This window comes from Rhizobacter sp. Root1238 (genome assembly GCF_001425825.1).
In the GTDB taxonomy this organism is placed as follows: Bacteria; Pseudomonadota; Gammaproteobacteria; order Burkholderiales; family Burkholderiaceae_C; genus Rhizobacter.
Genome location: NZ_LMDM01000009.1, coordinates 170,369 through 338,164 on the forward strand (window position 1 = coordinate 170,369; position 167,796 = coordinate 338,164).

General features: G+C 69.3%; 160 protein-coding genes, 2 pseudogenes and 1 riboswitch (1 of these 163 running past the window's edge). Of the genes and pseudogenes, 75 read left to right on the top strand and 87 right to left on the bottom strand.

All coding sequences use genetic code 11. The features are described 5' to 3' along the window. The 5 genes from ASC98_RS09140 to lspA all read left to right on the top strand — a co-directional run. Positions 1-599 carry the 3' portion of a bifunctional riboflavin kinase/FAD synthetase gene (locus tag ASC98_RS09140; RefSeq protein WP_056816348.1) on the top strand. The gene continues 397 nt to the left of window position 1, outside the view, so 599 of the gene's 996 nt are visible here — the last part of the coding sequence; its start codon lies off the left edge, out of view; the stop codon is at positions 597-599. A gap of 98 nt (positions 600-697) precedes the next feature. Beyond that, positions 698-3,556, top strand: coding sequence for an isoleucine--tRNA ligase (gene ileS, locus ASC98_RS09145; RefSeq protein WP_056816351.1), 2,859 nt, complete (start codon positions 698-700; stop codon positions 3,554-3,556). Positions 3,557-3,576: 20 nt separating this feature from the next. Next, positions 3,577-3,807 carry an addiction module protein gene (locus tag ASC98_RS09150; RefSeq protein ID WP_056816355.1) on the top strand — a complete coding sequence of 77 codons (231 nt, stop codon included), beginning with the start codon at positions 3,577-3,579 and terminating at the stop codon, positions 3,805-3,807. Next, a complete protein-coding gene (locus ASC98_RS09155; protein ID WP_056816357.1) occupies positions 3,807-4,109 on the top strand; it encodes a type II toxin-antitoxin system RelE/ParE family toxin in 303 nt (100 codons plus the stop codon). The genes ASC98_RS09150 and ASC98_RS09155 overlap by 1 nt, the downstream gene beginning before the upstream one ends. A gap of 2 nt (positions 4,110-4,111) precedes the next feature. Continuing rightward, positions 4,112-4,603, top strand: coding sequence for a signal peptidase II (gene lspA / locus ASC98_RS09160; RefSeq protein ID WP_056816360.1), 492 nt, complete (start codon positions 4,112-4,114; stop codon positions 4,601-4,603). Positions 4,604-4,650: 47 nt separating this feature from the next. Here the strand turns inward: lspA and ASC98_RS09165 are convergent, their stop codons facing one another. The 5 genes from ASC98_RS09165 to ASC98_RS09185 all read right to left on the bottom strand — a co-directional run bounded on the left by ASC98_RS09165 (position 4,651) and on the right by ASC98_RS09185 (position 8,656). Further along, entirely contained in the window at positions 4,651-5,466 is an 816-nt protein-coding gene (locus ASC98_RS09165; RefSeq protein WP_056816753.1) for a TOBE domain-containing protein, read from the bottom strand. After that, the gene (locus tag ASC98_RS09170) at positions 5,459-6,124 is read right to left on the bottom strand and encodes an ATP-binding cassette domain-containing protein (RefSeq protein ID WP_056816363.1); all 666 of its coding nucleotides are present in this window, start codon (positions 6,122-6,124) and stop codon (positions 5,459-5,461) included. Before ASC98_RS09170 ends, ASC98_RS09165 begins: the two co-directional genes overlap by 8 nt. Beyond that, positions 6,121-6,798, bottom strand: a complete 678-nt coding sequence (gene modB, locus ASC98_RS09175; RefSeq protein ID WP_056816365.1) for a molybdate ABC transporter permease subunit — start codon at positions 6,796-6,798, stop codon at positions 6,121-6,123. Before modB ends, ASC98_RS09170 begins: the two co-directional genes overlap by 4 nt. Continuing rightward, complete coding sequence (modA, locus tag ASC98_RS09180; protein WP_056816368.1) at positions 6,795-7,544, bottom strand: molybdate ABC transporter substrate-binding protein; 750 nt, start codon at positions 7,542-7,544, stop codon at positions 6,795-6,797. Before modA ends, modB begins: the two co-directional genes overlap by 4 nt. Positions 7,545-7,645: 101 nt before the next feature. Next, positions 7,646-8,656, bottom strand: a complete 1,011-nt coding sequence (locus ASC98_RS09185) for a quinone oxidoreductase (RefSeq protein WP_056816371.1) — start codon at positions 8,654-8,656, stop codon at positions 7,646-7,648. 61 nt (positions 8,657-8,717) lie between these two features. On the opposite strand from ASC98_RS09185, the gene ASC98_RS09190 reads away from it, so the two are divergent. From ASC98_RS09190 to ASC98_RS09200, 3 genes are read left to right on the top strand one after another with little or no spacing between them, the layout of a single operon-like run. After that, positions 8,718-9,026 (top strand): DUF2007 domain-containing protein, encoded by a 309-nt coding sequence (locus tag ASC98_RS09190; protein ID WP_056816374.1) that lies wholly within the window; start codon positions 8,718-8,720, stop codon positions 9,024-9,026. Further along, positions 8,990-9,949 (top strand): DMT family transporter, encoded by a 960-nt coding sequence (locus ASC98_RS09195; protein ID WP_369820409.1) that lies wholly within the window; start codon positions 8,990-8,992, stop codon positions 9,947-9,949. Before ASC98_RS09190 ends, ASC98_RS09195 begins: the two co-directional genes overlap by 37 nt. After that, positions 9,946-12,303 (top strand): response regulator, encoded by a 2,358-nt coding sequence (locus ASC98_RS09200; protein WP_056816377.1) that lies wholly within the window; start codon positions 9,946-9,948, stop codon positions 12,301-12,303. Before ASC98_RS09195 ends, ASC98_RS09200 begins: the two co-directional genes overlap by 4 nt. A gap of 21 nt (positions 12,304-12,324) precedes the next feature. Here ASC98_RS09200 and ASC98_RS09205 read toward each other — a convergent pair whose 3' ends face one another. Continuing rightward, positions 12,325-12,621, bottom strand: coding sequence for a hypothetical protein (locus ASC98_RS09205; RefSeq protein ID WP_047504410.1), 297 nt, complete (start codon positions 12,619-12,621; stop codon positions 12,325-12,327). A gap of 143 nt (positions 12,622-12,764) precedes the next feature. Here ASC98_RS09205 and ASC98_RS32035 point away from each other — a divergent pair. Further along, positions 12,765-12,971: pseudogene (locus ASC98_RS32035) on the top strand (AraC family transcriptional regulator); the annotation flags it as partial. A gap of 64 nt (positions 12,972-13,035) precedes the next feature. Then, complete coding sequence (locus ASC98_RS32040; RefSeq protein WP_255358611.1) at positions 13,036-13,677, top strand: AraC family transcriptional regulator; 642 nt, start codon at positions 13,036-13,038, stop codon at positions 13,675-13,677. On the opposite strand, the gene ASC98_RS31600 is transcribed toward ASC98_RS32040, so the two are convergent. The 4 genes from ASC98_RS31600 to ASC98_RS30230 all read right to left on the bottom strand — a co-directional run bounded on the left by ASC98_RS31600 (position 13,665) and on the right by ASC98_RS30230 (position 18,158). Then, positions 13,665-15,473 carry a glycosyl hydrolase gene (locus ASC98_RS31600; RefSeq protein ID WP_162249205.1) on the bottom strand — a complete coding sequence of 603 codons (1,809 nt, stop codon included), beginning with the start codon at positions 15,471-15,473 and terminating at the stop codon, positions 13,665-13,667. The genes ASC98_RS32040 and ASC98_RS31600 overlap by 13 nt on opposite strands. 117 nt (positions 15,474-15,590) lie before the next feature. Continuing rightward, positions 15,591-16,133, bottom strand: a complete 543-nt coding sequence (locus ASC98_RS09220) for a pyridoxamine 5'-phosphate oxidase family protein (RefSeq protein ID WP_056816379.1) — start codon at positions 16,131-16,133, stop codon at positions 15,591-15,593. Positions 16,134-16,245: 112 nt separating this feature from the next. After that, a complete protein-coding gene (locus ASC98_RS09225; protein WP_162249204.1) occupies positions 16,246-17,733 on the bottom strand; it encodes an ImmA/IrrE family metallo-endopeptidase in 1,488 nt (495 codons plus the stop codon). Next, positions 17,730-18,158, bottom strand: a complete 429-nt coding sequence (locus ASC98_RS30230) for a hypothetical protein (RefSeq protein ID WP_157597646.1) — start codon at positions 18,156-18,158, stop codon at positions 17,730-17,732. Before ASC98_RS30230 ends, ASC98_RS09225 begins: the two co-directional genes overlap by 4 nt. Positions 18,159-18,304: 146 nt before the next feature. Here ASC98_RS30230 and ASC98_RS09235 point away from each other — a divergent pair, with 146 nt between their 5' ends. Further along, on the top strand, positions 18,305-18,508 hold the full coding sequence (locus ASC98_RS09235) for a hypothetical protein (RefSeq protein WP_047504418.1): 204 nt from the start codon (positions 18,305-18,307) through the stop codon (positions 18,506-18,508). Positions 18,509-18,529: 21 nt separating this feature from the next. Here ASC98_RS09235 and ASC98_RS31605 read toward each other — a convergent pair whose 3' ends face one another. From ASC98_RS31605 to ASC98_RS09275, 7 genes are all read right to left on the bottom strand, one after another. After that, a complete protein-coding gene (locus ASC98_RS31605; RefSeq protein ID WP_157597645.1) occupies positions 18,530-19,399 on the bottom strand; it encodes a hypothetical protein in 870 nt (289 codons plus the stop codon). 129 nt (positions 19,400-19,528) lie between these two features. Next, entirely contained in the window at positions 19,529-20,311 is a 783-nt protein-coding gene (locus tag ASC98_RS09250; protein ID WP_056816395.1) for an SDR family oxidoreductase, read from the bottom strand. Positions 20,312-20,363: 52 nt separating this feature from the next. Then, entirely contained in the window at positions 20,364-21,344 is a 981-nt protein-coding gene (locus ASC98_RS09255; RefSeq protein WP_056816760.1) for a sialic acid TRAP transporter substrate-binding protein SiaP, read from the bottom strand. A gap of 10 nt (positions 21,345-21,354) precedes the next feature. Further along, on the bottom strand, positions 21,355-22,341 hold the full coding sequence (locus tag ASC98_RS09260) for a tripartite tricarboxylate transporter substrate binding protein (RefSeq protein ID WP_056816399.1): 987 nt from the start codon (positions 22,339-22,341) through the stop codon (positions 21,355-21,357). A gap of 46 nt (positions 22,342-22,387) precedes the next feature. After that, positions 22,388-23,788 (bottom strand): TRAP transporter large permease, encoded by a 1,401-nt coding sequence (locus ASC98_RS09265; protein ID WP_056816402.1) that lies wholly within the window; start codon positions 23,786-23,788, stop codon positions 22,388-22,390. Continuing rightward, on the bottom strand, positions 23,785-24,390 hold the full coding sequence (locus ASC98_RS09270; protein ID WP_082541560.1) for a TRAP transporter small permease: 606 nt from the start codon (positions 24,388-24,390) through the stop codon (positions 23,785-23,787). The genes ASC98_RS09265 and ASC98_RS09270 overlap by 4 nt, the downstream gene beginning before the upstream one ends. Then, positions 24,390-25,097 carry a FadR/GntR family transcriptional regulator gene (locus ASC98_RS09275; RefSeq protein WP_056816406.1) on the bottom strand — a complete coding sequence of 236 codons (708 nt, stop codon included), beginning with the start codon at positions 25,095-25,097 and terminating at the stop codon, positions 24,390-24,392. Before ASC98_RS09275 ends, ASC98_RS09270 begins: the two co-directional genes overlap by 1 nt. A gap of 177 nt (positions 25,098-25,274) precedes the next feature. Between ASC98_RS09275 and ASC98_RS09280 the strand changes: the two genes are divergently transcribed. Continuing rightward, positions 25,275-26,861, top strand: coding sequence for a discoidin domain-containing protein (locus tag ASC98_RS09280; protein WP_082541559.1), 1,587 nt, complete (start codon positions 25,275-25,277; stop codon positions 26,859-26,861). 4 nt (positions 26,862-26,865) lie between these two features. On the opposite strand, the gene ASC98_RS09285 is transcribed toward ASC98_RS09280, so the two are convergent. Next, positions 26,866-27,558 (bottom strand): DUF6781 family protein, encoded by a 693-nt coding sequence (locus ASC98_RS09285; protein WP_056816412.1) that lies wholly within the window; start codon positions 27,556-27,558, stop codon positions 26,866-26,868. Between the two features lie 191 nt (positions 27,559-27,749). Between ASC98_RS09285 and ASC98_RS09290 the strand changes: the two genes are divergently transcribed. Then, the gene (locus tag ASC98_RS09290; protein ID WP_056816415.1) at positions 27,750-27,977 is read left to right on the top strand and encodes a hypothetical protein; all 228 of its coding nucleotides are present in this window, start codon (positions 27,750-27,752) and stop codon (positions 27,975-27,977) included. 18 nt (positions 27,978-27,995) lie between these two features. On the opposite strand, the gene ASC98_RS09295 is transcribed toward ASC98_RS09290, so the two are convergent. From ASC98_RS09295 to ASC98_RS09305, 3 genes are all read right to left on the bottom strand, one after another. Then, complete coding sequence (locus ASC98_RS09295; RefSeq protein WP_056816416.1) at positions 27,996-28,916, bottom strand: DMT family transporter; 921 nt, start codon at positions 28,914-28,916, stop codon at positions 27,996-27,998. A 61-nt stretch (positions 28,917-28,977) separates the two neighbouring features. After that, positions 28,978-30,525: a methyl-accepting chemotaxis protein gene (locus ASC98_RS09300; RefSeq protein ID WP_056819896.1), complete on the bottom strand. Its 1,548-nt coding sequence runs from the start codon at positions 30,523-30,525 to the stop codon at positions 28,978-28,980. Between the two features lie 119 nt (positions 30,526-30,644). Beyond that, complete coding sequence (locus ASC98_RS09305) at positions 30,645-31,241, bottom strand: GNAT family N-acetyltransferase (protein WP_056816421.1); 597 nt, start codon at positions 31,239-31,241, stop codon at positions 30,645-30,647. 221 nt (positions 31,242-31,462) lie between these two features. Between ASC98_RS09305 and ASC98_RS09310 the strand changes: the two genes are divergently transcribed. Then, positions 31,463-32,248: a transglutaminase family protein gene (locus ASC98_RS09310; RefSeq protein ID WP_056816424.1), complete on the top strand. Its 786-nt coding sequence runs from the start codon at positions 31,463-31,465 to the stop codon at positions 32,246-32,248. Positions 32,249-32,269: 21 nt separating this feature from the next. On the opposite strand, the gene ASC98_RS09315 is transcribed toward ASC98_RS09310, so the two are convergent. After that, on the bottom strand, positions 32,270-34,051 hold the full coding sequence (locus tag ASC98_RS09315; protein WP_056816426.1) for a DUF885 family protein: 1,782 nt from the start codon (positions 34,049-34,051) through the stop codon (positions 32,270-32,272). Positions 34,052-34,210: 159 nt separating this feature from the next. Here ASC98_RS09315 and ASC98_RS09320 point away from each other — a divergent pair, with 159 nt between their 5' ends. Next, on the top strand, positions 34,211-34,891 hold the full coding sequence (locus tag ASC98_RS09320) for a GNAT family N-acetyltransferase (protein ID WP_056816429.1): 681 nt from the start codon (positions 34,211-34,213) through the stop codon (positions 34,889-34,891). On the opposite strand, the gene ASC98_RS09325 is transcribed toward ASC98_RS09320, so the two are convergent. Then, positions 34,849-35,376, bottom strand: coding sequence for a transglutaminase-like cysteine peptidase (locus ASC98_RS09325; protein ID WP_056816431.1), 528 nt, complete (start codon positions 35,374-35,376; stop codon positions 34,849-34,851). The genes ASC98_RS09320 and ASC98_RS09325 overlap by 43 nt on opposite strands. A gap of 467 nt (positions 35,377-35,843) precedes the next feature. Here ASC98_RS09325 and ASC98_RS30240 point away from each other — a divergent pair, with 467 nt between their 5' ends. Both ASC98_RS30240 and ASC98_RS09330 read left to right on the top strand, forming a co-directional pair. Further along, positions 35,844-36,284, top strand: coding sequence for a type III secretion system chaperone (locus tag ASC98_RS30240; protein WP_157597643.1), 441 nt, complete (start codon positions 35,844-35,846; stop codon positions 36,282-36,284). Positions 36,285-36,336: 52 nt separating this feature from the next. Further along, a complete protein-coding gene (locus ASC98_RS09330) occupies positions 36,337-38,124 on the top strand; it encodes a hypothetical protein (protein WP_056816434.1) in 1,788 nt (595 codons plus the stop codon). Between the two features lie 4 nt (positions 38,125-38,128). Here ASC98_RS09330 and ASC98_RS09335 read toward each other — a convergent pair whose 3' ends face one another. From ASC98_RS09335 to ASC98_RS09365, 7 genes are all read right to left on the bottom strand, one after another. Beyond that, positions 38,129-39,754: a gamma-glutamyltransferase family protein gene (locus ASC98_RS09335; protein ID WP_056816437.1), complete on the bottom strand. Its 1,626-nt coding sequence runs from the start codon at positions 39,752-39,754 to the stop codon at positions 38,129-38,131. Positions 39,755-39,848: 94 nt separating this feature from the next. Continuing rightward, complete coding sequence (locus ASC98_RS09340; protein WP_056816439.1) at positions 39,849-41,354, bottom strand: tripartite tricarboxylate transporter permease; 1,506 nt, start codon at positions 41,352-41,354, stop codon at positions 39,849-39,851. Between the two features lie 13 nt (positions 41,355-41,367). After that, on the bottom strand, positions 41,368-41,829 hold the full coding sequence (locus ASC98_RS09345) for a tripartite tricarboxylate transporter TctB family protein (protein ID WP_056816442.1): 462 nt from the start codon (positions 41,827-41,829) through the stop codon (positions 41,368-41,370). Positions 41,830-41,967: 138 nt separating this feature from the next. Further along, positions 41,968-43,776, bottom strand: coding sequence for a GspE/PulE family protein (locus tag ASC98_RS09350; RefSeq protein WP_056816445.1), 1,809 nt, complete (start codon positions 43,774-43,776; stop codon positions 41,968-41,970). Further along, positions 43,773-44,543, bottom strand: a complete 771-nt coding sequence (locus ASC98_RS09355) for a spermidine synthase (protein WP_056816447.1) — start codon at positions 44,541-44,543, stop codon at positions 43,773-43,775. The genes ASC98_RS09350 and ASC98_RS09355 overlap by 4 nt, the downstream gene beginning before the upstream one ends. A gap of 13 nt (positions 44,544-44,556) precedes the next feature. Next, positions 44,557-45,099: a DNA-deoxyinosine glycosylase gene (locus ASC98_RS09360; RefSeq protein WP_056816450.1), complete on the bottom strand. Its 543-nt coding sequence runs from the start codon at positions 45,097-45,099 to the stop codon at positions 44,557-44,559. Continuing rightward, positions 45,096-45,923: a TatD family hydrolase gene (locus tag ASC98_RS09365; protein WP_056816453.1), complete on the bottom strand. Its 828-nt coding sequence runs from the start codon at positions 45,921-45,923 to the stop codon at positions 45,096-45,098. Before ASC98_RS09365 ends, ASC98_RS09360 begins: the two co-directional genes overlap by 4 nt. A 142-nt stretch (positions 45,924-46,065) precedes the next feature. On the opposite strand from ASC98_RS09365, the gene ASC98_RS09370 reads away from it, so the two are divergent. The 4 genes from ASC98_RS09370 to ASC98_RS09385 are packed head-to-tail and all read left to right on the top strand — an operon-like array spanning position 46,066 to position 50,178. Continuing rightward, the gene (locus ASC98_RS09370; protein ID WP_056816456.1) at positions 46,066-47,136 is read left to right on the top strand and encodes a S1C family serine protease; all 1,071 of its coding nucleotides are present in this window, start codon (positions 46,066-46,068) and stop codon (positions 47,134-47,136) included. Between the two features lie 32 nt (positions 47,137-47,168). Beyond that, entirely contained in the window at positions 47,169-48,176 is a 1,008-nt protein-coding gene (locus ASC98_RS09375; RefSeq protein WP_056816459.1) for a MoxR family ATPase, read from the top strand. Then, positions 48,176-49,153 (top strand): DUF58 domain-containing protein, encoded by a 978-nt coding sequence (locus tag ASC98_RS09380; RefSeq protein WP_056816462.1) that lies wholly within the window; start codon positions 48,176-48,178, stop codon positions 49,151-49,153. The genes ASC98_RS09375 and ASC98_RS09380 overlap by 1 nt, the downstream gene beginning before the upstream one ends. Further along, a complete protein-coding gene (locus ASC98_RS09385; protein ID WP_056816465.1) occupies positions 49,150-50,178 on the top strand; it encodes a VWA domain-containing protein in 1,029 nt (342 codons plus the stop codon). The genes ASC98_RS09380 and ASC98_RS09385 overlap by 4 nt, the downstream gene beginning before the upstream one ends. Here the strand turns inward: ASC98_RS09385 and ASC98_RS09390 are convergent. Both ASC98_RS09390 and ASC98_RS09395 read right to left on the bottom strand, forming a co-directional pair. Continuing rightward, on the bottom strand, positions 50,171-51,484 hold the full coding sequence (locus tag ASC98_RS09390; RefSeq protein ID WP_056816468.1) for an ATP-binding protein: 1,314 nt from the start codon (positions 51,482-51,484) through the stop codon (positions 50,171-50,173). The genes ASC98_RS09385 and ASC98_RS09390 overlap by 8 nt on opposite strands. After that, complete coding sequence (locus ASC98_RS09395) at positions 51,481-52,203, bottom strand: response regulator transcription factor (RefSeq protein WP_056816471.1); 723 nt, start codon at positions 52,201-52,203, stop codon at positions 51,481-51,483. Before ASC98_RS09395 ends, ASC98_RS09390 begins: the two co-directional genes overlap by 4 nt. A gap of 95 nt (positions 52,204-52,298) precedes the next feature. On the opposite strand from ASC98_RS09395, the gene ASC98_RS09400 reads away from it, so the two are divergent. Then, the gene (locus tag ASC98_RS09400) at positions 52,299-53,657 is read left to right on the top strand and encodes a TAXI family TRAP transporter solute-binding subunit (protein ID WP_056819911.1); all 1,359 of its coding nucleotides are present in this window, start codon (positions 52,299-52,301) and stop codon (positions 53,655-53,657) included. Between the two features lie 696 nt (positions 53,658-54,353). On the opposite strand, the gene ASC98_RS09405 is transcribed toward ASC98_RS09400, so the two are convergent. The 4 genes from ASC98_RS09405 to ASC98_RS09420 are packed head-to-tail and all read right to left on the bottom strand — an operon-like array spanning position 54,354 to position 58,579. Continuing rightward, positions 54,354-55,196: a carbohydrate ABC transporter permease gene (locus ASC98_RS09405; RefSeq protein WP_200952947.1), complete on the bottom strand. Its 843-nt coding sequence runs from the start codon at positions 55,194-55,196 to the stop codon at positions 54,354-54,356. 29 nt (positions 55,197-55,225) lie between these two features. Next, positions 55,226-56,125, bottom strand: coding sequence for a carbohydrate ABC transporter permease (locus tag ASC98_RS09410; RefSeq protein WP_056816769.1), 900 nt, complete (start codon positions 56,123-56,125; stop codon positions 55,226-55,228). Between the two features lie 10 nt (positions 56,126-56,135). Continuing rightward, positions 56,136-57,452 (bottom strand): ABC transporter substrate-binding protein, encoded by a 1,317-nt coding sequence (locus ASC98_RS09415; RefSeq protein ID WP_056816475.1) that lies wholly within the window; start codon positions 57,450-57,452, stop codon positions 56,136-56,138. 53 nt (positions 57,453-57,505) lie between these two features. Then, positions 57,506-58,579 (bottom strand): ABC transporter ATP-binding protein, encoded by a 1,074-nt coding sequence (locus ASC98_RS09420; RefSeq protein WP_056816479.1) that lies wholly within the window; start codon positions 58,577-58,579, stop codon positions 57,506-57,508. A 192-nt stretch (positions 58,580-58,771) separates the two neighbouring features. Here ASC98_RS09420 and denD point away from each other — a divergent pair, with 192 nt between their 5' ends. Continuing rightward, positions 58,772-59,791, top strand: coding sequence for a D-erythronate dehydrogenase (gene denD / locus ASC98_RS09425; RefSeq protein WP_056816484.1), 1,020 nt, complete (start codon positions 58,772-58,774; stop codon positions 59,789-59,791). Further along, the gene (locus tag ASC98_RS09430) at positions 59,788-60,540 is read left to right on the top strand and encodes an SDR family NAD(P)-dependent oxidoreductase (RefSeq protein ID WP_056816486.1); all 753 of its coding nucleotides are present in this window, start codon (positions 59,788-59,790) and stop codon (positions 60,538-60,540) included. The genes denD and ASC98_RS09430 overlap by 4 nt, the downstream gene beginning before the upstream one ends. Here ASC98_RS09430 and ASC98_RS09435 read toward each other — a convergent pair. From ASC98_RS09435 to ASC98_RS09455, 5 genes are all read right to left on the bottom strand, one after another. Further along, the gene (locus ASC98_RS09435; protein WP_056816488.1) at positions 60,515-61,336 is read right to left on the bottom strand and encodes a methyltransferase domain-containing protein; all 822 of its coding nucleotides are present in this window, start codon (positions 61,334-61,336) and stop codon (positions 60,515-60,517) included. The genes ASC98_RS09430 and ASC98_RS09435 overlap by 26 nt on opposite strands. 66 nt (positions 61,337-61,402) lie before the next feature. Then, positions 61,403-62,218, bottom strand: coding sequence for an AraC family transcriptional regulator (locus ASC98_RS09440; protein ID WP_056816490.1), 816 nt, complete (start codon positions 62,216-62,218; stop codon positions 61,403-61,405). Between the two features lie 234 nt (positions 62,219-62,452). Next, positions 62,453-63,376, bottom strand: a complete 924-nt coding sequence (locus ASC98_RS09445) for an NAD(P)-dependent oxidoreductase (protein ID WP_056816493.1) — start codon at positions 63,374-63,376, stop codon at positions 62,453-62,455. Further along, a complete protein-coding gene (locus ASC98_RS09450; protein WP_056816495.1) occupies positions 63,373-64,071 on the bottom strand; it encodes an RraA family protein in 699 nt (232 codons plus the stop codon). The genes ASC98_RS09445 and ASC98_RS09450 overlap by 4 nt, the downstream gene beginning before the upstream one ends. A 20-nt stretch (positions 64,072-64,091) precedes the next feature. After that, on the bottom strand, positions 64,092-65,072 hold the full coding sequence (locus ASC98_RS09455; protein WP_056816498.1) for a tripartite tricarboxylate transporter substrate binding protein: 981 nt from the start codon (positions 65,070-65,072) through the stop codon (positions 64,092-64,094). 126 nt (positions 65,073-65,198) lie between these two features. On the opposite strand from ASC98_RS09455, the gene ASC98_RS09460 reads away from it, so the two are divergent. Further along, positions 65,199-66,101, top strand: coding sequence for a LysR family transcriptional regulator (locus ASC98_RS09460; RefSeq protein WP_056816503.1), 903 nt, complete (start codon positions 65,199-65,201; stop codon positions 66,099-66,101). Between the two features lie 110 nt (positions 66,102-66,211). Beyond that, positions 66,212-66,784, top strand: coding sequence for a YceI family protein (locus ASC98_RS09465; RefSeq protein ID WP_056816506.1), 573 nt, complete (start codon positions 66,212-66,214; stop codon positions 66,782-66,784). Between the two features lie 16 nt (positions 66,785-66,800). On the opposite strand, the gene ASC98_RS09470 is transcribed toward ASC98_RS09465, so the two are convergent. Beyond that, complete coding sequence (locus tag ASC98_RS09470) at positions 66,801-67,310, bottom strand: DUF4142 domain-containing protein (protein ID WP_056816509.1); 510 nt, start codon at positions 67,308-67,310, stop codon at positions 66,801-66,803. Positions 67,311-67,461: 151 nt separating this feature from the next. Between ASC98_RS09470 and ASC98_RS09475 the strand changes: the two genes are divergently transcribed. The 6 genes from ASC98_RS09475 to ASC98_RS09500 are packed head-to-tail and all read left to right on the top strand — an operon-like array spanning position 67,462 to position 73,721. After that, positions 67,462-68,190 (top strand): 2Fe-2S iron-sulfur cluster-binding protein, encoded by a 729-nt coding sequence (locus ASC98_RS09475; protein ID WP_056816511.1) that lies wholly within the window; start codon positions 67,462-67,464, stop codon positions 68,188-68,190. A gap of 11 nt (positions 68,191-68,201) precedes the next feature. Continuing rightward, on the top strand, positions 68,202-69,191 hold the full coding sequence (locus ASC98_RS09480) for a xanthine dehydrogenase family protein subunit M (RefSeq protein ID WP_056816514.1): 990 nt from the start codon (positions 68,202-68,204) through the stop codon (positions 69,189-69,191). A 29-nt stretch (positions 69,192-69,220) separates the two neighbouring features. Beyond that, positions 69,221-71,437, top strand: coding sequence for a xanthine dehydrogenase family protein molybdopterin-binding subunit (locus ASC98_RS09485; protein WP_056816517.1), 2,217 nt, complete (start codon positions 69,221-69,223; stop codon positions 71,435-71,437). 16 nt (positions 71,438-71,453) lie between these two features. Beyond that, positions 71,454-72,407, top strand: a complete 954-nt coding sequence (locus ASC98_RS09490; protein ID WP_056816520.1) for an MBL fold metallo-hydrolase — start codon at positions 71,454-71,456, stop codon at positions 72,405-72,407. A 34-nt stretch (positions 72,408-72,441) separates the two neighbouring features. Then, the gene (locus tag ASC98_RS09495; protein WP_056816522.1) at positions 72,442-73,227 is read left to right on the top strand and encodes an SDR family NAD(P)-dependent oxidoreductase; all 786 of its coding nucleotides are present in this window, start codon (positions 72,442-72,444) and stop codon (positions 73,225-73,227) included. Continuing rightward, complete coding sequence (locus ASC98_RS09500; protein ID WP_056816524.1) at positions 73,224-73,721, top strand: GFA family protein; 498 nt, start codon at positions 73,224-73,226, stop codon at positions 73,719-73,721. Before ASC98_RS09495 ends, ASC98_RS09500 begins: the two co-directional genes overlap by 4 nt. Positions 73,722-73,727: 6 nt before the next feature. Here the strand turns inward: ASC98_RS09500 and ASC98_RS09505 are convergent, their stop codons facing one another. Further along, positions 73,728-74,183 carry a MarR family winged helix-turn-helix transcriptional regulator gene (locus ASC98_RS09505; RefSeq protein WP_056816527.1) on the bottom strand — a complete coding sequence of 152 codons (456 nt, stop codon included), beginning with the start codon at positions 74,181-74,183 and terminating at the stop codon, positions 73,728-73,730. Positions 74,184-74,252: 69 nt separating this feature from the next. On the opposite strand from ASC98_RS09505, the gene ASC98_RS09510 reads away from it, so the two are divergent. The 4 genes from ASC98_RS09510 (at position 74,253) to ASC98_RS30245 (ending at position 77,631) form a co-directional block, all read left to right on the top strand. After that, entirely contained in the window at positions 74,253-74,792 is a 540-nt protein-coding gene (locus ASC98_RS09510) for a PaaI family thioesterase (RefSeq protein ID WP_056816530.1), read from the top strand. A gap of 20 nt (positions 74,793-74,812) precedes the next feature. Beyond that, complete coding sequence (gloA, locus tag ASC98_RS09515; RefSeq protein ID WP_056816532.1) at positions 74,813-75,202, top strand: lactoylglutathione lyase; 390 nt, start codon at positions 74,813-74,815, stop codon at positions 75,200-75,202. A 23-nt stretch (positions 75,203-75,225) separates the two neighbouring features. Then, a complete protein-coding gene (locus ASC98_RS09520) occupies positions 75,226-76,521 on the top strand; it encodes an MFS transporter (RefSeq protein ID WP_056816535.1) in 1,296 nt (431 codons plus the stop codon). Positions 76,522-76,596: 75 nt separating this feature from the next. Next, positions 76,597-77,631 (top strand): hypothetical protein, encoded by a 1,035-nt coding sequence (locus ASC98_RS30245; RefSeq protein WP_157597642.1) that lies wholly within the window; start codon positions 76,597-76,599, stop codon positions 77,629-77,631. 42 nt (positions 77,632-77,673) lie between these two features. Here the strand turns inward: ASC98_RS30245 and eda are convergent, their stop codons facing one another. The 5 genes from eda to ASC98_RS09555 all read right to left on the bottom strand — a co-directional run bounded on the left by eda (position 77,674) and on the right by ASC98_RS09555 (position 83,420). Beyond that, positions 77,674-78,300, bottom strand: coding sequence for a bifunctional 4-hydroxy-2-oxoglutarate aldolase/2-dehydro-3-deoxy-phosphogluconate aldolase (eda, locus tag ASC98_RS09535; protein WP_056816545.1), 627 nt, complete (start codon positions 78,298-78,300; stop codon positions 77,674-77,676). Positions 78,301-78,331: 31 nt separating this feature from the next. After that, on the bottom strand, positions 78,332-80,149 hold the full coding sequence (edd, locus tag ASC98_RS09540; protein ID WP_056816547.1) for a phosphogluconate dehydratase: 1,818 nt from the start codon (positions 80,147-80,149) through the stop codon (positions 78,332-78,334). A gap of 87 nt (positions 80,150-80,236) precedes the next feature. Next, positions 80,237-82,258: an AsmA family protein gene (locus tag ASC98_RS09545; protein WP_056816550.1), complete on the bottom strand. Its 2,022-nt coding sequence runs from the start codon at positions 82,256-82,258 to the stop codon at positions 80,237-80,239. Between the two features lie 4 nt (positions 82,259-82,262). Beyond that, positions 82,263-82,799 (bottom strand): pyridoxamine 5'-phosphate oxidase family protein, encoded by a 537-nt coding sequence (locus ASC98_RS09550; RefSeq protein WP_056816553.1) that lies wholly within the window; start codon positions 82,797-82,799, stop codon positions 82,263-82,265. A 129-nt stretch (positions 82,800-82,928) separates the two neighbouring features. Further along, positions 82,929-83,420, bottom strand: coding sequence for an OmpA family protein (locus tag ASC98_RS09555; RefSeq protein WP_056816556.1), 492 nt, complete (start codon positions 83,418-83,420; stop codon positions 82,929-82,931). 43 nt (positions 83,421-83,463) lie between these two features. On the opposite strand from ASC98_RS09555, the gene ASC98_RS09560 reads away from it, so the two are divergent. Continuing rightward, positions 83,464-84,084: a gamma-glutamylcyclotransferase gene (locus ASC98_RS09560; RefSeq protein WP_056816558.1), complete on the top strand. Its 621-nt coding sequence runs from the start codon at positions 83,464-83,466 to the stop codon at positions 84,082-84,084. Here ASC98_RS09560 and ASC98_RS09565 read toward each other — a convergent pair. Next, on the bottom strand, positions 84,081-84,713 hold the full coding sequence (locus ASC98_RS09565) for an NTP transferase domain-containing protein (protein ID WP_056816562.1): 633 nt from the start codon (positions 84,711-84,713) through the stop codon (positions 84,081-84,083). The genes ASC98_RS09560 and ASC98_RS09565 overlap by 4 nt on opposite strands. A gap of 175 nt (positions 84,714-84,888) precedes the next feature. Between ASC98_RS09565 and pdxH the strand changes: the two genes are divergently transcribed. Beyond that, on the top strand, positions 84,889-85,524 hold the full coding sequence (gene pdxH / locus ASC98_RS09570) for a pyridoxamine 5'-phosphate oxidase (protein ID WP_056819901.1): 636 nt from the start codon (positions 84,889-84,891) through the stop codon (positions 85,522-85,524). Here the strand turns inward: pdxH and ASC98_RS09575 are convergent, their stop codons facing one another. Continuing rightward, entirely contained in the window at positions 85,525-88,557 is a 3,033-nt protein-coding gene (locus ASC98_RS09575) for a PAS domain-containing protein (RefSeq protein ID WP_057479990.1), read from the bottom strand. It lies immediately after the preceding gene. Positions 88,558-88,602: 45 nt separating this feature from the next. Further along, a complete protein-coding gene (msrA, locus tag ASC98_RS09580) occupies positions 88,603-89,151 on the bottom strand; it encodes a peptide-methionine (S)-S-oxide reductase MsrA (protein WP_056816571.1) in 549 nt (182 codons plus the stop codon). Between the two features lie 215 nt (positions 89,152-89,366). On the opposite strand from msrA, the gene ASC98_RS09585 reads away from it, so the two are divergent. After that, positions 89,367-90,176: a YdcF family protein gene (locus tag ASC98_RS09585; RefSeq protein ID WP_056816574.1), complete on the top strand. Its 810-nt coding sequence runs from the start codon at positions 89,367-89,369 to the stop codon at positions 90,174-90,176. Positions 90,177-90,502: 326 nt separating this feature from the next. Here the strand turns inward: ASC98_RS09585 and ASC98_RS09590 are convergent, their stop codons facing one another. Beyond that, on the bottom strand, positions 90,503-92,059 hold the full coding sequence (locus tag ASC98_RS09590) for a UbiD family decarboxylase (RefSeq protein ID WP_056816576.1): 1,557 nt from the start codon (positions 92,057-92,059) through the stop codon (positions 90,503-90,505). Between the two features lie 266 nt (positions 92,060-92,325). Here ASC98_RS09590 and ASC98_RS09595 point away from each other — a divergent pair, with 266 nt between their 5' ends. The 20 genes and pseudogenes from ASC98_RS09595 (at position 92,326) to tolA (ending at position 108,789) form a co-directional block, all read left to right on the top strand. Continuing rightward, the gene (locus tag ASC98_RS09595; protein ID WP_082541556.1) at positions 92,326-93,240 is read left to right on the top strand and encodes a lytic transglycosylase domain-containing protein; all 915 of its coding nucleotides are present in this window, start codon (positions 92,326-92,328) and stop codon (positions 93,238-93,240) included. 24 nt (positions 93,241-93,264) lie between these two features. Further along, positions 93,265-93,392: riboswitch (ZMP/ZTP riboswitch) on the top strand. 64 nt (positions 93,393-93,456) lie between these two features. Beyond that, complete coding sequence (gene glyA / locus ASC98_RS09600; RefSeq protein ID WP_056816579.1) at positions 93,457-94,707, top strand: serine hydroxymethyltransferase; 1,251 nt, start codon at positions 93,457-93,459, stop codon at positions 94,705-94,707. Positions 94,708-94,724: 17 nt separating this feature from the next. Further along, positions 94,725-95,168, top strand: a complete 444-nt coding sequence (gene nrdR / locus ASC98_RS09605) for a transcriptional regulator NrdR (protein ID WP_047590070.1) — start codon at positions 94,725-94,727, stop codon at positions 95,166-95,168. A gap of 158 nt (positions 95,169-95,326) precedes the next feature. Beyond that, positions 95,327-95,884, top strand: coding sequence for a GspH/FimT family pseudopilin (locus tag ASC98_RS09610; protein ID WP_056816582.1), 558 nt, complete (start codon positions 95,327-95,329; stop codon positions 95,882-95,884). Between the two features lie 9 nt (positions 95,885-95,893). After that, a pseudogene (locus ASC98_RS32320) lies at positions 95,894-95,989 on the top strand (prepilin-type N-terminal cleavage/methylation domain-containing protein); the annotation flags it as partial. A gap of 16 nt (positions 95,990-96,005) precedes the next feature. Then, a complete protein-coding gene (locus tag ASC98_RS09615; protein ID WP_056816584.1) occupies positions 96,006-96,581 on the top strand; it encodes a hypothetical protein in 576 nt (191 codons plus the stop codon). Beyond that, the gene (locus ASC98_RS09620) at positions 96,578-97,798 is read left to right on the top strand and encodes a hypothetical protein (RefSeq protein ID WP_157597641.1); all 1,221 of its coding nucleotides are present in this window, start codon (positions 96,578-96,580) and stop codon (positions 97,796-97,798) included. The genes ASC98_RS09615 and ASC98_RS09620 overlap by 4 nt, the downstream gene beginning before the upstream one ends. Then, positions 97,798-98,880: a hypothetical protein gene (locus ASC98_RS09625; protein ID WP_056819904.1), complete on the top strand. Its 1,083-nt coding sequence runs from the start codon at positions 97,798-97,800 to the stop codon at positions 98,878-98,880. The genes ASC98_RS09620 and ASC98_RS09625 overlap by 1 nt, the downstream gene beginning before the upstream one ends. Positions 98,881-98,963: 83 nt before the next feature. Beyond that, positions 98,964-100,049 carry a bifunctional diaminohydroxyphosphoribosylaminopyrimidine deaminase/5-amino-6-(5-phosphoribosylamino)uracil reductase RibD gene (ribD, locus tag ASC98_RS09630; protein ID WP_056816592.1) on the top strand — a complete coding sequence of 362 codons (1,086 nt, stop codon included), beginning with the start codon at positions 98,964-98,966 and terminating at the stop codon, positions 100,047-100,049. Positions 100,050-100,066: 17 nt separating this feature from the next. Beyond that, positions 100,067-100,696: a riboflavin synthase gene (locus ASC98_RS09635; protein WP_056816595.1), complete on the top strand. Its 630-nt coding sequence runs from the start codon at positions 100,067-100,069 to the stop codon at positions 100,694-100,696. Between the two features lie 49 nt (positions 100,697-100,745). Continuing rightward, a complete protein-coding gene (gene ribBA, locus ASC98_RS09640; RefSeq protein ID WP_056816598.1) occupies positions 100,746-101,843 on the top strand; it encodes a bifunctional 3,4-dihydroxy-2-butanone-4-phosphate synthase/GTP cyclohydrolase II in 1,098 nt (365 codons plus the stop codon). Positions 101,844-101,863: 20 nt separating this feature from the next. Further along, positions 101,864-102,328, top strand: coding sequence for a 6,7-dimethyl-8-ribityllumazine synthase (gene ribH, locus ASC98_RS09645; protein WP_056816600.1), 465 nt, complete (start codon positions 101,864-101,866; stop codon positions 102,326-102,328). Continuing rightward, a complete protein-coding gene (gene nusB, locus ASC98_RS09650; protein ID WP_056816604.1) occupies positions 102,325-102,855 on the top strand; it encodes a transcription antitermination factor NusB in 531 nt (176 codons plus the stop codon). Before ribH ends, nusB begins: the two co-directional genes overlap by 4 nt. A gap of 26 nt (positions 102,856-102,881) precedes the next feature. Beyond that, positions 102,882-104,108, top strand: a complete 1,227-nt coding sequence (locus tag ASC98_RS09655) for a pyridoxal phosphate-dependent aminotransferase (RefSeq protein ID WP_056816607.1) — start codon at positions 102,882-102,884, stop codon at positions 104,106-104,108. Positions 104,109-104,249: 141 nt separating this feature from the next. After that, positions 104,250-105,920, top strand: coding sequence for a serine/threonine-protein kinase (locus tag ASC98_RS09660; RefSeq protein WP_082541555.1), 1,671 nt, complete (start codon positions 104,250-104,252; stop codon positions 105,918-105,920). Further along, entirely contained in the window at positions 105,917-106,315 is a 399-nt protein-coding gene (locus tag ASC98_RS09665) for a TssQ family T6SS-associated lipoprotein (RefSeq protein WP_082541554.1), read from the top strand. The genes ASC98_RS09660 and ASC98_RS09665 overlap by 4 nt, the downstream gene beginning before the upstream one ends. A gap of 61 nt (positions 106,316-106,376) precedes the next feature. Then, positions 106,377-106,787 carry a tol-pal system-associated acyl-CoA thioesterase gene (ybgC, locus tag ASC98_RS09670; RefSeq protein ID WP_056816612.1) on the top strand — a complete coding sequence of 137 codons (411 nt, stop codon included), beginning with the start codon at positions 106,377-106,379 and terminating at the stop codon, positions 106,785-106,787. Next, complete coding sequence (gene tolQ, locus ASC98_RS09675) at positions 106,784-107,503, top strand: protein TolQ (RefSeq protein WP_056816614.1); 720 nt, start codon at positions 106,784-106,786, stop codon at positions 107,501-107,503. Before ybgC ends, tolQ begins: the two co-directional genes overlap by 4 nt. A 1-nt stretch (position 107,504) precedes the next feature. Then, positions 107,505-107,930 carry an ExbD/TolR family protein gene (locus ASC98_RS09680; RefSeq protein ID WP_056816617.1) on the top strand — a complete coding sequence of 142 codons (426 nt, stop codon included), beginning with the start codon at positions 107,505-107,507 and terminating at the stop codon, positions 107,928-107,930. 7 nt (positions 107,931-107,937) lie between these two features. Then, positions 107,938-108,789 carry a cell envelope integrity protein TolA gene (gene tolA, locus ASC98_RS09685; protein WP_056816621.1) on the top strand — a complete coding sequence of 284 codons (852 nt, stop codon included), beginning with the start codon at positions 107,938-107,940 and terminating at the stop codon, positions 108,787-108,789. On the opposite strand, the gene ASC98_RS09690 is transcribed toward tolA, so the two are convergent. The 8 genes from ASC98_RS09690 to ASC98_RS09725 all read right to left on the bottom strand — a co-directional run bounded on the left by ASC98_RS09690 (position 108,751) and on the right by ASC98_RS09725 (position 118,465). Then, positions 108,751-109,854, bottom strand: coding sequence for an NAD(P)/FAD-dependent oxidoreductase (locus ASC98_RS09690; protein WP_056819906.1), 1,104 nt, complete (start codon positions 109,852-109,854; stop codon positions 108,751-108,753). The two genes, tolA and ASC98_RS09690, sit on opposite strands and share 39 nt — an antisense overlap. Before the next feature lie 114 nt (positions 109,855-109,968). Beyond that, positions 109,969-110,424, bottom strand: a complete 456-nt coding sequence (locus tag ASC98_RS09695) for a DoxX family protein (protein ID WP_056816626.1) — start codon at positions 110,422-110,424, stop codon at positions 109,969-109,971. Between the two features lie 99 nt (positions 110,425-110,523). Continuing rightward, complete coding sequence (locus ASC98_RS09700) at positions 110,524-111,303, bottom strand: DNA-binding domain-containing protein (protein ID WP_056816628.1); 780 nt, start codon at positions 111,301-111,303, stop codon at positions 110,524-110,526. Then, positions 111,300-112,211: a DUF692 domain-containing protein gene (locus ASC98_RS09705; protein WP_056816631.1), complete on the bottom strand. Its 912-nt coding sequence runs from the start codon at positions 112,209-112,211 to the stop codon at positions 111,300-111,302. Before ASC98_RS09705 ends, ASC98_RS09700 begins: the two co-directional genes overlap by 4 nt. A 7-nt stretch (positions 112,212-112,218) precedes the next feature. Then, entirely contained in the window at positions 112,219-112,488 is a 270-nt protein-coding gene (locus tag ASC98_RS09710) for a DUF2282 domain-containing protein (protein WP_056816774.1), read from the bottom strand. A 150-nt stretch (positions 112,489-112,638) separates the two neighbouring features. Beyond that, positions 112,639-114,075 (bottom strand): efflux transporter outer membrane subunit, encoded by a 1,437-nt coding sequence (locus ASC98_RS09715; RefSeq protein ID WP_056816633.1) that lies wholly within the window; start codon positions 114,073-114,075, stop codon positions 112,639-112,641. Between the two features lie 14 nt (positions 114,076-114,089). Next, positions 114,090-117,278 carry an efflux RND transporter permease subunit gene (locus tag ASC98_RS09720; protein ID WP_056816635.1) on the bottom strand — a complete coding sequence of 1,063 codons (3,189 nt, stop codon included), beginning with the start codon at positions 117,276-117,278 and terminating at the stop codon, positions 114,090-114,092. Positions 117,279-117,310: 32 nt separating this feature from the next. Then, positions 117,311-118,465 carry an efflux RND transporter periplasmic adaptor subunit gene (locus tag ASC98_RS09725; RefSeq protein WP_235581215.1) on the bottom strand — a complete coding sequence of 385 codons (1,155 nt, stop codon included), beginning with the start codon at positions 118,463-118,465 and terminating at the stop codon, positions 117,311-117,313. A gap of 168 nt (positions 118,466-118,633) precedes the next feature. Between ASC98_RS09725 and ASC98_RS09730 the strand changes: the two genes are divergently transcribed. The 5 genes from ASC98_RS09730 (at position 118,634) to ASC98_RS30260 (ending at position 123,694) form a co-directional block, all read left to right on the top strand. Continuing rightward, entirely contained in the window at positions 118,634-119,626 is a 993-nt protein-coding gene (locus tag ASC98_RS09730) for a LysR family transcriptional regulator (protein ID WP_082541552.1), read from the top strand. A gap of 98 nt (positions 119,627-119,724) precedes the next feature. Continuing rightward, positions 119,725-120,591 (top strand): alpha/beta hydrolase, encoded by an 867-nt coding sequence (locus ASC98_RS30250; RefSeq protein WP_056816643.1) that lies wholly within the window; start codon positions 119,725-119,727, stop codon positions 120,589-120,591. 52 nt (positions 120,592-120,643) lie between these two features. Then, entirely contained in the window at positions 120,644-121,990 is a 1,347-nt protein-coding gene (locus ASC98_RS30255) for a pseudouridine synthase (protein ID WP_157597640.1), read from the top strand. Continuing rightward, positions 121,957-122,664, top strand: coding sequence for a 4'-phosphopantetheinyl transferase superfamily protein (locus tag ASC98_RS09745; RefSeq protein ID WP_056816647.1), 708 nt, complete (start codon positions 121,957-121,959; stop codon positions 122,662-122,664). The genes ASC98_RS30255 and ASC98_RS09745 overlap by 34 nt, the downstream gene beginning before the upstream one ends. 172 nt (positions 122,665-122,836) lie before the next feature. Next, complete coding sequence (locus ASC98_RS30260; RefSeq protein ID WP_157597639.1) at positions 122,837-123,694, top strand: hypothetical protein; 858 nt, start codon at positions 122,837-122,839, stop codon at positions 123,692-123,694. Positions 123,695-123,738: 44 nt separating this feature from the next. Here ASC98_RS30260 and alkB read toward each other — a convergent pair whose 3' ends face one another. From alkB to ASC98_RS09765, 3 genes are all read right to left on the bottom strand, one after another. Next, positions 123,739-124,395 (bottom strand): DNA oxidative demethylase AlkB, encoded by a 657-nt coding sequence (gene alkB, locus ASC98_RS09755; RefSeq protein ID WP_056816652.1) that lies wholly within the window; start codon positions 124,393-124,395, stop codon positions 123,739-123,741. A gap of 10 nt (positions 124,396-124,405) precedes the next feature. Then, positions 124,406-125,566, bottom strand: coding sequence for a hypothetical protein (locus ASC98_RS09760; protein ID WP_157597638.1), 1,161 nt, complete (start codon positions 125,564-125,566; stop codon positions 124,406-124,408). A 120-nt stretch (positions 125,567-125,686) separates the two neighbouring features. After that, positions 125,687-126,118 carry a hypothetical protein gene (locus tag ASC98_RS09765; RefSeq protein ID WP_057479989.1) on the bottom strand — a complete coding sequence of 144 codons (432 nt, stop codon included), beginning with the start codon at positions 126,116-126,118 and terminating at the stop codon, positions 125,687-125,689. A 203-nt stretch (positions 126,119-126,321) separates the two neighbouring features. Between ASC98_RS09765 and ASC98_RS30265 the strand changes: the two genes are divergently transcribed. Further along, positions 126,322-126,543 (top strand): hypothetical protein, encoded by a 222-nt coding sequence (locus ASC98_RS30265; protein WP_157597637.1) that lies wholly within the window; start codon positions 126,322-126,324, stop codon positions 126,541-126,543. Here the strand turns inward: ASC98_RS30265 and ASC98_RS09770 are convergent. The 4 genes from ASC98_RS09770 to ASC98_RS09785 form a co-directional block, all read right to left on the bottom strand. Next, positions 126,537-128,150, bottom strand: a complete 1,614-nt coding sequence (locus tag ASC98_RS09770) for a DHA2 family efflux MFS transporter permease subunit (RefSeq protein ID WP_056816659.1) — start codon at positions 128,148-128,150, stop codon at positions 126,537-126,539. The two genes, ASC98_RS30265 and ASC98_RS09770, sit on opposite strands and share 7 nt — an antisense overlap. Before the next feature lie 42 nt (positions 128,151-128,192). Next, positions 128,193-129,536, bottom strand: coding sequence for an HlyD family efflux transporter periplasmic adaptor subunit (locus ASC98_RS09775; RefSeq protein WP_056816662.1), 1,344 nt, complete (start codon positions 129,534-129,536; stop codon positions 128,193-128,195). A 49-nt stretch (positions 129,537-129,585) separates the two neighbouring features. Then, positions 129,586-131,103 (bottom strand): efflux transporter outer membrane subunit, encoded by a 1,518-nt coding sequence (locus ASC98_RS09780; protein ID WP_082541551.1) that lies wholly within the window; start codon positions 131,101-131,103, stop codon positions 129,586-129,588. A 119-nt stretch (positions 131,104-131,222) separates the two neighbouring features. Then, on the bottom strand, positions 131,223-131,711 hold the full coding sequence (locus tag ASC98_RS09785; RefSeq protein ID WP_056816665.1) for a MarR family winged helix-turn-helix transcriptional regulator: 489 nt from the start codon (positions 131,709-131,711) through the stop codon (positions 131,223-131,225). A gap of 145 nt (positions 131,712-131,856) precedes the next feature. On the opposite strand from ASC98_RS09785, the gene ASC98_RS09790 reads away from it, so the two are divergent. The 3 genes from ASC98_RS09790 (at position 131,857) to ASC98_RS09800 (ending at position 135,473) form a co-directional block, all read left to right on the top strand. Further along, positions 131,857-133,638 carry an ABC transporter transmembrane domain-containing protein gene (locus tag ASC98_RS09790; RefSeq protein ID WP_056816668.1) on the top strand — a complete coding sequence of 594 codons (1,782 nt, stop codon included), beginning with the start codon at positions 131,857-131,859 and terminating at the stop codon, positions 133,636-133,638. A 118-nt stretch (positions 133,639-133,756) separates the two neighbouring features. Then, entirely contained in the window at positions 133,757-134,416 is a 660-nt protein-coding gene (locus ASC98_RS09795; RefSeq protein WP_056816670.1) for an OmpA family protein, read from the top strand. Positions 134,417-134,501: 85 nt separating this feature from the next. Continuing rightward, complete coding sequence (locus ASC98_RS09800) at positions 134,502-135,473, top strand: thymidylate synthase (protein WP_056816673.1); 972 nt, start codon at positions 134,502-134,504, stop codon at positions 135,471-135,473. Between the two features lie 36 nt (positions 135,474-135,509). Here the strand turns inward: ASC98_RS09800 and ASC98_RS09805 are convergent, their stop codons facing one another. The 8 genes from ASC98_RS09805 to scpA all read right to left on the bottom strand — a co-directional run bounded on the left by ASC98_RS09805 (position 135,510) and on the right by scpA (position 146,791). After that, positions 135,510-135,800: a hypothetical protein gene (locus ASC98_RS09805; protein ID WP_056816675.1), complete on the bottom strand. Its 291-nt coding sequence runs from the start codon at positions 135,798-135,800 to the stop codon at positions 135,510-135,512. 144 nt (positions 135,801-135,944) lie between these two features. Next, positions 135,945-138,605 (bottom strand): ATP-binding protein, encoded by a 2,661-nt coding sequence (locus ASC98_RS09810; RefSeq protein ID WP_162249203.1) that lies wholly within the window; start codon positions 138,603-138,605, stop codon positions 135,945-135,947. A gap of 41 nt (positions 138,606-138,646) precedes the next feature. Next, positions 138,647-139,423, bottom strand: a complete 777-nt coding sequence (locus ASC98_RS09815) for an ABC transporter substrate-binding protein (RefSeq protein ID WP_082541550.1) — start codon at positions 139,421-139,423, stop codon at positions 138,647-138,649. A 93-nt stretch (positions 139,424-139,516) separates the two neighbouring features. Continuing rightward, entirely contained in the window at positions 139,517-139,981 is a 465-nt protein-coding gene (locus ASC98_RS09820) for a VOC family protein (protein ID WP_056816684.1), read from the bottom strand. A 67-nt stretch (positions 139,982-140,048) separates the two neighbouring features. Next, positions 140,049-142,049, bottom strand: coding sequence for an acetyl-CoA carboxylase biotin carboxylase subunit (gene accC, locus ASC98_RS09825; RefSeq protein ID WP_056816782.1), 2,001 nt, complete (start codon positions 142,047-142,049; stop codon positions 140,049-140,051). 11 nt (positions 142,050-142,060) lie between these two features. Continuing rightward, positions 142,061-143,593 carry an acyl-CoA carboxylase subunit beta gene (locus ASC98_RS09830; RefSeq protein ID WP_056816687.1) on the bottom strand — a complete coding sequence of 511 codons (1,533 nt, stop codon included), beginning with the start codon at positions 143,591-143,593 and terminating at the stop codon, positions 142,061-142,063. 1 nt (position 143,594) lies between these two features. Next, positions 143,595-144,611, bottom strand: coding sequence for a methylmalonyl Co-A mutase-associated GTPase MeaB (gene meaB / locus ASC98_RS09835; protein ID WP_056816785.1), 1,017 nt, complete (start codon positions 144,609-144,611; stop codon positions 143,595-143,597). Positions 144,612-144,625: 14 nt separating this feature from the next. Beyond that, positions 144,626-146,791: a methylmalonyl-CoA mutase gene (gene scpA / locus ASC98_RS09840; protein WP_056816787.1), complete on the bottom strand. Its 2,166-nt coding sequence runs from the start codon at positions 146,789-146,791 to the stop codon at positions 144,626-144,628. A gap of 72 nt (positions 146,792-146,863) precedes the next feature. On the opposite strand from scpA, the gene ASC98_RS09845 reads away from it, so the two are divergent. The 4 genes from ASC98_RS09845 (at position 146,864) to ASC98_RS09860 (ending at position 149,268) form a co-directional block, all read left to right on the top strand. Next, entirely contained in the window at positions 146,864-147,538 is a 675-nt protein-coding gene (locus tag ASC98_RS09845) for a GntR family transcriptional regulator (RefSeq protein ID WP_056816692.1), read from the top strand. 120 nt (positions 147,539-147,658) lie between these two features. After that, positions 147,659-148,177 (top strand): dihydrofolate reductase, encoded by a 519-nt coding sequence (locus ASC98_RS09850; RefSeq protein WP_056816695.1) that lies wholly within the window; start codon positions 147,659-147,661, stop codon positions 148,175-148,177. 1 nt (position 148,178) lies between these two features. Continuing rightward, the gene (locus tag ASC98_RS09855) at positions 148,179-148,754 is read left to right on the top strand and encodes a DUF4337 domain-containing protein (RefSeq protein ID WP_056816698.1); all 576 of its coding nucleotides are present in this window, start codon (positions 148,179-148,181) and stop codon (positions 148,752-148,754) included. Between the two features lie 82 nt (positions 148,755-148,836). Continuing rightward, a complete protein-coding gene (locus ASC98_RS09860; RefSeq protein WP_056816702.1) occupies positions 148,837-149,268 on the top strand; it encodes an OsmC family protein in 432 nt (143 codons plus the stop codon). Between the two features lies 1 nt (position 149,269). Here the strand turns inward: ASC98_RS09860 and ASC98_RS09865 are convergent, their stop codons facing one another. The 4 genes from ASC98_RS09865 to ASC98_RS09880 are packed head-to-tail and all read right to left on the bottom strand — an operon-like array spanning position 149,270 to position 155,316. After that, a complete protein-coding gene (locus ASC98_RS09865) occupies positions 149,270-150,367 on the bottom strand; it encodes a hybrid sensor histidine kinase/response regulator (protein WP_056816704.1) in 1,098 nt (365 codons plus the stop codon). Positions 150,368-150,383: 16 nt separating this feature from the next. Beyond that, complete coding sequence (locus tag ASC98_RS09870) at positions 150,384-150,956, bottom strand: chemotaxis protein CheB (RefSeq protein WP_056816707.1); 573 nt, start codon at positions 150,954-150,956, stop codon at positions 150,384-150,386. After that, entirely contained in the window at positions 150,953-151,837 is an 885-nt protein-coding gene (locus ASC98_RS09875; protein ID WP_082541549.1) for a protein-glutamate O-methyltransferase CheR, read from the bottom strand. The genes ASC98_RS09870 and ASC98_RS09875 overlap by 4 nt, the downstream gene beginning before the upstream one ends. Next, complete coding sequence (locus ASC98_RS09880) at positions 151,834-155,316, bottom strand: response regulator (RefSeq protein ID WP_056819909.1); 3,483 nt, start codon at positions 155,314-155,316, stop codon at positions 151,834-151,836. Before ASC98_RS09880 ends, ASC98_RS09875 begins: the two co-directional genes overlap by 4 nt. 257 nt (positions 155,317-155,573) lie before the next feature. On the opposite strand from ASC98_RS09880, the gene ASC98_RS09885 reads away from it, so the two are divergent. Further along, positions 155,574-155,840 carry a hypothetical protein gene (locus tag ASC98_RS09885; RefSeq protein ID WP_157597636.1) on the top strand — a complete coding sequence of 89 codons (267 nt, stop codon included), beginning with the start codon at positions 155,574-155,576 and terminating at the stop codon, positions 155,838-155,840. On the opposite strand, the gene ASC98_RS09890 is transcribed toward ASC98_RS09885, so the two are convergent. Next, a complete protein-coding gene (locus ASC98_RS09890) occupies positions 155,788-156,357 on the bottom strand; it encodes a GNAT family N-acetyltransferase (RefSeq protein WP_056816715.1) in 570 nt (189 codons plus the stop codon). The genes ASC98_RS09885 and ASC98_RS09890 overlap by 53 nt on opposite strands. 72 nt (positions 156,358-156,429) lie before the next feature. Then, positions 156,430-158,805: a phosphoketolase gene (locus ASC98_RS09895; RefSeq protein ID WP_056816718.1), complete on the bottom strand. Its 2,376-nt coding sequence runs from the start codon at positions 158,803-158,805 to the stop codon at positions 156,430-156,432. 91 nt (positions 158,806-158,896) lie between these two features. On the opposite strand from ASC98_RS09895, the gene ASC98_RS09900 reads away from it, so the two are divergent. Both ASC98_RS09900 and xth read left to right on the top strand, forming a co-directional pair. Continuing rightward, positions 158,897-160,066, top strand: a complete 1,170-nt coding sequence (locus tag ASC98_RS09900; RefSeq protein ID WP_056816793.1) for an acetate/propionate family kinase — start codon at positions 158,897-158,899, stop codon at positions 160,064-160,066. Positions 160,067-160,121: 55 nt separating this feature from the next. Beyond that, positions 160,122-160,886, top strand: coding sequence for an exodeoxyribonuclease III (xth, locus tag ASC98_RS09905; protein WP_056816721.1), 765 nt, complete (start codon positions 160,122-160,124; stop codon positions 160,884-160,886). A gap of 59 nt (positions 160,887-160,945) precedes the next feature. Here xth and ntrC read toward each other — a convergent pair whose 3' ends face one another. The 6 genes from ntrC to ASC98_RS09935 form a co-directional block, all read right to left on the bottom strand. After that, positions 160,946-162,451: a nitrogen regulation protein NR(I) gene (gene ntrC, locus ASC98_RS09910; RefSeq protein ID WP_056816723.1), complete on the bottom strand. Its 1,506-nt coding sequence runs from the start codon at positions 162,449-162,451 to the stop codon at positions 160,946-160,948. A gap of 42 nt (positions 162,452-162,493) precedes the next feature. Further along, positions 162,494-163,516: a nitrogen regulation protein NR(II) gene (gene glnL, locus ASC98_RS09915; RefSeq protein ID WP_082541589.1), complete on the bottom strand. Its 1,023-nt coding sequence runs from the start codon at positions 163,514-163,516 to the stop codon at positions 162,494-162,496. Between the two features lie 68 nt (positions 163,517-163,584). Further along, positions 163,585-164,100 carry a hypothetical protein gene (locus ASC98_RS09920; protein ID WP_056816729.1) on the bottom strand — a complete coding sequence of 172 codons (516 nt, stop codon included), beginning with the start codon at positions 164,098-164,100 and terminating at the stop codon, positions 163,585-163,587. 165 nt (positions 164,101-164,265) lie between these two features. Then, positions 164,266-165,681, bottom strand: a complete 1,416-nt coding sequence (gene glnA / locus ASC98_RS09925; protein ID WP_047513059.1) for a type I glutamate--ammonia ligase — start codon at positions 165,679-165,681, stop codon at positions 164,266-164,268. Positions 165,682-165,927: 246 nt separating this feature from the next. Further along, the gene (locus ASC98_RS09930) at positions 165,928-166,722 is read right to left on the bottom strand and encodes a molybdopterin-binding protein (protein ID WP_056816732.1); all 795 of its coding nucleotides are present in this window, start codon (positions 166,720-166,722) and stop codon (positions 165,928-165,930) included. Continuing rightward, entirely contained in the window at positions 166,719-167,600 is an 882-nt protein-coding gene (locus ASC98_RS09935; RefSeq protein WP_056816735.1) for an EI24 domain-containing protein, read from the bottom strand. The genes ASC98_RS09930 and ASC98_RS09935 overlap by 4 nt, the downstream gene beginning before the upstream one ends. Positions 167,601-167,796 lie beyond the last annotated feature (196 nt).

Here is a 167,796-nt window from a genome sequence, read left to right on the forward strand (position 1 = left end):
GCGCCCGGCGCGGCGGCGACTACGCGATGCTCGACGCCGCCGGCCCGGCCCAGGGCTTCGACGTCGCCCGCATGAAGAGCTACGAGGTGCACGGGCTGCGGGTGTCGAGCTCGGCGGTGCGCCAGGCGCTGGCCGCCGGCGACATGGCGCAGGTCGAAGCGCTGCTGGGCCGCAGCTACAGCATCAGCGGCCACGTGGTGCACGGCCGCAAGCTCGGCCGCGAGCTCGGTTTTCGCACGCTGAACCTGCGCTTCGCCCACGCCAAGTCGGCCGCGATGGGCATCTACGCGGTGCGCACCCACGGCCTGGGCGAGCAGCCGCTGGACGGCGTCGCGAGCCTGGGCGTGCGCCCGACGGTCGAAGACGCCGGGCGGGTGCTGCTCGAAGTGCATTGCCTCGATTGGCCCGCACGCCTCGGGGCCGAGGGGGCCTACGGTAAACTCGTCCGCGTGGAACTGCTGCACAAACTTCGCGACGAAGCGCGTTTCGACGGGCTGGATGCCCTGACGGCCGCCATCGCGCAGGACGTGCAGGACGCCCGCGTCTGCCTCGCGTCGTACGCCGCGCAACGCCGCCAGACCACCCGCGACCGAATTTAACGCTCGCCGCTCCCACCCGCCCTCCGCACTTCTTTCGCGAGCCCCGGCGCCCGGCGCCGGCACCTGTCTTCGAGACGCGCCGCGCGGCGCGCAAAGCCATGACCGACAAGACCACGGACTACCGAAGCACCCTGAACCTGCCCGACACGCCGTTCCCGATGCGTGGCGACCTGCCCAAGCGCGAGCCGGGCTGGATCAAGGACTGGGCCGACCAGGGCATCTACAAGCAGCTGCGCGACGCCCGCGTGAACCGCCCGCGCTTCGTGCTGCACGATGGCCCGCCCTATGCCAACGGCACGCTGCACGTCGGCCACGCGGCCAACAAGATCCTGAAGGACATGATCGTCAAGGCGCGCCAGCTGGCCGGCTTCGACGCGCGCTACACGCCGGGCTGGGACTGTCACGGCCTGCCGATCGAGAACCAGATCGAGAAAACCTTCGGCCGCAACCTCGAACGCGCCGACGTGCAGGCGAAGAGCCGCGCCTATGCCGGCGAACAGATCGCGCAGCAGATGGCCGACTTCAAGCGCGTCGGCGTGCTCGGCGACTGGGACCACCCGTACCGCACGATGGACTTCGGCAACGAGGCCAACGAGATCCGCGTGCTGAAGCGACTGATCGAGCGCGGCTTCGTCTACCGCGGGCTGAAGCCGGTCTACTGGTGCTTCGACTGCCATTCGTCGCTGGCCGAATTCGAGATCGAATACGCCGACAAGCAGTCGCAGACCGTCGACGTCGCCTTCCTGGCGGCCGAGCCGGCCAAGCTGGCCGCCGCGTTCGGCCTGCCGTCGCTGGCCAAGGACGCCTTCGCGGTGATCTGGACCACCACCGCGTGGACCCTCCCCGCCAACCAGGCGCTGAACCTGAACCCGGCGCTGGAGTACGCGCTGGTCGACACCGAGCGCGGCATCCTGCTGCTGGCGCTGGCGCTGGTCGACAAGTGCCTGGAGCGCTACGGCCTCACCGGCACGGTGCTGGCCACCACGCTCGGCAAGAACCTCGACGGCCTCACCTTCCGCCACCCGCTGGCGCATGTCGACCCGGGCTACGACCGCGTCAGCCCGGTGTACCTGGCCGACTACGCGACCGCCGACGACGGCACCGGCATCGTGCATTCGTCGCCGGCCTACGGCGTGGACGACTTCAACTCCTGCCGCGAGCATGGCCTCGCGATCGACGACATCCTGAACCCGGTGCAGGGCAACGGCGTCTACGAGGCGACGCTGCCGCTGTTCGGCGGCCAGCACATCTGGAAGGCCACGCCGCTGGTGGTCGATGCGCTGCGCGACGCCGGCCGGCTGCTCGCCACCTCGAAGCTGACCCACAGCTACCCGCACTGCTGGCGCCACAAGACGCCGGTGATCTACCGCGCCGCGGCGCAGTGGTTCGTGCGCATGGACGAAGGCGACGGCGTGTTCACGACCGACAAGGCGCCACAGACGCTGCGCCAGACCGCGCTGGAAGCCATCGCCCAGACCAGCTTCTACCCGGAGAACGGCCGGGCCCGGCTGCACGACATGATCGCGAACCGGCCCGACTGGTGCATCAGCCGCCAGCGCAACTGGGGCGTGCCGCTGCCGTTCTTCCTGCACAAGGCGACCGGCGAACTGCACCCCGACACGATGGCGCTGATCGACCGCGCCGCCGAGGTGGTGCAGCAAGGCGGTGTCGAGGCCTGGTCGAAGCTGACGGTCGACGAGGTGCTGGGCGCCGAGGCGGGTGACTACATCAAGAGCAACGACATCCTCGACGTGTGGTTCGACTCGGGCTCGACCTTCCATCACGTGCTGAACGAGAAGGTGGGCAGCCAGCCGGGCACGACCGGCGGGCCGGGCAGCGAAGGCGGCCCCGAGGCCGACCTGTACCTCGAAGGCCACGACCAGCACCGCGGCTGGTTCCATTCGTCGCTGCTGATCGCCAGCGCGATGGAAGGCCATGCGCCGTACCGCGGCCTGCTGACGCACGGCTTCACGGTCGACGGCCAGGGCCGCAAGATGAGCAAGAGCCTGGGCAACTTCATCTCGCTGCAGGATTCGGTGCAGGAGATGGGCGCCGAGATCCTGCGCCTGTGGTGCGCCGCGACCGACTACTCGGGCGACCTCGCGATCGACAAGAAGATCCTCGCGCGCGTCGTCGATGCGTACCGCCGCATCCGCAACACGCTGCGCTTCATGCTGGCCAACACCAGCGATTTCGATCCGGCGACCGACCTGGTGCCGCCGGCCGGGATGCTCGAGATCGACCGCTACGCGCTGGCGCGCGCGGCGCAGTTCCAGGCCGAGGTGCTGAAGCACTACGAGGTCTACGAGTTCCACCCGGTGGTGGCCAAGCTGCAGGTGTTCTGCAGCGAGGACCTGGGCGCGTTCTACCTCGACGTGCTGAAGGACCGGCTCTACACCACCGCGCCGAAGTCGCTGGCCCGGCGCAGCGCGCAAACCGCGCTGTGGCACGTGACGCACGCGATGCTGCGCTGGATGGCGCCGTTCCTGAGCTTCACCGCCGAGGAGGCGTGGAAGGTGTTCGCGCCGAGGCAGTCGGCATCGATCTTCATCGAGACCTTCAGCGACACGTCGGCGTGGGCCGACGACGCGCTGCTGGCGAAGTGGAGCCGGCTGCGCGAGATCCGCGACGTGGCCAACAAGGAGATCGAAGCGCTGCGCAGCGCGGGCCAGGTCGGCTCGTCGCTGCAGGCCGAGCTGCTGATCACCGCGGCCGCCGACGACCTTGCGCTGCTCGCGTCGCTCGGCGACGACCTGCGCTTCGTGACGATCACGTCGCAGGCGCGGGTTGCGGCGGGCGCGGAGCTTGCTGTTGCCGTGACGCCGTCGGCCGCGACCAAGTGCGAGCGCTGCTGGCACTACCGCGACGACGTCGGCAGCGATGCGCAGCATCCGACGATCTGCGGCAGGTGCACAAGCAACCTGTACGGGGCCGGCGAGACGCGTACAGTCGCCTGAAATTTGCCAAGGAGCCGTCGATGAACCACAGCAATCCCCGAGTGGAATATCCCGACCTCTTCAAGCTCTCCGTCGACGAACGACTGGAGCTGGTCGAGGAGTTGTGGGACAGCATTGCGGCAGATGCAGCACCCGAACCGGAATCGGCAGCCGTTGTCGCGATCCTCGAGGAGCGCATGGCGCAGTACAGAGCCGATCCGGCTTCCGGAATCTCGTGGGAAGAAGCCAGACGGCTGATGCGCGAAGACTGATGCGCCGGCTGATCCTGACATCGAAGGCCCTCGCCGACATTCGAGAAGCACGTCGGTGGTACGAACGCCAGCGCAAGGGTTTGGGCGAAGCGTTCGAGCAGTCTGTGGACGACGTTCTGCAATCCATTCGGCAGCGCCCGCAGTCGTACGCCGAGACAGCCCCGTCCTTCAGACGAGCCTTGGTACCGCGGTATCCCTACCGAATCCTCTTTTCCGTCGACCAGGACACCATCGTGGTCGTGCTGCTCGTTCACACGGCTCGCGATCCCGAAGTTGCCCTGAGCCGCCTTCGCTCCCACTGACCATGACCTTCAAGAACCCCTCCGCCTCCCTCCTCCCCTGGCTCGGCATCGCCCTCGTCGTCATCGTGCTGGACCAGCTGACCAAGTCGCTGATCCTCGCCAACTTCGCGTACGGCGACAGCGTGCACGTCACGCCGTTCTTCAACGTGGTCCGGGTGCACAACACCGGCGCGGCGTTCTCGTTCCTGGCCGGTGCGTCGGGCTGGCAGCGCTGGTTCTTCGTCGCGCTCGGTGCGGTGGCCGCCGGGTTCATCGTCTGGATGCTGCGCAGCCACGGCGGCCAGAAGATGTTCGCATGGGCGCTCGCGCTGATCCTCGGCGGCGCGCTCGGCAACGTGATCGACCGGCTGCTGCACGGCTACGTCGTCGACTTCATCCAGGTGCACTGGGCCGACAAGTACTTCCCGTCGTTCAACCTCGCCGACAGCGCGATCACGCTCGGCGCGATCCTGTTGATCGTCGACGAGCTGCGGCGGGTGCGCAAGGGCAAGTAGCCGCTGCGTCCCGATCGGATGCCATCCGATCCGTCCCGGTCGACCGGCTAGGCCGACACGCCGACGATCACGCTGGACGCCTTGAAGACCGCGGTGGCCGAACTGCCGACCTCCAGCGCCAGCGCCGCCGCGCTGTCGTTCGTGATGATGGCCGCCACCGCCCCGCCGCCGGCCAGCGCCATCACCACCTCGCAGTTCACCGCCCCCGGCGTGACCCGCGACACCACGCCCTTCAGCTGGTTGCGCGCCGACAGGCGCACGCCGCGCATCCCGGCCATCAGGATGATCGACGACGCCTTGACCAGCGCGAAGGCCTTGGCGCCGACCGCGAGCCCGAGTTCGAGCGTGCTCTCGTGCGTGATGCTCGCGACGATGCGCAGCCCGCCGATGCCCTCCAGCTCGATCTCGTCGTTGACGGCGCCACTGCGCAATGCGACCACGGTGCCGGCGAACTGGTTGCGTGCGCTCGTTCTCATCGCCAGCCCTTCCATCAGTGAGTAGTCGCCGGCCAGGCCGCCGGCCTGCCGGTTCAAGCGTTCGACGAAGCGCGCATGCTCCTGCTGGATCAGCACGACATTGCGCAGCAGCTGCTCGCCGCGCGGCGTGAGCCGCGTGCGGCCGCCGCCGGGGCCGCCGGCGCTGCGCTCCAGCAGCGGCTCGCCGGCCAGGTTGCTCATCTGGTCGACGGCGTCCCACGCGCCCTTGTAGCTGAAGCCCGCCGTCTTCGCGGCTTGCGTGATCGAGCCCAGCCGCGCAATCTCGACCAGCAGCGCGATGCGCCGCGTGCCGGCCAGGCTCTGCCCGCCGAGGTTCAACGTCAGCTCGGCACCGAGCGTGAGGGTGTCGTTCGGTGCGTCAGCCATCGACGGCACCATCGCGCAGTTGCAGCACCTGTTCGCCGAAGCGCCGCAGGTCGTCCGGGTCGTGGGTGATCATCACCAGCGGGATGTCGATCTGCGCCAGCAGCCGGTCCAGTTCGTCGCGCGTGCGCTCGCGCAAGCCCGGGTCGAGCGCGGAGAACGGCTCGTCGAGCAGCAGCGCACGCGGCGAGGCCACCAGCGCACGCGCGAGCGCGGTGCGCTGGCGCTGGCCGCCCGAGAGCTGGTGCGGCCGCTGCGACGCGACCGGCCCCAGCTCCAACGCGCCCAGCCAGCGCTCGACCGCCTCGCCACCGGCATCGCGTGGCGGATTGCGCCAGCCGCGCTGCAGGCCGAACGCGATGTTCTGCCGCACGTTCAGCTGCGGGAACAGCGCGTAGTCCTGGAACAGGTAGCCGAAGCGGCGCTGCCGCGCCGGCACCGCGACGCGCGCGCCGCCGTCGAACAGCGTCTCGCCGTTGAACGCGATGCGGCCGGCATCGGGCCGCAGCAGCCCGGCGAGCGCCCGCAGCGTCAGCGTCTTGCCGGCACCCGACGGGCCGTAGATCACCGTGCGGCGCGCCTGCGCGGTGAAGCGAACCTGCAGTTCGAAGCGCCGCTGCGGGCTCTCCACCGTCTTCCGGATGTCGACGTCGAAGCTCATCGCACGCCGCTCCCGCGCAACAGCCGCCCGGCCAGCAGCAGCACGGCGATGCAGGTCAGCGAGGTGATCAGCACCAGCACGTTGGCCACGCCGTCCTGCCCGGCCTGCACCGCCTCGTAGACCGCGACCGACAGCGTCTGCGTGCGCCCGGGGATGCTGCCGGCCACCATCAGCGTCGCGCCGAACTCGCCGAGCGAGCGCGCGAACGACAGCAACAGCCCCGCCAGGATGCCGCGCCACGCGAGCGGCAGCGTCACGCGGAAAAACACCGCCGCGTCCGACAGGCCGAGCACGCGCCCGGCGTTCTCCAGCTGCGGATCGACGCCCTCGAAGGCCGCGCGCGCCGCCTTCAGCACCAGCGGCAGCGCGACGACGCTGGCGGCGATCACCGCGCCTTGCCAGGTGAAGATCAGCTGGATGCCGAGTTGCTCGTACAACCACGCGCCGAGCCAGCCGCGCTTGCCGATCAGCACCAGCAGGTAGTAGCCGAGCACGGTCGGCGGCAGCACCATCGGCAGCGTCAGGATCGCATCGAGCAGCTCGCGCCCCGGGAAGCGCCCGCGCGCCAGCAGCAGGCCCAGGCCGACGCCGAGCACCAGGTCGATCAGCGTGGCCCAGCCCGCCACCTTCAGCGACAGCGCGAGCGGGATCCACGCCGACTCCGCGGCGTTCACGGTGTATGGAAACCGTGGCGCGCCAGCACCGCCTGGCCGGCCGGCGACAGCAGGTGGTCGACGAAGGCACGGGCCTCCGCCGGGCTCGGGCTGCCGGCGATCAGGGCGACCGGGTAGCGGATGGGGGTATCGGTGGGCACGGCGAACGCCACCTTGACCTTGTCCTTCAGCAGCGCGGCGTCGGTGCCGTAGACGAACCCGGCCTCGGCCTCGCCGCGTGCCACGTAGTCGAGCGCCTGGCGCACGTTCTGCGCGTAGACGGCCTTCGGTTCGACATCGCCCCACAGGCGGGCGGCTTCCAGCGCGCCCTTCGCGTAGCGGCCGGCCGGCACGCCGCTCGGCTGGCCGAGCGCGATGCGCCTGACGCCGGGCTGCTTCAGGTCGGACAGCGTGGCGAGCACCAGCCTGCTGTCGGCCGGCGCGATCAGCACCAGCGCGTTGTTCGCGAAGTTGCGGCGCGAGCCGGCGGCAATCAGCTGCTGCGCCTGCGCGCGGTCCATCGTCTCCTGGTCGGCCGATGCGAACACGTCGACCGGCGCGCCCCTGGCGATCTGCGCCAGCAGCGCGTCGGAGGCGGCGAAGTTCAGCAGCAGCTTCGTCCCCGGGTTCCGCGCCTCGAAGGCGGGCGCCAGTTCCTTGAAGGCGTTGGTCAGGCTGGCGGCTGCGGAGACCGTCAGGTCGGCGGCATGGGCGGTGGTGGCGAGGACCGAGACGGCCGCGAGCAGCAGGCGGACAGCGAGGCGCATGAGGGTTGCTGGAGCGTGGCGGACCCCGAAATGTACCGCACTACATATCGAGTGGTTGGCCTCGCGGTCGGGTGCGGCGCGAAGGGCGCTCGCAAGAGAGCCTACGGAATCAGCACCGACCCACCCACCGTGCGACGCGACTCCAGGTCGGCATGCGCCTGCGCCGCGTCCTTCAGCGCGTAGCGGTGCTCCACCGGGATCTTCACCTGCCCGCTGGTCACCATCGCGAACAGCTCGTCGGCCATGACCTGCGTCGACTCGCGCGTCGCGATGTGCGTGAAGACGGTCGGTCGCGTCAGGAACAGCGAGCCCTTCGCGCCGAGCACGCCCAGGTCGAACGGCGGCACCTTGCCCGACGCGCTGCCGTAGCTGGCCATCAGGCCGAACGGCTGCAGGCAGTCGAGCGACTTGTCCCAGGTGTCGCGGCCGACGCCGTCGTACACCACCTTCACGCCCTTGCCGCCGGTGATCTCGCGCACCCGGGCCGCGAAATCGTCGCGGGCGTAGTTGATCGTGAAGGCCGCGCCGTGCGCCTTCGCGGCGGCGCATTTCTCGTCGGTGCTCGCGGTGCCGATCAGCTGCAGCCCGAGCGCGCGCGCCCACTGGCAGGCGATCAGCCCGACGCCGCCGGCCGCGGCATGGAACAGCACGAAATCGCCCGCCGCGAGGCCGCCCTGCGGCAGCGTGCGGCGCAGCAGGTACTGCGTCGTGAAGCCCTTCAGCATCATCGCCGCGCCTTCGTCGAAGCCGATCGCGTCGGGCAGCTTCACGACGCACTTCGCCGGCATCAACCGCAGCGTCGCGTAGGCGCCGGGCGGCTGGCTGACGTAGGCCGCACGGTCGCCGGCACGCAGGTGCGTGACGCCCTCGCCCACCGCCTCGACCACGCCGGCCGCTTCGACGCCGATGCCGAACGGCGCGGGCAGCGCATAGGCACCGCTGCGGTGGTAGACGTCGATGTAGTTGATGCCGACCGCATGGTGGCGGATGCGGATCTCGCCCGGGCCGGGCTCGCCGACCGCGACCTCCGACAGCGTCAGGGTCTCGGGTCCGCCGGCCCGGTCGAGGCGGACGGCTTGCGCGGGGTGTGCGGCGTGTGCAGTAAGAGGCATCGGTGGCTCCAGTGGATGCGTTATCGTGCCAGCACTCCCGCGACCCTGCCCGCCTCCGGTCTTGAAACGCCTCACCACCGCACCCAACCTCGCCCTCGCCCAGCTGTGGGCCGACATGCTCACGCAGACGGGCATTCCCACGACCGTGCAGCGCGCGTTCGCCAGCAGCCTGTCGGGCGGCGTGCCGCCCAGCGAGACGCTGCCCGAGCTGTGGGTCGACGACGAGGCCGACCATGCGCTCGCCATCGTGCGGCTGAACGAGCTGCAGCATCCGCGCCGCCGGCTGTGGGCCTGCCCGCAATGCCATGAAGTGATCGACGGCCCGTTCGAGCAGTGCTGGAACTGCGGCGCCGCGATGCCTTCGGCATGACGGCGCTGCATCCCCGCATCATCCTGATGCTGACGCTGCCGCCGGTGCTGTGGGCCGGCAACGCGGTGGTCGGCCGGCTGATGGTCGGCAGCGTGCCGCCGCTCGCATTGAACGCGCTGCGCTGGGCGCTGGCCTTCGTGCTGCTGCTGCCGCTCGGCTGGCGCCTGTGGAAGCAACCGCGCGACCTGCTCGAGCGCTGGCGCTATCTGGCCCCGCTGAGCCTGGTGGGCGTCGGCAGCTACAACGCGCTGCAGTACATGGCGGTCAGCACCTCGACGCCGATCAACGTCACGCTGATCGCCGCCAGCTCGCCGCTCTTCATGCTGGCCATCGGCGCGCTAGCGTATGGCGAGCAGCCGACGCGGCGCCAGGCGGCGGGCGCCGTGCTGTCGCTGCTGGGCGTCGCGCTGGTGCTGTCGCATGGCCACCCGTCGACGCTGCTGCAGTTGCACCTGGTGCCCGGCGACCTGCTGATGCTGCTGGCCACCGCGCTGTGGGCGATCTACAGCTGGATGCTGGCGCGCCCGCCGGCCTCGATGCGCTACCCCGAGCGGCCGGCCTGGAGCGGCGCCGAGTTCCTGCTCGCGCAGGTCGGCTTCGGCGCGCTGTGGGCCGGCGCCGGCGCGGGCGTCGAACACGCGCTCACCGGCCAGCCGGTGCTGTGGTCCGGCTCGGTCTACGCGGCGCTCGCCTACGTGGCGATCGGCCCGTCGATCGTCGCCTACTTCTGCTGGGGCGCGGGCGTCACCGCGGTCGGGCCGGCGATCGCCGCCTTCTTCGCCAATCTGACACCGGTGTTCGCCGCGCTGATGTCGGCCGCCATGCTCGGTGAAGACCCGCAGTGGTACCACATCGCCGCTTTCGGGTTGATCGCCGCGGGGATCGTCGTAACATCCCGCGCAGCGCCCCGCAGGACACCATGACAGCTTCCGGTTCCGACGCAGCCTCCCCCGCCCGCAAGCCTTCGTGGCAGCTGCTGTACGGTGCCGCTGCGCTGCTGATCTTGCTGGTGATCGGGCTCGATCAGTTCCTGGGCGTCAAGGTCAACGACCGCTTCGGCGATTCGCTGGCCGCCGACCGCAGCTGGGCCACCCGCTTCGAGGCGCTGGGCGAACTGCGCCGCCTGGCCGGCGAGGTCGACACCCCGGCCAACGACATCTTCGCGTCCGGCCAGGTCGACACCGAGCGCCAGCGCCTGCATGCGGCGCATGAGCGCTTCAAGCAGTCGCTCGCGACCACGCTGCAGCGCTTCGAAGACCACCCGATCGAAGGCGAGCGCGAGCTGATGGTGCAAGGGCTGCAATCGGCCGGCGCCACGGTGCAGCGCATGGTCGAGCAATCCGAAACCACGCTGCAGCGTTTCGCCGAGCAGCGGCTCGACGCCGCGTCGCGCGCGATGGTCGAGGTCGACCGCAGCTATGCGCGGCTGCAGGAAGACCTGCGCGGCGTCGGCCGCATCTCGCGCACGCTCCAGAAGGCGCAGTTCGATGCGCTGGGGCAGTCGGTCGGCCGCTACCGCTGGCTCGAATTCGCGAGCGCCGTCGTCGTCACCGCGATCACGCTCGGCATGCTGGTCTACGGCTTCCTGATCCGCCGGCGCATGGAAATGGCGTCCGCCGACAAGGCCCGGCACCTGACCGAGCTGCAGGCCGCGAAGGACGCCGCCGAGGCCGCGAGCCAGGCGAAGTCGCAGTTCCTCGCGAACATGAGCCACGAGATCCGCACGCCGATGAACGGCGTGCTGGGCATGACCGAGCTGCTGATGGGCACGACGCTGAACGACCAGCAGCGCCGCTTCGCCGACAGCGCGCACCGCTCGGGCCAGGCGCTGCTGGGCGTGATCAACGACATCCTCGATTTCTCGAAGATCGAGGCCGGCAAGTTCGAGGTCGAGTCGCTACCGTTCAACCCCTGCGAGGTGGCCTACGACGTCGCCGAGCTGCTCGCGGTGCAGGCGCATGCGAAGGGGCTGGAGGTGATCTGCCAGATGGGCCCCGACCTGCCGGTGCGCGCCTACGGCGACGCGGCGCGGCTGCGCCAGGTGCTGATGAACCTGATGGGCAACGCCGTCAAGTTCACCGAGCGCGGGCACGTGATGATCTCGGTGGTGAAGCTGCCGGCGAGCAGCGCGGCGCACAACCATGCGGCGCTGCTGGAGTTCGCGGTGTCGGATTCGGGCCCGGGCATCTCGACGGCCGACCAGGCGCGGGTGTTCGACGCCTTCACGCAGGCCGACAGCTCGCGCACCCGGCGCCATGGCGGCACCGGCCTCGGGCTGACGATCTCGAGCCAGCTGGTCGCGATGATGGGCGGCAAGCTGCAGCTGCAGAGCACGCGCGGCGAAGGCTCGCGCTTCTGGTTCTCGCTGCCGATGCGGCTGGTGCCCGACAACGCGACGATGCTGACCGACCGCGAGGCCTCGACGCTGCACGGGCTGCAGGTGCTGGTGGTCGACGACAACAGCACCAACCTCGACATCCTGCGCCACCAGCTGACGGCCTGGGGGCTGCGGGTCGACACCGCCAGCAGCGGCGAGCATGCGCTCGAGCTGATGAGCAAGCGGCCGGTGGTGCACGACCTGGCGATCCTCGACGTGCACATGCCCGACATGGACGGCCTGACGCTGACGCAGCGCATCCGCGCGAACCGCCGGCTCGACGGGCTGAAGCTGGTGATGCTGAGCTCGCAGGGGCTGGACATGCCGACCATCAGCCTGACGCGGCTGGGCATCGAGCGCTGGCTGTCGAAGCCGGTGCGCAAGCAGGAGCTGCGGCGCGCGCTGATCGACCTGCTGGCGCACGAGGCGCAGCCGGCGCCCGACGCCGCCCTGCCCTCCCCGCCCGCACCGTCCGGCCCGGCAGGCCCGGTGAGGAGCGCCCGCGTGCTGCTCGCCGAAGACCACCTGGTGAACCAGGAGGTGGCGGCCCAGATGCTGCGGCTCGCCGGCTACGACGTGCAGGTGGTGTCCGACGGCCAGGCCGCGATCGATGCGGCCCGCAGCCATGCCTTCGACGTGGTGCTGATGGACTGCCTGATGCCGGTGGTCGACGGCTTCGAGGCGACCGCGCGGCTGCGCGAGATCGAGCGCGCCGAAGGCGTGACCGGCAGCGCCCGGCTGCCGATCGTCGCGCTGACCGCGAACGCGATGAAGGGCGACGTGGAAGCCTGCCTCGCGGCCGGCATGGACGACTACGTCGCGAAGCCGTTCACGCAGGAGCAGCTGGTGGCGGCGATCGAGCGGCGGTTGAAGGCGCGGGCGGTGCAGCGGACGGAGTGAGGGGCTCGGGAACGAACCCGCTCAGATCTGGTGCCGCACCGGCGCCACGCTCCACGACACCGTCGGCTGGTCGATCATCGCGTGCACCCGTGAGTGGCCCATCTCGTTCATCAGCCGTGCCATCGCAACGCGGCCGTGCGCGGCCGAATCCCAGATCAGCATGTCGACGACGGTGCCGTCGTTCCATTGCGCGAGCCGGCGCGAGCGGAAACCCGCCTGCCGCTTGAGCCAGTCGTCGATCTCGACGTTGGCGTCGATGAAGTCGTCGCAGGTGCAGTTCGCGAGCTTGAAGGTGGTGATTTCGATCGCTTCGGTCATGGGCTTCCTCCGGTGAGACGGTTCGCATCATCCTGCAGCCTCGGGCTGGCCCGTTAGCCGAATCCTCCAGAACTCATGCACGATCCTGCAAATCGCGCGGTCGCGGCGCAGCACTGCGCCGCGCCTCGGGCAAGATCGCCGGCATGGCCTCGAACCTTGACCGCTACGCCGAGATCGCTGCGCTGATCGCCCGCCACGCGCCCGACGACGGGCAAGCCAGCACCGCCGTCGGCAACCTGTTCTTCGGCCGCTGCTCCACGCCGTCGCAGCCGCACTACGCAGCGCAATGGCCGTGCTTTGCGTTGCTGGCGCAGGGCGAGAAGATCCTGACGCTCGGCAGCGACGAGTACCGCTACGGCGTCGGCGACTACCTCGTCACGTCGGTCGACCTGCCGATCGTCTCGCGCGTCCACGGTGGCGAGCGAGGCATCCCCCAGCCTCGGCCTCGGCATGGCGATCGACGGCGTGCGGCTCACCGAACTGCTGCGCCGCGTGCGCGCGCCGCAGGCCGCCGCGGCCGGCGACGGACTGCGCGGCGTCACGGTGAACCGCGCGCCGCCGGAACTGCTCGATGCGGTGATCCGGCTGCTGCGCCTGCTCGACAGCCCGCACGACATCGCGGCGCTTGCGCCGCTGGTCGAAGAAGAAATCCTGTACCGCCTGCTGACCGGCCCCGACGGCGGGCGGCTGCTGGCGATCGCATCGGCCGACAGCCGCAGCCACCGCGTCGGCAAGGCGGTCGACTGGCTGCGCCGGCACTTCGCCGAGCCGCTGCGCATCGAGGACCTGGCGTCGCATGTCGGCATGAGCGAGTCGTCGCTGCACCACAACTTCAAGGCGGTGACGGCGCTGACGCCGATGCAGTACCAGAAGCAGTTGCGCCTGCACGAGGCACGCCGGCTGATGGTGGTCGAGCGGCTGGGCGTCGCGACGGCCGGCCACCGCGTCGGCTACCAGAGCCCGTCGCAGTTCAGCCGCGAGTACGCGCGGCTGTACGGGCAGCCACCGGTGCGCGACGTCTCCACCGGCCTTGCGCCGGACGCTCAGGGCTTGTAAGGCAGCGACAGGTAGTACCGGCCCAGCTCGGTGAGCTGGCCGTCGGCGCCGAGCAGGCTCGAGAAGTGCACGTCGTTGCTCCAGCGGCCGGTGAACCAGGCGTAGCGCACGACATCGGCCCGGTTCTCCAGCACGCCGACCATCTCGCTCATCTGCGCCTTCTGCTTCGCGACGCTGTCGATCTGCGCCGAGCCGTCACCGTTGTGCCAGTTCGCGAACTCGGTGACCCAGAACGGCTTGCCGTATTTCGTCAGGCGATCGAGCTGGGCCGCGAGGCCGTAGTCGTACCAGTGGAACGCCAGCATGTCGATGCGCGGCGCGCGCTGGCCGTTGGCGGCGCGGTAGGCGGCGTAGAAGGCATCCATCCAGACGACGGGGTCCTCGAAGCCGGCCAGGTTGCCCCAGGTGATCTGCGGACCGACGATCTTCACGCCGGTCTTCGCGGCCAGCGCCTCGACGCGCGGCCACGCCGCCGCTGCATCGGCCGGCGACATCGTCGCCTGGCCCCACAGGTTCGGCTCGTTCAGCACCAGCAGGTAGGTGTACCGCGGGTTGGCCTTCAGCAGCGCCTCGATCTCTGCGTCGTTGAAGCTGAAGTTCCACAGCATCGGCACGAAGTCGGTGCCGGCCGGCGGCGCGAGCTTCGGCCGCGGCGACCAGTTGTACCACCACGACACGCCGGGCGACAGCGCGTTCAGGTCGCCGGTGGTCGCCACGTCGTACGCGATGCCGCGCTTGGCGCTCTTGCCGACCGGGTTCGACGGCGTCGTCGTGCCGCCATCGAGCACCAGGCGCCATTGCTGGTTGTCGCTGCGGGTGCAGTCCCACTGATGCACGACGCCGCCGACCGCATTGCTGAAGTCGCGCACGTCGAGGCACTTGCCGCTGTGGCGCGCCTTCAGCTCGAAGGCGTCGCCGACGGCGGTCGCGGTGTAGCGCTGGTTCGCGGCGGCGGTGTCGGCGAGCTGCTGCACGGCCGCGCCGTTGGCGGTGGACGACGCGGCGACGCTGATCGACTTGCCGCTGCGCACGTTGGTCACGCGCCAGGCACCGCCGCCGGCCGAGGCGATGTCGAAGCGCTGGGCGTCATCGCTCGCGCAGGCGGCCTGCAATGGGCGGGCGCCGTCGGCGGTGCTCGCGCCTTCGATGCCGATGCACAGCTGCGAATGCACCGAGCGGACCGAATAGCGGCCCACTGCGGGCCCGGCCTTGCCGCCGCTGGCGACAGGGTGCACGGTGAACGACTGGGCCGGCTCGTCCTTGCAGGCGAGCTGCTGCAGCCCGCTGCTGCTCGACGGCGCGACGCACTTGCCGCTGCCCGAGTTCACCAGCGCAAAACGGTTGCCGCCGAGCCGCTTGAAGGCGAAGCGCTGTGCGTTGGTGCCGTTGTCGGTCCACTGCTGCACGGTGGCGCCGTCGGCGCCCGAGGCGCCAGCGACATCCATCGCACGGCCGCTGGCGGCCAACAATTTGTAGCGGCCTGCAGCATCCAGGCTCACAGTGAAGGCCTGGGCCGTGCCGCTGTTGCAATCGGCGAAGCGAAAGCGCGCACCGTCGACGTTCTCGGGCGCGGCTTCGAGGCATTGGTTGGTGCCGGTGTTGGCGAGCACGTAGCGCTCCGCTTGCAGCGGCAGCGTGGTGTCGGCCGACGGCGCGAAGGCGGCCGCCGCCTCGCTCGGCGCGGTGGCCGTCGGCGACTCCGCGGTGCCGCCCGCACGGTCGCCTTCAGAGCCGCCGCAAGCGGCCAGCGTGCCGATCAGGCTGATCGCCGCGGCCACGCCGGCGGCCTTCCACATCGAGTGAATCCTGCGCATCGTCCGTCCCCTGTTGTTGGCAGGTCATCGCCTGCGGGGGCAGTGTTATGGAACTGGTTCCAGTTGGCAACGACGGGGATGTGAGCAGGTGTGTAGCTGTCAGCTCGGCAGGCGGATGCGGCCTTCGATCGAGTCGTCCAGCGTCTTGCCGATGGCGGCGCCGATGAGGATCTTCAGGCCGGCGACGGCGTCGCCATGCTGGTTGTCCCAGTAGTAGCCGTCGGTCGGGGCAAATTCGATGACGGTGATGCGCGGGTCATCGACGCCGCCGGTGAACCAGGTCTTGATCGGCGCGGACCACAGTTCCTTGATCTTCGCTTGGTCGGTCGAGATCGTTGCGCGACCTCGCAACTGCAGGAAATCTGAATGCTTCGAGGCCTGGAAATACAGCGTGACCTGCGGGTCGGCCGCGATCTCGGCGTTCTTGTGGCTGTCGCTCACGCTGAGAAACCACAGGTGGCCGCGTTCGTCGGCCTGTTGCACGCTCATCGGCCGCGCGGCAATCGCATCGCCGACGCGGCTCGCCGTGCAGAAGAAGCACGACGCGTTCTTGTCGACGACCTCGCGGATGCGGGCGATGGCGTCGGCGGCTTGCAGATCCTCGCGGTTCTGCTCGGGTTGTTGCTGGTTGATGGAGTCCATGGGGCTTCATCGTCCTGTGCAAGCTGCGCACTGTCAGCCAGGGTGCATGCCGTGTCGACGTAAGCCGCGTCCGACCTTGTGCCCGAGATCGGCGTTCGAGCCACCAGAGGCGTCAGTCCACCGCCATCCTGAGGCGCTCACGGTCCGCATCGCTGATCAAATCGACGTTGTAGAGGTGCTCGATCAAGGCCGAGAACCCCATCTGGAATGTCTTGGCAAGCCGCCTCACATGCTCGGCGTCGGTTGTCACCAGCAGCTTCCGTATGGCAGTGGTCGACGCCATGAACATGGCGGCAAACGCATTGGCACGCTTCTCGACTCTCGGAGCCGTCCACGGACCACTGACGTGCGACAGTCTCCTGGCTCTGGTTCGGTCGAAAAGGACGTGGCACAACTCGTGCGCAAGCGTGAACCTTCGTCCGTCCTCAGTCTTGTTGTAGACGCTGGACGTGTTGATCAGGATCGCCGATCCGAAACCTTGACCGGCCACCGCCACGCCTCGGACGGAGTCTGTTTCAAGCGCCACCTCTTCAATGTGCACACCCAGCGCATGAAGAAGCCCGCGAATATTCACGCACGTGTGTGAGGCATCGATGCCCAGCCTGGCGCGCACCTCATAGGCAAGCTCATAGCCCTCGTAGTAAGCCTCCATCGCGGAAACTCGCACATCGTTGCTGACCAGTTTTCTGAGCGATTCGCTCTCCGCGCCGCGCTGATGCTTTGCCAGAAAGTTCGTCAAGGACTGCGCATCCTTCACCCCGATGTCCGGATTGAGCCCTCCGAACATCAACACGGCAGGATCGAAAGCGGCAATGGCCGGCACGTCCTTCACACGCAACTCGACTCGGTCCAACTGGTGGGAGTCACGAAGTTTCTCGAACAACCCGTGCAGTCGAGCGTCGATGTGAACGAGTTCGAGCTCGCGCAGCGGGGTCTTCTTCAGTTGCCGCAGACGCACCTGCAACGCGCCGATCATTTCCAGATCCCGAGGATTCGCGCCCTCGCCCGTCGATGTACCCCACTCCAGGAATTGCCACAACGGGGTGGCGACGGCCTCCACCGGCAAGATCGCAAAGCCCGGGGAGATCATCAAGGCAAATCCATCGGGAGCAAAGCTGGGCTGACGCCCTCCCCAAGAAATCTCGATGTCGTCGTCGAGCCGGCGCATGCAGACGTCCGGGTAGACGGCACTCGGATCTGCAGCCCGCAGCGCATGCCTGCGCCACCAGCCCTGGACCTCTCGATAGGTTGCGGAAAGCACTTCGTCTTCCGACGCGATGTAACGTCCCAGCGCGGAAAATGCGGCAACCGCTGCGGGTGAACCGCTCTTCTCCGGCCAAGCGTAGGCCTCCTCATGAAACAGCCATGTCCATTGCGACAACAGCCAGTCGAAGATCGGCGACAGGTACCACGACAGGTGATCCTCAACAGTCCCGGCCATGCTTCGCGTGGTCAGCACTCGGTCGCACACCGTGATTCGCAGATCGCCCGATGACCACCCGCTTTCCTGCGGCAGTCGATCACGAGGTTCGTCGTCAGTAGACCAACGCGCTGCGATCTCGAAAAGACCCGGCGATCCAAAGGAAATGAAATCGCTCATGGCACATCGGCTTCCATGGCCCATCGGAGGTCGTCGGGCCCCTTGATGAAATGCTGCTTGATCTGTCGACGAGACACCGTGCCTTCACCCAGCCAGCGCTGCATCAGATCCTGCGGAACGCTCTCCCAGGAAATTGGATAGCCATGCCACGTCCCGTCCTGAGTCGCCTTCGCTTCGAATGCAAGTCCATTCAGCGTCGCAAAGCGACGGCGTCCGTCCGGTGACGACTCGGCATTCTCGAAAAGCTTCCAGGCCATGGTCTTCGCCCAATCGTGGGTGAATGGATCGTACTGATAGCCACCGCTTTCGGTGCTGTGAGTCCACTCCGGACAGAGCGTCCCCTTTCTCTCACCGGTTGGTCGACTCTTGTGCTTGGGCGAACCCCGGTAGCGCACCAACTCGTTTGGCTTGAGTGGCTGATCCATTCGATTCGTTCCTGATCCGCGGCAAGAGGCGGTCATTCTGCAACAAGAGTCCCATGATGCCCCGATCCCCCGGCCCCTGCGGGATGAACCTTCGGATGCGATGATCCGTCATCCCCTGCCACCTTCGACACCTTGAAAGGCCCTCGATGGAAACCTTGGACGACATGCGGCGCCGGCACCTGCTGACGATCGAGCAACATGCCGAGATCGGCGCCTGGGTGGCCAGCGCCAAGTCGCCGGAAGCGATCATGGCGATGCCGCCCCACCTCTGGCGCGCGCTGTCGCTGGCCAGCGTGCTGATGAACGTCGACGCGGAGCTGACGCAGGCGCCGATGCTGGGCGAAGGCTGACGGGCCTGCGCGAGAAGCAACTCAGGCCGGTGGATATTCGAGGTCCAGGCCGGCGCGCAACTCAACCATCCAGTCGCGGCAATCCCGGTCGTTGTTGTCCAGCGCCATGTGCGTCATCCCCATCAGGTAGATGAGCCGATTGCTCCAGACCCCCGGTTTGCTCCGCTCCGCGCACAGACTGGCCAGGTCTTGCATGTCCTTCTCCATCAGGATTCCCGGACTGGTCATGCGAGCGAGCAGATCACGGAACTTCGGCAACTGAGCGGGAGAACCCGCTCGATCCCCTGGCGCAGCCGCCGGGGCTGCGACCGGCCGTGGGCACGGCACCGGTGACGGAACTGCCTGCACAGGCTGACGAACCGGTGCCTGCGCTCCGCGATGCGCCACCGTCGGCGGAGTCTTCAGCAACCTGCTAAGCGTGGTCCACGCGGTATAGCGTGGCTGTCCTGGTGTGTTTCGCAGCGCATGCAGCTTCTTGACCGCTCGCTGCATGTCACCGGACAGCGCGTTGAAGTCCTGGATGTTTTGCGGCGACAACATCGAATCGACGAGCTTGCCGATCAACGCGAAGTCGTGCTCACTGACCCAGTGAGCGGCACCGCGCGAGTCCTGCCAACGTGCTTCCCAATGGTGTTGTTGACACTCGCGAAGTACGTGGACCAGGGCGCCAACGCCAGGGGTCGTGCCTTCGTCGATGAACTTCTCGATGGGCCGATAGGTGGCTGTGAACGGCCTCAGGCAGAGGTGCCGGGCGCCGTTCCGCGCGTGGTGAACGCGGCCGCAATGATGCTGCGATGCGACCTGCGTGCCTGACTTCTGGAAGGACGACGATGATTGCCGGCTTGGGCCGGGTCGCGACTGGGGGCAGGAAGAAGTCTGGGGGGAACCCATGATGGCCTTTGCATTTGAAGTGACACCCCAGGCGCCACCTCAGCCTCACAAGCGCCGAGCCCTCACCTGGGTAACGCCCGGTATGTCACGCCGGCCGCCACATCGTTCCACGCGCGGTACATTCTTTTCCTAGAACGTCCCCGGATACGAGCCACCGTCCAGCAGGATGTTCTGCCCCGTCAGGTAGCCCGCCTGCACGCTGCACAGGAAGGCGCAGAACGCGCCGAACTCGTCGGCCGTGCCGAATCGCTGGGCCGGGATCGCCTTGCGGCGCACATCCCATGCGGCATCGGCGTCCTGGCCGGCCTTCTGCGCGCCGGCCCGCACCGTGGTGCGCAGCCGGTCGGTGTCGAACGCGCCCGGCAGCAGGCCGTTGATCGTCACGTTCTTCGCCGCGAGGTTGCTGCGCGCCAAGCCGGCGACGAAGCCGGTCAGCCCGCTGCGCGCGCCGTTCGACAGCCCGAGCACGCCGATCGGTGCCTTCACCGCGCCCGAGGTGATGTTGACCACGCGCCCGTAGCCGCGCGCCGCCATCGCATCGACCGTCGCCTTGATCAGCTCGATCGGCGTCAGCATGTTGGCGTCGAGCGCCTTGATCCACGCGTCACGGTCCCACTCGCGGAAATCGCCCGGCGGCGGTCCGCCGGCGTTGTTGACCAGGATGTCGACCTGCGGGCAGGCGGCCAGCGCGGCCTCGCGCCCGACCTGCGTCGTGATGTCGCCGGCCACCGTGCGCACCTCGCCGCGCTTCAGCGCCCGCAGTTCGGTGGCCGTCGCCTCCAGCGCTTCGGCGCCGCGCGCGGTGATCACCACGTTGGCGCCCTCGCGCACCAGCGCCTGCGCGCAGCCCTTGCCCAGGCCCTTGCTGGCGGCACACACCAGCGCCCACTTGCCTTCGATTCCGAGATCCACGAGATTCCTTTCGACGCCGGCCGGCGATGCGCCAGGATTCTCGGCGAACTCGCTACTTCAGCGCCTCGACCCGGTCATACAGCTCCTTCGACCACGGCGCGTCGGGCGCCGTGACGGCCTTCTGCACCGCCTGCATGAACGGCTTGCGGTCCACCTTGACGATGGTGCGGCCGGCCTTCTCGAAATCAGCCACCATGCGATTCTCCGATTCGAGGATGTCGTTGCTCGAGCGCGTGGAGGCCTCCCACAGCACCTGCTCGAACAGCTTGCGGTCGTCGGCCGGCAGCTTGCCCCAGGCCGCCCCGGACACGATGGTCAGCAGCGACTCGGTGATGTGACCGGTCAGCATCGTGTACTTCTGCACCTCGTAGAACTTCTTGGCCTCGATGGTCGGCAGCGGGTTCTCCTGCGCATCGACCGTGCCGTTCTGCAGCGCAAGGTACACCTCGGCAAAGGCGATCGGCGTCGGGTTCGCGCCGACCGCGCGCGGGAACATCATGTACAGCGGTGCATCGGGCACGCGCAGCTTCATGCCCTTCATGTCCTCCGGCTTCAGCACCTGCTTGTTGGCCGTCAGGTGGCGCTGGCCGTAGTAGGTGTAGCCGACGATGTGGTTGCCACCGCTCTTGCTCTCATACCCCGAGGCCAGCTCCTTGAAGATCGGGCTGTCGCGAAAGCTCTGCCAGTGCGCATGGTCGCGAAAGATGAACGGCCCCGACGCGATCGACAGCGGCGGGTAGGCCCGTCCGGCGAACGCCATCCCGGTGTAGATGATGTCCACCGTGCCCAACGTCAGCCCCTGGTTGATGTCGGTCTCCTTGCCGAGCGTCGAGGCCGGGAACACGTCGATCAGGTACTTGCCGTTGCTGCGCTTCCTGATCTCTTCGGCGGCCCACAGCGCCTGCTTGTGGTACGGCTCGCTGGTCTCGTAGACGTGGGCCCACTTGAGCTTGGTCTGCGCGAGGCCGGCGGTGCTGCACAGCGCCAGCACGGCGATGGACGCGAACTGCGTCAGGACGGTGGTCAACTTCATCAACGTCTCCTCATGGCTTGTTCAGGTTCAGCTTCGGGATCAGCACCTTGAAGGTCTCGTGGTCGCGCGCGATCACGGTCTTGAAGGCCGCCGCATCGGCATACGCGTAGCCGAGGTTCAGCTTGTCCATCGCCTCGCGCAGGCTCGGCTCGGCGGCGGTCTTCTGGGTCGCGGCACGCAGCACGTCGACGACGTCCTGCGGCGTGCCCTTGGCCACGCCCAACCCGCGCCAGGTGCCGATGCTCAGGTCGACGCCGCGCTCCTTCAGCGTCGGCACCTTCTCGAAACCCTTCACGCGCTGGTCGGCCATCACCGCCAGCGTCTTCAGCTTGCCGGCCTGCACATAGGTCGAGACTTCCGCCGGGCTGACCGACACCGCGTCGATCTGCGAGCCCATCAGCGCCAGCACCGCCGGCCCGGCACCCTGGTACGGCACATGCAGGAACTTCGCGCCGGTGCGGTCTTCGAGCGCCGCGGCGGCCAGGTGCCAGATCGAGCCGACGCCCGAGTTGCCGACGCGCAGGTCGCCCTTCTTCGCGGCGGCGATGAACTCCTCGTACGTGTTCCACGGCGCATCGGCGCGCACCGTGATCGCGGCCGGGTCGGCGTTGAGCTGCGCGATCGGGATGAAATCCTCGTGCGTGAACTTCGCGAGGCCCAGGTGCGGCAGCGTCGCGATCTCGACCGTCATCACCGCGAGCGTGTAGCCGTCGGGCTTGCTGTTGATCACGTAGCCCCAGCCGATGGCGCCGCTGGCACCCGGCTTGTTGCTGACGTACATCGAGGCCGGCAGGTGCTTGCGCGAGGCCTCGGCGAAGGCACGCGCGAGGGCGTCGGTGCCGCCACCGGGCTGGTAGGGCACCAGCAGCTCGATCGGGCGCGTGGGGTAGTCGGCCGCCCGGGCGTTGGAAACGGTGAAGGCCGAGAAGCCGGCCAGGGGCAGCAGGCAGGCGGCGGCCAACAGCAGGGCATGCCGCGCAGCGTCGAAGCGAATCATCGTCGTTGTCTCCGTTCAGTCGTCGTTGTCGTCGGGAAAGAAAAACTCAGGACAGCAGCCGCGGCAGCCACAGCGAGATCGCCGGCACGAAGGTCACCAGCGCGAGCGAGCCCAGCAGCGGCACCAGCCACGGCAGGATGGCCATCGTCGTGCGCTCGACCGACAGCTTGGCCACGCGCGCCAGCACGAACAGCACCAGGCCCATCGGCGGATGCAGCAGCCCGATCATCAGGTTCAGCACCATCACCAGCCCGAAGTGCACCGGATCGATGCCCAGGTGCTGCACGATCGGCAGCAGGATCGGCACGAGGATCGTGATCGCCGCGGTCGGCTCCAGGAAGCAGCCGACGAACAGCATCAGCGCATTCGCCAGCAGCAGGAACTGCCAGGGCTCGGTCGCGAAGGTCAGCACCCATTGCGCGATCAACTCGGTGGTGCGCGTCGCGGTGAGCATCCAGCCGAAGATCGACGCCGCCGCGACGATGAACAGCACCGTCGACGAGGTCTCCACCGTCTCCATGCACGCCTTGACCAGCGTCTTCAGGCTCAGCGTGCGGTACCAGACCAGGCCGAGGAACAGCGCCCACACGCAGGCGGCGATCGCGCCTTCGGTGGCGGTGAACAGGCCGCTGGTCATGCCGCCGATCAGCAGCACCGGCGTCATGATCGGCAGCACCGCGTCGAAGCGGAAGAAGCGGTCGGCCACCAGCAGCGCCGCCAACGCGAGTGCGGTCGCGAGCTGCATGTTGACGCCGGTTCTTGAAAGCGCCCACAGCACGAACGGGAACGCCACCACCACCGCCAGCTCGGCCAGCGCCTTCGCGATGCGGCGCCATTCGGGCTGCGTGTCGCGGCCCCAGCCGTTGCGGCGCGCGAACCAGGCCACCGTCAGCATCATCAGCAGCGCCATCACCGCGCCGGGCACGATGCCGGCCAGGAACAGCTGGCCGACCGAGACGTTGGCGAACATCGCGTAGATCACGAACGGCAGCGACGGCGGGATGATCGGCCCGAGCGTCGCCGACGCGGCCGTCACGCCGACCGCGAACTCGGTGCTGTAGCCGTGGTCCTTCATCGCCTTGATCTCGATGGTGCCGAGGCCGGCCGCATCGGCGATCGCGGTGCCGCTCATGCCGGCGAAGATCACCGAGCCGACGATGTTGACGTGCGCCAGCCCGCCGCGCAGCCAGCCCACCAGTGCGAGCGAGAAGTTGTAGATGCGCGTCGTGATGCCGGCCACGTTCATCAGGTTGCCAGCCAGGATGAAGAACGGCACCGCCAGCAGCGGGAAGCTGTCGATGCCGCCGACCATCCGGTGGATCACGACGAAGGGCGGCGCGTTGCCGCTCAGCAGCACGAACAGCAGCACTGCCGCGGCCATCGCGATCGCGACCGGCACGCCGGCGCCCATGAACACCAGGAAGACGAGCTTGAAGACCGCGGTCATGGGTGCACCTCGTCCGCGAGTTCGGGTTTCTCGAGCACCGACGCAGCACGTCGCCAGTTCGCGCGTGCGACGTCGATCGCGCGCCAGGTCATCGCCGCGAAGCCCAGCAGCACCGCGCCATACACCAGCCCCATCGGCAGGTCGACCACCGCCATGCGGCTCGCGCCGATGCGCCCGATCAGCTGCCAGGTCAGCACCGCGCAGGTGCCGAGGAAGCCGATGCGGACCACGTCGACCACGGTGGCCACCACGCGCATCGGCTTCGCCGGCAGCACGCGGTACAGGTAGTCGACCTGGATGTGGTTGTTCTTGCGCACGCCGATCGCCGCGCCGATGAAGACGATCGCGACCAGGAAGTAGCGCGCGATCTCCTCGGTCCACGACGCCGAATCGTTCAGCGCGTAGCGGGTGAAGAACTGGTAGAAGACCGTCGCGCCGAGCAGCGCGAACAGCACGAACGCGAGCCAGTCTTCGGCGCGGTAGGCGCGCAGGTCGACCTCGGCATCGTGGATGTCGAAGTGCGCCGCCTCCTCGGCGACGGTGGGTGGCGGCGCCTGGGTCGGTGTCTCCAGCGACGGGTTGAGCGGCGTGTCGAGCGGCATCAGTGCTCTCCGGGCTTCCATCCCGAGGCGAAGCGCACCTCGGCATTCTTCATGTGCTTGCGCATCGCTTCGCGCGCCGCGCGCGGATCGCGCCCGGCCACCGCCTGCAGCAGCTCGCCGTGCTCCTCGACGGCCTGCTTCCACACCGCCTCGCCGGAGAAGTGCGATTCCATCTGCGTGTACAGCGGGCCGGTGCGCGCCTCCCACAGCTGCTGCACCACCATCAGCAGCGCGCTGTTGCCGCTGGCCTCGGCCAGGCACAGGTGGAAGCGTTCGTCGGCCGCCACCGCCTCGGGCGCGTGTGTCGCGTAGCGCTGCATATCGTTCAGCGCGCTCTTCAGGCGTTGAAGGTGTTCCGGGGTGGCGTGTGTCGCGGCCAGTGCGGCGGCTTCGGACTCGATGATCCAGCGCGCGCGGATCAGATCGAACGGGCCGGGTTGCGCCTGTTCGGCTCGGTGCGGCGTGCTGGCCGGCTTGCGCGCGCAGACGAACACGCCCGCCCCGCCGCGCACTTCGACCAGCCCCTCGACCTCCAGCGCGATCAGCGCCTCGCGCACCGACGGCCGACTCACGCCGAGCTGCTCCGACAGGTCGCGCTCGGACGGCAGCCGCGCACCGACCCGGAACTCGCCCTTGTCGATGAGGCGGCTCAGCTGGTCGGCGATCTGCCGGTACAGCCGGCGGCTCTCGATGGTCTGGATGGGCATGGATGCCGGAAGCCGGGAATTGGTCAGGCCAGTTGATCTTCCGGGAGCCGACCCCTCGATCCAAGAGGGGTTGGCCCTGACAGGGAACTCCCTGACGCCTGCGTGTTGCCAATTGGCCTGACCACTTGTCCAATCCCTTTCGTCGGTTTTGCCGATCAGAACAACGAAGGAGACGACATGACACCGAGATCGATGCTCGTGGCCGCAGCATGCGCGCTGACCTGGCACGGGGTCGCGCAGGCCGAGGACGCGCTGGACCTGAAGATCCGCAACGGCTGGGCCGTCGCGGTGCAGCAGGACGGCGCGGTGGCCCAGCGCAGCAACAAGACCTCGTACCCGAAGGTCACCACCAGCGACGCCGCGCAGGCCTGGACCTACGCCGGCGCCGGCGAATGGACCAGCGGCTTCTTCGCCGCCAACCTGTGGCTGCTGCACGGCCAATTCGCGGCCGACGGCTGGAGCACGCAGGCACAGGCCTGGCAGAACGGCATGGAGGGCCAGGACACCAACACCGGCACGCACGATGTCGGCTTCATGGTGTTCACGCCGTTCGGCAATGCCTACCGGCTGACCGGCGTCGACAGCTACCGGCAGGTGGCGCTGACCGCCGCGAACTCGCTGAGCCAGCGCTACAACGGCACGGTGGGCGCGGTGCGCTCGTGGGGCTCGACCGGCGACAACGCGAACTTCCAGGTGATCATGGACAACATGATGAACCTGGAGCTGCTGTTCTGGGCCAGCCAGCACGGCGGCTCGGCGACGCTCTACAACCAGGCGCGCAGCCACGCGCTGAAGACGCGCGACAACCACGTGCGCGCCGACGGCAGCAGCTACCACCTGGTCACCTACGACCCGGTGACCGGCGCGGTGAAATCGCGCACCACGGTGCAGGGCTACAGCGACAGCTCGACGTGGGCGCGCGGCCAGGCCTGGGGCATCCACGGCTTCACGATGGCGTACCGCTTCACCGGCGAGACCACCTTCCGCGATACCGCGCGCAAGATGGCCGACTGGTACCTGGCGCACCTGCCCGCCGACGCGGTGCCGTACTGGGATTTCAACGACCCGGCCATCCCGAATGCGCCGCGCGACACCTCGGCCGCGGCGATCGCGGCATCGGGGCTGATCGAGCTGTCATTGCTGGAGACCGACAGCGCCCGAGCAACGACCTACCGCAACGCGGCACGCACGGCGTTGAGTGCGTTGCTGTCGGCGCCGTGGTTCGCAACGCTTGGCTCGCCGTCGAACAGCCAGGCGCTGCTGCTGCAGAGCGCGTACAACCACTACGCCGGCAACACGCTGTACAACCAGGGCACGGCCTGGGGCGACTACTACCTGCTGGAGGCGATGCAGCGCTGGCGGCGTGTCGACCCAGGGCTGGCGGCGCTGTCGGTGGCGGCGGTCAGCGCGACCAGTGCGCAGGCGGGCAACCCGGCCGCCAACGCGATCGACAACAGCCTCGCGACGCGCTGGAGCGCCGAGGGCGACGGCCAGGCCATCACGCTGGACCTCGGCTCGAGCCGTGCGATCCAGAAGGTCGGGGTGGCGTTCTACCTGGGCGACCAGCGCACCGCGCGCTTCGACATCGCGACCTCGCCCGACGGCAACGGCTGGACGACGCGCTGGCGCGGCATCTCCAGCGGCCAGACGACCGCGAAGGAGTTCTACGACATCACCGACGTGACGGCGCGCTACGTGCGCATCACCGGGCATGGCAGCACGGCGAGCCAGTGGAACAGCGTCACCGAACTCTCCGTGCATTGATCCGCTACCGGCGCCGCGTCTTCGCGGCCGGCGCCTCGGCGGCCTCGCCGCCCTGCTGCAGCCCCTCGGCCATGCCGATCAGCACGCCGCTGACCAGTGCCGAGTAGCTGTCCAGCAGCGCCTGGGCCGTCTTCAGCCCGAGCGCGCGGCTGTCGCGGATCGCCGTCTGCGCCTGCGACACCAGCTGCTCGACCGCACTGGAGGCCTGCGCGCCGGTGTCGGTGCCCTTCAGCTTCATCGTCTCGAGCACCTGGCTCCAGGCGCCCTGCAGCGGCTCGGTAGCCGAACCGGCCGCCTTGCTGACGGTCGAGAAGAAAGTGTCCTCCATCTTCTCCAGGTCGGCCAGCGCGCCCTTCAGCTGCTTTTCCTGCAGGCCGACGCCCTGGTCCACGAACTGCTGCAGCGCCTTGCGGTGCGCTTCGACGGCCTGCAGCAGCGCGCCGTCCATGCCGGCGAAGGCCTTGCCGAGCAGTGCTTCGGGGTCGATCGCCGGCGACGGGTTGTCGGCCAGCCCGGTGGACGCGGCCTTGGTCACCGTCTTCACCACGCCGCGGATGTTCTGCAGCGTCAGTTCGCGGCCCTGCAGCGCCTTCAGCGTCGCCTCGCCGACCGCCTTGCGCAGCGCCTCGCCCTGGCGGGCACTGGCTTGCGAGAACATGGCGATCAGTGCGTCCTGGTCGATCCCTGACTTGCTCATTCGCTTCTCCTGGTGATGGGTGCGCGACCGGTGGAATCCGGCGCCCCGCAAGGGTATCCAACTGTTTTCGGGAAGGAAACCTCGCCAGCCCTGATAATGTCGGACCCGCGCGGCCGCGGGCCCTCTATGGGGCCTGCGATCCGAGCCCTTTCCCTCCGGGTGCGCGACCCGCGCCCGCAACCCCCTGATCCATGGCCAAAGACCAAGTCAAGAACTCGATCGATGCCGAAGGCCTGCGTTATCGCACCAAGGCTCCCGGCTCTCCGTTTGCGTCTGCCGGCGTGTTCAGCGCCGCGACGATGTCGTGCTTCCTGTGCGGCAAGCACCGCGCGCGCACTTCGCTGAAGTCGCGCAAGCTGCTGGGCAAGACCCAGTTCGTCTGCGCGCCGTCCTGCAAGGAAGCCGACGCAGAGACTTGAGCCCGAGAGCCCGCTGGTTCAGCGGGCTTTGGCCAACAGCCAGATCCCTGCCAGCACCAGCACGGTGCCGGCCGCCACCCAGCCGGTGAACGGCTCGCCGAGGATCAGCACGCCCATCAGGATCGTCGACAGCGGCCCGACCATCCCGGTCTGGGCTGCCATCGTCGCGCCGATGCGCTCGATGGCCATCATCACCATCAGCACCGGCGCGAAGGTGCACAGTGTCGCGTTCAGCACCGACAGCCAGATCACCTCGGGCGCCACCACCGCCGCCGACATCGGCCGCAGCACCACGAACTGCCCGATGCAGAGCACGCAGGCCACCGTGGTCGCGAGACCCGTGAGCCGCAGCGCGCCCAGCCGCTTGACCTCTTCGCCGCTGAACGCCAGGTACAGCGCATAGCTCACCGCGCTGCCGAACACCAGCGCGGCGCCGAGCGCCACGTGCGAGCCGACCAGCTGGATCTCGTGCCCGAACACCAGCAGCACGCCGGCATAGCTGACGCCGAGCGCCATCAGCTGGCGGCGGTTCACCGTCTTGCGGAACAGCACGACGCCGAGGAACAGCACCAGCGTCGGGTTCAGGTAGAGGATCAGCCGCTCGAGGCTCGCGCTGATGTACTGCAGCCCGGCGAAGTCGAGGAAGCTCGCGAGGTAATAGCCGCTGAAGCCGAGGCCCAGCACGACGATCCAGTCGCGCCGCGTCAGCGCCGGCTTGCCGCGCCCCGCCCACCACGACAGCAGCAGGAACAGCGGCAGCGCGAACAGCATGCGGTACATGATCAGCGTCACCGCGTCGACGTCGTGCCGGTAGGCCAGCTTGACGATGATGGCCTTGCCGGAAAACGCGATGGCACCGAGCGTGGCCAGCAGCAGGCCGGGCCAGTGGCGTTGAGGGGTGGTCGTGTCTGTCGCCGGTACCGCCGAGGGGCTGCTCATCGCGGCGATTCTACGGACCGTCGCGCGGGCGCCGACCCGGTATCCCGGATTCGCAGCCGGGCTACAGCTTGAAGCTGCCCACCGCGCGCGACAGCATCGTCGCCTGGTCCTTCAGGCTCTGCGTCGCCGCGGTCGACTCCTCGACCAGTGCCGCGTTCTGTTGCGTCATGTGATCGAGCTGGGCGATCGCCTGGTTGACCTGGCCGATGCCGTCGCTCTGCTCGCCGGCCGCGCTGCTGATCTCGCCGATGATGTCGGTCACGCGGCGCACCGAGCTGACGATCTCGCGCATCGTCGTGCCGGCTTCTTCGACCAGCCGCGTGCCCGACTCGACCTTGCCGACGCTGTCGCCGATCAGGCTCTTGATCTCGCGCGCGGCCTGCGCCGAGCGCTGCGCCAGGCTGCGCACCTCGCCGGCCACCACCGCGAAGCCGCGGCCCTGCTCGCCGGCACGCGCCGCTTCGACCGCCGCGTTCAGCGCCAGGATGTTGGTCTGGAATGCGATGCCGTCGATCACGCCGATGATGTCGCCGATCTTCTTCGACGAACCGGCGATGGCCTGCATCGTCTGCACCACGTCGGCCACCACCTCGCCGCCGTGCGTGGCCACGCCCGAGGCCGACAGCGCCAGCTGGTTGGCCTGCTTCGCCGCATCGGCGCTTTGCCGCACGGTGGCGGTCAGCTGCTCGACGCTCGACGCGGTCTGCTGCAGGTTCGACGCGGTCTGCTCGGTGCGCGCCGACAGGTCGAGGTTGCCGGCCGCGATCTCGGTGCTGGCCGTCGTGATGGATTCGCTGACGTTCTGCACGCTCGCGACCAGCTCGGCCAGCTTGCCCTGCATCGCGCCCAGGTCGGACACCAGCGCCTGCACCTCGTCGTGGGAGCCGGTCGCCACCGGTGCCGTGCTCAGGTCGCCGGCGGCCACCCGCTCGGCCATCTTCGAAGCGCCTGCCAGCGGCACGACGATGGAACGCGACAGCGCCCAGGCGCAGCCCAGGCTCACCAGCACGCCGGCCGCGATGCCGATCGACAGCATCGTGATGCCTTCGCGCTCGCTGCGCGCGGCCGCGGCCCGCGCCTCCTCGACGCGCTGCGCCTGGTAGGCCGCCAGGTCGTCGACCGCCTTCGCATAGGCATCGGCCGCCGGGCGCAGCTTGCCGGCGATGTCGTCGCCGGCCACCTTCTCGCCGGCTGCCTTGCGCTTGACCAGGCCATCGCGCACGCCGCGGAATTTGCCGCCGGCCTCGTCGATGACGCCGAACAACTCCTTCGTGCGGTCGGTGTCGGACAGGTCTTCGAGCGTCTTGCGGACCACCTCGGAGCGCGCCGAGGTCAGCTTGCGGTCGGCGTTGATGCGGGCCGCGAACTCGGCGTCGTCGATCTGCAGCAGTGTCTCGGCACGGGCCGAGCTCAGCACGACGATCGAATGCAGTTCACGCGCCAGCAGCGCGCGCTGCGACGACGCGCCGCCCAGGTCGTTGGCGATGTCCTGCAGCCGGTCCAGGCGCCAGATGCCGATGCCGGCCGCCAGCGAGGTCACCAGCATCACCAGGCCGAAGGCCAGCGCCAGCCGCGGGGCCAGGCGCATGCGCGAGAAGAAGGAAGTCATGGGAAAAGTCCTCGGAACTGCAGGGACGGGGATGCCGCTGTCGGCACTTCACCGACAACGGCAACGCAATACCCGGCTATCGGACAGGCGACGGCAAACTTAAGGGTTTTCCCGAAGATTCATCCCGGCGGGATGGAGACGGCGTGTCGACCGGTGTTCACGCGCTTGCACATCGCCACGGCCGACAGGCTGAGACCGTCGATCCGAAACAGGTCCACGGTCTCGCCGAGCCGTGTGAAGCCGAAGCGCTCGTACAGCCGGACGGCCGCCATGTTGGCGGACAGCACCTGGAGATCGATCCAGTCGAGGCCACCGGCCTGCTGCGCCCAGCCCTCGGCATGGGCGACCAGCCGGGCGCCCAGCCCGACGCGGCGGTGGTCTCGCGCAACGCCCATGCCGAGCAGGCACCGATGCGCGGCGAACTCGTGCCCTTGCCAGCGCAAGTCGACATGACCGACCAAGGCGCCGGTCTGCGTGCTGGTCGCGACCCAGGTGCGGCGCCAGCCGGCGCTGCCGAGCGGCAGCTCCAACCCGGCACGCCATGCGGCCGCAGGCTGCGGCGCGAGCACCGATGTCGCGCGTGCCATCGGCTGGAAGTGCGGCGCGCCGTCCCGACCGTTGTCGCGCAGGTGGTCGTCGAGGTAGCGTTTGAACTCGTCGAACCCGTCCGGGCCGAGCGGGACGATTGCAACGGTTTCACTGACGGCTTGGTTCATGGCGCAAGCGTAAGTCAATGGCGTCGACTCACCGGCACATTCATTCACCGGTGGAGCACAAAACTATCGCCACTCTCGGTCATCTCCCCGCATTCCCTGCAAGGTCCCTGGCTAGCGTCCACCTCGCTGGCCACACAACGCGCACGCACGGGCGGCGCACCAGCATTCGAAGCGGGGTGCCCACGATGTCGAGGATTCATCTTCTGTTCGCAGGCTGGCTGTTGTCGGCCTCACTGCTGTCCCCAACGCTGTCCCACGCCGAGTTGCGCTCGCAGCCCGACGCCGACCTGCAGGCGATCGACGCGATGCTGCGGCGGCCCGATGCCGACATCGACCTGGCCGACGTCAAGCTCGACATCGACAAGCGGGTCGAGCCGCGCATCGACGTGGCCGCCGTGCAGCGCCGGCTCGACACCATCGTCACCGACGTGCTCGAGATGCTGCCGCCGGCACCGACCCGCCATGAGCGCTTCGAGGCCTTGCACGCCTACCTCTACCGCGCCGGCGAGTGGAACGGCAACCGCCCGTGGCTGCGCGCCGCCGACGACCCGGCTTGCCAGGCCATCGCCACCAAGCTGCTCGCAACCCACCTCGTCACGCGGCGGGGCAACTGCGTGTCGATGGCGATGCTGTTCGCGATCGTCGGCCAGCGGCTCGGGCTGGACGTCAACCTCGCGACGGCGCCGCAACAGCTGGGCGTGCTCTACCGCGACGACGCCGGCGTGGTGCGCGCGCTCGACCCGACGACCGGCGAGCTGACGATCGAGCCGGTACCGCCGCGCGGTGCGATGCCGGTCTCGGCGCTGCGCCCACTCACGCGCCACGAGTCCGTCGTGCTGGCGGCGCAGCTGTTGCTGGAGCACTTGTCCCGCCTGCCTGGCCAGGAGCCGCGCCGCGCCGCGCTGGCCGAGTTGCTGCGCCTGAACGACCCACGGCGCATCGCGTCGCAGCCCGCCGCGCCAGGCTCCGCAGCGGCCCGGATCGCGCGGCGCGAACCCGCGCGCTGAGGCGCCTCGTTCTCGATCGGCTCAGCGCCGGCTTGCGATCCAGCGGTCGATCTGCGCGTCCAGTACCGACAGCGGCAGCCCGCCCTCGGTCAGCACCGCGTCGTGGAAGGCCGGCATGCTGAAGCGCTCGCCCAGCGCCTGCTGCGCCCGCTCGCGCAGCGCCTGGATCTTCAGCGAGCCGATCTTGTAGCCCAGCGCCTGGGCCGGCCACGCCATGTAGCGCTCGATCTGGTTGCGAGCCTGCTCGGGCGACGCGCCGACGTTGGCCTGCCAGTACGCCATCGCCTGCTCGCGGCTCCAGCCCTTGGCATGCAGGCCGGTGTCGACGACCAGGCGCGCGGCGCGCGCGATCTCGAGCCGCAGCTCGCCGACCCACGCGGCCGGATCGTCGTACAGCCCCATCTCGCGGCCCAGCGTCTCGGCATACAGCCCCCAGCCTTCGCCGAACGCGTTGATCCAGATGCGCTTGCGGAACTCGGGCAGCGACAGCTCCTGCAGCAGGCCCATCTGGAAATGGTGGCCCGGCTGGCCTTCATGCAGGAACAACGCGGTCATCGTCGTCCGGTCGTAGGCGGCGGGGTTGTCGATCACGGCCCAGAAGATGCCGGGGCGCGAGCCGTCTTCGGCCGGCAGCGCGTAGTGGTCGGAGGCCGACGCCTTCGTCAGCTCGGGCTCGGGCCGGATCTCCAGCGGTGCCTTCGGCACGCGGCCGAACAGCTGCGGCAGGCTGGCCTTCACGCGTTCGTTGATGGCGCGGTAGGCCTGCAGGATCTCGGCCTCGCTGCGGTACGGCAGGAAGCTCGGGTTGGTGCGCACCCAGCCGAGCAGGCCCTTCGGATCGCCGTCGTAGCCGAGCTGCGGCGCCACCTTGGCCAGTTCGCCCTGGATGCGGGCCACCTCGGCCAGCCCCATCGCGTGGATCTCGTCCGGGCCGAGGTCGGTGGTGGTCTGGTCGCGCACCCACTGGCGGTACCAGGCGGCGCCGTTCGGCAGTGCGCCCCAGCCGTCGCTGCTGCGGGCTGCGGCCAGGTAGTCGCCTTCGACGAAGGCGGTCAGCTTGCGCATCGCCGGCGCCACCCGGCGCGTCACCGCATCGCGGTAGGCGGCGGTCAGCCGGCGACGATCCGCGTCGCCGAACGACGCCGGCAGGTTGCGGATCGGCGCGTAGTAGGCGTTCGTCGCGAGCGATTCATCGCCCAGCGGGCGCAGCGGCTTCAGCGTCGCCACCACCACCGCCTTCGGCTGCACGATGCCGCGGCGCATGCCTTCGCGCATGTTGGCGATCGCCTGGTCGACCCACGCCGGCAGGCGCGCGATGCGCTTCAGGTAGGCATCGTATTGCGCGACGGTCTTCAGCGGCTGCTCGCCCTGGCCGCTGCCGAAGGTCGCCAGCAGCACCGGGATCGAATCGAGCTGCTGCAGCGGCAGCAGGTGGTCGTCGAAGGCCTCGAAGCCGATGCGGGTGCGCAACTCGCGCGCCAGCAGGTCGTGCGTCAGCTGGTCGGCGGGCGAGAGCCGCGACCGGTCGATCGCCGCGAGCTGCCGCTCGAGGCGGTGGTACATCGCGAAGCGCTGCTGCCGCTCGCGTGGCGCGATGGTCAGTGGCAGCTGGTCGTCGAAGCGGTTGTCGCCGGCCAGCGTCGCGGTGTAGACCGGATCGCGCCGGGCCTGCTCGTCGTAATACTGGCTGGCGAGCGTCGCGAGCGCGGCTGCCGGATCGGCGGGCGCGGCCTCGACGGGGGGTTGGAACAGGGCCAGCACGCCGCTGAGGGCGGCGACCCACAAGGTTCGGTTCAGGAGCATGGCGAGGTGTCCTTGCAGCGGTGAGAGGGCGCACGGAGGTGCAGTGCAAGCGCAGCAGGATACGTGCGACCGCTGCACGAAACTGTCAGTAGTCTTCAGTCGCGTGTCAGCAGCACCCTGTCCCACACGCCGGCCGCGCGACTGTCGTATCGTCAGCCGATGGAATCACACCTCGACAACGTCTTCTGGAAGGCCCTCAGCGGCCCGCAGCTGCGCTTCTCGACGGGCTCGGCGCGCGCACGCCGCTATGCGCCCGGCCTGTCGCCGATCTTCGCCTTCGCGGACGTCGACCACCCCGACTTCGACGGCCTCGCGCCGCATTGCCCGATCGGCGAGCACTTCTACATCGCCGACTGGCGCGGCCCGGTGCCACGCGACTGGCAGCTGGTTGCGGAGGCGACGATGCACCGCATGGTCTGGCGCAGCGACGCGATGCCGGACGACCTGCTCCCCGAGGCGACCCGGCTCGGCCCGGAGCATGCGCAGCAGGCGGTCGAGCTGGCCGCGCTGACCCGCCCCGGGCCGTTCGGGCCGCGCACCCTCGAACTCGGCGACTACTTCGGTATCGTCGACGACGGCCGGCTGATCGCGATGGCCGGCGAGCGCTCGACGGCCGGCACGTTTCGCGAGGTCAGCGGCGTCTGCACGCACCCGGAATTCCAGGGGCGCGGCCTCGCCCGCAAGCTGATGAACAAGCTCGCGCGGCGGCAGCTGATGCGCCGCGAGACGCCCTTCCTGCACGTGATGTGCAGCAACGAGGCGGCGCATGCGCTGTACGTGCGCATGGGCTTCCGCGATCACCTCGATCCGGTGGTGGTGCGGGTGCTCTCCAGGCTGTAGGCGGCCGCAGGTCCGGCGGCCGCCATGCGGTCGAGCACGCGCGCCCAGGCGGTGATGCGGCGCGCGTCGCGTGCCGGGCGACCGCGCTCGAAGCCGGACCAGATGCCTTCGGCGTTGAAGCTGATCAGCACGCGCAGGTCGGGCCGTCGCGACAGCGGATGCACCGCATCGACCAGGTTGTCGAGGATCAGCGGATCGCCGTCTGCCTCGCCCGGTGGCAACCAGGCCACCACCATGTGGCGCTGCCGGTGCCCGTCCGGCTCCCCGGCCTGCGCCTCGACGTACGCGATGCGCAGTTGCGCGGCGGGCAGGCCGGCGGCCACCAGGCTGAAGTACTTCGCCATCGCGTAGTCGACGCAATCGCCGCTGCCAGGCTCGCGCGCCTCGTCGGGCGCGGCCCAGGGGGCCGCCGGATCGCGGCGCCGAGGCTCGCCGTCGTACGCGATGCGGTGGTTGATGGACGCATTGCGCGTCGCCAGAAGCAACGGTGTTTCCGCCGGGGCCGAGGACTGCGCCGCGGAAGGCGAGGCGCCAACCATGAGCAACCCGTACAGCACGGCGACAACAAGGCGGATTGGGTTCATCGAGGCGGGACGATGCCCGCACAACAAGGAGAACCCATGCAGATCCGTCAGACAAATCGCCGATGACGAGTCTGTGCGACACAACGTGCTGACGATGCGGGCCTTGTAAGGCACGCACGACGCGATCCTCCCCATACGGGCTCCACGTCATGCCCGAACGAACGGGCGCGGTGAACTGCAGATTCCGATCTTGCGCCCGTGCCGCGCCGGCCGTGTCCTCAATGTTGACGACGCAACGTGGATTTCCGCGTTCAGTTCAGAACACCACCGCCTGTGCGTCGCATCGAGCGTCGATTCGGAACCATTCACAGGATCTGGTCACTCAGCATCCGATCCGTGCATCCGCATCAAACCTTCACCGCTCGCCGATGAGCCCACTCCAACTGATACTCGACGCTTTCGAGAGCCGCACAGGCTTGCGTGCCTGGAAAGTTCTCGACGAAGACATGGCCACTCTTGTCTGTGATGGCCGGCTTCTACTGATTTTGAAGCTCCAGCGGCGCACGGGCTGGATTCGGCTTGCCACCTCGCTCGGTCGTCCAGGAGGCGGCGACACGGAAGAAGCGACGACGCGGCTTCTGGACGCTCCATTCGATGGAGCTGGCAACCAGGGCGAGTTTCAACTCACGTTCCGACAGCATCCGTGGTCGGGCCGAGTATTCGCACTGAGCCGGATGCATGCGTCCCAACTCGATGCCACCCGATTCCCGCTTTGGATCGAAGCATTCATGGATCAAGTCTCGCCGTGGGGGTGCGATGCACCTGAACCCGCACCCCGTCCTGTTCACCGTCGCCTCCTCAAGGCTTGATCATTTCCGGCGCCACCGGCGGGCGCCTTCCACAGCTCCGAGCACCCACCCCATGGAAGAAAAACTCAAGACCCGCAGCAGAAGTCCCAGCCCGACCTTGCGCGACCGGTTCCAGCAACGCCCCGAACAGCCTGCGAGCCTCGGCAGGCACATGGTCTGCGCCGAGTCGGCCTTCGTGCCTGACGCCGATGACGAGGCTCTGACGATGCTCCAGGCAATCGAATCGATCGAACTCGAATCGGTGGTCGTCAGTCACAACCACCATGCTGATCACTCCGATCCCAGGGCAGGTCTCGATGACATGCTGGATTCCCATCGAACCAGCTACCTCAGCACCATTGACCAAGGCCGACAAACCGTCATCGTCCAAGCGTTGGTGGACCGTTTTTCCTCCCTTTGCGAGCTTGGCGACGAGGCGGCTGCCAACAAGGTCCTGAGCTGCCTGCGTTCACTCGGGAAATACAGCCGATCCGGGAGCCCCGTGGATGACGCACAGGCACTCTGCACCGAACGCCACGAGCTTGCCTTCTCCACGCGAAGCAAGCGCACGACGGAAGCACGCGCGAAGCTTGCCCGTGCCGGATTCAGCTTCGAAGTCAAGGTGTCCGGCGATTCCTCGATGCACTGCGAGCCAGTGGGCGAATCCAGGTTTGTACCCGGCGCGCATGCCACCCTGTTCGTGGACTACGTGGCGGCGCGCCACAACGACCCGATGCAGATCTCTCCTTCCGAATTGTTTGCATTGGCCGAATTCGTTCTCGCCGGAGTGGAATCGACACCCAGTCACCCTGCCCGCATCTACATGTGCCATGAACTCATGGAGGCTGCCCAACAAATTCCGGGCCTCCGCGACCACGATTCGTACGCTTCGTTGCTCGGAAGGCTGCTGCAGCCGCTTCACAAGGAAAAAGCTTTGAATCACCTGCGTGCGCAGCGGGACCAGGCGTCGCGGCACAGGTACACACCGCGCTACGTCCGGGCCACCACATTGATGAAGCTCGTTTCGCCTGAATGCGACGCCTACTCGACAGAGGCGGAATTCGCCATTCTTTCCTCGCCGAACTGCGCAAGCGAACAGCGGGCAGAACTGATACGCCGACGCATGACGGACCTGGAACCCACAGGCCGCACAGGGCTGGGGTGTTATGGCGCCTCGCATGAAAATTTGCTGCTGGGAATCATGCACCTGCCGGAGCCTGAGAGGGGGGCACCGCTGCGGCAGTTCTCGCACAAGTACCTGGGCGGGCAACCCGTGTCGCCATCCAGATGCAAGGCCATCCTTGCAGGTTGCGCAGTCAAGGACATCTTGAAAGCCGCGACCCGCGAGCTGCGCAGTTCGAACTCCCTCGGCCTTCTGCTTGCGACAGCCGCAAATGAGCTGCTTGCGAACGTTACCGAAGGGGTCGACGCGTATCACGAATTCGTTGAGGCCATCGGAATCGGCTTGGCGGGCAAGGGGTCACTGCTTCCTGAATTTCTCGAGGCTCTCAGCAGGGCTGCTCAATGGGCAGGTGGATCTCACCTCGATGATGCGCTGGCAGCCGCCTTTGCCGCCCTGTTCTACACGGACATGGACGCCGACAAGCTCCTCAAAACGGCCATCCCCGACATCGACCTGCTGGATCGCCAAACTGCGCAACTTCGGCAGGCACTGCTGCTCGTGACAGTCACTTTCATCTCGACTCGCAAAGCGCTCGCCAGAGGCCCCGCACAGCACAAGCTGAACGAATCGCTCGACATCTTCAATCGTTTGCCCGCAGACATGGGAAGCCCGGAAATGAACGGCAGGAAAGGCCGTGCCCGGCAGCGATTGAACGCCCTGCTGAACTCGAACGGCTGACGAGTCAGAACACCACCGCCTGCCCATCCCGCCGCGCGTCGCTCGCGGCCACGTACCCTTCGCTGCCCGGATCGCCCAGCCGCCAGATGAACTGGCCGGCGCCGAAATCCTGGTACGAGTCGTTGATGACCTCGACGCGGTGGCCGCGCTCCGTCAGGCCCTGCACCGTCGCCGGGTTCATCGCGCGCTCGACGTTGATCTCCAGCCCCTGGTTGAAGCGCCAGCGCGGCGCGTCGCAGGCCGCCTGCGGGTGCTGGCGGTAGTCCAGCATGCGCACCAGCGTCTGCAGATGACCTTGCGGCTGCATGTTGGCACCCATCACACCGAAGCTCATCTGCGGCCGGCCGTCGCGCGTGAGGAACGCCGGGATGATGGTGTGGAACGGCCGCTTGCCCGGCGCCACCTGGTTGGCGCTGCCGTCGACCAGGTTGAAGCCGTGCCCGCGGTTCTGCATCGACAGCCCGTACTCCGGCACCACCACGCCCGAGCCGAAGCCCATGAAGTTGCTCTGGATGAAGCTGACCATCATGCCGTTCTCGTCGGCCGCGCTCAGGTAGATGGTGCCGCCCTTCACCGGGTTGCCGGCACCGAAATCCTGCGCACGCTTCATGTCGATCAGCTTCGCGCGCGACGCGAGGTAGGCGTCGTCCAGCATCTGCGCGGCCGTCACCTCCATGCTGCCCGGCTCGGCGACGAAGCGGTAGGTGTCGGCGAACGCCAGCTTCATCGCCTCGATCTGCAGGTGCTGCGAGTCGACACCGTCGACCGCCAGTCGCTCGACGTCGAAGTTCGACAGGATGCCCAGCGCGATCAACGCCGCGATGCCCTGCCCGTTCGGCGGGATCTCGTGCAGCACGTGCCCGCGGTAGGCCTTGCCGATCGGGTCGACCCACTCCGGGCGGTAGGCCGCGAAATCCTCAACGCGGATCGCGCCGCCGTGCGCCTTCGCATGGCGCGCCGCGGCCTCGGCGATCTCGCCGCCGTAGTACGCGGCCCCGCGCGTCTGCGCGACCAGGCGCAGCGTCTTCGCGGCGCCCGGAAAGCGGAACAGCTCGCCCAGGTTCGGCGCGCGGCCGTGCGGCATGAAGGTCTCGGCGAAGCCCGGCTGCTGCTCCAGCACCGGCACCGCGGCCGACCACTTCTGCTGCACGACGGTCGGCACCGCATAGCCGCGCTCGGCGATCTCGATCGCCGGCTCCAGCAGGTCGGCGAACGGCAGCTTGCCGAAGCGCTCGCTCAGCGCCACCCAGCCGGCCACCGCACCGGGCACCGTCGCGCTATCCCAGCCGCGCACCGGCGGGGCCTTCGCATCGGCGCCGTACTTGTCGCGGAAGTAGCCGGGTGTCCAGGCCGCCGGCGCCCGCCCGCTGGCGTTCAGGCCGTGCAGCGCCTGCCCGTCCCACAGGATGCAGAACGCGTCGGAGCCGAGCCCGTTGCTGACCGGCTCGACGATGGTCATCGTGGCCGCGGCGGCGATCGCCGCATCGACCGCATTGCCGCCCTTCAGCAGCATGCGCAGCCCGGCCTGCGCGCCCAGCGGGTGCGAGGTCGACACCACGTTGCGGCCGAACACCGGAAGGCGCTGGCTGCCGTAGCCCGCGCTCCAGTCGAAGTGATTCCCTGTCGTCATGTGCAGCGCCTTGAAAGTGATGCGCGGATGATGCCTGCCACGCCCCAAAAGAAACAGGCCGCTCGAGGCGGCCTGTGTTTTGACTGAAAGCGGGCTATTCCTCCTGGAACGCCTCTTCGCGCTTGCTCTTGATGGAGGGCAGCAGCACGATCACGATCATCAGCGCCGCGGCGGCCAGCAGGCCGGCCGACAGCGGCCGCACGAAGAACGTGCCCCAGTCGCCGCGCGACAGCAGCAGCGCGCGGCGCAGGTTCTCTTCCATCATCGGCCCGAGGATGAAGCCCAGCAGCAGCGGCGCCGGCTCGCAGCTCAGCTTGTAGAACACGTAGCCGACCACCGCGAACGCCGCCGTCATGTAGACGTCGAAGGTGTTGTTGTTCAGCGTGTACACGCCGATGCAGCAGAACAGCGTGATCGCCGGGAACAGGAAGCGGTAAGGCACCGTCAGCAGCTTGATCCAGATGCCGATCAGCGGCAGGTTCAGGATCACCAGCATCGCGTTGCCGACCCACATCGAGGCGATCAGGCCCCAGAACAGCTGCGGGTTGCTGGTCATGACCTGCGGACCGGGCTGGATGCCCTTGATCGTCATCGCGCCCACCATCAGCGCCATCACCGCGTTCGGCGGGATGCCCAGCGTCAGCATCGGGATGAACGAGGTCTGCGCGCCGGCGTTGTTGGCCGATTCGGGGCCCGCCACGCCGCGGATGTCGCCCTTGCCGAAGCGGCCGCTCGCGCCGGCCACCTTCTTCTCGACCGTGTACGCGGCGAACGAGGCCAGCAGCGCACCGCCGCCCGGCAGCACGCCCAGGATCGACCCCAGCGCGGTGCCGCGCAGCACCGCCGGCCAGGCTTCCTTGAAGTCCTGCTTGGTCGGCCACAGGCCCTTCACGCTCTTCGTGAACACCTCGCGGTGCTCGGCCGGCATGCCCAGGTTGGCGATGATCTCGCCGAAGCCGAACACGCCCATCGCGATCACGACGAAGCCGATGCCGTCGGTCAGTTCGGGAATGTCGAAGCTGTAGCGCGCAGTGCCGGAGATCACATCGGTGTTGATCTGCGCGAGCAGCAGGCCGAGGATGATCATCGAGATCGCCTTGATCAGCGAACCCGAGGCCAGCACCACCGCGCCGATCAGGCCCAGCACCATCAGCGAGAAGTACTCCTGCGGGCCGAACTTGAAGGCCAGCTCGGTCAGCGGCGGCGCAAAGGCCGCGATGATGACCGTGCCGACGCAGCCGGCGAAGAACGACCCCAGGCCGGCCGCGGCGAGGGCTGATCCGGCACGGCCCTGGCGGGCCATCTGGTAGCCGTCGATCGCGGTCACGACCGAGCTCGATTCGCCCGGCACGTTGATCAGGATCGCGGTGGTCGAGCCGCCGTACTGGGCGCCGTAATAGATGCCGGCCAGCATGATCAGCGCCGGCGTCGCGTCGAGCGAGTAGATCGACGGCAGCAGCATCGCGATGGTGGCCACCGGGCCCAGGCCGGGCAGAACACCGATCAGCGTCCCCAGCACGCAGCCGAAGAACGCATACATCAGGTTGGTGAGCGTGAAGGCGACGCCGAAGCCGAGCGCCAGGTTTCCCAACAAGTCCATGGTGTTTTCCTTTTCAGCCCACGAACCAGGGCCACATCGGGATGACCAGCTTCAGCCCGAGCACAAAGATCGCCCACGAACCCACGGTGAGCACGACGGCCGTCGCGAGGACGCCCTTCCACTTGAATTCATCGCCGGCGAGGCTGGTCATCACGATCAGGATCGGCACCGTGATCACCAGGCCCAGGCGCGGCAGCGCGGCGCCGAACACCGCGATCGACGCGACGATCACCAGCAGCGGCCGCCATGCGATGTGGCCGATCGGGTCGCCGCCTTCGACTTCGATCGTCAGCGACTTGAAGAGCACGAAGGCGCCCAGCAGTGCCATCAGGATGCTGAGGATCAGCGGGAAGTAGCCCGGGCCCGGCCGCGCCGAGGTCCCCATGCTGTAGTTGGTCGCGCCGACGGCGAAGACCACGCCGACGACGACGAACATCAAACCGGACCAGAAGTCCCGTTGGCTCTTGATCTTCACGGATAGCTCCTCGTGTTCTGCTTTGGCGTGACGCTGTCTGTTACAGCTTGCGGCTGATTCTAGGCAGGCCACTCCAGGCCCCGTGTGTGGTTTACACGTAGCGCACTGTGTCCGCAGGTGTCGCCGCGCGTCGCCGGCTCAGGTGTCCCAGGCCGGCGTCGAGCGCAGCACCTCGTCGACCGTGGTGATCCCTTCGGCCACCTTCATGATGCCGGCCAGCCGCAGCGGCCGCAGCCCGTCGGCCAGCGACAGCTGGCGCAGCTTCGACGCGTCGGGCACCGGGTGGATCGCCGCCTGCGACGCATCGTTCAGCGTCAGCAGCTCGTACAGCCCGGCCCGTCCGCGATAGCCGGTCATGCGGCATTCGAGGCAGCCCACCGGCTTGTAGGGCCGCGCCTTGCCGTTGATGCGCCACGGCTTGATGACCTCGTTCATCGACTCGGCCGTCATCGCGTCGTCGGGCTGCTTGCAGCTCACGCACAGCGCGCGCACCAGGCGCTGCGCCAGCACGCCGATCACGGTGGCGCCGATCAGGTACGGCGGCACGCCCAGGTCGACCAGCCGCGTCACCGCCGACGCGGAGTCGTTGGTGTGCAGCGTGCTGAACACCAGGTGGCCGGTCAGCGCCGCCTGGATCGCCATCTCGGCGGTCTCGAGGTCGCGGATCTCGCCGACCATGATGATGTCCGGGTCCTGCCGCATCAGCGCCCGCACGCCTTCGGCAAAGCCTAGGTCGAGCGCCGGCTGCACCTGCGTCTGGTTGAAGGTGGGCTGGATCATCTCGATCGGGTCTTCGATCGAGCAGACGTTGACCTCGTCGGTGGCCAGCCGCTTCAGCGTGGAGTACAGCGTGGTCGTCTTGCCCGAACCGGTCGGCCCGGTCACCAGGATGATGCCGTGCGGCCGCGCCACCAGCCCTTCCCAGCGCTGCGCATCGTGGCTGCCGAAGCCGAGCGCGTCGAGCGACTTGACGGTGGTGTCGGGGTCGAAGATCCGCATCACCATCTTCTCGCCGAAGGCGGTGGGCAGCGTCGACAGCCGCATTTCCACCTCGTCGCCGTTCGGGTTGCGGGTCTTGATGCGGCCGTCGAGCGGGCGGCGCTTCTCGATCACGTCCATGCGGCCGAGCAGCTTCACGCGCGCGATCATCGCGTTCATCACACCGGGCGGCAGCTGGTAGACGGTGTGCATCACGCCGTCGATGCGGAAGCGGATCAGGCTCAGCTCGCGGCGCGGCTCGAGGTGGATGTCGCTCGCGCGCTGGTCGAAGGCGTACTGCCACAGCCAGTCGACCACCTGCACCACGCCCTGGTCGTTGGCATCGAGCTGCTTGTTGCTGCGCCCGAGCTCCACCAGCTGCTCGAAGCTCGCGGCGGCCGAGTTCTCGCCGTTCTTCGCGGCCGCGCGCACCGAGCGCGACAGCGTGTAGAACTCGGTGGTGTACTGCGCCACGTCGACCGGGTTGACCAGCACCAGCCGCAGCGTCTTGCGGGTGTGGGCCTCGATCTCCGGCGCCCACGCGATGTCGAACGGCTCGCTGGTGGCCACCGTCACGTCCTGCGCGCCGAACAGCAGCGGCAACGCCCGGCGGCGCTCGGCGTAGCTGATCGACATCACGTCGCCGACGCGGCCGACGTCGACCTTCAGCGGATCGATGCGCATGTAAGGCATGCCGATGCGGCCGGCCAGCCATTCGGTGAGCAGTTCGGTGTCGAACGGCTTGCCGGACCGGTTCGACAGCCCGGCGCTGGCGAGCCGCACCAGCGGGTGCTGCACGCTGTCGCCGGCGGCGAAGCGCTTCTCGACGCGGTCGTGGTCTTCCCGGCTGATCAGCCCGTCTTCGAGCAGCCAGTGCAGCAGGCGCCGCCACTCGAGCCGGCCGCGCGGGTGGGACGACGCGGCGGCCTTGTCGCCCTTCGGGTGCCTGGTGGATGCCGCTGCAGTCATGGGGTCGTCTCGTTCGGGTTTCGGATCATCCGCAGCCATTTGCGCGCCGGCAGGTCGCAGCGGTTCTCGATGTTGTCGGCACGCGCGGCCAGCACTTCACGGGACGGAAGTCCCAGCCCCTTCATGCCGACGACGACGGTGTTGCCCTCGCGCGTGGGGCGCATGCTCCACACCGCCGCCGCGCCGAACGCGCCGGCGATGCGCGCGGCGCTCTGCTCGTAGCTCGCGTCGCGGCCGAACAGGTTGACGGTCATCACGCCGCCGTCGGCCAGCACGCGGTGGCAGGCCTGGTAGAACGCGTCGTCGTCGAGCACCGGGCTGGCGGCCTCGTGGTCGTACAGGTCGACGCACAGCACCTGCACGCTGCCGGCGTTCGCCGGGTCGGCCACCCACCGCCCGGCGTCCTGGTTCAGCACCTGCAGCCGGTCGTCGTCTTCCGGCAGCTTGAACCACAGCCGGCAGGCGGTGATGACGGTCGGGTTCAGCTCGACGGCCGTGGTCCGCATGCCCAGGCGCCGCGTGAAGCGCGTGATCGCCGCGGCCCCCAGGCCGAGCTGCACCGCATGGCCTTCGCCCAGCGCCTCGGGGTCGATCAACAGCAGCCAGACCATCATGCGCTGCACGTAGTCGAGCTCGATCACGTTCGGTTTGCGCACGCGCATCGCGCCTTGCACCCAGGGCGTGCCCAGGTGCAGGTAGCGCACGCCGTCGGCCTCGGAGAGGGTGGCGGGGACGAGTTCGGGTTCGGGGGTCGGGCGGGCAGGCATCAAGGGGCAGGGTTCAGGCAATTCCGTGGGCTTCGAAGGCGGCCCGCCAGGCGGCGAGCTTGCGCTCGAAGCTCCAGGAGGCGTTGGCCGGGCTGGTCGACGGCAGGCGTGTCACCGTCACCCCGAGTGTCGCGGTGAACCGCATCGCGCGCGCCGATTCGCCGCCATTGTGGGCGATGCCCTGCAGGCCGGGCGCGAGGTGCTTCAGGCCGGCGAGGTCGTTGTACTGTGCATCCTCGATCGCGCTGTCGAGGCTGCCCTCGCGGCGGCAGTGGGCATAGACGTCCCAGAGCCCGAGGCCGTGCTCGCGCAGGCGGTCGATGCGCTCGACGTAGGGCAGTGCGCGCAGGTCTTCGTTCCACAGCGCCGACAGGATCGGCCAGAAGTGGTTGCGCGGGTGGGCGTAGTACTGGCCGGCCTGCAGCGACGCGACGCCCGGAAAGCTGCCGAGCACCACCAGCCGCGTGCGCGGGCCGATCACCGGCGGCAGGCCCTGCAGCAGGCCGGGCGCGTCGGCGGGTGTCGCGGCTGCGGTGATCTTCGCGGGGTTCTTCATCCAGCGGGCCAGTCTGCCAGAGCCGCGAGCCGCGGCAGCGCGGCGTGCGTGTTGTCGCGTGTCAGTTGCGACAAGTCGTGCAGCGACAGCCCGCGCAGCCCGGCCAGCACCTCGGCGATGCGCGCCAGCTCGGCCGGCTCGTTGCGCGACGTGGCGCCCGCGGCGCGCTCTTCGGCGGTGCGGTACAGCCAGTGCGGCGGGATGTCGGGCGAATCGGTCTCCAGCACCAGGCAGCCGGCCGGCACCGTCTGCGCCAGGCGGCGGATCTGCAGCGCGCGGTCGAAGGTCATCGCGCCGCCGAAACCGAGCTTGAACCCCAGCTCGACGAACACCTCGGCTTGCTGCGCGCTGCCGTTGAAGGCATGGGCGATGCCGCGCACCTCGATGCGCCGCAGGTGCTTCAGCAGCGAATCGGCCGAGCGCCGCACGTGCACGATCACCGGCAGGCCGAACTCGCGGGCCAGCTTCAGCTGCTCGGCAAAGAAGTGCTCGCCGCGCGCCTGGTCGAGGCCGGGCACGAAGTGGTCCAGCCCGATCTCGCCGACCGCCACCAGCCGCGGGTCGCCGATGTGCTGCGCCAGCGCGGCGCGCAGCCGCGCCAGGTCGCCGTCGTCGGCCGCGTCGACGCACAGCGGGTGGATGCCCAGCGCGTACGCCAGCCCATGCTGGTGCGCGAGCGCCCGCACCGTGTCGAAATTGCCGACCATCACCGCCGGCAGCACCTGCTGGGTGACGCCGGCCGCCCGGGCGCGCTGCACCACGGCATCGCGGTCGGCATCGAATTCAGGGGCATCGAGGTGGCAATGGGAATCGATCCAGCGCATCCCGCGATGATGCCTTGCCCGCCACCGGAAGTAGTACCTCGGCACGTGCACAGGCGTCGACTCCGTGTTACGGTGACGGCATCGTCAGCGTTCGGCACAGTTTTGTATCTTCCTGTGCCGACTGCCATCGCAGGAGGCAGGCATGAGACAGGCTCCGCTCTACAGCCGCTCTCGGCGGGCACCCGTCGGTGCCGCCTCGGCAGCGCCCGACACACCGCCGGCACCGGGCGTGACGCCTGCCGACACGCCCCCCGCCGCCGCCGCCGCGGCAGCCGCTCGCCCGCCGGGCCGCTGGCGCCACTGGTTCGGCCGCCACGAACGCATGCTGTGGGGTCTTTCGGGCGCGATCCTGGTGCTCGGCGGCGTGGCCGGCTGGCAGGCCCTCAACCCCGCCGCGCGCGCGCTGACCCAGGCCGACATCGATGCAGCGGTGCGCCACTCGCTCGAGAAGGAGCCGCTGCCGTCCGCCTACGCGAAGGCCTACGAAATCATCGCGCCGTCGGTGGTGCGCGTGGTCGGCACCGACGGCGACGAACCCGACGCCGCGCGGGCCGACGTCAAGCCGGATGCGAAACGCCCCAAGCCGGTGCCGCTGCCGAAGGCCGCCAGGCCGGGGCCCGGCGACCGCAAGAAGCAGACGGCGTCCGACACGCCCGAGCCCGGCGAGCCGCACCTGTCCACGTCCACCGGCTCCGGCGTCGTGATCATCGACAACGGCACCATCCTGACCAACCTGCACGTGGTGCAGGGCTCGAAGAAGCTGCGCGTGACCTTTGCCGACGGCTTCGAGTCGGATGCGACGGTGGTCGGCGTCGAGCCCGAGCACGACCTGGCGGTGCTGCGCGCCAAGAGCATCCCCGACGACCTGCAGGCCGCGACGATGCGCTCCGCCTCCGACCTGCAGGCCGGCGACCAGGTGATCGCGGTCGGCTACCCGTTCGGCATCGGGCCGTCGGTCTCCGGCGGCGTGATCTCCGGCCTGAAGCGCGACTTCCGCTCGCCGCAGGGCCAGCGCCTGCTGAACAACCTGATCCAGTTCGATGCCGCCGCCAACCCCGGCAACTCCGGCGGCCCGCTGGTGACGATGGACGGCTCGGTGGTCGGCATCGTCACCGCGATCCTGAACCCGACCGAGCACCGCACCTTCATCGGCATCGGCTTCGCGGTGCCGATCGACAGCGCCGCCGCCGCGGCCGGCATGCCGCCGTTCTGACACCTCTGCCGCCCCCCTTCACCGGAGCCTTCATGGACCAGCCCGACAGCACCAGCACCGCCACGCTGATGGAGCGGCTGCTGTACGAGATCAAGCGGGTCGTCGTCGGGCAGGACAAGTTCCTGGAGCGCGTGATGGTCGCGATGCTGGCGCAGGGCCACCTGCTCGTCGAAGGCGTGCCGGGCCTCGCGAAGACGATCACCGTCAAGACGCTCGCGACCACGCTGCGCGGCAGTTTCAAGCGCATCCAGTTCACGCCCGACCTGGTGCCGGCCGACCTGGTGGGCACGCGCATCTACAACCAGAAGACCGGCGAGTTCGCGACCTCGCTCGGCCCGGTGTTCGCGAACCTGCTGCTGGCCGACGAGATCAACCGCGCACCGGCCAAGGTGCAGAGCGCGCTGCTGGAGGTGATGCAGGAGCGGCAGGTGACGATCGCCGGCGAGACGCACAAGGTGCCGTCGCCCTTCCTGGTGATGGCGACGCAGAACCCGATCGAGACCGAAGGCACCTACCCGCTGCCCGAGGCGCAGGTCGACCGCTTCATGATGAAGGTGCTGGTCGGCTACCCGAGCGAGGACGAGGAGTTCGTGATCGTCGAGCGCGTCACCGGCGACCCGGTGCAAGTGAGCCCGGTCGCGAGCACCGAGCAGCTGGCCGAACTGCAGCACCGCTGCCGCAGCGTGTACGTCGACCCGGCGCTGATGCAGTACGCGGTGCGGCTGGTCAGCGCGACCCGCAACCCGGCGCGCTACGGGCTGCCGGACCTGGCGAAGTTCATCAGCTTCGGCGCCAGCCCGCGCGCGACCATCGGCCTGGTCGAGGGCGCGCGTGCGATGGCGCTGCTGCGCGGGCGCAGCTATGCGCTGCCCGACGACGTGCTCGACCTGGTGCCCGACGTGCTGCGCCACCGCCTGGTGCTGAGCTACGAGGCGCTGGCCGACGGGCTGAGCGCCGACCAGATCGTTCACAAGATCGTGCAGAAGGTGCCCAAGCCCGACAAGCCGATGGCCCACCGCGCGGAAGAAGCGGGGCGCTGATGGACGGGACCGACCAGGTCGAGGCGGCGACCTCTCCCACGGCCGACGCGGTGCTGCGCCGGCTGGAGTGGACCGTGATCCGCCGGCTCGACGGCCTGCTGCAGGGCGACTACCGCACGCTGTGGCGCGGCACCGGGCTCGACCTGGCCGACCTGCGCGAATACCAGCACCATGACGACGTGCGCCACATCGACTGGAACGTGACCGCCCGGCTGCAGGTGCCGCATGTGCGCGAGTTCACCGAAGACCGCGAGATGAGCGCCTGGTTCCTGCTGGACCTGAGCGGCAGCATCGATTTCGGCGCGCAGCGCAGCAAGCGCAGCGTGTCGGCCGAGTTCGTCACCGTGCTGGCGCGGCTGCTGACGCGCAACGGCAACCGGGTCGGCGCGGTGTTCTACGGCAGCGCGGTCGATGCGGTGCTGCCGCCGCGCACCGGCCGCGGCCACGTGCTGAACCTGTTGCAGCGGCTGCGCGCGCATGCGGCGCCGCGGGCCGCCGCGCAGGCCGAGACGCGGCTCGGCGACCTGCTGCAGCGGGCCGCGACGATGATCCCGCGGCGCTCGATGGTGTTCATCGTCTCCGACTTCATCAGCGCGCCCGGCTGGGCCGACGCGATGGCGAGGTTGGCGCAGCGCCACGAGGTGCTCGCGGTGCGGCTGTACGACGAGATGGAGCTCGACCTGCCCGACCTGGGCCTGGTCACGCTGCAGGACGCCGAGACTGGCGAGCAGCTGCTGGTCGACACCCACGACCCCGGTTTCCGCGAGCGCTTCGCACGCATCGCCGAGGCACGCGAGGACGAACTGCACGCCGCCTTCGCGCGCGCCGGCGTCGACACGCTGGAGCTGACCACCGGCGACGACCTGGGCGAGGCGCTGCTGCGCTTCGTCGAGCTGCGCCGGCAGCGCGCGCGGGCGTCGCACGGCGGCGGCATGGCGACGCACCTGCGGCCGCTGGCCGCGAGGAGTGCCGCATGACCTTTGTGTGGCCTCACCTGCTGTGGGCGCTGTTGGCGATTCCGCTGCTGGTGCTGCTCTACCTGTGGCTGCTGCACAAGCGCAAGAAATCGACGCTGCGCTTCGCGAGCCTGGCGGTCGTCAAGCAGGCGCAGGGCGGCGGCCCCGGCTGGCGTCGCCATGTGCCACCGGCGCTGCTGCTCGTGGCGCTCGGCTCGCTGCTGATCGCGACCGCGCGGCCGATGGCGGTGGTGACGCTGCCGTTGCAACAGGAGACCATCATCCTCGCGATGGATGTGTCCGGCAGCATGCGGGCCACCGACGTGCAGCCCGACCGCCTGACCGCTGCGCAGGAGGCCGCCAAGTCGTTCCTGGTCGATTTGCCGCGCAGCGTGCGCGTCGGCGTGGTGTCGTTCGCCGGCACCGCGGCGGTGGTGCAGCCGCCGACGCAGAGCCGCGACGACGTGGTCGCCGCGATCGACCGCTTCCAGCTGCAGCGCGGCACCGCGATCGGCAGCGGCATCGTGCTGTCGCTCGCGACGATTTTTCCGGAAGCCGGCATCGACCTGTCGCAGATCACCGGCCAGCGCAACATGCCGCTCGGCCCAGGCGACAAGCCGAAGCAGGATTTCGTGCCGGTCGCGCCGGGCTCGTACGCGTCGGCCGCGGTGATCCTGCTGACCGACGGCCAGCGCACCACGGGGCCCGATCCGCTCGACGCCGCGAAGATGGCGGCCGACCGCGGCGTGAAGGTGTATTCGGTCGGCATCGGCACCAAGGAGGGCGAGACGATCGGCTTCGAAGGCTGGTCGATGCGGGTGCGGCTGGACGAGGAGACGCTGAAGAACATCGCCAACCTGACGCGCGCCGAGTACTTCTACGCCGGCACCGCCGTCGACCTGAAGAAGGTCTACCAGAGCCTCAGTTCGCGACTGATGGTCGAGAAGAAGGAGACCGAGGTCAGCAGCCTGTTCGCGGCGCTCGGGGCGCTGCTGGTGCTGGTGGCGGCGACGCTGTCGGTGTGGTGGTTCGGGCGGGTCATGTAGCCGCGAAGCGCACCGTGGCACGCAGGCCGCCGAGCGGCGACTCGCCGAGCACCACGCTCGCACCGTGCTGTTGCGCGACACCGCGCACGATCGCGAGGCCGAGGCCGGTGCCTGATTCCTCGTGCTCGGCACGGCGGTAGAAGCGGTCGAACACCCGGTCGCGTTCATCGGCCGGAATGCCGGGGCCGGCATCGTCGACCTGCAGGATCGCGGCGCCCTCCTCCTTCGCCACGCGCAATTCGACGCGCGAGCCGGGCGGCGAATAGCGCACCGCGTTGTCCGCCAGGTTGCGCGCCAGCACCGACAGTGCGTTGCGATCGCCCTGCACGACCACCGGTTCGTCGGCGAACAGTTCGAAATCGGCGCCGCGCGACAGTGCGAAGGCGGCGGTGTCGACCAGCGCCTGGCGCACCACCTCGGCCAGGTCGACAGGCTCGGTGGCCGCGGGTGCGGCGCCCGGCTCGGTGCGCGCGAGCGTCAGCAGCTGTTCGACCAGCCGCGCCGAGCGGTCGATGCCATGGGTCAGCGCGTCGATCGCCTGTCGGCGCTGTGCCTCGTCGGGCGCGCGCTTCAGCAGTTCCAGTTGCAGCTTCAGCGCCGTCAGCGGCGAGCGCAACTCGTGCGCCGCGTCCGACACGAAGGCACGCTGCGTGTCCAGCGACTGGCCAAGCCGCTGCAGCAACCCGTTCAACGCGCCGACCAGCGGCGCCAACTCGTCCGGCAGCCCGTGCTGCGGCAGCGGCTCCAGCAGCTGCTCGCCACGTTCGCGCAGCTGCCCGGCCACCCGGCGCAGCGGGCGCAGCGTCAGCGCCGCGATCCAGCCCATCGCCAGCGCCATCACCGGCGCCAGCAGCAGCAGCGGCGCCACGCTGCGCAGCGCGGCGCCGGCCGCGAGCCGCTTGCGGATCTGCGCCGGCTGCGCCACCTGGATCACGCGGGAACCGGTGGCGACGCTGAAGGTGCGCCAGGCCGGTCCGGCGCCATCGGCCCCGGCCTGCACGGTGGCCAGCCCGAGCAGCACGCGGGTCGGCAGGTCGGGGTGGTCGCGCGTCGCATAGATGCGGCGGCCGTCGACGCTCCAGATCTGCACGACGAAATCGAATTGCTCGTCGGCCAGCGCGTTCGCCTGCTCCTGCGGGATCTCGCCCTGGTCGCGCAGCGACAGCGCCATCTGGCGCAGCTGGTAGTCGAACAGCGCCTCGGTCTCGCTGAGCACGCTGCGGTAGGTGATCGCGCCCATCACCGCGGCGGCCACCACCAGCATCGCGAGCAGCGCCAGCAGCAGGCGCAGGCGGATCGACTTCAAGCGCCGCCCGCCTGCGGTGGAGTTGCCGGCCCGGCGGGCGTGCCGACGTAGTAGCCGACGCCACGCATGTTCTGGATGAAATCGGCGCCCAGCTTGCGCCGCAGCTGGTGGATGTAGACCGAGACGGCATTGCTCTCGATCTCTTCGCCCCAGCCGTACAGCCGGTCTTCGAGCTGGGCACGCGACAGCAGCGCGCCGGGGCGCAGCATCAGGGCTTCGAGCACCGCGAATTCGCGTGCCGACAGCAGCACCGGCACGCCTTGGCGCGTCACCTGGCGGGTGGCCGGGTCGAGCGTGACGCCGCCGTGGCTCAGCAGCGGCTGCGCGCGGCCGCTGTGGCGGCGCAGCACGGCCCGGATGCGGGCGCTGAGCTCGTCGAGTTCGAAGGGTTTGACGAGGTAGTCGTCGGCACCGGCGTCGAGCCCTGCGACGCGGTCGCCGACGCCGTCGCGCGCGGTCAGCACGATCACCGGCGTGCTGTCGTGGCGGGCACGCAGCGCGCGCAGCACGCCGAGCCCGCCGGCGTCGGCCGCCGCGACCGGCGAGCGACCGGGCGGCAGGCCCAGGTCGAGCAGCACCAGGTCGAAGCGCTCGCTCGCCAGCGTGCCGTCGGCGGCGGACGCGTCGCGCACCCAGTCGACGGCGAAGCCTTCGAGCCGCAGCGCGTTGCGCAGGCTTTCGCCGATCATCGGGTCGTCTTCCACCAGCAGCAGTCGCATCAGGGGCCCACGTCAGTCACAACAAAAAGCATACCGCGCCCACAGGGGAGCCGATTCAGGCGCTATTGTTCCGGCTGCTGATGAAACCACGCCTCATGCCCAAAGTCCTTCGCAACACGCTGCTGTCGTTCCGCGACCTGCTGGCGACCGCCGGCCCGTTCGTCTTCCTGACCCTGCTGCTGCTGGGGGTCGCCTACTGGTTCCTCGATCCGACGCCGCCGCGCAAGGTGGTGCTCGCCACCGGTGTCGAGCAAGGGGCGTACGCCGAGTTCGGCAAGCGCTATGCCGAGTACCTGAAGGGCTACGGCATCCAGGTGGAGGTGCGCACCACCCACGGCGCGGCCGAGAACCTGAAGCTGCTGCGCGACCCGAACTCGGGCGTGGACATCGCGTTCACGCAGGGCGGGGCCGGCGAATCGCGCAAGAACGCCGAGGCCAATGCGCTGGCCGACGAAGACCTGAACTCGCTGGGCAGCCTGTTCTTCGAGCCGGTGTGGCTGTTCTACCGGGAGGATTCGGTGCAGCGGCTGCTGAAGGGCGTGCCGCTGACCAGCCTGGCGCAGCTGCAGGGTTGGAAGGTCGACGTCGGTGCGCGCGGCAGCGGCGCGCCCAACCTGATGCGCAAGATGCTCGAAGCCAACCGCATCGACCAGGCCTCGATGACGGTGTCGCGCGAGGAGCAGACCGACGCGGTCGTGAAGTTCCTGGCGGGCGATATCGATGCGATCGTGTTCGCGTCGGCACCCGAGGCGCTGATGGTGCAGATGCTGCTGCAGACGCCGGGGGTGAAGCTGTTCGACTTTGCGCAGGCCGATGCGTATTCGCGGCGCTTCGCCTTCCTGACGCCGGTGACGCTGCCGCGCGGCGTGGTCGACCTGGCGGGCGACGTGCCGCCGAACGACGTGCGGCTGATCGCACCGACGGCGACGCTGGTGGCCCGGGACGACCTGCACCCGGCGCTGATCCAGTTGTTCGTGCAGGCGGCAGCGAAGATCCACAGCCCGGCGGGCTGGTTCCAGCGCAAGGGCGATTTTCCGAATGCACGCGGCACCGAGCGCCCGCTGGCGCCGGAGGCGCAGCGCTTCTACACGGGCGGGGCGCCGCTGCTGCAGCGCTACCTGCCGTTCTGGCTGGCCAACCTGATCGACCGCATGTGGGTGGTGCTGGTGTCGATCGTCGCGATCCTGATCCCAATGTCGCGCGTGGTCCCGCCGCTGTACCAGTTCCGCATCCGCTCGCGGATCTTCCGCTGGTATGGGCAGTTGCGGGCGGTGGAGGATGGGCAGGGCGTGCGGCCGAACGACGAGCTGCGCACGGAGCTGGACAAGATCGAATCGCGGGTCGGCAACGTGACGGTGCCGCTGAGCTACGCGGACGAGCTGTATTCGCTGCGCAGCCACATCAACATGGTGCGGCGGAGGCTGGACGAGGCAGGGCAGGATCCGACGGGTTGATTTCGTTCGTTCGTTCGTTTGTGCGCAAAGGCGCGGGTGGGGAGGCTGTGGCGCGCCGTCGGGGGCGGTCCTCGGCCCCCTTGGGGGGCCGAAGACTGCCCTCCGCTGGCTGGCTTCATGGCCCGTCGCCGAAACTCCCGCCGCTCACTTCGTTCGYTGTGGTCAAACAGTCGGCGACAGTCAGTCCACGAAGCGTGCTGCGCACGCGGGCCATGAAGCCAGCCAGCTCCGGCGCCCCCTCCTTATTGGCGCGCCACAGCCTCCCCACCCRCGCCTTTGTGCCACCACCGTCTCTCTGGGGAGGTGACAAGCGAACAAGTTGGGGTTGATCCCCGGGTTGGCACCCGGGTTACGAGCATGCGGGCGCTSGCGTGCTCGTCGGTCACTTCAATCTTTTCCCCCCAACAAGCGCGGTGGGTGTTGAGCGGCGGGTGAGGGGATGGGCTGGGGGCGATTTCTGGGGCGACGRAGAAGATCGGCTTTGGGGATGGCGCGCGCCAGCGCGCTTCGTAGTCTGACTCGCCGGCACTGTTTGACCACAGCGAACGAAGTGAGCGGAGGGAGTTTGCCGGCGCATCCCCGAAGCCGATCTTCTTCGTGGAGTCGGCCGCCAGGCCGACCGCCCCAGCATGAGCCCTCAGCCCATCCCCTCACCCGCCGCGACGCGATACGCCAGCACCACACAGCCAGCGAGCATCACTCCTTCACCGACCCCGTCATCCCCGACACATAGTGCTCGACAAAGAACGAGTAGATGAAGGCCACCGGCAGCGAGCCGAGCAGCGCCCCCGCCATCAGCGACCCCCAGTGGTACACGTCGCCCTCCACCAGCTCGGTGATCACCCCCACCGGCACCGTCTTCATCTCCGATGACGAGATGAAGGTCAGCGCATAGATGAACTCGTTCCACGACAGCGTGAACGCGAAGATGCCGGCCGAGATCAGCCCCGGCACCGCCAGCGGCAGCACGATCTTCACCAGGATCTGCCAGCGGCTCGCACCATCGATCAGCGCGCATTCCTCCAGCTCGTACGGGATCGAGCGGAAGTAGCCCATCAGCAACCATGTGCTGAACGGAATCAGGAAGGTCGGGTACGACAGGATCAGCGCCATGCGGGTGTCGAACAGCCCCAGCTGGAAGATGATCGCCGCCAGCGGAATGAACAGGATCGACGGCGGCACGAGGTACGCCAGGAAGATCGCCGCCCCCGCCGGCTTTGCCCCCTGGAAGCGCAACCGCTCGATCGCATACGCGGCCAGCACCGAGGCCACCAGCGAGAGGATCGTCGAGGTCACCGACACCAGCACCGTGTTCCACAGCCACTCCGGGTAGGCCGTCTCGAACAGCAGCTTGTGGAAGTGCGCGAGCGTCGGCTTGACGATCCAGAACGGGTTGCCGGTGCGCGCCAGCAGCTCCTCGTTCGGCTTGAACGACGTGACCACCATCCAGTAGAACGGGAACAGCAGCACGAACACGAAGATGCCGAGCGGGATGTAGACGGTGACCCAGCGCCGCGGCAAGGTCTGCAGGTAATCCATGCCCTGCGAATCGGGCTTGTCCTGTTCCTTCACTTGTCGCCCCCCTGCTGCCATGCGCGCCGCTGCAGCCCGAAGTAGCTGAACATGATGGCCGCCAGCAGGAACGGCACCATCAGCGTCGCCAGCGCCGCGCCCTCGCCCAGCGCGCCGCCGGGAATCGCGCGCTGGAACGCCAGCGTCGCCATCAGGTGCGTCGCGTTCAGCGGGCCGCCGCGCGTCAGCACGTAGATCAGCTGGAAGTCGGTGAAGGTGAACAGCACCGAGAAGGTCATCACCACCGCGATGATCGGCGACAGCAGCGGCAGCGTGACGTGGCGGAACTGCTGCCACGGCGTCGCGCCGTCGATCGCCGAGGCTTCGTAGTACGACGGCGAGATCGTCTGCAGCCCCGCCAGCAGCGAGATCGCGACGAAAGGCACGCCGCGCCACACGTTGGCGACGATGGTCGAGAAGCGCGCGTTCCACGGGTTGCCGAGGAAATCGACATACCGGTCGATCCAGCCGAGCTTCATCAGCACCCAGCTGATCACCGAGAACTGCGCGTCGTAGATCCACCAGAACGCGATCGCCGACAGCGCGGTCGGCACGATCCACGGCAGCAGCACCACCGCGCGGAAGAACGACTTGAACGGCAGGTTCTTGTTCAGCAGCACCGCGAGCCACAGGCCCAGCACGAACTTCAGGATGCTCGCGATCACCGTGTAGAACAGCGTGTTGAACAGCGCCAGCTGCGCGACGCTGTCGCCCACCAGGAACTCGAAGTTCTCGATGCCGATCCACGAGCCGCCGCGGCCGATCTTCGCGTCGGTGAAGCCGAGCCAGGTGCCCAGGCCCAGCGGGTAGGTCAGGAACAACAGCAACAGCACCGCGGCCGGCAGCATGAACGCCAGGCCGAGGGCGTTGCGGTTGTTCTGGAAGCGCTCGAGCAGCTTCACCACGTCACACCTTGTAGTACCGCTCGGCCCGCTTCTGCGCCCGCTCCATCGCCTCCTTCGGCGTCTTCGAGCCGCTGCCGGCCTCGGCCACCATGTTCGGCACGATGAAGTCGGCCAGCGCGCCGGCCGAGGCGTAGCCCAGCTTGCCCGCATAACCCGCCGGCCGCAGGTTCTTCACGCTGTCGCGGTACGGCGTGTTCTTCGGGTCCACGCTCCACACCGCGCTCTTCTCGTAGGCCCGCAACGGCTGCGCGACATACCCGCCACCGCCTTGCAGCCACGGGTCGAACTGCTCCTGCTCCATCATGAAGCGCAGGAACTCCTTCGCCGCCTGCGGGTACTTGGTGTACTTGAAGATCATCTGGTTGAAGAACAGGTGGTACTCGGTCGGCACGCCCACCGGCCCGATCGGGAAGGCCGCATGGTTGATGTCGGCCGCCATCTCCTTCAGCTTCGGGTCGGGCGAGTTCTTCGCCGCGTAGTACACCGAGATGCCGTTGTTGGTGATGCTGATCTGCCCGTCGAGAAACGCCTTGTTGTTGTTCGGGTCCAGCCACGACAGCGTGCCCGGCACGAAGCTCGAATACAGCTCCTTCGCGTACTCCAGCGCCTTCAGCGTGGCCGGGCTGTCCAGCGTCACCTTGTTGTCCTTGTCGACCATCGCGCCGCCGAAGGCCCACAGCAGCCAGTGGCACCAGCCGCTGTCGCCGGTCGCGTTGCCCAGCGCCATGCCGCCCGGCGTGCCCTTCGCGGCCAGCGCCTTGTACAGCTTCAGGAAGCCGTCGGTGTCCTTCGGCATGGTCTCGAAGCCGGCCGCCTTCATCAGGCTCTCGCGGTACACCACCAGCGAGCCGGCCGCACCGAGCGCCACGCCGATCCACTTCTTGCCGTCGGGCCGCAGGTAGGCCTCGCAGGCCGGGTACCAGCCGCCGTATTTCTTGCCGAGGTACTCGCACAGGTCGGTCACGTCGAGCAGCTTGTCGGGGTACAGGTTCGCGTCGTCGTTGGTCGACAAAATGATGTCGGGCCCGGCCCCGGTGTTGGCCGCCACCGCGGCCTTCGGGCGCACGTCCTCCCAGCCCTCGTTGTCGACCCGCACCTCGATGCCGGTCTTCTCGGTGAAGCGCTTGACGTTCGCCATGTACGCATCGATGTCGCCCTGCACGAAGCGGCTCCAGCGCAGCACGCGCAGCTTCGCGCCCTTCTCGGGCTTGTACGCGAGCGTCTGCGCACCGGCGCTCGGCGTCCACAGCGCACCGGAGCCCAGCGCGGCCACCCCGGCGGCCCCTTCCAGAAACTTGCGGCGATCGAATTCACTCATCGTTGTCTCCTGGTCAAGTTGTGAAGCGGCGCACTGACGGCACCGTGTGGAAATCAGGCCACCAGCCGCTTGCCGCTGCCGGCGTCGAACAGGTGCGCGCGGCCGAGGTCGGGCTGAAGGTGAATGGTCGCGCCGGGCTCGAAGCGGTGCCGCTCGTGGAACACCACCGACACCTCGGTGCCCTGGTGGCGGCACGCGACGAAGGTGTCGGCGCCGGTCGGCTCCACCACCACCACCTGCGACGGGATGCCGCCGCTGTCGCGCAGCGACAGGTGCTCCGGCCGCGTGCCGAGGATCACCGGCTGGCCGTCGTCGCCGTTCGCACCGGTCGGCGCGTTCATCTGCGTGCCGTCGGCCAGCTCCACCTGCAGCGTGCCGGCGCGGCGGCGCAGCGTGCCGGGCAGGAAGTTCATCGACGGCGAGCCGATGAAGCCGGCCACGAAGGTGTTGGCCGGCCGGTCGTACAGGTCGAGCGGGCCGCCGGTCTGCTCGATGCGGCCGTCGCGCATCACGACGATCTGGTCGGCCATCGTCATCGCCTCGATCTGGTCGTGCGTGACGTAGATCGACGTCGTCTTCAGCCGCTGGTGCAGCTCCTTGATCTCGCTGCGCATCGCGACGCGCAGCTTGGCGTCGAGGTTGGACAGCGGCTCGTCGAACAGGAAGACCTGCGGGTCGCGCACGATCGCGCGCCCCATCGCAACCCGCTGGCGCTGCCCGCCCGACAGCTGGCGCGGGTAGCGGTCGAGCAAGGCCGTGAGGCCGAGGATCTCGGCGGCGCGCGCCACCTTCGGGTCGGCCACCGCCTTGTCCTGCTTCGCGAGCATCAGCGAGAAGGCCATGTTGTCGCGCACCGTCATGTGCGGGTACAGCGCGTAGTTCTGGAACACCATCGCGATGTCACGCTGCTTCGGCGGCAGCTCGTTGACGCGGCGCTCGCCGATGCGGATCTCGCCGTCGGAGATCTCCTCCAGCCCGGCGATCATGCGCAGCAGCGTCGACTTGCCGCAGCCCGACGGCCCGACCAGCACGGTGAAGGCGCCATCGGCGATCTCGATGTCCACGCCGTGCAGGATCTGCACCGAGCCGAAGCGCTTCTTCACCGACTGGATGCTCACACTGGCCATGCGTCGTCCCTCTGCAAGGTGGTGGAAATCCCGAGCGTCGGGACAGCGCTGACCCATCGGCGCGCGACGGGGCACGCGGGTTGTATGACGACCCCACGGGCGTGTCAATCGGCGCTGCCCCTCCTCGCGTTTGCCCGGGCTGTGCGCGCATGATGGGTCGCGCCGGGCGTGCTGCCCGGCGGGAGGCATGCGATGAAACTGCTGATCACCGGCGGCGCCGGCTTCGTCGGAACGCGGCTCGCGCAGGCGCTGCTCGCGCGCGGCACGCTGGCCGGGCGCCGCATCGAGACCCTGGTGCTGGCCGACCAGGTCGCGCCGCGCGCGGAACTGCTGGCCGACCCGCGCGTGAAGGCGCGCACCGGCGCGCTGCTGGCGCAATGCGATGCGCTGCGCGACGAGCCGTTCGACGGCGTGTTCCACCTCGCGTCGGCGGTGTCGGGCGAATGCGAGGCCGACTTCGAGCTCGGCCTGCGCTCCAACCTCGACAGCACGCGCGCGCTGTTCGATGCGCTGCGCGCGACCGTGCAGCACGGCGCGCCGGTGCCGCGGCTGGTGTTCTCCAGCTCGGTCGCGGTGTTCGGCCCGGACGCCGCGGTGCCGCTGCCGGCGCGCGTCGGCGACGACACGCTGCCGGCGCCGCAGACCTCGTACGGCACGCACAAGCTGATGTGCGAATACCTGCTGGCCGACTACACCCGCAAGGGCTTCATCGACGGCCGTGCGGCCCGGCTGATGACGGTGACGGTGCGCCCGGGGCGGCCGAACGGCGCGGCCTCGTCCTTCTTCTCCGGGATCATCCGCGAGCCGCTGGCCGGCGAAGACGCGGTGTGCCCGGTGTCGGCCAACGTCTGCCACCCGGTGGCCTCCCCGGCGCGCACGGTCGAGGGGCTGATCGCGGTGTACGAGGCGAGCCGCGAGGCCTTCCAGGGCCGGCTCGCGATGAACCTGCCGGCGCTGAACGTCTGCGTCGGACAGATGCTCGATGCGCTGGAAGAAGTGGCCGGCCGCGCGGTGCGCGAGCGGGTGCGCTTCGAAAGCGATGCGCGCATCGCCGGCATCGTCGCCAACTGGCCGAAGGCGGCCGACGCGGCGCGCGCGGCCCACCTCGGGTTGAAACCCGACGGCAGCTTCACCGACATCGTCCGGCAGTACATCGCCGATTGCGAGGCCGCACCGGGCGGTGCCTCGGCGCTGAAAGGACTCGCGCGATGAACCGCATCGACCTCGACGGCCGGGTCGCGATCGTCACCGGCGGTGCGCAAGGCATCGGCTACGCGACCGCGCAGCGCCTGCTCCACTCGGGCGCGAAGGTGATCGTGTGGGACATCGACGAAGCCTTGCTGGCCCGCTCGCGCGAGGCGCTGCAGCCGCTCGGGCCGGTGGCGGCGCAGGTCGTCGAACTGAGCGACGAGACGGCCGTGCGACGGGCCGCCGATGCGGCCATCTCGCAATGGGGCCGGGTCGACATCCTGATCAACAACGCCGGCATCACCGGCGGCAACGGCACCACCTGGGAGCTGGCACCCGAGGTGTGGCGCCGCGTGATCGAGGTCAACCTGATCGCGCCCTACCTGACCTGCCGGGCGCTGGTGCCGCACATGATCGAGCGCGGCTACGGCCGCATCGTCAACATCGCGTCGGTGGCCGGCAAGGAGGGCAACCCGAACGCCTCGCACTACAGCGCGTCGAAGGCCGGGCTGATCGCGCTGACGAAGTCGCTCGCGAAGGAGCTGGCGACGAAGGGCGTGATCGTCAACGCGGTGACACCGGCCGCCGCGAAGACCGCGATCTTCGAGACGATGACGCAGGCGCACATCGACTTCATGCTGGCGAAGATCCCGATGGGCCGCTTCCTCGGCGTGGACGAGGCGGCCGCGATGATCGCGTGGCTGTCGTCGCAGGAGTGCTCGTTCAGCACCGGCGCGGTGTTCGACCTCACGGGCGGTCGGTCGACGTATTGAGCTTGCGGCCCACCGCCTTGAAGAAGGTGTAGCAGAACACCCCGTCGGCCTCGGCCGTGCGCTGCAGGTCGTGCAGGCCCGCATCGAAGCCCTCCGGCGTCGCCAGGCCCGCCGCGAGTGCAGGCGCCCTCACCCCGTCGATCATCGCGTTGAAGGTCTTGCGGGTGAACCCGTCGACCCACGACGGCCGGCTCGCGTCGGCATAGACCATGCGCGGACTGACCCGCACGTCGGCAAAGCCCGCATCGCGCAACAGCGGCTGCAACGTGCGGCCGATCAGCGCATTGCCGCCTGCACGCCGTTGCAGCTCGACCTGGCAGGCGATCGCCGCCCGCGCCGCGTCGCTCTCCGGATGGAAGCACACCGTGCCGTGGTCGCCCTCGATCACCGTGATGCTGCCGCCCGGCTTCAGCAGGCGGCCCAGCGTCGCCAGCACCGCGCCCGGCTGGGCGAGGTGCTCCAGCACGAAGCACACGAACACGTGGTCGAACGAGGCCGGCGCGAACGGCAGGTCGGCCAGGTCGGCCCACAGCAGCTCCACGTTGCCCAGCCGCGCCTGCTCGAGCCGCCGCCGTGCCTCGACCAGCGAGTCGTTCGAGATGTCGAAGGCGGTGAAGCGCGCCAGCGGGCTGCGCCGCGCGAGCGTCACCGTCTGCGCGCCGACGCCGCAGCCGGCTTCGAGCACCCGGCTGCCGGCCGGAAAGTGCGTGTCGGCATGCAGCAGGTCGATGAGGGTGCGCGCCTGGTCGGTCAGGCGCTCGGTTTCCTGCAGCTGGTAGCCGTGGACATAGGACATGGCGGTGGACAGGGAGGAGTGGCGATGCCCGCAGTCTCCCGGCCCGCGCCGGCCCCGTCTTGAACGTTATTGCAGTCCCGCCGCCCGCCATGCGCCGGGCGTGAAGCCGTACTGCCGCGTGAACACGCGCGTCATGTGGCTCTGGTCGGAGAACCCGCAATCGGCCGCCACCTCGGCCAGCGGCAGGCCGCGCCGGATCAGCCCGCGCGCCCGCTCGGCCCGCTGCTGCTGCAGCCACGCATGTGGCGGCAGCCCGCAGGCCTTCTCGAAGCGGCGCAGCAGCTGGTACTTGCTGGCGCCGACCATCGCGGCCAGCTCGTCCAGCGTCGGCGGGTTCTGCAGCTCGTCGGCCAGGCGCTCGCGCACGCGGCCGAGCTCGCCGCCGATCTCGCGCGGTGCCACGCGGCTGCCATGCCGCTCGACCAGCGCCCTGCAGACGTGCACCAGGGATTCCTCGCAGCCCAACGGCTCCATGCGCCGCTGCTCCCACGCATCGAGCCGCGCGAACAGCTGCAGCAGCCCGGCCCGCAGCGGCGCATCGGCGATCACCGGCCGCGTCACCGCGAAGTCATCGCCGGTGCCGGCGAAGCGGGCCAGCGCCGCCGGGCTCAGGTACACCATGCGCCAGCGCCGCGACGCCGCGCCGAGCGGCTTGCCGTCATGCACCTCGCCGGGGTTGGTGGTGATCACGTCGCCCGCCTGTGCATCGACCTGCCCGCGCCCGCTGGCCGAGCGCTGCGCGCCGCGCTCCATCAGGCCGACGCCGTAGGTCGCATGCCAGTGGCGGGCGTAGTGGCGGTCGCTGTCCATCGCGGTGCCGTGCACGCCCTCCCACGGCGAGGCACTGACGCGCGAGCTCGGGTTCGACGGTGGGGAAGCCATCGGCCGATTGTGCCGCTGCCAATGTTTCAATCGTGAACGGCGCCGAAGTCGAACTGTGCGATATCACGTGACCGAAGTCGTCGCTTGAAAGGCCTTCTGGCGATCGGGTGGCAGGGCGACGATTTCGTCCTGGCGCATGTGCATGCGGGCTCCTTGCTGCTCACAGGAGGCGTGGCGCCTCCAACAGTGTTCAGCCTGACCGAAACCGGTGCATCGGTTCTTCATCGAAGTTCCTCAGCGGTTCAGCACGGCCAGCGCGTTCTTCACCGCGCCCACGCCCATCTTCACGTAGGCCTGCGCCGTCACGCCGCCGATGTGCGGGCTGAGCGTGATGCGGGGTTCGCCGTGGAAGGGATGCGGTGCCGTCATCGGCTCGACGGCGAAACTGTCGAGGCCGGCGCTCGCGACCTGCCCGCTGCGCACCGCGTCGAGCAGGGCCGGCTCGTCGATCAGGCCGCCGCGGGCGGTGTTGACGACGATCACGCCCCGCCTGCACGTGGCCAGCGTCCGCGCATCGATCAGCTTCGCGTTGTCGGCCGTCAGCGGGCAGTGCAGCGAGATCGCGTCGGACCCGCGCCAGATCGCCTCGAGGTCCACGCGCTCGACAGGGGCCGGCAGCTCCTTCGCATACGGATCGAAACCGAGCACGCGCATGCCCATCGCATCGGCGATGCGCGCGACACGCAGGCCGATGGCCCCGAGGCCGACGAGGCCCAGCGTGCGTCCTTCGAGCTCGACGCTCTTGTGCGTCGCCTTGTCCCAATGGCCGGCATGCATGCGCGCATCGAGCGCCACCACCGACTTCGCGCAGGCCAGCAGCAACGCCATCGCGTGCTCCGCCACCGCCGCCGCATTCGCGCCCGCCGCGGCAACGACCTCGATGCCGCGCGCTGCCGCGGCCGCCTTGTCGATCGTGTCGGTGCCGCTGCCGTGCTTGGAGATCACCTTCAGGCTCGGCGCCGCCGCCATCGCGGCGTCGCCCACGCTGCCGTAGCGCACGATGATCGCGACCGGGTCGTGATGCTGGCAGAGCGCGACGATGTCGTCGTCGGTCGGCGCCTTGCCGGCATAGATCACCTCGTGGTCGCCCAGCAGCGCCAGCGCCGCAGCGGCAAGGTCGGCGCCGGTGACAAGGAAGACGGGCTTGCCGGCGCTCACAACGATTCCCCTTCGCGGATCACGCCGGCCGCGCGCAGCGCAGCGTCGAGCCAGCCCGGGCGCAGCGCCTTGCGGCTGCGGATGTCGGCGATGCGCTGCGTTTCGGCCGCGACCTTCCCGGCCGCCAGCGGCAGCATCGCCGCGGCCTTCTCGCGCTCGATCACCGTCACGCCGTCGGCATCGCCGACCACCAGGTCACCGGGCTTCACCGTCACACCACCGACCGAGATCGGGTGATTCAGCCGGCCCGCGACACCCTTGGTCGGGCCATTCGGGTTGAGCCCGGCCGCGAACATCGGGAAGCCGAGTTCGCGGATGGCCTCGCTGTCGCGCACCGCGCCGTCGATCACGACGGCGGCCACGCCGAGCGCTGCGGCCTGCTGGCTCATGATCTCGCCCATCAACGCGCTGCCCAGGTCACCCTTGCCGTCGACGACGATCACGTCGCCCGGCTTCGCCACCGCCAGTGCGGCGTGGATCATCAGGTTGTCGCCAGGACGCACCTCGACCGTGAGCGCCGGGCCGGCGAAGCGCATCGACGGTGCGAGCGGCGCGATGCGTCCGTGCAGGCCGCCGCGGCGCCCCGCCACATCGGCCAGGATGGACGACGGGAACCGGGCGGCCTGCGCGACGACGTCGGCAGTCACGCGTTCGAAGTCCCGGATCACGTCGGGCCATGCGGCAGCTGGACTCATGCGAATCTCCTTGAAAACAGTCAATCGACCTTGGCGCCGGAGTCCTTGACGACCCTGCCCCAGCGCGGGATCTCGTCCCTGATCAGCGCAGCGAACTGCTCGGGCGTGCCACCCGCCGGGTCGGCGCCTTCGTCGCCCAGCCGCTTCGCGAGTTCGGGCTGCTTCAGCGCCTTGTTGAACTCGGCATTCAGCTTCGCGATCACGTCGCGGGGCGTTCCGGCAGGCGCCAGCAGCCCGAACCAGGTCACCGCGTCGAACCCCTTGTAGCCGGACTCGCTGATCGTCGGCACCTCCGGCAGGTCGTCGACGCGACCGACCGACGTGACGGCCAGCGCGCGCACCTTGCCCTGCCGGATGTGGGGCAGCAGCGTCGGAACGGAGGCCATGTAGAAGTCCACGTTGCCGCCGATGACGTCGGTCATCGCCTGCGACGCGCCCTTGTACGGCACGTGCTGCGTCTTCACGCCCGCTGCCTTCTGGAACATCTCGCTCGTCAGGTGCGCGACGGTGCCGTTGCCGGGCGACGCGAAGTTCAACAGACCGGGGCGGGCCTTCGCGGCGCTCACGGCATCGGCCAGCGTCTTGTACGGCATCGGCAGGCCGGTGACCATCACCAGCGGCGCGTTGGCCAGCAGCACGATCGGCGCCAGGTCTTTCTGCGGATCGTAGGGAAGCCTGGCGTACAGCGTCGGGTTGATCGCCAGGTTGCTCGACTGGCCGAGCACGATCGTGTAGCCGTCCGCCGGCGACTTGGCCACCGAATCGACGCCGAGGTTGCCGCCTGCGCCCGGCTTGTTGTCGATCACGAAGGTCCAGCCAGTGGCCTTCGCGACCCGCTGGCTGGTCTCGCGGGCGATGATGTCCGTGCCGCCGCCGGGCGGGAACGGGACGACGATCCGGATCGGCTTGGCCGGCCAGGCCTCCGACCAGGCCGGGGAGAAAGCGCCGCCGCCGAGGGTGGCCGCAACGAGCGCGAGGATCGCGCGTCGGGTCAGGTGCATGGTGTCTCCGTGGGTGCCTCGTGCGCCTCGTCGATGACGGGCGTCGGGTCTGGCAGCCAGTATTGGCATGGCGCGGCGTACAGTCCAATCAATACTTTCTTCAGACCCATAGATGGAGCTTTTGCAATGGACCTGCGGGACCTGCGCTACTTCGAGACCATCGCCGAACTGCAGCACCTGGGGCGCGCTTCGGCGCGACTGCACCGCACGCAGCCCGCGCTGACGAGCAGCATCCGGCGGCTGGAGGCCGACTGCGGGGCGGCACTGTTCGAGCGGTCGGGACGAGGCATCCGGCTGACCGAGGCGGGCAAGGTGCTGCTGAAGTGGGCGCAGCGCATGCGCTTCGACGTCGAGGACGCGAAACGCGAGCTGCAGTCGATCGGCGCCGGCCTGACCGGCCATGTGCGGATCGGCATCGTGCCGACCGCAGCCCAGTTCCTGCTGCCCGCGGTGGCCCGGCAGCTGCTGCGGGAAGCGCCCGACGTGACGCTGCGCACGGTGGTCGGGCTGATCGACAGCCTGAAGCCGCAGTTGCGGGCCGGCGAGCTGGACCTGATGGTGGGCACCGAGAGTGCTGCCGAAGACGGCTGGGTCTCCAATGCGCTGGCCGAAGACACGATCGTCGTGGCGGCCAGCGCGAGGCACCCGGTCTTCCGGTCTGCCATGACGCTCAGGAACCTGGCCGATCACTCATGGGCGCTCCAGCCCCCCGGCGCCCCGACGCGCGACTGGCTCGACCATGCGTTCGACCGCCAGGGCCTGCCGCGTCCACGCGTGCAGGTGGAGACCACGATGCTGCTGATGTTGCCGACGCTCATCGTGCAGACCGGCCTGCTGAGCTTCATCTCGCGCCATCACCTCGAAGGCAAGGCACGCATCCCGGGCCTGAAGGAGGTGCCGGTCAAGGGCGCCGCGATGCGGCGGCGGCTGGTCGTCACCTACCGGGCCAACAGCTTCCTGTCCCCGGCGGCGCGCAGGCTGCTGCAGTTGTTCGAGCAATCCGCCTCGGCCCCCCAGGTTTCCGAATGAGCGGCGTGTCGATGGGCCCGCATGTCGATTCGCGTGCGGCTGGTTCGTCGTGGGAATGAAGGCACCGAGAATCGCGGTGCCGTTCACCTCAACCCTTCCAGGAGAACCCCATGCGCCTCGCCCTGTTTGCCATCGCCGGCCTGCTGACCGCCACCGCCACGCACGCCGCCCCGGTCACCTACAAGATCGACCCCGACCACACCTACCCGAGCTTCGAGGCCGACCACCTGGGCATCTCGGTGTGGCGTGGCAAGTTCAACAAGAGCAGCGGCACGGTGCACTACGACAAGGCCACCGGCACCGGCGACCTCGACGTCACCGTGCTGCCGGCGAGCATCGACTACGGCCAGGACGCACTGAACAAGTGGGCCCAGGGCAAGGACCTGTTCGACGTCAAGAAGCACCCGAAGGTGGTCTACCGCGGCCGCTTCGACAAGCCGGTCGACGGCGTCCCGACCGAAGTGACCGGGGAGCTGACGATGCACGGCGTGACGAAGCCGGTGACGCTGAAGCTGAACTGGCTGCGCTGCATGCCGCACCCGATGCTGAAGCGCGAGATGTGCGGCGCCGACGCCGTCACGACGATCCGGCGCGACGAATTCGGCATGGATGTCGGCAAGGACTACAAGTTCAACATGGACGTCACGCTGCGCATCCAGGTCGAGGCGATCGCCGGGCAGTGACCCGGCGACCGGCCCGTCAGGGCTTCGCGTTCTGCAGCGAGCGTGCCATCTCCAGATGGTGCTGCAGCCCCGGCAGCGTCTTCTGCGCAAACGCCTTCACGTCGGCGTCCTTGGCCTCGCTGGCCGCCTGCTGGAACAGCTTCACGGTGTCTTCGTGGGCCTTCACGCCGAAGGCCTTCACGTAGCGCTCGTCGAATTTCTTGTCGTCGCCGACGTCGATCATCGTCAGCTCGCCCTTCTGCGTGATCGACGGGCCGTCCGGCAGGTCGACCTTCTTGCTGGCGGCCAGCGCCTTCAGTTCGTCGCCGACCTTCGTGTGGTCGTCAATCATCTTCTGCGCGAAGTCCTTGACGTCGGCGCGTTGCGCCTTCGTCTGCGCTCGCTTGCTGGCCTCCACCTCGGCGTTGCCGGCCTGTGCGGCTTCCTTCATGAACGCGGCGTCCGAACGGGCATGCGCGGCGGTGGCCGCGACGCTGCCGAGCGCGCCGAGGATCAACAGGGTCGAGAGTCGTGCGGTGAGTTTCATCGTGGGCCTTTCAGTGCGGAAAAACACCAGTCTGGCGATCACGGCAGGCCCCGACTGTCGGCCGGCTCCGAGTTGGGCGTAGGACGCGGACTGCAGTGCACGGCACGTCGTTTGCCGTGCGTCGGCATTGCCAGCCGCAGGAGCCCGCCGCATGTCAGATCCCCTCGACGACGCCGACCGCGCCGCCCGCCACCCCCACCCCGCGCTGCCGGCTCCGACCCGTCGCGGCTTCCTGAAGTCGGCCGGCGCCGCGACCGGTGCGCTGGCCACCGCACTGCCCGGCACGCCGGCCGCCGCGGCACCGGCCACCGCGGCAGCGCTGCCGCCCCCACCGCGCCCCGCCCCGCCGCCACGGCGCATCACGCTGACCGTCAACGGCGCTCGCCACGAGCTGCTGGTCGAAGCGCGCGTCACGCTGCTCGACGCGCTGCGCGAGCAGCTCGCGCTGTACGGCACCAAGAAGGGCTGCGACCGCGGCCAGTGCGGCGCCTGCACCGTGCTGGTCGACGGCCGCCGCATCAACAGCTGCCTGACGCTCGCGGTGATGCAGGAAGACCGCGCGATCACCACCATCGAAGGCCTCGGCCGGCCCGGCGCGCTGCACGCGATGCAGGCGGCGTTCATCGAGCACGATGCGTTCCAGTGCGGCTACTGCACCCCCGGGCAGATCTGCTCGGCCGTTGCGCTGGTGCAGGAGGCGCGCGACGGCCAGGCCAGTGCGGTCACCGCCGACCTGCACCGGCCGGCCGCGCCCGCTGGCGACGACCTCACCGACGACGAGATCCGCGAGCGCATGAGCGGCAACCTGTGCCGCTGCGGTGCATACCCGAACATCGTGAAGGCGGTGCGCGTCGTCGCCGCGATCCGACCGATCGCCTGAGGAGCCCCGCGATGGACAACATCGACTACCAGCGGCCCGCGTCGGTCGACGAGGCGATCCGCCTCGCGCAGCAACCGGGCACCGCCTTCATCGGCGGCGGCACCAACCTGCTCGACCTGATGAAGGGCGGCGTCGCGCGGCCGATGCGGCTTCTCGACGTGACGCGGCTGCCCGGCCGCGAGATCGCGCAGCTGCCGGACGGCGGCCTGCGCCTCGGCGCCGGCGTTCCGAACAGCGATGCCGCGAACCACCGGCTGGTGCGCGAGCGCTACCCGCTGCTGGCGCGGGCGCTGCTGTCGGGCGCGTCGGCGCAGCTGCGCAACATGGCGACCGTCGGCGGCAACCTGATGCAGCGCACGCGCTGTTCGTACTTCACCGACACCGGCTTCGGCGCCTGCAACAAGCGCGAGCCCGGCAGCGGCTGCGCGGCGATCGGCGGCTTCAACCGCATGCACGCGATCCTCGGCACCAGCGAGGCGTGCATCGCGACGCACCCATCGGACATGTGCGTCGCGCTGGCCGCGTTGCGCGCCACCGTGCGGGTGCGCGGCGCGCAGGGCGAGCGCACGATCCCGATGACCGATTTCCACCGGCTGCCGGCGGCCCGGCCCGAGCTCGACACCGTGCTGCAGCCGGGCGAACTGATCGTGTCGGTCGACCTGCCGGCCTCGCGCTTCGCGCAGCGCCATGCCTACCTGAAGCTGCGCGACCGCGCGAGCTATGCGTTCGCGCTGGTGTCGGTGGCGGCCGCGCTCGACGAGCGCGACGGTGCGGTCGCCGATGCGGCGCTGGCGCTCGGCGGCGTCGCGCACAAGCCCTGGCGCGTGCTGGCGGCCGAGCAGGCGCTGGTCGGCCGGCCGCTGTCGGACGCATCGGTCGCCGACGCGACGCGCCTGCTGCTCGACGGCGCGCGCGGCTTCGGCCACAACGACTTCAAGATCGAGCTGGTTCGCCGCGCGGTGGCGCGCGCGCTGGCACAGGCCCACGCGAGCACGGGCTGATCGGCATCCACAGAACACGAAGGGATCCCATGGACCGCCCGTTGACCGGACAACCGCTGGACCGCACCGATGGCCCGCTGAAGGTGAGCGGGCAGGCCCGCTACGCCGCCGAGTTCACGCTGCCGCGCATGGTGCACGCGCAGATGGTGCTGAGCACCGTGCCGAGCGCGCGCCTGCATCGCATCGACAGCCGGGCCGCGCTCGGCGTGCCCGGCGTGCTGATGGTGATGACGCACGAGAACGCGATGCGCCTGCCGAAAGGCGGCAAGGCCGCGGTGAAACCGCCGGCCGGCCGTGTGCTGACGCTGCTGCAGGACGACCAGGTGCACTACAACGGCCAGCCGGTCGCGCTGGTGGTGGCCGAGACGCTGGAGCAGTGCCGCGAGGCCGCGCGCCGCGTCGCCATCACCTATGCACCGTTGCCCGATGCGGCACTCGACCTCGCGGCGCCACGGGCCACGGCCTACGCGCCGAAGGAGGTGCAGCAGCAGAAGCCCGACACCTCGCGCGGCGACCTGGCCGCCGGCATGCAGGCGGCAAGCCAGGTGGTGTCGGCGCTGTACACCACGCCGGTCGAGCACCACAACCCGATGGAGCCGCATGCGACGCTCGCCGCGTGGAGCGGCGAGAAGCTGGTGCTGTACGACGCGACGCAGTATGTCAGCGGCGACCGCGACACCGTCGCCAAGACGCTGGGCATCTCGCCCGAGCAGGTGCAGGTGATCTGCCCGTATGTCGGCGGCGGCTTCGGCTGCAAGGGCTCGACCTGGACGCACGTGGTGCTGGCGGCGATGGCCGCGCGCCAGGTCGGCCGGCCGGTGCGGCTGGTGCTGGAGCGGCCGCAGATGTTCGGCTCGGTGGGCAACCGGCCGCGCACCGAGCAGGCGCTGTCGGCCGCGGCCGATGCGAAAGGCACGCTGACGGCGCTGCGCCACGAGGTGGTCAGCGAGACCTCGATGCTCGAGGACTGGGTCGAGCCGTCGTCGCTGTGCACCCGCATGCTGTACGCCTGCGCGAACGTCGCGACGACGCAGCGGCTGGTGAAGCTGAACATCGCGACGCCCACCTTCACCCGCGCGCCCGGCGAGGCGACCGGCACCTTCGCGCTCGACAGCGCGATCGACGAGCTGTCGTACCGGGTCGGCATCGACCCGCTGGAGATGCGGCTGCGCAACCATGCCGACACCGACCTGCACAAGAAGCTGCCGTTCTCCAGCAAGTCGCTGCGCGAATGCTGCCGCGTCGGCGCCGAGCGCTTCGGCTGGGCGCGCCGCGACCCGCGGCCGCAGTCGATGCGCGACGGCCGCTGGCAGGTCGGCTGGGGCGTGGCCACCGCCACCTACCCGACCAACCGCAGCCCCGCCGAGGCGCTGGCCCGGCTGCTGCCGGACGGCTCGGCGCTGGTGCAATCGGGCTCGCAGGACCTGGGCACCGGCACGTACACGATCATGACCCAGGTGGCCGCCGATGCGCTGGGGCTGCCGGTGAAGCGCGTGCGCTTCGAGCTGGGCGATTCGGCGATGCCGAAGGCGCCGGTGTCGGGCGGCTCGCAGACCGCCGCCAGCGTCGCGCCGGCGGTGAAGCAGGCCTGCGAGGCGGTGCGCGCGAAGCTGGTCGCGCTGGCGGTGGCCGATGCGGCGTCGCCGCTGCACGGCCAGAGCCCGCAGGCGGTGGTCGTCAGCGACGGCTGGCTGCGGCCGCAGGGCGATGCGTCGCGCGGCGAGCCGGTGGCCGCGGTGCTGGCGCGCCACGGCGGGCAGCCGATCGAGGCGCGCAGCGAATCGAAGCCGGGCGCGGAGCGCGAGCAGTTCTCGATGCATGCGTTCGGCACGGTGTTCGCCGAGGTGCGCGTCGACGCCGAGCTGCGCGAGATCCGCGTGCCGCGCATCGTCGGCGCCTACGGCATCGGCCGGCTGCTGAACGAGAAGACCGGCCACAGCCAGCTGATGGGCGGGATCGTCTGGGGCGTCGGCCTCGCGCTGATGGAAGAGACCTGGCGCGATCCGCGCAACGGCCGCTTCGTCAACGCCAACCTGGCCGACTACCACGTGCCGGTGAATGCCGACATCGGCAGCATCGAGACGCTGGTGGTGCCGGAGGACGATCCGCATGTGAACCCGCTGGGCGCGAAAGGCATCGGCGAGATCGGCATCACCGGCGTCGGCGCGGCGATCGCGAATGCGGTGTTCCATGCGACGGGCAAGCGGGTGCGCGAGTTGCCGATCACGCTCGACAAGCTGATCTGACGGCAGAATCCGGGGCATGGTCGACACCCTGCCCTTCGTGCAACGGCTCGCGCACGACATCCACGTCATCGACACCGGCTTCCATCGCCCGGCGTTCGACGCCTGCTACCTGGTGGTCGAGAACGGCCGCGGCGCCTTCATCGACACCGGCACCACGCATTCGCTGCCGCGGCTGCTGGCGGCCGTCGACGCGGCGGGCCTGCAGCGCGCCGACGTCGACTGGGTCATCGTCACGCACGTGCACCTGGACCACGCCGGCGGCGCCGGCGCGCTGATGCGCGAACTGCCGGCCGCGAAGCTGCTGGCGCACCCGCGCGGCGCGCGCCACATGGTCGAGCCGCTCGCGCTGCTGAACGGCGCCCGCGCGGTGTACGGTGCGCAGGAGGTGACGCGGGCTTACGGCGAGGTGGTGCCGGTGCCGGCCGAGCGGGTCGTCAACAGCCACGACGGCATGGTGATCGAGCTGGCCGGCCGGCCGCTGCTGCTGATCGACACGCCGGGCCACGCCCGCCACCACCACTGCATCTGGGACGAGCGCAGCCGCGGCTTCTTCACCGGCGACACCTTCGGCCTGAGCTACCGCGAGTTCGACACCGCGCAGGGCCCGTGGCTGCTGCCGACCACGACGCCGGTGCAGTTCGAGCCCGATGCGCTGAAGCAGTCGGTGCGGCGCATGCTCGACTTCCGCCCCGAGCGGCTGTACCTCACGCACTACGGCTGCGTCGAGAACGTGCCGCGGCTCGGCGAGATGATGCTGGCGCAGGTCGACGAGATCGTCGCGCTCGGCGAGCGGATGCGCCCGCTGCCGGCACCGGCCCGCCATGCGGCGCTGATGGCAGGCCTGTCCGACCTCTACTGGGCCCGGCTGCAGCAGTTCGGCAGCCCGGTGCCGCGCGACGACGCGATGGCGCTGCTCGCGATGGACCTGGAGCTGAACGCGCAGGGCATCGGGATTTGGCTCGACCGCTGAAGGGTCCTAAACTCGACCGCTTTCGGGAGCCTCCATGAAACCGGTCCAGTTCAACCTGCACGGGCAGGTCATCGTGATCACCGGCGCGTCGCAAGGCATCGGCGCGGCCTGCGCGCAGCGGCTCGCGCGCGACGGCGCCGCAGTGGCGCTGTGGGACGTCGACGACACGCGCGGCGCGGCACTTGCGGCGACGCTCACCGCCGAAGGCCAGCGCGCCACCTACCTGCACTGCGACGTCTCGAAGAAGGCCGAGGTCGACGCCGCGCTGGCCGGCACGCTCGCCGCGTTCGGCCGCGTCGACGGGCTGGTCAACAACGCCGGCATCTTCAAGGCCGCCGATTTCCTCGAGATCACCGAAGCCGACTGGGACGCGGTGATCGACATCAACCTGAAGGGCTCGTTCCTGGTCGGCCAGGCGGTCGCGCGCGCGATGGTGAAGACCGGCGGCGGCGCGATCGTCAACATGAGCTCGGTCAACGGCGTGATGGCGATCCCGAGCATCGCCAGCTACAACGCGAGCAAGGGCGGCATCAACCAGCTGACGCGGGTGATGGCGTTGTCGCTGGCCGACCACGGCATCCGCGTCAACGCGGTGGCGCCCGGCACCATCGCGACCGAGCTCGCGAAGAACGCGGTGCTGGGCAGCGAGGAGGCACGCGCCCGCATCATGAGCCGCACGCCGATGAAGCGGCTCGGCGAGCCCGGCGAGATCGCCGACGTGGCCGCCTTCCTGCTGAGCAGCGCAGCGAGCTACATGACCGGCGAGATCGTCTATGTCGACGGCGGGCGGCTGACGTTGAACTACACGGTGGCGACATGAGCGCCGCGGCCGGCAACGCGACCGCGCCGCTCGAAGGCGGCTGCCTGTGCGGGCGCGTCCGCTACCGTGCCGCGCCGGAGAAGCGCGAGGGCTACTACTGCCACTGCCGCATGTGCCAGCTGGCCTTCGGCAACACGCGCGTGCCGTTCCTGAACCTGCGGCAGGACCAGGTCGAGTGGCTGACCGAGCCGCCGCAGACCTACGCGTCGTCGAAGTTCGCGCTGCGCGGCTTCTGCGGCACGTGCGGCACGCCGCTGAGCTTCGCGTACCAAGGTTCGCAGAACATGGACCTGTCGGTCGGCAGCCTCGACGACCCGTCGGCGATCACGCCGGTGTCGCATTTCGCGATCGAGTCGAAGGTGGCGAACTGGGAGGTCGACGACGGGCTGCCGGGCACGCGGCTCGATGAGCATGTGAAGCTGACCGAGCGCTGGAAGCAGGCCTACGGCGACGACGTGCAGCCGGGCGTGCAGGCGACCCGGCAGGCGACCTGAACGCGCTCAAGCCTCGTTCATTGCCTCCAGGCATTCGTCGATCAGCGCGTGCAGCCGCATCACGCGCTCGTCGCCCAGGCGCTCGTTGAACGCCAGCTGTGCCCGCTTCCACTCGCGCCGCGCTTCGTCGCGCTTGACGCGGCCGGCCGCGGTGGCCTCGACGACGCGGCTGCGGCCGTCTTCGCCCGGCCCGACCGTGACCCACCCCTGGGCGACCAGCGGCTGCAGGTTGCGCGTCAGCGTCGACGCATCCATCTCCATGTGGGCAGCGAGCGCGCCCGGCTTCAGCGGCCCGAGGCTGACCACCTGCGACAGCAGCGAGTACTGCGTGGTCTTCAGGCCGGCGTCGGTGACGATGCGGTCGAAGTGCTGGCTGACGCGGCGTGACAGCTGCCGCAGCTTCAGGCTGCTGCAGCCGCTGGGCGTCGACGGCTTCGTTTCGGTTCCGGGATGGCTTGGCATGACCAGACGATTGTAGCTACAATCGTTGCAGATACAACTCTTCGCGACTGCCCCGCGGCGCGACCGACCATGGACACACCCGTCGATGCCGCTGCCGTGCAGTCCCAATGGGAAACCGAGGCGGCGGCCCGCCGTGAACGCCTGCTGCCACCCGGCGTCGCCAGGCCGGAGCAGGCCACCGGGCTGAGCGGGCTCGAATTCTTCCAGGCCATCTTCGACGGCCGGCTGCCCCCACCGCCGATCGGCGAGACGATGGATTTCCTGCCGATCGAGATGACGCACGGCCGCGCGGTGTTCCAGGGCACGCCGCTGCTGCGCCACTACAACCCGCTCGGCACGGTGCACGGCGGCTGGATCGCGACGCTGCTCGATTCGTGCGTCGGCTGCGCGGTGCACACCACGCTCGCCGCCGGCAAGGCCTACACGACGGCCGAACTGAAGATCAACTACGTGCGGGCCGTCACGCACCGCGTGCCGGTGCTGCGCGCGATCGGCAGCGTGATCCACGTCGGCGGCCGCATGGCCACCGCCGAAGGCCGCCTGGTCGGTCCCGACGGCAAGCTGTACGCGCACGCGTCCACCACCTGCTTCATCTTCGACGCTTCCTGAGACCTTCCGAGACCTCCACCATGCGACTCCTCCACACCATGCTGCGTGTCGGCGACCTGCAGCGCTCGATCGACTTCTACACGAACATCATGGGCATGACGCTGCTGCGCCAGTCCGAGAACCCGTCGCAGCACTATTCGCTCGCCTTCCTCGGCTACGGCCCGAACCCGGAGCATGCCGAGCTGGAGCTGACCTACAACCACGGCGTCAGCTCGTACGAGCTCGGCACCGCCTACGGCCACATCGCGATCGCGGTGCCCGACGCGGCCGCGGCCTGCGACCGCATCCGCGCCGGCGGCGGCAACGTCACGCGCGAGGCCGGCCCGGTCAAGGGCGGCACGACCGTCATCGCCTTCATCACCGATCCGGACGGCTACAAGGTCGAACTGATCGAACGCCGCTTCGACTGAGCGCTGCGCCGAGGACACCCGCCATGCTCTCCCAACGCATCTCCACCTCGCTCGGCCGCCGCGGCATCCACTATGCGTGGGTGGTCGCCGCCGTCACCTTCTTCGCGATGCTGACCACCTCGGCTGCCCTCGGCCTGCCGGGCGCGATGCTGCAGCCGCTGTCGAAGGAGTTCGGCTGGACCACCGACCAGCTGTCGTCGGTGTTCGCGGTGCGCTTCGCGCTGTTCGGGCTGCTCGGGCCGTTCGCGGCGATCTTCATCGCGCGCTTCGGCCTGCCGCGCATCATGGTGGCGGCCGCCACCTTCATCGCGGTCGCGATGGTGCTGGCCACCGGCGTCACGCAGCTGTGGCAGCTGTTCCTGCTGTGGGGGCTGGTGCTCGGCTGCGGCACCGGGCTCACCGCGCTGGTGCTGGGCGCGATGGTCGCGAACCGCTGGTTCACGGCCAACCGCGGGCTGGTGGTCGGCCTGTTCGCCGCGAGCACCGCGACCGGCCAGCTGATCTTCCTGCCGCTGGCGGCCTGGATCATCGAGCACCACGGCTGGCGCTATGCGGTGATCCCGATCTTCGTCGCCTGCGTGATCGTCGTCGCGCTCGTCACCTTCTTCATGCGCAACCACCCGAGCGAGCTGGGGCTGCTGTCGCTCGGCGAGCCCGAAGGCACCGCGCTGCCACCGGTGCCGGCCGCCGCGCCGCTGAACTTCCTCGGTCCGTTCAAGGTGCTGCGCGAGGCGGCGCACAACCGCACGTTCTGGATCCTCGCGCTGAGCTTCTTCATCTGCGGACTCAGCACCAACGGCCTGCTGCAGACGCACTTCATCTCGCTGTGCAGCGACAACGGGCTGTCGGCCGTGCCGGCGGCGTCGGTGCTGTCGATGATGGGCGCGTTCGACCTGGTCGGCACCACGCTGTCGGGCTACCTGTCCGACCGCTACGACAACCGCAAGCTGCTGTTCTGGTACTACGGGCTGCGCGGGCTGTCGCTGTTCTGGCTGCCGTATTCCACGTTCACGCTGTACGGCCTCGCGACCTTCGCGATGTTCTACGGCCTCGACTGGATCGCGACCGTGCCGCCCACCGTGAAGCTCGCGGCGCAGGAGTTCGGCAAGGAACGCGCCGGCATGGTTTTCGGCTGGGTGTTCGCTTCGCACCAGCTGGGCGCAGCGGTCGCGGCCTATGGCGCGGGGCTGACGCGCACGCTGCTGCTCACGTACAACCCGGCGTTGTTCGCGGCCGGCGCGGCCTGCCTGGTGGCGGCGGTGTCGGTGCTGTTGATCAGGCGGCAGGCAACGGCCTCGGCTGCCTTGAAGACGGCATAGCCAGTTGCAGGTTGGTCGGAACTTGCATGCGAGAGAGGTTACTCAGTGGGCTCATCCGCATCGAGGCTCTTCGCCATGGCAGTCCGCAATTCACCCCGGTTCAATTCCTCGAAAGCTTTTTCAACCGACTCCACACCAGAACTGCGAGAAATCTCGGCTCAGGACATGCTCGATGCCGCACGCCGAAATGGACACATTGACTACAGCGTGAAAGAACTGAACAGAAAGCTGACAGCAGCGGAGGTTGATCATCTCAAACACGCTCTTGAGTCTTTGAAGATCAACGACGAGATCGAGAACGTCACCGAATTTGACATCTCCGGACAGGAATTGGGTGACCACGAGGTTGCAGCCCTTGTGCAGGCAGTGACGCACAAAGATCTGCAATACCTGAATCTCGAAAGCAACAACCTCACCGTCGAATTTCGAAAGACTCTCAGATCCCTTGCGGAGAAAAAAATCACCGATATTCGCTATATTTCGCTGACCGGAAACCTACTCGGTACAGGAACTCCGCAGAAAGTACGTTCATTGGCAATCAGGTTGCAAAACCTGTGCAGCAACAATCCATCGCTGAGTATCGACGCAATCAACAACAGCTTCTCCGACGATTTCATCTCAGAACTGCACAACATCAGAGATGAAGATGGCGTGCGCCGTATCTGTGCGGAAAGAGAACTGTCAGAGCCATACCGGTCTACAAAACAACCCTCCGTCCAATCAACTGCTGATCAACAGCCGCACGGCTCATCCAAGCCATTTCGACCGACACCGAATCCCTTCGTCGCACTATTTTGCCGTCAGTCCGGAACATCACGAGCGGAAGACGCACTTTGCGACCTGTGGAGGCAACTCCTGAAGGCTGCTCTTGGCGGCGTCGCAGTAACGAGAACAGGCCAGACCTTCTCGTGTGGCCACCTCCCTGCAGAAATGGAAGTGCGCACGAGCCTCATCGAGTTGCTTCAAGGAGAGACAGAGAGCCCGGTCGACGGTGAAGAACTCACGCTGGTATTCGAGACAAACGAGGGCCAAGCTCGACTGACCCGAACGATGGCCAATTCACCGACCATCGCGGCGACGTTCATTCAGGCGGCCTGCATCATCGACTAGCGAGCCTTGCCGCCGGCCGACGAACAAGGCCACCAAGGGCGATCACGCCACACGCAGCGCGCTCGCCTCGCGGGCCAGCGCCGTGATCCGCCCCCAGTCCTTCGCCTTCACCGCATCGGCCGGCGTCAGCCACGAGCCGCCGCACACCTTGACGTTCGGCAGCGCGAGGAACTGCGGCGCGGTCTCGAGCGTGATGCCGCCGGTCGGGCAGAACACCACGTCGGTGAACGGGCCGGCCAGCGCCTTCAGCATCGGGATGCCGCCGGCCTGCATCGCCGGGAAGAACTTCAGGAAGAAATAGCCGTCGGCGTTGGCCTGCATCACCTCGCTGCCGGTGGCGGTACCGGGCAGCAGCGGCAGCCCCATCTCGCGGCAGGCGCGGCCGATCTCGCTGGTGTAGCCGGGGCTCACCGCGAATTGGCAGCCGGCGTTCAGCGCGGCCTTCGCGTCGGCGACGCTGCGCACCGTGCCGGCGCCGAGGATGGCCTCGGGCACTTCCTTCGCGATCGCTTCCATGCACTGCAGCGCCACCGGCGTGCGCAGCGTCACTTCGAGCACCTTGACGCCGCCCTCGACCAGCGCACGGGCCATCGGCACCGCGTCGGCCGGCTGGTTGATGACGATCACCGGGATCACCGGGCCATGGCCGGCCAGTTCGAGCGTGTTCATGCGGGGTTCTCTTGTCGAAGGTTTGAAAGGTTCAGAGCCAGGTGACCGCGCCCTGCTCGGCGCTCAGCACGTTGCGGCGCATGCCGCCGAACAGGTCGCGGCCCAGGTCGTGGGTGTTGTTCTCCTGCTGCTGCGCGTCGATCTGCGCGACCTCGCGGGCCGCCCATTCTGCGTCGGGCACCAGCGCCTGCAGCGTGCCGGCGACCGCATCGAGCCGGATGACGTCGCCGTTGCGCACCTTGCCGAGCGGCCCGCCGCCCAGCACCTCGGGGCTGACGTGGATCGCCGCCGGCACCTTGCCCGACGCACCGCTCATGCGGCCGTCGGTGACCAGCGCCACCTTGAAGCCCTTGCCCTGCGCCACCGCGAGCGGCGGCGTCAGCTTGTGCAGCTCGGGCATCCCGTTGGCACGCGGCCCCTGGAAGCGCACGACCGCGACGAAATCCCGCTCCAGCTCGCCGGCCTTGAACGCCGCCAGCAGTTCTTCCTGTGCATTGAAGACCAGCGCCGGCGCCTCGACGATGTGCCGGTCCTCCGGCACCGCCGAGGTCTTGATCACCGCGCGACCGAGGTTGCCGGTCAGCAGCTTCAGGCCGCCCGACGGGCTGAACGGCGCGGCGGCGGTGCGCACCACGCTGTCGTCGCCGCTCTGCGCCGGCAGCGCCGACCAGCCCAGCCGTTCGCCATCGCCGTGCGGCAGCTTGCCGTACGCCGCGATGCCGCCTTCGGCCACCGCGGCGACGTCTGCGTGCATGTAGCCTGCATCGAGCAGCTCGCGGATCACGAAGCCCGGGCCGCCGGCCGACTGGAACTGGTTCACGTCGGCACTGCCGTTCGGGTAGACGCGCGCCAGCAGCGGCGTCGCATGCGACAGCTCCGAGAAATCGGTCCAGTCGATCAGGATGCCGGCGGCGCGTGCCACCGCGACCCAGTGGATCAGGTGGTTGGTCGAGCCGCCGGTGGCCAGCAGCGCGACCATCGCGTTGACGATCACCCGCTCGTCGACCAGGCGGCCGATCGGCGTGAAGCGGCCGTTGCCCTGCGTGATCGCCAGCGCCGCGCGCACCGCTTCGCGCGTCAGTGCCTCGCGCAGTTGCGCATGCGGGTGCACGAACGCCGCGCCGGGCACGTGCAGCCCCATCGCCTCGAGCAGCATCTGGTTGCTGTTGGCGGTGCCGTAGAAGGTGCAGGTGCCGGCGCCGTGGTACGCGGCCGATTCGGCTTCGAGCAGCTGGTCGCGGCCGACCAGGCCTTGCGCGTACTTCTCGCGCACCTTCGATTTCTCGGTGTTCGACAGCCCGGTGCCCATCGGCCCGGCCGGCACGAACACGCAGGGCAGGTGCCCGAAATGCAGCGCGCCGATCAGCAGGCCCGGCACGATCTTGTCGCACACGCCGAGCAGCAGCGCGGCATCGAACACGTCATGCGTCAGCGCGACCGCGGTGCCCATCGCGATGGTGTCGCGCGAGAACAGGCTGAGCTCCATGCCGGGCAGGCCCTGCGTGACGCCGTCGCACATCGCCGGCACGCCGCCAGCCACCTGCACCGTCGCGCCATGGCGATGCGCTTCGTCGCGGATGATGTCGGGGAAGCGTTCGTAGGGCTGGTGCGCCGACAGCATGTCGTTGTACGACGTGACGATGCCCAGGTGCGGCGAGCGCTGCGCGACCACCTTGAACTTGTCGTTCGCCGGCAGCGCGGCGAAGGCATGCGCGACGTTGGCGCAGCCCATGCGGTCGGAGCCGCGCTGGCGCATCGCCAGCTTGTCGATGCGGGCCAGGTAGGCGGTGCGCGTCGGCGCGCTGCGCTCGCGGATGCGGTGGGTGACTTCCTGCAGGGCTTGTTTCATGGGCGGCACCTCGCGGCCGGCGTCGTAACCAGGCCTTGGAGTATCGCGTAACCAAGTTACAGCGTCAAATCAAGACGACCGGTGGCCTCACGGTTGGGCATGCTGCTTCGCCCGTTCCAGCAAGGCGTTGCAGCCTTCGCCGGTCGGTTGCCGTTCGCCGACGTCGACCAGCGGGATCAGCGCCGCCAGCGGGTTCAGCAGGCCGAGCAGCACGCTGGCGCCGACCTTGCGCGCAAGCGGCGCCTTCTCGAGCGAGATCTTCGGGTCGCTGAAGCTGCCCTGCACGCGCAGCGGCGTGCGCAGCGCGAGCGGGCTGAAATCCTTGGGCGTGACGACCGCGCGCAGGTCCATGTTCTCTTCGGCGAGCGACAGCGTGCCGTCGGCCCAGACCGTCGAATCCTTGGTGTCGACCACCATCGCGCGCGGCCGCAGCACGCCCTTCTTCGCCTGCAGGTCGACCAGCGCGCAGTCGATCGTCAACAGCTCGTCCCCCTTGACCATCACGCCCAGCGCCTGCGCGAGGTCGAGCCCGGCGCCTTCCACCGCCAGATGCGAGACCTTGCCCTCGACGATGCGGGTGACGACGGTGCCGTCGAGGCTGCCGAGGATCTCGGCGGTCGAGCGGCCCTGGCCCTTCAGCTTCGCCTGCCCGATCAGGCGGCCAGTGACGTACGGCGGCTTGTCGGCCGGCCGGCCCTGGTTCAGCCAGCGCTCGAGGCGCACGCCGCTCCAGCGCAGGTCGCTGTCCCACAGCGCGAGCTTGGGCTTGCCGTCCAGCGAGACCGAGCCGGCCAGGCTGCCGTCGGCGGTGCGCGCCAGCAGGTCGGTGATCGCGAGCTTGCCGTCGACCAGCGTCAGGTGGCCGCGCAGCGGCTCCAGCGGCAACGCGAAGATCCGGCCGAGCTCGGCGCGGTCGAAGGCCAGCACCACGTTCGCATCCATCGCACTCAGCGAGGGCAGGTCGAACGCGCGGTTCGGCAGCACGCGATCGCCGGGGCGCTTCGGCGGTTTCTGCTCGGGCGCCACCGCGGGCACCGGGGCCGGCCCGACGCCGATGCTGGGCAGCAGATCGGCCAGCAGCAGCCGCGGCCCCGCGACCTTGCCCGACAGCCGGGGGACCTTCGGGCGCATGTCGTACGTCAACGCGGCATTCAGCCGGCTGTTGCCGACCGTCGCATCGTCGACCAGCACGTTCCACACGTCGCCGCGCTTCGCGACGCGGCCTGCGATCTCGAACGGACCGGTGGTCGGCAGCGTGACGCCCAGCGGATCGCCGATGGCCGACAACGACGCGCCGGTCACGCGCACGCTCCCGGTCATGCCGCCGAGCTTCAGCACGTCGGTCACGGTGCCCTCGAAGCGCAGCGTGGCGCGGCGGCCGGCATCCAGGCGCAGCGTCACCGGCACCGGTGGTGCGGTGTCGTCGCTGTCGAGCAGCGGCATCACGCCGATCGACCGCAGGCCGCCTTCGACCGAGAAGCCGCCATAGGTGCCGCTCGCACGCACGACCAGGCCGGTCATCGGCGCCGAAGCGGCACCGGCGGGTACCGCCGCCGCGGTGTCCTGGTCGGCCAGTCGCACGTCCGCGCGGATGTCGGCCTTCAACGGCGCATCGACGACGGTCAGCTCGCCGTTGGTGACCGACAGCGAGCGCACCCGCGGCAGCCGCGTGCCCTTCTTCTGCTGCGCCTCGGGCTCGCCGAACTGCCAGGACGCGCTGCCGTCGTCCCGGCGCTCGGCGTGCACGACCAGCCGGTCGGCGTGCAGGCGCTTGATGTCCAGCGCATCGCCGCGGTGGGCACGCCACAGCGCGGCATACGCAACGCGCAACTGGGCGTTCTCGGCATGCAGGAAATACGGATCCTTGCTCCACCCGGCGCTGCCGATTTCCAGCAACGGGACGTCGACCCGCAACCCGCCCAGCAGGTGGACGCGCCCCTTGTCGGGCGCGTCGGCCAGGCGGACGTCGCGTTTCAGCGTGTCGGCCAGCATCCGCTGCGCCGGGCCGACCAGGAACGGCCAGCCCAGCGCCTCGCAGACGGCAAAGCCCAGCACCACGACCCCGGCGAGGCCGAGCAGGCTCCACGACCACGCACGACGCCGCGCCACGGGATCACTCGCCGATCAACGAGCGCTGGTGTGCCAGCGGCGGTCGCGCCGGGTTGTTGACGACCTCGTGCTCGCCAAGGCCGACCGGCTTGCCGCCAAGGACAGACGCGGCCATCGCCAGCAGCCGGATCATCTTGCTGCTGTTCGCGTCCCAGTATTCGGCGATGTCGGTGTCGACCCTCAGCAGCACCAGGTCCGGGTCGTCCTTGCCCTGCGGGAACCACGGCTTGGCAGCGGCCGTCCACAACTCGTCGATGCGAGCGCGGTCGTCGACGATCGCGGCCTGGCCGCTGATCGACACGTAGGTCGCATCGTCTTCGTCGGTGAAGGCGAGGTTGACCCGATCGAGCTGGTGCACCTTGGCCGAGCGCTCGCTGGTGAAGAACCAGAAGCTGCCATCGGCGTCGACCTCGAGCGCGGCCATCGGGCGGCCGAGCAGCCGGCCGTCGGGCGCCTGCGTCGTCAGCATCGCGATGTCGATGCCCTCGACCAGGTCGACGATCTTCTTCAGGTTCTCGTGGCGTTGCGGTTGGATCTTCATCGTGCGGCTCCTGCTGAACGGGATTCGTTCGAGCTTAGGCCGCACCCCGGGCAGGCCCTATCGGCGAGGGCCGCCACGGGATGTGCGCGATGTCCTACCCCACTGCAGCGCAGCGGTTGTCGCGCCGCATCACTGCAGGCGGAGTTCGACGCGCCGCGCAGCCTGCGGATCGCCGTCGCCGGTGGTCATCGCCGGCTTGCTGAGCTGCAGGTGGTCGGCGGTGACGCCGTTCGCCTCGAGCGCGTGCTGCACGCGCTGCGCGCGCCGCTTGGCCAGGTCGGCGTTCGCGGCGGCATCGCCGCTGGCATCGTGGAAGCCGGAGATCAGCACGGTGCCGCCGTTCGAGCGGGCCGCTTCGGCGACACGGTTCAGCACGTCGGTGGCGTCGGCCGGCAGGCTGTCCTGGCCGACCTCGAAGTAGATGCGCTCGACCCCGGTTGCCGCCGCGGTGGCGCTGGTGCGTGCGGCGGCTGCGGTGGCTGTCGCCGCCGGGCCCGCCGCGCGCGGCGCCTGCAGCACGCGCGATGCGGCCAGGCCGATGACCCCGGCCAGCACCAGTACCACCACGAAGGCCACGGCCCCCAGCGCGTACTTCTGCACGTCGTCGTCTTGGTCACTCATCGCAGGCTCCCGGCGGAAGAAAAATCATTCTAGAGTGTCGGTCATGCTTGACTCCGTGATCGACACCGCCGTGGCGCCCGTGCGCGACCCGGCCCGACTGCTGGCCGAGGTGCATGCGAGCTGGGGCGGCCGCGACGACCTGTGGATCTTCGGCTATGCGTCGCTGATCTGGCGTCCCGAGTTCGAAGCCGCCGAGCAGCGGCCGGCGCAGGTGCACGGCTGGCACCGCGCGCTCGAGATGCGTTCGCGCATCAACCGCGGCACGCCCGACTGCCCGGGCCTGGTGTTCGCGCTGGTGGCCGGCGGATCGTGCCGCGGCATGGTCTACCGCATCGAACGAGAGCGCGTCGACGACGAGTTGCCGAGGCTGTGGGCACGCGAGATGCCGACCGGCGTCTACGATGCCCGCTGGCTGCCATGCCGCACCCCGCAGGGGGCGGTGACCGCGCTCGGCTTCACGCTCAGCCGCAGCAGCCCGAATTACACCGGCACGCTGAGCGACGAGTACCTGCTCGGCGTGCTGCGCAGCGCCTGCGGGCGCTATGGCACGACGCTCGACTACCTGATGGAGACGGCGCGCTCGCTGCGCCGGTGCGGCATCCGCGACCGCGGCATCGAGCGGCTGGTGGCGCTGGTCGAGCGGCATTCGCTCGCGACCGGCTAGCGCGAGTCGCCGAAGAGCGCCGGAACGTAAGCCGCCCGCACGCGATCGAGGTCGCCCTCGTTGTCGACATCCATCAGCACACCTGAATCGTCGACATCGACCGCCTGCGCCGGATAGCGCGCCACCAGCCGGCGTGCGCCTTCGTCGCCGGTCAGCATCACCAGCTCGGTGTACAGCTCGGCCGCAAAGCCCACCGGGTGGCCGCGCCGGCCCTTGTACTGCGCATAGCTGACCGGATGGTGCTCCAGCTGCTGCGCGACCGCGACCAGCGTCGACGGCATCACCATCGGCATGTCGCCCGGCAGCACCAGCCAGCCCGACGCATCGGAGCAGGCCGCGACGCCGGACGCGATCGAGAACCCCATGCCGAGGCGCTGCGCATTGACCGGCGCACCGGATCCGACGGTGGGCAGCAGCACGATGTCGCGCGTCGCGACGTGCGATGCGGCCTCTTCGGCCAGCAGCTCGGTGGCGACGACGATCACCGGCAGGTGCGTCGCGAGCGCATGCCGCAGCGTCGTCCCGAGGACGCTGGACGCACCGAGACTCTGCGTGAGCTTGTGCTGCGTGCCGCCGAAACGGGAACCCAGTCCCGCGGCGAGCACGACGATCGCCGGCCGCGCCTTCATGAGGCCATCCCTTCATTCTTGTTGGTCATGGCAGCCGGCGCATCACTGCACGCAAGCCCATGGCAGCAAGAATGGAATCGTTTGCTTTCCGCGGCTAGTGGGGCGTTCACTTAAGGCATTCCCCGCAGGGTGCTCTGTTCCCTGCGGTATCCATTTCTCTGCGACATACTGCAGCATGCCCGACATCGCCGACCTCCGTAAAAGTTACGAACGCGCCGAACTCGACGAGACCGCCTCGCGCAGCGACCCGCTCGAACAGTTCGGGCTGTGGTTCCAGCAGGCGCTCGATGCGCAGGTGCCCGAGCCGAACGCGATGACGCTCGCGACGGTCGGTCCCGACCAGCGGCCGTCGACGCGCATCGTGCTGATCAAGGGCTTCGATGCGCGCGGCCTGGTCTGGTACACGAACTACAACAGCCGCAAGGGCCGCGAACTGGCCGGCCACCCGTGGGCCGCGCTGCAATTCCACTGGGTCGAGCTGGAGCGCGTCGTGCGCATCGAGGGCCGGGTGGAACGCACCAGCGACGCCGAGTCGGATGCGTACTTCCAGTCGCGCCCGCTCGATTCGCGGCTGGGCGCGTGGGCGTCGCCGCAGAGCGAGGTGATCGGTTCGCGCGCGGTGCTGGTGGCCAATGCCGCGAAGGCCGCCGCGCGTTTCGCGCTGAGCCCGCCGCGCCCGCCGCACTGGGGCGGTTTCCGGCTGGTGCCCGACAGCTGGGAGTTCTGGCAGGGCCGCAAGTCGCGCCTGCATGATCGGCTGCGCTACCGGCAGGCCGACGGCGGCTGGCGGCGCGAGCGTCTCGCGCCCTGATCAGCGCACGGCCGGCGCGACGCCGCTGTTCTCGCCGCGCTGCGAGCGCTGCTGCGCCAGGCGGTCCAGTGCGGCGAGGAAGGCCTTGAAGTCGATCGGCTTGGTCCAGTAGTCGTCGAAGCCCGCGTCGCGGGCGCGCGACACGTCTTCGGGCATCGCGTTGGCCGACAACGCGACGATCGCCGTGCCGGCCAGGTCGGGATCGGCACGCAGGCGGCGCAGCACCTCGGCACCGTCGATGTCGGGCAGTTGCATGTCGACCAGCACCAGGTCGGGCCGCGAGCGCTGCGCGAGGCGAACCCCCGACAGGCCGTCGACCGCCACGGCCAGCTCGACGTGGCCCTGCCGCGCAAGCAGTTCCTGCACGAGCAGCACGTTGACCGGGTTGTCCTCGATGTAGAGCAGCCGCAGCGGCGCGACCCGCTGCGCCTGGGCCGGCGCGTCGTGCAGCGACGCGGGCACGGTCTCGGCCGCCGACGCAGGCAGCGGCGACGGCGACGCGCCCCCCGCCGCCGCCCGCAGCACGATGCGGAACTCGCTGCCGCGGCCCGGCTCGCTGTCGACGCCGATCTCGCCGTGCATCAGCTTGACCAGGTGGTGCACGATGGCCAGCCCGATGCCGGTGCCCTGGATCGCCTCGCGCTCCGCGCCGAGCCGGTTGAACGGCTCGAACAGGTGCCGCCGCTGCGCCGCCGACATCCCGCGGCCGTTGTCGCGCACCTTGATCGTCCACGCCGGCGCGCCCTGCCACGTGGCGCGCTCGACGGCCAGCCACACGTTGCCGCCGGCGCGGTTGTACTTGATGGCGTTGCTCATCAGGTTGGCGAGCACCTGCCGCACGCGCCGCGGGTCGCCCAGCACCTGGGCGGCGGTGGGCTCGGCCTGCACGCCGACGCCGGCCTCGTCGGCCTGCAGGCGCGTCCACTGCAGCACATCCTGCAGCGCGGCCTGCAGCGGCACCGCCTCGTGGGCGAGCGGCATGCTGCTCGATTCGATCGACGCGAGGTCGAGCACGTCGTCGATCAGCGCCAGCAGATGCTGGCCGGCCGAGCGGATGCGCTCGACGCGCTCGGCCTGCGGCGCGCTCAGCGGATCGCCGGCATCGGCGGACAACAGCTGCGCGAAACCGAGCACCGCATTGAGCGGCGTGCGCAGCTCGTGGCTCATGCGCGCCAGGAACTCGCTCTTCGCGCGGCTGGCCTGCTCGGCCGCCGCCTTGTCCTGCAGCGCCTGCTCGGCGCGCTTGCGCTCGGTGACGTCCCAGTTGACGCCGAGCAACCGCTCCGGGCGGCCCTGCGCGTCGTGCTGCACATGCCCGCGCGTGGCCAGCCAGCGCACCGAGCCGTCGGGCCAGACCACGCGGAACTCGTGCTCGAGCACGCTCCCGTCGCGCGCCGCCTCGTCCATCTTGCGCTGCAGTTCCGCCACGTCGTCCGGGTGGCGCGAGCCGTCGCGCAGGTCGTTGGCGCCGAGCGGCCCGTCGGGGCGGTGGCCGCGCAGCCGGAACATCTGCGCGTCCCACTGCGACACCTGCGTGCGCAGGTCGCGCTCCCAGGTGCCGATGCCGGCCGATTCGGCGGCGATCATCGTGCGCTCCTGCACGCGCCGCAGCTGCGAGCGGGCACTGTGCAGTTCGGTGATGTCGATGTTGACGCCGAAAGCCATCAGCCGGCCGTTGACACGCTCGCGCCGCGACCAGGCGGAGACCCAGCGCACCTCGCCATCGTCGGCGCGGCGGATGCGGAACTCCGACTGCAGCCCCTGCGGCATGCCGCGCTCGGCGATATCGCCATGGGTCTGCATCGCCGCGCGATCGTCCGGGTGCACCAGGTCCTGCTTCCAGCGCTCCTCGCTCGGCACGCCGTCCTGCGGCGGCAGCCCGTAGATGCGGAACATCTGCTCGTTCCACTCGCCCTGCCGCGCCTCGATGTCGACCGTCCAGATGCCGACGCCGGCGGCGTTGGTGACCATGTCGATGCGGCGCGCGAAAGCCTGCGCCTGTTCACGCTCGGCGATCTGCGCGCTGCGGTCGAGCGAGACGCCGGACAGCGCGATCGCCCGCCCCTTGTCGTCGCGTTCGGCGACGCGGCGCGTCAGCAGGTGCCGGTAGCTGCCGTCGTGGTTCAGGTAGCGCGCCTCGACGTCGACGACGCGGTGCGTCGCGATGGCCTCGTCGGCGGCGCGCAACACGGCGTCGCGGTCGTCGGGATGGATGGTCGAGCGCATGTACTCGAGCGTCAGGCCGTCGGGCGGGCGCGCGATGCCCATCACCTGGTAGCCCCAGTCGTTGAAGTAGATGCGCTGGGTCGCCAGGTCGACGCGCCACACCGACACCGACGCCAGCGTGACCGCGCGGTTCAGCTTGGTCGTGATCGCCTCGACCTCGCGCAGGCGCGTCGTGCCCTCGGTGTCGTCGAGCAGGATGCCGGTCATGCGCACCGGCCGCCCCTGCGGCCCGGGGTGCACCTCGCACAGCGAATGGAACTCCTTGACCTGGCCGTCGGGCAGCACCAGCCGGAACCAGGTCTCGTAGCGGCCCGGCGTCTCGCCGAACCGCGCGTGCTCGCGGCGGAAGCGGTCGCGGTCGTCGGGGTGCACCCGCTCGCTGGCCTGCTCGAACGTGGGCACGCCGCCGGCCGGGTCGAAGCCGCACAGGCGGAACATGTGGACGTCCCAGCGGCCCTCGCCGGTGCGCAGGTCGCGCTCCCAGGCGCCGGTGCGGCCGAACTGCTCGATCAGTTCGAGCCGGGCCGCCGCGACGGACGGCAGCACCAGCCAGGCGAGCCAGCCGCTGTCGAGCCAGACCGAGGTCCAGTCGAGCTCCAGCGTCGAGCCCGGGAACGCCACCCGCCCGCGCCCGCTGGGCACCGGGTGGCGCAGCATCGCCACCAGTTCACGCGCAAGCGCCTGCCAGCCGGCGTCGACGATGCCGTGGTCGGACGCCCACTGCGCCGCGGCGGGGTTCACCTTCCACCGGCCATCGGCCCAGAGCCGCAGTGCAGGAGCAGGCGAGGAGAGCCACAGGGTGTCCATTCGCCCGCAGTTTAGGTCTCCGGACCGGTCCCGGAGCCTGGACCGCTAGCCCGGGCGCACTTTCGACGCGAAGGTCTTGCGGAACTTCTCGACCTTCGGCGCGACGACGAACGCGCAGTAGCCCTGCCCCGGATGCTGCGCGAAGTAGCGCTGGTGGTAGTCCTCGGCACGCGAGTAATCGGCCAGCGGCAGCACCTCGGTGACGATCGGGCTGCGGTAGGTGCCGCTCGCGGCCACCTCGGCGATCACCTCGCGGGCGACGCGCTCGTGCTCCGGCGATTCGACATAGATGCCCGAGCGGTACTGCGTGCCGACGTCGTTGCCTTGGCGGTTCAGCGTCGTCGGGTCGTGCACGACGAAGAAGATCTCCAGCACCTCGCGCAGCGTGATCTGCGCCGGATCGAAGCTGACGCGCACCACCTCCACCGCGCCGGTGTCGCCGCTGCACACCTGCTCGTAGCTCGGATTGCGCACCCGGCCGTTGCTGTAGCCGGACTCGACGCCGGTGACGCCCAGCACCCGCTCGTAGACCGCCTCGACGCACCAGAAGCAGCCGCCGCCCAGCGTGATGGTTTGGATGGAAGTGGTGTTCATGAAATCTCCTTGGACAGCCCAGATGACTGCGCCCGCGCAGTTTGCAAGGCAGGAGCGCTCTGTCGCGCGGCCGCAGCCAACCTGACAACGCCGCCAGCGTGACCGGACAAGCGTGAACGATTCACGCCTGTGAGCGCTGACTCGTCGGCACAATCCAGCCGCCACGCTGGCGCCCGCGCCGGTCCCTTGTCCTTTTTTGCACCCGGAACCAGCGCATGAACAGCCTGCTGACCCTGCTCGGCATCGAATCCTGGAAACCCATCCTGAGCGCGCTCGTGCTGCCGCCGGTGCCGCTGCTGCTGCTGGTGCTGATCGGCGCCCGGCTGATCCTGCCGCGCCGCGGCCTCGGCTGGTTGGTGATCCTGCTGGCCACGCTGGGGCTGTGGTTCAGCGCCTGCAGCGGCACCGCGCAGTTCCTGAACCAGGTGGCGCTGAAGGTGCCGCCGGCCTTGAGCCGCGAGCAGGTTGCCGAGCTGAAGGCCGCCGCGGCGGCGAAGCAGCCGATCGCGATCGTCGTGCTCGGTGGCGGACAGGAGGCCCTGGCGCCCGAATACGGGGTGGCCAACCTCAATTCGTCCTCGCTGGAGCGGCTGCGCTACGGCGTGTGGCTCGGCCGCGAGACCGGCCTGCCAGTCGCCTTCAGCGGCGGCCTCGGCTGGGCCCAGCCCGACGGCCAGCCGGAAGCGCAGACGGCGGCGCGCATCGCGGCACAGGAATTCGGTCACCCGCTGAAGTGGGTCGAGGACCAGTCGAAGGACACGCGCGAGAACGCCGCCCGCAGCGTCGCGTTGCTGAAGCCGGCCGGCATCACGCAGATCGTGCTGGTGACGCACGGCTGGCACATGCCGCGCTCGGTGGCGATGTTCGAAGACGCGGCGCGCGGCGGCATCAAGATCCAGCCGGCGCCGATGGGCCTGGCCACCCGTGTTGACACGAAGTCGCTCGAATGGGTGCCGACGGCGCGCGGTTTCACGAACGTGCGCAACGCGCTGCACGAGTTGCTGGGTTCGCTGATCCGCGCTTGAGCGGCTCGTTTGAACGCGCGGGCCGAGCGCCGGGCCGCCCCAAGCCGGCCCGCAGCCCCCGTGGGGACGGGCCCGTACCCGGAACCGGGGGCTCCATGAAACGAAACCCCTCCCGACCTTGCGGTGGGAGGGGCGGGCAACTGACGTTGCCATTTCGGGGCTCCGGAGGAAGTGGGTCCAGGGCTCCTGGTGCGCAGGGACTGCGCCGGTGAGGATGCCTGCATGCAGGCCCACCAAACTTAGACGACGGTCGGCCGCGATTCAAGGACGCGTTCGACGAATCTGCGCCGAATTGGTAACTGCCGGCGTCGAGGTCGATGTCGGCGTCAGCGCGCTGCCATCACGCCGGCGACGATCTGCGCGACCTTCTGCTCGACCTCGGCGTCCATGCGGATGCTGCGCCCCCATTCGCGCGCGGTCTCGCCGGGCCACTTGTTGGTGGCGTCCAGCCCCATCTTGCCGCCCAGCCCGCTGACGGGCGATGCGAAATCGAGATAGTCGATCGGCGTGTTCTCGACAAGCGTCGTGTCGCGCACCGGATCCATGCGGGTCGTGATCGCCCAGATCACCTCCTGCCAGTTGCGGATGTCGACGTCGTCGTCGGTCACGACGATGAACTTCGTGTACATGAACTGGCGCAGGAAGCTCCAGATGCCGAACATCAGCCGCTTCGCATGGCCGGGGTAGCTCTTGCGGATGCTGACGATCGCCATCCGGTAGCTGCAGCCTTCGGGCGGCAGGTAGAAGTCGACGATCTCCGGAAACTGCTTCTGCAGGATCGGCACGAACACCTCGTTCAGCGCGACGCCCAGCACCGCCGGCTCGTCCGGCGGCTTGCCGGTGTAGGTCGAGTGATAGATCGGATCGCGCCGGCGCGTCAGGCGGTCGATGCGGAACACCGGGAACCAGTCCTGTTCGTTGTAATAGCCGGTGTGGTCGCCGAACGGGCCTTCCAGCGCATGCAGGTAGCCGCCGAGTTCCTTCAGCGGCACGCCATGCTCGCTGGTGCCGGTGAACCCGGTCGGGGCCACCGGGATGTGGCCTTCGAGCACGATCTCGGCGCTGGCCGGCGCCTGCAGCATCCAGCCGGGCTCGCCGACCGCGGTATCGACCACCTCGGTGCGGCTGCCGCGCAGCAGGCCGGCGAACTGGTATTCGGACAGGCTGTCGGGCACCGGCGTGACGGCACCGAGGATGGTCGCCGGATCGGCACCGAGCGCCACCGCGATCGGGAACGGCCGGCCGGGGTTGGCGAGCGCGAAGTCGCGGAAATCGAGCGCCCCGCCGCGGTGGGCCAGCCAGCGCATGATGACTTCGTTGCGCCCGATCACCTGTTGCCGGTAGATGCCGAGGTTCTGGCGGCGGCGGGCGGTCGGCGACGCTTGCGGACCGCGCGTGATCACCAGGCCCCACGTGATCAGGGGCCCCGCATCCAGGGGCCAGCAGGTCTGCACCGGCAACTCGCCGAGATCGACCTCGCTGCCTTGCAGGATCTCCTGCTGGCACGGCGCCGAGCGCACGGCGGACGGCTTCATGTCCCACAGCGCCTTGACCATTTGTAACAAGCGGCCGGTATCTTTCAGCCCCTTCGGCGGCTCCGGCTCCTTCAGGCTGGCCAGCACGCGACCCACGTCGCGCAGCTCGCTCACCTCGGTGGCGCCCATGCCCTGGGCCACCCGCCGAGGCGTTCCGAACAGGTTCGTCAAGGCCGAAATTTTGTAACCGATGGGGCGTTCGAACCACAGCGCCGGACCGCCGGCGCGCAGCACGGAGTCGCTGATCGCTGTCATTTCGAGCCGCGTGGAGACTGGTTCGGCGATGCGTTTGAGCTCGCCGGCCTGTTCCAGCCCCGCGATGAAGTCCCTCAGGTCACGGTATTTCATGTGTTTTAGTTATGAAGAGTGACATTCTTATCCTTGACTGGTTATGAATCAAGTTCCTAGAATTCGCGACACCTTGAGAACTGACCAGGGTAAACCCGCATCCCACAGGAGGTGGCTGCGGGGATCACGCTGCCGACGAGCAAACCGACGGAGCGGTTCCGGCGTCTCCCGGAGTCGATCTGCGGTCGATTATCACCGTCACCTCTCGCACCCTCGGCCCTGTGCCGCGGTGGGCGGAGGCGCCAGACGGACTGAAAAGGAGTGACATGACGACAGCGCTTCAACAATGGATCGCGGGATTTCAGGACGCCCGCGACACCGCCGCTCGATCGAGCGCGGTCTTTCTGCGTGACGTGGGCCACGGCCTGCTGGAAGTGAGCCACAACGGGCTGGCCCTGCTGGGGCTGGTGATCGTCGCGATCGTGCTGTTCGTCGGCGGGCGCGCCGACCTGCGCCACGCCGCCGAGAGCCGCGCGCTCGACTGGCTGCGGGCGCGCCACGATGCCCGCGTCGAAGGCACCGCGCTGGCGCTGGCCGACCTGGGCGAGCCCGATGCCGTCAGCCGCGCGACCGCGGCCGACCCGCGCGACCTGACCAAGCAGCAGGCAGCCGTCGCGCTGTGGATCTCGCGGCGCTACCGCGTCGCGCCCGAACCGGTCAGCCGGCTGGTGAAAGAGGCCTGGGCCGTCGGCGGCAAGTCCGGTCTCGACCCCACATTGATCCTCGCGATCATGGCCATCGAGTCCAGCTTCAACCCGTTCGCGCAGAGTTCGGTCGGCGCCCAGGGGCTGATGCAGGTGATGACGCGCGTGCACGACGACAAATACGAAGCCTTCGGCGGCAACCATGCGGCCTTCGACCCGGTGACGAACCTGCGGGTCGGCGCGCAAGTGCTGAAGGAATGCATCGCGCGCGCCGGCGGTGTCGAAGCCGGGCTGCGTTTCTACGTCGGCGCCGCCAACCTGAACGACGACGGCGGCTACGCCGGCAAGGTGCTGGCCGAGCGCGAGCACCTGCGCATGGTGGCCGACGGCAAGTCGGTGCCGGTGTTCGCGCCGCTGGTCGTGCCGACGCCGGTCGCGCTGCCGGGCACGCCGCTGCAGGCCGAGCCGGCCGTCATCGAGCCGACGCCGGTGTCGATGGCCCCTCAGGCGGCTCGACAGGTCGCCTCGCTGCGCTGAGTCGAGGAGGGCCGCGGTACACTCCGCGGGCTGCGCAACTGGCGATGGGGCACCGGGCATCAAGCCCGCGAGCCTGAGGTGGTGAACCACCGGGAAGCGCAGCCGGTTCCGGGTTTCCGGCACCGGTTCAGCCGTTCGCCTGGGCAGCCCTGTGGCCATGTGAGTCCGCCTCGCGTGATCCGCCCCGGGGTCTTCTGTTGAAGAGGACTGCCAGCCATGTTCGACCGCACCCAATCCACCGTCGCCCAGGTGGACCCCGAGCTGTTCGCCGCGATCCAGAGCGAGAACCAGCGCCAGGAAGATCACATCGAGTTGATCGCCTCCGAAAACTACGCCTCGCCGGCCGTGATGGCCGCGCAAGGCAGCCAGCTGACCAACAAGTACGCCGAGGGCTATCCCGGCAAGCGCTACTACGGCGGCTGCGAGTACGTCGACATCGTCGAGCAGCTCGCGATCGACCGCGTGAAGCAGCTGTTCGGCGCCGCGCACGCCAACGTGCAGGCCAACTCCGGCTCGCAGGCCAACCAGGCGGTGTTCTTCGGCCTTCTGCAGCCCGGCGACACCATCATGGGCATGAGCCTGGCCGAAGGCGGCCACCTGACGCACGGCATGTCGCTGAACATGAGCGGCAAGTGGTTCAAGGTCGTCAGCTACGGCCTGAACGCCAAGGAAGAGATCGACTACGACGCGATGGAGCGGCTGGCGCACGAGCACAAGCCGAAGCTGATCATCGCCGGCGCGTCGGCCTACAGCCTGCGCATCGACTTCGAGCGCTTCGCGAAGGTCGCGAAGGCGATCGGCGCGATCTTCATGGTCGACATGGCGCACTACGCCGGGCTGATCGCCGCCGGCGTCTACCCGAACCCGGTGCCGCATGCCGACGTCGTCACCTCGACCACGCACAAGAGCCTGCGCGGCCCGCGCGGCGGCATCATCCTGATGAACGACGAGGCCATCGCGAAGAAGATCAACAGCGCGATCTTCCCCGGCATCCAGGGCGGCCCGCTGATGCACGTGATTGCCGGCAAGGCGGTGGCGTTCAAGGAGGCGCTGGCGCCCGAGTTCAAGACCTACCAGCAGCAGGTCGCGAAGAATGCCGTCGTGCTGGCCGAGACGCTGATCGAGCGCGGGCTGCGCATCGTCAGCGGCCGCACCGAAAGCCACGTGATGCTGGTCGACCTGCGCCCGAAGAACCTGACCGGCAAGGAAGCCGAGGCGCTGCTGGGCCGGGCCCACATGACCTGCAACAAGAACGGCATCCCGAACGATCCGCAGAAGCCGATGGTGACCAGCGGCATCCGCCTGGGCAGCCCGGCCTTCACGACCCGCGGTTTCAAGGAAGACCAGGCGCGCGCCACCGCCCACCTGATCGCCGACGTGCTCGACAAGCCGCACGACGAATCGGTCATCGAGGCGGTGAAGGCCAAGGTCGCCGCGCTGACGCGCGACTTCCCGGTGTACCGTTGATGAGCTGCTGCTGAACCGTGCGCTGCCCTTTCTGCAGTCACGAGGAAACGCAGGTCGTCGAGACGCGCGAGTCCGATGAAGGCGACGTGGTGCGAAGGCGCCGCCGTTGCCAGAGTTGCGACAAGCGCTTCACCACCTACGAACGTGCCGAGATCGCGCTGCCGTCCGTCGTCAAGAAGGACGGCACGCGCGCCGATTTCGACGCGTCGAAGATCCGCGCGTCGATGACGCTGGCGCTGCGCAAGCGGCCGGTCAGCGTCGAGCAGATCGACGCAGCGATGGAGCGCATCCAGGACAAGCTGCTCAACAGCGGCGCCAAGGAAGTGCCGTCGACGCGGCTCGGCGAACTGGTGATGCGCGAACTCAAGCGCATCGACAAGGTCGCCTACGTGCGCTTCGCATCGGTCTACCGCAGCTTCGAAGACGTCGACGAATTCAGGCAGTTGATCCGGGATATCTGAACCGGTACACAGCACCTGAAACCTCGCGAAACCCTCCAAAACCCCCTCACGTACCGGTACGTCCGAGGGTGATTTCAGCCCCCTCTCCCCCCATCGGGGGAGTGGCTGATGGCGCCGCACTTCCTAAAGTCCGCGTCCATTCATCAGGGGGATCGGTCATGTTCCAGCATGCGAGGCCGCAAGCGGCCGGGGGTTTCACGCTCATCGAGTTGATGGCCTGCGTCGCGGTGTGCGCCGTGCTCGTGCTGGCCGCAGTCCCCAGCTTGCGGCGCTGGATGGAAGCGCGGCGGCTCGACGGCGCGGCCACCGAACTCGCGGCCGATCTGCGGCTCGCCCGCAGCGAAGCCATCAACCGCAATCAGAACGTGCGCATCGGTTTCCGCGCCGTCACTGCGCCATCGACCGCACCATCGAATTGCTACGTCGTCTATGTCGGAGCGATCGATGCGTGCCGATGCATGCCCCAGGGCGGGGCGGCCTGCGATGTCGACGGCCAGGCCCTGCGCAGCGTCGCGCTGCAGGCCGAGGACCGCCTCAGCCTGCAGGCCAATGTCGCGACGATGAGCTTCGACGCGCAGCATGGCACCAGCACGCCGGCCGCCACGCTGCGGCTGGCCAGCGACTCGGGCCTCGCGATCCAGCATGTGGTGAACCTGCTCGGCCGCGTGCGCAGTTGTTCGCCGCTGGGCGCGGTGCCCGGCTACCGCGCCTGCTGAGGTCCGACGATGCACGCGATTCACGACCTGCCGCGGGACGGGCGCGGCTTCACGCTCGTCGAACTGATGACCGGCATGGCGATCGGCCTCGCGGTCGTCGTGCTCGCGCTCGGATTGCTGGGTGTCCAGCTGCACCCGCCGGCAGCTGGCCGACATCCGCCTGGCGCACGACCTGCAGACGATCGTCGAATTGATCTCTCGCGATCTCGCCCGCGCCGGCCATGGCATGTCCGCCCTGGCGGCGCCAGCGCAGGCGGCCAGCTCGCCCGACCCCGCCATCGCGCTGCCGACGGACGGCCGCAGCGTCAGCGTCGACTACGCCGTCGCGGCGGCACCCGGCGCCGCCGCCGTCCGCTTCGGCTACCGGCTGAACCGCGGCGTGATCGAGATGGCCTTTGGCGACGGCCCCTGGCAGGCGCTGAGCGATGCCTCGTCGATGCGGGTCACGCGGCTGGAGTTCGTGCCCGACTACCGACGGGTCGACCTGCAGGACTTCTGCAGCCGCCGCTGCGATACCGAGGCCGGCGCGGCCGGTGCCGGTCCGCGCGCCTGCCCGTTCCAGTTGCAACGCCGCCTCAGGATCCGGCTGCGGGCGCAGGCGATCACCGGCACGGCCGCCGATTCCGGCGTGCCGCGCGAGGCCGAAATCGATGCGCGCGTGCGCAACGACGCCGTGGTCGGCGGATGCCCGGCATGAACGCCGCGAAGCCGCTCTCTCTCGCGCCGCCAGGCCAACGCGGCATCACGGCGCTGGCGGTGGTACTGGCGGTCGCCGTGGCCCTCGCACTCACCGCGGCCTACGCGTCCCGCGTGGCCTGGCTCGAGCTGGTGGCGTCCGGCAACCGCGTGCGCGCGGTCCAGGCTGCCGAAGCGGCGGAATCGGGCCTCGCATGGGCCTTGGCCCGGCTCAACGACGACCACCCGGTCGACATCGCGTGCCGGCCGGCGACCAGCGGTCCGTCCTTCCGCGAGCGCTACCAAGGTGCTGCGGCCATGCCGTCGTGCATGCTCGGCGACGACGGCTGGTCGTGCCGCTGCCCTCCGGTCGGCGCGAGCATCGAGGGCACCGAGGCCGGCACGGCCCGGCAGGCCTTTGCGCTGCGCCTCGGCACCGCCGCATCGGCGGTGGCGACGATCGAATCGATCGGCTGCAGCGGCCCCCTTGCCGCCTGCCTGCTGCCGCCGGGGCGGGGGGTGCCCGCCGGCCTCCACAGCGCGCGGGCGTGGGTCGATGTGGCCCGCATCCCGGCGATCGATGTCCGGCCCGTTGCGGCGATCACGGTGCGGGGCGCGCTGCGGCTGCGCGGCGGGCCGACCGTGGCCCACCACGGCATCGGGAGCGGCGGCCTCACGCTGCACGGCGGCGCCGGTGTCGACCCGGGCGACGCCGCATTGATCGGACCGCCCGGCGCACCGCCGCTGTCGACCATCGTCGCCGGCGACACCGCCCTCGCCGGGCTCGACGCCGCGCAGTTCTTCGCCAGCGCCTTCCGGATGAACGTGCCGGCATGGCGGGCGCAACCTGCCGCCCGGCAACTCGCCTGCGTCTCGCCTTGCGACCAGGCGATCGCGCAACGACTCGCGGCGCAGGGCGCTCCTTCGCTGCTCTGGCTCGACGGCGGCCTGCACCTGGACGCCGCCACCGAACTCGGCTCGCCCGACCGGCCGGTGCTGCTGGTCGTCGACGGCCCGGTGCACCTGCGCGGTCCGGTGCGGATCCACGGCGTGCTGTACCTGCGCACGGCCGACTGGCGCGACGACGCCGGCGCCGACATCCATGGCGCGCTGCTGGCCGAGAACGACCTCTTGCTCAGCGGCCCGACCCGCATCGAGCACGATGGCCGCATCGTCGAGCGCCTGCAAGGCTGCTGCGGCACTTACGCCCGCACGCCGGGCAGCTGGCGGGATTTCTGATGCGCCGTTCCCGCACCTCGCCGCCCACCGGCCGGGCGGCCACCGGGGCTGCGCTGCTCGAAGCGCTGATCGCGCTGCTGATCGTCTCGCTGGTGTCGGCATCGATGCTGAACCAGCAGGAAGCGCTGCGCCAGGCACGCACCGCCGCGCGGCAGCGACTCGATGCACTGCAGCTGGCCCGGCTGGCATTCGATCGGCTGCGCGCCGCCGACGCATCGTTGCCGGACATCGCGTCCCCGCCGCCGTTCAAGCTCACGCATGGCGAGGCGAGCGAGGCGGACGATGCGGCAGCCGTTCGCGATCTCAGCGTCGCCGTGGACTGGCAGGGTGCCGCCGGCGGACCGCGCCGCGTGCAGCTCGGCTCGCGCGTCTCGGGCCCCTCGCCCCTCTACGACGCGGTGCTCGGCCTCGCCCCGCAAGACATCGCGATCGCCCGGCCGCTGGGGCGCGCGATCGCCATCCCGTTCGAATCGCTGGCGATCGCCCCCGGGCAAAGCCTCTGGCGGCCCGGCACGCCAGGCTCACCGGCCTGGGTGTTCGACGATGCGGACGGCGGCATCGTCGCGCACTGCACCGGCACGCCAGGCGCCTGCGTCGCCGCCGGCGGCAGCGTGCTGAGCGGCCACCTGCGCTTCTCGGCAAGCGCCCCGCCCGACCCGTCGACGCCCGGCGATGCGTTGCTGCCGCTGGAGGTGGTCCTCGTGCTCGACGGCTCGCCGTCGCGCCCCGTCGGCTGCGCGACGCAATCCATCGCCAGCGCCGGTGCGCGCTTCATGCGCTATGGCTGCGTCGTTCCCGATCCGCCGTCCGCCGGGTGGTCGGGCCGGGTCGAGATCGAGCCCATCGGCTGGCGCGTGGGCACGCAGGCCGGCAGCCAGCGCGTGTGCCGCTACAGCGCCGACCTCGACGGCAGCGGCGCGATCGACCGCAACGACGAGCACCCGGCGCGCTACACCGCGGTGCAGGGCGCGCTGTCCCAGCAGAACTACCTGCTGGTCCGCGGCGACCAGCCCTGCCCGGGCCTCGGCGCCGAGGGGACGCACAATGACCCCCTGCAGACCACCGTGCAGCACCAACCCTGATCCGCCCGATGTCCGCCTCCGCGCCCAGCACCTCGCCGTCCACGCCGAACGCGTCGGCCTTCACCCCTGCCGACCACGCCGCAATGCGCGAGGCGCTCGCGCTGGCCGCGCAGGCCGTCGGGCTGACCGAGCCGAACCCGCGGGTCGGTTGCGTGATCCTCGATGTCCATGGCCAGGTGATCGGCCGTGGCCACACGCAGCAAGCCGGCGGGCCGCATGCCGAGGTGATGGCGCTGCGCGATGCGGCCGCCCGCGGCCACGCCACCCAGGGCGCGACCGCGTACGTCACGCTGGAGCCGTGCTCGCACCACGGCCGCACGCCGCCCTGCTGCGACGCGCTGCTGGCGGCCGGCATCGGCCGCGTCGTCTCGGCTGTCGCCGACCCGAACCCGCTGGTGGCCGGCCAGGGCCTGGCGCGGCTGCGGGCGCAGGGTGTCCAGGTCGACGCCGGCCTGCTCGGCGATGCGGCACGCGAGCTGAACATCGGCTTCTTCTCGCGCATGGTGCGTGGGCGGCCGTGGGTGCGCCTGAAGGCCGCGACCTCGCTCGACGGCCGCACCGCGCTGGACAACGGCGTCAGCCAATGGATCACCGGCGAGGCCGCGCGCACCGACGGCCACGCCTGGCGCAAACGGGCCGGCGCGGTGCTGACCGGCGTCGGCACCGTGATCGACGACAACCCGCGGCTCGACGTGCGGCTGGTCGAGACCGCGAAGCAGCCATGGCGCGTGGTGATCGATTCGCGGCTCGACATGCCGCCCACCGCCCGCATCCTCGACGCGCCCGGCCAGGTGCTGGTGTATGCCGCGGCGCCCGAGGCGGCCCGCATCGACGCGCTCGCGGCCACCGGCGCCGAGGTGATCCTGCGGCCCGGCCCGGCGGGCAAGGTCGACCTGCCGGCCGTGCTGGCCGACCTGGCGCAGCGCGGCATCAACGAGCTGCATGTGGAGGCCGGCCACAAGCTGAACGGCTCGTTCGTGCGCGAGGGCCTGGTCGACGAATACCTGGTGTACCTCGCGCCGAAGCTGCTCGGCGCCGGCCGTGCGCTGGCCGCCTTCGGCCCGCTGGAGCGGCTGGACGACGCCGCCGCGCTGCGCTTCCATGCCGTCGACCGCATCGGCGACGACCTGCGGGTGATCGCCCGCCCGCCGGCGCGGGAAAGCTTCTGACTGCGAGAATCCGATCCATGTTCACCGGCATCATCTCCGGCCTCGGCCGCATCGACTCCGTCCGCCCGCTGGGCGCCGACGCCTCCCACGGCCTGCAACTGACGCTGCAGGCTCCCGACCACTACCTCGACGACGTGCAGCTCGGCGACAGCATCTCGCTGAACGGCGCCTGCATGACGGTCACCAGCTTCGAAGCCGCCGCGAGCCGCTTCACGATCGACATCTCGGCCGAAAGCCTGGACAAGACCGCCGGCCTGTCGCAACCCGGCCCGGTCAACCTCGAAAAAGCGCTGCGGGCGCACGACCGGCTCGGCGGCCACCTGGTCAGCGGCCATGTCGACGGCATCGGCCGCGTGACGCATTTCGCACCGGTCGGCGAATCGTGGGAGCTGCGGGTGCTGGCCTCGGCGCACATTGGCCGCTTCCTCGCCTACAAGGGCTCGGTCGCGGTCAACGGCGTCAGCCTGACGGTCAACCGCGTCGACGACCGTGCCGACGGCTGCGAGTTCAGCATCAACCTGATCCCGCACACGATCGAGAACACGACGCTGGGCGCGCTGGCCGCCGGGTCGCCGGTCAACCTCGAGATCGACCTGATCGCCCGCTACGTGGAACGCATGCTCGCGACGGCTCCGGCCCGCGCGTGATCGGCCGGCCCCGGCGGGCGACGGGGTCGCCCGCCTACAATGTCGGGCTATGCCGATCTCCCCTGTTCCTGAACTGATCGCCGAGCTCGCCGCCGGCCGCATGGTCATCCTCGTCGACGAGGAAGACCGCGAAAACGAAGGCGACCTGGTGCTCGCGGCCGACCATGTGACGCCCGAGGCGATCAACTTCATGGCGCGCTTCGGCCGCGGCCTGATCTGCCTGACGCTGCCCCGCGAGCGCTGCGAACGGCTGCAGCTGCCGCCGATGGCCACGCGCAACGGCACCCGGCACGGCACTGCGTTCACCGTGTCGATCGAAGCCGCCACCGGCGTCTCGACCGGCATCTCGGCCGCCGACCGCGCCCGCACCGTGCAGGCCGCCGTCGCCCGCGACGCCCAGGCGACCGACCTGGTGCAGCCCGGCCACATCTTCCCGCTGCAGGCGCAGGACGGTGGCGTGCTGATGCGCGCCGGCCACACCGAAGCCGGCTGCGACCTCGCGGCGATGGCCGGCCTGAGCCCCACCTCGGTGATCTGCGAGATCATGAAGGACGACGGCACGATGGCGCGCCTGCCCGACCTGGAGGTCTTCGCGAAGGAACACGGCCTGAAGATCGGCACCATCGCCGACCTGATCGGCTACCGCAGCCGCAACGAAAGCCTGATCGAGCGCATCGGCCGCCGCACGCTGACCACCGCGCAGGGCGAGTTCGACTGCACCGCGTTCCGCGACCGCACCGGCGGCCTGCACCTGGCGCTGAGCCACGGCACGGTCGACACCGCCGACGAAGTGCTGGTGCGCGTGCACGAGCCGCTGTCGGTGATGGACCTGCTCGACACCCGCGGCAGCAGCCATTCGTGGCCGCTGCACAAGGCGCTGGCCACCCTGCAGGTCGCCGAGCGCGGCGTCGCGGTGCTGCTGAACTGCGGTGAAGACGTGCAGTCGCTGCTGTCTCACTGGCAGGAAACGCCCGCGGCCCCGGCGCGTGCGCGCGCCCAGATGGACCTGCGCACCTACGGCATCGGCGCCCAGATCCTGCGCGAGCTGGGCGTCACGAAGATGAAGCTGCTGGGCAGCCCGCGCCGCATGCCGAGCATGACCGGCTACGGCCTCGAGGTCACCGGCTTCGTTGCCCCCGAACACTGAACGACACCGACTGGATTGACATGCAAGCAGCAGACAAGGGCCAGGCGGCCGACCTGGACGGCACCGACCTGCGCATCGGCATCGTGCAGGCCCGCTTCAACGACAAGCTGACGCAGGCGCTGGCCGACGCCTGCATCGCCGAGCTCGCCGCGCTGGGCGTCGCCGCCAAGCACATCAAGCACGTGACGGTGCCGGGGGCGCTCGAGGTGCCGCTCGCACTCAACGCGATGGGCGCGAGCGACCGCTACGACGCGCTGGTCGCGCTCGGCTGCATCATCCGCGGCGAGACCTACCACTTCGAACTCGTGTCCAACGAAAGCGGCGCCGGCGTCACGCGCATTGCGCTCGACCACGAGATCCCGATCGCCAATGCCATCCTGACCGTCGAGGACGAGGCCCAGGCCTGGGCCCGCGTCGAAGAGAAGGGCCGCGACGCCGCGCGCGTCGCCGTCGAGATGGCCAACCTGCTGGAAGACCTGTCGTGAGCGAGAACGATCCGAAGACCCCCGCGGCCGCACCGGCGCCCGGCAAGCCCGCCGGCAAAGGTGGCGCCAAGGGCAGCAAGCCGCAGCCCAAGTCGTCGCGCCGCCGTTCGCGCGAAGCCGCGCTGCAAGGCCTGTACGAGTGGCTGCTGTCCGGCGCCGACGTCGGCGTGGTCGATGCGCACATGCGCGAGCAGGAGGGCTTCGACAAGGCCGATGCGGCGCACTTCGACGCGCTGCTGCACGGCTGCATCGCCGAGGCGGCCGACATCGACGCGGTGCTGGCCCGCCACGTCGACCGCAGGACCACCGACCTGTCGCCGATCGAGCACGGCGTGCTGATGATCGGCGCCTACGAGCTGAAGCACTGCATCGACATCCCGTACAAGGTCGCGATCAACGAGGCGGTCGAGCTCGCGAAGAGCTTCGGCGGCACCGACGGCCACAAGTACGTGAACGGCGTGCTCGACAAGGCGGCGCTCGACCTGCGGCCCGTCGAGGTCGCTGCCTTCCGGGCCCAGCGGCGCTGACGCGGCGCCGAAGCGACGATCGCGCGATGAAGCTCGCCACCCGCCTCGACCACATCGAACCGTTCTACGTGATGGAGTGTGCGAAGGCGGCGGTCGAGCTGTCGCGCACCCCGGCCTGCGACCCGGCACGGGGCGGGCGGCCGATGATCTTCCTGAACATCGGCGAACCCGACTTCACCGCGCCGCCGCTGGTGCAGCAGGCCGCGCGCGACTGCCTCGAACGCGGCAGCACGCAGTACACGCAGGCCACCGGGCTGCCGGCACTGCGCGAGCGGCTGAGCCGCTGGTATGCCGAGCGCTTCCAGGTCGACGTCGCGCCCGAGCGCATCGTGATCACCGCCGGTGCATCGGCGGCACTGCAGCTCGCCTGCCTGGCGCTCGTCGAGCGCGGCGACGAGGTGCTGATGCCCGACCCCAGCTACCCGTGCAACCGCCATTTCGTCGCGGCCGCCGACGGTGTCGCCCGCCTGCTGCCGGCCTCGCCCGAGCACCGCTTCCAGCCCGACGCGGCCACCGTGCAGGCAGCCTGGACGAACGCCACCCGCGGCGTGCTGCTCGCGTCGCCGTCGAACCCGACCGGCACCTCGATCGCCTTCGACGAGATGGGCCGCATCGTGCAGGCGGTGCGCGAGCGCGGCGGCTTCACGATGGTCGACGAGATCTACCTCGGGCTGAGCTTCGACGACGCGTTCGGCCGCACCGCGCTGGCGCACGGCGACGACGTGATCTCGGTCAACAGCTTCTCGAAATACTTCAGCATGACCGGCTGGCGGCTCGGCTGGCTGGTGCTGCCGCCGGAACTCGTCGCGCCGGTCGAGCGGCTGGCGCAGAACCTCTACATCTGCCCGTCGTCGATTGCGCAGCAGGCCGCGCTGGCCTGCTTCGAACCGGCGTCGATCGCCGAATTCGAACGCCGCCGCGGCGAGTTCCGCGCGCGCCGCGACTTCCTGGTGCCGGCGCTCGAGGCGATGGGCCTGCGCGTGCCGGTGCTGCCCGATGGTGCGTTCTATGCCTGGGCCGATTGCTCGGCGCATGCCGACAGCAGCTGGGATTTCTGCTTCCGGCTGATGCGCGAGGCGCAGGTGGCGATCACGCCGGGCCGCGATTTCGGACCGCATGCGGCCGCTCGCTACATCCGGCTGTCGTATGCGAGTTCGATGGAACACCTGCACGACGCGGTGCAACGGCTGCAAAAACTGCTGTCGACGCCGCAGCCGAAAACGCTGTGGGTTCCGGTGTCGGTTCGGCGTTGAACCCCTTGCACCATCTTGTCGACTTTCGCAAGCGCATGTTACGAATGCACGGAACGCGGGGTTTTTTACTGCCAGGGGCCGACGTGCTTGCACTAAGCTGCGGTCGTGGTGGACCCACGTGCCATGAACCCAACCCGCCTCATGCCCGGCCCTGTTCCTGATCCTTCCCCCGACCTTGCCAGCTCGACGCCGGGTGCGCCGAAGTGGGGCGACACCGACCTCGGGCTGCCGGCGCAACCGGCGGCCACGTTCGCGACCAACCCGCCGATGGGTGGCGCCGACCAGATGCCGACCATCGGCCACATCGGCCGCTATGCGCTCAAGTACCGCATCGGCGAAGGCGGCCTCGGCGTGGTGTATGCGGCGCACGACCCGCTGCTGTCGCGCCTGATCGCGATCAAGACCCTGAACCTCGAGATCTCGGCCGAGCAGCGCGATTCGTTCAATGCGCTGTTCCTGAACGAAGCGCGCGCTGCCGGGGGCCTGAGCCACCCGCACATCGTCACGGTGTTCGACGCCGGCGCCAGCGAGCAAGGCGCCTACATCGCGATGGAGCTGCTGAAAGGCCGCGACCTGCGCCAGCTGCGCCTCGAAGGCTGGCGGCCGACGCCGCACCAGGCCGCGCTGATCGTGCGCCGCGTCGCCGACGCCCTCGCCTACGCTCATTCGAAGGGCGTCGTGCACCGTGACATCAAGCCGGCCAACATCTTCATGGTCGGGCGCACGCAGCCGCGCGTGCTCGATTTCGGCATCGCCCGCATTGCGCACCAGCACGATTCCAACGGCGAAGACATCGTCGGCGGCTCGCCGTACTACATGTCGCCCGAGCAGGTGCGCCAGGAGCCGGTCGACCGGCGCTGCGACGTGTTCTCGCTCGGCGTCGTGCTGTACGAACTGCTGGCCGACGTGCGGCCGTTCCGCGGCAGCTCGCTGGCCGAGATCACCCGCGCCGTCGCCGAATACAACCCGCCGACCGCGCACCAGGTCGACGCCAACGTGCCGAAGGCCTTGTCCGAGATCGCCGCGCGGGCGATGGAGAAGAACCCCGACGACCGCTACCGCTCGGCCCGCGCGCTGTCGCGCGAGTTGCGCCACTGGCTCGAAGAACATCCGCAGGACGCCGACGGCAGCGACGACGCCGGCTCGCAGCCCGCCGGACGCCACCGCCTGGCCTGGGGCCTGGTGGCCGCCGCCGGCATCGGCATCGCCGCCGCCGCGTGGTGGACGCTGATGTCGCCGCGCTCGAGCGAACTCACCGCCTCGGCACCGCCGGCCGCTTCGGCGGTGGTCGTCGCCGCGGCGCCGGTGCCGGCCCCGGCGCCCGAACCGGTCGCCGCCTCGCAGCCCGCGGCCGGAGCGAGCGCTGCCGACCCCGCGGCCTCCGATGTCCCGGCAACGCCGTCCGCGGGTGCGTCCGCTCCGCTGGTCGTCGCCGCAGCCGCGCTGCCGGTGGCCGCCGCCACGACGCCCGAACCGGTGCTGGCCGCCGGCTCCGGCGCCGACACCAGCCGCAAGCCGCTGCCGCCGAAGGAAACGCTGAAGGAACGCCGCGCCCGCGAGGCCCGCGAACGGGCTGCCGCGGCCGCGCCGGTCGTCGCCGCCACCGGTGTCGTGCGGCTGGCGATCAGCCCGTGGGGCCAGGTCGAGGTCGACGGCAAGTCGGTCGGCACCGCACCGCCGCTGAACGAGCTGACGCTGGCCGAGGGCCGCCATGTGGTGACCATTCGCAACGACGACTTTCCGCCTTACAGTTCGACGGTCAATGTCGTGCCGGGCCAGCCGGTCAACCTCAAATACCGATTCGGATCATGAGACTGCCTCCCGTTGCAACGCTGGTTTCCACCTTCGCCGGCATGCTGCTGGCTGCCGGCTGCGCGCAGACGCCGCCCGCGCCGGTCGGCCTGCTCGACGTGACCTCGCGGCCCGCCGAGCGCGCGTTGCAGGGCGGCATCCGGGCCTATGAAGACGGCCAGTACCCCGAGGCCGAGAAGCAGTTGAACCTCGCGCTGACCACCGGCCTGGTGTCGCCGCGCGACCGCGCCGCCGCCCACAAGCAGCTGGCGTTCATCTACTGCACCAGCAACCGCACCAGCGACTGCGAAGCGGCCTTCCGCGCCGCGCGCCAGGCGGATCCGGCCTTCGCGCTGAACAAGTCGGAACAAGGCCACCCCGTCTGGGGGCCGGTCTACAAGCGCGTGCAGCCATAATCGGCGCCGCACCGCGCGCGTTTGCTCGCGGGCAGCCCCTTGTGGCTTGCCGTTCGCGCCCATGACGTTCACCGACGCCCCCGCCTTCATCCACCCGCTGCGCATCTACTGGGAAGACACCGACGCCGGCGGCGTGGTGTTCTACGCCAACTACCTGAAGTTCTTCGAGCGTGCCCGCACCGAATGGCTGCGTTCGCTCGGCTTCCAGCAGGAGCGCATGCGCACCGAAGGCGGGGCGATGTTCGTCGTCGCCGACACCCGGGTGCGCTACCTGAGCCCGGCCCGGCTCGACGACCTGATCGAGGTCAGCGTGCGTGTGGTCGAATCGGGGCGTGCCAGCCTGCGGCTCGTGCAGGAAGCCCGCCGCGGCGGGCAGGCCCTGGCCGAGGGCGAAATCCGCATCGGTTGCGTGGACACCGGAACCTTCAAGCCGCGCCGCATTCCCAACGACATCCTCGACGCCATCGCATGAACCAAGACTTTTCCATCATCAGCCTCGTCCTGCATGCCAGCTTCGTGGTCCAGCTCGTGATGGCCGGGCTGCTGCTCGTGTCGCTCGGCAGCTGGACGGTGATCTTCGGCAAGCTGTTCGGCCTGCGCCGGGTGCGCACGATGAACGACGACTTCGAGCGCGAGTTCTGGGCCGGCAAGAACCTGAACGACCTGTTCAACGCCGCATCGCAGAAGGCGCACAGCGCGCCGCTGGAGCGCATCTTCGCGTCGGGCATGCGCGAATTCATGAAGCTGCGCGAGCGCCGCGTGGTCGACGGCGGCGCGCTGCTCGACGGGTCGCGCCGCGCAATGCGGGCGAGCTTCCAGCGCGAGCTCGATGCGGTCGAATCGAACCTGTCCTTCCTCGCGTCGGTCGGCTCGGTCTCGCCGTACGTCGGGCTGTTCGGCACGGTGTGGGGGATCATGCACGCCTTCGTCGGGCTGTCGAACCTGCAGCAGGTGACGCTCGCGACCGTCGCGCCCGGCATCGCCGAAGCGCTGGTCGCCACCGCGATCGGCCTGTTCGCGGCGATCCCGGCGGTCATCGCGTACAACCGCTTCGCGCGCGACATCGACCGCATCGCGATCCAGCTGGAGACCTTCATCGAGGAGTTCTCCAACATCCTGCAGCGCAACGCGACGCAGCCGATGCCTGCCGGCCCCACCGGGACCGCCGGTCCGGCCGGGGTGCGCTGAGATGCCCGCCGTCGCCGGCCGCGGCACGCGCCGCCGCACGATCTCCGAGATGAACATGGTGCCATTCATCGACGTGATGCTGGTGCTGCTGATCATCTTCATGGTCAGCGCACCGTTGATCACCACCGGCGTGGTCGACCTGCCGACCGTCGGCAAGAGCAAGCAGCAGCCCGAGCACGTGATCGAGGTGGTGGTGGGCAAGGACGAAGGCCTGAAGCTGCGCGTCGATGGCAAGGAGCCATCGCCGCTGAAGCTCGCCGCGCTGGCCGCCACCGTCAAGGAGGCGCAGGGCGGCAACGCGCAGTCGCCGGTCGTGATCTCGGCCGACCGGCAGGTCAAGTACGAAGCGGTGGTGCGCGTGATGGACACGCTGCAGCGCGCCGGCGTGCTGCGCGTCGGGCTGTCGGTGAAGAACACCGGGACCTGACGCACCGATGAGCACCGCCACCCTGCTGCATTTCCGCGAGCGCGACCCGCTGCGGCCCGACACCGAGGACAGCGTCGGCGCCGGCTTCGCGTTCGCGGCCGGTGCGCACGTGCTGCTGATCACCGCGCTGGCCTTCGGCGTCAACTGGCAGTCGAGCGACCCGGTGGCTGCGTCGGCCGAGCTGTGGTCGGCGGTGCCGCAAGTGGCTGCGCCGCGCGCGGTCGAGCCGCCACCCGCGCCGCCGCCGCCACCGGCGCCGAAACCCGCGCCCGAGCCGAAGGTCGAAACGCCGCCTCCGCCGCCCGCACCCGATCCGCAGATTGCGATCGAAAAGGAGAAGGCGAAGAAGAAGGAGCTGAAGGCGCAGCAGGACAAGGAAGCCGAGGAGAAGAAGGCCGAGGAGAAGAAGGCCCAGGACGCGAAACGCCTGGCCGACAAGGCCGAGGCCGACCGCAAGAAGAAGGAGCTGGAACGGCAGACCGCGCAGACTGAAGACCAGCGCAAGAAGCAGCTGGAGCGCATCCTCGGCCAGGCCGGCGCCACCGGCGCGGCGACCAGCACCGGCACGGCCGCGCACGATGCGGCGCCGACCGCGAGCTACCGGGGCAAGATCGTCAGCGCGATCCGGCCGAACATCCTGCTGATCACGACCATCGACGGCAATCCGCAGGTCGAGGTCGAGGTGCGCACCGGACCCGACGGCACCATCCTCAGCAAGCGCGTCACGAAGCCCAGCGCCAGCAAGGAATGGGACGAGACGGTGCTGCGCGCGATCGACAGGACCAATCGGTTGCCGCCCGACGAGAACGGCCGCGTGCCGTCACCGATGACCCTCGTTTTCCGGCCGCTCGACTTCTGAGGTCGCCGCCAGTGGCGGCGCCGGCAGCTGCTGCCGCGCGCCCGCATCGCGGCGGTCGCGCCGGCGCAGCAGCCAGGCCACGAAGCGCCCCTCGAACGACCAAGCGCCCCAGCTGACAAGCGCATCGCCGTCGCCGCAGTCGACCCAGCGCAGCGCCGGCCCGCCCGTCTTCGCGGTGACCAGCGCGCCACCGGCAACGAAGCGGCGCAGGTTGGTCGCGAGCGTCGCCGGATCGTCGTCGCCCCGGAACACCTCGGGGTGCGACGCGCTCTGCAGCGTCGGGCCGACCGCCACCGCGCCGCCTTCGGGGTCGAGCTGCAGCCCGCTGGCGCCGACCCACGACGGTGGCCGGCCCGGCAAGGCCAGCAGCGGTGCGTCGCAGACCAGCCGCATGCCGTCGCCGACCATCACCTGCCGCGCGCCGATGGCGACGCCCTGCTCTTCGAACAAGGTGACGTTGCGGCGCTTCAGGATGCGGTGCATGCGGCCCTGGGCCGACGACGGAAAGTCGGGCAGCGGGGGGCCGCCATGCGTGACCAGCGCGACGCGGGCGCGCTTGCCGAGGCGACGCTGCACCGCGAGCGACAGCTCGACGCCGGCGATGCCCGAGCCGATGACGACCACGCTCAGCGTGCGCTGCTGCGCGAGCGCGAGCAGCGCGTCCCACAGGCGCACGAACTGCTCGGTGGGCTGCATGAAGAGGGCATGTTCGCCCGCGCCGGGGATCGCGTCGCGGTCCATCGCCGGGGCCGGGTCCAGGCTCAGCGCGTCGTACTCGATGACCTGCCCGCCGACCAGCACGATGCGGGGGCCGGCGGCGTCGAGCGATTCCACCTCGCCCTCCACCAGCGTCGCCCGCGCCTGCTGCGCGAGCGGCGGCAGCGGCGTCACGCTGTCATCGAGGCTGCGTCGACCGGCGATCCAGCCGGGCAGCGCCGCCTGCGACATCGGGCGCAGCGACGGCGCCACCAGCGTGACCTGCGTCGCGGGCAACGCCTGCGCCGCGAACTCGCGCAACACCTGGAGGTGGGCGGGCCCGGCGCCCAGCAGAACGAGATGCTTCATCGAGGGGTGGGCAATCAATGCGGGTGCAATCCCGCATTGTGCCCCGAGGGGATGGGCCCCCCAGGAGGCGCCACCCAGCGGCCCGGCGGAGCCGGTTCCGCGGGCGTTGCTCGATCAGGCCGTGACAGTGCGCAGCCGGGGGGCTATCACCCTGTCGAGCGACAGCAGGCCCGGGCCCCACAGCGCCAGTCCGATCAGCAGGCTGCCCCAGAACTGGTGCTGCTGCAGCGCGGCCGGCGCGATCTCGGCCAGGCTCAGCACCGCGACGACGTTCATCACCGACAGCCCGAGCGCCGCGAAGCGCCCGGCCAGCCCGAGCGCCAGCAGCACCGGCAGCACCAGCTCGCCGCCGGTGCCCATCACCGCGGCCAGCCCGGGCGGCAGCAAGGGCACCTGGTATTCGTCATTGAAGAGCGCGAGCGTGGTGTCCCAGTCGCGGATCTTCGTCAGGCCGGACAGGAAGAAGGCCTGCGCGACGTACAGCCGGGCCGCCAGCTGCGCGACCGGCTGCAGCGATTCCAGCACCGCGACGAAGCGGCGCCACAGGGTCAGCACAAAGGTGAGGCTCATGGGTGTCTCTTTCGATTCGATGCGCGTTGGTCGGCAGAACGCGGCGTTTCTTTCGCAGTCCGGATGAAGCGCAGCGGAATGCCGGATGGGCATCCGGGGCTACAGGCGCCGCACAGCGGCGACCCAACCGTGCTGCACGGCCTGCAGCAGCCATGGTTCGAACGCAAACCCTCCGCCGGCGCGGTCCAAGGCCTCCGACAGCGGCCGCCCATCGAGCAGCGCCTGCGTCCAGCGCGCGTCGGCCTCGGCGATCGGTTGCACACGCGCACGCCAGCCATCGCGCCACACCAGCGCGTGCTCGCCGCGACCTTCTGCCAGCCCTTCGCGGGCCGCATCGAGGTGAGCGGCTGCCGCATCGCCCGGCCGGTGCGCCAGCCACAGGCTCGCCACCGGCCAGGCGCTGGAGAGCAAGGCCACCGCCGGGACGAGCATCAGCGACAACGCGGCCGGATCGACCTCGGCCAGCAGGCCGAGGCTCGCGGTGTCGCAAACAGCATCGGCCGCCTGTTCGCAGCCAGCCACCAGGCCGTCGAGCCGCGCGCAATCGGCCAGGTACGGCACGTCGGCGAGCTGCTCGCTCGCTTCGATGAAGCCGGGCAAGGCCTCGCCGAACTCGGCCAGGTCGCCACGCTGCGGCGGCTGCGCATGCCAGAAGGCCCGCGACAACGCCGCGAACGACGCCTCGCCCAGCAAGGCCTGCACGGTCGGGCAACGCTGCGCCAGCGCGCGCTCGGCCGACGCGCCGCCGTTCGCCTGGTACGCCTGCCAACCGCGCAGCAGCCGGGCGCCCTGCTCGTCGACCACACCGGCCAGCGACGCGCCATCGTCGCGCGCCCACAGGCTGCGCAACAGGGCCTGCTGGCGGTCGAGTTCGTTCATCGGGCGCTCGCCTCGGCGATCGCGCGACCGGCCTGCGCTGCCTCGTCCAGCAGCACGGCCAGCGGCGGCACGTCGGTGTCCCATTCGACCAGCGTCGGTCGCGGTCCCAGCCTGCGGACGGCGTGCGCGAACACCTGCCACACCGGCGCGTGCACGCGGCTGCCGTGGTCGTCGATCACGATGTCGGGCAGTTCGAGGTAGCCGGCCAGGTGGATCTCGCCGACGCTCGCCGCATCGATGGCATCGATCCAGTCGCAGGCCTCGCGCACCGCGTCGCGGTCGCCTTCACCGTCACCGCGGCCGTCGCGCGCCCGGTTCAGGCCGTTCACCACCAGGTTGTTGACATCCAGCAGCAGGCCGCAGCCGGTGCGGCGCGTCAGCTGGTTGAAGAACTCGGTTTCGCCCATCTCGCGGTCCTGCCAGGCCAGGTAGGCCGACAGGTTCTCGACCAGGATCGGCCGGCGCAGGCGCTCCTGCACCTGCGTCACGTTGCGCACCATCACGTCGAGCGCCTCGCGCGTGAACGCGAGCGGCAGCAGGTCGTTGGCGTGCAGCACGGCAGGGCCGTCCGCAGCGGCGGGGGCGCGGGCGAAGCTCGCATGGTCGGACACCCGCACCGGCTCGATGCGTTCGGCCAGCCGCGCCAGCCGGTCCAGGTGCCATGGATCGAGCCCGCAAGCCGAGCCGAGCGACAGCCCGACGCCATGCAGGCTCACGTCCCAGTGCGAGCGCGCCTCGTGCAGCACCGCGACCGCGGCGCCGCCATCGGCGAAGAAATTCTCGGAATGCACCTCGACGAAGCCGAGCGCCGGCGTCGCCTGCGGGCGCTCCAGCAGCTCGGCGTAGTGGGGCTGGCGCAGGCCGATGCCGACCCACGGGTCGGCGAGCGGCCTCGCGGCGGCGCTCACCGCGGACTCACTTCTTCTTGGCTTCGTCGGCGGTCTTTCCGCCCATGCTCTTGCAGGTGCCCTTGGCGACGTACTTCCATTCGTCGGCGCCTGCGTCGACCTTCGACTGGCCGGCGCACGAATGCGAACCCGACAGGTTGGCGCAGTCGTTCTGGCCGGCCTTGGCGATGCCGAAGCACTTTTCCTTCGCCTTCTCGTCGGCGGCGTTGGCCTGGCCCAGCAGGCCCAGGGCCAGCACGGAAGCGAGGGCGGAAGAAGCGATCAGGCGGTTGTTCATGGGGTTCTCCTTGCGGTGGTTCAGGGATGGCGTCGCCATCGATGAAAGATGAAACGACCCGCCTGAGTCGTGCTCGGGCGGGCCGCATTACATCGGCCACCATCATGCCGCGATTCATGTGACTCCCGTCACATGGATCGGGCCGTCACCTCACTGGGCGGTTTGCCAGCCTCCGCCGAGCGAGCGGATCAGCCCGACGGTGGTGGTGGCCCAGGTGCCGCGCAGCTTCACCGCCTGGCGCTCGATGGTCAGCAGGTCGCGCTGGGCCTCGAGCAACTGCAGGTAGCTGTCTTCGCCGGCGCGGTAGCGCTTGTCGGCCAGCTCCGCGGCGCGGCGTGCCGAGGCCACCGCCTCATCGGTGAAGCTCACCTGCTCGCGCACCGCGCGCAGGCCGGACAGGTTGTCCTCCACGTCGGCAAAGGCCGTCAGCACCGACTGACGGTAGTCGGCCACCGCGCCTTCGAGCTGCGCCTCGGCCCGCTTGACCGCGGCCTTGTTGCGCCCGCCGTCGATGATCGGCAGCGAGAACACCAGGCTGGTCAGCCACGACTGCGCATTGGTCTTGAACAACTCGCTCAGCTCGCTCGACGCATAGCCGCCGTTGGCGGTCAGCGCGAGCGCCGGGAACAGCGCCGACTTCGCGACGCCGACCCGTGCCGTCGCCGCCGCCATGCTGCGCTGCGCGGCCGTCACGTCGGGCCGGCGCTCCAGCAGCGCCGACGGCAGGCCCGGCGGCACCACCGGCACGCTGGCGTCGAGCGCGAGCGGCTGGTTCTCGAAGCTGAAGCCGGCCGGCGCCTGGCCGAGCAGCAGCGCGAGCGAATGCTCGATCCGCGCCCGGCTGCCGCGCAGTGCGACCACTTCGGCCTGCAGCGTCGACAGCTCTGTGCGCGAGCGCGCCACGTCGAGCTCGGCCACGTCGCCGGCCTGGAACCGCTTGCCGATCAGGCGCACGTTCTCGGTGCGCAGCGCGAGCGTCGCATCGAGCTGGGCCGCTTCGGCATCGAGCGCCCGCAGCGCGAAATACGTCTGCGCCACGTCGGCCTGCAGCGCGAGCAGCACCGAGCGGTAGCTGGCCTCGACCTGCTCGGCATCGGCCTTCGCGGCGTTGACGCCGTTGCCGACCCGCTGGAACAGGTCGACCTCGTAGCTCGCACCCAGCCCGGCGGTGTAGACAGTCGACGGCGACACCGGCGTGCCGGCCGGCACGCCGGCCTGCGCCGGTGCCGAGCGGCTGCGCGCGACGCCGGCATTCAGGCCGAGCTGCGGCCAGCGGTCGGCCTCGGCGCTGCCGAGCGCGGCACGGGCCGCCTTGACGCGGGCAGCGGCCGACGCAAGCGTCGGGTTCGCCTTCGCGGCCTGCTCCTCGAGCGCATCCAGCTTCGCATCGCCGAAGGTCGCCCACCAGGCGCCACGCTGCTGCGCCTCGGACGGCGCCGCAGCCTTCCAGCTGCCTTCGACGGCCGTCATCTCCTTGTAGGCCGACGGCACGCCCACATCGGGCTGCGGCACCGTCGGGGCCAGCGAGCAACCCGCCAGCACCAGCGCCGTGACCAGCGCGGAAGTCTTGAACAAAGTGTGTGTCATGGTCTTGTCGTCGCTCAGTGCGTCGCGTCGTGCGCCAGCGGCGCCGCGGCAGCGCCGGAGCGCCTTTCGATCGCCACCGCGAGCTTGCGCAGCAGCACGTAGAACAACGGGGTCAGGAACAGGCCGAACAGCGTCACGCCCAGCATGCCGGCGAACACCGCGACGCCCATCGCATGGCGCATTTCGGAACCGGCGCCCGACGAGAACACCAGCGGCAGCACGCCCATGATGAACGCGATCGACGTCATCAGGATCGGGCGCAGGCGCAGGTGGCAGGCTTCGAGCGCGGCCTCGACGATGCCCTTGCCCTGGTGCTCCAGGTCACGGGCGAACTCGACGATCAGGATCGCGTTCTTCGACGCCAACCCCACCAGCACGAACAACGCGATCTGCGTGAAGATGTTGTTGTCGCCCTTGGTCAGGTAGACGCCCAGCAGCGCGCACAGGATCGACGCCGGCACGATCAGGATCACCGCCAGCGGCAGCGTCCAGCTTTCGTACTGCGCGGCCAGCACCAGGAACACCAGCAGCACGCACAGCGGGAACACGATCACCAGCGTGTTGCCGGCCAGGATCTCCTGATACGTCAGGTCGGTCCATTCGAAGTTGATGCCGCGCGGCAGCGTCTCGGTCGCGAGCTTGGCCATGATGTCCTGCGCCTGCCCCGACGACACGCCCGGGGCCGCGCCGCCGTTGAAGTCGGCCGCCATGTACGAGTTGTAGCGCTCGACGCGGTCGGGCCCATAGGTCGGGCTGACGTTCACCAGGCTGCCCAGCGGCACCATCTCGTTCGCCGCGTTGCGCACCTTGAACTGTCCGATCGCCGCGGCGTCGGAGCGGAACGGTGCGTCGGCCTGCGCGATCACCTGGTAGGTGCGGCCGAACTTGTTGAAGTCGTTGATGTAGAGCGACCCGAGGTTGATCTGCATCGTGTCGAAGATGTCCGACAGCGGCACGCCCAGCTGCTTGGCCTTGGTGCGGTCGACGTCGGCCTTCAGCTGCGGCACGTTGATCTGGTAGCCCGAGAACACGCCCGCGAGTTGCGGCGTCTGCCAGGCCTTCATCTGCAGCGCCTGCACCGCCTGGTACAGCGCGTCGGGGCCGAGGTTGGCACGGTCTTCGACGTACAGCTTGAAGCCGCCGATGGTGCCGAGGCCGTTCACTGGCGGCGGCGGGAACACCATGATGAAGGCGTCCTGGATCGCGCCCAGCCGCTTGTTCACTTCGGCCGCGATCGCGCCGCTGGACAGGTTGGCGGTCTTGCGCTTGTCGAAATCGTCGAGCGTGTAGAACACGATGCCGGAGTTCGGCGCGTTCATGAAGCCGTGGATCGACAGGCCCGGGAAGGCCACCGAGCTCTTGACGCCCGGCACCGATTGCGCAATTTCCGACATGCGGCGGATCACGTTCTCGGTGCGGTCGAGCGAGGCGGCATCGGGCAGTTGCGCGAAGCCGACGAGGTACTGCTTGTCCTGCGCCGGAACGAAGCCCGACGGCACGACGCGGAACATGAACACCGCGCCGACGATCAGCAGCACGTAGACCACGAGGGTCGCGCCCTTGTGCGCCAGCACGCGCTTGACGCCGCCGGTGTAGCCGTGCGACGAGCGGTCGAAGAAGCGGTTGAACACCCGGAAGAAGCCGCCGAAGGCCCAGTCCATCGCGCGGGCCAGCTTGTCCTTCGGGGCACCGTGCGGCTTCAGCAGCACGGCGGCCAGCGCCGGCGACAGCGTCAGCGAGTTGAAGGCGGAGATCACCGTGGAGATCGCGATCGTCAGCGCGAACTGGCGGTAGAACTGGCCGGTCAGCCCGGAGACGAACGCGATCGGCACGAACACCGCGCACAGCACCAGCGCGATCGCGATGATCGGGCCGGACACTTCCTTCATCGCCTGGATGGTCGCGTCGCGCGGACTCAGGCCATTGGCGATGTTGCGCTCGACGTTCTCGACCACCACGATCGCATCGTCCACGACGATGCCGATCGCGAGCACCAGCCCGAACAGCGACAGCGTGTTGATCGAGAAGCCGAAGCCCAGCAGCACCGCCATCGTGCCGATCACCGACACCGGCACCGCCAGCAACGGGATCAGCGACGCGCGCCAGGTCTGCAGGAACACGATCACCACCAGCACCACCAGCGCGATCGCCTCGAGCAGCGTGTGGATCACGGCCGAGATCGAGTCGCGCACGAACTGCGTCGGGTCGTAGACGATGGCGTATTCGAGGTCCTGCGGGAAGTCCTTCTTCAGGTCTTCCATCAGCGCGCGCACGTCGGTCGAGATCTGCAGTGCATTCGACTGCGGTGCCTCGAACAGGCCCATCGCGACGGCCGGCTTGTTGTTCAGCAGCGAGCGCAGCGAATACGTCGACGAGCCGAGCTCGATGCGGGCCACGTCGCGCAGGCGGATCACGCCGCCGCTCGCGGCGAGGCTGCCGGTCTTGATGATGATGTCGCCGAACTCCTCTTCGGTGCTCAGGCGGCCCTGTGCATTCACCGACAGCTGGAACGGCGCATCCTTCGCGGGCGACGCACCGACCACGCCGGCGGCGACCTGCACGTTCTGCTCGCGGATCGCGGCGACCACGTCGGGCGCGGTCAGGCCGCGCGCGGCGATCTTCTGCGGGTCGAGCCAGACGCGCATCGAGTAGTCGCCGGCACCGAACACCTGCACCTGGCCCATGCCCGACACGCGAGCCAGCCGGTCCTTGATGTTCAGCACCGCGTAGTTGCGCAGGTAGACCTCGTCGTAGCGCGAGTTCGGCGAGAGCAAGTGCACCACCATCGTGATGTTGGGCGAGCTCTTGACGGTGGTGACACCGATCTGCCGCACTTCTTCAGGCAGGCGCGCGAGCGCCCGCTGCACGCGGTTCTGCACCTGCGTTTCAGCCTGCTCGACGTTGGTGCCGACCTTGAACGTGACGGTGAGGTTCATGCCGCCGTCGCCGGTGGCCTGCGAGGCCATGTACAGCATGTTCTCGGTGCCGTTGATCGCTTCCTCGAGGGGAGCGGCCACGGTCTGGGCGATCACCGTCGGGTTGGCGCCGGGGAAGCGCGCGCTGACGACGACCGACGGCGGCACGACCTCGGGGTATTCCGAGATCGGCAGCCGGAAGATCGCGATCAACCCGGCCAGGAACAACAGGATGGACAGCACGGCCGCGAAGATCGGCCTGTCCACGAAGAATTTTGAAAATCGCATGGGGTCTTTCGATGTTCTTTCTGGCAGGCCGCTTATTGGCGAGCCGGTGCGCTGGCCGCTTCGCCCGACATCGCGACGACTTCAGGCGCGACCGGCGAACCCGGGCGCACGCGCTGCAGGCCGTTGACGACGATGCGCTCGCCCGGCTTCAGCCCGGCGCGCGCGACGCGCAGCCCGTCGACCAGCGGGCCGAGTTGCACGACGCGGTACTCGGCCTTGTTCTCGGCATTGACGACGTAGACGTACTTGCGGTTCTGGTCGGTGCCGATCGCGGTGTCGTTGATCAGCAGCGCGGCCGGGGCACCGACGTCGGCGCCGACCTGCACCCGCGCGAACAGGCCCGGGATCAGCGCGCCGTCCTTGTTCTCGAGCACTGCGCGCATGCGCACCGTGCCGGAGGCGGGATCGACGCGGTTGTCGATGAAATCGAGCCGGCCTTCGTGCGGGAAGCCGCTTTCGTTGGTCAGCCCGGTGCGCACCTTGACGCCCTTGCCGCCTTCGCGGGCGGCGCCGCCGATGCTCAGGAACGTGGATTCGTCACCGTCGAAACTCACGTAGACCGGGCTGATCGAGACCAGCGAGGTCAGCACGACGCTGCTGTCGACCAGGTTGCCGACGGTGACCTCGGCCTTGCCGATGCGGCCGGCGAACGGAGCGCGCACGACGGCGTATTCGAGGTTCAGCTTGGCCACCGCGAGCGCGGCCTGGTCGGCCTGCGCGCCGGCTTCGAGTTGGCGGGCGCTGGCGGCACGCTCGTCGAAGTCGCGCTGCGCGATCGCGTTGTCGGCCATCAGCTTCTTCGAGCGCTCGAGCTCGGTGCGGCCGAGATCGGCCTTGGCCTTCGAACTGGCGACGGCTGCTTCCAGTTTCGCCACTTCGGCCTGGTAGCTGCGCGGGTCGATCAGGAACAGCACGTCGCCCTTCTTGACCAGCGCGCCGGGCTTGAACTGCACCGCGTCGATCGTGCCGGGCACGCGGGCGCGGATCTGCGCCGATTCGATGGCCTCGATGCGGCCGGAGAAATCTTGCTGCTCGACGACGTTGCGCGACACGACGACGGCGACGCTCACCGGCGGGGCCGGCGGCGGGCCGCCGGCCGTGGCAGCCATCGCTTCACCGCCGCGCGAGCAGCCGGCCAGGGACAGCAGGGCAGCCGACACGAGCGTCAGCGCCATGGTCGACAACATCAGGGGGGTGGGTCGGAGGTTCATTGGAGGGTCATCCTGGAAAAAGCAGAGACGAATAGTCGACAGTCACCGGAATAACCCGATGCTGCGTTGCACCATGGAATGTATTAGTCTGTGAATCAGTTATAAAGTAGCGTTTCGCGGATTGACTGTTCAGGATTCAGGACAATGGACACCATCAAAGCCATGCAAGCCTTCGTCGGCGTCGTCAACACCGGTGGTTTCACCAGTGCGGCGGAGCTGCTGAACATGCCGAAAGCCACGCTGTCGGCCAGCGTCGCCGAGCTGGAAGGCCACCTGAAGGTGCGGCTGCTGCACCGGACGACGCGCAAGGTGTCGGTCACCGCGGACGGCGCCGCCTATTACGAGCGCTGTGTGCGCATCCTCGAGGATCTTCGTGACGCCGAGGAGTCGTTCTCGTCGAGCCAGGCCTCGCCGGCCGGCAAGCTGCGGGTGGACGTGAGCACCGCGGTGGCGAGCCGGCTGCTGATCCCGCTGCTGCCGTCGTTCTTCGAGCGCTACCCCGACATCGAGCTGGAGCTGGGCTGCAGCGACCGGCCGCTGAACCTGCTGAGCGAGGGCATCGACTGCGCGCTGCGCGTCGGCGAGGTGTCGGACCCGTCCGTCGTGGTGCGCCGCGTCGGCACGATGAACCTGGTGACCTGCGCGACCACCGGCTACCTGGCGCGCCGCGGCCGCCCGGAGCACCCGCTCGACCTGAAGAAGCACACCTGCCTGAACTATTTCTCGCTGCGCACCGGCCAGGTGTTCGACTGGGAGTTCGTGCGCAACGGCGAGCGGCTGCTGCTGCCGGTGGACAGCCCGCTGACGCTGAACGATTCCAACGCCTACGTCGATGCCTGCCTTGCGGGCCTGGGCATCGGCCGGCTGCCGACCTACATGTTCCGCCAGTACCCGAGCTGCGGCGTGCTGGAGCTGCTGATGTGCGATTGGCTGTCGGACGAGATCCCGTTCCACGTGGTGTACCCGTCGAACCGCCACCTGTCGTCGAAGGTGCGGGTGTTCGTCGACTGGGTGGCCGAGATCCTGGAGCACCACACCGGCATGAAGATGTGCCACGAGGCGCGTGCCGAGCGCGAGAAGAGCGCCGTCAAGCTGCCCAACAAGACGATGCAGCTGATCGAAGCGCACGCGCACTGAACCGGGCGCGTTGGGCACTTCGAGAACTGTGGCCCACCTGAACGCGGGAGCGTGATCCGGGGATTCAAGCGAAGGGCGCCGCGGCCGAAGATCCGGCCATGCAGCTTCCTTATGCCCTCACCCGTGCCGGCTGGCCTGCCGCCGCGCTGACCGCGTTCGCCGCGGTCGCCGGCGAGCGGCTGATCGACACGCAGCAGCGCAAGTGGATCTTCCGGCCGCAGAAGCGCAACCGCTGGTCGCAGGCCAGGGCGTTGCGCCGGCTGACCGACATGCACGAGGTGTGGATCGGTTTCGACTCCGCGCTCACCGGCCAGGCGGTGCGGCTGCACGGGCTGTGGCATCCGCATGCCGATGCGCAGGCGCCGCTGCTGCTGTACCTGCACGGTGCGCAGCACGAGGTGAGCTGCAGCGCCGAACGCCTGCGCAGGCTGCAGCACATGGGCTTCTCGGTGCTGGCGGTCGACTACCGCGGTTTCGGCAAGAGCGGCGGCGAGCTGCCGTCGGAAGCCAGCGCCTACGAAGACGCCCACGCCGCGTGGCAATGGCTCGCCGCCCGGCAGCCTGGCCATGCGCGCTACATCTTCGGCCATTCGCTGGGCGGCGCGATCGCGATCCACCTGGCGTCCGAGGTCGACGATGCGGCCGGGCTGATCATCGAGAGCAGCTTCACGTCGCTGCCCGACGTGGTGGCGAGCTTCAGCCGCGGCTGGTCGGCGGTCCGCCGCTTCATCACGCAACGCTTCGACGCGGCCCAGAAGATCCGCGCCGTGCGCGCCCCGGTGCTGGTGGTGCATGGCGACGAGGACCGGCTGATCCCGCATGCGCTCGGCCGTGCGCTGTACGACGCGGCGGTGTCGGCCAAGCGCTTCGTGCTGGTGCCGGGCGGCTCGCACCACGACACGCATGCAGTCGGCGAGGCGCCGATGCGGCAGGCCTTGAGCGAGCTGTTCGGGCTGCCGGCCTGAGCTGGGGCCGGCCCCGCATGTTCCAATCGGGGATTCCCGATCTGGAACCACCATGGCCACGCTGAAACTGAAGAAAGCCGCGGGCAAATCCGCCCCCGACAAGCCGGCGCGTGCGCCGCTGCGCGGTGCCGGGGCCGGTGTGCAGAAGCGGCCGACGCTGGCGCAGGCCCAGGCCGATCGCGCCGAGCGCGAGGCGCGCTACCAGGAACAGCTGCGACAGCGCTTCGGCGACCAGCCGCCGGCCGAGTTCACGCGCCGCGGCGAGCCGCCGCCGACGTCGCGCGGCAAGCCGCCCGGTCGCCCGGCCGGCGACAACAAGCCGCGGCCCACCGGTCCGGTCGCGATGCGACGCGACGAAGCCCCGATGCAGCGCCCGCGCCGCGACCCGCTGCCGCCGGCGCGCCGCGCTGAACCCGGCGCGCAGCGGGGCGGTCCCAACACCGCGTTCGGCCGCCCGGCGCAGCCCGCCGGACCGTTCGGATCGCGCGACACGTCGTCGCGCAACCCGAACCCCCGCAACGCCGGTCCGCGCGACGCGGGCCACCGCGACGCTCCCTCGCGCAACACCGCCTTCGGCAACAATCGCCCGGCCCCGCAACGCCGCGGCGAGCGCTTCGAGCGCGACGACGACGAGCCGGTCTACCACGCCGAGCAGCCCGGCAGCCTGCGCCTGTCCAAGCGCATGAGCGAGCTCGGCATCGCATCGCGCCGCGAGGCCGACGAATGGATCCCGAAGGGCTGGGTGCGTGTCGATGGCGAGGTCGTCAAGGAACTCGGCTCGCGCGTGATGCCCGGCCAGCGCATCACCGTCGATGCCCAGGCCCGCCACCAGCAGGCGCAGCGCGTCACGGTGCTGATCAACAAGCCGGTCGGCTACGTCAGCGGCCAGGCCGAAGACGGCTACGAGCCCGCCTACGTGCTGGTGAAGCCCGAGAACCAGTGGCACGACGACCACTCCGGCACCCGCTTCCTGCACACCCACCTGCGCGGCCTCGCACCGGCCGGGCGGCTCGACATCGACTCGGTCGGCCTGCTGGTGCTGACGCAGGACGGCCGCGTTGCCAAGCAGCTGATCGGCGAGAACAGCGAGATCGAGAAGGAGTACCTGGTGCGCGTGCAGCGCGCGGACGGCAAGCCGCTGCCCGACAGCGAGCTCGCGCTGCTGAGGCATGGCCTCGAGCTCGACGGCGAGCCGCTGCGCGAGGCCCAGGTCGAATGGGTCAACGACGACCAGCTGCGCTTCGTGCTGCGTGAAGGCAAGAAGCGCCAGATCCGCCGCATGTGCGAGGCGGTCGGGCTGGAGGTGCTGGGGCTGAAGCGCGTGCGCATCGGCCGCGTGATGCTGGGCGACCTGCCGACCGGGCAGTGGCGCTACCTGCGGCCGGACGAGGCGTTCTGAGCCCGCTGCCGTACACCGAGCTGCCGGCGCCAGCCGGGCTGCGGCTGTGGTGGCTGCGGCTGGACGAGATGCCCGGTGACCAGGCGCTCGCGACGCTGTCGGCCGACGAGATCGCGCGCGGCGCGCGCTTCGCGTTCGACGGGCTGCGGCGCCGGCACCTGGCGTCGCATGTCGCGCTGCGGGCGATCCTGGCGCAACAGACCGGGCTGCCGGCCGCGGCGCTGGTGTTCGGCGCCGGGCCGTTCGGCAAGCCCTTCCTGCAGGCGCCGGCCGCGTGCGTGTTCAACATGAGCCACAGCGACGACGTCGCGGTGATCGCCGTCGCACCGGATGCGCCGGCGGGCACCGAGATCGGCGTCGACGTGGAGGTGCTGCGGCCGATGCGCGATGCGATCGCGCTGGCCGAACGCAACTTCACCGCGGCCGAGCAGCGCGAGTTGCTGGCCACGCCGCCCGAGTTGCGCGACCTGGCCTTCATGCGCGGCTGGACGCGCAAGGAGGCCTGCCTGAAGGCGATCGGCAGCGGGCTGTCGATCCCGCCGGATGCGGTGGATGCGGGTCTCGGACCGGAACTGCGCCGCGTGACGGTGGCGCATCAAGCGGTGCATTGCAGCGTGCATGTGCAATCGCTGGCAGACCAGGACGCCACGGTGATTGCGGTCGCGACGACTTGAACCCGTCGTTTCTTACTTGGAACCTGGTCGGCGCGCTGGTGACTCATGCAGGTCACCCCCTCTATGTGGCGCTTCATTGCGAAATCCAATGTGCAATCCCAAAACGTCAATAGCGCCTGCCAGGTTCTTCCCCCTGAATGACCGCCATGTTGGACCGACTGCTCAACCAACAGTGAACGAGGAAGTGAAAAAAGTAAAGGAAGGAGCGTCAACGCAAATCGCGCAAATCGATACCCTGTTCGATGACACCCTGATTGTCGAAAAGATGATCTCGCCCGGTGTTTCGCTGGCCGCCCAGATTGGGCCGGTGGTGGTCGACCCCGAGAACTGGGCCAAGGCGGTGCTGTCCAGCGTTTGCAGTCGGATCAGTTCGACTTACTCAGATCTCCTGAAAAACCTCGTAAAAGAAAAAAAGATCCAGGTTATTTTCCTTCCACACAATGGCAATTGTCATATTGCGTTCCAGGCCATCGGCAAGACACCCGCGGATGAAGAAGCGCATTACAAGGAACTGAAATTTTCGCTGACGGAAGTGGCGGAATCGGTCGAAAAGACAAGCAACGACACCGACAAAATCGTGTCTCTGCATGCCAATGTGTCTGCCTGCTTGCTGGGATTCGATCCCAACAATCAGGGCACCTTCGACGCGGCCCAACTGTTGCTGAAGTCGATCATGACAAGCTGCAACGTTGCAACCACGATGAGCCACCGAGTTGCGTCCAATCTGGGACCCGGCTACGAGACCGCTCTCGCTGAGAAGTCAATTTCAATTCTCCCGAGCGAGAGGAATGGATGCTATCAACTGGTCATCAAGGCCAATTCAGGAATGAATGTAGACAGTCGCCGCAAATTGCTTGGAGGGCTGGCCATCGACAATAAATTCCATGTTCCATCAAGCATGGGTCCAGCCTACATCACCACCAATCATTCCGTCAGACTGATGGGCTTCAATCCCGATGAAACGAGCTCATTCAACAAAGCTCAGTCGATTTTGAAAGACATGGCGCAGTATTCCAACCACTCGGGTTGACCTTCGAAGGTGCCTTGATTGCGCACCGTCTGCACCATACCCGTTCAGCGCCCCGCGCGCCTGAACGTCAGGTTGATCCGCGAGCGCCCGGTCAGCGGATGCTCGCCATCGGCCAGCGGCATCACCCCATGGAAGGCCAGCCGCGTGGCGCCGCCCCACACGACCACGTCGCCATGCGCGAGCCGCAGCCGCCTCACCGGGTGCTGCCGCTGCGTGCCGCCGAACAGGAAGACCGCCGGCAGGCCGAGCGACACCGAGACGATCGGCGCGCCGTAGTCCGCTTCATCGCGGTCCTGGTGCAGCGACAAGCGCGTGCCCGGCGCGTACAGGTTGATCAGGTTGGCGTCCGGCTCGAAGCCGTCGTAGCCGGCGCACGCGGCCGCATGCACCGCCAGCTCGCGAAAGCTGCGCGGCATCGCCGGCCACGGCGCGCCGCTCAGCGGATCGCTCGCCTGGTAGCGGTAGCCGCGCCGGTCGGACACCCAGCCGAGCGGCCCGCTGTTGGTCATCGCGACCGACATGCGCTTGCCACCCGGCGTCACCAGGTGCCGCCACGGCGCGGCAGCCAGCACCGGCTGCAGGTCGGCCAGCAGTTCGGACGCCCGCGGCAACGCGAGCCGGCGCAGCAGCACCGCGCCGTCGGCGATCGGCTCCTGCGACGGCGGGCCGTCGTCGATCGGATCGAACAGGTCTCCCGTCACTGCGAGCCGGTCACGGTGTCCGCTGGAAGCCGGCGTCCGGCATGAACCAGCCGTCGCTGACCGCCTTCACGTCGAGCGTCTTCACCTCGTAGCTGTAGCTCAGCAGCGCACCGCCCGCCGCCGCACCGCCCGCCGGCTTGCTGTCGCCCATCAGCCCGCCGAGCAGGCTGCCGACGCTCGGCGCCGAGGTGTTGCCGCGCGCGGCCGACGCGTCGTCGCCGCAAGCGTTGCCGTCGGCCGTCCACGACAGCGTCATCGCCATCGGGTAGCCGCGCACCTTCTTCAGCTCGTTGCCCCAGGCGGCCATCGTCTTCGCATTGCTGCCGCCGAGGTTGCGCAGCAGCGCGCCCATCGAGCCCATCACCTCCTTCGGCAGGTACTTGCCCAACGGGTGCTCGCCACCGGCCGACACCGCCGCCGCATGGCGCGCCTGGAAGGCCTGCGTGATCGCCTGCACCTCCTTCACCGCGCCCACCTCGGGCGTGGTCCACAGGTCGAGCTGCACCCGGTTGCTGTTGCGCCGGCCCTGCGGGTCCTCCAGCTCCATCACCCAGTTGATCTGGAAGCGCTCGCTGTTGAAGGCGCTGATCGCCTTGCGCTCGCCGGTGGCCAGCACCTTCAGGTCGTTCTTCTTCAGCACCAGCGGGCACGACGGCTCGGACGGCCTGGCCGGCTGCTCGGGCTTCGGCTTGTCGGGCTGCTGCGGCTGCGCCGCGCGGGGGCAGCCGGTCAGCGGGCATTCGGTGTAGGTCTTCTTCGCGATGTTCTGCGTCCACACCAGCTTGCGGTCGAGCCGGGTGATGTCGGACGAGCGCGTGTCGCCGGCGAAGCTGCGCAGCAGGCGGTTGTCGAAGCTCAGCACGCCGTCGTTGCGGCGCATGTCGGCGCGGGTCTCGGTCAGTTGCTGGCCGCGCATCACCGGCATGATCGCGCCATCGATCGCATAGGTGCTGTTCAGCACCGCGGTGCGTGCGGCGGGCGCGGCGGTCGGCACCTCGGGCAGCGTGGCCGCCACGGCCGGCGCGGCGGCCGGGGCTTCAGCGCCGGCGGGCGCCGCGGCGGCTGCGCCACCGAACGGGTTCGGCACATTGGCGCAGGCGGTGAGCGCCAGCAAAGCGGCCAGCGCAGCGGCCAACGGAGCAAGACGCGTGGCGTGCTGGGGCAGGTTCATCGGATCTCCCGGTCTGGTGGACGCGGCATCGTAGCGTCGGACGCGCGGAAGTGGAGGAGCTCGCGCCCGCATTCCCACATCGGGAGCAGCGACAGGCCGACATCGCGGCGGTCGGATCGATCAGGCGAAGCTGCGGCAGTCGGCCAGCGGCAGCCCGCCGGAGCGCGGGTTGTCGACGGCCAGCCAGGCATCGGCGACATCGGTCGATCGTTCGAGGAAGCGCTCGACCCAGACCATGAAGACCTCGATGTCCAGCCCCGTCATCGGCATCGCCGACATGCTCAGCATCTCGCCGGTGTAGGCGTTCCAGCTGACCTCGAAGCGGGGATCCTGCTGCTGCGCGCGCGACAGGCAGTTCCAGTAGCCCTCGTGCCCGGGCGCCGCGACCAGCGAATGGCCGACCTGCGTGCCGATGCGCAGGCACTCGTGCCGCGTATCGAGGAACAGGTCCACGGTGAAGCGCTCGTTGCAGACGAAGCGTGCCTGGTCGGCCACCACGTCGAAAGGCGAGCTTCCGATGCGGCGGGAGAATTCGTCCAGGAGGGTCTGCAAGGCGCTCACGTACCACTCGCGCTGTGAAGGCCTGCGTCAGTAACGCCGGCATGCGTTCGGTTCCCTGCATCGAAGCGAACGGCCGGACAGGACCAGGTTCACCTGTCTGCCGCCGGCGAGTGAACCGATGACGCGCAGGCGTTACTCAGCATGCGGCCCTGCCCGGGCATTCGAATCAACGCCTACCCTGACCCGGAATCCTCATGCGTCCTGTATCGCCATGCATCGGCACACTGCCCATCCGCAGAGAGCTCAGCGCCCCCCAGGTGTTCGCCCCGCAGAAATCGGCCATCGGGCACCTGGGCCTCAAATTCAGCATCGTGCCCGCCACGCCCCCGGCAGAGAACTTCCTGAAACGCTACAACCCGTCGATCGGCAACCCGGCCGGTGGCGACCTCCTGCAGTCGAACGATCTGCCTCAGTGAGCCCCGCCCCCGCCGCCAGCCCCGCCCTTCTTCGGCCGCGTCAGCCACACCAGCCCGATCAGCAGCAGGAACAGCGCTGACGACAGGTAGAACAGGTCGGTCGCCGCCATCGTGTAGGCCTGCTGGTCGACCAGGCGGTTCACGGTGGCCAGCGCCTGGTCGGGGCTGTAGCCGGCCGCGCCGAGGTTCGACAGCGTCTGCACCGCGGTGCTGCTGTTGCCATTCACGCTCTCGGCGATCTGCGCATGGTGCAGCACCGCGCGGTTCTCCCAGGCCGTCGTGAAGATCGACGTGCCGACCGCACCGGCAGTGATCCGCACGAAGTTGCTCAGCCCGGCCGCGGCCGCCATCTGCTGCGGCTGCAGGCCCGAGAAGATGATCGCCTGCAGCGGGATGAAGAAGAACGCCATCGCCGCGCCCTGCAGGATCGTCGGCACCAGGATGGTGTTGAAGTCGGCCTGCGTGTTGAAGTGCGAGCGCATCCACAGCACCAGCGCGAAGCCGAGGAAGGCCACCGTGCCCAGGCGCCGCGGATCGATCTTGCCGATGTTCTTGCCGACCCAGGGCGACAGCAGGATCGCGAGGATGCCCACCGGCGCCAGCGCAATGCCGGCCCAGGTGGCGGTGTAGCCCATGTACTGCTGCAGCCACAGCGGCATCAGCACCACGTTGCCGAAGAACACCCCGTAGCCCACCGACAGGGCCACCGTGGCCAGCCAGAAGTTGCGGCGGGCGAACAGCCGCAGGTCGACGATCGGGTTCTTCTCGGTCAGCTCCCACGCGAGGAAGAACAGGAAGCCGACGACCGCGACGACGCCCAGCGTGATGATCTGCCCGGACTGGAACCAGTCGAGTTCCTTGCCCTTGTCGACCATCACCTGCAGCGCGCCGACCCACAGCACCAGCAGGCCCAGGCCCACGTAGTCGAGCGGCACCTTCTGCGGAATCGCGTCACGGGTGCGGTAGATCGACCAGGTGAACATCGCCGCGAGGATGCCGACCGGGATGTTGATGTAGAAGATCCACGGCCACGAGATGTTGTCGGTGATCCAGCCGCCGAGCAGCGGGCCGACCACCGGCGCGACCAGCACCGTCATCGCCCACATTGCCATCGCGGTGCCGGCCTTCGCAGCCGGGTAGCTCGCGAGCAGCAGCGTCTGCGACAGCGGGATCATCGGGCCGGCCACCAGGCCCTGCAGCACGCGGAACGCGATCAGCGTCTCGATGTTCGGCGCGAGACCGCACAGCCATGACGAGAACACGAACAGCAGGATGCTGGCCATGAACAGCCGCACCGGACCGAAGCGGCGGGTGAACCAGCCGGTCAGCGGCACCGAGATCGCGTTGGCGACGCCGAACGACGTGATGACCCAGGTGCCCTGGTTCGGGCTGACGCCCATGTCGCCGGCGATGGCCGGGATGGACACGTTGGCGATCGAGCTGTCGAGCACGTTCATGAACGTGGCCAGCGACAACGCGATCGTGCCGAGGATCAGCTGGCTGCCGGTCAGCGGCGGATGGGCCACCGGACGCGGCGGCGCGACCGGGGCGGGCGCAGGCGCCGGCGCGTCGGCGCCGGACACCGCATCGACGGTGGTGGATGACATGGGAAGGGCTCCGCGGGTCTGTCTGCTGCTGGCGTACGAGGCTTATTGCTTGACCGGCGTCAGCTTGACCGCGGCGGCGACGGCCGACGAGGCGACCGTCTCGCCGCTGGCCGCGGCTGCGGCCGGCGCAGCCGCGTCGCCGCGGCGCGCCACCTTGGTGTCGGCCTTCAGCGCGTGGCCGAGGTTGCTGGCGATGATCTTGCGCACTTCGCCGTCGGCCGCCTGGTTGACCTGGTCGAACACCGTCGTCTGCGCGACGGCCGAGCTGCGTTGCGCATCAGCCAGCATCTTGCCGTCGGTGTTGCTGACGTCGACCTTCGCGTCCATCGACAGGCCCACGCGCAGCGGGTGCTCGGCGAGTTCCTTCGGGTCGAGCGCGACCCGCACCGGCACGCGCTGCACCACCTTGATCCAGTTGCCCGTGGCGTTCTGCGCCGGCAGCAGCGAGAACGCCGAGCCGGTGCCGGCGCCCAGGCCTTCGATCTTGCCGCGGTACTCGACCTTCTTGCCGTACACGTCGGCCTGCAGCGTGACCGGCTGGCCGATGCGCAGGTTCTTCAGCTGGCTTTCCTTGAAGTTGGCGTCGACCCACAGCTGGTTCAGCGCGATCACCGACATCAGCGGCGCACCGGCCTGCACGCGCTGGCCGACCTGCACGCTGCGCTTGGCCACGTAGCCGTCGACGGGGGCCAGCAGGTCGGCGCGGCGCAGCGCCAGGTACGCCTCGCGCACGCGGGCCGCGGCGCGCTGCACGTTCGGGTGCTCTTCGACCGAGGTGTTGTCGGTCAGCGCCTGGTTCGACGTCAGCTGTTCGCGCGCGGCCAGCGAGGCCGATTGCGCAGCGGCGACCGCGCTCTTCGACGCGGCGAGCTGCGCATTCGCGTGGTTGAACTCTTCCTTGCCGACGGCACCGCTGGCAACCAGCGGGGCACGGCGGTTCACGTCGTCCTGCGCGCGGACCAGGTCGGCCTGCGCACGGGCCAGGTCGGCCTCGCGCAACGCGATCTGCGCCTTCAGCGTCGAGTTGTTCGCGAACAGCGTGCGCACCTCGCGCACCGTCTGCGCGAGCTGGGCTTCGGCCTGGTCGAGCGCGACCTGCGCATCGGCCTGGTCGAGCTTCACCAGCGGCTGGCCGGCCTTCACGAAGTCGGTGTCGTCGGCGTTGATCGCGAGCACGGTGCCGCCGACCTGCGGCGTCAGCTGCACGACGTTGCCCTGCACGTAGGCGTTGTCGGTCGACTCGTAGTGGTTCAGCACCAGCGCGTAGTAGGCGCCGTAGGCCACGCCGACCACCGCGACGGCGGCGGCGACGGCGGTCAGCGCCTTCTTGCGGGTCGGGTTGCCGGCGGGGGTGGCGGGAGCGGTGTTGTCTTGCGGGGAGGTCATGAAAGGTTCTCCGGGTGTCTTGCTGTGTTCGTATGGAAGCGTGTCGGGATCAGAGCGCGGCTTGCGTGGTGCGCACCGGTGCGGCCGCGGTGGCTGCGCTGGTGGCGACATACCCGCCACCCAGCGAGCGGATCAGCGACACCTGCGTGTCCAGCGCGCGCGCCTTCAGGTCGGTGCCCAGGCGGCGCTGCGTCAGCACCGTCGACTCGGCGTTCAGCACCACCAGGTAGGTGCCGAGGCCGGCCTTGTAGCGCTGCGTCGCGATGTCGTAGGCCGCTTCGGCCGACACCTGCGCGCTGGCCTGCTCCTTCTGCTGGCGCTCGATCGACTGCAGCGAGCTGATCTGGTCGGCCACGTCGCGCACCGCATCGAGCACGGCGGCGTTGTAGCTTTCGATCGCGGCATCGAGGTCGGCCGACTTGCCGCGCAGGTTGGCGCGCAGCCGGCCGCCGTCGAAGATCGGCAGGCGGATCGCCGGGCCGATGCCGTACTGCTGGCTGTCGGACTTCAGCAGGTTGTCGAGGCCGATGCTGGAGAAGCCGGCGAAGCCCGTCAGGCTGACGTTCGGGTAGAACTGCGCGCGCGCCGACTTGACGTCGCTGGTCGCGGCTTCGACACGCCAGCGCGCGGCGCTGATGTCGGCACGTCGGCCCAGCAGGTCGGCCGGCACGTTGGCCGGCAGCGGCACCGCCTGCACCGGCTGCAGGCGCGGGCTCAGCGTGTCGAGCGCGTTCGGCGCCTGCGCCGTCAGCGCCGCCAGCGCATGGCGGGTCAGCGCGATCTGCTCATTGAGCGCCTCGACCTGCTGGCGGGTCTCGGGCAGCGCGCCCTCGCCCTGGCGCAGCTCGACCGTGGTGTCGAGCCCGGCCTGCACGCGCTGGCGGATCAGCGACAGGATGTCGTCGCGCTGCTGCAGCGAACGGGTGGCCACGTCGCGCTGCTCGAGCAGGCGCGCCAGCTGCACGTAGTTGCGCGAGACGTTGGCGGCCAGCAGCACGCGCGCGGCCTGCAGTTCGGCCTCTTGCGCCCGCTGGCTGCCGACCGCGGCGGCCAGTGCGGCGCGGTTGCGGCCGAAGAAATCGAACTCCCACGATGCCGTGGCCTGCAGCGTGGCCGTGGTCTGCATCGTGCCGCCGATCGGGGGCGGCACCAGGCCGGTCTCGGTGAAGCGCTGGCGGGTCGCGTCGAACTGGCCGTTGACCTGCAGGCCGTCGGCCGCGGCCACGTTGTCGATCGCCGCCTGGGCCCGGGTGATGCGCGCCTGCGCCACCCGCAGGTTCGGGCTGCCGGTCAGCGCCTTGTCGACGAGGCCGTTCAGCGAGCTGTCGCCGAACGATTGCCACCAGCTGGCATTGACCGCGGCATCGCTCGATCCGGAGGCGCCAGCGGTATCGGCCAGGCCGACCGCGGCCGGCTCGACCAGCTTCGCACTCGGCGCAATGCCGTTGGTGCTGGCGCAACCGGCCAGCGTCAGCACCAGCGTGGAGGCCAGCGCCACCACCAGCGCGGTCAGCGCCGGCAGCTCGCGGTGGTTGCGCAGGGTCTGCAGGGAAGGAATCGCGGACATGAGACCAGACTTTCTGTCAGATGATTGTTTCGGCTGTATTTGCTCAGGCAAGCATTGGGACGACATGGTCCACCTCGTTCGACTTTTTTGTGTAATTGATGGGTGTCGCGCGGCCGACCTCAGGTCTCGTCGCGCAACGCCTCTCCGTTGGCCAGCATGCGCTGCAGGTAGATCTTCAGCGCCTGCCATTCGGTCTTCGAGAAACCGGCCAGATGCGCGTTCAGCACCTCCGCCAGAACGGCAGGCACCTCGGCGATCGAGGCTTCGCCTTCCGGCGTCAGCTCGATCTCGACGACCCGGCGGTCTTCGGTGCTGCGTACCCGCTTGCACAGGCCCTTGCGCTCCAGCCGGTCCAGCAGGCGCGTGGTGGCGCCGGCATCGGACTGCAGCCAGCGCGCCAGCTCGGCGACCGTCGCCTTGCCGTGGCCCGAATGGAAGACCTTGAACAGCGGGCCCCATTGCGCGCTGGTCAGGCCATGCGCGCCCAGCTTCTGGTCGACCTGGCTGCTGATCGACAGCATGATCCGCTTCATCAGGTAGCCCACGCTCTCCTCGGCGCAGTACGCGTCGGGGGTGTAGAAATCGGCGGGGGCGGTGCTGCGGGTCATGGCGGTCGGATGGGGTCCGTTGGCTGTCTCGATGCCTGGACTTTATTTGCTTAGGCAGTCTTTGTCAAGGCCGCCTTTGCCCCGGCCGTGTTCGGCTACAGTGCGTGGCGGTTTTTGCCACACCTTGTCCGACAGGCGCCCTCCGATGTCCACCTCCCCTCCCCCCGCGCCCGGTCGCGACGTCCGATCCCTCAGCGGGTTGATGCCTTTCCTGCGGCCGTACTGGGGACGCATTGGGCTGGCGGTCGTCTTCCTGGTGATGGCCGCGGTGGCGACGCTGGTGTTCCCGGCCGCGCTGAAATCGCTGATCGACCAGGGGCTGGTGACCGCCGACCCCGGCCAGCGGCTGCTGGCGCTGCGCGGCCACTTCTTCGCGCTGTTCGGCGTCGGCGCAGCGCTCGGCGTGTTCTCGGCGGCGCGCTTCTACATGGTGACCTGGCTCGGCGAGCGGGTCACCGCCGACCTGCGCAGCGCCGTCTACGCCCACGTGATCGAGCAGAGCCCGGAGTTCTTCGAGACCACGCAGACCGGCGAGGTGCTGTCGCGCCTCACCACCGACACGACGCTGGTGCAGACCGTCGTCGGCTCCAGCCTCAGCATGGGCTTGCGCAACACGGTGATGGGCCTGGGCGCGATGCTGATGCTGATCATCACGAACCCGCTGGTGATGACGCAGGTGCTCGGCATCCTGGTGATCGTGGTGCTGCCGTCGCTGTACTTCGGGCGGCGCGTGCGCAAGCTGTCGCGCGCCAGCCAGGACCGCGTCGCCGATTCGAGCGCGATCGCCGCCGAGGTGCTGAACGCGGTGCCGGTGGTGCAGAGCTACACGCAGGAGGCCCGCGAGGCGCGGCGCTTCAGCGATTCGACCGAGAACGCCTTCGCGACCGCGGTGCGCCGCACGCGCGTGCGCTCGGGGCTGGTCGCCTTCATCATCACCGCCACCTTCGGCGCGCTGCTGTGGGGCCTGTACCAGGGCACGCAGGCGGTGATCGCCGGGCAGATCAGTGCCGGCCACCTGGGGCAGACGGTGGTCTACGTGATCATCCTCGTCAGCTCGGTCGCGGTGCTGGCCGAGGTGTACGGCGACCTGCTGCGCGCTGCCGGCGCCACCGAGCGGCTGATGGAGTTGCTGGCCACGCGCTCGCCGATCGGCTCGCCGGCGCAGCCGCTCGCGCTGCCGGCGACGCGCGGCGGCTCGGCGGTGGCACTCGACGGCGTCAGCTTCCGCTACCCGTCGCGGCCGATGCATGCGGCGCTGGCCGATTTCACGCTGCAGGTGCGCCCGGGCGAGACGGTCGCGCTGGTCGGGCCGAGCGGTGCGGGCAAGAGCACGGTGTTCCAGCTGCTGCTGCGCTTCTACGACGTGGCCGAGGGCCGGGTCGCGGTCGACGGCGTCAGCGTGCGCGACACCGCGCTGCAGGCGCTGCGCCAGCGCATCGGCATCGTGCCGCAGGACAGCGTGATCTTCTCGGCCAATGCGCTCGAGAACATCCGCTACGGCCGCCCCGATGCGAGCGACGACGAGGTGATCGCCGCCGCGCGCGCTGCCTTCGCGCACGACTTCATCAGCGCACTGCCCGAGGGCTACCAGACCTTCCTCGGCGAGCGCGGCGTGCGGCTGTCGGGCGGCCAGCGGCAGCGCATCAGCATCGCGCGGGCGATGCTGAAGAACCCGCCGCTGCTGCTGCTCGACGAGGCCACCAGCGCGCTCGATGCCGAAAGCGAGCGAATGGTGCAGGCCGCGCTCGAATCGGCGATGAAGGACCGCACGACGCTCGTCATCGCGCACCGGCTGGCGACGGTGCAGCGCGCCGACCGCATCGTCGTGATGGAGCACGGTCGCATCGTCGAAACCGGCACGCATGCGGAACTGGCGGCCGCCGGCGGGCTCTATGCACGGCTGGCGGCGCTGCAGTTCGATCTCTGACCCACGCTTGTCAGCGCACGCCGACATCAACTGTTACCGACGGCCGACAGACACCTGCAACATGCGCGACCGATACTCGCGATCCGCTCGCGCGCGAGATTTTTTTCAGGAGAAGACCATGAACATCCTCAACTTCCGATCGGCTGCGCTGGTGCTCAGCGCCACGGCCGTGCTGCTGGCCGGTTGCCAGAACATGAGCGAGACCCAGAAGGGCACGGCCATCGGCGCCGGGGCAGGCGCCGCTGCCGGTGCCGTGCTCGGCAAGGTGACCGGCGGCAAGGCCGGCACCGGTGCGGTGATCGGCGGCGCGCTCGGCGCGGTGGCCGGCAACATCTGGTCGAAGCGCCAGGAAGAACGCCGTGCCCAGATGGAGCAGGCGACCAAGGGCACCGGCGTCGAGGTGACCCGCACCGCCGACAACCAGTTGAAGCTGAACGTGCCGAACGACGTGTCGTTCTCGACCGGGAGCGCGACCATCAAGCCCGAGCTGCGTGCCGTGCTCGACCCGTTCGCCGAAAGCCTGAAGAACGACCCGAACGTGCGCCTGAGCATCGTCGGCCACACCGACAACACCGGCTCCGACGCGATCAACAACCCGCTGTCGCTGGAGCGCGCCCACAGCGTGCGCGACTACCTGAGCACGCGCGGCGTGGCTGCCAGCCGCATCGAGACCGCCGGCCACGGCGAGCGCGAGCCGGTGGCCGACAACGGCTCCGAGGCTGGCCGCGCGAAGAACCGCCGCGTGGAACTCTACCTGCGCGAGCCGGGACAGTCCTGATCGCTCCCTGCATGGCAAAACGGGCGCCCTCGGGTGCCCGTTTTTCGTTGCGCCGATAATCCCCGCCTTCTGCAGGCAGTCCCCCATGAAACAGTACCTCGACCTCGTCCAGAGCATCTTCGACCACGGCAGCTGGCAGGACAACCGCACCGGCGTGCGCACGCTGAGCATCCCCGGCGCGACGCTGCGCTTCGACCTGCAGCAGGGCTTCCCGGCGGTGACGACGAAGAAGCTGGCGTTCAAATCGGCGGTCGGCGAACTGGTGGGCTTCCTGCGCGGCAGCCGCAATGCGGCGGAGTTCCGCGCGCTGGGCTGCAAGGTGTGGGACCAGAACGCCAACGACAACGCGGCGTGGCTGGCGAATCCCTACCGCCTGGGCGCCGACGACCTCGGCCCGGTGTACGGCGTGCAGTGGCGCAACTGGCCGGCCTACAAGGTGATCGACGCGACGCAGACGGCGCAGATCGACGACGCGATCGCGCGCGGCTACCAGTTCACCGCGGTGTTCGACGACGGCGAGGCCGAGCGCGTGCTGCTGTACAAGGCGGTCGACCAGCTGCGCCAGTGCCTCGACACGATCCACAAGGACCCCGGCAGCCGGCGCATCCTGTTCCATGGCTGGAACTGGGCGCAGCTCGACGAGATGGCGCTGCCGCCCTGCCACCTGCTGTACCAGTTTCTGGTGAGCCAGGAGAAGCGCGAGATCTCGCTGTGCCTGTACATCCGCAGCAACGACGTCGGCCTGGGCACGCCGTTCAACCTGACCGAGGGGGCGGCGCTGTTGCACCTGGTGGGGCGGCTGACCGGCTACACGCCGCGCTGGTTCACCTACTTCATCGGCGATGCGCACATCTACGAGACGCACGTCGACATGCTGCGCGAGCAGTTGACGCGCACGCCGTATGCATCGCCCAAGCTGCAGTTGTCGGACCGCATTCCGGATTTCGCGAAGACGGGGCGCTATGAGCCGGAGTGGCTCGAGAAGGTGGAACCGTCGGACTTCGCGCTGGTGGGGTACGAGCACCATGCGCCGTTGACGGCGCCGATGGCGGTCTGAGCCGCCGCCGCGCGGGTCACGCGCGGCGCGGCACCTTCACAGCTCGGATCGCTGGCCATCGCGCATCAGGCGGGCCAGCATCCCGACGACGGCGGTGCGTTGCGGATGCGCCCCGGCCGTGCCGAGCGCCGCCAGGCGCAGCGCTGCCGACGGCTCGACCCCGGCCATCAAGTGCTTCGCGAGCTTGGTCATGATCAGGCCTGCGAGCATGCACTGCAGCGACGCGGCCGCTGCATCGTCGTCGGCCACCGGCAGCTCCGTGAAACGGGCGCTGAGCGAAACCAGCGCTTCCGCCGCGCCCAGCAGGTCATCGGTGTTCATCGTCATCACGAGGTCAGGGCCGCAGCCAAACCCGCGATTCAACCGGCCGGCGCGCCGATTGTCATGACCGCGGCCTGAAGAAGTTCTGACGGTGTGTGTACCGACGTGTCACCCGGCCCGGGCTTTCACGTCCATCCTCGCCGCTGGCGTTCAGCGGCCCGTACCCAGCGTCACGACCAGCGCCAGCAGTTCGGCGAACCGGAACGGCTTCGTGACATAGGCTGAGAAGCCGGCGGCCTTGCCTCGATCGACATCGTGCGCCATGGCCGACGCGGTCACGGCGACGACCGGCGTGTCCCGCAGCCGCGGATCGCGCCGGAGTTCCTGCAGCACCTCGAAGCCGCTCATGCGCGGCAGCAGGATGTCGAGCAGGATCACGTCGGGCCGCTCGGCGCCCGCCATCGCCACCCCGCTGGCCCCGTCCTGGGCCGTCAGCAGCGCCAGGTCCGAGCGGTCCTCGAAGGCGGCTTGCATCAGTGCCAGGTTGATCGGGTTGTCCTCGATGTACAGGACACGCAGCGTCCGGTGCGCCGTGCGCTGCACGGCAGGAGGTGCGCTCGCTGCGGCTTCGATGTCCGTGGCCGCGAGCGGCAGCTCGATCCAGAAGGTCGAGCCCTCGCCTTCGACCGATTCCGCGCCGACTTCGCAGTGCATCAACCCGGCCAGCCGCCTGGACAAGGCCAGCCCGATGCCCGAGCCCTGCACATCGGAGTCCTCCTGGCCGAGACGCTCGAACGGCGTGAAGAGCAGTGCCAGCCTGTCACTCGCGATCCCCGGCCCGGTGTCGCTGACGGTGACCCGCACGCATCGGCCGTCGGCGCTGCGATCCCGATGAACGACGACACGGCCCCCGGCACGGTTGTACTTGATCGCGTTGGACAGGAAGTTCACCAGGATCTGCCGCAAGCGGGTGCGATCGGCGACGACCGCCAGCGCGTCACCGCCCGCATCGACGGTCAATGCCACCTGCTGCGCGGCAGCGCCCACGCGGCACATCGACGCCGCCTCCTGGATGACGGCGTCCAGGTCCACCGGCGCCAGGCGGACGTTCAGCTTGCCGACCTCGATGCGCGCCAGGTCGAGCAGTTCGTCGATCAGTTCGAGCAGATGATCGCCCGCATGGCGGATCTCGGACAGCCAATGGGCGTGCTTGTCCGAACGCTCGGTCATCTCGAGAAGCTGCGCGAAGCCCAGGATGGCGTTCATCGGCGTGCGCAGTTCATGGCTCATGCGGGAGAGAAACTCCGACTTCCCGCGATTGGCGCGCTCGGCTTCGTCGCGTGCCGCTTCCAGCGCCCGGGTGCGCTCCAGCACCCGGGACTCCAATCGGCGATTGGCCTCGACCAACGCCTCCTGGGCCTGCTTCAGCTCCGAGACATCCAGCGCCGTGATGGTCACGCTGCGCACGCCGTCTGCCGCGGTGATCGGCGCGATCGTGATGACGTAGTGACGCGGCACGCCGGCTTCGTTGGGCAGCATGCTTTCGAAGCTCTGGCGCGAGCCGCTCGTGAAAGCGGCATGCAGATGGCCGTTGAAGCGTGCCCTTTGCGCCGGCGGATACCAGTCCTGCGCCAGGCTCCCGACAACGCGTCGGCGTGGTGGATCGTCGCCACGGTTGGCGAAGATCGTGCGGCCGTTCGCGTCGACCTCGTAGATCAGCACCGCCGTGTGGGCCGTCAACGCACGCAATCGGGCCTCGCTCGCACGCACGGCGGCCTCGGCACGCTTGCGATCGTCGACGTCCATCGCCGTTCCCAACGCGCGCAGCGGTGCCCCCTGCGCGTCGCGCTCGACAATGCGGCCACGCAGGACGACCCAGCGCCAACCCAACTGCTCGTGCCTGAGCCGCAGCTCGACCCGCAGCGCCTGCGTGCGCGGGTCCGGATCGCTGCGCAGTTCAGCCGCCACGGCCGCGAGGTCATCGGGATGGATGCGCTCGCGCCAGAACGCGAGCTCCGGCTGCAGCTGCGACGGCTCGACGCCGACGATGCGCGCGCACTCTTCGTTCGCGCCGACCCGCTGCAGGACCAGATCGCATTCCCACAGGCCTGCAGCCGCGGCCTCCATGCCCAGGCGCAAGCGCATCTCGCTGTCGGCCAGCTGCGCCTGCGATGCCTGGACCTCGAGGTTCGCCCGCCGCACCGAGTTCGACAAGGCATTGATGGCGGCGACGACGGTGTCGAGCACGTCCGGGCGCCAGCGGCCGCCGACAGGCCGGTCGAGCGCCAGCGGCGCATCGTCGGCCGCGGCATGCAGGGGATCGATGTCGCGAACATGCCGCGCCACCTTGGCCAGGTGTTGGGTCACCATGGACTGGAAGACGAGCAGCAGGAACACCGCCACCAGCGCGGTCTTGACGGCATTGCCGACCAGCGCGCTCACGAGCCGGCTGCCGACGCGCGCCAGCACGCCATCGACGCTGGCGGCGACATGCAGCGTCCCGATGACGACGACAGCACCACCTTGCTCGTGCGTCAGGGGCACCGAGGCCTGCAGGCGCCGCTTCGATTCCGCGCTGCTCGCCGACCACCGCGTGCGGCCCTCGACGTCGATGCGGGCCGATTCGATGTCGGGCAGCCTCAGCAAGCCCTCCAGCTGGCTTTGCACCGCTTCCGCGTCGAACTGCCAGACGCTGTGGGCCAGCGATGGTGCATAGCTGGATTCGATGAAGCGAAACGCGCTGTCGATCTCGCGCAAGTCGCGCCGGTAGTCCACATACAGATCGACGGCCGTGATGAAGGTCGTCACCAGCGAGCTGAACAGGACCACCGCAATCAGCAGGCGCTTGGCCAGGCCGTTGCCGTTGAACAAGGCTCGGCGCACGCCGGCCCAGCCCGGCGTGGGTACCACGCTCATCTTTCGGCCTCGCGAATCATGCGAAGCGTGATCTCGCGGCGCAGGCGCTCCAGCTCGCCGCCGGCCTCCATCTGCTGAAGGACCTTCTCCACCCGCGGCACGAGGTCGCGATGCCGCTCATGCAGGAAGTGGTACAGCGGAATGTGCTCCAGCGCCGGCGACAGCGGGTGAACCACCGCGTCGAGGTGCAGCTTCTTGTTCAGCAGCACACCGCTGAACAGATCGCAGACCGCCACATCGATGCGTCCGCTGGCGAGCATCTGCATCAGTTGATCCATCGTCGCGACCGCTTCGACCCTGCTCATCCCGTTCGTTCCCCGCTCGGAGGAGCCGACCCCGCGAACGATGCCGATCGAATACGGCGCGATCGAGCTCCAGCCGTCGATGCGGAGGTCGCGCTGCTTCACGAAGGCGGATGGCTCGATGTAGTTGACCGAAACCCGCACCGGCAGCAGCGACGCAAATTCGCTCTGCACCGCGAGGATCCTGTGAACCTCCCCGTCCACGCGCCCCTGGCTCGACTCGACGAGGGCTCTCCTGGCCGGCAGGTCCACGAACTCGATCGCGATGTCCAGGCGCTGGTAGACGGACCTGAGAATCTCGCCGCCGACGTATTGGTCCGGGATGTTCTCGAGGCGTGCCAGCCGCAGCACCGTCTCGGCGGGCGCCGCGGCGGCGCGCGATGCCTGCAGCGCGAGCCCGATCATGCAGGTCAACAGCCAGCGCCTCGTCGGACTCGCCCCTACAACTGCAGAAGTGGCAATGGAATCCATGGCAGGCCTTCCTGACGCGACACAGCAGGATCTCGCGTGCGGGCCCAGTGTAGGCCAGCCGCGCAGCGGTCCGCCAGCCCCGGGTGCCGGGGGTCAGCGCAGCGCCGCGACGATCTCCGGCGGTGCCTGCACCAGCTCGATCAGCACGCCCTCGCCCGCGACCGGGAACTCGTCGTTGCTCTTCGGGTGCACGAAGCAGATGTCGTGGCCGGCCGCACCCTTTCGGATGCCGCCCGGCGCGAAGCGCACGCCGTTCGCGGTGAGCCATTCGACGGCACGCGGCAGGTCATCGATCCACAGGCCGATGTGGTTCAGCGGCGTGGTGTGGACGGCCGGCTTCCGGTCGGGGTCGAGCGGCTGCATCAGGTCGACCTCGACCTTGAACGCACCGCGCCCCATCGCGCAGATGTCTTCATCGACGTTCTCGCGTTCGCTGACGAAGTTGCCGGTGACCTCGAGGCCGAGCTTGTCGACCCACAGCGTGCGCAAGCGGTCTTTGCTGGGGCCGCCGATGGCGACCTGCTGGATGCCGAGGACCTTGAAGGGGCGGGATGTCATCGGGCTGTCCTTTCCATGCGCTGCACTTCGACAGGCTCAGTGCGAACGGATCGGGGGGTCGGCCGCATCACTGGAACCGGATGATGACCTGATCCACCGCCAGGCTCTCGCCCTTGGTGGCCGACACCTCGGCAACCACCGCATCCTGCGACGCCACCAGGATGTTCTCCATCTTCATCGCCTCGATCGTCGCGAGCCGCTCGCCGGCGCGCACCTGCTGCCCCGGCGCCACCGCCACGTCGACCAGCAACCCGGGCATCGGCGACAGCAGGAACTTCGACAGGTCGGGCGGCGCCTTGAACGGCATCAGCCCATGCAGCTCGGCCGCGCGCGGCGACAGCACGCGCGCCTCGATCTGCGCGCCGTCGTGCGACACCCGGTACGGCAAGCCCAGACGCTCGATCTGCGCGACGAACGGCCGGCCGTTGCACTGCCCGCGGATCACCAGGTCGCGCAGATTCGAATCGAACTCGATCAGGTACTGCGCATCGCCGATGCGCACCGCCCAGGCCCCGCCCTGCGGCCGCACCGTCAGCGCGGTGTGCTCGCTGCGCCCCTCGCCCAGCGGCACGACGACGACGAAGTCCTCGCCGACCTGGAACTCGTGCCCCGGCATCTGCCCGCTGATGCCGGCCGCGCGCTCCAGGTGCTGGCGGTTCGCCACCGCGGCCAGCGCGCGCAGGAACAGCGGGTCGGCCGGCGTCACCAGTTCGGCCGAGAAGCCCTTCGGGAAATGCTCGGCGATGAAGCCGGTGTTGAAGTCGCCGGCGACGAACTTCGGGTGCGCCAGCAGCGCCGCCTGGAACGGGATGTTCGAATTGATGCCGCGGATCGCGAAGCCGTTCAGCGCGTCGCGCATCTTCGCGATCGCGTCGGCGCGGTCGCGGCCGTGCACGATCAGCTTCGCGATCATCGAGTCGTAGAACATCGGGATCTCGCCGCCTTCATACACGCCGGTGTCCACGCGCACGCCGCCCTGCTGCGCAGGCGGCTGGTAGCGCACGAGCCGGCCGGTCGACGGCAGGAAGTTGCGGAACGGGTCCTCGGCGTTGATGCGGCATTCCATCGCCCAGCCGTCGCGCCGGATCTCGCCCTGCGTGAACGGCAGCTTCTCGCCGGCGGCCACGCGGATCATCAGTTCCACCAGGTCGAGCCCGGTGATGCCCTCGGTCACCGGGTGCTCCACCTGCAGCCGGGTGTTCATCTCGAGGAAGTAGAAGGACTTGTCCTTGCCGACCACGAACTCCACCGTGCCGGCCGACTGGTAGTTCACCGCCTTCGCGAGCGCCACCGCCTGCGCGCCCATCGCCTGGCGCGTCTTCTCGTCGAGGAAGGGGCTCGGCGCCTCCTCGATCACCTTCTGGTGGCGGCGCTGGATCGAGCACTCGCGCTCCCACAGGTAGACGGTGTTGCCGTGCGCATCGCCCAGCACCTGGATTTCGATGTGGCGCGGCTCCTCGACGAACTTCTCGATGAACACCCGGTCGTCGCCGAAGCTGTTGCGGGCCTCGTTCTGGCACGCGGTGAAGCCCTCGAAGGCTTCCTTGTCGTTGAACGCGACGCGCAGGCCCTTGCCGCCGCCGCCGGCGCTCGCCTTGATCATCACCGGGTAGCCGATGCCCTTCGCGATCTCGACCGCATGCTGGGCGGTGTCGATGGCGGCGTTGTGCCCGGGGATGGTGTTGACCTTCGCGGCAGCCGCCAGCTTCTTCGACGCGATCTTGTCGCCCATCGCGGCGATCGACGCATGCTTCGGGCCGATGAAGACGATGCCCTCCTCTTCGACGCGGCGCGCGAACTCCTCGTTCTCGCTGAGGAAGCCGTAGCCCGGGTGCACCGCCTGCGCGCCGGTCTGCTTGCAGGCCGCGATGATCTTGTCCATCACCAGGTAGGACTCGCGCGACGCGGCCGGGCCGATGTGCACCGCCTCGTCGGCGAGTTCGACGTGGCGCGCATCGCGGTCGGCATCGGAGTACACCGCCACCGTCTGGATGCCCATCTTCTTCGCGGTGTGGATCACGCGACAGGCGATTTCGCCGCGGTTGGCGATCAGGATCTTGGTAAACATCGGCGCGCCCTTCACAGAGGAATGTTGCCGTGCTTGCGCCACGGGTTCTCGATCTTCTTGTTGCGCAGCATCACCAGCGAGCGGCAGATGCGCCGGCGCGTCTCGTGCGGCTGGATCACGTCGTCGATGAAGCCGCGCGCGCCGGCGACGAACGGGTTCGCGAACTTGGCCTTGTACTCGGCCTCGCGCGCGGCCAGCTTCGCCGGGTCGCTCTTCTCGTCGCGGAAGATGATCTCGACCGCGCCCTTCGCGCCCATCACCGCGATCTCGGCGTTCGGCCAGGCGAAGTTGACGTCGCCGCGCAGGTGCTTGGAACTCATCACGTCGTAGGCACCGCCATAGGCCTTGCGCGTGATCACGGTGATCTTGGGCACCGTGCACTCGGCATACGCATACAGCAGCTTGGCGCCGTGCTTGATGATGCCGCCGTACTCCTGGCTCGTGCCCGGCATGAACCCGGGCACGTCGACGAGCGTGACGACCGGAATGTTGAACGCATCGCAGAAGCGAACGAAGCGCGCTGCCTTGATGCTGCTCTTGATGTCGAGGCAGCCGGCCAGCACCAGCGGCTGGTTCGCGACGATGCCGACCGTCTGGCCTTCCATGCGGCAGAAGCCGATGACGATGTTCTTCGCGTACTCGGGCTGCAGCTCGAAGAAGTCGCCGTCGTCGGCGATCTTCACGATCAGCTCCTTCATGTCGTAGGGCTTGTTCGGGTTGTCGGGCACCAGCGTGTCGAGCGAGAGGTCTATGCGCTCGGCCGGGTCGTTGCTCGGCCGCACCGGCGCCTTCTCGCGGTTGTTCAGCGGCAGGTAGTTGTAGAGCCGGCGCAGCATCGCGAGCGCATCCACGTCATTCTCGAACGCCAGGTCGGCGACGCCGCTGCGGCTGGTGTGCGTGGCGGCGCCACCCAGTTCCTCGGCCGTCACCTCTTCGTGCGTCACGGTCTTCACGACCTCCGGGCCGGTGACGAACATGTACGAGCTGTCCTTCACCATGAAGATGAAGTCGGTCATCGCCGGGGAATAGACGGCTCCTCCTGCACAAGGCCCCATGATCATGCTGATCTGCGGCACCACGCCCGAGGCCATCACGTTGCGCTGGAACACCTCGGCATAGCCGCCGAGCGAGGCCACGCCTTCCTGGATGCGCGCGCCGCCCGAATCGTTGAGCCCGATCACCGGCGCGCCGACCTTCATCGCCTGGTCCATCACCTTGCAGATCTTCTCGGCGTGAGCTTCGCTGAGCGCGCCGCCGAACACCGTGAAGTCCTGGCTGAACACGAACACCAGGCGGCCGTTGATCATCCCGTAGCCGGTGACGACGCCGTCGCCGGGAACCTTGTTGTCGGCCATGCCGAAGTCGTGGCAGCGGTGCTCGACGAACATGTCCCATTCTTCGAAGGTGCCTTCGTCGAGCAGCAGTTCGATGCGCTCGCGGGCCGTCAGCTTGCCCTTGCCGTGCTGCGCGGCGATGCGTTTCTCGCCGCCGCCCAGCCGCGCGAGCGCGCGCTTGGCTTCGAGTTGTTCAAGGATGTCGTGCATGTCAGCTCACTCCGGGTTGTTCGTCGGATGCAAAGAGGCGCAGCAGCGTGTGCGCGGCCGATGAGGGGGCGATGCGCGCGGTCGCGACGTCACGCGTGACATCGGCGAGCGCCGCGCGCACGCGCGGATGGTGCTTGAACTCGGCGTGCAGCCGGGCGTGGATCAGGTCCCACATCCAGGCCTGCGCCTGGCGCTCGCGGCGGCGCTCGAACTCGCCGCTCGTGCGGCGTTCGTCAGCGAACTGCCGGACGCGCTGCCAGAACTCGTCGATGCCCTGCGCCTTCAGCGCGCTGATCTGCATCACGCGTGCCGGCGGCACCTGGTCGGGGCGGCCGTGGAAGCTGAAGACGCGCAGCGCGCTGGTGATCTGCGCTTCGGCGCGGGTCGCGGCCACCGGGTCGAGGTCGGCCTTGTTGATGACGACCAGGTCGGCGAGCTCCATCACGCCTTTCTTGATGGCCTGCAGGTCGTCGCCGGCATTGGGCAGCTGCAGCAGCACGAACATGTCGGTCATGCTGGCGACCGCGGTCTCGCTCTGGCCGACGCCGACGGTCTCGACCAGCACCACGTCGTGGCCGGCGGCTTCGCACACCAGCATCGCCTCGCGGGTCTTCTCGGCCACGCCGCCGAGCGTACCGGACGACGGGCTCGGGCGGATGTAGGCGGCCTCGTTGACAGAGAGCTGCTCCATGCGCGTCTTGTCGCCGAGGATGGAGCCGCCGGAGACGGTGGACGACGGGTCGACCGTCAGCACCGCGACGCGATGGCCCTGCGCGATCAGGTGCAGGCCGAAGGCCTCGATGAAGGTCGACTTGCCGACGCCGGGGACGCCGGAGATGCCCAGGCGCAGCGATCGGCCGGTGTGGGGCAGCAGTGCGTTCAGCAGTGCGTCGGCGCGAAGGCGGTGGTCGGGGCGGGTGGATTCGAGCAGGGTGATGGATTTGGCGAGCGAGCGCCGCCGCGCCACCCGGTCGGTGCCGGCCAGGCCCGCGAGCAGCATCTCGTCTGGCGCGTTCATCGGGTTGCGCACGCTCAGCCCGCGACCGCCTTGCGGATCTGCTCCAGCACGTCCTTCGCGCTCGCCGGGATCGGCGTGCCCGGACCGTAGATGCCCTTCACGCCGGCCGCATACAGGAAGTCGTAGTCCTGCCGCGGGATCACGCCGCCGACGAACACGATGATGTCGTCGGCGCCCTGCGCCTTCAGCGATTCGATGATCGCCGGCACCAGCGTCTTGTGGCCGGCCGCCAGCGTGCTGACGCCGACCGCGTGCACGTCGTTCTCGATCGCCTGCCGCGCGCATTCTTCGGCGGTCTGGAACAGCGGCCCCATGTCGACGTCGAAGCCCAGGTCGGCGAACGCGGTCGCCACCACCTTCGCGCCACGGTCGTGCCCGTCCTGCCCGAGCTTGGCGATCATCACGCGCGGGCGCCGGCCCTGCGCCTGCGCGAACTCGGCGATCTCCTGCTGGAGCTTCGCCCAGCCCTCGGCACTGTCGTAAGCGGCTGCATACACACCGGTCACCTTTTGCGTATCGGCGCGATGGCGCCCCCACACCTTCTCCAGCGCATCGCTGACCTCGCCCACCGTGGCGCGCGCGCGCACCGCGTCGATCGACAAGGCCAGCAGGTTGCCCTGCCCCGTCTGCGCGCACTCGGTGAGTGCCGCCAACGCCCGCTCGACCGCCGCCGCATCGCGCGACGCACGCACCTGCGCCAGCCGCTTCAGCTGGTTCTCGCGCACCGCATGGTTGTCGATGTCGAGGATCTCGATCGGGTCTTCCTGCTTCAGCTTGTACTTGTTGACGCCGACGATCACGTCCTTGCCCGAATCGATGCGCGCCTGCTTCTCGGCCGCGCTCGCCTCGATCTTCAGCTTGGCCCAGCCGCTGTCGACGGCCTTCACCATGCCGCCCATCGCGTCGACCTCCTCGATCAGCGTCCACGCGGCATCGGCCATGTCCTGCGTCAGCTTCTCCATCATGTAGCTGCCGGCCCACGGGTCGACCACGCTGGTGATGTGGGTCTCTTCCTGGATGATCAGCTGCGTGTTGCGCGCGATGCGGGCGCTGAAGTCGGTCGGCAGCGCGATCGCTTCGTCGAGCGCATTGGTGTGCAGGCTCTGCGTGCCGCCGAACACCGCCGCCATCGCCTCGACCGTCGTGCGCACCACGTTGTTGTACGGGTCCTGCTCGGTCAGGCTCCAGCCCGAGGTCTGGCAGTGCGTGCGCAGCATCAGGCTCTTCGGGTTCTTCGCGCCGAAGCCGCTCATGATCCGCCACCACAGCAGCCGCGCCGCACGCATCTTGGCCACCTCGAGGTAGAAGTTCATCCCGATCGCCCAGAAGAAGCTCAACCGGCCGGCGAACTCGTCCACGTCCAGCCCCTTGGCCAGCGCCGTCTTCACGTACTCCTTGCCGTCGGCCAGCGTGAAGGCCAGCTCCAGCGCCTGGTTCGCGCCGGCCTCCTGCATGTGGTAGCCGCTGATGCTGATCGAGTTGAATTTCGGCATCTGCTTCGCGGTGTACGCGATGATGTCGCCGATCACCCGCATGCTCGGCTCGGGCGGGAAGATGTAGGTGTTGCGGACCATGAACTCCTTGAGGATGTCGTTCTGGATGGTCCCGCTCAACTGCGCCTGCGGCACGCCCTGCTCCTCGGCCGCCACCACGTAGCCGGCCAGCACCGGCAGCACCGCGCCGTTCATCGTCATCGACACCGACACCTTGTCGAGCGGGATGCCGTCGAACAGGATCTTCATGTCCTCGACGCTGTCGATCGCGACGCCCGCCTTGCCGACGTCGCCGGTCACGCGCGGGTGGTCGCTGTCGTAGCCGCGGTGGGTGGCCAGGTCGAATGCGACGCTGACGCCCTGCGCGCCGGCATCGAGCGCCTTGCGGTAGAACGCGTTCGACGCCTCGGCGGTCGAGAAGCCGGCGTACTGGCGGATGGTCCACGGCCGCACCGCGTACATCGTCGCCTGCGGGCCGCGCACGAACGGCGCGAAGCCGGGCAGCGTGTCGGTGTAGGGCAGTTCGCGGGTGTCCGCCGCGGTGTAGAGCGGCTTTACGCGGATGCCCTCGGGCGTCACCCAGTCGAGCGCGTCGACATTCCCGCCCGGCGCGGATTTCGCGGCCGCCTTCTGCCACGCCGGCAGGGCATCGGAATTCAACAACGCGCTGTCTTTGTCGTCAGACATTTTCTGGTCGGACATGGGCCTGCTCCGCTGGACGACCCGGCAGGCGTCGTCCATAATTCAAAATTGAATTATATGTCCAAGGTTTCCACCGCCAAGGCGGCCCCCCTCGCCGGCCCTGCGACGCTGCCGGCCACCCAGGCGCTCTACGTGCAGGTCGCCGAGCGCCTGCGTGCGCGCATCATGGCCCACACGCTGGCGCCCGGCAGCTGGATCGACGAGCAAGCCCTGACGGCCGAGTACGGCATCAGCCGCACGCCGCTGCGCGAGGCGCTGAAGGTGCTGGCGGCCGAGGGGCTGGTGACGATGAAGCTGCGCCGCGGCGCCTACGTCACCGAGGTCTCCGAGCGCGACCTCGCCGAGGTGTTCCACCTGCTGGCGCTGCTCGAGAGCGATGCCGCGGCGTCGGCCGCCACGCTCGCGACCGACGCGCAGCTGGCCGAGCTGCAGGCGCTGCACCAGGCGCTCGAAGACAGCGTGGCCGACCGCGACGCGTTCTTCCGCGCGAACGAGCAGTTCCACATGCGGCTGCTCGAGATCGCCGACAACCGCTGGCGCCACCAGCTGGTCACCGACCTGCGCAAGGTGATGAAGCTGAACCGGCACCACTCGCTGTTCAAGCAGGGCCGGCTCGACGCGTCGCTGAAGGAGCACCGCCGGATCATGGCGGCGCTGAAGGCGCGCGACGGCGCGAAGGTCCAGCAGCTGATGCAGCAGCACCTGACGAATGGCCGGGACGCCGCGAAATGACACCCCCCCCCGGAGCGTCCTGCGGCCGCCTCCCCCTCGAAGGGGGCGCCACCAGCGGCCCGGCAAAGCCGGTTCCGCGGTGTCCGCTTGGCCGATGAGGCTCGCGCGACAATCGCGCCCATGACACGCTCTCGACCGCTGATCAGCCTGATCGCCGCCGTGGCCCGCAACGGCGCCATCGGCAAGGGCAACGCCCTGCTCTGCCACATCTCCGAAGACCTGAAGTTCTTCAAGCGCACCACGCTCGGCGCACCGGTGCTGATGGGTCGCAAGACCTGGGATTCGATCGGCCGGCCGCTGCCCGGCCGCCGCAACATCGTGATCACGCGCCAGCCGGACTGGCACGCCGACGGCGCCGAGCGCGCCGGCTCGCTGGACGAGGCGATCGCGCTGGCCGGCGACGTGCCGAAGGCCTTCGTGATCGGTGGCGGCGAGATCTACCGCGAGGCGCTGCCGCGGGTCGACGAGCTGGTGCTGACCGAGCTCGATGCCGACTTCGACGCCGACGCCTTCTTTCCCGACTGGGACCGCGCGCAGTTCAGCGCCGAACCCGGTGAATTCCAGACCAGCCCGGAGGGCCTGCGCTACCGCTGGGTCACCTACCGGCGCAGCACCCCATCACCACAACGAGGAGGATGACATGTCCGAACACGGTTTCCACGTCCACGGCCCGCACGACCACGAACTGGAGCACGCGGCCAAGCACGACCCCGACGGCCACGCCGGCCAGCTGGCGGTGATCACCGCGATCCTCGCGACGCTCGGTGCGATCTTCTCGTACATGGGCGGCGCGACGCAGGCCAACGCGGGTCTCTACAAGAACGACGCCGCGATCAAGAAGACCGAGGCGTCGAACCAGTGGAACTACTACCAGGCCAAGAGCAGCAAGCAGAACCTGGCCGAGCTGGCGGTCGAGCTGGCGCCCGAGGGCCGGCGAGCGTTCTACACCGAGGAGATCAAGCGCTACAAGACCGAGAAGGCCGAGATCATGACCGCGGCCAAGAAGCTCGAGGACGAGTCGACCGCGTTCGACAAGCAGAGCGAGGAGCAGATGCACCAGCACCACCGCTGGGCGCAGGCCACCACCGCGCTGTCGATCTCGATCGCGATGGCGGCGATCGCGCTGCTCACCAAGCGGCGCTGGACGGAGTACGCGGTGTACGGCTTGAGCGTGCTCGGCCTCGGCATGGGCATCGCCGCCTGGCTGCACTACTGAGTGCGCCGCCGGGTCCGCCACGCAGGTGGCAGGGTCCGGCGCAACGCGCTACGCTGCGCCCTCCACTTCCAAGGAGCGCAGCATGAAGATCAACCGCAAGGGCTCGGCCCAATGGTCGGGCGGCATCAAGGACGGCAAGGGCTCGATCTCGACCGAGAGCGGCGCCCTGAAGGACTACCCCTACGGCTTCGCCAGCCGCTTCGAAGGCATGCCCGGCAGCAACCCCGAGGAACTGCTGGGCGCGGCGCATGCGGCCTGCTTCACGATGGCCTTGTCGCTGATCCTCGGCGAAGCCAAGCTGCGGGCCGAGAAGATGGACACCACGGCCAAGGTCACGCTGGAGCAGGTCGAAGGCGGCTTCGCGATCAGCGCGGTTCAGCTGACGCTCACCGCCAACGTGCCGGGAGCGGACAACGCGACCTTCCAGGAACTGGCGGCGAAGGCCAAGGCGGGCTGCCCGGTGTCGAAGCTGTTCAAGACCGACATCTCGCTCGAGGCAACGCTCGTGAGCTGAGCTAGCGGCGCGGCAACTGCACGGTGAACATCGTGCGCCTGCCCTCGCCGCAAGGCTCCACGTCGACGCGCCCGCCGTGCGCCTGCACGATCTGCTGCACGATGTAGAGCCCGAGGCCCAGCCCCTCGTTGCGCCCGCGCGGGCGCTCGCCGCTGCGGAACGGATCGAACAGCGAGGGCAGCAGCTCGGGCGCGATGCAGCCCTCGTTCACGACCACCAGCGTCAGCTGCGCCGGGTCGTCGCCGTCGAGCACCAGGTCGACCGCCTCGCCCGGCGCACCATGCTGCAACGCGTTGCCGACCAGGTTCGCGACCACCTGCGACAGCCGTTCGGCATCCCACTCGCCTGCCAGGTCGCCGCTGCGCCGGGTGACGATGCGTGCCTCCGGCAACGCCGCCTGCAGCTCCTGCAGCACCCGCTCGACGATGGAGCCCAGGTCGGTCGGCGCCCGCTGCACCGCGATGCCGCCGGCCAGCCGGCCGCGCGCCAGGTCGAGCATGTTCTCGATCATCGCGCTCATGCGCCGCCCACCCTGCAGGATGCGGCCGGCGGTCTTGCCGGTGTCCTCGTCGGGGGCGCGCCGCTGCAGCAGCGTGGCCGAGGTCAGGATCGCATTCAGCGGGTTGCGCAGGTCGTGGCCGAGCATCGCGACGAACATCTCGTTCAGGCGCAGCGTCTCGGTGCGCTCGCGCAGCTCGTGGGCCAGCTGCTGCTTCTGCCGGTACAGCTGGAAGAACACCTCGGCCTTGTTGCGCAGGATGTGCGCCTCGATCGGCTTGAACAGGAAATCGACCGCCCCGCTCTCGTAGCCCTTGAAGATGCGCTGCTGGTCGCGCCCGCCGGCCGTCACGAAGATGATCGGCACATGGCGCGTGCGCTCGCTGCCGCGCATCAGCTCGGCCAGCTGGAAGCCGTCCATCTCGGGCATCTGCACGTCGAGCAGCGCGAGAGCCACGTCGTGCACCAGCAGCAGTTCCAGCGCCTGCGCGCCCGAGCGTGCCTGCAGCAGCTCGACGCCTTCGCCGCGCAACAGCGCCGACAGCGCCAGCAGGTTCTCGTCCAGGTCGTCGACCAGCAGGCATTTCACCGGTGCAAGCATGTGTTGCATCCTTTCTCTACAACCCGCGCAACAGCGCGGCCAGGCCGTCCAGCGGCAACAGGTGATCGGGGGTCACCGCCTTCAGCGCCGATGCCGGCATCCACGACACCAGGGCCGTGTCGGGCTGCTGCACCGCCGTCAACCCGCCGCGCCGTGCCACCGCGACCAGCCCGGCGGCACCGTCCTCGTTGCCGCCGGTGAGCACCATGCCCAGCAGCCGCGGACCGTACACGTCGGCCGCCGATTCGAACAGCACGTCGATCGACGGCCGCGAATAGTTCACCAGCGGATCGACCGACAGCGCAAGCCGCGGCCCGTCGTCCACCAGCAGGTGGTAGTCGGGCGGCGCGAAATACACGCAGCCGGGCTCGACCGCCTCCTTGTCCTGCGCCTCGCGCACCGGGCGCACGCAGCGCGGCGCGAAGATCTCCACCAGCAGGCTCGGCCGCTGGCGCGGCAGGTGGATCACGACCAGCACCGCGGCCCGCAGCGTGGCCGGCAGCGCCGGCAGCAGCGCCATCAGCGCCTCGACCCCGCCGGCCGAGGTGCCGATCACCACCGCATCGATGCGCTGCGCGAGGCCGCTCATGCCTCCCCCCGCTTCTGGAAGATCCGGTCGTCGCGCACCAGCTCGCCGAACGCGTCGGCATGGCTGGAGAAGCGCAGCGACTCCTTCGAGCCGAGCCCGAGGAAGCCCTGCCGGCACAGCGCCTCGCGGAACAGCCCGAGCGCGCGGTCCTGCAGCTCGCGGTTGAAGTAGATCAGCACGTTGCGGCACGAGACCAGCTGCACCTCGGCGAACACGCTGTCGGTGGCCAGGCTGTGGTCGGAGAACACGATGTGCTTCTTCAGCGACTTGTCGAACACTGCGCGCCCGTAGGCCGCGGTGTAGAAATCCGACAGCGAACCGCGGCCCCCGCTGCGCTGGTGGTTGTCGGAGAAGCCGGCGATGCGGTCGAGTTCGTACACGCCGGCCTCGGCACGCTGCAGCGCCTGCGCGTTGATGTCGGTCGCGTAGATCAGCGTGCGCTCGAGCAGGCCTTCCTCGCGCAGCAGGATCGCGAGCGAATACACCTCCTCGCCGGCGCTGCAGCCGGCCACCCAGACCTTCAGCGACGGCCAGGTGCGCAGCAGCGGCACCACCTGCTCGCGCAGCGAGCGGAAGTATGACGGGTCGCGGAACATCTCGCTGACCTGCACCGTCAGGTAGTCGAGCAGCGCCGGGAAGGTCGACGGCTCGTGCAGCACCTTGTCCTGCAGCTGGCTCAGCGTGCGGCAGCCGAAGCGCGCCATCGCGCTGCCCAGGCGCCGCTTCAGCGACGCGCCGGCGTAGCCGCGGAAGTCGTAGTGGTACTTCAGGTAGATCGCGTCGATCAGCAGGCGCAGTTCGATGTCGACGCCCGACACCGCGGACGCCGGCTGCGGCCCGGGTGTTTCGCGGGCTTCGCGGGTCTCGGACAGCGCCTTCATTTGGGCATCCACACCCGCACCAGCGACAGCAGCTTCTCGACGTCGAGCGGCTTCGCGATGTAGTCGTTGGCGCCGGCGGCCAGGCACTTCTCCTGGTCGTCCTTCATCGCCTTGGCGGTCAGCGCGATGATCGGCAGCTTCCGCCAGTCACCGCGCTTGCGGATCTCGCGCATCGCGGTGAAGCCGTCCATCTCCGGCATCATGATGTCCATCAGCACCAGGTCGACCAGGCCCGGCCCGACCCCTAGGCGTGCCAGCGCCTCCAGCGCCTCGCGCCCGTTGCGCGCGATCTCGATCTTGACGCCCTTCGGTTCGAGCACGCTGGACAGCGCGAAGATGTTGCGCACGTCGTCCTCGACCACCAGGATGCGCCGGCCTTCGAGTGTCGCATCGCGGTCGCGCGCCGCCTTCAGCATGCGCTGGCTCTCGGCCGGCAGGTGCGATTCGACCTGGTGCAGGAACAGCGTCACCTCGTCGAGCAGCCGCTCCGGCGAGCGCGCGTCCTTCACGATGATCGAGCGCGAGAAGCGGCGCAGGCCCTGCTCCTCGTCGCGCGTCAGCGAGCGGCCGGTGTAGACGATCACCGGCGGGAAGGCCACGTCGTCCTGGCCCGACATCTTCTCGAGCAGCTCGTAGCCGCTCAGGTCGGGCAGGTTCAGGTCCATCACCATGCAGTCGAAGGTGGTCGACTGCAGCGCAGCCAGCGCCTCGCCGGCGTTCGCCACGTCCGTGATCTGCACGTCGTCGGTGCCGAGCAGGTGGCGGATGCTCTCGCGCTGGCGCGCGTCGTCTTCCACCACCAGCACGCGGCGCACGCTCTGCATGAACTTGGCCTCCAGCCGCCGCAGCGCCTCGACCAGCTGCTCGCGCTTGACCGGCTTCAGCGCGTAGCCGATCGCGCCGCGCTGCAAGGCCTCCTGGCTGTAGTCGGCCACCGAGATCACGTGCACCGGGACGTGGCGCGTCTGCGGGCTGCGCTTCAGCTGGTCGAGCACGCCGAGGCCGGAGTGGTCGGGCAGGTTCATGTCGAGCAGGATCGCGCTCGGCTTGAAGTCGAGCGCCGCGCGGATGCCGTCGCCGGCCGTGTGCGCAAGCAGGCACTGGAAGCCGGCCTCGTGGATCAGGTCGCGCAGGATGGCCGCGAAACGCATGTCGTCCTCGACGACCAGGATCAGCCGCTTGCCGGGCGCCAGCTGGTCGCGGTCGTCGTCGAGCACGCGCGGCTGCAGCGTCTTCGGCGGGGGCGGCATCTCGCGCTGCATCTCGTGTTGCATGGCGCGCTGCGGGCCGGGCAGGTGGGCGGCGGCCGGCGGTTCGGCCCCAGGCGCCGCGGGCGGCTGCGTTGCCGCGGCGCCTTCGGCCCGCGCCACCGGCAGCGTCAGCGTGAACACGCTGCCCTCGCCCGGGGTGCTGCGCACCGCGATGTCGCCGCCCAGCAGCCGCGCCAGGTCGCGCGAGATCGACAGCCCGAGCCCGGTGCCGCCGTACTTGCGGTGCGTGCTGCCGTCGGCCTGGCGGAAGGCCTCGAAGATGATCTCCTGCTGGTGCTCGGCGATGCCGATGCCGCTGTCGCGCACCGCGAACGACAGCATGCCGTCGCCATCGGGCGCGACATGCACCGAGACCTCGCCGGCCGCGGTGAACTTCAGCGCGTTCGACAGCAGGTTGTTCAGGACCTGCCCGACGCGCTGCGCGTCGGATTCGATGCGCTGCGGCGTGCCCGGCTCGATCGCGGTGCTGAACGACAGGCCCTTCTGCTGCGCCGCCGGCTGGAAGTTCGCGTTCAGCGATTCGACGATGCGGCTGACCAGCACCGGCTCGATCTGCACCTCGACCTTGCCGGCCTCGATCTTCGACAGGTCGAGGATGTCGTTGATCAGCGCCAGCAGGTCGTTGCCGGCGTCGGCGATGGTCTGCGCGAACTTCACCTGCTCGGCGTCCAGGTTGCCCGCCTTGTTGTCGGCCAGCAGCTTCGCGAGGATCAGCGTCGAGTTCAGCGGCGTGCGCAGCTCGTGGCTCATGTTGGCCAGGAACTCGCTCTTGTACTGGTTGGCGCGCTCCAGTTCGCCGGCCTTCTCGGTCAGCGTGACCTGGGCCGCGGCGAGGTTGTCCTTCTGGTGCTCCAGCAGCTGGGTCTGCTCCTCGAGCTGCGCATTGGTCTGCTCCATCTCGGCCTGCTGGGCCTCCAGCTGGGCCTGCGATTCCTTCAGCACGCGGCCCTGCTCCTCGAGCTCTTCGTTGCTGACCCGCAGTTCCTCCTGCTGGGCCTGCAGCTCCTCGGCCTGGCGCTGCGTCTCCTCGAGCAGCTCCTCGAGGCGCGTGCGGTCCTTCGCGGTGCGCACCGCGACGGCGAGCGCTTCGGAGACGCGCAGCAACAGCTCCTGCTCGGCCTCGTGCGTGCGGTGCAGGAAGCCGAGTTCGACCACCGCCTGCACGACGCCGTCGACCAGCGCCGGCGCCAGCAGCAGCTCGGTGGGGTCGGCACGGCCAAGCGCCGAGGTCACCGGCAGGTAGCCGGCCGGCACGTCGGTCACGCGCACCGGCCTGGCGTCCTTCAGCACCTGGCCGAGCAGGCCGTCGCCGGGGTGCAGCTCGGCGGCCACGCTGCCGCCGTCGAGCCCGTGCGCGGCGAAGCGGCGGAAGCGGCCGTCGCTCTCGGCGATGTACAGGGCGCCGACGCGCGCCCCCATGTACTGCGCCAGGTACGACAGCACGCGCTCGCCGAGCGCATCGAGCCGGTGCTCGCCCTGCACGCGTTCGCCGATCCCCATCTGGCCGCTGCGCACCCAGGCCCGCGCCTCGCGGGCCAGGTGCTCGCGCGAACTCATCGCCATCGCCACCGCGATCAGGAACAGCAGCAGCGCCGAGCCGATCCAGGTGATGTTGGACGACAGGTTCACCGCGTCCTGCCAGTCGCCCTGTCGCCCGGCCAGCAGGCCGCGCTCGTCGTCGTCCATGTCGGCGACGAGGGTGCGGATGCGGTTCATCGTCGCGCGGCCGCGGTCGGTGCGCACCACCGCGAGCGCCTGCTCGACGTTGCCGGCGCGGCGCAGCTCCACCGTCTCGGCCAGTTCGCCCAGATTCTCGGTGGTCAGCCGGTCGATCGTGTCGATGCGCTGCGTCTGGCGCGGGTTGTCGACGGTCAGTTCGCGCACCCGGCGCACCAGGCCCGGCAGCGCCGCGCGCGCGGTGGTGTACGGGTCGAGGTAGAGCTCGTTGCCGGTCAGCAGGAAGCCGCGCTGGCCGGTCTCGGCATCCTTCACCGCCGACAGCAGCGTCTGCAGCTGCTGGCCGACCTCGATCGTGTGCGTCACCAGCTCGGCGGTGCTGGCGCGGGTCTGCAGCGAGCGGTACGAGAAGAACGCGATCAGCACGACCGCCAGCACCGCAAGGCCGAAGCCGATCAGCGGACCCGGCGGCAGCGGCAGGCGGCGGCGTGCGCCGCGGACCGGGGCGAACTTCATCGAAAGCGGGGCCATCGGCGCGATCCTGTGATTCAAAGAAGAGACGGCACGCGGCGGCATGCGCAGGGGCTCGGAAGCGCGCGGGATCGTAGCGCAGCGCCGCCCGATTCCAGGCGCACGCGACGGGCAAACGGCGCGCCTGCACGCATGTCGCGGCGATGTCCTACAAATGCGTCGGGCATGCGCCCACGGGGCGCGCCGAAGCGCCCCTCTACAGTGAGGCTGCGCCGGGACCGCAGAGCCCCGGATGGCACCCACTACCGGAGGTCGCGATGAAAAGAGGGATGGTCATTGCAGGGTTCGAGGTGCACACCGACGAGGGCTTGCGGCAGGTTCCGCCGGGCACGTGCTGGGTCATCGAGGGCGCCCTGTGGGTCAAGCTGCTGTGGCAGGCCGATGGCGCGCGCGAGGCGGCCACCGTGTCGCTGCGCGAGTACCAGGCCTGCGTGCAACACGGCTGCATCCACTTCGAGGAAGCGCCGTCGTTCAGCGAATCCGTGCGTAGACCCTTGAGTCTCGCAAGCTGCCGTCCGGCGTGATGCGGTCGTTGCGGCGCGTGCCTTCGAGCACATAGCCCGCCCGTTCGCAGACGCGCCAGCTGGCGGTGTTGCCGGCGTCCGGCAGCGCTTCGATGCGGCGCATGCCGAGCGTGTCGAAGGCGAGATCCGTGATGGCCTGCACCGCCTCGGTGACGAGGCCGCGGCCGGTGAACGCCGAGTGCGCCCAGTAGCCGATCTCGCATTTGGGCACCGCCCAGTCGAACGCATGCAGGCTGCCGGCGCCGACCAGCGCGCCGCCGTCCTTCAGGAACAGCAGCATCGGCATCATCGAGCGCATCAGGTAGTGCGCGCGGCCTTCACGGCAGAACTGCTCCGAGGTCTCGATGCTCGGCTCGGCCAGCGCCCACGGCAGCGAGGCCGGGAATTCGCGCAATGCGTCCAGCGACGCGACCACCGCGTCATGCACCAGCGGACCTTCACCGGCGCGCGGGCAGCGGATCGTCAGGCGCGCGCTGTCGAAGCTGTCGGGAACGTCGCGAAGCGAGGGGATCGTCATGCGGGGATGGTGGCAGCCTGCCCCCGCAGCGCTCGCGCCGCAGGCGCAACCGCGTGCGCGGATGCGAAGGTGTCAGCGCGGCGACCAGCGCCATTCCTTCACCTCGGGCAGGTCGTCGCCGTGCTCGCACACCCATTCCCGGTGCCGGCGCAGCGTGGCCGCCAGCCGCTCGGCCTCGGCCGGTACCCGCGCGGCCAGGCGCGGCACGCGGCGGATCGCGTCGAAGGCCAGCTGGTAGCGGTCGAGCTGGTTCAGCACCACCATGTCGAACGGCGTCGTCGTCGTGCCTTCCTCGCGGTAGCCGCGCACATGGATGTTCGCGTGGTTGCGGCGCCGGTAGGTCAGCTTGTGCACCAATGATGGGTAGCCGTGGAAGGCGAACACCACCGGCCGGTCGGCGGTGAAGATCGCGTCGAAGGCCTCGTCGGCCAGGCCGTGCGGATGCTCCAGCGGCGGTTGCAGCGCGAACAGGTCGACGACGTTGACGACACGCACCCGCAGGTCGGGCACGCGCTCGCGCAGCAGGGTCACGGCGGCCAGCGTCTCGAGCGTCGGGACATCGCCGGCGCAGGCCATCACCACCTCCGGCTCGCCGCCGCTGCCGGCCCATTCCCAGGTGCCCACGCCGACGCGGCAATGCCGCTGCGCCGCGTCGATGTCGAGCCATTGCCAGGCCGGCTGCTTGCCGGCGACGATCACGTTGACGTAGTTGCGGCTGCGCAGGCAGTGGTCGGCCACCGACAGCAGGCAGTTCGCGTCCGGCGGCAGGTAGATGCGAACCACGTCGGACTTCTTGTTCGCGACATGGTCGATGAAGCCCGGGTCCTGGTGCGAGAAGCCGTTGTGGTCCTGGCGCCAGACATGCGAGGTGAGCAGGTAGTTCAGCGAGGCGATCGGCTGCCGCCACGGGATCTGCCGGCAGGTCTTCAGCCACTTGGCGTGCTGGTTGAACATCGAGTCGACGATGTGGATGAAGGCCTCGTAGCACGAGAACATGCCGTGCCGGCCGGTCAGCAGGTAGCCCTCGAGCCAGCCCTCGCACAGGTGCTCGCTGAGCACCTCCATCACGCGACCGTCGGTGCCGAGGTTCGGGTCGACCTCGTCGATGCGCGCGAGCCATTGCTTGCCGGAGACCTCGTACACCGCGTCGAGCCGGTTCGACGCGGTCTCGTCCGGGCCGAACAGCCGGAAATTGCGGGCCGCCAGGTTGAGCCGCACCAGCTCGCGCAGGAACCCGCCGAGCACGCGGGTCGATTCGAGCTGCACCGCACCGGGCTGCGCCACCGCCACCGCATGCTCGCGGAACGGCGGCATCGCGAGCGGCTGCAGCAGTTCGCCGCCGTTGGCGTGCGGGTTCGCGCTCATGCGGCGCGCGCCGGTGGGGCCGAGCGACGCCAGGTCGTCGCGCAGCCGGCCGTCGGCGTCGAACAGCTCGTGCGGCCGGTAGCTGCGCAGCCAGGCGTCGAGCTGCGCGAGGTGCTCGGGGGTCTTCACGTCGGCCAACGGCACCTGGTGCGCCCGCCAGGTGCCTTCGACCGGCTGGCCGTCGACGGTCTTCGGCCCGGTCCAGCCCTTGGGCGTGTCGAGCACGATCATCGGCCAGCGCGGGCGCTCGACCGGGCCGCCGGAGCGCGCGCGCTGCTGGATCGCGTGGATGTCGGCCACCACGCGGTCGAGCGTCGCCGCGAGCTGCTGGTGCACCTGCGCCGGGTCGCTGCCGGTCACGACATGCGGCTCGTGGCCACAGCCCCGCATCAGCTGCTCGAGTTCGTCGCGCCCGATGCGCGCGAGCAGCGTCGGGTTCGCGATCTTGTAGCCGTTCAGGTGCAGGATCGGCAGCACGGCGCCATCGGTGGCCGGGCTCAGGAACTTGTTCGAATGCCAGCTCGCGGCCAGCGGCCCGGTCTCGGCCTCGCCGTCGCCGATCACGCACGCGACGATCAGCCCGGGGTTGTCGAATGCGGCGCCGTAGGCATGGGCAAGCGAGTAGCCGAGCTCGCCGCCTTCGTGGATCGAGCCGGGCGTCTCGGGCGCCACGTGGCTCGGGATGCCGTAGGGCCACGAGAACTGGCGGAACAGCCGGCGCATGCCGTCGCGGTCTTGCGTGACGGCCGGATAGCGCTCGGTGTACGAGCCTTCGAGCCAGGCGCTCGCGACCAGCCCCGGGCCGCCGTGGCCGGGGCCGATCACGTAGATCATGTCGAGCCCGTGTGCGGCGATCACGCGGTTCAGGTGCGCATACAGCAGGTTCAACCCGGGCGTCGTGCCCCAGTGGCCGAGCAGGCGCGGCTTCACGTGGGCCTGCACCAGCGGCTCGTCGAGCAGCGGGTTGTCGCGCAGGTAGATCTGCCCGACCGACAGGTAGTTGGCGGCGCGCCACCAGGCGTCGATGCGCTGCAGCTGGCCGGGTGACAGGGGGCCGTGCGGATGCTCGGTGGGGTGGTTCACGGGAGGATCCTCCTTGTCGGGCCGATGATGGCCGCACCGGCGTCGACTGAGTATGCTGCAGATCAAATCCCACGCCGCCGGAAACGAATCGATGCGCCCCCTGCTGCTGACGCTGAACGCCGGCTCGTCGTCGATCAAGCTCGGCCTGTTCCGCCTCGGCGCCGCCGGGCCGGAGTCGGTCGGGCGCGGCCGCCTCGACCTGCAGCGGGCGCCGCTCGCGCTGTCGCTCGACTGCGAAGGCCGCCGGGTCGACCAGCCGCTGCAGGCCCCGCTGACCGAATCGCTGCACGAGGTGGTCGACGCGATGCTCGGCGTGCTCGAGCGCGACGGCGCGCTGGCCGGCCTGCACGCCGCGGCACACCGCGTGGTGCATGGCGGCGCGCAGCACCACGGGCCGGTGCGCGTCGACGACGCGACGCTGGCGGCGCTCGACGCGCTGACGCCGCTCGCGCCGCTGCACCAGCCGCACAGCCTGCGGCTGATCCGGGCGCTGCAGCAGCTGCGACCCGGGCTCGTGCAGACCGCGTCGTTCGACACCGCCTTCCACCAGACGCAGGACCCGCTCGCCCGCCGCTTCGCGTTGCCCCGCGCGCTGCACGACGCGGGGGTGCAGCGCTACGGCTTCCACGGCCTGTCGTATGCCTTCATCGCGCGCGAACTCGCGCGGGTGGCGCCGCACGAGGCGGCCGGTCGCGTCGTCGTCGCGCACCTGGGCAGCGGCGCAAGCCTGTGCGGGCTGCAGGCCGGCCGCAGCGTCGACACCAGCATGGGCTTCTCGGCGCTGGACGGTGTGCCGATGGGCACGCGCTGCGGTGCGCTCGACGCCGGCGTGCCGCTGTACCTGATGCAGCAGCGCGGCCTGTCCCACGACCAGATCGAGGACCTGCTGTACCACCGCTCGGGGCTGCTCGGCGTGTCGGGCCTCAGCGCCGATGCGCGCACCTTGCGCGACAGCGACCTGCCGGCAGCGCGCGAGGCGCTGGCGTTGTTCGCGCTGCGTTGCGCCGGCGAAGCGGCGCGCATCGCGACCACGCTCGGCGGGCTCGATGCGCTGGTGTTCACCGCCGGCATCGGCGAGCACGATGCGGCGCTGCGCGCCGCGGTGTGCGAACGGCTGGGCTGGCTCGGCGTCGCGCTCGACGCCGATGCGAACGCGCGCCATGCGCTGCGCATCGACCGGCCCGGCCGCGTGGCGCTGTTCGTGATGGCCACGGACGAGGAACGCACGATCGCCGACGAGGCCTGGGCGGTGCTGCGTTGATCGTGGTGCGCGCGGCAGCGGGTACGATGCGCGCCTCCGCCCGAAAGGTCCGCCCGTGAAACTCGCCACCTGGAACGTCAACTCCCTTGCGGTGCGCCTGCCGCAGCTGATCGACTGGCTTGCGCTGCACCAGCCCGACGCGATCGTGCTGCAGGAAACCAAGCTCACCGACGACAAGTTCCCGCAGGCCGAGATCGAGGCTGCCGGCTACCAGGTGCAGTGGTTCGGGCAGAAGACGTACAACGGCGTCGCGCTGCTGTCGCGCACGGTGGCCGCCGACATCGTCAAGAACATTCCCGGCCATGACGACGAGCAGGCGCGCGTGATCGCCGGCACCGTCAACGGCATCCGCATCGTCGGCGCGTACATCCCGAACGGGCAGTCGGTCGACAGCGACAAGTTCCAGTACAAGCTGAAGTGGTTGACGGCGCTGCGCACCTGGCTGGCCGACGAGCTGACCCGCCACACGCACCTGGTGCTGATGGGCGACTACAACATCGCCCCCGAAGACCGCGACGTGCACGACCCGGTGGCATGGGCCGGGCAGGTGCTGTGCACGCCCGAGGAGCGGGCGCATTTCCAGGGCCTGCTCGGGCTCGGGCTGCACGACTCCTTCCGGCTGTTCGAGCAGCCGCCGAAGAGCTGGAGCTGGTGGGACTACCGCAACCTGGCGTTCCGCAAGAACCAGGGGCTGCGCATCGACCACATCCTGGTCAGCGACGCGCTGAAGGGCCAGGTGAAAGCCTGCGTGATCGACAAGCCGACGCGCAAGAACGAGCGGCCCAGCGACCATGCGCCGGTGATTGCGGAACTCTCGTAGTCAGCGATCGGCGCGCCGCAGCCTCCCCGCACGCGCCTTCGCGCCCCCCTCGGGCGACTTCAATCGTCCAGACCGAGTTCCTGGATCTTCCGAGTGATGGTGTTGCGGCCAATCCCGAGCTTCTGCGCGGCCTCGATGCGCCGGCCGCGCGTGATCTCGAGCGCGGTGTGGATCAGCTGCGCCTCGAACTTGCGGGTCAGCGTGTCCCACACCTCCGGCAAGCCGGCTTGCAGCATCGCGCGCGATTCGCGCTCCAGGTCGGCCAGCCAGTGCGTGCTGGTTGCCACGGCGGCCACCGCATCCGGCAGCGGCGCAGCCACCGGCGCGGCGGCCTGAGCCGCCGACACGCTGACGATCGACGGCAGTTCGGCGGCCTCGCCCGCGCCCGGCACACGCGCCGGCATCGCGACGAGGTCGCCCTGGAATTCCGGCGGCAGGTCCTTGGCCTCGACCACCTGCGCCGGCGCCATCACCGTCAGCCAGTGGCAGATGTTCTCCAGCTGCCGCACGTTGCCGGGAAAGTCGAACTGCATCAGCCGCGCGAGCGCCGCTTCGGTGATGCGCTTGGCCTCGACGCCCAGCTCCTTCGCACTCTTCTGCAGGAAGAAGCGCGCCAGCGCCGGCACGTCCTCGCGCCGCTCGCGCAGCGCCGGCAGCCGCAGCCGGATCACGTTCAGCCGGTGAAACAAGTCCTCGCGAAAGGCCCCGAGCTTGACCCGCTCTTCCAGGTTCTGGTGCGTCGCGGCGATCACGCGCACGTTGCTGCGCAGCGGGTTGTGCCCGCCGACGCGGTAGAACTGCCCGTCGCTCAGCACGCGCAGCAGCCGCGTCTGCAGGTCGAACGGCATGTCGCCGATCTCGTCGAGGAACAGCGTGCCGCCGTCGGCCTGCTCGAAGCGCCCGCGCCGCGTCGTCTGCGCGCCGGTGAACGCGCCGCGCTCATGGCCGAACAACTCGCTCTCGAGCAGGTCTTTCGGGATCGCCGCGGTGTTGATCGCGACGAACGGCCCGCTCGCCCGCGGGCTGTGCTTGTGCAGCGCCTGCGCGACGAGTTCCTTGCCGGAGCCCGACTCGCCGGTGATCAGCACCGTGACCACGCTCTGGCTCAGTCGCCCGATCGCGCGGAACACGTCCTGCATCGCCGGCGCCTGCCCCAGCATCTCGGGCATCTGCGCCATGCGCTCGTCGCGCACCTCCTCGCGCATGCTCTCGTCGAGCGCGCGGCGGATCAGCTCGACGGCCTTCGGCACGTCGAACGGCTTCGGCAGGTACTCGAAGGCCCCGCCCTGGAACGCACTGACCGCGCTGTCCAGGTCGGAGTAGGCCGTCATGATGATCACCGGCAGCCCGGGATGGCGCTCCTTGACCTTGCTCAGCAGCTCGATGCCCGAGCCGCCCGGCATCCGGATGTCGGATACGAGAACCTGCGGCTCGTCGTCTTCGAGCGCGATCAGCACGTCGCGCGGGTTGGTGAAGCTGCGCACCGCGAGGTCTTCACGCGCCAGCGCCTTCTCCAGCACGAAGCGGATGGATTGGTCGTCGTCAACGATCCAGATGGGTTTCATGCCCTGCCTGTGGTTCCGGTCCCGCCCGCCCCGGCTTCTGGCTCAGGGCAACGGGATCACGATCTTGAAAAGGGTCTGGCCCGGTTTGCTCTCGCATTCGATCATGCCCTGGTGTTGCTGCACGAACGTCTGCGCCAGCGTGAGTCCCAAGCCCGACCCGCCATCGCGCCCCGATACCAACGGGTAAAAGATGCGATCCCGGATCGACTCCGGGATCCCCGGGCCGTTGTCTTCAATATGCAAGTCCAGTGCCAATCGATAGCGCTGCTTGCCGAGCGTCACCTGCCGCGCGATCCGCGTGCGCAGCGTGATGCAGGCGTCGCCCTGCGCGATGCGCTCGGACAGCGCCTGCGCCGCGTTGTGCGCGATGTTGAGCACCGCCTGGATCAGCTGCTCGCGGTCGCCGCGGAAATCGGGGATGGAGATGTCGTAGTCGCGCATCACCGCCAGCCCGCGCGGGAACTCGGCAATGATCAGCGAGCGCACCCGCTCGCAGACCTCGTGGATGTTGACGTCGCTCACCACGTGCGGCTTGCGGTGCGGCGCGAGCAGCCGGTCGACCAGCGCCTGCAGCCGGTCGGCCTCCTGGATGATGACCTGGGTGTACTCGGTCAGCGCGCGCGACTCGACCTCCATCTCGAGCAGTTGCGCCGCGCCGCGGATGCCGCCGAGCGGGTTCTTGATCTCGTGCGCGAGGTTGCGGATCAGTTCCTTGTTGGCGCGCGCCTGGCCGAGCGCGCGTTCCTCGCGGTCCTGGCGCGTCTGCTGCTCGATCTCCACCAGCTCGACGATCGCCTCGTTCGGCCGGTCGAGCTGGTTGACGATCACATGCACCGGCAGCGCATCGCCATGCGCCGACACCGGCCGGCGCAGCAGCGCCTCGAAGCGGCTGGTCGAGAAATCGTTGCGCACGACCGCGGCCACGGTGTCGCGCACCGAATTGGCATCGATGAACCAGTCGAACAGCGAGCCGCCCAGCACGCTGCGCCGCGGCAGGCCCAGCACGTTCTCGAACGCGGCATTGGCGAACAGGCAGCTGCCGTCTTCGCGCACCACCGCGACCATCGTCGCCAGGTGGTCGAAGGCCTGGTAGCGCTCGGGCAGCTCGCCGGCCTGCCGGTTCGCCGGCGTGGTCACGGCAGCTTCGCGAGTTCGCGCCGCAGCGCGGCGACGTCGCCTTCCTTGCGCATGATGCTGGCCTTCATCTCGGCGACGCGGTCCACGTACTTCTGGTAGTTCTTCTCGTCGCCCTGGCGCTCGGGCTCGCCGTTGTTGTAGGCCTTCTGCAACTCGGCCAGCTGGTCTTCTTCCTTCTTCAGCTCGGCCTCGAGGATGCGGCGGGCATCGCTGTCGCGGGCGCGCTGCTCGTTCGGGTCGACCCGGTTCTCGCCCGGCTTGCCCGCCGCCGCGCTCGAGGACGACCCCTTTGCCGGACGCAGGCCCTGCACCACGGTGATCGGCGCACCCTCGAGGGTCTTGCAGCCCTTGTCCCTGGCCTCCTTGGCCGACAGCGTGTCGGTGTAGAGCACCGGGTTGCCGGGGCAACGGTAGACGGTCTTTTCTTCGGCAGCCCGTGCTGGCAGGGCGATCAGCGTGGCAACGGCAGCCACCGCGAGCGCGCAACGGGTCGTGGTTCGGTGAGAGCGCATGGGAAAGGTCCTCGGGCCGTGGGATCTGGTGGATTGTGGCCGATCCCGCGATGGATCCCACCATGTAAAAAGGGACGGCTTGTGCCGTCCCTTCGTGATGCCGGATTCGCGGAACCGCTGGCGGTGAGAGCCTGCGCCCCCGCGCCGGGTTCCACGGCGCCTGCGTCAGGCGCTGTAATACATGTCGAACTCGACCGGATGGGTCGTCATGCGGAAGCGCGTGACTTCCTGCATCTTCAGCTCGATGTAGGCGTCGAGGTAAGCGTCGGTGAAGACACCGCCCTTGGTCAGGAACGCGCGGTCCTTGTCCAGGTAGTCGAGCGCCTGGTCGAGGCTGTGGCAGACGGTCGGGATCTTCGCGTCTTCTTCCGGCGGCAGGTGGTACAGGTCCTTCGTGGCGGCTTCGCCCGGGTGGATCTTGTTTTCCACGCCGTCGAGGCCGGCCATCAGCAGCGCCGAGAACGCCAGGTACGGGTTCGCCAGCGGGTCCGGGAAGCGCGCTTCGATGCGGCGGCCCTTCGGGTTGGCAACGTACGGAATGCGGATCGAGGCCGAGCGGTTCTTGGCCGAGTAGGCCAGCTTCACCGGGGCTTCGAAGCCCGGGACCAGGCGCTTGTAGCTGTTGGTGCCGGGGTTCGTGATCGCGTTCAGCGCGCGGGCGTGCTTGATGATGCCGCCGATGTAGAACAGCGCGAATTCCGACAGGCCTGCGTAGCCGTCACCGGCGAACAGGTTCTTGCCGTCCTTCCAGACCGACTGGTGCACGTGCATGCCCGAGCCGTTGTCGCCGACGATCGGCTTCGGCATGAAGGTCGCGGTCTTGCCGTAGGCGTGGGCCACGTTGTGGATCACGTACTTCTGCAGCTGCAGCCAGTCGGCGCGCTGCACCAGCGAGCTGAACTTGGTGCCGATTTCCATCTGGCCGGCGTTCGCCACTTCGTGGTGATGCACTTCGACCGGAATGCCCAGCGATTCGAGGATCAGGCACATCTCGGAGCGCAGGTCCTGGGCGCTGTCGACCGGGGGCACCGGGAAGTAGCCGCCCTTGACGGCCGGACGGTAGCCCGAGTTGCCGTGGTCGTATTCCTTGCCGGTGTTCCAGGCGGCTTCCTCGGATTCGATCTTCGAGAACGAACCGGACATGTCCACGTTCCAGCGGACGCTGTCGAAGATGAAGAATTCGGGTTCCGGGCCGAAGAAGGCGGTGTCGCCGATGCCCGACGACTTCAGGTAGGCCTCGGCGCGCTTGGCCAGCGAACGCGGGTCGCGCTCGTAGGGCTTGCCATCGGTCGGCTCGATCACGTCGCAGGTGAGGATCAGCGTCGGCTCTTCGAAGAACGGGTCGATGTTGGCCGTGTTCGGGTCCGGCATCAACAGCATGTCGGAAGCTTCGATGCCCTTCCAGCCGGCGATCGACGAACCGTCGAAGGCGTGGCCCGAAATGAACTTGTCTTCGTCGAACGCAGACAGGGGCACCGAAACGTGTTGCTCTTTGCCGCGGGTATCGGTGAAGCGGAAGTCAACGAACTTGACCTCGCTTTCCTTCACCATCTTCATCACGTCGGCGACGGTCTTTGCCATCAGGTTCTCCTAGCGAGAGGCTTGTGGGGTGAGTGGGTGGGTAGAGACGACAGATTCAGTGCCGGGAGGGGCCTGGAAATGCGCACAGGAATGTAGCAGAAAGCATGCCCGCGCCCGATGACGGCGCAGGCCCAGCCGGCATGCGCTCCACCGGGTGAGCAACGGTCCAAAACACGCGGTGGCGGCGGGTCGGTGACGCCACTTTGGTGCACGGCCCGGCACCAGGCTGGACGGGCGATGCGGCGCTCACCGCACCAACTCGGGGCCCAAGTGCGCACCATGGCCACGCAGCCCGGCCAGCAGTTCGGCGAAGGCCTCCGCCACCGGGCCGGCCGCGCCCTTGACGCCGAGTTCGATGTGGCGCCCCCACTGCGGGTGGTCGACGCTCGGCAGGCTGAACACCTTGACGCCGTCGAAGCGGGCCTCGATGGCCTCCATCAGCGGCGTGAGGGTCGACTCCATCGCGCCGAACACGATCACCGACTGCTCGCGCGGCCGCTCGGCGCGGTGCTCGCCGGCGTAGCGTTCGTCGAGCACCGACTGCAGCATCGGCCAGGCCATCACCGGGAAGCCGGGCACGAAGTGCACATGGCCGACCGAGAAGCCGGGGATCTTGTTGTAGGGGTTCGGGATGATCTGCGCGCCGGCCGGGAACATGCCCATGTTGAGGCGATGCAGGTTGTCGGCGCGCTCGGGTTCGAACGGCACGCCCTGCTCGGCGGCGACGTCGCGCATGCGTTCGAGGATCAGTTCGCGCGCCTGCGGGTGGAGCGCGAGCGGCACGCCGAGCGCGCGCGCGGCGCACTGGCGCGTGTGGTCGTCGGGCGTGGCGCCGATGCCGCCGCACGAGAACACCACGTCGCCACTGGCGAAGGCCTCGCGCAGGTGGGCGGTGATGCGCTCGGGGTCGTCGCCGACGTAGCGGGCCCACGACAGCGGGATGCCGCGCTCGTTCAGCAGCGCGATCACCTTGGGCAGGTGCTTGTCCTCGCGTTTGCCCGACAGGATCTCGTCGCCGATGATGATGACGCCGAAGTTCATGCGATGTCCTCTGAAGCGGAAGGCCTGGGAAGCGGGGTCGGGTCGCCGGCTGGCGGCAGCGCCACGGCGGCCGCGAGTTGCTGCTCGGCGCGCAGCTCGGCCAGCGCCGCCAGCGCGAAGTGCGCGAACCACAGCGACGAGAACGCGAACACCAGCGTGTAGATCCAGATCGCGACCGGCACCAGGATCGGCGCGAGCGCGAGGAACATCAGGCCCGAGGCCCACACCAGCGACGGCGCGGCGCCGAGGTAGCCGGTGGCGATGCCGAGTCCGAGGAAGCTGGTGCGGTGGCGGCGGATCAGTTCGCGGCGCTCGTCCTTGCTCGCATGCTCCGACAGCGTGTCGTAGACCATCACGCGGTAGGTCAGCCAACCCCAGATCAGCGGTGGCACGACCAGCACCATCAGCGGCACGAACCACAGCGGGATCGATGCGATCAGCGCGACGATCGCGACCGCGGTCGAACCGAGGCTCACGACGATGCTGCCGACGAAGGTGCCGCCGCGGCGGCGCTCCAGCAGCGGGAAGCGGCGTTGCGCCACCAGGTTCAACATCGCCGGCGTCATCAGCGTCGCGACGACCAGCAGCGACAGCAGCACCAGCACCGGCGTCGCGAGGAAGATCACGACCAGCGGGCCGAGCACCGACTTCAGGTTGCCGGCGCCGATGCTTTCGAGCCAGCTGAACAAGGGATGCAGCAGGTCCCACGAATCGAGCAGGTCGCGCACGCCGTCGATCGCGGCTTCCCAGAAGAAGTAGCCGAGGCCGAAGCTCAGGCCGACGAGCAGCGCGAGCGGCAGCAATGACAGCACGATCACGCGCGGGTGCAGGCAGTAGGCGGCGGCGCGCCAGAAGGAATCGAACAGGGGTCTGAGCATGGTTGCGGAGGATAGCGTGCTGGGCTTCGCGCTGCGAAGGCGCGTGGGGGGAGGCTGTGGCGCGCCGTCGGGGGCGGTCCTCGGCCCCCCCGGGGGGGGCCGAGGACTTCCCTCCGCTGGCTGGCTTCGTGGCCCGTCGCCGAAACTCCCTCCGCTCACTTCGTTCGCTGTGGTCAAACAGTCGGCGACAGTCAGT

Coding starts and splice junctions, on each gene's coding strand:
- ASC98_RS30240 (WP_157597643.1), top strand. CDS start 35,844: ATGAGCCCACTCCAACTGATACTCGACGCTTTCGAGAGCCGCACAGGC.
- ASC98_RS09830 (WP_056816687.1), bottom strand. CDS start 143,593: ATGCACGACATCCTTGAACAACTCGAAGCCAAGCGCGCGCTCGCGCGG.
- ASC98_RS09880 (WP_056819909.1), bottom strand. CDS start 155,316: ATGGCCCCGCTTTCGATGAAGTTCGCCCCGGTCCGCGGCGCACGCCGC.
- ASC98_RS09855 (WP_056816698.1), top strand. CDS start 148,179: ATGTCCGAACACGGTTTCCACGTCCACGGCCCGCACGACCACGAACTG.
- ASC98_RS09275 (WP_056816406.1), bottom strand. CDS start 25,097: ATGCCCATCCAGACCATCGAGAGCCGCCGGCTGTACCGGCAGATCGCC.
- ASC98_RS09335 (WP_056816437.1), bottom strand. CDS start 39,754: ATGACGACAGGGAATCACTTCGACTGGAGCGCGGGCTACGGCAGCCAG.
- ASC98_RS09340 (WP_056816439.1), bottom strand. CDS start 41,354: ATGGACTTGTTGGGAAACCTGGCGCTCGGCTTCGGCGTCGCCTTCACG.
- glyA (WP_056816579.1), top strand. CDS start 93,457: ATGTTCGACCGCACCCAATCCACCGTCGCCCAGGTGGACCCCGAGCTG.
- eda (WP_056816545.1), bottom strand. CDS start 78,300: ATGAACACGCTCGAACTGGCCGGCCATGGCCCGGTGATCCCGGTGATC.
- ASC98_RS09620 (WP_157597641.1), top strand. CDS start 96,578: ATGAACGCCGCGAAGCCGCTCTCTCTCGCGCCGCCAGGCCAACGCGGC.
- ASC98_RS09440 (WP_056816490.1), bottom strand. CDS start 62,218: ATGGCTTCCCCACCGTCGAACCCGAGCTCGCGCGTCAGTGCCTCGCCG.
- edd (WP_056816547.1), bottom strand. CDS start 80,149: ATGAAACAAGCCCTGCAGGAAGTCACCCACCGCATCCGCGAGCGCAGC.
- ASC98_RS09265 (WP_056816402.1), bottom strand. CDS start 23,788: ATGACCGCGGTCTTCAAGCTCGTCTTCCTGGTGTTCATGGGCGCCGGC.
- ASC98_RS31600 (WP_162249205.1), bottom strand. CDS start 15,473: ATGTGGAAGGCCGCCGGCGTGGCCGCGGCGATCAGCCTGATCGGCACG.
- ribD (WP_056816592.1), top strand. CDS start 98,964: ATGCGCGAGGCGCTCGCGCTGGCCGCGCAGGCCGTCGGGCTGACCGAG.
- lspA (WP_056816360.1), top strand. CDS start 4,112: ATGACCTTCAAGAACCCCTCCGCCTCCCTCCTCCCCTGGCTCGGCATC.
- ASC98_RS09395 (WP_056816471.1), bottom strand. CDS start 52,203: ATGCGACTGCTGCTGGTGGAAGACGACCCGATGATCGGCGAAAGCCTG.
- ASC98_RS09575 (WP_057479990.1), bottom strand. CDS start 88,557: ATGGACACCCTGTGGCTCTCCTCGCCTGCTCCTGCACTGCGGCTCTGG.
- ASC98_RS09220 (WP_056816379.1), bottom strand. CDS start 16,133: ATGGACTCCATCAACCAGCAACAACCCGAGCAGAACCGCGAGGATCTG.
- ASC98_RS09370 (WP_056816456.1), top strand. CDS start 46,066: ATGAGACAGGCTCCGCTCTACAGCCGCTCTCGGCGGGCACCCGTCGGT.
- ASC98_RS09305 (WP_056816421.1), bottom strand. CDS start 31,241: ATGAACCAAGCCGTCAGTGAAACCGTTGCAATCGTCCCGCTCGGCCCG.
- gloA (WP_056816532.1), top strand. CDS start 74,813: ATGCGACTCCTCCACACCATGCTGCGTGTCGGCGACCTGCAGCGCTCG.
- ASC98_RS09355 (WP_056816447.1), bottom strand. CDS start 44,543: ATGCCTGCCCGCCCGACCCCCGAACCCGAACTCGTCCCCGCCACCCTC.
- ASC98_RS09205 (WP_047504410.1), bottom strand. CDS start 12,621: ATGACCGAAGCGATCGAAATCACCACCTTCAAGCTCGCGAACTGCACC.
- ASC98_RS30245 (WP_157597642.1), top strand. CDS start 76,597: ATGGCAGTCCGCAATTCACCCCGGTTCAATTCCTCGAAAGCTTTTTCA.
- ASC98_RS09185 (WP_056816371.1), bottom strand. CDS start 8,656: ATGCCTCTTACTGCACACGCCGCACACCCCGCGCAAGCCGTCCGCCTC.
- ASC98_RS09150 (WP_056816355.1), top strand. CDS start 3,577: ATGAACCACAGCAATCCCCGAGTGGAATATCCCGACCTCTTCAAGCTC.
- ileS (WP_056816351.1), top strand. CDS start 698: ATGACCGACAAGACCACGGACTACCGAAGCACCCTGAACCTGCCCGAC.
- ASC98_RS09460 (WP_056816503.1), top strand. CDS start 65,199: ATGGACCTGCGGGACCTGCGCTACTTCGAGACCATCGCCGAACTGCAG.
- ASC98_RS09900 (WP_056816793.1), top strand. CDS start 158,897: ATGCGCCCCCTGCTGCTGACGCTGAACGCCGGCTCGTCGTCGATCAAG.
- ASC98_RS09165 (WP_056816753.1), bottom strand. CDS start 5,466: ATGGCTGACGCACCGAACGACACCCTCACGCTCGGTGCCGAGCTGACG.
- ASC98_RS09485 (WP_056816517.1), top strand. CDS start 69,221: ATGGACCGCCCGTTGACCGGACAACCGCTGGACCGCACCGATGGCCCG.
- ASC98_RS09845 (WP_056816692.1), top strand. CDS start 146,864: ATGTCCAAGGTTTCCACCGCCAAGGCGGCCCCCCTCGCCGGCCCTGCG.
- ASC98_RS09870 (WP_056816707.1), bottom strand. CDS start 150,956: ATGAGCGGCCTCGCGCAGCGCATCGATGCGGTGGTGATCGGCACCTCG.
- ASC98_RS09760 (WP_157597638.1), bottom strand. CDS start 125,566: ATGAACCTGCCCCAGCACGCCACGCGTCTTGCTCCGTTGGCCGCTGCG.
- ASC98_RS09400 (WP_056819911.1), top strand. CDS start 52,299: ATGCCCAAAGTCCTTCGCAACACGCTGCTGTCGTTCCGCGACCTGCTG.
- ASC98_RS30265 (WP_157597637.1), top strand. CDS start 126,322: ATGCGTCCTGTATCGCCATGCATCGGCACACTGCCCATCCGCAGAGAG.
- ribH (WP_056816600.1), top strand. CDS start 101,864: ATGCAAGCAGCAGACAAGGGCCAGGCGGCCGACCTGGACGGCACCGAC.
- ASC98_RS09865 (WP_056816704.1), bottom strand. CDS start 150,367: ATGCTTGCACCGGTGAAATGCCTGCTGGTCGACGACCTGGACGAGAAC.
- tolA (WP_056816621.1), top strand. CDS start 107,938: ATGAGCACCGCCACCCTGCTGCATTTCCGCGAGCGCGACCCGCTGCGG.
- ybgC (WP_056816612.1), top strand. CDS start 106,377: ATGACGTTCACCGACGCCCCCGCCTTCATCCACCCGCTGCGCATCTAC.
- scpA (WP_056816787.1), bottom strand. CDS start 146,791: ATGTCTGACGACAAAGACAGCGCGTTGTTGAATTCCGATGCCCTGCCG.
- ASC98_RS09350 (WP_056816445.1), bottom strand. CDS start 43,776: ATGACTGCAGCGGCATCCACCAGGCACCCGAAGGGCGACAAGGCCGCC.
- ASC98_RS09430 (WP_056816486.1), top strand. CDS start 59,788: ATGAACCGCATCGACCTCGACGGCCGGGTCGCGATCGTCACCGGCGGT.
- ASC98_RS09850 (WP_056816695.1), top strand. CDS start 147,659: ATGACACGCTCTCGACCGCTGATCAGCCTGATCGCCGCCGTGGCCCGC.
- ASC98_RS09320 (WP_056816429.1), top strand. CDS start 34,211: ATGGAATCACACCTCGACAACGTCTTCTGGAAGGCCCTCAGCGGCCCG.
- ASC98_RS30230 (WP_157597646.1), bottom strand. CDS start 18,158: ATGGATCAGCCACTCAAGCCAAACGAGTTGGTGCGCTACCGGGGTTCG.
- ASC98_RS09805 (WP_056816675.1), bottom strand. CDS start 135,800: ATGACGATGAACACCGATGACCTGCTGGGCGCGGCGGAAGCGCTGGTT.
- ASC98_RS09585 (WP_056816574.1), top strand. CDS start 89,367: ATGAACAGCCTGCTGACCCTGCTCGGCATCGAATCCTGGAAACCCATC.
- ASC98_RS09155 (WP_056816357.1), top strand. CDS start 3,807: ATGCGCCGGCTGATCCTGACATCGAAGGCCCTCGCCGACATTCGAGAA.
- ASC98_RS09470 (WP_056816509.1), bottom strand. CDS start 67,310: ATGAAACTCACCGCACGACTCTCGACCCTGTTGATCCTCGGCGCGCTC.
- ribBA (WP_056816598.1), top strand. CDS start 100,746: ATGCCGATCTCCCCTGTTCCTGAACTGATCGCCGAGCTCGCCGCCGGC.
- accC (WP_056816782.1), bottom strand. CDS start 142,049: ATGTTTACCAAGATCCTGATCGCCAACCGCGGCGAAATCGCCTGTCGC.
- ASC98_RS09595 (WP_082541556.1), top strand. CDS start 92,326: ATGACGACAGCGCTTCAACAATGGATCGCGGGATTTCAGGACGCCCGC.
- ASC98_RS09255 (WP_056816760.1), bottom strand. CDS start 21,344: ATGAAGTTGACCACCGTCCTGACGCAGTTCGCGTCCATCGCCGTGCTG.
- ASC98_RS09500 (WP_056816524.1), top strand. CDS start 73,224: ATGAGCGCCGCGGCCGGCAACGCGACCGCGCCGCTCGAAGGCGGCTGC.
- ASC98_RS09785 (WP_056816665.1), bottom strand. CDS start 131,711: ATGACCCGCAGCACCGCCCCCGCCGATTTCTACACCCCCGACGCGTAC.
- ASC98_RS09300 (WP_056819896.1), bottom strand. CDS start 30,525: ATGACTTCCTTCTTCTCGCGCATGCGCCTGGCCCCGCGGCTGGCGCTG.
- ASC98_RS09885 (WP_157597636.1), top strand. CDS start 155,574: ATGAAAAGAGGGATGGTCATTGCAGGGTTCGAGGTGCACACCGACGAG.
- ASC98_RS09655 (WP_056816607.1), top strand. CDS start 102,882: ATGAAGCTCGCCACCCGCCTCGACCACATCGAACCGTTCTACGTGATG.
- ASC98_RS09290 (WP_056816415.1), top strand. CDS start 27,750: ATGGCCAAAGACCAAGTCAAGAACTCGATCGATGCCGAAGGCCTGCGT.
- ASC98_RS09795 (WP_056816670.1), top strand. CDS start 133,757: ATGAACATCCTCAACTTCCGATCGGCTGCGCTGGTGCTCAGCGCCACG.
- modA (WP_056816368.1), bottom strand. CDS start 7,544: ATGCGCCTCGCTGTCCGCCTGCTGCTCGCGGCCGTCTCGGTCCTCGCC.
- ASC98_RS09420 (WP_056816479.1), bottom strand. CDS start 58,579: ATGGCCAGTGTGAGCATCCAGTCGGTGAAGAAGCGCTTCGGCTCGGTG.
- ASC98_RS09490 (WP_056816520.1), top strand. CDS start 71,454: ATGGTCGACACCCTGCCCTTCGTGCAACGGCTCGCGCACGACATCCAC.
- ASC98_RS09665 (WP_082541554.1), top strand. CDS start 105,917: ATGAGACTGCCTCCCGTTGCAACGCTGGTTTCCACCTTCGCCGGCATG.
- ASC98_RS09170 (WP_056816363.1), bottom strand. CDS start 6,124: ATGAGCTTCGACGTCGACATCCGGAAGACGGTGGAGAGCCCGCAGCGG.
- ASC98_RS09260 (WP_056816399.1), bottom strand. CDS start 22,341: ATGATTCGCTTCGACGCTGCGCGGCATGCCCTGCTGTTGGCCGCCGCC.
- ASC98_RS09680 (WP_056816617.1), top strand. CDS start 107,505: ATGCCCGCCGTCGCCGGCCGCGGCACGCGCCGCCGCACGATCTCCGAG.
- denD (WP_056816484.1), top strand. CDS start 58,772: ATGAAACTGCTGATCACCGGCGGCGCCGGCTTCGTCGGAACGCGGCTC.
- pdxH (WP_056819901.1), top strand. CDS start 84,889: ATGCCCGACATCGCCGACCTCCGTAAAAGTTACGAACGCGCCGAACTC.
- ASC98_RS09505 (WP_056816527.1), bottom strand. CDS start 74,183: ATGCCAAGCCATCCCGGAACCGAAACGAAGCCGTCGACGCCCAGCGGC.
- ASC98_RS09375 (WP_056816459.1), top strand. CDS start 47,169: ATGGACCAGCCCGACAGCACCAGCACCGCCACGCTGATGGAGCGGCTG.
- ASC98_RS09435 (WP_056816488.1), bottom strand. CDS start 61,336: ATGTCCTATGTCCACGGCTACCAGCTGCAGGAAACCGAGCGCCTGACC.
- ASC98_RS30255 (WP_157597640.1), top strand. CDS start 120,644: ATGGCCACGCTGAAACTGAAGAAAGCCGCGGGCAAATCCGCCCCCGAC.
- ASC98_RS09625 (WP_056819904.1), top strand. CDS start 97,798: ATGCGCCGTTCCCGCACCTCGCCGCCCACCGGCCGGGCGGCCACCGGG.
- ASC98_RS09860 (WP_056816702.1), top strand. CDS start 148,837: ATGAAGATCAACCGCAAGGGCTCGGCCCAATGGTCGGGCGGCATCAAG.
- ASC98_RS09780 (WP_082541551.1), bottom strand. CDS start 131,103: ATGTCCGCGATTCCTTCCCTGCAGACCCTGCGCAACCACCGCGAGCTG.
- ASC98_RS09235 (WP_047504418.1), top strand. CDS start 18,305: ATGGAAACCTTGGACGACATGCGGCGCCGGCACCTGCTGACGATCGAG.
- tolQ (WP_056816614.1), top strand. CDS start 106,784: ATGAACCAAGACTTTTCCATCATCAGCCTCGTCCTGCATGCCAGCTTC.
- ASC98_RS09770 (WP_056816659.1), bottom strand. CDS start 128,150: ATGTCATCCACCACCGTCGATGCGGTGTCCGGCGCCGACGCGCCGGCG.
- glnL (WP_082541589.1), bottom strand. CDS start 163,516: ATGGTCGCGGTGGTGCGCGAAGACGGCAGCTGCCTGTTCGCCAATGCC.
- ASC98_RS09550 (WP_056816553.1), bottom strand. CDS start 82,799: ATGAAGATCCAACCGCAACGCCACGAGAACCTGAAGAAGATCGTCGAC.
- ASC98_RS09660 (WP_082541555.1), top strand. CDS start 104,250: ATGCCCGGCCCTGTTCCTGATCCTTCCCCCGACCTTGCCAGCTCGACG.
- ASC98_RS09710 (WP_056816774.1), bottom strand. CDS start 112,488: ATGAACAACCGCCTGATCGCTTCTTCCGCCCTCGCTTCCGTGCTGGCC.
- ASC98_RS09270 (WP_082541560.1), bottom strand. CDS start 24,390: ATGCCGCTCGACACGCCGCTCAACCCGTCGCTGGAGACACCGACCCAG.
- ASC98_RS09790 (WP_056816668.1), top strand. CDS start 131,857: ATGTCCACCTCCCCTCCCCCCGCGCCCGGTCGCGACGTCCGATCCCTC.
- ASC98_RS09330 (WP_056816434.1), top strand. CDS start 36,337: ATGGAAGAAAAACTCAAGACCCGCAGCAGAAGTCCCAGCCCGACCTTG.
- ASC98_RS09890 (WP_056816715.1), bottom strand. CDS start 156,357: ATGACGATCCCCTCGCTTCGCGACGTTCCCGACAGCTTCGACAGCGCG.
- ASC98_RS09510 (WP_056816530.1), top strand. CDS start 74,253: ATGGACACACCCGTCGATGCCGCTGCCGTGCAGTCCCAATGGGAAACC.
- ASC98_RS09920 (WP_056816729.1), bottom strand. CDS start 164,100: ATGCGCTCTCACCGAACCACGACCCGTTGCGCGCTCGCGGTGGCTGCC.
- ASC98_RS09465 (WP_056816506.1), top strand. CDS start 66,212: ATGCGCCTCGCCCTGTTTGCCATCGCCGGCCTGCTGACCGCCACCGCC.
- ASC98_RS09555 (WP_056816556.1), bottom strand. CDS start 83,420: ATGAGTGACCAAGACGACGACGTGCAGAAGTACGCGCTGGGGGCCGTG.
- ASC98_RS09360 (WP_056816450.1), bottom strand. CDS start 45,099: ATGAAGAACCCCGCGAAGATCACCGCAGCCGCGACACCCGCCGACGCG.
- ASC98_RS09450 (WP_056816495.1), bottom strand. CDS start 64,071: ATGAGTCCAGCTGCCGCATGGCCCGACGTGATCCGGGACTTCGAACGC.
- ASC98_RS31605 (WP_157597645.1), bottom strand. CDS start 19,399: ATGGGTTCCCCCCAGACTTCTTCCTGCCCCCAGTCGCGACCCGGCCCA.
- ASC98_RS09590 (WP_056816576.1), bottom strand. CDS start 92,059: ATGAAATACCGTGACCTGAGGGACTTCATCGCGGGGCTGGAACAGGCC.
- ASC98_RS09455 (WP_056816498.1), bottom strand. CDS start 65,072: ATGCACCTGACCCGACGCGCGATCCTCGCGCTCGTTGCGGCCACCCTC.
- ASC98_RS09820 (WP_056816684.1), bottom strand. CDS start 139,981: ATGACATCCCGCCCCTTCAAGGTCCTCGGCATCCAGCAGGTCGCCATC.
- meaB (WP_056816785.1), bottom strand. CDS start 144,611: ATGAACGCGCCAGACGAGATGCTGCTCGCGGGCCTGGCCGGCACCGAC.
- ASC98_RS09700 (WP_056816628.1), bottom strand. CDS start 111,303: ATGAACGAACTCGACCGCCAGCAGGCCCTGTTGCGCAGCCTGTGGGCG.
- ASC98_RS09560 (WP_056816558.1), top strand. CDS start 83,464: ATGCTTGACTCCGTGATCGACACCGCCGTGGCGCCCGTGCGCGACCCG.
- ASC98_RS09480 (WP_056816514.1), top strand. CDS start 68,202: ATGGACAACATCGACTACCAGCGGCCCGCGTCGGTCGACGAGGCGATC.
- ASC98_RS09200 (WP_056816377.1), top strand. CDS start 9,946: ATGACAGCTTCCGGTTCCGACGCAGCCTCCCCCGCCCGCAAGCCTTCG.
- glnA (WP_047513059.1), bottom strand. CDS start 165,681: ATGGCAAAGACCGTCGCCGACGTGATGAAGATGGTGAAGGAAAGCGAG.
- ASC98_RS09610 (WP_056816582.1), top strand. CDS start 95,327: ATGTTCCAGCATGCGAGGCCGCAAGCGGCCGGGGGTTTCACGCTCATC.
- ASC98_RS30250 (WP_056816643.1), top strand. CDS start 119,725: ATGCAGCTTCCTTATGCCCTCACCCGTGCCGGCTGGCCTGCCGCCGCG.
- ASC98_RS09930 (WP_056816732.1), bottom strand. CDS start 166,722: ATGAACTTCGGCGTCATCATCATCGGCGACGAGATCCTGTCGGGCAAA.
- ASC98_RS09800 (WP_056816673.1), top strand. CDS start 134,502: ATGAAACAGTACCTCGACCTCGTCCAGAGCATCTTCGACCACGGCAGC.
- ASC98_RS09415 (WP_056816475.1), bottom strand. CDS start 57,452: ATGAGTGAATTCGATCGCCGCAAGTTTCTGGAAGGGGCCGCCGGGGTG.
- ASC98_RS09690 (WP_056819906.1), bottom strand. CDS start 109,854: ATGAAGCATCTCGTTCTGCTGGGCGCCGGGCCCGCCCACCTCCAGGTG.
- ASC98_RS09720 (WP_056816635.1), bottom strand. CDS start 117,278: ATGCGATTTTCAAAATTCTTCGTGGACAGGCCGATCTTCGCGGCCGTG.
- ASC98_RS09225 (WP_162249204.1), bottom strand. CDS start 17,733: ATGAGCGATTTCATTTCCTTTGGATCGCCGGGTCTTTTCGAGATCGCA.
- ASC98_RS09815 (WP_082541550.1), bottom strand. CDS start 139,423: ATGGATTCCATTGCCACTTCTGCAGTTGTAGGGGCGAGTCCGACGAGG.
- ASC98_RS09475 (WP_056816511.1), top strand. CDS start 67,462: ATGTCAGATCCCCTCGACGACGCCGACCGCGCCGCCCGCCACCCCCAC.
- ASC98_RS09495 (WP_056816522.1), top strand. CDS start 72,442: ATGAAACCGGTCCAGTTCAACCTGCACGGGCAGGTCATCGTGATCACC.
- ASC98_RS09285 (WP_056816412.1), bottom strand. CDS start 27,558: ATGAGCAAGTCAGGGATCGACCAGGACGCACTGATCGCCATGTTCTCG.
- ASC98_RS09875 (WP_082541549.1), bottom strand. CDS start 151,837: ATGAAGGCGCTGTCCGAGACCCGCGAAGCCCGCGAAACACCCGGGCCG.
- ASC98_RS09405 (WP_200952947.1), bottom strand. CDS start 55,196: ATGGATTACCTGCAGACCTTGCCGCGGCGCTGGGTCACCGTCTACATC.
- ASC98_RS09935 (WP_056816735.1), bottom strand. CDS start 167,600: ATGCTCAGACCCCTGTTCGATTCCTTCTGGCGCGCCGCCGCCTACTGC.
- ASC98_RS09565 (WP_056816562.1), bottom strand. CDS start 84,713: ATGAAGGCGCGGCCGGCGATCGTCGTGCTCGCCGCGGGACTGGGTTCC.
- msrA (WP_056816571.1), bottom strand. CDS start 89,151: ATGAACACCACTTCCATCCAAACCATCACGCTGGGCGGCGGCTGCTTC.
- ASC98_RS09695 (WP_056816626.1), bottom strand. CDS start 110,424: ATGAGCCTCACCTTTGTGCTGACCCTGTGGCGCCGCTTCGTCGCGGTG.
- ntrC (WP_056816723.1), bottom strand. CDS start 162,451: ATGAAACCCATCTGGATCGTTGACGACGACCAATCCATCCGCTTCGTG.
- ASC98_RS09295 (WP_056816416.1), bottom strand. CDS start 28,916: ATGAGCAGCCCCTCGGCGGTACCGGCGACAGACACGACCACCCCTCAA.
- ASC98_RS09315 (WP_056816426.1), bottom strand. CDS start 34,051: ATGCTCCTGAACCGAACCTTGTGGGTCGCCGCCCTCAGCGGCGTGCTG.
- ASC98_RS09725 (WP_235581215.1), bottom strand. CDS start 118,465: ATGTTGTCGACCATGGCGCTGACGCTCGTGTCGGCTGCCCTGCTGTCC.
- ASC98_RS09730 (WP_082541552.1), top strand. CDS start 118,634: ATGGACACCATCAAAGCCATGCAAGCCTTCGTCGGCGTCGTCAACACC.
- ASC98_RS09385 (WP_056816465.1), top strand. CDS start 49,150: ATGACCTTTGTGTGGCCTCACCTGCTGTGGGCGCTGTTGGCGATTCCG.
- ASC98_RS09380 (WP_056816462.1), top strand. CDS start 48,176: ATGGACGGGACCGACCAGGTCGAGGCGGCGACCTCTCCCACGGCCGAC.
- ASC98_RS09715 (WP_056816633.1), bottom strand. CDS start 114,075: ATGACACACACTTTGTTCAAGACTTCCGCGCTGGTCACGGCGCTGGTG.
- ASC98_RS09520 (WP_056816535.1), top strand. CDS start 75,226: ATGCTCTCCCAACGCATCTCCACCTCGCTCGGCCGCCGCGGCATCCAC.
- ASC98_RS09775 (WP_056816662.1), bottom strand. CDS start 129,536: ATGACCTCCCCGCAAGACAACACCGCTCCCGCCACCCCCGCCGGCAAC.
- ASC98_RS09365 (WP_056816453.1), bottom strand. CDS start 45,923: ATGCGCTGGATCGATTCCCATTGCCACCTCGATGCCCCTGAATTCGAT.
- ASC98_RS09635 (WP_056816595.1), top strand. CDS start 100,067: ATGTTCACCGGCATCATCTCCGGCCTCGGCCGCATCGACTCCGTCCGC.
- ASC98_RS09280 (WP_082541559.1), top strand. CDS start 25,275: ATGACACCGAGATCGATGCTCGTGGCCGCAGCATGCGCGCTGACCTGG.